Here is a 168973-nt window from a genome sequence, read left to right as displayed (position 1 = left end):
AATATGATGCCAATTATGGATAATAATCAAATGCCGAATATGATGCCAATTATGGATAATAATCAAATGCCGAATATGATGCCAATCATGGATAACAATCAAATGCCGAATATGATGCCATATCAAATGCCGTATCAACAGCCTATGATGCCGCCGAATCCATATTATCAACAACCAAATCCATATCAAATGCCATATCAGCAAGGGGCGCCGTTTGGACCGCAATATACGTCTATGCCAAACACGAATATGATGCCAATGGATAATAATATGCCGCCGCTTGTGCAGGGTGAGGAAGATTGTGGATGCGGAGGAGAAAGTAGACTATATAGTCCACAACCAGGCGGTCCGCAATATGCGAATCCTTTATATTATCAACCAACTCAATCTGCATATGCACCACAGCCAGGAACGATGTATTATCAACCAGATCCACCAAATGTATTTGGAGAGCCCATTTCAGAAGAAGAGGCCGAAGAAGAAGTTTAAAAAGGCGGGAGTATTTCCGCCTTTTTTGCATGCGTGTTAATTAAGGAAATGAAGGGTTTTTATGAAGTGCTAGAAAATTCCCAGTGAAATATTAACAGTGTAAAAACCCTCTCTGTTACTCATCATAAGAGGGAGCTTTTCAGAAGAGAAGCTCATTCTAACAGAGGGGGTTTTTGTATTGAATACGAAAGTAAAAGTGATTGCTGCTTCTTTGTTAGTTACCAGTGCATTAGCTGCATGTGGTACACCAAAAGATAACAATGCAATGGATGGACGTAACTACAATTACGAGCGTACATCTTATAATGATACACACCAGTATCGTGATAATGTAACGCGTAATGATCGCTATACAGATTATGTAACATATAGAAATGGTCGTAACGATACAGGATATAACAATTATTACCGAGATGTAAATTACAACGGTCAAATTGCTAATCCACATCCAACACGTAATATTACAATGAACAATTCATACATTAACAATGATGGTAAAACAGCAGAAAAAATTACAAATCGTGTGAAACGTATGAATAACGTGGACCGTGTGTCTACAGTTGTATATGGAAACGATGTGGCGATTGCGGTAAAACCGCGTAATACAGTGACAAATGAAACGGCGATGGCGAACGAAATTCGTCAAGCTGTTGTAAATGAAGTTGGAAACAGAAATGTCTATGTTTCTGTAAGAAATGATATGTTTACTCGTGTCGATGCAATGAGCACACGCCTACGTAACGGTACAGTTACAAACGATTTTAATCGTGATATAGGAAATATGTTCCGAGACATTCGTTACGGTTTAACTGGTACTATGCGATAGCAAAACAAAAGAGGAAGGGATAGCCCTTCCTCTTCATTCATCGTTGTCTTGTAAACGACGTTTTTTAATAAAATAACTAACGGAGTAAGAAACTAAAAAGCATATGAGGAAAACACTACCTGTTAGAATAGCTTTAAATAGAGGTCTTTCAGGAATGAAAATGAGATAAATAATAGTAATAATAATTCCAATAAGAAGAGAGCGTAAAACAAGCTTGTAATAAGGGGTTAATTTTATTTCCTTTTCGCCTTCTTCTACATCGATTGAAACACTTAACTGTAAATAAGCAAGTAAAATACTCGTAAGCATAAATAATAGCCATAATGGAGATTTCGTAATTTGATCAATTCCTTCAGTGAATCCGATATAGCCTAAAATCTCAACTACCCCAACGTATTGAAAAAGAAAGGCCATACGTATGTTTTTTAACGTTTGAAGAATGAGACGTTCATCCTTTATTTTTTCACAATATTCATCCCCTACTTATTATGATTTCGCTTTTATATCTATTGTAATATATATTACAATTATCAATTTATAATTTACATAAAATAATTTGGATGAAAGAGGAAATAAGATATTTTTATAAACATGTTGCACTTATACTTTATTAATGTTATATTAACAAAGCGATGAGCTAATTTACGTAAGACGAGAGATATGCTTAAGTGCTAAACACGCGAATGTGGTCGCCTGGTCTCTCGCCGTAAACGCATCAAGACGCCTGCTTTGCAGGCGTCTTTCATTTTATATAAAAGTAAATGATACATGCAGATGAGGTAAATGCCTATCTGCATTTTTTATTTTTTCGAAAGAAATGTAATATGGATAAAACCCCCATTTCCGGAAAAACTACTAATGAAAGTTTGATTTTGCCTAGAAGAGGTGAACGGAAATGAAATGGATACTGATTGCGGTGCAAGCTTTCGTTATGATGTTTTGTTTCGTTTATGAAACGAATGTGAAGGCGGAAGGGCCAGTACCAGAAGTAACGGAAAAAGAACCCGAAGTTACAATTTTATTAGAGCGTATGTATGTTGATGGAGAAGTAAGTGAGGAAATACTTACAGAAAAAGTGGTGGATTTAGAAAAGTTTTTACAGCAGTATAAAGAATGGCAGCTCGTTGATCGTGATGATGTACAAATTGTATTGCAAAAGAAAGTTGATGATATTTCTCCGTTATTGAAAACGAGCGGTTATTTTGGCGTGTCAGAGGAAGGGATATTACAAATTTTCAAAGGTGTACCGAAAAGTGATAATGCGATTCACTCCTTCTTCCAAATTGATATGAAAAAGCTTGAGAGTTATGAGCGTGCGAAATTGAAGCGTGGTATTCGGATTAAATCAAAAGAAGGTTTTGTGAGAACGATTGAAAAAATGAAGCAATACGCAGTGCAAAATAAGAAAAAAAGCAGCTCATGGTGAGCTGCTTTTTCTTACTTATTCTTAGCTAAAATTTCTTTTGCGATTTCATCGATTAGCATATCTTTTCCGATTGGATTGAATGCTTTCGTATTGAAGATTTCGTTTGATACTTCATATACATGATTGTTTTTCACAGCTTTATTGTCTTTCCAAACGGCACTGTTTTTGTAGTCTTCGTAAACTTTATCAGCTTCGCCGCCAAAGTTTACAATAAACATTTGATCAGGTTGGAATGCAACAAGACCTTCTAGCGATACTTGCGCCATTGTTTGTTTTAAATCTGTACCTTTTGTTGCTGGAAGTTTTAAGTCATTAAAGATGATGTCACCGTATCCGAAGCTGCCGTATACGCGGAAGTTTTGTGGTGTAACTGCAACGAACATAAAGTTCTCATCTTTTGTTTTCTCTTTAATTTTTTTAGATAAAGAGTCTGCTTTCTTATCGTAGTCTGCAATCCATTTGTCTGCTTTCTTCTCTTCGCCAAATAGCTTACCTACTTCTTTAAATTTACCACGCCAGTCTTCTAAGTTTGTTTCTAGAACAACTGTAGGTGCAACCTTTTCTAGTTGATCATAAATTTTTAATTGACGGTTGTTTAAAATAATTAAGTCTGGTTTTAAAGCAGTAACAGCTTCTAAATCAACTTTAGGTGCCCAGTACCAACCTACTGCTTTTACTCCATCTAACTTATCTGTTAAGTGATTTTGGATTTTATCTTTATATGTATTTGCTGTACCAACAGGTTTGTGTCCAAGAAGTAATAGTTCTTCTGTTGATCCAGATAAGTCAACAATTCTCTTTGGATTTACTGGAATTGTTGCTTCACCTTTAGCATGTTTTACAACTTTTGTTTTCGGTTGTTCTTTTGCTTTCGATTCTTCTTTTTGAGAAGAGCAGCCAACGATAGAAAGAACAACAAGCATAATAGTAAATAAAATAAATAGCTTACGTTTCATCCTGATGTAACCCCTTTAATTAGTATTGATAATCATTATCGACCTCTGTATATTAAGGTGCTTTAACCTTTCTGTCAATGGAAAATAACAGAAGTTTCAAGTGGAGAACATTTGTTGGGGCAGTCTCGCTTTTCTATCATTAAATATGTTAAAATGGAATACATGATTTAAGAGGGAGAGATCGTATTTTGTTTGAATATGTTACAGGTTACGTGGAGTATGTAGGGCCGGAATATGTCGTAATTGATCATAATGGAATTGGTTATCAAATTTTCACACCGAATCCGTATGTATTTCAAAGAAGTAAGCAAGAAATCCGTGTCTATACATATCATTATGTGAGAGAAGATATTATGGCACTTTACGGGTTTAAAACACGTGAAGAGCGTTTATTATTTACAAAGTTGTTAGGCGTGTCTGGCATTGGGCCAAAAGGCGCTCTTGCAATTTTAGCTTCTGGTCAAACAGGACAGGTCGTTCAAGCGATTGAGCATGAAGATGAGAAGTTTTTAGTGAAATTCCCAGGCGTCGGAAAGAAAACAGCACGCCAAATGATTTTAGATTTAAAAGGAAAACTAGCAGATGTCGTACCAGATGCATTTGTTGATTTATTCTCAGACACAGAACGTTTTGATGAGAAGAAAGGTACATCAGCTGAGCTTGATGAGGCACTGGAAGCTCTGCGCGCACTTGGATACGCAGAACGCGAAGTTTCTCGCGTTGTACCAGAGTTATTAAAAGAATCATTAACGACGGATCAGTATATTAAAAAGGCACTTAGTCTTTTACTAAATGGTAAGAGGTGAGTATAATGGACGAACGTCTCCTTTCAGGGGAATCTGCATATGAAGATTCGGATTTAGAATATTCATTACGGCCACAGACGCTCCGTCAGTATATTGGCCAAGATAAAGCGAAACATAATTTAGAAGTATTTATTGAAGCGGCGAAAATGCGTGAAGAAACGTTAGATCATGTGCTTTTATATGGACCACCAGGTCTTGGTAAAACGACGCTTGCGAATATTATTGCTAATGAAATGGGCGTTAATGTTAGAACAACTTCAGGTCCGGCAATTGAAAGACCAGGAGATTTAGCTGCTGTATTAACAGCGCTTCAGCCAGGAGATGTATTATTTATTGATGAAATTCATCGTTTGCATAGATCAATTGAAGAAGTATTGTATCCTGCAATGGAAGACTTTTGCCTTGATATCGTAATTGGAAAAGGGCCTTCAGCACGTTCTGTACGCCTAGATTTACCGCCATTTACATTAGTTGGAGCAACGACACGCGCCGGAGCATTATCAGCGCCGCTTCGTGACCGATTCGGTGTACTTTCAAGGTTAGAGTATTACACAGTAGATCAGCTTTCTGCGATTGTTGAACGTACAGCAGAAGTATTCGAAGTTGAAATTGATTCGTTAGCTGCACTAGAAATTGCAAGGCGTGCTCGTGGTACACCTCGTATTGCAAATCGTCTTTTAAGACGTGTACGTGATTTCGCGCAAGTTCGTGGTAACGGAACGGTTACGATGGAAATTACACAAATGGCATTAGAGCTACTGCAAGTAGATAAATTAGGTTTAGATCATATTGATCATAAATTACTGCTTGGTATTATTGAGAAATTCCGTGGTGGTCCAGTTGGATTAGAAACGGTTTCAGCAACAATTGGAGAAGAATCTCATACGATTGAAGATGTGTATGAGCCGTATTTATTACAAATTGGCTTTTTACAACGAACGCCAAGGGGCCGAATTGTAACGCCGCTTGCGTATGAACATTTCGGAATGGAGATACCAAAAGTATGACGGAGATGCCAAAGCTGCTTATTACAGCGGGGATCTTACTCATTGTTGTTGGATTAGCTTGGAAGTTCATTGGAAGGCTTCCAGGCGATATTTTTGTTAAAAAAGGAAACGTTACCTTTTATTTTCCTATCATTACATGTATTGTGTTAAGTATTGTATTATCTTTTATTATGTATATAATAAATCGATTCAAATAAGAAATAGGTGGATATAGCTATGGATATAAATCTGTTTGATTTTCATTTACCAGAAGAACTTATTGCACAAGTCCCGTTAGAAGATCGTGAAACATCAAGATTAATGGTGTTAGACCGTGAAACAGGTGATATTGAGCATAAACATTTTACGGACATTCTTTCCTACTTACATGAGGGGGATTGTTTAGTTTTAAATGAAACGAAAGTTATGCCTGCTCGTTTGCATGGTGTGAAAGAAGATACAGGCGCACACATTGAAGTACTTCTTTTAAAACAAGAAGAGGGCGATAAGTGGGAAACGCTTGTAAAGCCAGCGAAACGTGTAAAAGAAGGAACTGTTATCTCTTTTGGCGAAGGAAAATTAAAAGCAACTTGCACAGGAACTGCAGATCAAGGTGGACGTCAGCTTGAATTTTCATATGACGGCATCTTCTATGAAATTTTAGATGAACTTGGGGAAATGCCACTTCCTCCATATATTAAAGAGACGCTAGAAGATCGCGATCGCTATCAAACAGTATATGCGAAAGAAATTGGTTCAGCAGCAGCGCCGACTGCGGGACTTCACTTTACAGAAGAGTTACTTGAGAAGTTAAAGCAAAAAGGCGTTCAGTTAGCATTCATTACACTTCACGTAGGACTTGGAACATTTAGACCAGTTTCTGCAGATACGATTGAAGAACACCATATGCACGCAGAATATTACCATATGTCTGAAGAGACAGCGGCATTATTAAATCGTGTAAAAGAGAATGGTGGACGTATTATTACTGTAGGTACGACATCAACTCGTACGTTAGAAACAATTGCAACAGATCATAACGGTAAGCTTTGCGCCGCTTCTGGATGGACAGATATTTTCATGTATCCGGGATATGAATTTAAAGCAATTGATGGTTTAATTACAAACTTCCACTTGCCGAAATCAACATTAATCATGCTTGTAAGTGCATTTGCAAATAGAGATAATGTACTTCATGCTTACAATGAAGCAGTAAAAGAAAAATATCGTTTCTTTAGCTTCGGTGATGCAATGTTCGTTGCATCTCACGCTAAAATGAGAAACAAATAAAAGGAGTAAGTTATGACAGCAATTCGTTATGAATTTATTAAGACATGTAAACAAACGGGTGCCCGTTTAGGTCGTGTGCATACACCGCACGGTTCATTTGATACACCAACATTTATGCCAGTTGGTACACTTGCGACAGTTAAGACAATGTCACCAGAAGAATTAAAAGCAATGGATTCTGGCATTATTTTAAGTAATACGTATCATTTATGGCTACGTCCAGGTCATGAAATTATTCGTGAAGCAGGCGGCTTGCATAAATTTATGAACTGGGATCGTGCAATCTTAACAGACTCTGGTGGTTTCCAAGTATTCAGTTTAAGTGACTTCCGTCGTATTGAAGAGGAAGGCGTTCACTTCCGTAACCACTTAAATGGAGATAAATTATTCTTATCACCAGAAAAAGCGATGGAAATTCAAAATGCATTAGGTTCAGATATTATGATGGCATTTGATGAGTGTCCACCATTCCCAGCTACTTTTGAATATATGAAGAAGTCTGTAGAACGTACAAGCCGTTGGGCAGAACGTTGCTTAAAAGCGCATGAACGTCCACAAGATCAAGGTTTATTCGGTATTGTACAGGGCGGGGAGTACGAAGAGCTTCGTCGTCAAAGTGCAAAAGACCTTGTTTCAATGGACTTCCCTGGTTACGCTGTAGGTGGTTTATCTGTAGGTGAGCCGAAAGATATTATGAACCGTGTACTTGAGTTTACAACACCACTTCTTCCAGATAATAAGCCACGTTACTTAATGGGAGTAGGTTCTCCTGACTCATTAATCGATGGTGCAATTCGTGGTATTGATATGTTTGACTGCGTACTTCCAACTCGTATCGCTCGAAATGGTACATGTATGACAAGTGAAGGTCGTCTAGTTGTAAAAAATGCGAAATTTGCAAGAGACTTCGGTCCGCTTGATCCAAATTGTGATTGCTATACATGTAAAAATTACTCTCGTGCGTACATTCGTCACTTAATGAAATGTGATGAAACGTTCGGAATTCGTTTAACGTCTTATCACAACCTTCATTTTCTGTTAAACTTAATGGAGCAGGTGAGACAAGCTATTCGTGAAGACCGTCTTGGCGATTTCCGCGAAGAATTCTTTGAACAGTATGGCTTTAATAAACCGAATGCTAAAAACTTCTAATACATAATTTAAAAGGAGGAACAAAAGATGAATGCAGGTATGATGAATATCGTTATGATTGTTGCGATGTTTGCGATTTTCTATTTCTTATTAATTCGCCCGCAACAAAAGCGTCAAAAAGCAGTTGCTCAAATGCAAAACGAATTAGCAAAAGGTGATGCTATCATAACAATTGGTGGCTTACACGGTACAATCGAATCAGTAGATGACACGAAAATTGTTATTAAATCTGGTGGTTCACACTTAACTTTCGATCGCAATGCGATTCGTGAAGTTGTGAAAAACTAATGTGGAAGGCCCTGCATGAAATGTGCAGGGCCTTTTTTAGTTACTTTGCTTTGACATATTTACACCGAAAATACCACCGAGTGTACTCGCCCCCATTAATGCTAATTGATAAAGTAATTGTGAGTTCGATAAAGTTTGAGAAAAGCCTAAATAGTTAACTAGAAAAACGAGTATAGTGAACGTGAGACCTGTTGTGAGACCTACCAGCCACCCTTTCCCCTGTGCTTTGTTGCCAGCAATAAAACCAGACATAAGCATAGATAAAAGAGCGAGTATAAAAATAGTAACGGCTAATGTCCCTTCGTTTATATTCGTAAACTTTAATAAAAGAGCCATAATCATGCTAGTAAGAGATGCGAGAATTAATAGTGTAGTAATACCGAATCCGATTGCAGTGGATAATTTTTTCGTTCCATCCATTTATACATTCCCCCTTTTTAATACAAGCATATTTTCCTTTTGTCTAAGTTAGACTAGTTTCTTTTTTATAGGGGAGTCTATACGTAAAAAAGGAGATGTAGAAATGGAATGGATATCAATAATTGGACGGACAATGCTTTTGTATACCATCATCTTAATTATTTTTCGTCTTATGGGTAAACGTGAGATAGGAGAGCTAAGTGTATTAGATTTAGTCGTATTTATTATGCTTGGAGAAATGGCTGTAGTAGCAATTGAAAATACCGATAAATCACTTTGGCATCAATTAATTCCGATGACTTTTCTTATGTGCATCCAAATTATTTTGTCAGTCATTTCCCTAAAGTATCAACGCTTTCGGCATTTAATAGAAGGTGAGCCGGCTATTCTTGTAAACGCGGGGAAGATTGATGAAAAGAAGATGAGAAAGCAACGTTATAATATAGATGATTTAATGATGCAATTAAGGGAGCAAGGAGTTGGAGATATTCGGGATGTAGAATATGCTATTTTGGAACCGTCTGGGAAGTTATCTGTCTTTCAAAAACAAAAAAATAAACAGGATGTATTGCAGTTTACTCTTCCTCTTATTATTGATGGAGAAATTCAATCTAGTCATTTACAAATGATTGAACATACAGATGAATGGCTTATTGAGAAATTAAAAAACTTAGGTTATAACGATGTGACACAAATTTTATACTGTAGTTTTCAAAACGGAAAATTTTTTGTTGATGTAAAAGAAAATTAGAGATTTATTCTTTGAAAGAGTAAGAATGATTAGTTTAACTAATAATCAGTGGAGATTACCCCACTGATTAAAGTTTCAACTTATTTCAAAAATGAAAGTTTACGAATGATAGGGAGACGACTTAACTCTTCTTTTCGAATGAGTTTGAAGGTGAAGAGAAGTACGATATAAACAATTGTTGTTAAAGTGATTTCCCATAATGTTTGTATGCCGAGGGAATGAGAGAAAATAATATATTTATGAATATAAAAACCGAAGGCGCCTGCGATACCGATGGCAAGTCCGCCGAAAATATAGTCTTTTGCGTAAATGGTAAATGTAATCTTTTTTAAAACAGTAGCGTAGTGAAGAAATGTTACTGTTACAATATTTGCAGCGATAGCGAGAGCAACTCCCATCATTTGAAATTCTGGCCTTGAGGCTAGTACAAAAATAACAATTAATTTCACGGTGGCGCCAATAAATGTATTCATCATTGCAGCTCTTGCTAAGTTTAAAGCTTGCAAAACAGAGGTCAGTGGACTTTGGAAATAATGAAATAAAAAGCAAGGTGCAAGAAGTTGAATGAATGCTGTTGCGCTGTCTGATCCGTACATAAGAGTTAAAACAGGAGAAGCGAATACATATAATATAACGACAGACCATCCCCCGGTAATTAATGAAATTCGAAGTGCTTGTTGTAAGCGGTGCTCCACTAATTTATGTTGTCTTTTTGCCATCGCTTCACTAATAGAAGGGACGAGCGCTGTAGAAAGAGCGTATGTAATAAAGGCGGGTAGTGATAGGAGCGGGAATGCATAACCGTTTAACATGCCGTATTGCTGGGTTGCAACAGAAGCAGCGACACCAGCGATTGCTAAGCTTTGCATAACGACAATAGGTTCAAAAAAATATGAAACGGAGCCGATTAAACGACTTCCTGTAGTGGGAAGAGCTATATCCATAAGGGAATAAAATGTTCCTTTGCTCTCCTTTACAGTAGTGAAAAATCCAGAGCGTATTGATAAATGTTTTTCGCGCTGAAATAACGTGAGTAAAAATAATAAGGATGCAACTTCACCGAGAACAGCTGATAACATAGCACCGGCTGCAGCATATTCTACGCCGTAAGGTAAAAATAATTGAATGCATATAGCGATAATGGTAATGCGGACAACTTGTTCTAGAACTTGTGCATAAGCGCTAGGTTTCATATTTTGTTTCCCTTGAAAGTAACCGCGCAAAACAGAAGAAATGGCAATAACAGGAACGACGGGCAAAATGGCTATTAATGGATAGTACGTTCTTTCGTCGGTTAATAATGTTTTTGCTAAAATAGGTGTGAGGAACATAATTCCGATTGTTAATATGATACTAATAACGGATGTAACAGCTAGTGATACAGTTAATATTTTTTTAACTCTTTGTTTATCGTTCACAGCTTCCGCTTCTGCTACAAATTTTGCGATTGCGACAGGAAGACCGATTTGTGTTAATGTAATTGCTAAAATGAATGTAGGAACGGCCATCATATAAAGACCAACGCCTTCTTCACCTAAAATACGTGCCATTACTATACGATTGATGAAACCGAGTATTTTTGTAATAAATCCGGCTATCATTAAAATAAATGCGCCTTTTAAAAAGCTTTGTCTCGTCATGTTCTTCTCCTACCTTCTCAAAATCAATGGAATGATTTACAATAATTTATATGCACGTACGAGACAAGAATGACAAGCATTTAAGAGAGTGAACTATGATAGCGCTCTTGAAAGTAGTTATTGCTGTCCATTAGAGCGGGATTAAAGCGACTTTTTCGTGCTGAAATAAGAAGGAGATGTTATAGATGTTAGATAAAGAGGCTTTGGTAGAATCATACCGCGGACAGTTACAAGTCGTTTTAGAAAGTAAAGTAGAAGAGTTTCACATGTTCGGTTACGACCGAGTGACAGATGATGATATTTGGAAGTTTCTCAAAGTGAAAAAGTGGAAAAAGATAGACAGTGATGTTAGATTATATGAATTGGTAAATGATGTATTAAGAGTAAGTGCTAATGAGTATATGACATATTTAACTGTTGAAGCGTACCAAGCGCCACTTTGGTCATTTGATGAGTACGAAAATAAATAACCGACTGCAATTGGTTTGTTCTTCCTTTTGCAGTATAATGATATGTATTGATAAAGAGGAAATAATTATGTCTAAGATTATATATAAAGGAGGTAGTGAAGAGGAAAATAAACGATGAAAGTCTAGGTAGTGTAAAAGCTTACCTATACAGCTAGTGATGAACTAGCAAAAATTATAGAAAGGAAGTCTACTAACTAGGCGTATGCACACGTATAAAAGTGAATCGTAAGAGATTTATTTAAAGTGTTAGTAGCAGAAAGAGGGTACATATGGCAAAGCGTGGTACGAGAATTGCCGCCTTTTTCCTCATCGTCTTATTAATCGGTGGAGTAATTGGTGCGGCGGGAAAAGACATAGCAAAAGGAATTAGTCTAGGACTAGACCTTCGCGGTGGTTTTGAAATTCTGTATGAAGTAAAACCAGCCAAAAAAGGTGATAAAATCGATCGAGACGTACTTGTAAGTACAGTAGGTGCTCTTGAAAATCGTGTCAATGTTCTCGGTGTAAGTGAGCCGAACATTCAAATCGAAGGGCAAGATCGAATTCGTGTACAGCTTGCTGGTGTACAAGATCAGCAAAAAGCACGTGAAATGTTATCAACACAAGCGAAATTAACATTCCGTGATGTGGATGATAACCTTCTTATGGATGGAACGGATTTAAAAGGCGGCGGAGCGAAGCAAACATTTGATGAGCAAGGCCGTGCGAGCGTAGGTCTTACACTGAAAAGCGCTGAAAAATTCCGTGCAGTAACTGAAAAAATTTCTAAAATGCCACCACCAACGAATTTAATGGTAATTTGGCTGGACTTTGAAGAAGGAAAAGATTCGTATAAAGCAGAATCTGCAAAACCGAATCCGAAGTTCTTATCAGCGGCAACAGTAAGCCAAGTATTTAACCAAGCTGAAGTATCTATCGTAGGTGGAAACTTCACAGTTGAAAGTGCGAAACAACTTTCATCTTTATTAAATGCAGGTGCACTTCCTGTTGATTTAAAAGAAATGTATTCAACATCTGTTGGAGCGAAATTTGGTCAACAAGCGTTAGAGCAAACGATTTTCGCTAGTGCGATTGGTATCGCTCTTATTTTCTTATTTATGCTTGTATTCTACCGTTTACCAGGACTTGTAGCGGTTATTATGTTAGGTCTATACATTTTCGTTACATTACTTGTCTTTAACTGGATGCATGCAGTTCTTACGTTGCCAGGTATTGCGGCGTTAGTGCTCGGGGTAGGTATCGCAGTTGATGCGAATATTATTACGTACGAGAGATTGAAAGAAGAGCTGAAAATTGGTAAGTCCATGATGTCGGCATTTCGTGCTGGTAACCATCGTTCATTAGCAACAATTCTAGATGCAAACGTTACGACTCTTGCAGCAGCTGGTGTGTTATTCGTTTATGGTAATAGCTCTGTAAAAGGATTCGCAACAAGTTTAATCGTAAGTATTTTAGTTGGTTTTATTACGAACGTATTCGGTACTCGTTTCTTACTAGGTTTACTTGTAAAGAGCCGTTACTTTGATAAAAAACCAGGATATTTTGGTGTGAAACAAAAGGATATTATTCCATTAACAAAAGGTGTAGTACATCCGCCAACGAGATTTGATCGTATTAACTTTGTAAATATCGGTCATAAATTCCTTATCTTCTCGATTGTAGTTGTGATTGCGGGTGCAATTATCTTACCAATTTTCAAATTGAATCTTGGTATTGACTTTGCAAGTGGTACACGTATTGACTTGCAATCAAAACAAGCAGTTACTGTGGCTGATGTTCATAAAGATTTTAAAGAGTTGAACATTGATGTGAAGGAAGAAAATATTGTACCGACTGGGGATGACAATAAAGGTTTCGCAGTTCGTACATTAGGTGTTTTATCAAAAGATGAAATTGCGAAAACAAAAACATTCTTCCATGATAAATATGGTACGGATCCAAACATAAGTACAGTTTCACCGACAATCGGTAAAGAGATTGCACGAAATGCATTTATCGCTGTACTAATTGCTTCTGCAGTTATCATTTTATACGTAAGTATTCGATTCCGATTTACGTATGCGTTATCTGCAGTGCTTGCGTTACTACATGACGCATTCGTTATGGTTGTTATGTTTAGTATTTTCCAATTGGAGGTAGACTTAACGTTTATCGCTGCAGTACTAACAATCATCGGTTATTCTATTAATGACTCGATTGTTACATTTGATAGAAACCGTGAATTATACAAACAGAAAAAACGAGTGCGCGATATAAAAGACCTAGAAGAAATCGTAAATGCAAGTATTCGCCAAACGCTTGGTCGTTCGATTAACACCGTATTAACAGTGTTACTCCCAGTAATTGCACTGCTTATCTTCGGTAGTGAGTCACTACGTAACTTCTCGTTTGCGTTGCTTGTTGGATTAATTGTAGGTACGTACTCTTCTGTTTTCGTTGCCTCTCAAATTTGGTTAATGCTTGAAAACCGTCGTTTGAAAAGAGGTAAAAACAAGAAGAAGGTTGAGAAAGTAGAATCTGAACCGCAAGTATAGAAAAGATGATGTCTCTTTATGAGGCATCTCTTTTTTCGTTTGTGGATACAATAAGATAGCAACTTTTTGATGGGAAGAAGATGGAAGAAAGTGGTGGTGTTATCGCTGTTTTTGTTAAAATAAAAAGATAGGTTAAGAAAAGAAGGGATTTTAATTATGGAAAAAGATGAACGTTTTAAACAGGCCGAGTTTGGTGCTATTGTCGGGATCGTTGGTAATATTATATTAGCAATTGTAAAGGCGGTAATTGGTTATATTGGGAACAGTAAAGCACTGTTAGCAGATGCGGTGCATTCTGCATCAGATGTAATTGGTTCGCTAGCTGTACTTTTTGGATTGCGAGCGGCAAAGCAGCCACCTGATGAAGATCATCCGTATGGTCATGGTAAAGCGGAATCGATTTCAGCGATTATTGTTGCGGTATTATTATTTATTGTGGGACTCGAGATAGCGATTTCGTCTATAAAAGCTTTTTCGCAGGAACTAGAACCACCGAAAGGAATTACGATTTTTGCTGTTGTTCTTTCGATTATCGTGAAAGAAGGAATGTTCCAATATAAATTCCGATTAGGGAAGAGGGTAAATAGTGATGCAATTATTGCAAATGCATATGAGCACCGTTCGGATGTATTTTCTTCAATTGCAGCTTTAATCGGTATTTGTGCAGCTATAATCGGTGGTAAGCTTGGTATAGACTGGCTTGTATACGCTGATCCGATTGCAGGATTAGCTGTTTCACTTCTTGTTGTAAAAATGGCATGGAGCATTGGAGCGGAAGCAATTCATGCAACGCTTGACCATGTTCTTCATGAGGAGGATGTTATTCCGCTTAGAGAAGCAGTTCTTCAAGTAGATGGTGTGAAAAAAATTGGTTCTTTATATGCACGGGAGCATGGTCATTATGTTATTGTCGATATTAAAGTGTCTGTAGATCCATACATTACTGTAGAAGAAGGACACCGCATTGGAAAACATGTGAAAGAAATACTTATGAAACAAGAGAATGTACAAAATGTATTCGTGCATATAAATCCGTATTCTCCAAATTAAACATCATTAACATTTTTGTATATAGATATTGCATCGTAGTTTGCATTATATTGTCACCCCTTAATCTGTCTTGTATAATAAACAGGTTAAGGGGTGATTTCGTGTTACAACCGAAGACGCGTTGGAAAGAAAAAGAATATAATGACGAGCGAGTGAGTGAATTAGCAAGTAAATTACAGTTATCGCCACTTGTCGTTTCATTATTCCTCGGTAGAGGACTAGATACAGAAGATAAGATTTTAGATTTTTTAAATACAGAAAATCAAGAATTTCATGATCCATTTTTATTAGAAGGAATGGATAGAACGGTAGAACGTGTAAATAAGGCGATTCAAAATGGAGAGCAAATATTAATATTTGGTGATTACGATGCGGACGGAGTAAGTAGTACGACGGTTTTATATCTTGCTCTTCAAGAATTAGGTGCAGAAGTAGAATTTTACATTCCAAATCGTTTTACAGAAGGGTATGGACCGAACGAAGAAGCGTTTCGTTGGGCGCATAGCGCAGGGTTCTCACTGATTATTACTGTTGACACTGGCATCGCAGCAGTACATGAAGCGAATGTAGCAAAGGAGCTTGGAATAGATCTAATTATTACAGATCACCATGAGCCACCGCCAGAATTGCCAGAAGCACTTGCGATTATACATCCGAAATTAGAAGGTGGCCTATATCCGTTTCACTATTTAGCTGGTGTAGGTGTTGCGTTTAAAGTTGCGCATGCACTATTAGGCCGTGTACCAGAACATTTATTAGAGATTGCAGTAATCGGTACAGTAGCCGATTTAGTTTCACTTCATGGTGAAAATAGGTTGCTAGTGAAACGCGGTTTAAAACATATGCGTATGACGAAAAATATTGGTTTGAAGGCATTGTTTAAAGTTGCTAACGTTTCGCAAAGTGAAATTACAGAAGAGAGTATTGGCTTCTCAATTGCACCGCGTATTAATGCGGTCGGGCGTTTAGAAGATGCAACGCCGGCTGTACACCTTTTATTATCAGATGATCCTGAGGAAGCGAAAGAGTTGGCCGAAGAAATTGATGAGCTGAACAAACTGCGAAAAGATATTGTAAAGCAAATTACCGAAGAGGCTATCGCTGAAGTTGAAAATAACTTTCCGCCAGAAGAAAACAAAGTATTAGTACTTGCAAAAGAAGGTTGGAATCCAGGTGTAATTGGGATTGTCGCTTCTAAATTAGTTGAACGTTTTTATCGTCCGACTATTGTATTATGCATTGATCCTATAAAAGAAACAGCAAAAGGCTCAGCGCGTAGTATTGCAGGATTTGATTTGTTTGCAAATTTATCAGATTGTAGAGAGTTATTGCCACACTTCGGAGGGCATCCGATGGCAGCTGGGATGACGCTACATATGAATGATGTAGATGAATTACGCCGTCGCTTAAATGAACAGGCAGATGCAATTTTAACAGAAGAAGATTTTATTCCAATTACAGCAGTTGATGTTTTTTGTAAAGTGGAGGATGTAACGCTAGCGGCAATTGAAGATATGCAGAAGTTAGCACCATTTGGTGTTGGAAATCCGAAACCACGTATTGCAGTGAAAGATGCAGAGTTAGAAAGTATTCGCGCAATCGGATCAGATGGCTCTCATTTAAAAATGGCTCTTCGTGATGGACAAGCAACACTGGATACAATTGGATTCGGTTTCGGTGCATATGCGAAAGAAATCTCTCCAGTTGCAAAAGTATCTGTAATAGGAGAAGCATCTATCAATGAATGGAATAATTTTAAGAAGCCGCAATTAATGGTACAAGATATTGCTGTAGAGGCGTGGCAACTATTTGATTGGCGTAGTATGCGTAATGCAGAAGCAAATTTAGCAGAACTTCCGAAAGAAAAAATAACAATGGTGTATTTTTCTGAAGAGGTATTGAATAAATTTTCTTTAGAGGACTATAAAGAAAAGCTTATGCATGCGTCAGAAGTAACGCATTTAGATGATCAATACATCGTGTTACTCGATTTGCCAAACGGAACAGATGAATTACGTGAGTTATTTAAAGTAGGATTCCCAGCGCGAATTTATACGCTGTTTTATCAAGAAAATAACCATCTATTTAGTACAGTTCCTACGAGAGAACACTTTAAATGGTACTATTCTTTCTTAAGCCAAAAAACACCATTTTCTTTAAGACAATATGGAGAACAACTATGTCGTCATAAAGGTTGGTCAAAAGATACAGTAAATTTCATGACACAGGTGTTTTTTGAGTTAGAATTTGTTACAATAAAAGATGGCGTCATTTTTATGGCAGACAAAAAACAAAAGCGTGATTTAATTGAATCGAACACATATCGTGAGAAAATGAACCACTTACAATTAGAAAAAGAATTGGTTTATAGCACATATCAGCAACTATATACATGGTTTGAAACGATTCGTAATCATAAAGAAGTAGAACAGTTAGGGTAAAGGATTTGTATTTACAAACCTTTTAGATCTGAGGAGGATTCAGAAATATGGATTTCAAGCAACATATCGCAATTGTACCGGATTATCCGAAAGAAGGTATTGTGTTCAAAGACATTACACCTTTAATGAATGACGGTAAAGCATACAAAGCAGCAACAGATGCAATCGTTGAGTACGCAAAAGAAAGAGATATCGATGTTGTAGTAGGACCAGAAGCTCGTGGTTTCATTATCGGTTGCCCAGTTTCTTATGCGTTAGAAGTAGGATTTGCACCAGTTCGTAAATTAGGGAAATTACCACGTGAAGTAATTACAGTTGACTACGGTAAAGAATATGGTAAAGATGTTTTAACAATCCATAAAGATGCAATTAAGCCAGGTCAACGCGTATTAATTACAGATGATCTATTAGCTACAGGTGGAACAATCGAAGCGACAATTAAGTTAGTTGAAGAGCTAGGCGGAGTTGTAGCAGGAATTGCATTCTTAGTAGAGCTTACTTACTTAGATGGTCGTAAAATGTTAGATGGTTACGATGTATTAGTATTAGAAAAATACTAATCACTATATAGGTAAAACTACGGTGATAAAAAGTACCCGTGAATCTCTTGGAGAGGAGCGGGTACTTTTGTATAATTGAACAAAAAATCATGGTGAAATGTCAGTAAAATCTTTTCCTTTTCACAATTCACAATCATTGGGTTATAATGATAGAATATAATTTATTCTATTAAATAAAGATAAAGTCAATTTTCAATAAAAGGTGATTCGATGGCAAATGAGCAGGTACTAACAGCTGAACAGGTACTCGAGAAAGCAAGTCAATATTTAGCGGATGAAGATATTGAGCTAGTGGCACGTGCCTATGAATATGCACGTGATGCGCATAGCGAACAATATAGAAAATCGGGTGAACCGTATATTATTCATCCGATTCAAGTTGCAGGTATTTTAGTTGATTTACACATGGATCCAGCTACGGTATCAGCAGGTTTCTTACATGATGTAGTGGAAGATACAGAGATTACGTTAGAAGATATTGAACGGGAATTTAACAAAGAAATTGCTATGCTTGTTGATGGTGTTACAAAGCTTGGGAAAATCAAATATAAATCTCACGAACAACAACAAGCAGAAAACCATCGCAAAATGTTTATTGCAATGGCTCAAGATATTAGAGTTATTTTAATTAAACTAGCTGATCGTCTTCATAACATGCGTACATTGAAACATTTGCCTCAAGAGAAGCAGCGTCGCATAGCGAATGAAACGTTAGAAATCTTTGCACCTTTAGCACATAGACTCGGAATTAGTACTATTAAATGGGAGCTAGAGGATACGTCACTTCGCTATTTAAATCCACAGCAATATTATCGTATTGTAAATTTAATGAAGCGTAAACGTGCAGAACGTGAAGAATATTTAGACGAAGTAATGACTGGTATTCGTGAGAAATTAAAAGAAGTTGCAATTCAACCTGAGATTTCTGGAAGACCGAAACATATTTACAGTATCTATCGTAAAATGGCACTGCAAAATAAGCAGTTCAATGAAATTTACGATTTATTAGCTGTACGTGTTGTTGTAAATAGTATTAAAGATTGTTATGCGGTGCTTGGAATTATTCATACGTGCTGGAAGCCGATGCCAGGTCGTTTTAAAGATTATATTGCAATGCCAAAAGCAAATCTATATCAATCTCTTCATACGACCGTAATTGGACCGAAAGGTGACCCACTTGAAGTGCAAATTCGTACGAAAGAAATGCACGAAATTGCAGAATTCGGGATTGCGGCACACTGGGCGTATAAAGAAGGAAAAACAGCAGAAACAACAGGTACATTAGAGAAGAAACTCACATGGTTCCGTCAAATATTAGAATGGCAAAATGAAGCTTCTAATGCAGAAGAATTTATGGAGTCATTAAAAATTGATTTATTCTCTGACATGGTATTCGTCTTTACACCGAAAGGCGATGTAATGGAATTACCACTTGGATCGGTTCCGATTGATTTCGCGTATCGTGTCCATTCGGAAATTGGGAATAAAACAATTGGTGCAAAAGTAAACGGTAAAATGGTGACGCTGGATTATAAATTAAAAACAGGCGACATCATTGAAATTTTAACGTCGAAACATTCCTATGGCCCAAGTCAAGACTGGGTAAAACTTGCTCAAACATCTCATGCAAAAAATAAAATTCGTCAATTCTTTAAGAAACAACGTAGAGACGAAAATATTGAAAAAGGCCGTGAACTTGTTGAAAAGGAAGTACGTGGTCTAGAGTATGAGATGAAAGAAGTATTAGCGCCTGATAACTTAAAACGCGTCGCTGAGAAATTTAACTTTGCAAATGAAGAAGATATGTTTGCAGCAGTTGGATATAGCGGAATTACAGCTTCGCAAATTGTTACGCGACTAACGGACAAGTTCCGCAAACAACGCGAAGAAGAAGAGATTGTTGAAGTTAAAGAAGTTCGTAAACCGATGAAAATTCGAAAATGGGATTCTGGTGTAAAAGTAAGCGGTGCTGATAATTTATTAATCCGTTTATCGAAATGCTGTAACCCAGTTCCGGGCGATGATATCGTTGGATATATTACAAAAGGCCGAGGCGTATCGATTCACCGCCGTGATTGTGTAAATGTTCATACAGAAGAAGCTGTAGAAAGATTATTAGAAGTAGAGTGGGAAGGTAGCCCTGAAAAAGAAATTGAGTATAACGTTGATATTGAAATTTCAGGTTACGATCGCCGTGGTTTATTAAATGAAGTACTGCAAGCTGTTACAGAGACGAAAACGTACATTTCAGCTGTTTCTGGTAGAAGTGACCGTAATAAGATGGCGACAATTAATATGTCAATCTCAATTCGTAACTTACAACATTTGAAAAAAGTAGTAGAACGCATTAAACGTGTTCCGGAAATTTATGCAGTACGACGCATGATGCATTAATAGGGAGTGTAGAAAGATGAGAGTTGTTTTACAACGATCAAAGAAAGCGTCTGTCACGGTAGACGGTGAGATCGTAGGACAAATTCCGTTCGGTTTAACATTACTAGTTGGCATTACGCACGAAGATACAGAAAAAGATGCAACTTACATTGCGGAAAAAATTTCAAACTTACGTATTTTTGAAGATGAGAGCGGAAAGATGAATCATTCTATACTTGATGTAGAAGGACAAGTTCTATCTATTTCGCAATTCACATTATACGGAGATTGTCGCAAGGGGAGACGTCCAAACTTTATGGATGCTGCGAAACCTGACTATGCAGAGCGTTTATACGATTTCTTTAATGAAGAAGTTCGCAAACAAGGATTGCATGTAGAAACAGGGAAATTCGGAGCAATGATGGACGTTTCTTTAATCAATGATGGTCCGGTGACCTTAATTGTAGAAAGTAAATAGTGTTGATAAAAAAGAGAGGGTTATATAATCCTCTCTTTTTTATACATTGTTGTATGTTTTGTTCATTTATCATACGATTAATTTGAAGGGGAATAAAAGGAAAAGAAGGTGTAGTATGCTTCAAGAATTTAATATAGCTTTACGTTTTATGCTAGAGTTATGTATTCTTGGGATTGTTGGATACTGGGGGTTTCGAGTAGGAACAACAACAGCTATAAAAATTACACTTGCTATTATTATTCCGATTGTTGTTGCTGCCATTTGGGGGTTATTTGGAGCTCCACATGCAGAATGGGAAGTAAAAGGTATATTACATGTATTATTAGAAATTATCGTATTTGGAGTAGGTGTTGCAGCATTATATCATTTGAAGCATCATATGCTAGCAAGCGGACTGGCTATTGTTATTGTTATAAATCGAATACTAATGTTTATTTGGAATCAATAGCAGTTTCGGTTATGTATAACTCTCTCATCAATATGGAACAATAAAAAGTAAAACATCCATATTGAATGTGAGGGATATACGTATGCGCATGAATGAAAAAGGGCATTCTGTTACAAATGGTGCAAATCAACTATTTAACGTGAATTTTCATGATTTTATTTCAAAAGAGCAAAACAATACTTCAATGGAGCTTGCTTCCGAGTTTGGGATTTCTCTTCAAGATGTAAAGCGTCTAAAGAAGCAGATTGAACGTTCTTAGAGCACTTGACAATCCTACTTAACAAACGTATAGTAATTTTATATTTACATATGAATATAACCGTTGATAGAGAAGAGTAAATGAGACACACATGGAAAGAGAAGGAATGTCTTAGGCTGAAAACATTTCTGCATGATGACTGATTGAATGACACTCTAGAGGTTTCAACTTGAACGGCATATATGCTTAGTAGGGATGAACGCATATTTAAGCGTTATTAAAAAAGTGGAAGCATATGTGCTTCAATTAGGGTGGCACCACGGGTATAATACTCTCGTCCCTACTGTTTAAACAGTAGAGGCGGGAGTTTTTTTATTTTTATTAAGATTAAAACAATTTGAGGAGGAACTGAATATGTCTATTCAAATCCCACGCGGAACGCAAGATATTCTTCCAGGCACTGTTGAGTTATGGCAGTATATCGAAGGGCAAGCACGCGAAATTTGCCGTCGTTACAATTATAAAGAAATTCGTACACCAATTTTTGAGCACACGGAGCTATTTTTACGTGGTGTTGGTGATACGACAGATATCGTACAAAAAGAAATGTACTCATTCCAAGATCGTGGAGAGCGCAGCTTAACATTACGTCCAGAAGGTACTGCACCTGTTGTACGTTCTTACGTTGAAAATAAAATGTTTGGTGATGCAACACAACCAACGAAATTATACTATATCGGTCAAATGTTCCGTTATGAAAGACCACAAGCAGGTCGCTATCGTCAATTCGTACAATTCGGTATCGAAGCAATCGGCAGTAATGATCCTGCAATTGATGCAGAAGTAATTGCACTTGCTGTTGAATTTTACCGCGGCATGGGCTTAAAAAATATTAAAGTTGTATTAAACAGTTTAGGTGATGCAGCGAGCCGTCAAGCACACCGTGATGCATTAATCGCACACTTTGAGCCACGTATCGGCGAATTCTGCTCTGACTGTCAATCTCGCTTAGAAAAGAACCCACTTCGAATTTTAGACTGTAAGAAAGACCGTAACCATGAATTAATGGGAACAGCACCATCTATTACAGAATACTTAAACGAAGATTCAGCAGTATACTACGACAAAGTTCAAGAACTATTAACGATGATGGATGTTCCATTTGAAAAAGATCCGAACTTAGTACGTGGTTTAGACTACTATCAACACACTGTTTTTGAAATTATGAGTGAGGCAGAAGGTTTCGGTGCGATCACTACATTAAGCGGTGGTGGCCGTTATAACGGACTTGTACAAGAAATCGGTGGACCAGAAATGCCAGGTATCGGTTTTGCAATGAGTATTGAACGTTTAATTATGGCGCTAAAAGCTGAAAATATTGAATTACCACTTGAACATAGCATTGATTGTTACGTTGTAGCGCTCGGTGAAAAAGCGAAAGACCATGCTGCAAAAGTTGCGTTCAATCTTCGTAAAGCTGGATTGTCAGTTGAAAAAGATTATTTAGATCGCAAAATGAAAGCACAATTTAAATCAGCAGATCGTCTAAAGGCGAAATTTGTAGCTGTATTAGGAGAAGATGAGCTGGATAAAGGTATCATTAACTTAAAAGATATGGCAACAGGTGAACAAGAAGAAGTAGCGTTAGATGTATTTGCTTCATACGTAGCAGAGAAATTAATATAGGGGGAACTTACAGTGGCTGAAAGAACACATGCATGTGGAAAAGTAACAGTAGAAGCTGTTGGACAAACAGTTCAATTAAAAGGTTGGGTACAAAAACGCCGTGACTTAGGTGGATTAATCTTTATCGATTTACGTGACCGCACAGGTATCGTACAAGTTGTATTTAACCCAGAAACATCAAAAGAAGCGTTAGAAGTAGCAGAAACAATTCGTAGTGAATACGTATTACACGTAGAAGGTACAGTTGTTGAACGTGGTGAAGGCGCAATTAATGACAATATGGCAACTGGTCGTATTGAAGTACAAGCAACAAAAGTAAATGTACTAAATGCAGCGAAAACAACGCCAATTATCATTGCTGATGATACAGATGCATCAGAAGATGTGCGTTTAAAATATCGTTATTTAGACTTACGTCGTCCTGTAATGTTCAACACATTCAAAATGCGTCACGACGTAACAAAAACAATTCGTAATTTCTTAGATACAGAAGAGTTTTTAGAAGTCGAAACACCAATTTTAACGAAAAGCACGCCAGAAGGAGCTCGTGACTATTTAGTACCAAGTCGTGTACATGATGGTGAATTCTATGCATTACCACAGTCACCACAGTTATTTAAACAGCTTCTTATGGTCGGCGGATTTGAGCGTTACTATCAAGTAGCACGTTGTTTCCGTGACGAAGATTTACGTGCGGATCGTCAACCAGAATTCACGCAAATCGATATCGAAGCTTCATTCTTAACACAAGATGAAATTTTAGATATGATGGAGCGTATGATGACGAAAGTTATGAAGGATGCAAAAGGTGTAGAAGTTAGTGCACCATTCCCTCGTATGAAATATGCTGATGCAATGGCTCGCTACGGTTCTGATAAGCCAGATACACGCTTTGAAATGGAACTAACAGACTTATCTGAGTTTGCAGCAGGTTGTGGATTTAAAGTGTTTACAAGTGCTGTAGAAAGCGGCGGACAAGTAAAAGCAATTAATGCAAAAGGTGCTGCAAGTAAATACTCTCGTAAAGACATCGATGCATTAACTGAATTTGTGAAAGTATACGGTGCAAAAGGTCTAGCTTGGCTTAAAGTTGAAGAAGACGGCCTAAAAGGACCGATTGCGAAATTCTTCGGTGAAGAAGATGCAAACGTGTTAATGACTACATTAGAAGCTACTGCTGGCGACTTATTACTATTTGTAGCAGATAAGAAGAGCGTTGTTGCAGATAGCTTAGGCGCACTTCGTTTACGTCTAGGTAAAGAGCTTGAGTTAATTGACGAAAGTAAATTTAACTTCCTATGGGTAACTGATTGGCCACTTCTTGAGTACGATGAAGATGCAGATCGTTACTTCGCAGCTCACCACCCATTCACAATGCCATTCCGTGAAGATGTTGAGCTACTAGAAACAGCACCAGAAAAAGCACGTGCACAAGCATATGACCTTGTATTAAACGGTTATGAGCTTGGTGGCGGATCACTTCGTATTTACGAGCGTGACGTACAAGAAAAAATGTTCAAAGCACTTGGATTCTCACAAGAAGAAGCGCAAGAGCAATTCGGATTCTTATTAGAAGCATTCGAATACGGTACACCACCACACGGCGGAATCGCATTAGGTTTAGACCGTCTTGTTATGTTACTTGCAGGCCGTACGAACCTTCGTGATACAATTGCATTCCCGAAAACAGCAAGCGCAAGCTGCTTATTAACAGAAGCTCCAAGCCCAGTTGCAGAAGCACAGCTTGAAGAATTGAACTTAAAATTAAGCTTGAAAGAAGAGAAGTAAGAATAGGGTCTAGATGGTTATACTATAACCGTCTAGACTTTTTTTGAGAGGAAGTTTAAAAAAGTCCGGTTCAGATGGAGGTCGCATCTCGTCGTTACTTCGCCAGTCCGGTGCTCGAGTAGTTAAAGCTACACTGCGCTCCTCTTGGCATAAGCGCCTCGAGCTGCTCGTCCCTCTGAATCCTCCTTTTTAAACATGTATTGAAAGGGAAGTTTAAAAAGTCCGGTGTACACTATGTTTTCATTTTCGAAATATGTATTTTTAGGAATTCTATAACTTTTTCTATACAAATAGTCGGAAAAACGCTAGAATACATGGTAGACCATTTTTGTAATAGGAGTGTAGAGCTGAATGTTACATCAATTTTCACGTAATGAATTAGCCTTCGGTAAAGAAGGACTTGAAATATTAAAAAATAGTACAGTCGGTATTTTAGGAATTGGTGGCGTAGGGTCATTTTCGGCAGAAGCGTTAGCACGTTCTGGCGTAGGACGTCTCGTATTAGTTGATAAAGACGTTGTAGATATTACAAACGTAAACCGTCAAATTCATGCTTTAGTATCTACTGTAGGACGTTCAAAAGTAGAATTAATGAAAGAGCGTATTGCAGACATTAATCCGGAATGTGAAGTAATTGGACTAGAAATGTTTTATACAGATGAAACATATGAAGAGTTCTTTAAACACGGTTTAGATTTCGTAGTGGATGCATCTGATACAATTACGTTCAAAATCCATTTAATTAAACAATGTTTACGTCGTAAAATTAAAATTATCTCATGTATGGGTGCAGCAAATAAAATGGACCCAACTCGTTTCCGTATTGCGGATATCTCTAAAACACATACAGATCCAATTGCGAAAGTAATTCGTACGAAGCTTCGTAAAGAGGGTATTAAAAAAGGTGTAAAAGTTGTCTTCTCTGACGAGAATCCAATCGTAATTCGTGAAGAAGTACGTAAAGAGATCGTACCAGACGAAAATGCAAAAATTCGTAAAGCGAAATTACCACCTTCATCAAATGCATTCGTACCATCTGTGGCAGGCTTAATTATGGCAAGTCACGTTGTACGTGAACGTATTAAAAACGTAGAAGTGAAACGTGTGGGGCAAGAATAAAGTGAAAGCATATATCCATTTTGGATATATGCTTTTTTATATGTATTAAAGAAATAAAAATATTTGCATTACTACTAGTTCAAATGTGAGCAAGGCTAGTAAGTAATGATTATATTTACCCAATCTATTTTGGGCGTTTCTTTGTATGACAGGGAGGAATGTTATTGTCAATCTTTGTCGTTAAATCGATATCCTTTGTCGAATCGTTGATATATTGCAAGTTGTGATAGATATATTTGAAAAATCGTTGATATATTGCAAGTTACGATAGATATATTTGAAAAATCGTTGATATAATTTCAATTACCGATATATATGGTTCACCGAAAACAAACAAGGATGTCACTTTTTTAACTAAGTGACATCCTTGTTTTTAATTCTCTGCAGAATAAATAATATCTAAATTCCCGTTTTGATCGGTTTTGAAAATCGGGGCAATTTGATCTTCTTGCTCTTCGACTGAAACAAGTTTTCGAGCACGATCCATAATTCTAACAAGCATCGCGTAATCTTCTTCGATTGCTTGTTGTTTTTTTGTGAGTACCGCTAATTTTGCTTCAAGTTCATTATTCGTTTTTTGTAGGGAAGTGAGCTGATTTTGTAATACATCATTTTCAGTTTGCAACTTTGCGATTGAAGGGTTATTATGTTCCATGTTTTGCAAAAATGAGATGACATTTTGCATTGTAAGTTCCTGTTTACTTGGCGTAATATCTTCTGAAAACTCAGCATCGATTACGAGTTGTTTCGTTTTCGTGAACTGATCTTTTTCTATTTTAGCTTCAGAACGTTTTAATTCTTTACGTTGTTTTTTTGCAATCTGCACTGCATCTTCGTAATTCGCTCGTACTTCAGCATTCCATCTAAAGCCACAAGCTGCTGAAGTGCGGTTCAACGCATCGCCGACTTCATCAAATGCTTTTATTTGTGTACTTCCGCTGCGAATATGTCGTAAAACAGTTTCTGCTAAAAGGAGATCATCTTCTTTTGTCCATGCATCTTGACGTGTTTTCATAAGCGAAGCCTCCATAATGGTGACGTTTTCGTTTATGTTACCCTTTATTTTTCGTTTTATTCGAAGTTTGTAATCTTTCATAAACAGTAGAAAGTGCTTGCTCAAATTTTCCTGTCGTTTTCGGTTTATAATATTGCTTGTTTTTTATTTTATCAGGTAAGTATTGTTGCCTTACCCAGCCGTTTGGATGGTCGTGTGGATATAAATATCCAATGCCTCTTCCAAGTGATTCTGCGCCTTTGTAATGACTATCTTTTAAATGGTTTGGAATATCACCTGTTTGATCGTTACGTAAATCATGTAGTGCAGCATCCAGTGCTTTATAAGCTGAATTTGATTTTGGTGATAAGCATAGCTCGATAACGGCATTTGCAAGTGGGATGCGTGCTTCTGGGAATCCGACTCGTTCAGCTGATTCAATTGCAGCTAGTGTACGCGGTCCAGCTTGTGGGCTAGCAAGTCCAATATCTTCATAAGCCATAATAAGAAGGCGTCTGCCAATACTTTGTAAATCACCTGCTTCAATAAGGCGTGCTAAATAATGGAGCGCTGCATTTACATCACTTCCGCGCACTGATTTTTGAAATGCTGATAATACGTCATAATGAGCATCGCCGCCTTTGTCGTGAACGAAGCTCTTCTTTTGTAAGCATTCTTCTGCAATCTCGAGTGTGATTTCAGCCGCTTGATCGTCTGTAGTAAAGCTGGATAATACAGCAAGCTCAAGTGCGTTATAAGCGGAACGCATATCACCACCAGAGGCGTTTGCAAAGTGATGTAGTGCTTCATCTGTTATCGTTACAGCATATTCTCCAAGGCCTTTTTCTTTATCTTCTAAAGCTCTTTTTAACCCAATTAAAATATCATCTTCTGTTAGTGCGTGTAATTCGAAAATTTGACATCTGCTTCGAATAGCGGAGTTTATTGCATGGAATGGATTACTTGTCGTTGCACCAATTAAAGTAAGAAGTCCGCTTTCTAAATGAGGTAATAGAAAGTCTTGCTTTGCTTTATCTAGACGGTGAACTTCATCTAAAATTAAAACGAGGTGTCGATGCATCTTCGCTTCTTGTACGACAACTTCCATATCTTTTTTATTGTGAGTAACAGCGTTTAATAGACGAAACGGGGTACCGGTACTTCCTGCAATTGCACTGGCAATGGATGTTTTTCCTGTACCTGGAGGACCGTATAAAATCATAGATTGAAAATGATTTGCTTGGACCATTCGCCATAAAATCTTTCCTTCACCAACTAAATGCTGTTGCCCAATAATTTCTTGAATATTTGTAGGGCGCATTCGATGTGCGAGTGGTTGTTTCATTTAGACCGTCTCCCTTAACATATAATCTCGTTCTATCGTATCATTTTTTTCTATGAAATTTGAAATAGTATGCTGTTTTATGGGAAAAATGAAGATGAATATTTTCATTTTTCTTTCAATTGTAATAATTCCCGAGTTTTTCAATGTGATTTTATGTTATCATTTTGATACACAAGTTGAAATTTCTTATAATACTATATTATGCTATAATTTCATAGGATTTTAAATTGTGTTCTTTTTATAAATAAGATATAACCAATAGAAGTGAAAATTTGAAAAGAGGTGCAAAATAGATGAAGATTTCAACAAAGGGCCGCTATGGCTTAACAATTATGATCGATCTTGCAAAAAAGTTTGGTGAAGGTCCGATTTCATTAAAATCAATTGCGCAGGCGCATGACTTATCGGAGCATTACTTAGAGCAATTAATTTCACCACTTCGTAACGCTCGTCTTGTGAAGAGTACGCGAGGTGCATATGGCGGATATGTATTATCTGATCAACCAGCTAACATTACAGCTGGGGATGTGATCCGTGTATTAGAGGGACCGATTAGTGTTGTAGAAATGATAGAAGAAGAAGAGCCAGCACAGCGCCAGTTATGGATGCGTGTTCGTGATGCGGTGCAAGAAGTGTTAGATAGTACAACGTTAGAAGATTTAGTACGTTATGAGGAAGAAAATCACGGGGGCTATATGTTTTACATTTAATTCCTTGTGAAACGATTTGGAAAGAAGGAGATTTAATGGAACGCATTTACTTAGATCATGCTGCGACATCTCCGACTCACCCAGAAGTGGTCGAAAAGATGATTCCATATATGACAGAAATATTCGGGAACCCGTCTAGTATTCACTTTTATGGACGTCAAACTCGTCACACAGTAGATGAGGCGAGACGTGTGTGTGCACGCAGTATTCATGCGAATCCGAATGAAATTATATTTACGAGCGGTGGTACAGAAGCTGATAATTTAGCGCTTATAGGTGTAGCACGTGCGAACCGTCATAAAGGTAATCACATTATAACGACGCAAATTGAACATCATGCGATTTTGCATACGTGCGAATTGTTAGAGCGTGAAGGGTTTGAAGTGACATATTTACCTGTCGATGAAACAGGGCGCATTCAAGTTTCTGACATACAAAAGGCATTAACCGAAGAGACGATTCTTGTATCTGTTATGTTTGGGAATAATGAAGTAGGGACAATGCAACCAATTGTAGAAATAGGAAAGCTACTAAAGGAGCATCAAGCTTATTTCCATACAGATGCGGTACAAGCTTATGGTTTGGTAGAAATTGATGTGAAAGAGTTTGGTATTGATTTATTATCCATTTCAGCCCATAAAATTAACGGACCAAAAGGTGTAGGGTTCTTATACGCTGGTGCAAATGTGAAATTTGAGCCGTTATTAATAGGCGGAGAGCAAGAAAGAAAACGCCGTGCTGGTACGGAAAATGTGCCTAGTATTGCTGGGCTTCAGCATGCAATTCTTATTGCTGAAAAAACTCGTGAGCAAAAAAATGCCCAATATGAAGAGTTTAAAGATATAATGGTATCTGTCTTCAAAAATGAAGGCATTACTTTCGAGGTAAACGGAAACTTAGAACATCGCTTACCGCATGTGCTTAATGTAAGTTTTACAGGAATGAACATTGAACCGTTTCTTGTGAACTTAGACCTAGCTGGCATTGCAGTATCAAGTGGTTCTGCTTGTACAGCTGGTTCGATTGATCCATCACATGTATTAGTAGCGATGTTTGGAAAAGACTCCGATCAAATACGTTCATCCGTACGCTTTAGTTTTGGGCTTGGAAATACGAAAGAGCAAATTGAAAAAGCGGCGTACGAAACAGTGAAAATCGTGAAGCGATTAACACAAAATTAGCATGGGAGGTGACATGATGAACAAACTACCTCACGAAACACGCGTTGTCATCGGAATGTCCGGTGGCGTCGATTCATCTGTAGCAGCACTTTTATTAAAAGAGCAAGGTTATGATGTAATCGGAATTTTTATGAAAAACTGGGATGATACAGATGAGAATGGTGTCTGCACAGCAACTGAAGATTACAATGATGTAATTGAAGTGTGTAACCAAATCGGTATTCCGTATTATGCAGTAAACTTTGAAAAACAATACTGGGATAAAGTATTTACGTACTTCTTAGATGAGTACCGAGCTGGTCGTACACCAAATCCAGATGTAATGTGTAATAAAGAAATTAAATTTAAAGCATTTTTAGAGCATGCAATTGCGCTTGGTGCTGATTATGTAGCAACAGGCCATTATGCACGCGTTGCTTATATGGACGGCGAATATAAAATGCTTCGCGGCGTTGATGACAATAAAGATCAAACATACTTCTTAAATCAATTAAGCCAAGAGCAATTATCAAAAACAATGTTCCCGTTAGGTGAATTAAAGAAACCGCAAATTCGTGAAATGGCGAAAGAAGCTGGCTTAGCGACAGCGGCGAAAAAAGATAGTACAGGTATTTGCTTCATTGGTGAGCGTAACTTTAAAGATTTCTTAAGTAACTACTTACCAGCGCAACCAGGTGTAATGCAAACATTATCTGGTGAAGTGAAAGGAAAGCATGACGGTTTAATGTACTATACAATTGGACAACGTCATGGACTTGGAATTGGTGGTAACGGTGATCCGTGGTTTGCTGTTGGGAAAAACTTGAAAGAAAACATTTTATATGTTGATCAAGGATTCCATAACGAACTTCTATATGGTGATGAAGTTATTGCTACGAATGTAGGATGGGTAAGTAACAAAGTAAAAGAAACAGAATTTAAGTGCACGGCGAAATTCCGTTATCGTCAAGAAGACAATAAAGTAACGGTTCAAATCGTTGATGAAAATACAGTTCGTATTCTTTGTGATGAGCCAATTCGTGCAATTACACCAGGACAAGCAGTTGTGTTCTATGATGGAGATGAGTGCTTAGGCGGTGCTACAATTGATGAAGTATACCGTAGTGGTAAGAAATTGGATTATTTAGGATAAATGAGAAGCCTCTGCCGATTAGCGGTTAGAGGTTTCTTTTACATAAAGCGAATTTTCGTTCGCTTGGAAAATACATTCTTTGTTATAATTTGTTGTAGAGGTGAAGGACATGTCAAACAAACTTGAAACAGGTATTCAATATATGCAAGAAGGAAATTGGGAAGAAGCAGCTAAAAATTTTACAGAAGCAATCGAAGAAAATCCAAAAGATGCGCTTGGATACATTAATTTTGCAAATTTATTAGACGTATTAGGTGATAGCGAACGAGCGATTTTATTTTATAAACGTGCACTAGAGTTAGATGATAAATCTGCAGCTGCCTATTATGGTTTAGGAAATGTATATTATGGCCAAGAGCAATTTACTGAGGCGAAAGCTGTATTTGAACAAGCAATGCAAGCTGGATTACAATCAGCTGATGTAACATTTATGTTAGGTATCACACATGTACAGCTTGGAAATGATCGTCTTGCACTACCATTCTTACAAAGAGCAACAGAATTAGATGAAAACGATGTGGAAGCTGTATTCCAGTGCGGACTTTGCTTCGCTCGACTAGAACACATTCAAGAGGCGAAACCTTATTTTGAAAAGGTATTAGAAATGGATGAAGAGCATGCAGATGCGTATTACAATTTAGGTGTTGCGTACGTATTTGAGGAAAATAATGAGAAGGCTCTCGCTTTATTTAAGAAAGCAACTGAAATTCAGCCAGATCACTTTTTAGCGGGTAATGGCGTTCGTTTATTAGAGCAAGAAGCTGAATAAGATAAAAATATAGTTTAATGGGTAGTTATCCCTCATCTAAAGAGGTGGGGGATGTACTGCTCATTAAAGTGAAAATATCGGAAAGGAGAGGAAAGATGGGAAATCAACATGCAATGGATTTGTTTGAGGAAGAGAAAAAGTTTATAAAAGCGCAAGTTCTTCATACCATTTTCCACAACGAAGAAAACCTCTATTCCGTTGTCAGTATGAAAGTCATTGAAACGAATGAAACATATGACGAAAAGAAAGTAATGATAAACGGTCATTTTCCCCGCATGCATGAAGATGAAGTGTTTACATTGACAGGTCACTTTAAGGACCATCCAAAGTATGGAAAACAATATATGGTTGAAACATTTAAAAAAGAATTGCCGCAAACAAAAGCAGGTATGGTGCAATATTTAGCGAGTGATTTATTTAAAGGGATAGGAAAGCGTACAGCGGAAAAAATTGTGGATCATCTCGGGGAACATGCTATTTCTAAAATTATGGATGACCCTGAGGCGTTAAATGGTGTTGTTAACAAACAAAAGGCTCAGGAAATATATGAGACAATTGTTGAACATCAAGGATTAGAGAAAGTAATGAGCTTTTTAAATGGTTACGGTTTTGGAACGAAACTTTCTATTAAGATTTACCAGCAATATAAAGAGATGACATTAGAAGTGATTCGTAATAATCCGTATCAACTTATTGAAGAAGTGGACGGGATTGGTTTTGGACGAGCGGATGATATAGGGCGTGCGTTAGGAATATCGGGTAATCACGACGACCGTGTACGAGCGGGATGTTTTTACACATTAGAGAATGTCTCATTGCAACTTGGTCACGTTTATATGAGGAAAGATCAACTTGTAAGAGAAACGATGTCACTTTTAAACAATCAAGAAGGAAGAGTGACTGAGGAAGATATTATAGGTTGTATTGAAACGATGCAAAGTGAAGGGAAAGTCATCATAGAAGAAGAACGAGTGTATTTAGCAACTTTATTCTACTCTGAAAAAGGTGTTGTAAAGTCTATTCGTCGATTGATGAATCAAGAGGAAACACCTTCATTTCCTGAAGCAGAAGTGTTAAAAACATTAGGTGAAATTGAAGAACAGTTAAACGTGCAGTATGCACCGTTTCAGCAAGAAGCGATTCAAACGGCACTTCATAAGCCAATGATGTTATTAACAGGTGGACCAGGAACGGGGAAAACAACTGTTATTAAAGGGATTGTTGAAATGTATGCGTCACTTCACGGATTATCGTTAAATCCGAATGAATACAGTGATGATAATCCATTTCCAATACTATTAACAGCTCCAACAGGAAGAGCAGCGAAGCGGATGAGTGAATCGACAGGACTTCCAGCTTGCACAATTCACCGTTTGCTTGGCTGGACGCCAGAAGGATCTTTCCAGCGTAATGAAACGGATCCTGTCCAAGGTAAGCTCCTTATTATTGATGAATTTTCAATGGTTGATATTTGGCTTGCGAATCAGCTATTTAAGTCGCTACCGACGAACATTCAAGTTATCGTTGTAGGTGATGAAGATCAGTTGCCATCTGTAGGACCTGGACAAGTATTAAAAGATTTATTAAATGCAGGCGCAGTTCCGACAGTGAAGCTTACTGAAATTTATCGTCAAGCAGAAGGCTCATCTGTTATTCAACTTGCCCATGCAATCAAAGACGGCACGCTCCCGCCAGATTTAGCACAAAATAAAAAAGATCGTTCATTTATCAGCTGTACAGGGGCTCAAATTGTTGAGGTTGTGAAAAAAGTTTGTGAAAATGCTAAAACAAAAGGATTTAGTGCAAGGGATGTCCAAGTATTAGCGCCGATGTACCGCGGGCCTGCTGGTATTAATGTATTAAACGAAGCATTGCAACAAGTATTTAATCCGAAGAGGGAAAAGAGTAAAGAAATTGCTTACGGTGATGTTGTATACCGAAGAGGCGATAAAGTACTGCAACTCGTTAATCAGCCAGAGAGCCAGGTGTTTAATGGTGATATTGGAGAAATTGTTTCGGTGTTTTATGCGAAAGAAAACGTTGAGCAACAAGATATGATTATCGTTTCATTTGATGGAATTGAGGTAACGTATACAAAGCCCGATTTAAATCAAATTACGCATGCATATTGTTGTTCCATTCATAAATCACAAGGTAGTGAATTTCCGATTGTTATTATGCCGATCGTGAAAAGTTACAATCGTATGTTACGTCGTAATTTAATTTACACGGGCATTACAAGAAGTAAGAAGTTCCTTATTATTTGCGGGGAGGAAGCAACTTTCAAATCCGGTGTAAATCGCCTTGATGATGCAATGCGTCAAACAACTTTGGCTAGTCGCTTGCAGGAATCACAAGGAGAAGTACAGATGGTCACAGTTAATGGCGAAGAAATGGACGTGGAAAACATTTCACCGTATGATTTCATGTAACAAGGTGAAATTATATAGTGAAACTTTCAAACGCATAGCGTTGAAAGGCTCCAGCGATGTATAAACGAATGCAGTTTGGACATAATGGCGAATAGAATCTGGGAGTCTGTAAGGAGATGAAAGCCATATGTTCATTTGTCCAAATTGCAAAGGGAAAGACATTGGAAAAATAGGTGTCAACCAATTTTATTGCTGGAATTGTTATATCGAATTATCGGTTTCAAAGGGGAAAATCCATACGCATCAAGTTGAGGAAGATGGTTCATTAAGCTCTCTTGATGATTTATTTGATGAGAATGAAAGAACGATCGGATAACGAAAAGGGGGATTTACTTTGAATCTACGCAATTCATTAATCGCATTAGGTGTTGGAGCTGCAGCATATCAATATGCTCGTAAGCAAGATGTATTTTCAAAACGCAATATGAAAAAAGCACGTAAGATGATTAAGTCTTACTTATAATCATTTCGATAAAGTGAAAAACTCCCTTATTGACGAGGGAGTTTTTTTATGCGCTCATATGCAAATAAAAAAGTCCGATTTCTGAGAAAAGATAAGATAGACCGTAGCAGCCAACGCCGAGTATTCCATACTGCCATAATTGCTTCGCTTTTTCTTTACGTGAGGAACGAATAAAGAACCCCTTCCAAATACCAAACCCGATACAAATCCATTCAAGAATCATAAAAAGTGCTGATAATCCAAGCATAAACAAAACCATAATTAGCCCTCCTGATTATATTAATTCATGCTGTATTCTCAGGGGTGGTTGTCCTTGTTATGTTATTTATATGTACGTCTTTAAAAAACAGTATGGTCCGTATGAAAAGATTTTAAAAGTTTCGCACATAACCTACCCCATTTATTTTCAAAATAAAGGTGGAGGAGGTTTTTCATGTGAAGAATCTTAAAATCATTTGGATATATCGTTTAGGATTATTATTACTTGTTTTTCTTTGTTTGCTCGTCTTTTTAAAAATTAAGCCACTATGGGCACCGATTATTTTTGTATTTAAAGTAGCAATCACGCCATTTTTTATCGCTTGTTTTATTGCGTATTTATTGCATCCTTTAATTGAAAAAATCCATAAGGAAGGGATGCCCCGTACACTTGCCATTTTGCTTATTTATATCCTTTTCTTTGGCGGAATTGGTTATGGGATTTATAAAGGAACGCCAGTCGTTATTAAACAGTTACAAGAGATTAATGAACAATTTCCGCAGTTTACAAAGATGTACGATTCGTGGATGGATGGCGTTACAGAACAAACAGCGAATTTCCCTTCGTTCATTCATGAAAAGGTGAAACAACTTTTTGTGGGTGTGGAAACGAAGATTCAAGCGCTTTTAAATAAAGTGATGAGTACAGCTCGTGGTGTACTCGATTCATTGCTCATTATTTTCTTAATACCGTTCATTGTATTTTACATATTAAAAGATTATGGTGAGTTTTATCATATCTTTTGGAAACTAGTCCCAAGTAAATGGCGAGGTACGGGGCAAATGCTTGCGAAAGAAATTGATAAGTCACTTGGAAGTTATATTCGAGGACAGTTATTTGTTTGTTTGGTATTAGGGGGAGTATCAGCTCTTTCTTTTTGGTTTATCGGTATGAAATATCCATTATTGCTTGGTATTATTATTGGGGTAACGGATATAATCCCGTACTTCGGCCCTATTTTAGGAGCGATCCCGACGTTAATGATTGCAGCAACAGTATCAACGAGCTTACTTATTAAGGCGGGTATTACGATTGCTATTTTGCAATTTGTGGAAAGTAACATTTTATCGCCTTACATTGTTGGTAAGTCACTTCGTATGCATCCCGTTATTATTATGCTTGCATTACTAGTTGGAGGGGAAGTAGCTGGTATTGTAGGGTTACTAATATCGGTTCCCATCTTAGCAGTTATTCGCACCGTCATTGTTCATGTGAAGCCTCTCTTGAAAAAAGAAGATGTGTAAGTATAGAAGCCCTCTATGTAAGAAATAGAGGGCTAATCGTATATTTATTTAGAAATCTGCTCGTGTATCTTTTGAACGAGGGAGCTCACATCATTTGTTTGAATATGTTTTATTTTTTTCCATTCGTTATCATACATAAATACAATTTGATTGTTGAAAAGACGCTTTTGTTCTTTTAGATTAGAAATTTTTGCGAAAGAGTACTCTTCAAATATTGGATTGTTACTTACATCTGGTCCATAAAAGAATAGCCTTTTGTTCGTTAAAATCAATAGGCCTGGTCTCGCGACGGAACGATAAATAAATATGTCTAATGAACATGCTGCGTAAAGTAATATTGTTTCGTTAGTCGCTAATATGTTTTTAGCTTTGCTAAGTAAGGTTGTCATTGTGATCGCTCCTTTATTTTATTAACAATAATTTAATTATAGCAAAAAAGGTAATATTTATAATTTTTTATAAATTATTCTTGTAAGGAGATTCCGATTTGTTAATAAACGCATAATATATGAAAAGGCTGTTAAGAATGAATAGTAGAATACCTATGATAAATAAGCAATTAATACAATATAAATGATTATCTACATTGACAAACTTAAGAGAATTCTATTATATTTAGTCATATAATACATTAAATCAATGACGGAACAAGTACGTTACAGTCCATTTATAGAGAGAAGCTTCCATATGGCTGAAAGAAGCTTTAAATGAAGGGTAACAGAAAGCTAATCCTGAGAGCAGCTAATCACTGCCGTCTTGCCACGTTACGGCACCATGAGGTGATGAATTGATTGTTATTGTAATCAATTCATAATTAGGGTGGTATCGCGAGTTAACTCTCGTCCCTTTTATAGGGACGGGAGTTTTTTATATTTAAGGAGGAAAATACAATGAAACAACTAACAGGCGCACAAATTCGTCAAATGTTTTTAGACTTTTTCCAAGAAAAAGGACATGCAGTAGAACCTAGTGCATCACTAGTTCCACATGAAGATCCATCTCTTCTATGGATTAATAGTGGTGTAGCTACATTAAAAAAATATTTTGATGGACGTGTAATCCCACAAAATCCACGTATTACAAATGCTCAAAAATCAATTCGTACAAACGATATTGAAAACGTAGGGAAAACAGCTCGTCACCATACATTCTTTGAAATGTTAGGAAACTTCTCAATCGGTGATTACTTCAAAGAAGAAGCAATTACATGGGCTTGGGAATTCTTAACGAGCGACAAATGGATCGGATTCGATAAAGAATTACTATCAGTTACAATCCATCCAGAAGATGAAGAAGCATTCACAATTTGGAATGAAAAAATGGGCGTTCCAAAAGAGCGTATTGTCCGCTTAGAAGAAAACTTCTGGGATATTGGTGAAGGACCAAGTGGACCGAATACAGAGATTTTCTATGACCGCGGGGAAGCTTACGGTAATGACTTTAGTGACCCAGAATTATATCCAGGCGGAGAAAACGAGCGTTACTTAGAAGTATGGAACCTTGTATTCTCTCAATTTAACCATAATCCAGACGGTTCATATACACCACTTCCTAAGAAAAACATTGATACAGGGATGGGTCTAGAACGTATGACATCTATCGTTCAAGATGTGCCTACAAACTTTGATACAGACCTATTCATGCCGATGATTGGTGCAACAGAATCAATTTCTGGTGAGAAATATCGTAATGGCGATTTAGAAAAAGATATGGCATTCAAAGTAATTGCTGACCATATCCGTACAGTAACATTCGCTGTTGGTGACGGTGCTCTTCCATCTAACGAAGGTCGTGGTTATGTATTACGTCGCTTATTACGCCGCGCTGTTCGTTATTCGAAGAAATTAAACATTAACCGTCCATTCATGTTTGAATTGGTACCGGTTGTTGGAGAAGTAATGAAAGACTTCTATCCAGAAGTACTTGAAAAGAAAGATTTCATTGCGAAAGTTGTGAAAAATGAAGAAGAGCGTTTCCATGAAACACTTCATGATGGTGAAGCAATTTTAGCTGAAGTTATTGCAAAAGCAAAAGAAGAAAAAACAACTGTTATTTCTGGAGTAGATGCGTTCCGTCTATATGACACATACGGTTTCCCAATCGAATTAACAGAAGAATATGCAGAAGAAGCTGGTATGACAGTTGACCAAGAAGGCTTCGAAAATGAAATGGAAAAACAACGTGAGCGTGCACGTGCTGCTCGTCAAGACGTTGACTCAATGCAAGTTCAAGGCGGTGTACTTGGAGAAGTTAAAGTAGCGAGTGAGTTCGTTGGTTACGGTACAGTTGCAACGGAAAGTAACGTTGTTGCACTTGTGAAAAACGGTGAGTACACAGATAGCTTACAAGCAGGGGAAGAAGGACAGTTAATTCTTGACGTAACACCATTCTACGCTGAGAGCGGTGGACAAATTGCTGACCGTGGTTACCTTCTTGCTGACGGCGTGAAAGTTCTTGTAAAAGACGTACAAAAAGCACCAAATGGTCAAAACTTACACAAAGTAGCTGTGGAAGAAGGCACGTTAACGAAAGATGCAGCTGTGAAAGCTGTTATCGATACGAAAAACCGTAGTAGCGTTGTGAAAAATCATACAGCAACTCACTTACTACACCAAGCATTAAAAGACGTACTTGGAACGCATGTTAATCAAGCAGGTTCTCTTGTAACTTCTGAACGTCTACGCTTTGACTTCTCTCACTTCGGTCAAGTGCAAGCTGACGAATTAGAAAAAATTGAGCGTATGGTAAACGAGAAAATTTGGGAAAGTATTAACGTTGAGATTTCTCAAAAATCAATCGGAGAAGCAAAAGAAATGGGCGCAATGGCATTATTCGGTGAAAAATACGGTGATGTTGTACGCGTTGTACAAGTTGGCGATTACAGCTTAGAGCTTTGCGGTGGTTGTCACGTTGATAATACAGCTTCTATCGGTATTTTCAAAATCGTTGCTGAGTCTGGTATCGGTGCAGGAACTCGTCGTATTGAGGCGGTAACTGGTAAGTCTGCATACGAATTAATGAACGATCAAGTAGGTTTATTAAAAGAAGCAGCAGGAAAAATGAAAACAAATCCGAAAGATATTTTAACAAGAGTTGATGGTCTATTTGCTGAAGTGAAACAACTTCAAAAAGAAAACGAATCTCTTGCTGCGAAATTAAGCAATATTGAAGCTGGAAACTTAACTGATTCTGTAATGACAGTTGATGGTGTGAATGTATTAGCAGCGAAAGTAAATGTTGCAGATATGAACAACTTACGTACGATGATGGATGATCTAAAAAATAAATTAGAGTCAGCAGTTGTTGTATTAGCGTCTGTTAATGACGATAAAGTAAACATCCTAGCAGGTGTAACGAAAGACTTAATTAGCCAAGGTTACCATGCCGGTAAACTTGTGAAAGAAGTAGCTTCTCGTTGCGGCGGTGGCGGTGGTGGCCGTCCTGATATGGCACAAGCAGGTGGTAAAAACCCAGCTCAAGTCGAAGAAGCTTTAGCATTTGTACAAGAGTACGTTAAATCTGTTTCAAAATAAAGAGATAGTAGTGTACAATGGTAGGGAGAGGAGAAGTTCTTCTCCCTATACTTACTATATAAGTGAGGTGCTTGAAATGGACGGTTTTGATAAAACAATGAAGTTTAGCATTCAAGATGAAAAACAGAGTGTCCATGTAAATGATGTACTTTTAACTGTGTATGATGCACTTCAAGAAAAAGGCTATAATCCGATTAACCAAATCGTCGGTTATTTATTAAGTGGAGACCCAGCATACATACCTCGCCATAAAGATGCACGAAGCATCGTTCGTAAGCTTGAACGTGATGAGATCATTGAAGAGCTTGTGAAGTCTTACTTGAAACATCATCGTGAGGAGTAGTTTATGCGGATATTAGGTTTAGATGTAGGTACAAAAACAGTCGGAGTTGCAATGAGCGACGAAATGGGCTGGACAGCACAAGGATTAGAAACAATTAAGATTAACGAAGAACGAGGTCACTTTGGTTTTGATCGTATTTCTGAGTTAGTAAAGCAGTACAATGTGGACAAAATAGTAGTAGGTTTACCTAAAAATATGAATGGTACAATTGGCCCACGTGGTGAAGCGTGCCAACAATTTGCAGAAAACCTACGAGAGCTGTTACAATTAGACGTTGTAATGTGGGACGAGCGTTTGTCGACGATGGCAGCGGAACGTCTACTCATTTCAGCGGATGTAAGCCGTAAGAAGCGAAAACAAGTAATCGATAAGATGGCTGCAGTCGTAATCTTACAAGGATTTTTAGATAGTAAATAAGAGGTGACCAAAATGGAAGAAAATCAAATTACAATTGTAGACGAAAAAGGTAACGAACATTTATGTGAAATTATTTTCACTTTTGATGCTGAAAAATTTGGTAAAAAATCATACGTAGTCTTCTCTCCAATCGGTGAAGTAGACGAAGATGGAGACCAAATTTATGATGCAATGGCTTATGAGCAAAATGAAGAAGAGGGCGGAAGTTTACTTCCAATCGAATCTGAAGAAGAGTGGGAAATGGTACAAGAAATGTTCAACACTCTTGCTGATGAGCAAGAAGCTGAATAATAAGTACTGAAAAGATGGACGACATACAGTCCATCTTTTTTTTTGTATTTATATGTAAAATGAAAGATTTTTTGTCGAAACTGTGTAATCCTTTGTAGTATAATGAGACGGATTGTAGAAAAATAAAATGGATACTAAAAAAGATAGGCGAATTTGTTGTGGCTTTCCATCATGCTGTATAGAAACATATACATATGGTCTACAATTGAATAAGGAGGAAGAGTTTTGATAGAGAATCAAGTGAAAAAGAAGCGTAGACGCATCTTTTTATTTTCGATTATTGCACTGCTTTTAGTTTGTGGTTCAGTCTATGCGTATATTTCATCCGCATTAGGACCAGTTGATAGCGGGAATAAAAAAGAGATTGAAGTAGAAATTCCGAAAGGATCATCTACAAGTAAAATTGGAGAAATTTTAGAAGAAAAAGGCGCTGTGAAAAACGGTACAGTTTTTAGTTTTTATACAAAGGCTAAATCGAAAAGTTTACAAGCAGGTACATATTTATTAAATCCTTCGATGAATGCTAAAGATGTTATCGAACAAATGTCATCTGGCAACGTGCATCGTCCAGCTCTTTATAAAGTGACGATCAAAGAAGGAGCTCAAGTAACTGAAATTGCAGAAACGATTGCGGCAGAACTAAAGTGGAATAAAGATGATGTTACGCGTCAATTAAACGATAAAGCATTTATTCAAAAAATGCAGCAAAAGTATCCGAAGTTATTAACGGATAAAATCTTTGATAGTAATATTAAATACCCATTAGAAGGTTATTTATATCCTGCGACGTATTCATTTTATAAGAAAGATACGACGTTAGAAGAAATCGTAATTCCGATGCTTGAGAAAACAAATGCAATCATTGTTCAAAATGAGGCAAAAATGAAAGCAAAGAACTGGGATGTTCATCAGCTTTTAACATTATCTTCACTTATTGAAGAAGAGGCAACTGGTTTTACAGATCGTCAAAAGATCTCTAGTGTCTTTTATAATCGTTTAGAGAAAGGTATGCCGCTTCAAACGGATCCAACGGTATTATATGCACTTGGAAAGCATAAACAACGTGTATTATACGAAGATTTAAAGGTCAACTCACCGTACAATACGTATGTTGTAAAAGGATTGCCGGTAGGGCCGATCGCAAACTCTGGTAAACATTCAGTGGAAGCTGCGTTAGAACCTGCGCAAACAGATTATTATTATTTCTTAGCTGCACCAAGTGGTGAAGTGTACTATGCGAAAACATTAGAAGAGCATAATGCATTAAAGCAAAAATACATTACGAAAAAACAGTGAAATGGGGAGGGATAGCGAAAAAAGTCGCACATCCCTCTTTTTTGTGGTAAAATATATCGGGTTAAAAACTGGCAGAAGAATCGTTTTTAATATCAAAACGGGACGTACAAGCTAAGGGTAAAACTGGCTTGTATTTTTATTGCATTCTATGTGGGAAAAGACGTCATAGAGGCACTTCTCCATGTAAATAAGGAGGACCATTTATGGAGGATGCAGTTAACGAGTACCTATTATCATTTATTGATCCGAAAGATAAATTAATTCTTGAAATGGAAGAATATGCAACAGAAAATCATGTGCCGATTATGGATCGACTTGGAATGGAATTTATGCTGCAATTTTTACGTTTAATTGGACCGAAAAGCATTTTAGAACTTGGAACAGCAATCGGTTATTCTAGTATTCGTATGATGCAAGCTATTTCAAATTCACGTATTGTGACAGTTGAGCGCAATCGTGAGCGATATGAAAAAGCACTTGAATATATAGAACGTTCCCCAGTAACAGATCGTATTTCAGTTATTTACGGTGATGCGTTAGAGACAGGTGAACAAGTAAAAGAACACGGGACATTTGACGTTATTTTTATTGATGCAGCAAAAGGACAGTATCGTCGCTTTTTTGACTTATATGAACCGTTATTAAATCCTGGTGGCGTAATTATTTCAGATAATGTTATGTACCATGGTCTTGTAACGACAAAAGAGAAAATTGAAAACAGACGTACACGTGGTTTAATCCGTCGTATTAAGACGTACAATGAGTGGCTTATGAACCATGAAGGATACGATACAACGATTTTCCCAATTGGTGATGGAGTAGCTGTTAGTAAAAAGAGAGGGTGACCAAGGTATGAAGAAACCTGAATTGTTAGTAACGCCAAGAGCGGTGGCGGATATCGAACTTCTTGCGAAAGCAGGAGCAGATGCGGTAATGATCGGTGAGCAAAAGTTTGGTTTACGTTTAGCAGGGGAGTTTTCACGTGAAGATGTAAAACAAACTGTGAAGATTGCACATGAAAATGGTGTGAAAGTATACGTAGCCATGAACGCTATGTTCCACAACGATAAAGTAGAAGAATTAACAGATTACGTTTCATTTTTAAATGAAGTAAATGTAGATGCAATTGTTTTCGGAGATCCAGCAGTATTAATGGCTGTTCGCGAAGTAGCGCCAAATATGCAGTTGCACTGGAATACAGAAACGACAGCAACAAACTGGTTCACTTGTAATTACTGGGGACAAAGAGGAGCGAAGCGCGCTGTATTAGCTCGTGAGCTGAGCTTAGATGAAATTGTTGATTTAAAAGAAAATGCTGAAGTGGAACTAGAAGTACAAATTCACGGTATGACTTGTATGTTCCAATCGAAGCGTTCATTAGTAGGAAATTACTTTGAGTATCAAGGACGTAATCTTGACATTGAAAAGAAAAAATATGAAGAGAATATGTTCTTATATGACCCAGAGCGTAACAATAAATATCCAATTTATGAAGATGAAAATGGTACTCATATTATGAGTCCGAACGATATTTGTTTCATCGATGAATTAGAGGAACTAATCGAAGCTGAAGTTGACAGCTTAAAAATCGATGGTGTACTAAAAAGCTCTGAATACATTATTGAAGTAACGAAGAAATATCGTCAAGCGATTGATTTATGTGTGGAAGATCGTGATGCATATTATGACTTGAAAGATGCTCTATATAAAGAAATAGAAGAAATGCAACCAGTAAATCGTCCGTTAGACACAGGATTCTTCTTTAAAGAAACGGTTTACTAAACGAGGAGGGTGTAGGAAATGACTGTACAAGAAATTTCACGAGTGATCGATGGCAAACGTGTTATTGTGAAGAAACCTGAACTGTTAATCCCTGCGGGTAACTTAGAAAAATTAAAAGTAGCTATCCATTACGGGGCAGATGCTGTATATTTAGGTGGACAAGAATTTGGTCTTCGTTCGAATGCAGGTAATTTTACGCTAGAAGAAATGGCAGAAGGCGTTGAGTTTGCAAAGAAGTATGGAGCAAAAATATACGTAACAACAAATATCTTTGCACATAATGAAAATATGGACGGGCTAGAGGAATATTTAAAAGGGATTGAAAAAGCTGGCGTAACGGGGATTATCGTTGCTGATCCGCTTATCATTGAGACTTGTAAACGTGTAGCGCCTTCTGTTGAGGTGCATTTAAGCACACAGCAATCACTATCCAACTGGAAAGCAGCACAGTATTGGAAAGAAGAGGGTTTACATCGTCTTGTATTAGCTCGTGAAGCAAGCTATGAAGAAATGAAAGAAATCAAAGAAAAAGTGGATATTGAAATTGAAGCATTCGTCCATGGTGCAATGTGTATCGCATATTCAGGAAGATGTACATTAAGTAACCATATGACAGCGCGTGACTCTAATCGTGGCGGTTGTTGCCAATCTTGCCGCTGGGATTATGATTTAGTTCAAACAGTATCACAACATAAAGATGCAAAAGAGCTTCCTCTATTCCAAGAAGAAGATGCTCACTTTGCGATGAGTCCAAAAGATCTAAATTTAATTTTATCAATTCCGAAAATGATTGAAATTGGAATCGATAGCTTAAAGGTAGAAGGACGTATGAAATCAATCCATTACGTAGCGACTGTAGCAACTGTATATCGTAAAGTAATTGATGCTTATTGTGCGGATCCAGATAACTTTGAGTTTAAACAAGAATGGTTAGATGAGCTTGATAAATGTGCAAATCGTGATACAGCTCCTGCATTCTTTGAAGGGGTTCCAGGACATCAAGAGCAAATGTTTGGAAATCATAGTAAGAAAACAACGTATGATTTTGCTGGTTTAGTGTTAGATTATAATGAAGAAACGGGCATCGTAACGATTGAGCAACGTAATCATTTCAAACCAGGACATGAAGTGGAGTTCTTTGGACCAGAAATAGAAAACTTTACGCAAACGGTGGAGAAAATTTGGGATGAGGATGGAAACGAATTAGATGCAGCGAGACATCCGTTGCAAATCGTGAAATTCAAAGTGGATCAACGAGTGTATGTGAATAATATGATGCGCAAAAGCATACTTCAATAAGAAAGAGTGATAGTCGAATGGGGACGAATAAGCCTGTTGTAATTGGAATTGCTGGTGGTTCGGGATCAGGTAAAACGAGTGTAACGAAAGCGATTTTTGACCATTTTAAAGGTCATTCTATTTTAATCTTAGAGCAAGATTATTATTACAAAGATCAAAGCCATTTACCAATGGAAGAGCGTTTAAAAACAAATTATGATCATCCGCTTGCGTTTGATAATGATCTGTTAATTGAACATTTGCAGCAGTTGCTTGCATATGAGCAAATTGATAAGCCTGTATATGACTATACATTGCATACACGTTCAGAAGAAATTATTCCAGTTGAGCCGAAAGATGTAATTATTTTAGAAGGAATTCTTATTTTAGAAGACCCACGTCTTTGCGAGTTAATGGACATTAAATTATTCGTTGATACGGATGCTGACCTTCGTATTCTGCGCCGCATGCAGCGTGATATTAAAGAGCGCGGTCGTACGATGGATTCAGTTATTGATCAGTACGTAACTGTTGTACGTCCAATGCACAATCAATTTATTGAGCCTTCTAAGAAATTTGCGGATATTATTATCCCTGAAGGTGGACAAAACCATGTTGCAATTGATATTATGGTGACAAAAATTGCAACAATTCTTGAACAAAAAGTAAATTTGTAATAGCATAGTAAAAGATATACGGTAGGAAGGGATTTTTTCCCTTCCCATCGAATACAATGAAACATGCAACCTCATCTATATATAGGTGAGGGCATATTTATATCAACTTTCCATACATATCTTCTTTATATAAAGAAGAATTGGAAATACGGGGTTGTATGTGACAACTCCGCTAGTGCAAGGGTACTAGAAACCTCCGCTAACAATGGAAGCGGAGGAGTTTTCATATGGAACTCCTCTTTTTTTCGGGGGATTGGTATATAAAAGGAGTGGAAAATATGTCAACAGAAAAAACATACCCTATGACGCAAGAGGGTAAGCAAAAACTAGAGAACGAACTTGAGCAATTAAAAACAGTAAGACGTAAAGAAGTAGTAGAACGTATTAAAATCGCACGTAGCTTCGGGGACCTTTCTGAGAACTCTGAGTACGATGCAGCAAAAGATGAGCAAGCGTTCGTAGAAGGACGTATTACACAATTAGAAAATATGATTCGTAACGCAGTTATCATTAAAGATAATGGCGAAGTATCTACTGTTGTTACATTAGGTAAAACAGTAACATTTAAAGAATTACCAAACGGAGATGAAGAAGCGTACACAATCGTAGGTAGCGCGGAAGCTGACCCATTTGAAGGAAGAATTTCTAACGATTCTCCAATCGCAAAAAGCTTATTAGGTAAGCAAATTGGTGAGAAAGTAACAATCCAAACACCAGGCGGAGAAATGCAAGTAGAGATTGTCTCTGTAAAATAAAAAAAAGATTCTCCTATCGGGAGAATCTTTTTTTTTTTGTAGAATGAAAAAAATTGTGTAAACCTTAGAGTAATTCGACAAAAAATGTCAAAAAAACACTTTAAGCTTTGATATCATAATTGGAGAATATAGGTTTTAAAAGGGAAAAGGGGCTAATTATGAAACATAAAATCTTTACAGGATTGGTGTGTAGTATATCCATATTAGGACTTGCTGCATGCGGAACGAATGAAGAAACTACATCATCAAAGGGAGAAAAAGTAAAGCAAGAAGAAAAAAAGGATATTAAAGCAACTGAGAGTTCAAAAGCCTTAGAAAATCCACAAGATAAAAAGGAATTTAATGATTTTGATGTAGCGTATCAATTAGCTATTGTCATGAAAATATTTCAAGATGTAACGATTAAGTATGATTACGCAATTGGAAATCCAGATTATTTATTGCGAGATTCGATGGATCAAAAAACAATAGATGATATGAAGAATATGTTACAAGAACAGGCGAAGAATAATGATAAAATTTTAAAAGATGAAGTGAATCAAGCGTATACATATTTAAAACAATCGAAAGTAAGTAATAAAGATGATATTCAAAAAATAATAGATGCACAAAATAATTATTTACATATTGTAGATAAGATGATTACTTGTATTGATTCTGTAACAGTTGAGAATGCAAAAGAAAAAAGAAATGAAATGGATAATCTTAGTAAGGATTATTTAAAAATAGCGGCTAATGTAACAACCACTGTAATTGAAGTTGCTAAAAACACTGGAGTGAATGAAACTGAATTTAGATCGCTTCTTATGAAATTTTTAGAGAAGCCAAAGAAACAATAATAACCTTATATAATATCTGTTTTTGTTTTAGGGATTGTATAAATAAAATAGTACCTCGTCTAAACTATAATAGACGAGGTGTTTTTTTATGAAAATAAAACGGAGAATTGCAATTGTTTTAATTTGTTTTATGGGCATTATGTTTTTATTGCTTTGTCGTTTAATTCAAATCCAAATTATAGATACAGAATCATTTACTAATCGCAAAATAAATTTAATTGAAAAAAGTGTTACGCAACGTACGCAATCCATTGCAGTAGACGATGGACGTGGGCAGTTTATAGATCGTAATGGTAAAGAAATAGGGGAGGAAAAGTATCCTGTTTTAATTGTTTTTCCATTTTTACAAATAAAAAATGACATGTTAGAGAAAATCGCGCATATCATTGGTGTGTCGAGACAAGAGATCAGAAGACAAATGAAAAATAAAAAAAATGCATTTATACTGCAAGGGGAAACTGCTCCATTTCGAGTGACACGAGAGCAGATGGAGAAGGTGAATCAATTACATGTATTAGGTATCGTAGCAGCTGAAGTGCGATTAAAACAAACTGGGGAGATAAATCATTTAATTGGTGATGTAGGGGAGAACGAAAGAGAATTTCAAAAGCGATATGGAGAAGTGAAAAAAATTTCAAAACAAACGCCGATAGGTATTTCAGGATTACAGCAATCATTTGATGAATTTTTATTGACTGATGGAGAGGCAAAAGTATTGTATCAAGTAGATCGGCAAGGAGAACCAATTTTCGGAAAGCAAGCGAAATATACTTCACCAGGAAATCCATTTTACCCAGTTAGGATTCAAACTACTTTACATAAAGGGTTGCAGCAAAAAGCAGAAGAAGTGATTGAAGCAAATGAAATAAAGAAGGGGGGATTAGTATTACTTGATGTAAAGACAAATGAAATATTAGCGATGGTCAGTAAGCCGTCTTTACAAGTAAGAGATAAGAATTTATATGAGACTACACTTGAAAATCAAATGTTAACGCCGCATTTTCCAGGCTCTGTTTTTAAAACAGTAGTTGCAGCTGCAGTCATTGATCAAAAAGTAAATTTGTTTAATCGGACATTTAATTGTAATAAAGATTTATATGGTGAAAACGACCCACAAGTTATGATGGGTACACTTAACTTCAAAGAGAGCTTTGCTAGGAGCTGTAACAGGACATTTTCCGAGTTAGGTAACGAGCTATTACAAAAGGATAGGACGGTGCTAGAAACATACGTAGCAGCTTTAGGAGCAAATGAAAAGGTCGGATGGAAAGGTTCTGTATTTCATACACCTCATTTCGAGCAAATGCCAGAAGAAAAAGGCTCTACTATTTGGGGGAATGAAGAAAACAAAAATAGTAAAAAAGCGGTAGAGCAAACAGCGATTGGACAGAAAGATGTACGTATATCACCTCTAGCAATTGCTAATATGATGGCGACGATTGCGAGGAATGGAAAAAAGATGGAAGTGAAAGCTGTTGAAAAAATAGTATATAAAAATGGAGCGGATTTTTTTACATTTGAGAACCATACGTTACATGGAAAACAGCTTTCGTATGAAACAGTGAAAACATTACAAGAGTTATTAAGAGGCGTTGTAACAAGGGAGAAAGGAACAGGAACGGCATTCCACTCGTTGCCGCTCAGTGTCGCTGGAAAATCCGGGACAGCGCAAACAGGGAAAGGGACGAGGGTGAATCGCTGGTTTGCAGGTTATTTTCCGTATGAGAATCCAAGATATGCTTTAGTTGTTGTTGATCTAGAGACTGATAACAAAGTGAATAAAGTCACACCTATTTTTAAAGATATGGTAGGAGCAATCTATCAATTGGAGAATGAAAAGTAATCTTGCAATTTATAGTGAATTGTTTTCATTTCATGAAAATATCATTGTAAATGTTCAACCTTTCTAGATTTAATGTTACAATAGCAATTAGGAAAAACTGCATGGAGGTTTGGAGAATGGCAGGAGGATCAAGATTCCAACAGAAACAACAAAAACGTCGTCAAAACGGTGTTTTAAATATTGCAATCGCTATTGTATTACTATTAGTAGCTATTGTAGCATATCAATTGTTCGTTCCTAGTACGAAAGAGCAAGCATCTTCTACTGATAAGAAAGTCTCTCAACAAACAACAAAGAATGAGAAAGCTGGAAAATCAGAAGATAAAGAATCTGCTAAGAAAAAAGAAAAAGAAAAAGAGCAAGCAGAAGCTAAGCAAAAAGCTGAAGAAGAGAAGTTAAAGGCTGAGGAAGAAAAGAAAAAAGCTGAAGAAGAAGCGAAAGCTAACGAGAAAGTATCAGCTGAAAAAACTGTATCCAAGGCAAAAGAGGCTTATACAAAACCTTCTTGGAAAGCTGTAGGAACAGAACAAGGTTCATCACCAGCGATGACGTTTAAACAGGGGTCATCAGATTGGAATGAGATGCAAAGTGCAATTGCTGCAGGTATTGAAGTACCGAAGGAGCAATTAGTATTCCATTTTGTTGGAAGAGACAAAACTGGAAAGAGTAAAGCTTATGGTGACGTTCAAGATAAGCAAAGTGGAAAAAGATATTACGTAAATATTGATTGGGTAGATAATGAGGGCTGGAAACCAGTACTTGTTCAAACTCTAAACTAAAAAAGAGAAGCTCCTTAGGAGCTTCTCTTTTTTAGTTAACGCAATTTCTTTAATTTAAAATGAACAACCGCGCTATAATACGGTCTTTTGCTTTCAGGATCCATAACCATTTGATGTGAGATGTGATGAACTTCAAGCATAAGTGCTTTATTATTATCGATTTGTTCACTAATTTTTCGTTCTAAAGAAGCTAAGTCTCCCGCTTCAAAAAATTCTACTTTATCTTCTAACATTTCAAAGGTAAATGACATGAAGACGGCCCCTCTCCTATGTAATCAACTATAGTGTAACAAAGAAAAGAAGGAAATACCATGTACATTTCAATTGACATTTTTAGAAAGAGGGAATATCATACTGATAAAACCGATAAGAAAAAGGGGAATTTTTATGGGCACAGAATTTAATGGTTTATTTGATGAGTGGGCTCATACGTACGACTCATTCGTACAAGGCGAAGATATACAATATAAAGAAGTTTTCGCCCATTATGAGGATATTCTAGAGGATGTAGTTAACAAGTCATTTGGTAATGTATTAGAATTTGGTGTCGGTACAGGTAATTTAACAAATAAATTATTACTTGCTGGCCGCACAGTTTACGGTATAGAACCGTCGCGTGAAATGCGTATGATTGCAAAAGAGAAATTGCCAAAAGAATTTTCGATTACAGAAGGTGATTTTCTTTCGTTTGAAGTCCCAAATTCAATTGATACCATTGTAAGCACCTATGCATTTCATCATTTAACAGATGATGAAAAAAATGTAGCGGTTGCGAAGTATAGTCAATTGCTAAACAAAGGTGGTAAAATAGTGTTTGCTGATACGATATTTGCAGATCAAGATGCATATGATAAAACTGTTGAAACAGCAAAACAAAGAGGTTTTCACCAGTTAGCAAACGATTTGCAAACGGAATACTATACACGTATTCCAGTTATGCAGACTATTTTTGAAAACAATGGCTTCCATGTAACGTTTACGAGATTAAATCATTTCGTTTGGGTAATGGAGGCAACTAAGCAATAGAAAGAGGGATTAGATTGAGAATTGCTGTAATTGGAGCAATGGAAGAAGAAGTACGTATTTTACGTGACAAATTAGAACAAGCAGAGACAGAAACGGTTGCAGGTTGTGAATTTACGAAAGGACTATTAGCAGGACATGAAGTAATCTTGTTAAAGTCTGGTATTGGTAAAGTAAACGCAGCGATGTCAACGACAATTTTATTAGAAAAATATAAGCCTGAAAAAGTAATTAATACTGGTTCAGCTGGTGGATTCCATCATTCTCTAAACGTTGGTGATGTAGTTATTTCCACTGAAGTTCGTCACCATGACGTAGATGTAACAGCATTTAACTATGAATATGGTCAAGTACCAGGAATGCCGCCTGGATTTAAAGCTGATGAGGCGTTAGTTGCATTAGCTGAGAAATGTATGCAAACTGAAGAAAATATTCAAGTTGTAAAAGGCATGATTGCAACAGGCGATTCATTTATGAGTGATCCGAACCGCGTTGCAGCCATCCGTGATAAATTTGAAAATCTTTATGCGGTAGAAATGGAAGCAGCAGCTGTCGCACAAGTATGCCACCAATATGAAGTTCCGTTTGTTATCATTCGCGCACTTTCTGATATTGCTGGTAAAGAATCAAATGTTTCATTTGATCAGTTTTTAGATCAAGCAGCTCTTCATTCTACAAACTTTATCGTAAAAGTGTTAGAAGAGTTAAAGTAATGTAACAAAAAGGCAACTGTCTCATATAAAGAAAATACATACAGTTGCCTTTTCTTTATTGGCAAACAAGGGGGAGAACACGATGAATGTATATCGTGGAGTTCATGAGTTAATTGGTCATACACCAATTGTAGAAATTACTCGTTTTTCACTTCCGAAAGGGGTCCGCTTATTTGCAAAGCTTGAATTTTATAACCCAGGCGGAAGCGTTAAGGATCGTTTAGGAAGAGAATTAATCGAAGATGCGCTAGAAAAAGGGCTTGTTACCCAAGGTGGAACAATTATTGAACCGACTGCTGGGAATACTGGTATTGGACTGGCACTTGCAGCATTAGAACATGATTTACGTGTTATCGTTTGTGTACCAGAGAAATTTAGTATTGAAAAACAAGAATTAATGAAAGCACTAGGTGCAACGGTCGTGCATACACCGACTGAGCAAGGAATGACCGGTGCAATTGCAAAAGCAAAAGAATTAGTAAATGAAATACCGAATTCATACTCTCCAAGTCAGTTTGCGAATGAAGCAAACCCGCGTGCTTATTTCAAAACACTAGGTCCTGAACTTTGGGATGCACTGAATGGAGAGATTAACATATTTGTTGCTGGAGCAGGAACTGGCGGTACGTTTATGGGGACTGCATCTTATTTGAAAGAAAAAAATATAGATATTAAAACAGTTATCGTAGAGCCAGAAGGATCTATTTTAAATGGTGGTAAGGCTGGTTCACATGAGACCGAAGGAATTGGACTGGAATTTATCCCGCCATTTTTGAAGACATCTTATTTTGATGAAATTCATACGATTTCTGATCGAAATGCATTTTTACGAGTGAAAGAATTAGCGCAAAAAGAAGGACTTCTCGTTGGGAGCTCTTCAGGAGCAGCATTTCATGCGAGCTTACTTGAGGCAGAGAAGGCAGCACCAGGTACAAATATTGTAACCATTTTTCCTGATAGTAGTGAGCGCTATTTAAGTAAAGACATATACAAAGGATGGGAATAAAAAATGAGAGCAAAGACAAAGTTAATTCATGGTATTCGCATAGGAGAACCTTCAACTGGATCTGTAAACGTACCGATCTATCAAACAAGTACGTACAAACAAGAAGCGGTTGGTAAGCATCAAGGATATGAATATTCACGTACAGGTAACCCAACACGTGCAGCTTTAGAAGAAATGATTGCCGTATTAGAAAATGGTCATGCTGGATTTGCATTCGGTTCTGGAATGGCTGCTATTACAGCGACAATTATGTTGTTCTCAAAAGGTGACCACGTTATTTTAACAGATGATGTTTATGGTGGAACGTATCGTGTTATTACGAAAGTATTAAACCGCTTCGGTATTGAACATACATTTGTAGACACAACAAACTTAGAGGAAGTTGTAGAAGCAATTCGTCCAAATACGAAAGCGATCTATGTGGAAACACCAACGAACCCATTACTAAAAATTACTGATATTAAGAAAATATCTACTCTTGCTAAAGAGAAAGATTTATTAACAATTATTGATAATACATTCATGACGCCATATTGGCAGTCGCCGATTTCTTTAGGAGCAGACATTGTACTTCATAGTGCAACGAAATATTTAGGAGGTCATAGTGACGTAGTTGCAGGTCTAGTAGTGGTAAATAGCCCACAACTAGCAGAAGACCTTCACTTTGTACAAAACTCAACAGGAGGTATTCTTGGACCACAAGATAGCTTCTTACTACTTCGCGGTTTAAAAACATTAGGAATTCGTATGGAAGAACATGAAACGAATTCACGCGCTATTGCTGAATTTTTAAATAATCATCCAAAAGTAAATAAAGTATATTACCCAGGTCTTGAATCACATCAAAACCACGAATTAGCAACAGAACAAGCAAATGGATTTGGTGCTATTATTTCGTTTGATGTAGATAGTGAGGAAACATTAAATAAAGTACTTGAGAAACTGCAATACTTTACACTTGCTGAAAGCTTAGGAGCAGTAGAAAGTTTAATTTCTATCCCATCTCAAATGACACATGCATCAATCCCAGCAGATCGCCGTAAAGAATTAGGAATTACAGATACATTAATTCGTATTTCTGTCGGTATTGAAGATGGTGAAGATTTAATTGAAGATTTAGCGCAAGCGCTAGCGTAATAAAAAATGCACTGCTAATGTGGAGCAGTGCATTTTTTATTATGTTAATTTGTGAAATATTTCACAAATTATACATACACAAATGAAATGATTTCATGTATATTGAATTCATGAAATGTTATTCACGAGTAAACTTGTGAAGTGTTTCACAAACAATGGGATTCATGTAGGACGGTAACTCTATTTTTTTTCGCTAATCGGGACTTATTATGACCTATAGGGACTTATAAAGACCGTGATAACAGAATAGGAGGAAATTTACATGGTAGTCAAAGAGAAAGTTGTAAATGAAATGCAAGAGGTAAAAGAGATGATTGATACGTTAGTAAATAACGGTCAACAAGCTTTACAAGCATTAGAAAGTTTTACACAAGAGCAGATTGACAACATTGTTCATGAAATGGCATTAGCAGGTGTTGATCAACATATGCCACTTGCAAAATTGGCTGTTGAAGAAACAGGCCGTGGTGTCTATGAAGACAAATGCATTAAAAATATTTTTGCCACTGAATATATTTGGCATAGTATAAAGCAAGATAAAACGGTAGGAATTATTCACGAAGATCCTCATGAAGAAATAATAGAAATTGCAGAACCTGTCGGTGTAGTAGCTGGGGTAACACCAGTAACGAATCCAACGTCGACAACAATGTTTAAAGCGTTGATTGCGATAAAAACGAGAAATCCAATTATTTTCGCATTTCATCCTTCTGCACAAAATTGTTCGGTGGCAGCAGCGAAAACCGTATATGATGCAGCAATGAAAGCTGGTGCACCAAAACATTGTATTCAATGGATTGAAAGACCGTCTGTCGAAGCGACGAAACAATTAATGAACCATGATGATGTGGCACTCGTTCTAGCAACTGGAGGCGCTGGTATGGTGAAATCAGCTTACTCTACTGGAAAACCAGCGCTAGGTGTAGGTCCTGGTAATGTACCGTGTTATATAGAAAAATCAGCACATGTAAAACGAGCTGTTAATGATTTAATTTTATCGAAAACATTTGATAACGGTATGATTTGTGCATCGGAACAAGCAATCATTGTCGATAAAGAAATCTATGATGATGTTAAAACAGAAATGATCGAAAACAATTGTTACTTTGTAACAGAAGAAGAAAGAAAAAAATTAGAAAAGCTCGTTATAAATGAAAATACATGTGCAGTAAATAGTGATATTGTAGGAAAATCAGCACAGTATATTGCCGAATTAGTTGGGATTACTGTTCCTGAACATACAAAAATGCTTGTAGCTGAAATTCAAGGTATCGGAGCAGCATACCCGTTATCTCGTGAGAAACTGAGCCCAGTATTAGCCTGTGTGAAGGCGAATTCATTAGAAAAAGGATTTACATATTGCGAAGAAATGTTGAACCTCGGTGGTTTAGGACATTCAGCAGTTATTCATTCTACAAATAAAGAAGTGCAAAAGCAATTTGGATTACGTATGAAAGCTTGCCGTCTCATTGTAAATGCACCTTCATCACAAGGTGGAATAGGGGATATATATAACGGATTTATTCCATCACTTACACTTGGTTGTGGTTCTTACGGAAAAAATTCAGTTTCCCAAAATGTAACAGCGACTCATTTATTAAATATAAAAAGGCTGGCAAATAGAAAAAAGAATATGCAGTGGTTCAAATTGCCACCAAAAATTTATTTTGAAAAACATGCTACAGCGTATTTAGCAAATATGCCTAACATTTCACGTGCATTTATTGTAACGGATCCTGGAATGGTTGAACATGGCTATGTGGATACAGTCACGCACTATTTAAACAAGCATGCAAATGATGTGAAAATTGAAGTTTTCTTTGAGGTCGAACCAGATCCATCAGATGAAACTGTCTTTAAAGGTGCGGAAATGATGAGAAGCTTTAAGCCAGATGTAATTATCGCACTTGGTGGTGGTTCAGCTATGGATGCAGCAAAAGGAATGTGGTTATTCTATGAGCATCCAGAAACGACATTCTATGGCATTAAACAGAAGTTTTTAGATATAAGAAAACGTACATGTAAATATCCGGAATTAGGAAATAAGGCACAGTTTGTTGCGATTCCAACAACATCAGGAACAGGATCAGAAGTGACACCATTTGCGGTTATTACAGATAAGAAAAATAATATAAAGTATCCGCTCGCAGATTATGAATTAACACCAGATGTAGCAATTGTTGATCCACAATTTGTAATGACAGTACCACCACATGTAACAGCAGATACTGGTATGGATGTTTTAACACATGCAATTGAGGCGTATGTTTCTGTTATGGCAAATGACTATACAGATGGATTAGCATTAAAAGCTATTGATCTCGTATTCAAATATTTACCAAGAGCATATAAAGATGGAAATGATGAAGAAGCACGAGAAAAAATGCATAACGCTTCTGCAATTGCAGGGATGGCATTTGCAAATGCTTTCCTCGGTATTAATCACAGCTTAGCACATAAGATTGGACCAGAATTCCATATTCCGCACGGACGTGCAAATGCCATTCTAATGCCGCACGTAGTCCGCTATAATGCTATTAAGCCAAGAAAACACGCATTGTTCCCAAAATATGAGCACTTTGTAGCAGATGAACGCTATGCACATATTGCGAGAATGCTCGGGCTTCCAGCAAGCTCAATAGCAGAAGGTGTGGAATCACTCGTCAAAGCAATTACTGAGCTTGGAAAAAGCTTAAATATTAATATGAGTATTGCAGGACAAGGGGTAGATAAAGAGCAATTTGAAGAGGTTGTTGGAGTATTAGCAGAAAGAGCTTTTGAAGATCAATGTACAACTGCTAATCCAAAGTTACCGCTTATTTCAGAGCTGAAAGAAATTTATATGGAAGCATATAAAGGTGAATAATGATTAAAAAAGAGCCGCAGTAAAGCGGCTCTTTTTTTGTTGGAAAACATCTCCCAGAATGGCTGTATTTACTGGTCTTTCAGTTTCATAGAATATGATAAAGTGAAATGGAGGAGTGAGAATATAATGAAAGAATTACAAGGGAAAATAGAAGATTATACTAGGTTCGGACAAATTCTTCTCGCTGTAAGTACATTGTTAATGGTTGGCTTGTTGATTCCGGATGGAGCAAAAGAGACAATCCAATTTTTTGTTATGATGGGGAGTATCGTTATATTTTTAAGTTTATCGTTCTTTTTCTTTCAGCGTGTGAAAGTGATGCGTGACCAGTTAGAGGAAAATGAATGTGAATAATATTGTTAACTAGAGCGCGGCGAAAAGAAAGAATCTTTTTGTCGCGCTTTTTGTTTTTTGTAGAAAAATGTATGCGTTTCATGTTGACAATGATAATCCTTATCAATTAAAGTAGAATAGTAGTTAATGATTATCATTATCAATTAGAGGTGAAGGAATGAAAAAATCTATTACGCTATTTACAGCGATTTTATCTATTTTTTTCTTGTTAATAGGTTGCAGTGCCAAAGGGGACGAAAAAGCGTCTGCAACCAAAACAGAAAAAGGAAAAGAAAAAATCGAAATTACCGACCTGTCAGGGAGAAAGGTAACATTCGATAAAGTACCAGAAAGTTTTGCAACATTAAGTATGGGAGACATGGATATTATTCATGCTTTAGGTGGAAAAGTAGTAGGTCGTCCGGATACGAAATTAACTCTTCCAGAGGAGTTAAAGAAAGCAAAAGTAATCGGGAATGCACATCAACCGAACTTTGAGCAAATTGCTAGTTTAAAGTCCGATGTACTTGTTGCTAACAATGGATTCCAAAAGAATGTGCCAACGGTTGAAGGACAGGGAACGAAAGTAATCATTTCTTCTGCGAATTCTGTACAAGATATTCAAAAGAATATTGAATTATATGGAACGGCAATGAAGAAAGAAGATAAAGCAAAAGAACTTAATCAAAAAATCAATAATCAAATGAAGAAATATGAGAAAAAGAGCGATGTGAAAGCATTGCTAGTGTATGGCGCACCAGGTACTTATTTAGCGGCATTACCAACATCTTTATCAGGTGATATTTTAGAAAAAACAGGCGGAAAAAATATTGCTTCTGATTTTCCAGAAATGAAAGAATATCCGCAATATGCACAGCTAAGTGTAGAACGTATTATTGAGGCGAATCCAGATGTGATTTATTTAATTACACACGGAGATCCAACAAGTGTGAAAAAAGCATTCGAAGGCGAAATGATGAAAAATGAAGCGTGGAAAAATTTAGATGCAGTAAAACAAAACCGCGTAGTTATTTTGCCACCTGATTTATTTGGATCTAATCCTGGGACAAAAGTTACAGAAGCAATGGACTTTATGTATAAAAGTATACAAGATGTAAGGAAATGATACGTATGGAAAGTAGTGAAGTAGTAAGAGAAAAGGAACATCCTTTTGCGAAAAAAAGATGGATAATAGCAGTTACTTTAGTTGTATTAACAATTCTAGGCCTCTTTTACGGACTTTTCGCAGGAAGTTTATCTTTTTCTGTAAGAGACATTCTAACAGGTATACAAGATGAGGGTTCGACAGTTCATCGAATTGTATGGGATCTTCGCATACCGAGAGTTCTCGTTGGGTTTATAGTAGGAACATGTTTAGCTGCATCTGGTACACTGCTGCAAGGGGTTATGAGAAACCCTCTTGCAGATCCTGGTATTATCGGAGTTTCATCTGGGGCAGGCCTTGTAGCAATTGTCATCATGATTTTATTCCCACAGCATCTAGCTTTTTTACCACTAGGGGCGTTTTTAGGAGCTTTCATAACAGCGATGGTTATTTATGCTTTATCATGGCAAAAAGGGGCACCACCTTCAAGAATCGTCTTAGTAGGGGTGTCGATCAATGCATTAATTGGTGCAGCAACGTCAGCATTAATGTTATTACATAGTGACAAAGTACAATCCGTGTTACCGTGGCTAGCGGGTGGTATTGGTGGTGTAAGTTGGGCACATTTAAACATGATTATTTATTATGCAATATTCGCCATTATATTAGCTTTCTTTGGCATTAAGCATATTCGAGTGTTAATGCTTGGAGATGAAATGGCAAAGTTATTAGGACATAACGTGGAAAAAAGTCGGTTTTATTTAATCGTAGTAAGTACATTATTAGCTGGAATTGCAGTAAGTGTATCTGGTCTTATTGGATTTGTCGGTCTTGTCGTACCACATATGCTACGTTTATTAGTTGGAAATGATTATAGATATTTGCTACCTTTATCATGCCTTGGCGGCGGTGTATTACTTGTTTTTGCGGATGCAATAGCTCGAAGTTGGTTCGATCCAATCGAATTGCCTGTTGGTATTTTACTGTCCTTCTTAGGTGGTCCGTTCTTCTTATATTTAATTCATAGAGGAGGAAAACAACGTGATTTCCGTTAACAAAGTGTTTTATGCACACTCTGAAAGATTTCAAATGCAAAATATGAATGTACATATTAAGGCTGGAGAAATCGTTAGTTTAATTGGTCCGAATGGATCGGGAAAATCTACTTTGCTTCGTTTAATAGCAAGGCTACTGAAACAAAGCGAAGGGGACATCATTTTAGATGGGAAAAACATTCATATGATGAAGAGTGCTGATGTAGCGAAGCAATTAGCAATGTTACCACAAATGCATGATCATCAATTAGATTTAACAGTGAAAGAACTAATTGAGTTCGGAAGAGGTCCACATAAATCATGGAGTAGCCGCTTAAATAAAGAAGATGAAGAAATTGTTGATTGGGCATTGTCTGTTACAAATCTTGAAGGGTATGAATATCGTCTTTTACATTCTTTATCAGGAGGGGAACGGCAACGTGCTTGGATTGCCATGACGCTAGCGCAACGTACAAATGTCTTACTATTGGATGAACCAACAACCTTTTTAGATATCGTTCACCAGTTGGAAGTAATGGAACTTGTGAAACGATTAAATGAGGAGTATGGAATGACAATTATAATGGTTTTACATGACATTAACCAAGCTGCTCAATATAGCGATCGTTTACTCGTATTAAAGCGAGGAAAGATTCAGTATGATGGTATACCAGAAGAAGTGCTATGCCATGAAATGTTTCAACATGTATTTGGCATAGATGTAGATATCTTTCAAGGAAGTGACAAGCCGTTTTTTACACCGAAACGAATTTCTAAAAGGGGAGAAGAGCGATGCAAACAGAAGAGCGTATTACCACTGAATTAGTAAGAGAATTTGTTATGGCAGCTCACGGGGATTTAGAGAAAGTACAAGAGCTATTGGTTGAATCGCCAAGCTTACTTCACGCCTCTTATAATTGGGGTGGATCAGATTGGGAAAGTGCGTTAGGGGCATCGGCACATGTAGGTCGTAAAGATATTGCTCTTTATTTACTAGAAAAGGGTGCTCGGATGGATATTTTTGCAGCAGCTATGCTTGGTGAATTAGAAGTTGTACAAGCTATTTTAGTAGCTCAACCAGAAGCATTGCGTGCATCTGGTCCTCATGGCATTTCTCTTCTTCAGCATGCACGAATGGGTGGAGAGAAATCTAAGCGTGTATATGATTATTTAGCAATACTATCTTAATGAACGAAGGAAGTTCTTATGTGCGGTAAACTTTTCACTTGAAACAATTGGAAAGTTTACCGCCCGTTAGAACGGGATAAGTATCTAGTATATTTGAAAATCCTACACCCCCTCAACTGTAGTTTTCTTAATACTAGTTATGATATGGATGCAGTAGACGAAATTTGTCTACTGCTTTTTTTAGTCGTTAAGAATGAATATTCTGTATTTTATTGTAGGTTCATTTATCCCGCTATTTGCGGGCAGTAAGTCTCCCGTCTCAAAATTCAGCTAGAGCAAAGAAGTTAGATGGGAGATCCACTGCCCGTAAACGCTCGATTGGTGAGGGCTGATAATCAGTGGGGGTGAACAAAATTCCCCACTGATTAAAGTTTCACTTTATAATTAATAGTAACATTTCGTATGCATACAAAACATGATCGTGAAATTAAGAATAAATTAGTGGAAAGGAGTGCAGGCATGTTTCATACAGATTGTTTACAAATTCGCAAATATACAATGGATGATTTACAGTTCTATGCTTCACTATGGGGGAACGAGAAGGTAATGCGCTATATTGGAAATGGGACGTTAAAAACATATATACAGTGTAAAAAAAGTTTGGAGGAGTGGGTCATTCCTAGCTATAAAAACGGTCTCGGTTTATTTGTATTGATTGAAAAGGAAACGGGAACAAGAATTGGTCATGCAGGGCTGGTAAAGCAGCAGATTGATGGAAAAGAGGAAATTGAAATTGGTTATTGGTTACTTCCTCAGTATTGGGGAAAAGGGTATGCAAAAGAAGCGGCGGCAGCATTTCGAGACTACGGTTTCCAAGCATTACGAATGAATAAATTAATTTCTCTCATTAACCCGAATCATCCCGCCTCAATATTTGTTGCTAGAAAGACAGGGCTCAGCTATGAGAAAACAACTTTATTTCATGGGATGGATGTTCTTGTTTATTCCATTAAACGTGTTGGATGAAAAATTACTTTTTTAAAGGTAAATTGCATTTTTTGAAGAATGGTATATGAAAATAAAGGGGGGATTACATGTACATTTATCATAATGGACTTATTATTCGTGAGGGAACGAGTAGCGTACCAGCATATGCAATTAAAGCATTGTTTGAAGATGCCGGTTGGAGTAATGATAATATCCCTTCTTGGCAAATTGAAAAATTTACGATAGCATTTGAAAATTCAACATGGGCTTTCACAATTTGGGATGAGGAAGAGATGGTTGCGATGGTTAGAGTCATTTCTGATGGAATTATGATTGCGAACATAGTAAATTTAGTTGTGAAGTGTGAATATAGAGGGAAGGGATTAGGTAAGAAGCTTGTAGCTCTTTGCCTGCAAAAACTTCCCCACGGTGATTGGTTTGCGCATACATCAGCGAACAATTTTGATTTTTATAGAAGTTGTGGATTTGAAGTTAGAGAGCTATCGAGAAATGGAACATGTGCGTATTATGGATACCAAGTCGCGAAAAGAGATGGTCACCGATAAATGAATGGAAAGTAAAAAAGTATAGCGAGGTAATTTTGAGACTTTTGATAATAGAGAATGGATTGAGGCTCGTTTTATGATAAAATAAAAGAAAATTCTGTTTATTATTAGGGGGATAAAAATGAGTGTAAAAGCTGGGGATGTATTTAAATATGAAAGAAGATTTACTGAGGAAGAAGTTTTTGAATTTGCAAATATTACCGGTGATAAAGGTAGACACCATATGGAATACGATGAAAATGGAAGATTAATGGTTCATGGTTTATTGACTGCTAGCATTGGGACGAAAGTGGGAGAAGAGTTACATTACATAGCAAGAGAATTAGTAAGTGAGTTTATTAGACCAGTTTTCACAGGAGATACGATCACTTGTGAACTAACTTTAACAAATGTTGAGCAAATGGAAGGCTATAAAAAAGTTTCAATCGAGTCAGTTTATCGCAATCAGCATGAAAAGACTGTACTAGTTGGGACAAGTTATGGAATTATAAGGGGATAAAAAAGAAGCCTGTTTAACAGGCTTCTTTTTTTATTATTTAATAAACACGTTTTCGATTTTCCGCATAACTCGAGATGAGTAATAATGCAGTTTCTTCTCCTATATTACGAACAATATGAGGAACGCATGCATTCCATGAGAAAGAATCACCTTCTTCTACAATTGCAATATCTTCACCGTGCTGAACTTCTAGTTTTCCGCGTAATACAAGGTGACATTCTTCCCCTTCATGGGCATTTGGTGAGTTTTCTTTCGGGAATCCAGTAGGGATTTCTACTAAAGATAGGCGAAGGCCCCCTTGCTCCGCAACATGTTCAATTCTTTGCTCATCTTTGCCGTATACACTGTATTTCCGTTCTTCTTTTTTGACAATTTTTAATCGATCTTTTTGCTCTAACAATAAATAGGGAAGGGGAACGTTTAAAAAATTGGAGATCGTTTCTAAAGTTGAGATAGATGGTGATGTTTTATTATTTTCAACCTGACTCATAAATCCTTTAGAAAGACCTGTTCCCTCGCAAATTTGTGCAATTGTTATGCCTCTACGTTGACGAATTTCACGTATTGCAGAACCAATATTCATAAAATCAAGCTCCTTTTTGTAAACAACTATTTGTATCATAGCAAAAAAAATATATTTTTTCCCAGTGAAAATGAATTGACGAATAAAAAAAATTAGTGTATGTTTTGTAATGTAAATAAAAGTTTTGTATAAGAAAACTATAAAGGAGAGAATGAAATGAATCAACATATTGGTAACTTAATTATTCGTATCGTGTTAGGGGTAACATTCTTCATGCACGGTTTAACAAAATTCCAATCAGGAATTGACAATATTGCAGGATGGTTTACAAGTATTGGTTTACCAGGAGGACTTGCATACGGTGTAGCAACGTTTGAATTAGTTGGAGGTCTATTATTAATTCTAGGTTTAGGTGTAAGATATATTGGATTATTATTTGCACTTGTTATGGTTGGAGCAATCGTAAAAGTGAAATGGTCAGCTGGTTTATTGGGAGATGGAAAAAATCCTGGTTTCGAATTAGAACTTGCATTATTAGCAATGGGTGCATACTTATTTGTTGCAAAAGCTGATGGTTTTGTAGATAATTTCTTAAAAGAAAAAATGTCAAAGAAGAACTAATTTAAATGGGGGGGCTAACAAGATGAGTTTTCAACTTCATCCCGATACAACACTTGATGTTGTTCATTTATACGTATCTAATGTAAAGAAATCACTAGAGTTTTATACGGAAGTACTAAGTATGAAGGTGCTAAAAGAAGAAGAAGCAGTCGTTACATTTGGGAATGAAAATGATGAACCACTTCTTATCATTGAAGAAAAGAAAGAAGCTTTTCCGAAGCAAAGAGGAAGAACAGGGTTATATCATTACGCAATTTTATTACCAAGTAGACAGGATTTAGCGAATGTTCTTCGTCATCTTGTAGAGATGGTATATCCACTACATGGCGGAGCCGATCATTACTTTAGTGAAGCTCTTTATTTAGCTGATCCAGATGGAAACGGGATTGAAATTTATCATGATCGACAAAAAGAAGTTTGGCGTGATGAGAATGGAGAACTCCCATTTGTTAGTAACCCGTTAGCTGGTGAAGAATTATTACAGCAAGGAAGTACATGGAATGGCTTTCCAGCTGGTACTGTGATGGGGCATATTCATTTCCATGTAGCTGATTTAGAGGAAGCGAAACGTTTCTATGTTGATGGTCTTGGTTTTGAAGTAACGATCCCAGCTCGTAATGGAGCATTGTTCGTATCTGCAGGTGGTTATCATCACCATATCGGTTTAAATACATGGCAAGGTGAAGGGGTACCACCGCAAATGCCAGGTTCTGTTGGTTTAAAATATTTCACAGTTGTACTAGCGAATGAAAAACAAAAAGAGCAAGTATGTGAAAGCTTAAAAAATATTGGCAAGATTGCTACGTACAAAGATGGAATATTACAAGTCGAGGATCCATTTGGACATTGTATCCATTTCAAAATAAAAGGAGAAGCCTAAAAAGGCTTCTCCTTTTATTTTCTTATAATTGCTTTTTCGTTTTGTAAAAATAGTTCATCAAATTGTTTTGCAAGCTCAAAATCTAGTTTCGTTAAACCTTTTGCATTCCAAGATGACAAAGTAATAATAACTGCTTTATACTGGATAAGGATAAATGGATGGTGATTATGTTCTTCTGATAGTTTGGCGGCTTCAGAGACAAATTCGACTCCTTTTAAGTAGTCGGAAAACATATATTTTCGTTCAATCCATTTCTCATCTTTTACCATCCATTTATCTACCTTCAATAATTCTTCGTGAACTTCTTCTTCAGTTAATCTTAGCATCATTTTTCACATCCTTTACTGGAAGTAACGCAAGACCATTGTTAATAAGGCGTGTTACAGCTTCGTCAGTTGTGAAAGTAGAAAGTTGATGTAGTAATGCTGCCGATGTTTCATGCCCTTTGTTATGCTCTAAAAGTAACTCTAATACTTCAAGGCGCAGCAACCATTCTTTCGCATAAAATTTATTTAATACTTCTTGAATTGCTACTAATTGATCGATATGCGCGTCGTGTAAAATCCCCTCACTTCGAATATCTCGCACTGTTTGATACATACGTTCAAGTTCATTCAGTACAAGTGGAGCAGGAATTTCGTGAACTTCTTCATCCATTGGGAAAAATGCTGCGGCATCTGCGGCACCTGGGAATACTGAAGTGATTTGTGAGCCAACAGCCATATCAAATGCGCCCCATGAAGCATCAAATAAAACGCGGGCGTTATAAGTAACTGTGCAATCGATAAAGGAAATAAGAGCAATTTTCTTATCGTTTTTTACAATATCTGTTACTGTTCCTTTTACATGAATACCACTTGCAAAAGTAAACTCAGCGATAGTTCCAATTGTAATTCCTAATGATTGTAGTTGTTCGTCTGTACAATTTTCTAATGCAATATTTTCAGTGAGTAATCCAATCGGTGTTCCAAATCCGTCACTGTGTACAGAAGTAGAATGATTTGCTAACTGTTTATTATGAAGCGCTAATGCCGTTGGCGAATTTGTTCGCATGTAAATTAATTCACCTGCATCGTTTTCAATTGTCTCGCTAAATGTACCTGTAATTTGTAATCCACTATTTAGCTCAGCTGTTGCATAGTTCTCAGAGCGAATTGCTTTTTCTAAACCTTCTTTTCCACCTGTTTTAAAGGCCATTGTTTTAGAAAATGTTTCAAGCGCATCTGTTAATTCTTCAAAGGATTCACAAACAAATAGTTGTGGTTGCATTTTTGTTACGTCATAAGTTGTCCCTGTACATGCTTCGATAGAAAATGGAACCTTTTCTACAGCGTCTGTTAAGCAATGTTTGCTTTCGCCAACAGAAGAAAGGAGACCAGCACCATATATTTTTGGATCATCTATATTTCCGATTAATCCATATTCTACTGTCCACCAGAAAAGACGTGAAATTTGTTCAGCTTCTGATAAACCAGAAACTAAGTTTTGTTTTTCAATTACAGCATTTTCAGCAGCCTTAACTTCATCAGGAGTAGAAGTAGGGCTTTCTTTTACTATCGTTAATGTACGAACAGCTTCAAATGCATCATGTTCTTCTTTTGTAGAGAAAGCTTTTGCACCAATTTGCCCAAAACGTTTCACATATTTTGCATATGTAGGATCAAGTAAAATCGGTGCGTGTCCTGCGGCTTCGTGTACGATATCTGGAGCTGGTGTGTACTCGATATTTTCTACTTTCCGAATATCTGTTGCGATCGGTAGTAATCCGTGTCCTTGAAAATCGAAGAATGCTACGCCGGGAATAAGTCCGTCAATCGTTACAGCGCCCCAGCCACTTGGTGCCAAACACTCATTCATTTCTTCTACTTTTGGAATTGCATCTATATTAATACCAGATGATTGTAGTCCGTTCACATAGGCTGGATGAGCAACGTCTTTTAAGAAGCTATGATTTTGTCTCATAATGTAACGCCACACAGCGTGATTCACCGGTGTGTATTGATCATAATGTTGTGTGGATACGAATGGTTTTAAATGCGATGGAATTTCTGTTTTCTTTGTCATTTAGACATCCTCCTTTTTTTCTATAAAATTGAATATCAATTTCGTATAGCTTGTATCACCTCCCTTCATTATTTGTAAGCGCTTATAAAATTTTATCATAAGATTCGGAATTATTTAACATCTGTTTCTATGAGAAATAGAAAAAGCCCCTATCGGAAAATCCGATAGGGGCGAAAGAATCGCGGTACCACCCTATTTGTAAGTGAAAATATACTTACATCTCAATTAATGATAACGGAAAAATTCCGTCTTTTCCTTCATGCATAAAAGCACTACGAAAAAGAAGCTCCAGAATTGTAATTCATACTTATATATGTGCTAATTTCCACCGACCATTAGCTCTCTGTAACAGGGATATAAGATACTACTGCGATTCTTTCAACGCGTATATATGAAATTGTGTAAGAGGATGGACGCAAAAAAGTCCCTATCGGAAAATCCGATAGGGACGATAAAAATCGCGGTACCACCCTATTTGTAAACAACTAATTGTTTACCACTCACTTTACGATAACGGAAAGATCCGTCTTTCTCTTCATGCATAAAAAGCATTACGGGAAAGAAGCTCCAGAATTGTAATTCACGCTTGTATATGTACTGATTCGCACCAACCATCAGTTCTCTGAGACAGTGATATAAGTCGCTACTAGTATTCCTTCAAAGCCGATATATAATTCGTTTAACTAAACTATGTTTTGTATTATAAAACTATATTAAAAAAATTGTCAACAAAAATTTTTTATCCCGTGTTAATGAGCAGTAAAATTCCTACCTCAAAATTCGGTTGGAGCAAAGAAGTGAGATGGGAGATTAACTGCCCGTAACTCCCGATTGGTGAAGGGTAATAATCAGTGGGGATGAACGAAATCTCTACTGATTAAAGTTTCACTTTATTTCACTTCTAAATTAACAGTTAAATTAGAGGTATTGCCAGCTGCATCAGTTGCTACAATGTGAATAGTATTTTTTCCTTCTTGTAATTGAGTACGGTCGAAATAAATGTCATAGCTTTTCTCCCAAGGGTTCAGGAATGCCTGGTCCCATACACCATTTCCGTTAATTTCATATTGCATTCTCACTGGAATACCAGGTGCTATCCAACCAGATTCTGACATCCAATCTAGTAGAATATCATCAACTTTTCCTCTAATTACGAGATTTTCTTGGTCAACTTCGTATGTTAACTTAGGTGCAGTTCGATCAAGAAATACAGCAGCTGTTTGTTTTGTTTCTCCGCCAGAATTAGAAGCAACTGCTTCGATTTGATATAGCCCGTCAGCTAAAGGAGTGCCATCTGCTTTTGTACCATTCCATTTGAAAGGTTTGTATCCAGGAGTTGCATTTTTAGCTTGATGGATAATCCCTTGATACGTTACACGTTCTTTCGTAACTAAATTTGCATGCAATGTTACATCATCCACAGGCGCAACTAAATAGTAGTTGATGAGATTATCATCTAGTACGTGGTCGCCATTTGGGCTAAAAGTAGAATTAATAATTTCAAGTCCATCGATACGTTTATAATCTTTAGGCTCGATACTAAATGTGAATGGAATTCGAATTTCTTCTTTTGCCCCTTGTTCTTTTACATATACATTTCCAGTATACACACCTTGTGGTAGTGAGCTATCTACAGTGATAGTAAATGGTTTTTCGGTACTACTATTCGGTTGAATGCTAATCGATGAAGGGACAGAAGCTTTTACTTTTGTGTTTGTGTTTGCATCTAGTAACTCCACACGAGTTGAAAAACTTTTCTTTTTACTAGAAAGGTTTTGTAATGTAACATTTTGCGTCAGTTTTACTTTTCCGCTATTTGGCTTAATAAGACCAAAGCTGACATTGTTAGGTTTTACTAATACATTTGTTTGAGCTGCTTTCGGAATGTTAATTAAACCTGATCCTTGTGCCATAACAGGGTATGTATTTTCATTGACATCATGTAATGTTTTTGCATTGTTAGCAAGAGCCGCTTTCAATTGTTCTGTCGTCCAATCAGGATGCATTTGACGCAAGAGGGCAACCGCTCCAGCTACTTGCGGAGCAGCCATACTTGTTCCGTTATGCGATTCATAGCCGCCTCGCGGTACTGTACTAGTAATTTGTACTCCAGGTGCAACAACATCAGGCTTTATTAGCCAACTTCCTTGTGATGGTCCTCTTGAACTAAAGTTACCGATAAGTTCTGTTTGCTTTGGTTGTCCAATTTTTATATTTTTCTTTCGTTTTGTAATTAAAGTTTTTAATTCTTCCCCATTTGTATTTGATAATTGCATTACTGGGACAGCTAGATGTTCACGTGAAAAATATTCCGGCATCATATTAATTTCTTTTTCGCTAGAGATTAATAACACACCAAGTGCACCAGCTTGTTTCGCTTGTTCTGCCTTTACTAATGTACTAGAAGTACCTTGTAAAATAAGTGCGAATTTCCCTTTCACATCTTGTTTTGCATAATCACTTGGATTGCCATAACCAACGTATACAAGAGGGGAATCATTTCCTATTGGAAAATCGGATTTTGATAACGGTAACCCTTGATATGTTTTGCTGGAACCAGCTACTTGGAATGTTGGAAACGGGATAGAAACCGTAGATGCTCCAACAGAAATGACACTACTTGCGTTACCGGGAGCATCAACAGACCAAGGTTTTGGTCCGTCATTTCCATTTGAAACGACAGTAGTAACACCAAGTTTCGCTGCTCGTTCTAACGTTAATGTTACAGGCTGATCAGGTACATTTAAATCCTGCCCAAGGGAGAGGTTTAACACATCCGCACCATCTTGAATCGCTCGCTCAATTCCTTGGATAATATCATCTGTTGTACCAGTTCCACCGTCATTCATTACACGATAGGCTAGAATAGAAGCGTTTGGAGCAACGCCTTTAATTTTTCCATTACCCGCAATAATTCCAGCTACATGAGTACCATGTACGTTACCATCCATTGGATCGCTATCTTCATCAACCGTGTCATATCCACCGATATAATTTGCCTTTAAGTCAGGGTGTGTATAGTCTACGCCAGAGTCGATAATGGCTACTTTCATGCCTTTTCCATCAAGCGGTTTGCCAGATGGATCTTTTAAATTCCACGCGTCAGGTGCACCAATTGTCGGTCCACCGATATTTGGTGCTTCTTCGTTAGTAGTACTTTTTGATGTTTCATGCAATTTATATGTTAAGTTCGGATAGACTGCTTTTACTTCAGGTAAAGAGGCAAGAGAGGTAATTTGATCTCCAGGAACTGAAATAGAGAATCCGGAAAATAACGTATTATACACTTCTTTAATTTTTGCACCAGGTGCTTTTTCTTTTATTTTCTTAGTCGTATCTTCTTGTGCTTTTTTTAGCTCAGCATGATAAGACTGCGCATTACTATTTTGTAAATCTGGAGCATGCTGAATATTACTTTGAGCAGCGAGAGGTGCATGTTGCAATTCTACAATTACTGATATTTCTTTTGTTGTTTTCGTTTCAACATTTTGAGCAATTTTATGTTCTCCCCACTGTTCAATCGTTGTTTTTAATTGTGGACTAAATTGCTTCTCCTTTTGTAGTGATTCAGCATGAGCGCTTAAAGCTCCAAAACTAGAAAAGACAAGCGCCATGCTTAATAGTGTAGATGTAGTTTTTTTCATTGATACTCCCCCTAATAAAAAAGTGCCAATATTCAGAAATGTAATCTTACATTTTAGTTAGAACTTATAAATATAAATGTTGGCTAAACTATACTTTCGACATAATTCATACCAATCCTCTATGAATTGAAAATTTCTTGGGGAATTTTTTCTGATTATGTCGAATCGATATTTTTCACATATTGTAGGAAGAAAGTGAGGAATGCTATGAGGGAAATGGAGTGATGGTATGAAAAGGCTAATGGTAAGTGGTAGTGTAGTGTTGTTTATGTTTTTATGTTCTATCACTATTACTAGTGCAGAAAATAATAGTGTGAAAGTTGCTTTTATTCGTCATCATAACCTTTGGATTAAAGTTGATGGGAAAGAAATACAGATTACAAAAGGAGAGTACATAACAGGGCCGAAGTGGTCATATGACGGGGAGTGGCTAGCATATGTAAAAGGGAAGAAACAAAGTATTCTTGAGTTATATCGGCTGAAAGATGGAAAAAAAGTTACGCCGTTTCACTCAGAAGCATCGAATTATCAATGGTCACCAACAGAAAATATAATTGCATTTATATTTACAGGTACATTAAATACATTTGATGTAGAAAAAAAGAATGCAGATTTTGAAAATGTATCGGCTGGTGTAGGGGATTATGCATGGTACCCCGATGGAAAGAACTTTCTTGTATCCTCTGAAGCGAACTTACTTCCAACAGGATGGACAGGGGCTCAGCTATATGAAGTGCAAAAAGATGCACATATGAATCCTCACAAAATGAAGCATTTGTATGCATTGCCAAATGAACATGATGATTTTCTAGCGCTAGTAGCAAGTGGCTTTAAGTGGTCACCAGATCAAAAGTGGATTTCATTTTTAGCGGTACCGACAGCTTCATGGTCAGCTGATAGTAATACGCTTTGCTTAGTTCGTGCAGATGGAAGTCGGTTTGAAAAAGTAGATCAAATGTTATTAAACGAACAATGGTTTCAATGGGCACCATCAAAAAATATATTAGCTTATATTGAAGGGAGCGGAAGAGTTACATTAGAAAATAAACATTTAAAAGTAAAGGAATTGCCAGCACTTCAGCAGAACATATTTACGCCGAAAGGATATGTTGATTGGGATTTTGTATGGAAGAACGATAGAGTAATTATCGTTTCACGAGCAAAAGAGGCAGGAATAGAAACTCCACCAGAAAAAAGGCCACTACCATCTTTATATGAGGTCGATAGTACAAGTAATGCACAGCATCAAATCACAAAGAAAACGAACAAGCAAGGGGATTACCACCCGATCTTCATGAAGAAGAGTAATCAATTAATTTGGATACGTTCAGACCGTAAGAAAGCGGATGTATGGCTTGCTCATAAAGATGGGAAACAGGAAAAGAAGTGGATTGAAAATATAGATGTACCAGCGTGGTATTATGAGAAATGGAATTGGGGAAATGTTATCTCGGTGAAATAACAATAAAAAAACTGCCTAAAAAATCATTTTAGGCAGTTTTTTATTGTTATTTATGTGTTTTATTTGGCTTTTTTTTCGCTGGGTTTCCGTTCCCTTGTCGCTTTCTATTTTGTTCATCTTTTGCTTGTTTTTCATGTAGTGTATCTAAAAATTCATTCGAGTTACTCATGTTTATATCTCTCCTTTCATTTTGTCATGATTACTATAACCATTTAGGAGGATAATCATGAGTTAGAAATTAGGCACTTAATTTTCTTCGATAATGTAAGTAAAATATTCCATACATAACAAATAGCATGAGTAAAACTTGTATCTCTACATTTTCTTTTAAAAAAGCTGCGATAGGGTCTGGTAAGTACGGTGATTTATCGTTTGTGCTTAAACCTAACCATTTATTTAAGAGGCTAATGGTACAAAACATAAAAACACCGGACCAGCTTGCCGTAATTGCTTTTTGTTTAATTTTTGTTTCACGTTCATCATCTGCAATCCAAGGATTAGCAGTTTTATCACTACTAAAGAAGCCGTTTATATATCCCCATACAATCATTCCAATAAAGACAATTATCCATTTCATATATGTAATTCTCCTTTCAGTGTAAAAAGTGTTTTACATATTGGTTTTCATACAGCAGGAATAAAGAATGCAATAGGGAAGAAATATGTGTGAGGATTTTATAGTAAGAGGAGGCTGAATATGAAACTTGTTTTTGTTCGGCATGGTGAAGGTGAACATACAACGGATTTACCGGAAAGTTTGCAAGTGTTGGATCCACCATTGACGAGAGTAGGAAGGGCTCAAGCTAAATTACTTCAACGTGATGTATCATTACAAGAAGCGGATATATTAATTGTTAGTCCTACACTTAGAACTTTACAAACGGCGACAATATGGAGTGCGAAAGTAGCTTGTCAAAAAATAGTCCATCCATATGTATCTCCACGTATTTTTCCTTATCGAGAAGGAGCGAAAACATTACCGTGCGATTATATAGTAGATCAGGGAATGATAACAAAGTTATTTCCGCATTTTTCGATAGAGAAAAGCTCAAATAATCAGTTATGGAAGGAAGGTATAAACACTATTTCAGAGAATAGTTTTCAGCAAATAGTAGATGAATTTCTTCTTTGGTGTTATGGACTGGGTGCTGAAAGAATTTGCATTGTATCTCACGATGGAACAATTACAGCATATAGACAATATTTACAGAAAGTCGTTTTAACTAGATCAGATTTTTTGAAAGAAACAGGTATATATGAAATGGATTTATCCCATAAAAGTCTGATTGATAAGGGCTGATTATAGGATGGGGTTGTATGTTGAATATTGCATTAGTAATTGGTTTTAATTCGGATTTAGAGGCGCAATTAATCCGAGCATCTCTTGAATATTTTGGTGCAAGGGTTGTGACATATTGGATTGGTAGACCGAAAGATTTTGTGGAAGTTCTTTCTGTAAAGAACTTATTTAACAATATTAATTATATTATTTTTTGCTTTCATGGTGAAGAAGGGAAGTTTGTCATGGAAGAGTTAGGCGAAGAAGTATATGAACAAGATGAACCGAGAGGGTATTTTGGTGCAGCAGAAATTTATAAATATGCAAAATTGCATAATACACATATTGTAAATAGCGGGTGCACGTTAGGGGAGCAAAATCTTTTTTACATAGTGGTGCGAAATCATATATTGGATCGATTAATTATGTAGATGGAAATGCAGCACTTATGTTTACTATACGCTTATTTTATGGGGTTATTAACCATGGGAAAACGTTAGAAGAAGCGAGTTTAATTGATGAGGAGACACATACATTTCGATTCTATAATTAGTGTGAAACACGTTTATTCTATATTCGAATAAACGTGTTTCACATTTAACTCACAATTTTTTTACATTTTTTTCAATGAAAATGATTATCACCTGTGGTATGATATGTTCAAGTTTTTACAGGTAATAAAAGTTACTATATAAACGTTAGTTTTTAATGTTTCATACACATGTCATGAATTATTCATAATTAACGTTTGAAAAATAAGTAACTAATGTTATTATATTATCTGTAACTAACTTAATTACAACTTTAGGAGGAAGATATGGTTATTCAATTTTTAAGAGAAAACAAAGCAGTTTCTTTTGCATTAGCAGTAATTCGAGTATATCTTGGTTACACATGGTTAATGGCTGGAATCGGTAAACTACAAGGAAAAGGATTCGATGCAACAGGTTATTTGCAAGGCGCAATTGAAAAATCTAAAGGCGCACAACCGGCTGTTCAATCTTGGTGGGCATCATTCTTACAAGAGTTTGCAATTCCAAATGTAGATTTGTTTAATACGCTTGTAACATGGGGAGAAATTTTAGTCGGAATTGGTTTAATTGTAGGCTGTTTAACAAAAACAGCGGTCTTTTTTGGTCTTGTAATGAACTTTTCCTATATGTTTAGTGGGTCAATTGGTGTGAATCCTGAGATGGTTATCTTATCTATGTTTGTTCTTGTTGCCGGTATGAACGCTGGGAAATTTGGAATGGATGGCTTCGTTATCCCGAAAGTATTAGGATCAAAAACTCAAAAACGCCAAAAGCAAGCTGCTTAATATATGAAAATGGGTATCTCACAATGAGATACCCGTTTATGTTATTTTTCAATTTTGATCGGATTGTTCTTAAAGAAGTCTTGTACATACCCGACAAATTCTTGTGGTTCTTGGCGAAATGGTGCATGATAACCTTTTTCAATAATATGTAAAGTGCTATTTTTTAAGAATTGATGATACGTTTCTCCTTCTTTCCAAGAAACGCTACTATCATTTCTGCCCCATATAATTAAAGTTGGCTGTTTCATTTCATTCGCATTAATTTTAAGACGTCTAGGCCATAGTTTCATTTTGTTATAATGTTCTTCATCATTACGTTTGAATTTCACTTTGCTCTCATCATAATCTGTAATAGAAGAAACGGCATTTAAATCAGTCGACAATTGTGGTTTTGGTGAGCCTTGTTTATTAACGAATGTATGAGGGCCACCTGTAGCATCAGTTAAAATAAGGTGAGTAACTGCTTCAGGATATAAATATGTTAAATTTAGAGAAATTTCTCCCCCCATGGAATGCCCCAGTATTGCGAATGAATCATATCCTAGTTTTTTCATTAATTTATAATACAAATTTGCATGAGTTGGAAAAGAATAATAAAAATCCATTGGCTTAGATGAGCGCCCGAATCCCAAAGCATCTACAGAAATAATTGTATGATCTTTTGCTAAATCGGAGTAGATCTTTTGAAAACCATCTGATGACCCTCCAAAGCCATGAATCATAAGTAAAGGTGGTTTTTCATTACCAATCTTTTTAAAGTAAATGGTTTGACCATCTATTTCTACCATTTTTTCCTCGGTAGCTAGTTTCGCTGTAATTGTATTTTTAACTTGCTTTACTTGTTCTACTGGCTTTTCTGCTGCACTACATCCTACTAATAGTGTAAGAGTAAGACAACCTACCATAAAATAGCTAAATCGCTTCAATTAGGTGTCTCCTTTCTAACATAACGCTGTATCTATCATAGCAAATAGCATATTACGATTTCCAGGAAGTTGGCTACCATTTTTTATCATAAGAGGTGAAAGGAGCGTTTCTTGGAAATTTTCTGTTTGAAGAAATTGACGAAATGTAAATTGTGAGTGTGGGACATCAATTCGTACTATACCATTCCAACATTCACATATCTTTTTTAATAATTGAATAGAATCTTCTTCTTGCTTGGCGATAAGTGGATTGATACATAATATATTGCCCTTTCGTATGCATAATGAAAAAGCTTCTATACAGTTATTTCTTTCAATTTTAAAAGAGTGTACGGCCCTTGGTAATAGCAAAGAGTAAAGTAGAGAACGATTCATACCAGTTGCAATTTGATCGAGAGAAGTAAGAGATATAAGGTCTTCTTCTTGTACTTGTTGTAAGTGAGAAGGGTACGTCTTAATAGTTTGCTTTTCAAAACGATGAATCGTTGTTGCTGTTTGAAATCCGCATGATGTGTATAGAGGTTCGCCAGCTTTTGTCGCAATAAGTGCAATGGGTTGTTTTGGATGAATTTGTTCCAAGCAATGATTTAGCAACATGCGCCCGATTCCGCGTCCTTGAAAATTAGGGTGAACGATTAACATACCAATGGAAGTGAAGTTACTTGTAAAGGGAAATACTCCTCCAGTCGCAATGAGTTTGTTTTCATGAATGTAACCTACAAGTGTGCCGATAGAAAGATACATTTCGAATTGTTTTTTCATAAAAATTTCATCGTGTAACCATCCAACAGATTTGCAAAGATTAAGTAATTCAAAAATAAAAGATTCATTTAGCTTTACTATTTTCATAAAGGCTCACCGCATTTCTATTTATTTTCATAAACATAGAGTCAAAATGTAAAAAAAGAGATTTACGTTAAATGAAATCCAACTTGTTTATATTTAAATTGTAAAGGGCAGGATAGTTGATACGAAAAGACAAAGTTATACAAATTATAACTGATATTTACATAAGTTAACAAAAAATTTACATACAGCTAATTTTCTCTTAATAGTCTTCCATTAAATTTGATAGTGGGAAATGAATAACCTAATTAGGGGGACAAGACAGTGAAAAAGTTTGTGAAAAAAGCATGGCCATTTGCAGTTGTGGCATCATTAGCAGTTACTTCGGTAGCAACATGGAATTTTACTCGTTCTAGTGAGGTTAATGCAGATGAGAACGGAAGCAATGCAAAGATTAAAAATGTTATCGTATTAATTGGGGATGGTATGGGCCCTTCATATATGACGGCTCACCGGTATATGAAAGATAATCCAAAAACTTTTGAAATGGAATCTACAGAATTTGATAAGCATCTTGTAGGAACACAAAAAACATACCCAGAAGATGAACATGAAAATATTACAGACTCTGCATCAGCAGCAACAGCTATGTCAGCAGGGATTAAAACATATAATGCTGCAATTGCAGTTGATAATGATAAAGCGGAAGTGAAAACGGTTCTTGAGCAAGCGAAAGAAAAAGGGAAATCAACGGGACTTGTTGCAACTTCTGAAATTACACATGCAACACCAGCTGCTTTCGGTGCGCATGACATTAGCCGTAAAAATATGGACGCAATTGCAAATGATTATTTTGATGAGAAAATTAAAGGGAAGCATAAAGTAGATGTTATGCTTGGCGGCGGCGTAAAGAACTTTGTTAGAAAAGATCGTAATCTTACAGAAGAGTTTAAGAAATCTGGTTATAGCTATGTAACGGATCGAGATCAATTGTTAAATGATAAAAATGATCAAATTCTTGGTTTATTTGCACCAGGTGGATTAGATAAAATGATTGACCGTAATGATAAAACACCTTCATTAGAAGAAATGACTAATGCAGCAATTGAGCGTTTGAACAAAAATAAAAATGGTTTCTTCTTAATGGTGGAAGGAAGTCAAATCGACTGGGCTGGACATGATAATGATATCGTTGGTGCAATGAGTGAAATGGAAGACTTCGAAAAAGCTTTCAAAGCAGCGATTGAGTTTGCGAAAAAAGATAAAAATACGTTAGTTGTTGCAACGGCAGACCACGCTACAGGTGGATTATCTTTAGGTGCCAATGGCGAGTATAACTTTAAAGTAGATCCAATTAAAGCTGCAAAACGCACACCAGACTTTATGGCAAATGAGATTGCAAAAGGTGCAAATGTAGAAGAAACATTAAAAAAATATATTGATTTACAATTAACTCCAGAAGAAATTCAAGCTGTAAATGATATAGCTCCGTCAAAAGATGTAACAAAGATTGATAATGCAATTGAAGATATTTTCAATAAACGCTCGGTTACAGGCTGGACAACAGGCGGGCATACAGGGGAAGATGTAAACGTGTATGCATTTGGTCCAGGTAAATACTTATTCTCTGGCGTTCAAGAGAATACAAATATAGCGAAACGTGTCTTTGATATTGTTGGCGGCGGCGATCCGAATAAAGGAAGACGATAATTAAGAGCGAAAGTGAGGCGAACTGCCTCACTTTTCTTTTTAGGAGTTGGGAATATGAAAAAATTATTTAGGGAATTAAGATTCCTTCTAGTATTTGTAGTATTACTAGTTGGATGTCAACAAGAAGAGAATAACGTAGAACAAAAATCTATTATTAAAAAAACTGAGGAAAAGGTACAAATAACAAAAGAAGAAGAGAGATCTATTCAAGATGTTATGAATACATTTGTGCGAACGACGAATGAAAAAAATCTTGCAGAACATATGGAGTTATTTTCAAAGAAGATGCCTAGTGCTGAAGACTTAAAAACACAAAAAGAAGCCGCATTTCAAAAGGGAAATAAGAAAATTGAATTGGAACATATAGATATGAAAGCTAGTAAAGTAGGGTATGTTATTGTTGAAACGAAAGAAAAGGAAGTAGATGACAGTATCACTCTTCAAAAGAAAGTACAGTATGCTCTTGGAAAAGAAGATGATAAATGGAAGATTGAAGAGGTTCGAACAATAGAGAAAAAATAACGTGAAACTTTCATAAGTGTGGGGGTCGTACTTCCCAAACTGGTAGAAAAAAGGTTCTCATTGGCGAGAACCTTTTTTTATAGTGGTAGCATAATTTGATTTGAGCATGCCTCAATATCATCAATATCTTGACGAATTGTGGCCATTTTATTATCAAGATCTTCAGCTTTCATTGCTGCATCATGTAGTTCATCTTTTAAATACTCCGGTATTTTCCCTTCATATTTATAATAAAGTTTGTGTTCTAAACTTGCCCAAAAGTCCATTGCCAGTGTACGTAACTGAATTTCTGCAAATACATCTTTTGTACCAGAATTTAGTGATAAAGGATATTTAATAATCATGTGTAAACTTTTATATCCGTTTCGTTTTGGGTTAGCGATATAATCTTTTACTTCAATGACTTCCATATCTTCGCGTTTTTGAATGACTTCTTTCAAATGATAAATATCTTCTACGAAGCAACATGTAATACGAATACCAATAATATCTTGTAAATGTGTTTGAGCGTTTTCAACTGTTGGTAATAAGCTTTTGCGTTCTAGCTTTTTAATAATACTTTCAGGTTGTTTTAGTCTTGTTTTTATATGTTCAAACGGGTTGTAATCCTCTAGGAATTGAGCTTCCCGGTTCATAATTTCAAATTTAGTTTTTAACTCTTCTAAAGCAAATGTATATGGTAATACAAAAGCTTTCCAGTAGTTAACTGTTGATTGATTATATTCCATTTATATACACACCTTTTCCTATTTACAAGTGAGGTTGTTATTATACTAAATACCAAATCATATAAGCACAAGCAGCAAATGATGAGATCATAAAGCGATATTTAGTTTTCATACTTTCAACTCCTTTCGAGTAAGATTCTATATAAATAAACGTGATTGTTAATAAGTTCACTATGTACAATTTCTATAGTAATAGATTCGTGTGAATTTCGTATGAACTAATTGTTTCAGCTTTTTGTCTTTTTTGCTGTTAATCATAATTATTATTCGGATTTAAAGTGTTTTCATTTGATTTATCCATTTGTATAAATTAATGTATATTTAAATTTATAGTTATTAAGGAGGATATATGGTGAACTTTGAAGAATTAGCAATTGCTAGACGTTCTGCAATGAAATTTATACAAGGTATAGAAATCCCTGATGAGGATTTTAAAAAAATATTTGAGTTAACTAAGCTTTCTCCATCTTGCTATAATTTGCAGCACACACATTATGTTGTAATTCGTGATCAAGAGCGAAAAGAAAGATTAAAAGAATTAGCGTTCGGTCAATATAAAGTATCGAGTGCATCAGCGGTAGTGCTCGTTTGTGGTGATAAAAGAGCATACCAAAATGTTGAAAATATTTACTTCGGTATGAAAGTTTTAAAAATGATTGATGAATGCGAATATGAAGATACCATTAGGCAAACGAAAGGTTTATATGAAGGAAAAGGAGAGCGTTTCATGGAGGATGAAGCGATTAGAAATGCTTCGTTAAGTGCGATGACTTTTATGTACGCAGCTAAATATTATGGCTATGATACATGTCCAATGATTGGTTTCGATGAAAAAGCAGTACAAAGTGAATTAAATATGCCAGAGCATGTAATACCTGTTTTAATGATTACGATAGGGAAAAGTGATACGACTAAAGTTCGTCCAAGAGGATATCGAAAGCCAATTAGTGAGTTTGTTACATACGAATCGTTTTAATAAAATTTATTTAACTATAAAAACAAGGGGATTCTAAATAGAATCTTCTTGTTTTTGCAATTGACAAATAGAATGAAGTTTTATAATATATAAATCGTAATCATTACGTTTTAGTTTGCAATCTTTGAAAGAAAGGAGAATTACCTATGCGTGTAAATATTACATTAGCTTGTACGGAGTGCGGTGATCGTAATTATATTTCTAAAAAAAATAAACGAAACAATCCAGAACGTATCGAATTAAAAAAATATTGTCCACGATTAAAGCGAGTAACGTTACATCGTGAGACGAAGTAGAAGACTAGAGATATCTCTAGTCTTTTTTTGTTAATAAGTTTTGGTTTTCTTTGTTATAATTACCTTAAATTGTAACGAAGGAGAGGGTATGGTGAATCAAAAAGATAAAGAAAGAAAAGAGCACGTAGCTCATATTATTGAAATTCCAGATGAATATAGGCTTGTTGTAGATGATCAAGAAGGGGTTGATGACCCGTATCATCTATTATGGTGGGGACATAAAGATGATGAGGAGAAACAGATACAAATTACATTAAATAGACATACTGGTAATTTAATTGAATTTAGGATAGATGATGGAAATTCTTTTTCGAGTGATAAGGGAGCGATAGAGGAGAATAAAGCAAGAGAGGTTGCAAATACATTCTTAAAAAAATATACAAAAGAAGGATATGAATTCTATACATATGTAACGGTTAAGGACGACAGGCGCGGTTGGAAAGAAGTAAATTATATGCAAGAAGTGAATAGCTATCCATTGCCGAATACTGGGTGTGTTGTGCAAGTGCACCCTTCAGGTAATGTTGTGCATTTTCATTACAATGGACAAAAAGCCATAGAGAAAAAGCCGTTATGGCCAAGTGAAATTGTTGGGGAGAATATCGTTTTAGAAAATTTGAAAGCTAGACAAGATATGAGACTTGTATTTGTAGATTTAACATACTCTTCATGTGAGTATGAAAACGGGGAAGAAGTAAAAGGGTACCATCTTGTATATGAACCAGAGCCTAGTCATGCGTTTATTGATGCAAGTACAGGTAAAGATTTATATGGGCCAGAACACTATAAATTACCTTCTACAGTACTTGTTGATAAACCGCTAAAGAGTAATCAAAAAAAAGATGTGTTTGATTTATTTGATTGGGACAAGGGGAAGTTTGTCAAAATAGATGAAAAAGTAGATGAGGATGAAGTCCGGATAAAATTTGTATTAAAAGAAGAATTACAAAAAGAAATAGAAGAGAAGGATTCATATTCAATGGATGAGTTTTATAAAAAACATTTTCCAATGTTGAAACATGATGAATTCGTAGTAATTACTCTAGATAAAGAAACAAATCAATTGCTTTCTTTTTTTATGTGGAAGGATGAGAAAAAAAGGAAAACAATCTTATCAAGAGAGCAATGTTTAAGCAAGGCACTTCAATTTTTAGAGCATATTATCCGAGATGCGACAAAGTATGTTCAACTTTGGGATAATTATGAGGAGGAAGAGGGGATAGAGAGGTTTTCCTTTTCAATCTATGTAAATGACATTCATGTAGAGCGGAAATATATTATGATCAACATCAATGCAGAAAATGGTGCTGTGATGCACTACTCTGGAGAGTGTGGCAACTTTATAAAAGAATTACTTACATATGAAACAACACCAAAAGTAACAAAAGAAAAAGCGTTAGAAATATACAGAGAGGCTATCCGAGTTAAATTAGAATGGTTTGTAGATCATGATGCAGAGGAAACGAAATACAAACTACTGTACAAACAAACGACAGATGAAAAACATAAAGAACCTTTTTATTGTAGTCGGGAAATTCGTTATATTGATGCTCAAACTGGGAGAAAGATTTGGAGTAAGTAAAATAAAAAGAGTTATTTTTCAAAGAATATAAAAATAACTCTTTTTATTTTTATAATTTGCCTGTTCGTTTTTCAAAAGTAAATGTGATAGGAAGATCGGAATGAGAACTATCATTTTTAAATGTTACTTTCCATTCTTTAGTATGGGCTTTAATTTCAAAATTAAGAAGATTCATTGCTCTACGTTTATCTATTTCTAAAAACATATTATGAATTTCCGGTTCTTGCTGTAAATTAAGAGCCTTTAGTGTGACTGTAAATGTGAAAAAATTCTGCCCTTCATATACTATCCTTGCTATTTTTGTTTTTGGTGTATTTAACACTACATAAAAACGGTCTGATTGAGTTAATTGTACAGAGTCATCGGTAATTTCATTCTCGCTATTATAAAGTTCAACTAAGAAAGATGTACTACGGGAAGAATCTGTTTTGCTTGTAATGTGTAATTCAGTAGGAATCATGGGTATTTCATAAAACTCATTTTTTATTATAGTATTGTAGTCTTCTGAAAATTTACGAACTTCTTTTGGAAAAGAGTCTTCTTCTTGTGTATTTAAAAAGGTTTTATGTTGCTTTGGAAATTTTTTATTAAACTTTAATGTTTCTTTAAAGTAATAATTGGATCCAGTCAAAAATAAACAACTACAAATTAATAAAAAAATTCGATACGGATTTTGAAAGTGAAAGAAAAATAGTATACATGTAATAATTCCAATTACATAGAGAATAAAGATAAGTAGTTCTAGTTTTGAGTGAAAGGAAAAACCATAGTTATGAAAAAATTTCATTCCAGTTATAATTTGAGCTCCAAAAAATAAAGAAATTCCAAATTGAAAAAATAATAAATCAGGCCCTCTTTTAATAACAAAAGTAATGAACGAAATGAAAAGTAAAAATCCCCCTAAATAAATTGTTACATTTAATAATCGATCTAATGTAATCATGAATAGTGTCCCCTTTAATAGCATATTCATATATAAATAACAATTTCTTTTAATTATAATATAACAATAAAATATTTTAAATGTTAGAAGTGTTGAGTTTTATAAATAAACTGTACAGACACAAACAACCTCACGCCTACATACACATAATAAAGACCACTATTTTGGCGGAGGTGAAAGGTTTGAGTCTATTCGCCGCAATTGGATATATGGTTCGAGAAGTGTTTGTCTTTGTTTCTTATGTAAAGAATAATGCGTTCCCGCAGCCGTTATCATCAGATGATGAGAGAAAGTACTTAGAGTTAATGGAGCAAGGTGATGCTCAAGCGAGAAATCTTTTGATTGAACATAATTTACGGCTTGTAGCTCATATCGTTAAAAAATTTGAGAACACAGGAGAAGATGCAGAAGATTTAATTTCAATTGGTACGATCGGGCTCATTAAAGCGATCGAGAGCTATTCTGCAGGAAAGGGAACAAAGCTTGCGACGTATGCAGCACGCTGTATTGAAAATGAAATTTTGATGCATTTACGTGTACTAAAGAAAACGAAAAAAGATGTTTCACTTCATGATCCGATTGGGCAAGATAAAGAGGGCAATGAAATATCGCTTATTGATATATTAAAATCAGAGTCTGAAGATGTAATTGATATGATTCAGCTTAGTATGGAGTTAGAAAAAATTAAAGAGTATATCGATATTTTAGACGAAAGAGAAAAAGAAGTGATTGTGAAACGTTTTGGACTTGGGCTAGATAAGGAGAAAACACAGCGGGAAATCGCTAAGGCGCTTGGTATTTCTAGAAGCTACGTATCAAGGATTGAAAAGCGTGCTTTAATGAAGATGTTCCACGAGTTTGTAAGGGCAGAGAAAGAGAAAAAAGCGAAAGAGTAAAGTGTATTAGAAGCAGCCATATTTTAAAAGGGGCTGCTTTTCTTATTGTAAATAAGAAAAGAAAACGCGTTATGCTAAGAAGAAATACATGTTCACTGTTGAAAATGACGGATTCTATCTGTAATATTAGAAGGTGCTAAATAATTTAAGAATAATACCATACTTAGTTTTCTGTATGTATAATAAGGCTGCTTTATATGATATGTGGGAATAAGAACCAATTTTACATATGATATAGAAAGAAAAGAAGGGAAAACTAAAGTTATAGACTGATTAGGGGGTTTCGCAATTTGCGACGTACATTATATCGACTTATGATAGAACTTACAAATGGTCGCTTTACTTCTTATATATTACGTAAATTTGCACAATCTCGTTTGAGCTCTATCATTATTCCATCGTATGCGAAAGTTTTTCAAATTAATCAAGATGAGATGGAAAAGGGCTTGAAGGAATATAGAACATTGCATGAATTATTTACGCGTAAGCTAAAAGAAGGAAAGCGTAGTATTGATACAGATGCATCGAGTATCGTTAGTCCTGTTGATGGTGTTTTTGCAGATCATGGTCCTATTGAGGATACAAAAACATTTGATATTAAAGGAAAGCGCTATTCAATTGTGGATATGCTAGGTAATGAAGAACGTGCAACGCGATATGCAGGCGGTACATATATGGTAATTTATTTGAGTCCAAGTCACTATCATCGCATTCATAGTCCGCTTTCTGGTTCTGTGACTGAAAGGTTTGTACTCGGTAGAAAATCATATCCGGTAAATGCAGCTGGTATGGAATACGGGAAAGAACCGCTGTCAAAAAATTATCGTTCTGTTACAGAAATAAGCAGTGATGGTGAGCATATGGCTCTTGTAAAAGTAGGTGCCATGTTTGTTAATAGTATCGAGCTTTTGCATGAGAGAGATACTGTTCAAAAAGGTGAAGAAATGGCATACTTTACATTTGGTTCAACAGTTGTGTTATTGTTTGAAAAAGATATGATAGAAGTAGTGCAGGAATTAAAGAGTGGACAAGAGCTTCGTCTTGGTGAAAAAATAGCTACTCGATTAGCTCATAAATAAAGAAAAGCTTTTATAACCGTAAGTAAGAGTTATGGGCAAAGATACTTAATGATGAAATCCCCTAGATGGGAGTACTTGTTTATTCGAGAGCCATCGTAGGATGGCTCTTTTTACAGGGCATCCAATAATTTATCCTGTAACTGTTTGATTGGTACGGGCTAATTAAACCTTTCACTTTATATGTAATCAAGAAGATTTGACAAGCTTGTCCTCTAATGAGCGTCTAATGATTTCTTGTTTTATAAGTAAAATGAAGTCGGGATTTAATTTTAGTTCTTTTGCTTTATAATAAGACTCAGTGAGTAACTCAGTGGATAACTGTTCCATATGTTTTGTTTTCAAGGTGAGTCACCTCCTAATAATATAAGGATTGATTCGTTGATGCATTTAATGTACCAAAAAAATATGACAGTCACAAACGGGTGGTTATCCACATACCTAGGTGGATAAAGTGTGTATAGTTTGTTAGTAAATTCCAAATTAACTGAAAAATTAATGTGGAAAATGTGTACAATTTTATCCACAGGTTATATATCGAAAAATGTTGTCGAAAAATTTTATGAAAAATCCTCAAAGAGGTGAAAGAAATTGAAACTATTTTTACCAAATGAATATGTGAAAAATGTATATCATGTTCAACCAGAAGATTTAAAAAAACGTGGGATTAAAGGTGTTATTACTGATTTAGATAACACTTTAATTGAATGGGATCGTCCAAATGCAACCCCGCAACTTGAAAAATGGTTCTTGAAAATGAAAGAGCACGGCATCCAAGTAACGGTTGTTTCAAATAATAATGAGCAACGTGTAAAAGATTTTGCTGACCCATTAGGCATTCCATTTATTCATAGTGCACGTAAACCATTTGTTCGAGCGTTTAAGCGTGCGATACAAGAGATGCATTTACAGGCAGAGGAAGTTGTGGTAATTGGAGATCAGTTACTGACTGACGTGCTTGGTGGAAACCGAGTAGGGCTTCATACAATTTTAGTTGTACCGGTAGCACAAACGGACGGATTAGTGACGCGCTTTAATCGAAAAATTGAACGCAGAATTATGAAAAATATGAAGAAAAAAGGTTTAATTAACTGGGAGGAATAAAGTTTGACTGAAACAATTAAATGTATTGGTTGCGGTGTAGAAATTCAAACAGAAAATAAAAACGAAGTGGGGTATGCTCCTACCTCATCTTTAGAGAAAGAACAAGTTATTTGTCAACGTTGTTTTCGCTTGAAGCATTACAATGAAATTCAAGATGTATCGTTAACAGATGATGATTTCCTACGCATTTTAAATGGAATTGGAAAATCAGATGCATTAGTAGTCAAAATTGTAGATATTTTTGATTTTAATGGTAGCTGGTTACCTGGTTTACATCGTTTCGTAGGAAATAATAAAGTATTACTTGTTGGAAATAAAGCTGATTTAATTCCAAAGTCAGTAAAACATGATAAAGTAAAGCATTGGATGCGCTATAGTGCAAAGCAACTAGGATTAAAACCAGAAGATGTCTTTTTAATTAGTGCAGCGAAGGGACAAGGAATTGCTGAACTAGCAGATGCTATTGAGTATTATCGCGGCGGCAAAGATGTTTACGTTGTTGGATGTACGAATGTAGGGAAATCGACATTTATTAATCGTATGATTAAAGAATTTAGTGATGAGACTGAAAATGTAATTACAACATCTCATTTCCCAGGAACAACACTTGATTTAATTGATATTCCATTAGACGAAGAATCTTCTTTATATGATACGCCAGGTATTATTAACCACCACCAAATGGCTCATTATGTTGGAAAGCAAAGCTTAAAGCTTATTACACCAACAAAAGAAATTAAGCCGATGGTATTCCAATTAAACGAAGAACAAACGTTATTCTTTAGTGGATTGGCACGTTTTGATTATGTAAGTGGTGGTCGTCGTGCGTTTACTTGTCACTTCTCGAATCGCTTAACAATTCATCGTACAAAGCTTGAGAAAGCAGATGAATTATATAAAAATCATGCTGGGGATTTACTAAGCCCACCAACGCCAGAAGAATTAGCAAATATGCCTGAGCTAGTGAAATACGAATTTAATATTCGTGAACCTAAAACGGATGTTGTATTCTCTGGATTAGGATGGGTTACTGTGAACGAACCAGGAGCAAAAATTGTTGCACACGTACCAAAAGGAGTAAGTGTTTCACTACGTAAATCTTTAATTTAATATGGAGAGGGATTTATGAAACAATTATATGGTGTAATCGGAAATCCAATTGGACATTCATTATCACCCGTTATGCATAACAATGCATTTGAACACTTGAATATGGATGCCCATTATCATGCGTTTCTTGTTGAAGAGGAAGTGCTAGGGGAAGCAGTAAGAGGTTTAAAAGCATTAGGTATTTCAGGATTTAATGTAACAACTCCGCACAAGGTTGCTATTATGGAGTATTTGGATGAGATTGACCCATTGGCAAGGAAAATCGGTGCAGTAAATACAGTGGTTCATAAGAATGGAAGGTTAATTGGCTACAACACAGATGGGATTGGTTTTGTTCGAGCGTTGCAGTCAATTAGTCATGAACCACTTCAAGGGAAACGTATTTTGTTACTTGGTGCAGGTGGTGCTAGCCGAGCTATTTATTTTTCTCTTGCTGATGTAGGTGTAAAAGAGGTTGATGTAGCCAATCGTACAGTAGATAAGGCGAAAGAACTTATTGCTGCACGTACGGCCGATGTTAATTCTGTTGCTTTGTCGTTAGAAAAAGCGACAGAAGAACAAGGGAATTATGATATTATCATTCAGACGACAACAATAGGTATGCATCCACACGTCGAACATACGCCATTACAAATTTGTTCGTTAAAAAAAGGAACGATTGTATCAGATATAATTTATAATCCATTTGAAACGAAAATTTTATGTGAGGCAAAAGAGCAAGGTGCAATCATTCAAAATGGTATTGATATGTTTGTGTATCAAGGAGCACTTGCATTTGAAATGTGGACAGGAAGTGTACCGAATATCGGGAGAATGAAACAATTAGTTATAGAAAAGCTTGGAGGCTAACATATATGTTAACAGGAAAACAAAAAAGATTTTTACGTGCACAAGCACATCATTTAACACCAATTTTTCAAGTAGGAAAAGGCGGAGTAAATGAAAATATGATTAAACAAATCGCAGATACTTTAGAAGCTCGTGAGTTATTTAAAGTAAGTGTATTACAAAACTGTGAATTTGATCGCCGTGAGGTTGCGGAAGAACTTGCAAAAGGTGCACGTGCTGAAATCGTTCAAGTAATTGGAAGCACAATCGTTTTATACAAAGAATCAAGAGAAAATAAACAAATTAAGCTTCCTCGATAAAAAGATTAGCATGCGCTATTTTTATCGCTGATGCGTAATGATGTAGAGAGCGAAACCAATTGAACTTTTATTAATAGCAACTCTCTTCATTCCTAACCAAGGAGAGTTGCTGTATGTAAAAGGAAGGGGCGTTTCTTTTGAGGAAAATTGGCATCATTGGCGGTACATTTGATCCGCCTCACTATGGACATTTGCTAATTGCAAATGAAGTATATCACGCTTTGGATTTGGAAGAAGTATGGTTCTTGCCAAACCAGATTCCGCCACATAAACAAGGACGTAATATTACAAGTATAGAAAGACGTTTACATATGTTAGAGCTCGCGACTGAGGCAGAAGAACACTTTTCTATTTGTTTAGAAGAGTTAAGCAGGAAGGGCCCATCTTATACGTATGACACTATGTTGCAATTGACGAAGAAGTATCCGGATGTGCAGTTTCACTTTATTATTGGTGGGGATATGGTTGAGTATTTACCGAAGTGGTATAACATTGAAGCTTTACTTAATCTTGTAACGTTTGTTGGAGTTGCGAGACCTGGGTACACATTGCATACGCCGTATCAGATTACTACAGTGGAAATTCCGGAATTTGCAGTTTCTTCATCCTTATTACGTGAGAGATATAAGGAGAAGAAAACGTGTAAATACTTACTTCCTGAAAAAGTACAGGTATATATCGAGAGGAATGGGTTGTATGAATCGTGAGAATGCACTTCATATTGTTAAACAACAAATGCATGAAAAACGTTATACACACACAATTGGTGTAATGGAGACAGCGATTGAGCTGGCTAAGTTATACGGTGTGGACGAGAAAAAAGCAGAGATGGCAGCTATATTCCATGATTATGCGAAATGTAGAGCGATTTCAGAGATGGAAGAGATTATTAAACGTGAAGAATTGCCGAAAGATTTACTTTGCTATAATAAAGAGTTGTGGCATGCGCCTGTTGGGGCATACTTAGTAGAAAAAGAGGTAGGCATTACGGATTCTGAAATTTTGCAAGCTATTACATATCATACAAGTGGTCATGAGAACATGACAATGTTAGATAAAGTGATTTATGTAGCTGATTACATTGAGCCAGGGCGAAAGTTTCCAGGTGTGGAAGAGGCTCGTAAACTCGCATATACGGATATAAATCAAGCTTTATTATTTGCGTTAAAGAAAACAATTCAATTTTTAATGGAAAAAAATCAGACGATTTATCCATTAACATTCCAAACATACAATGCAGTTATCAAGGAGGAAATGAGTAAATGAACGATAAAGATTTATTAGTATTAGCGGCAAAAGCAGCTGATGATAAAAGAGCAGAAGATATGGTTGTCCTAAATATGCAAGGTATTTCACCAATTGCAGATTATTTCATTATTTGTCACGGTAATTCAGATAAACAAGTGCAAGCAATTGCACGTGAAATTAAATCAAAAGCACATGAGTTCCAAATCGACGTACAACGTATGGAAGGTTTTGACGAAGCACGTTGGGTATTAGTTGATCTTGGAGATGTAGTTGCTCATGTATTCCATAAAGATGAGCGTAATCACTATAATTTAGAGCGTTTATGGGGCGATGTGCCACGTGAAGATATTACAGAAGAGCTAGGCCAATGAAATACGAACAATTTGCATTGTTGTACGACGAACTAATGAATGATGTCCCTTATGATAAATGGGTGGAATTCACAGAGGAAAGCCTGCAGCAAGCAGATATGAAAGAGGCAAAAATTCTTGATGTAGCATGCGGTACGGGTAATGTAACCCTTCCGCTTGTGCAAAAGGGTTACGATTTAATAGGTGTCGATCTTTCAGAAGAAATGTTAACAGTCGCTCAGCAAAAACTGGGAGCAGAGGGATACTTTATTCCTTTTTATCAACAAGACATGCGAGAGCTTGATGTTCCAGGTGAGTTTGATTGTGTAACCATCTTTTGTGATTCATTAAATTATGTATTGCAAGAAGATGGAGTGCAAGAAACATTTAGAAGAGTATTTCACCATTTACGCCAAGATGGCTTGTTTTTATTTGATGTACATTCTTTATATAAAATACATCATGTATTTCAAAATGAAACGTATACAGTGAATGGAGAAGAAATATCTCTTATTTGGAATTGCTTCCCTGGTGAAGAATCAAATAGTGTAGAGCATGATTTAACATTCTTTGTTCAAGATCCAGAAGAAGATGTGTACCATCGGTTTGACGAATGTCACGTGCAACGTGCATATCAAGTGGAAGAGTTAACGAAATGGCTTGAAGAAGCAGGTTTTACAGTGCTTCGTGTAACAGGTGATTTTGAGCGACTTGAAGTTACAGAACAAACAGAGCGTATTTTCTTCATGGCGAAGAAAAACGGATAAAGTGAAACTTTAATCAGCGGGGTACGAAGCTCCCCGCTGATTATTAGTTGAACCAATCGGGCTTTTACGGGCAGCCCGACCCCCTCCTAACTTCTTTGCTTTCGCTGAGTTTTAAGGTGGGGATCTTACTGGCCGTTAATGCGGGATAAAACAAAAGCAACCGAGAAGGTTGCTTTTGTTTTATAAAGAAGATGTATTTTTAGTTCTAGCATAATCTGAAGATCGTATGCGTAAAGTGTGGGAATAGTAGTTGAAGTGAAAATGTATTGTAAAAAAGTAATTATTTATAAAAAGGATTTGGAATGTAAATGACGTATTTATTATGTGTGTTTATTGAATTGCTGATCAACGCATTCTAAATCTTCATCAAATTTTTCATGTGTTCGCTCGATTAACTTATGGAACATATCTCCAACGTGTTCTTCTAAAACCCGAATGCCTTCCCCAGTAACGCCGCCTTTCACGCAAACCTTTTCTTGTAAGGTAGGTAATGTGAAGATTTCTTTTTCAAGTAATTTCCCCATCCCCACGACCATTTCACTTACTAAAGTAGTAGCCTCTTCGTGTGTAATATTTGTTTTATCTACAGCAGCGTTAATGAAGCATTGTAGTAAATAACTAAAGAAAGCAGGACCGCAACTTGCTATATCAGATGAAACGCGCGTTATATCTTCTTCTATTACAAGAGGTGTAGAAATGTTTTTGAATAGACGAAGTAATTTTTGTTGCCATTCTTCAGAGCAATTATCTCCAAATGTAAATAGTGAGGCGCCAGAGAGGGCGCGGTTTGTGATACTTGGAATGATACGCGCGACGTGACAAGGTACGAGAGTCTCTAATTGTGATGGAGATATTGGACTCGTAATAGAAACTAAGCACGTTTCATCAGAAAAATGTTCAGCGTATTTTTTTAGGATAGGGTATATATCTATCGGCTTAACGCAAATAAAAATAAGTTGTGATTGTTCGATTACTTCCGGGATTGTTTTTGCTATATGAACAGAAGGGTATTTTTCTTTTATATGATATGCTTTGGCAGGCGTCCGATTAATGATTGTAAGGCACGAAGGTTTGACAGCACGGGTTTCTAAAAATGCATCGATTAGTATATTCCCCATGTTTCCTGTCCCTATAATTCCTATGTTCAAAGTTTCATCCCTCCTTCGTAACAGCTTTCTCCTAAACAATATGAATGATGTTATAAATTTATGATTAGAGGTGTAAAATGATGTGGGATTTTCCGAAAAAGTGGTTAGGTTTAGTAGCTATTATTGGAACTTTACTTTTTCTTGTTTTTTGGAAAACGAATCAGAGTGTAGAACGAACGCCTATTACAATGAATGTGCAAGAGAAGGAGATAGAAAAAAAGGGTAAACCGAAAATATCGGATACAAAGGAACAGAAAAGAACAATTATAATTGATGTGAAAGGAGCGGTTAATAAAGAAGGGGTATATGAAATGAAGGAAGGAGATCGCGTAAAGGATGCGGTTCAAAAGGCTGGTGGTTTTTTATCAGAAGTAGATATCAAAAAAGTGAATTTAGCACAAATTGTACAAGATCAAATGCTTCTTTATATACCGAGTAAAAATGAGTCAGAACAAGGGATGTTTACTTCTTCTAAGGAAGATGGCAAGATTCGAATAAATACAGCAGCGAAGGAGCAATTGGAAAAGATTACAGGAATTGGCTCTCGAAAGGCAGAAAGTATTTTGAAATATCGAGAAGAACATGGTCCGTTTCAGAAAATAGAAGATTTATTAGAGATTGATGGGATTGGTGCGAAGTCTCTTGAAAAGATAAAAGATCAAATTATTATTCCGTAAAAGATTGACGAAGTTTTTCTTCTTTCGCTACACTACAAGTAGACAAAAAAGTAGGTGAAAAATATGGAACGAATTTCATGGGATCAATATTTTATGACGCAAAGCCATCTACTATCGTTACGTAGTACATGTACAAGGCTTGCGGTAGGAGCGACAATCGTTCGCGATAAACGAATTATTGCTGGTGGATATAATGGTTCGATTAAAGGTGGCGTACATTGTATAGATGATGGTTGTTACGTAATCGATAATCATTGTGTTCGGACAATTCATGCCGAAATGAATGCTTTATTACAATGTGCCAAGTTTGGTGCGAAAACAGAGGAAGCAGAAATTTACGTTACGCATTTCCCTTGTTTACAATGTTGTAAGGCAATTATTCAAAGTGGTATTACAGCGGTTTATTATGCGCAGGATTATAAAAATCATCCATACGCCATAGAGTTATTTGAACAAGCGAATGTAACAGTGAAGCACGTTCCGCTAGAATATGATATTGCTGCATTAGAGGAGCAAAAACGTTATACGGAGTTAAAAGAATTATTTGCGTCTTTAGAAAAAGATAATTTATCAATGGAAGAATTACAGCATGTATTCACGAAAGCAAAAATGATGCTATAAGGAGTGAGTATAAGTTGCAGGAACAATGGGGGTATGTTGCAATCTCGTTTATAATAGGGATTGCAATTGCCTTTTCCTCGTCACTTTTATTGATAGTTTTTTGCCTCTTTTTAAATATTTTCTTCTGTTTATATCGCACTTCGCGTAAAACCTTCTTTTTTTGCATTGTAGCGTGCTTTAGTGGCGCTATATACACTTCTTATGTTCAAGGGTGGAATAAGTCTCTAGGAGAGTCCTATGGAGTTACAAGAGGTGTTATACAAAATACACCGCTTGTTAATGGCGATCGCCTATCTTTTCAATTTGAAGATCACAATAAAAATATAGTGCAATTAAGTTATAGAATAAAATCAGCTCTGGAAAAGGAAAAAATGCAACAATTATACGCAGGGATATCATGTGTATTCGAGGGTGAGAGGAAAGAACCACAAACAGCTCGGAATTTTCATGGTTTTAATTACCGTGATTATTTATACAAGCAACATATTCATTTCACATTTGAGGCTACATATATTTCTGAATGCTATAAAACATCACTGTCGCTTATGCAATGGATTCTCCTTTTGAGGCAACAAGCAATCTCGAAAGTTACAGAAATGTTTCCAGAGCAATCAGGTGCTTTTATGAATGCGTTACTATTTGGTGATAGACAACAAATGACGTTTGAAGTGGAAGAGCAATATCAACAGTTTGGTCTTATACATTTGTTAGCAATTTCAGGTTCGCACATTGTATTGTTAATGGGGATAGTATATTTTATTTTGCTAAGAAGTGGTGCGACGAGGGAGGTAGCAACAATTTGCCTTATCGTCTGTATTCCTTTGTATATGGTTTTAGCAGGGGCGTCACCATCTGTTATAAGGGCTTCTATAGCAGGAGTTTTGATGTTGATTGCTTTTATGTGCTCGATTCGTTTATCTAGTTTAGATGCTTTAAGTGTAACAGCTATATGTATGCTTATATATGACCCTTATCTTGTTTTTAATATTGGATTTCAGTTTTCTTTTGTAGGTAGCTTCGCTTTACTTTTGTCTGCTCCGTTCTTATTAGGGAGTAGCAACGGAGTAATCCGAAATTCTATTTATATTTCTATCATTTCACAGCTCGTTAGTACTCCGATCTTGTTATATCACTTTGGTTATTTTTCTCCATATAGCATTTTCCTCAATCTTTTATACGTTCCGTTTTTATCTATCATTGTATTACCATGTAGCATTATTATTTTACTGTGTATGCCAATTGTCCCGTTTCTCGCAAAAGGATTTGCGGATGTGTTATCAATAGGCTTGAGTATGTCTAATGTTCTTCTAAGTTATTGTGAAAGTTTACCATTTAACCAGCTTATTTTCGGGAAAACGTCCTTCAATCTTGTAGCTGTATATTGCACGAGTATTGTCAGTATATTGATAGTTTGGGAAAGGAGAGCGCCGAAAAAAATGGTTTGTATAGTTGTGAGTATATTTCTTTTTATTAGCACGTGTCATTATGTATATCCATATTTTAGAGGAAGCGGAAGTGTAACATTTATTGATGTTGGACAAGGTGATGCAATATTAATTCGCCTTCCGTATGATAAAGGGGTTTATCTTATTGATACAGGTGGAACGCTTCGTGTCAATAAGGAAGAGTGGCAACAAAAAAAGCATGAATTTTCTGTTGGAACTGATGTTTTAATACCCTATTTACAAAAAGAAGGTATTAAAACAATTGATAAATTAATCGTAACGCATGGAGATGCAGATCATATAGGTGCTGCGCAAGAATTATTATCATATATACCTGTAAAAGAAGTTGTATTTGGCCGGAAGGGAAAAGATGCAGTATTAGAAAAAGTAGTAAAGAAACAGGCATTAGAAAAGGAAATGAAAATAACTGAAGTGGGGGAAGGGGAAAGTTGGAGTGTAAATGAAGCTGAGTTTTTCGTTTTAGCTCCAAAAGGAAAAGAAAAAAGTGAAAATAATGCTTCAATTGTAATATGGGCAAAATTTGGAGGATTGACGTGGCTATTTACAGGCGATTTAGAAGAAGAAGGAGAGCAGTTTTTAGTATCTGCGTATCCAGATTTGCGAGTGGATGTTTTAAAAGTTGCTCATCATGGAAGTAATACGTCATCTATAGAGTCTTTTTTGAACGTTATACAGCCCCGTGTAGCGATTATATCTGTTGGTAAGCAGAATAGATATGGACACCCGCATAAAGAAGTAATAGAACGTTTGGAGAAGATGGGGAGTGCGATATGGCGCACGGACAAGCAAGGTGCTATTTCCTATGTTTTTAAAGGGGAAAATGGAACCTTTCAAAGTAAAATCACATATGATAAGACATATAATAGGTGAAAAAGAGAAGACTGCCATGAAGTGGCAGTCTTTAAGAACCGATAAATTTAATAACAGTTGCAATGATGAAAAGTGTTGCGAAAAAACCAAATGAGACGATAAATCCTACCCCTGAATCAATAGCGTCATTGCGTTTACTTTGAACGTTTTGTTCAAAATCATTCATTTAGAATCCCTCCCCAACATTCCACTTTAGTATAAAATATTGTCAGAAAAAAATCTACAATTTCAATGTGAAGAGAAAATGAGCTTTTTGCGAATTTTAGATTATGAAGTAACGTGAGTTTTTTGTTTCCAAGCATGTTAACAGTTGGCACTTATACTGGAATTTTTATTGTGAATAATAAAGGGAAGGTGATTACCGCACACCAATAAGAAACCCGGGGCTTATTGCGTGGCGTTTAATATAAATAAAGGGACGGGTTATAAAGCCTGTTCCTTTGTACTTGTAAAACAAAAGCTAGGGCATTAGTATAAATATATATTGCCAAGTTAGGGAGTAGGAAAAAGTATGAGTGATATACATAAAAAAATTAAAAAGAAACAGTTTGCTCCGTTATATTTACTATATGGGACGGAAGCTTTTTTTATAAATGAAACGATAAAGCTTATTACGACAGAAGCACTTGAAGAAGAAGATCGAGAGTTTAATGTTGTGACATACGATTTGGAAGAAGCGTATTTAGAAGATGTGGTTGAGGATGCGCGTACGCTTCCTTTCTTTGGAGAGCGGAAAGTACTGTTAATAAAATCACCGCTATTTTTGACTTCGCAAAAAGAAAAGTTAGAGCAAAATATAAAAATTTTAGAAGAATACATTGGTGAACCTTCTCCATTTTCTATTCTTGTTTTTGTTGCGCCTTACGAAAAACTTGATGAGCGAAAAAAAATTACAAAACTATTAAAGAAAACAGCAGATGTAGTAGAAGCGAATGCGATGCAAGTGCAGGATGTTCAGAAGTGGATTGTTGCTCGAGCAGATGAAGTGCATGTGCACATTGATAACGCGGCTGTTAGTTTGTTGCTAGAGCTTGTGGGAAGTAATGTAACGATGTTGGCGAAGGAAATGGACAAGTTAACGTTATACGTTGGTATGGGCGGAGAGATTACGACGAAACTTGTTGCAGAGCTTGTGCCAAAATCAGTTGAGCAAAATGTATTTGCTTTGACAGAAAAAGTGGTGAAAAAAGATATTGCAGGTGCAATGCAAATTTTGGATGGATTATTTACGCAGCAGGAAGAACCGATTAAATTGCTTGCGTTATTAGTGAGTCAATTCCGTTTGTTGTATCAAGTGAAAGAGTTACAGCAACGTGGTTATGGGCAAAATCAAATTGCATCTCATATTGGTGTACATCCGTATCGTGTAAAATTGGCGATGAATCAAACGAAATTTTTCTCTTTTGAAGAATTAAAAAAAGTGATTATAGAATTAGCGGAAGCTGATTATAGTATGAAGACGGGAAAGATGGATAAGAAACTTGTGCTCGAGTTTTTCTTAATGCGATTAAATCATATGTGATGACACAAAAAAAGTTCATGTACCTAGTGCATGAACTTTTTTTGTATATAAAAAAACGATCCAAATGGATCGTTTTTTAAACGCCTTACGCGTTTACTTGTTTCGCTAAGCGAGATTTTTGACGAGATGCAGCGTTTTGGTGGATAAGACCTTTACGAGCTGCTTTGTCAAGTTTTTTAGAAGCAGTTTTGAAAGCTTCTTTAGCATTTTCAAGATCGTTATTAGTAACTAAAGCTTCTACAGTTTTAACAGCAGAACGCATGTCAGACTTGATAGAAGCGTTATGTGCACGACGCTCTTCGCTAAGTTTAGCGCGTTTGATAGCAGATTTGATGTTTGCCATACTTTTCACCTCCCTGGTGCAATCGAATGACTCGATTCTTACATAGAACAAGTGATATTCTATCAAACGGTGAAGAGAATTGCAATAGTATATCCATGAAATTTCACGTAAAGGAAAGAATGACCTTATATAACTTTGGGAAATCTAACGATATTTACTATGAATTACGGAGGAGATACGATGAAAGAACCATTGGATTTAAGTAAATATAGCGTTAGAACTGACCTTGCTGTAGAAGCTCATCAAATGTTGCAAGAAAGCCAAGAAGAACAAAAAGGGATACAGGGGGTAATTGTAAAAGAGAGGGAAGAAGAAGGTACTATAATTACAAAAGTAACAATTGATGAAGCTGCCTCTGAAGCGATGGGTAAAAAACCTGGAAATTATTTAACGCTTGAAGTACAAGGTATACGTCAGCAAGATACAGAACTTCAACAAAAAGTGGAGCGTATTTTTGCAAAAGAATTTTCTTATTTCTTAGAAGAGGTTGGTGTTACAAAAGAAGCGAGCTGTTTAATTGTAGGCCTTGGGAATTGGAATGTAACACCGGATGCTCTTGGGCCAATAGTTGTAGAAAATGTATTAGTAACGAGACATTTGTTTCAATTGCAGCCTGAAAGTGTAGAAGAAGGATTCAGACCTGTTAGTGCAATTCGGCCGGGAGTAATGGGGATTACAGGCATCGAAACGAGCGATGTTATTTATGGGATTATTGAGAAGACAAATCCAGACTTTGTAATTGCGATTGACGCATTAGCTGCCCGTTCTATTGAACGAGTAAATAGCACGATACAAATTTCTGATACTGGAATCCATCCTGGATCAGGGGTTGGGAATAAACGTAAGGAACTAAGTAAAGAGACATTAGGTATCCCTGTTATCGCAATTGGTGTTCCGACTGTGGTCGATGCCGTTTCGATTACAAGTGATACGATTGATTTTATTTTGAAACATTTTGGTCGAGAGATGAAAGAAGGAAACAAACCTTCAAGATCTTTGTTACCAGCGGGATTTTCATTTGGAGAAAAGAAAAAATTAACAGAAGAAGATATGCCAGATGAAAAGAGCCGAAATATGTTTTTAGGTGCTGTTGGTACGTTAGAAGAAGAAGAAAAAAGAAGGTTGATTTATGAAGTGCTATCGCCTCTTGGTCATAACTTAATGGTGACCCCAAAAGAAGTAGATACTTTTATTGAGGATATGGCGAATGTAATAGCGAGTGGTTTAAATGCAGCGCTGCATCATCAAATTGATCAAGATAATACGGGAGCGTATACACATTGAGGGAGAAAGATGATAATAGTTTGAGTCGTTTTGCGCTTTTGTGTATATGTAGTGTAGCTTTATGTTTACTTATGATGATAGCAGGAGTGTCACTTGCTAATCATGGTTTGAAAAGTATGAAAGGTTATCGGCAATTGTCGTATGAACAAATAGCTCATATGACAGGGACAGAGAGTACAGGTGCTGAATCAGAAATTTTGGGTAGTTCGTTTTCAGCTTCAGAAAAACAACAACAATTAGAACGTTTAAGAAGTTTTAATGTTGTAGAAGGAATTGGGATGGCGTTAGCAAGTGTAGCTTATGAAATGACGAAGTTCGGAACGGATATAGTTGTTGGGAAAATAAAGGGGATTTTTAGCTAAGAGTAGCATGGGAGATGGTTGTTTTACTGATTTGTAAGACAACCGTTTTAAAATTTGAAAAGGGTTTGTCTCTTATGGTTTATTCGCATAAGATATAGATAGAATGATTTGTATCGTAAGCAGCACGAGTTTTCATTGAATCTTTGTTGCTCTATTGATATAATCAGTGCTAGTGTATATTGGCGAGACTATTAGGAGTTGAGAACATAGATGAACAAAGAAGAAAGAGCAAAAAGACAGTCCAAAATTCGTAATTTCTCTATTATTGCTCATATTGACCACGGAAAATCAACGTTAGCAGACCGTATTTTAGAGAAAACAAATGCGTTAACACAACGCGAAATGAAAGCTCAGTTGCTTGACTCTATGGATTTAGAGCGTGAGCGTGGTATTACAATCAAATTAAACGCAGTACAATTAAACTATAAAGCAAAAGATGGTGAAGAGTATATTCTTCATTTAATTGATACACCAGGACACGTCGACTTTACGTACGAAGTATCTCGTAGTTTAGCGGCTTGTGAAGGCGCGATTCTTGTAGTAGATGCAGCGCAAGGTATTGAAGCGCAAACGTTAGCGAACGTATACTTAGCGCTTGATAACAACTTGGAAATTTTACCAGTTATCAATAAAATCGACTTACCAAGTGCGGATCCAGAACGTGTACGTCAAGAGGTAGAAGATGTAATTGGTTTAGATGCATCAGAAGCGGTACTTGCTTCTGCAAAAGCTGGAATTGGTATTGAAGAAATTTTAGAACAAATTGTTGAAAAAGTACCAGCTCCGGCAGGTGATTCAGAAGAGCCGTTACAATGTATGATTTTCGACTCTTTATATGATCCGTACCGTGGTGTAATTGCTTATATCCGTGTTGTAAATGGAACGGTAAAAGTTGGCGATAAAGTACGTATGATGGCAACGGGTAAAGAATTTGAAGTAACAGAAGTAGGTGTATTTACACCGAAAACTACGCAACGTGACGAGTTAACAGTAGGTGATGTAGGTTTCTTAGCAGCATCTATTAAAAACGTAGGTGATACACGTGTTGGTGATACGATTACACATGCGAAACGTCCAGCTGCAGAGGCGTTACCAGGTTACCGTAAATTAAACCCGATGGTATTCTGTGGGCTGTATCCAATTGATTCTGCTCGTTATAACGATTTACGTGATGCGTTAGAAAAATTAGAGTTAAACGATTCTGCTCTTGAGTTTGAACCAGAAACATCTCAAGCGTTAGGATTTGGTTTCCGTTGTGGATTCTTAGGACTTCTTCACATGGAAATCATTCAAGAACGTATTGAACGTGAATTTAAGATTGACTTAATTACAACAGCGCCAAGCGTTATTTATAAAGTTTATTTAACAAACGGTGAAGATGTTATTGTTGATAATCCATCTAATATGCCAGACCCACAGTCTATCGATCGTGTAGAAGAGCCGTTTGTGAAGGCTTCAATTATGGTTCCGAATGACTATGTTGGAGCTGTAATGGAAATTTGCCAAGGTAAACGTGGAACGTTTATTGATATGCAATATTTAGATGAAACGCGTGTTACATTAACATATGAAATCCCGTTATCAGAAATCGTATATGACTTCTTCGATCAATTGAAATCAAATACGAAAGGGTATGCATCATTTGATTATGAGTTAATTGGTTATAAACCATCTAAACTTGTGAAAATGGATATTCTTTTAAATAATGAACAAGTGGATGCTTTATCATTTATCGTACACCGTGATTCAGCGTATGACCGTGGTAAAGTAATTGTAGAGAAATTAAAAGAATTAATTCCGAGACAACAGTTCGAAGTGCCAATTCAGGCGACTATCGGAAATAAAGTTGTAGCACGTTCTACAATTAAGGCGATGCGTAAAAACGTACTTGCAAAATGTTACGGCGGTGACATTTCTCGTAAGCGTAAACTTCTTGATAAGCAAAAAGAAGGTAAAAAACGTATGAAGTCTGTTGGTTCTGTAGAAGTGCCGCAAGAGGCATTCATGGCTGTACTGAAAATGGATGACAACTAATATTTGAAATAAAAAAGAAGTCGTTTGTACGGCTTCTTTTTTCTGTATAATTACTTTTTAGACATCTGAGCAGCTCTCATTTACAATAATGAGAGAGCTTTTTAGTTCATATAGAGTTAGGAGATTGTTAATGTCCGAAAATATTCGAAAAGATATTCAAGATAAAATACAAAATGGCAATTTTAATTGTGAAAAGGAATTGACGCTTTCTATTATTAGTGGAAAGTGGAAAGTTGTGATACTGTGGCATCTTGGTGTGGAAGGGCCTCATCGTTTTAGTGAATTACAACGGTTATTCCCAAGCATTTCTCATAAAGTTTTGTCGAACCAATTAAAAGAGTTAATGGAAGATGGGATTGTTGATCGAACAGTATATCCCGAAATTCCTCCTCGTGTTGAGTATTATATGACGGAACTAGGCATGTCACTTTTACCGATCGTTGAAATGATGTATGATTGGGGAAAAATGCGAATGGAACAAATTCGTAATACGTTAGAGAAGTAGAGAATCCTCCGGAGTGCGGAGGTTTTCTTTTTAGAAAGGTAGGAGTTATATTTGGTACAAGCTGCATATATTCATATCCCGTTTTGTCAGCACATTTGTCACTATTGTGATTTTAATAAAGTGTTTATTGAACGCCAACCGGTTGATCAATATTTAGATTATTTAGAGAAGGAAATAATAAATACGGTTCAAAGAGTTCCGTTTGATAGTATGAAAACGATTTTTGTGGGCGGTGGAACTCCGACAGCGTTAAATATGGAACAGACAAAAAAATTACTCGAGATTATTAATCGTCATTTGCGCCCGTTTGCTCCGAATTGTGAATTGACATTTGAAGCGAATCCAGGAGATCTACCGAAAGAGAAGTTGAATGTACTACTAGAAGGTGGAGTGAATCGAATTAGTTTTGGTGTGCAAACGTTCCGTGATGAACTGCTTGAGAAAATCGGGCGCAAGCATACGAGGGAAGATGCATTCCTAGCGATTCGAGAAGCTCAGGAAGTAGGCTTTAAAAATATTAATGTTGATATTATTTATGCTTTGCCAGGACAAACGATAGAAGATGTGAAGGAAACATTAGACATTGCTTTTACGCTTGGTGTACAACATTTCTCGGCATATTCATTAATTGTGGAACCTAAAACAGTGTTTTATAACTTAATGAATAAAGGGAAATTGCGTCTTCCGGGTGAAGACCATGAAGCGAAAATGTATGAAATGGTAATGGATGAAATGGAGAAACACGGTTATAACCAGTATGAAATTAGTAATTTCTCAAAAGGTGACAATAAAAGTAGACATAATCTCACATACTGGAATAATGAAGAGTATTATGGCTTTGGAGCTGGAGCTCATAGTTATGTGAATGGGGAACGTATTCAAAATGTAGGTCCGCTGAAGCAATATTTTAATAAAATTGATGAAACAGGATTTCCGTATTTAGATGTTCACGTGGTGACGGAGAAAGAAAAGATGGAAGAAGAGTTGTTCTTAGGACTTCGAAAAACAAAAGGTGTATCTAAAATAGCATTTCAAAAGAAATTTAATATGGAGATGGATCAAGTTTTCGCGAAGCAGTTACAAAACAACCAAGAACAAGGATTGCTTGAAGAGAGCGATGGATATGTTCGTTTAACGCGAAAAGGAAAATTATTAGGGAATGAAGTATTCCAATCATTTTTAATTGACTAATTAAATGTTCCATTAACGTGAAAAAGTTTCATTATTTCGTGACGTTTCCGTTGACAATTGAATGTCAATTTTGGTAAGTTATTAATAGATTTAGCACTCAAAGACAAAGAGTGCTAACAGAGGTGATGATGAGATGCTTACGGAACGTCAGCTCTTAATTTTACAAACAATTATTGATGACTTTATTGGATCAGCGCAGCCTGTTGGGTCTAGAACGTTGGCTAAAAAAGATGAAATTACATTTAGTTCAGCTACTATTCGAAATGAAATGGCGGACTTAGAAGAATTAGGTTTTATTGAAAAAACGCACAGTTCTTCTGGACGTGTTCCTTCTGAGAAAGGCTACCGATTTTATGTAGACCATCTTTTAGCGCCGCAAAACTTACCGAACGCTGAAATTGTACAAATTAAAGATTTATTTGCTGAAAGAATTTTTGAAGCGGAAAAAATTGCACAGCAATCTGCTCAAATTTTATCAGAACTTACGAATTATACGGCCATTGTTCTTGGACCGAAGTTAAGCACAAATAAACTTAAAAATGTACAAATTGTGCCGCTTGATCGTCAAACTGCAGTCGCTATTATTGTAACTGATACAGGGCATGTACAAAGTAAAACGATTACCGTTCCGGAATCTGTTGATTTATCAGATTTAGAAAAAATGGTTAATGTTTTAAATGAAAAGCTATCTGGCGTACCGATGGAAGAACTTCATAATAAAATCTTTAAGGAAATTGTTACAGTTTTACGTGGGTATGTTCATAATTACGATAGTGCAATAAAAATGTTAGATGGTACATTTCAAGTTCCGTTATCGGAAAAGATATACTTTGGAGGAAAAGCAAATATGCTTTCGCAGCCAGAGTTCCATGACATTCAAAAGGTTAGATCTTTGCTTACCATGATTGATAATGAAGCTGAATTTTATGACATTTTGCGTCATAAACAAGTCGGGATTCAAGTGAAAATTGGTAGGGAAAACACTTCGACGGCTATGGAGGATTGCAGTTTAATTTCTGCAACATATTCGATCGGCGAAGAGCAACTTGGAACAATTGCTATTTTAGGTCCGACAAGAATGCAATATTCTCGTGTAATTAGTTTGTTACAGTTATTTACGAGACAATTTACAGATGGACTTAAAAAGTAAATGAGAGTAATACATTCGCTCAAGTGATGAAATTTTCATTGCTGTGTGTAATATATAATGCTTAGGTAATCATGCTATGCATGATACCTAATACCTTTTAAGGAGGTGAATATTGTGGAAGAGCGTAACGAACAAGTGGTAGAAGAAGTAAAAGAAGCGCAAGTTGAAGAAGCTGTCACGCCAGAAAACAGTGAAGAAACTGTAGAAGAAAAAAGTGAGGCTGCTCTTTTACAAGAAAAAGTAGATGAGTTACAAGCGAAACTAACGGAAACGGAAGGTCGCACATTACGTCTACAAGCTGATTTTGAAAATTATAAGCGCCGTGTCCAAATGGATAAACAGGCTGCTGAAAAATATAGAGCACAAAGTCTAGTTTCAGACATCTTGCCAGCTCTTGATAATTTTGAAAGAGCAATGCAAGTGGAAGCGACTGATGAGCAAACGAAATCCTTGTTACAAGGCATGGAAATGGTGCATCGTCAATTGTTAGAAGCGCTGACTAAAGAAGGTGTGGAAGTGATTGAAGCTGTTGGTAAACAGTTTGATCCTAATGAACACCAAGCTATTATGCAAGTGGAAGATAGTGAATTTGAATCAAACGCGGTTGTGGAAGAATTCCAAAAAGGTTATAAATTAAAAGACCGTGTGATTCGCCCATCAATGGTAAAAGTAAATCAATAATTTACATAAAACTAGGAGGATTCGCCATGAGTAAAATTATCGGTATTGACTTAGGTACAACAAACTCTTGTGTAGCTGTTATGGAAGGTGGAGAACCAAAGGTTATTCCAAATCCAGAAGGAAACCGTACAACACCTTCTGTTGTAGCTTTCAAAAATGAAGAACGTCAAGTTGGGGAAGTTGCAAAGCGCCAAGCAATTACAAACCCAAATACAATCATGTCTGTTAAACGTCATATGGGTACAGACTACAAAGTAGAAGTTGAAGGTAAAGATTATACACCTCAAGAAATTTCTGCAATCATTTTACAAAACTTAAAAGCTTCTGCTGAAGCATACTTAGGTGAAACAGTAACGAAAGCTGTTATTACAGTACCTGCATACTTCAACGATGCAGAGCGTCAAGCAACGAAAGATGCTGGTCGTATCGCTGGTTTAGAAGTTGAGCGTATCATTAACGAGCCAACAGCAGCAGCACTTGCTTACGGTTTAGAAAAACAAGACGAAGAACAAAAAATCTTAGTATATGACTTAGGTGGCGGTACATTTGACGTATCTATCCTTGAGTTAGCAGACGGCACATTCGAAGTTATTTCAACTGCTGGTGACAACCGTCTTGGTGGCGATGACTTTGACCAAGTTATCATCGATCACTTAGTAGCTGAGTTCAAAAAAGAAAATAACATTGATTTAAGCCAAGATAAAATGGCGCTTCAACGCTTGAAAGATGCAGCTGAAAAAGCGAAAAAAGATCTTTCTGGTGTAACACAAACTCAAATTTCATTACCATTCATTAGTGCTGGAGCTGCTGGTCCATTACACCTAGAATTAACGTTAACAAGAGCGAAATTCGAAGAGCTTTCAGCAGGTCTTGTTGAAAGAACATTAGAGCCAACTCGTCGTGCATTAAAAGACGCTGGTTTTGCTCCAAGCGAATTAGATAAAGTTATTCTTGTTGGTGGATCTACTCGTATCCCAGCTGTACAAGAAGCTATTAAACGTGAAACTGGTAAAGAGCCATATAAAGGTGTAAACCCTGATGAAGTTGTAGCATTAGGTGCTGCAGTTCAAGGTGGCGTACTTACTGGTGATGTAGAAGGCGTTCTATTATTAGACGTAACTCCACTTTCTTTAGGTATTGAAACTATGGGTGGCGTGTTCACGAAATTAATCGAGCGTAACACTACAATTCCAACAAGTAAGTCACAAGTATTCTCGACAGCTGCTGATAATCAACCAGCAGTAGACATTCACGTATTACAAGGTGAGCGTCCAATGTCAGCTGACAACAAAACGTTAGGTCGTTTCCAATTAACTGACCTTCCACCAGCACCACGTGGTATTCCACAAATCGAAGTAACATTCGATATTGATGCGAACGGTATCGTTAACGTACGTGCGAAAGACTTAGGAACAAGCAAAGAGCAAGCTATTACAATCCAATCTTCTTCAGGTCTTTCTGATGAAGAAGTAGAACGTATGGTACAAGAAGCGGAAGCAAATGCTGACGCTGACCAAAAACGTAAGGAAGAAGTTGAACTTCGTAACGAAGCTGACCAACTTGTATTCCAAACAGACAAAGTTGTAAAAGATTTAGAAGGTAAAGTAGATGCAGCTGAAGTTGCAAAAGCAACAGAAGCGAAAGAAGCATTACAAGCTGCAATTGAGAAAAACGAGCTTGAAGAAATTCGTGCGAAAAAAGATGCTTTACAAGAAATCGTACAACAATTAACTGTTAAATTATACGAGCAAGCTCAAGCAGCTGCTGGTCAAGCAGAAGGTGCGCAAGGTGCACAAGACGCTGGCACGAAGAAAGACAATGTAGTTGACGCTGAGTTTGAAGAAGTAAAAGAAGACAAGTAATTCAACTGTAAACATAATAAGTAAGATGACAAAAAGTCAAAGTCAAGCGTGCCTTGACTTTGGCTTTTTTCACGAATGAGAAGTGATGTGTGAGGATCTTAAGTTTTTCGCTTTGCATACTGTAAGTGAGGAAACTTTGTTGCAAAGCACTTTCTTTCGGTGTTAAAATTACGTTTATGTGAAAGATTCGGGGGTTGTAAATTTATGAGTAAACGAGACTATTATGAGGTCCTTGGACTTAGCAAGGGCGCTTCAACAGATGAAATAAAAAAAGCGTATCGTCGTTTGGCTAAAAAATACCATCCAGACGTAAGCAAAGAAGAAAATGCAATTGAAAAGTTTAAAGAAGTACAAGAAGCATACGAAGTGTTAAGTGATGATCAAAAGCGTGCGCAGTACGATCAATTTGGTCATGCTGGTGCAAATCAAGGATTCGGTGGATTTGGCGGCGGAGGAGACTTCGGCGGTGGCTTCGGTTTTGAAGATATATTTAGTTCTTTCTTTGGCGGTGGCGGCGGCAGACGCCGTGATCCAAATGCTCCGCGCCAAGGTGCTGACTTACAATATCAAGTCACTTTAGATTTTGAAGAAGCTATTTTTGGTAAGGAATTAAATGTGGAAATTCCAGTAGAAGATCCATGTGATACTTGTAAAGGTAGTGGAGCAAAACCAGGAACTTCAAAAGAAACATGTAAACATTGTTCAGGCTCTGGTCAAGTGAGTGTAGAGCAAAACACACCGTTTGGTCGTATCGTAAACCGTCAAGCTTGTGGTCATTGTTCAGGAACTGGACAAATTATTAAAGAAAAATGTACGACATGTCACGGTTCAGGTAAAGTTCGTAAACGTAAAAAAATCAATGTTAAAATTCCAGCGGGTATCGATAATGGTCAACAAATTCGTGTGTCTGGAAAAGGTGAAGCCGGCGTAAATGGCGGACCAGCAGGAGACTTATATGTTGTCGTTCATGTAAGAAATCATGAATTCTTCGAGCGTGAAGGAGATCACATTATTTGCGAAATGCCATTAACATTTGCGCAAATGGCGCTTGGTGATGAAGTGGAAGTTCCTACTGTTCATGGTAAAGTGAAGCTGAAAATTCCAGCAGGAACACAAACTGGAACAGAATTCCGCTTAAAAGGAAAAGGTGCTCCGAACGTACGTGGATACGGCCAAGGAGATCAATATGTAGTCGTTCGTGTTGTTGTACCGACGAAATTGACTTCACAGCAAAAAGATTTATTACGTGAATTTGCAGGACAAGAAGAGCAGGATGATAGTTTATTCGGAAAGCTTAAACGTGCTTTCAAAGGGGAATAATGGAAATAAAAAATGGAGTTGGTAAATTGTGAAATGGTCAGAAATTAGTATTCATACAACAGAAGAAGCAGTAGAAGCTGTCTCTCATATTTTACATGAAGCTGGTGCTAGCGGAGTTGCGATTGAGGATCCAGCGGAGTTAACGAAAGAGCGCGAGCAACAATATGGTGAAATTTATGCATTGAATCCAGATGAATATCCGGCGGAAGGTGTATTAATAAAAGCATATTTCCCGCAAACGGATTCTTTACATGAAACGATTGCAGGTGTAAAATCATCTATTGATGTGCTTCCATCTTACGACATTGAAATTGGTACTGGAAATATTACCGTTAACGAAGTCAATGAAGAAGATTGGGCTACTGCTTGGAAAAAATATTACCATCCAGTACAAATTTCTGATACATTCACAATCGTACCGACGTGGGAAGAATATACACCATCTTCTCCTGATGAAAAAATCATTGAATTAGACCCAGGTATGGCGTTTGGTACAGGAACTCATCCAACAACAACGATGTGTATTCGTGCTTTAGAAAAAACAGTACAGCCAGGTGACGCTATCATTGATGTAGGAACAGGTTCTGGTGTGCTTAGTATTGCAGCGGCAAAATTAGGTGCGTCTTCTGTTCAAGCATATGATTTAGATCCGGTTGCAGTTGAAAGTGCAGAAATGAATGTGCGTTTAAATAAAACAGATGATATCGTGTCTGTTGGGCAAAATAGTCTTTTAGAAGGTATTGAAGGTCCTGTTGATTTAATCGTAGCTAACTTATTAGCAGAAATTATTCTTTTATTCCCTGAAGATGCAGCGAGAGTTGTGAAGTCAGGTGGATTATTTATTACATCGGGCATTATTGCTGCGAAGGAAAAAGTAATTTCTGAGGCGTTAGAACAAGCTGGATTTACAATTGAAGAAGTGTTACGAATGGAAGATTGGGTAGCAATTATTGCACGAAATGCGTAATATAGATTTTAGTCTATAATGAAAAGGGGAGTCTCTCACTATAAGGTGAGGGACTTGCCGTTTGTTATATGAAAAATGATAATGTTTCGTTCTTTTCGTAAGTGTTGACTTACGAAAGGAACGAAACTCTACTAAGGTGATTATATGCAACGTTATTTTGTAGAAGAAAAACATGTAAGTGAAGCAAAAATTCGCATTGTAGGTGATGATGTACATCACATTGCGAGAGTAATGCGTATGACAGCTGGCGATCAAATTTATTGCTGTGTAAACGGAAAAACAGCAGTATGTTCAATTGATGAAATTACCAGTGAATTTATTAATACGGCTATTGTAGAATGGGTAGAGGCGTCAAGTGAACTTCCTGTTTTCGTGACGATTGCAAGTGGACTGCCAAAAGGAGACAAGCTAGAGTTGATTTTTCAAAAAGGAACTGAGCTTGGGGCAGCTGCATTCTTACCATTTCAAGCATCTCGCTCTATCGTAAAATGGGATGCGAAAAAAGCTGATAAAAAAGTTGAGCGTTTAAGAAAAATTGTGAAAGAAGCTGCGGAACAATCACATAGAAGTGAAATTCCGGAAGTACATGCTCCGGCATCATTTAAGCAACTGCTTACAATGAGTGGTGAGTATGATGTTTGTCTTGTTGCTTACGAAGAGGAAGCAAAACAAGGCGAGAAATCTAATTTTGCGAAAGCTTTAACGACAATGAAACCAGGTCAAAAGCTATTGATTGTATTTGGCCCAGAAGGCGGTTTAGCTGAGGAAGAGATTACAGCGCTTCGTGAACATAAATTTGTACCATGTAGTTTAGGACCAAGAATTTTAAGAACAGAAACGGCGCCGTTATACGCGTTAAGTGCTGCTTCGTATCATTTTGAATTGATGGGGTGATGATCAATGTCAACTGTTGCGTTCCATACGTTAGGTTGTAAAGTAAACCACTATGAAACAGAAGCCATTTGGCAATTGTTTAAACAAGGTGGTTATGAAAGAACAGAATATGAAAAGAAAGCTGATGTTTATGTTATTAACACATGTACAGTAACGAATACTGGGGACAAAAAAAGCCGTCAAGTAATCAGACGTGCTGTGCGTCAAAATCCAGATGCAGTTATTTGCGTAACGGGATGTTATGCACAAACATCTCCAGCTGAAATTATGGCGATTCCAGGTGTAGATATTGTAGTTGGTACACAGGATCGTGAAAAGATGTTAGGTTACATCGAAGAATTCCGTAAAGAGCGTCAACCAATTAATGCTGTCCGCAATATTATGAAAACACGTGTGTACGAAGAACTTGATGTACCTTATTTCACGGATCGTACACGTGCGTCTTTAAAAATACAAGAGGGTTGCAATAACTTCTGTACATTCTGTATCATTCCTTGGGCGCGTGGTTTAATGCGTTCTCGTGATGGAAAAGAGGTTATTAAACAAGCACAACAATTAGTGGATGCAGGCTATAAAGAAATCGTATTAACGGGTATTCATACAGGTGGATACGGCGAAGATATAAAAGATTATAACTTAGCTGGATTACTTCGTGATATGGAAGCGGAAGTAGGCGGATTAAAACGTCTTCGTATTTCTTCTATTGAAGCGAGTCAAATTTCAGATGAAGTAATTGAAGTGTTAGATAAATCTGAAGTAGTTGTACGTCACTTGCATATTCCGTTGCAATCTGGTTCTAATACTGTATTAAAACGTATGCGTCGTAAATATACGATGGAATTCTTCCAAGAGCGTTTAGATCGTTTGAAAGAAGCGTTACCAGGCCTTGCGATTACATCTGACGTAATCGTTGGTTTCCCAGGTGAAACAGAAGAAGAATTCATGGAAACATACAATTTCATTAAAGAGAACCGCTTCTCTGAGTTACACGTGTTCCCTTATTCAAAACGTACAGGAACACCTGCAGCACGCATGGAAGATCAAGTTCCTGAAGATGTGAAGAACGATCGTGTTCATCGTTTAATTGAGCTATCTAATCAATTAGCGAAAGAATATGCATCAGCGTTTGAAGGTGAAGTGCTTGAAATCATTCCAGAAGAGCAATTTAAAGACGGCGACCGTGAAGGGTTATATGTAGGGTATACAGATAACTACTTGAAAATTGTATTTGAAGGATCAGAAGAATTAATTGGTAAGCTAGTGAAAGTGAAAATTACGAAGGCTGGCTATCCATATAACGAAGCGCAATTTGTTCGTGTTCTTGAAGATGATGTGAAAAAAGAATCAGCAAGCGCATAAAAAAGAGCGTGCAACCGGAAATGGTTTGCATGCTTTCTTTATTTGAAGCGGTTAAGTACTAGAAGGTAGGGAGGCGTTTCGTGCATCCCTGTATGAAAAAAGTTGAAATGATAAAAATATAGTTGTCTTCATGAAAGAAGGATACTAGATATTTGTATAACTTTTGAAAAGGAAATGCTTCTATTCTTCTTTTATTCTGCCAAATAGTTGACCTGAAGTGATAAAATGTATTATAATCGTAAAAGACATGCTGAAGAAGTGTTTCTTTTTGCATGCTGAAGTTAGTATGTAAGTGTGATGTTTCGGAGGGAGGGAAAGAGAATGTCAAAAACAGTCGTTCGTAAAAACGAGTCTTTGGAGGATGCACTTCGCCGTTTTAAAAGATCGGTTTCTAAAACTGGTACACTTGCTGAAGCAAGAAAGCGCGAGTTTTATGAAAAACCAAGTGTAAAACGTAAGAAGAAATCTGAAGCGGCAAGAAAGCGTAAATTCTAAGAGAGGGTGTAAGTTATGAGTCTTCTCGGTCGTTTAAACGATGATATGAAACAAGCGATGAAGAATAAACAAAAAGAAAAATTAACCGTTATTCGTATGGTTAAGGCTGCTTTACAAAATGAAGGTATTAAACTGCAACATACTCTTACTGAAGAAGAGGAAGTAACAGTTTTAGCTCGTGAAGTAAAACAGTATAAGGACTCCCTCCTTGAATTTAAAAAAGCTGGTCGTGAAGACCTTGTTAATAAACTGCAAAGTGAAATTCAGATTTTAAGCGCATATTTGCCAGAGCAATTAACTGAAGAAGAACTAGTTGATGTAATCAAACAAGTTATTTCTGAAGTTGGTGCGACTTCTAAAGCAGATATGGGTAAGGTGATGACTGCTGTTATGCCGAAAGTAAAAGGTAAAACAGACGGATCACTTGTGAATAAGTTGGTTATCCAGCTATTAGCATAAAAAAACGTCTCATTTCGTATGAGACGTTTTTTTATTGTTCTTATTAAGGAAAAACACTATATTGCTTAAAAAGCGTTTCTGTAAGTGATAGAAACGCCTCTGGTATGTAAAAAAGGGTAACGGCCTTAGTTATGATTAATCCCACCATAAAAAAAGCTTTTTCGTTTTCTTAATTTCTTCGACTAACTCCTCAATGCTTTCTGTTCCTTGTTCCACTATATCTGGACAAAATTCATACATTTCTTGCGCGAAAGATTGCATTTCGGCGTCTGTAGGTAACACGCTAAAAATGGTATCAACCCAGTCATAATCTGCACTGATTATGATAAAAGGATAGCGATCATTCCATTTTCTTAGTTTAAAAATAACATCTTTATTGCTAACTTCGTAATTAACGCCATTTGTTGGTTGGATTGCAAGGATATCAAATTGGCCATTTCCTTGTATACTTCCAATGCTACACTTACTCTTACTTCCTTGACTAAAACTTCTTTCACAAATAAAAGCTAAGTATGGGGGCTGAAGCTCAGATTGAAGTTTTATAACTTGCTGTTTAGCATAATCTTCAAAGGTAACGACAGAGACTCCAGCTATTTTAGATTTTGAATCAGTTGCATAGAAGGGCTAGATGCTACTGTCAGTGACTTGTTTTATAACATTCAAAATTTCTTGACTAAATCCAATTTCCTTTCGTATTTCCTCGCTTATTAATTCATTTTTTTGTTTTTTAGTGAATCCTAATATTTTTTGAAATTCATATAACAACTACCTATAAAGTATTCTTACTTACAACGTAAAATTTAGAGTGGAGCAATTTCTTTTTCGAATTTTATTTCATTTGTCTAATGAATGACAACTACTTATTCTATGGTCAGTATGTCACGCCCAGAACAAATTGTAACAGGGTTTTTCAAGTTTCTAACTTCTCACTAGGCTCAATTTCTTCATGCAACTTGTACTGATATCCCCTAGGGGCGCATATTCTTGTATTAATACTTCTATTATTAAGGATCACATCCTCTGATCCATCATTGTCCCGATAAATATGATTTCATATAGCGACTGTTTTATTAACATGATATGAACTCTTACAGAATATAGTTATGTTAGTGAAGTCGTTATAACACGATAGGCACTTGTGAAGAAATACATATATGGGATGAGAGGGGGGTCTTTCGAGATGAAGAAATTAGAACAAATGAAAAATTGGTTAACAAAACAAGTAGACCTACCAGTGGATGTATTAATGGATCTACCTCGGATTACTCTTGTTGGGCAAATACATATTTATATAGAAAATCATCGGGGACTATTAGTGTTTTCAGATAAAGAAGTGCGATTGCTTTTAAAACACGGTCAATTACTAATTAAAGGACAATCCTTTGTTATTAAAACGATTCTTCCAGAAGAGCTTTTGCTCGAAGGGATAATTGAGCAAGTAACATTTTTAGAAAATGAAAAAAAAGGTGATTGAAGTGAAACTTCCATTAGTGAAGTTTTTCTTCTTTATCCTGTAAAAGTTTCGTTGATAGAGATCGATTACAGTTTTACTTTGTTTCATTTTAGTACGAGCTATTTTAATGCTTCAAATCTACTTTTAGAAAGGTAGTGAAGGTGGTAAATGAAAAATAAATGGTTTATAAAGTGGCTTGGATATGTAAAAGTGCGAATTGAAGGTAGAGGAGCGGAACGGTTTGTTAATGAATGTGTACGGAGGAATTTATTAGTTTGGGATGTTAAGAAGATAGCTGATGAAACGTTAGTTTTTTGTATGTTGTTACGCGATGTGAAAAAAATAAAACCAATTTATAGAAAAAATGAATGTAAATTATATTTTATTGGACGTTATGGTTTTCCTTTTTGGAATAAGCGTTTAATTAAAAACAGTGGATTTTTAATTGGGTTTTTAATTTTCTTTTTTGGCGTGATTGCAATGTCCAATATGGTTTGGAAAATTGAAATTACAGGAGCAAAACCTGAAACAGAATATATATTGATGAAAGAATTGGATAAAATGGGTATTAAAAAAGGAAAACTGCAGTTTCAAATGCCGAATGTAGAAGATGTACAACGCCATTTGACAGATAATATTAATGCCATTACTTGGGCGGGATTAGAAGTAAGAGGAACGACGTATCATTTTAAAATTGTTGAAAAAAACGAACCGAAAAAAGAAAAGGAACAAATGCCGCAAAATTTAGTAGCAAAAAAAGAAGCGATTATTACAAAAACGTTTGTAGAAGTTGGAAAGCCGGTTGTACTGAAAAATGATCATGTAGAAAAAGGGCAGATTCTCGTATCGGGAATATATGGTAATGAGGAAAGTCCAACGATTGTTTCAGCGAAAGGTATTGTGTATGGCGAAACGTGGTATACATCTAAGGTGGATGTCCCGTTAAAGACGCAATTCCAAGTGTATACTGGTAATGTATACAATGAACATTTTCTTAAATTTGGGGGTACGAAAATAAAAATATGGGGATTTCAACATGATAAGTATAAACGCTCTCGTACTGAAAGCGTAAAGCATGATGTGAAATTATTTGGTTTTACACTGCCGATTGCATATGAAAAAGATGTTGTGAGAGAAGAGGAAGAAGCGAACCGAGAATATACAGAAAAGCAAGCGCTGAAAGTAGCGAAAGAGATGGCCGAAAAAGAACTAAAGAAAAAATTGGATGAACATGCTATGATTGTAAGTGATAAGATTTTGAGTAAAGAGGTTGAGGCGGATCAACTAAAAGTCACATTGCATTATACTGTGATTGAAAATATTGCAGAGCCACAACCAATATCCGAATCCGATATTCAAGGAGACTGAGTAATGGCAGAACAATTAGTAGAAATGAACCAACAATTGGAAAATACTAACGAAGCAATCGCTCTTTTTGGAGTCAATGATGCGCATTTAAAAGTAATTGAACGAGAACTGAATGTATCGATCGTAACTAGAGGAGAAACTGTTCATGTATCTGGGGCAGTTGAAACGGTGACACTCGTAGAAAAAATCTTACAGCAATTACTTGTTGTAATTCGTAAAAGTATATCAATTTCAGAGAGAGATGTTGCGTATGCAATTCAGCTCGCACAACAAGGGAAAGTTGCTCAATTTGAAGAGTTATATGAAGAAGAAATTTTCAAGACTGCAAAAGGTAAATCCATTCGTGTAAAAACAATGGGGCAAAGACGATATATTCATGCAATGAAGAAGAATGATATTGTCTTTGGGATAGGGCCTGCAGGAACTGGAAAAACATACTTAGCCGTAGTAATGGCTGTGAGAGCTTTAAAACAAGGATATGTAAAGAAAATCATTCTAACAAGACCTGCTGTAGAAGCTGGAGAAAATTTAGGTTTTTTACCAGGGGATTTGAAAGAGAAGGTAGATCCATACTTACGCCCATTATATGATGCCTTACATGATATTCTTGGACAAGAATATACGCAGCGTATGATGGAACGAGGAGTAATTGAAATCGCGCCGCTTGCTTATATGAGGGGGCGTACGCTTGATGATTCATTTGTTATTTTAGATGAGGCTCAAAATACAACGGGTGCTCAAATAAAAATGTTTTTAACAAGATTAGGTTTTAGTTCTAAAATGGTTATTACAGGCGACCCTTCACAAGTAGACTTGCCAAAAGGGGTAAAATCAGGGCTATCTATAGCTGCTAATATTTTATCTGGTGTATCAGGTCTGTCATTTATTACATTAGAACAAACAGACGTTGTCAGACATCCATTGGTGCAACGTATTATTGAGGCATATGATAAAATGGAATGATCCTATTTGTCAGGATCATTTCTTTTTGTATGATAAGGTTGGCGAACGGCATATTTTTTACTATCATGAAAGATAAGGAAAATAAACTATAGGTACTGGTGTATAAAATGTTACCTCAAAGTATCGTTGGGTAGAAGAAATGAAAGCTATAAATAGTTTCACTTTATTTCTGGAGAGGAGAAGGTATTGAAATCATGTCAAGATCTCAAGAAATTTCTAAGTGGTTTCGTAATTTACAACATTCGAAAAAACTAAGTTGGATTTCTTACGTTGTATTAGGAGCAGTGCTGTTTTTTGCGCTTATGAATAATGTAAAACCAGAGCAATTAGATGTTAACATGTATTCTATTGCGAAAAAGACAATCCATTCTCCTATAAAAATTGAAGATAAAGTTACAACGGATAAAAAGAAAAAAGAAGCCTCTACAAAAGTTGAAGATCAATATACATATAAAAGTGAGTATAAACAAAATAAAGTTGATATTGTGAATGACGTCTTTGCTAAAGTGGATGAAGTGGTGCAAGAGATTAAAGCTGTTGGACCGGATGATCAAAAAAAGATGACTGATGCTGAGAAAGTGGACAAGTTAAAAAAGAAACTACCCGCTGACTTAACGAAAGAATTATCTGATTCAAACTTACTAAATTTGATTAATGCAGATTCGAGCCAATTAGTATTAGCGAAAGATGCTGCGGTCACAGCGATTAATAGTATCATGACTGAGCACATTAAAATGGACGAATTGAAAGATGCGAAAGAACGATATGTAAGTGAGATGAATAGTGTTAATGTTGATAATGGTTTAAAAGAGTCAATTAAGGCGCTAGGAAGATATGCAATTTCAGCGAATTATTTTTATGACCCGATCTTAACGAAAGAGAAGAGAAAAGCAGAGGAAGATTTAGTTCCACCTGTTTATATTCTTCAAGGACAAGTTCTCGTTAGAGAAGGTGAAACAATTTCAAGTGATGTGTATAATCAGTTGAAATTAGTTGGCTTGTTAGAAAAAGGGAACGGTTTTCAACCTTATGTTGGATTAGCGGTACTCATTGGTGTGTTACTATACTTTATGCATAAACAATTTGAATTATTTTTAAAGAGAAAAAGAGAAGATAGACCGTATGTTTTAGCGTATATCACAATTTTGTCTATCACAATCGTTTTAATGAAAATCATTAGTTTGTTTCAAAAACTTGAATATGCAGGGATTGCATATGTTGTCCCGGTTGCGATGGGAACAATACTTGTGAAATTAATGATTGGTGATCGATTTGTCTTTTTAACGAGTATGATTTTTTCTGTATGCGGAAGTATTATGTTTAATGAAGGAGTAACGAGTACATTAAATTATAGTGTAGGGATTTACGTATTGTTAAGTTCATTATCGGTTAGTATTTTCTTGAGAGAAAAAAATCGTCGTACAATGATTTTACAAGCTGGTATACTCGTTTCTGTATTAAATGTAGTCGTATTGGCGGCGCTCTTATTATTACGTAATGGGAATTTTTCGCCTCTTGAAATTGGTACGCAATTATTAATGGCTTCACTTTCAGGGATTATATCATCCGTTTTGGCTATGGGGATTTTACCATATTTAGAAAGTGGACTTGGAATCGTATCAAGTATGAAGCTTATGGAACTATCAAGTCCAAATCATCCGCTTTTACGCAGAATTTTGTTAGAAGCGCCAGGGACATATCATCATAGTGTAATGGTAGCGAATCTTTCTGAAGCTGCTTGCGAAGCAGTCGGGGCAAATGGTGTATTAGCGCGTGTAGGGGCATATTATCATGATGTAGGAAAAACAGTACAACCACAATTCTTTATTGAAAACCAAATGGGGATTGAAAACCCGCATGATAAATTAGATCCTGTAACGAGTAAAGATATTATAATTGCTCACGTAACGGATGGAGTAAGAATGCTCGAAGAATATCATATTCCACAAGAAATTATTGATATCGCTGGGCAACATCACGGTACAACGTTACTGAAATATTTTTATTATAAAGCGATTAAAGAAGATAAAGAAAAATATACAGAAGAGATGTTCCGTTATCCGGGTTCAAAAGCAACTTCGAAGGAATCGGCAATTGTTGGTATTGCTGATAGTGTAGAAGCTGCGGTACGTTCTATGAATCACCCAACGCCAGAACAAATTAATAATTTAGTGCAAAGCATTATTAAAGATCGATTGCAAGACGGTCAATTTAGTGAATGTGATTTGACGTTTAAGGAACTACAAATCGTTGGGAAAACGTTATGTGAAACGTTAAATGGTATTTTCCATTCGCGTATTACATATCCGGAAATTCCGGAAGAAAAGGAGAAAGAATGAGTTTGTTAATTGATTTTATTGATGAAACAGAAGAAGTAAAAGAAGCGTATATGAGTTTAATTCGTGAAGTGTTAGAAAAGGCAGCTCAAATGGAAAATATCGAGGATGGCGCGGAGGTATCGGTGACATTTGTAGATAATGAGCGCATTAGAGAAATTAATCGTGATTACCGAGATAAAGATCAACCTACAGATGTAATATCCTTTGCCATGGAAGAGATGGGAGAAGGGGAAATGGAGATTGTTGGTGCAGAGATGCCGCGCATGTTAGGTGATCTTATTATCTCTATTCCAAGGGCGAAAGAGCAGGCTGAAGAGTACGGCCATTCTTTCGATCGTGAACTTGGATTTTTGGCGTTACATGGCTTTTTACATTTGCTTGGTTATGATCACATGACAGAAGAAGAAGAAAAAGAAATGTTCGGAAGACAAAAAGAAATTTTAGAAGCTTTTGGATTAGGACGATGAAAAAAGGAAAACTTATAGATAGTTTTGGATATGCTATAGCTGGTATGTTCTTTTGTCTTCGTCATGAACGAAATATGAAAATTCATTATTTAGCCGCAGTCATTGTTATATGCTGCGGCTTTTATTTCCATATTACGAAAATAGAGTGGATGATATTACTTATTGTAATAGGGAGTGTAATGAGTTTAGAAATGGTAAATACGGCTGTAGAAAAAACAGTAGATTTAGCGACTGCTGATATTCATCCGTTTGCAAAAATTGCAAAGGATGTTGCAGCAGGAGCGGTTTTATTGTTTGCAATTATAGCTGTTATAATTGGTGCTATTATCTTTTTACCGTATATGGTATAGTTGCATTCCGAAGCTTTTATTAAGCTTTGGAAGTGCCGTAAGGGCCTTTAATGAGAGAGTGTATCTCTTCATAGCTGTGAACAGGAAGGATGCGGGAATATGAATAGTAAACAATTAATTTTAGAAGCAATCGAAGCGCGTAAACAAGCGTACGTACCATATTCTAAATTTCAAGTAGGTGCAGCATTATTAACGAGCGATGGAAAAGTATATCGTGGATGTAATGTTGAGAATGCATCATATGGCTTATGTAATTGTGCTGAAAGAACAGCTTTATTTAAGGCGGTTTCTGAAGGAGATAAAGAATTTGTAGCCATTGCGGTTGTAGCAGATACAAAGCGTCCAGTACCTCCTTGTGGAGCATGTCGACAAGTTATGGTAGAATTATGTAAACAGGATACGAAAGTATACTTATCAAATTTACATGGTGACGTTCAAGAGACGACAGTCGGAGAATTGTTACCAGGAGCATTTTTAGCGGAGGATTTACATGAATAGAAAAGGTTATAAATCAGGTTTTGTCTCTATTATTGGCAGACCGAATGTTGGAAAATCTACATTTTTAAACCGTATTATCGGCCAGAAAATTGCTATTATGAGTGATAAGCCACAAACAACTCGTAATAAAATTCAAGGTGTATATACAGAAAATGATTCACAAGTTATTTTCATTGATACACCAGGAATACATAAACCTAAACATAAATTAGGCGACTTCATGGTAAAGATGGCTCAAACGACATTGAAAGAAGTTGATATTGTTCTGTTTATGGTCAATGCAGTTGAAGGATTTGGTCGTGGTGAGGAATTCATCATTGAGAAATTAAAAGAAACGAAACAACCAGTATTTTTAGTAATTAATAAAATTGACCAACTTCATCCAGAACAATTACTAGAGTTAATTGATCAATATCGTAAACTACATGAGTTTGCAGAGATTGTACCAATTTCTGCGTTAGACGGTAATAATGTGGATGCTTTAATTGGAACAATTAAAAAGTATTTACCAGAAGGACCACAATACTATCCAGATAATCAAGTAACGGATCATCCGGAGAGATTTATTATTGCGGAGCTTATTCGTGAGAAAGTACTACATTTAACACGTGAAGAAGTGCCGCATTCTGTGGCTGTTGTTATCGATGCGATTCAAAAGCGTGAGGGCGGCGCAGTTTATATAAATGCAACGATTGTTGTTGAACGTGCATCGCAAAAAGGAATCATCATCGGAAAACAAGGGAAAATGTTAAAAGAAGTTGGTAAGCGAGCTCGTTTTGATATTGAAGCGCTACTTGGTTCTAAAGTATTTTTAGAAGTATGGGTAAAAGTGCAAAAAGATTGGCGTAACAAGCTGTCACAGCTTCGAGACCTTGGTTTCCGTGAAGACGAGTATTAAAATATAGTAAAGCTGTAATCAGTGGATGGTTTGTTCATCCGCTGATTATTGGTTTTTATGAACTTTGATAAATTAGGAAAAATTTTTCTCACATGAAAATGGACAAAATGGGTCAATTTAATAACAACAAAGGAAATTGGTTTATAGGCTACGCTTATTGAGAAAGGTGGATTCTTATGCTAGATTTTACCTGGAAGTTTTTCTCCAAAACAGGAAGCATTGAAACGTACTTGCTTTTGAAAGAAATGGAAAAAGACGTAAACGATGAGATGGATCAACATGAAGAGGAGCTAGCACATCTAGACTCTCCAATTTCTTGACCCGTTTTGTTCAAACCTTGGATGGTGACGAACATGTTTCAAAAAGTTGAGGGCATCGTTATCCGTACGACAGATTACGGAGAAACGAACAAGATTGTTACAATATTCTCAAGAGAACTTGGTAAGATAAGTGCAATGGCAAGAGGGGCAAAAAAACCGAAAAGCCGGTTAGCATCTGTGTCGCAATTAATGACACATGGCCATTTTCTTATTCAAATGGGATCAGGGCTTGGAACATTGCAACAAGGCGAGATTATTTCAACTATGAAAGAAATTCGCGAGGATATATTTTTAACTGCTTATGCATCATTTATTGTTGAGTTAACTGATAAAGCAACAGAAGATAAAAAACATAATCCGTATTTATTTGAAATGTTATATCAAACGTTGCATTATATGTGTGAGGGTGTTGATTCAGAAGTATTATCATTAATTTATCAAACGAAAATGCTTCCGGTATTAGGGATGCGCCCGTACTTTGATACATGTGCGATTTGTCATCAAGAAACAGACTTTGTCGCCTTCTCCGTCAGGGAAGGCGGTTTTCTGTGCTCACGTCATGCAGAGCAAGACCCATATCGTATACCGGTAGGAGAAGCTGTTCATAAATTATTACGTCTTTTCTTCCATTTCGATTTACATAGGCTCGGAAATGTATCGGTAAAGGATAGCACAAAAAAACAAATGCGTTTAGTATTGAATACATATTATGATGAATATTGCGGAATTTATTTGAAATCAAGACGTTTCTTAGAACAACTTGATAAGTTTCAAATATAATTTTGGGCCGTATACGGTCCTTTTTACATACTTTCTTTTTCGAATAGCATATTTAGTATATAATATTTAAGAGATAGTATAACTTTTTTCGTTGTGCATTAAAGGTGGTGATTATCATAGAGCTGAATAAACGGCAAGAACATATCATTCAGATTGTAAAAGATCACGGTCCTATTACAGGGGAATCAATTGCAGCGCAATTGGGTCTAACACGTGCGACGCTAAGACCAGACTTAGCAATTTTAACGATGGCTGGTTATTTAGAAGCACGTCCACGTGTAGGTTATTTTTATACGGGTAAAACTGGGGGACAGCTATTATCTGAAGCTGTTAAGAAAATTAAAGTACAAGATTATCAATCTAGACCGGTTGTAATTGATAAAAATGTTTCCGTATACGATGCAATTTGTACGATGTTTTTAGAGGACGTTGGTACATTGTTCGTTGTAGATCAGATGACTCTATTAGTTGGGGTTGTGTCTCGTAAAGATTTATTAAGAGCGAGCTTAGGAAAGCAGGATTTAACCTCTCTTCCGGTTAATATTATCATGACAAGGATGCCAAACATTGCGATGTGTCGTAGAGAGGATTCTTTATATGATATTGCGATGGAATTAATAGAAAGACAGATTGATGCAATGCCAGTTGTAAAAGATACGAAACAAGGTTTAGAAGTGATTGGGCGAATTACAAAAACAAATATTACACGTGCGTTTGTAAATTTAGTAAATAACGAATAAGTGTAATTTGTTTAAAGTGAGGTAATGTAATGGATAATAAAATCGTATATGTCGTATCTGACTCTGTAGGGGAAACGGCTGATTTGGTTGTTCGAGCAGCAATGGGGCAATTCCCGTTTGCTCCTGATATTAGACGTGTACCGTATGTAGAAGATACAGGGACATTAAAAGAAGTGATTTCGATTGCTAAGAGTAATCAAGCACTTATATGTTTTACGTTAGTTAAGCCTGATATGCGCCAGTATTTAGTGACGGAGGCTGCAAGAGAAGGGGTAGAGGCATACGATATTATCGGCCCTCTTATTGATCAAATTGAAGAAATTACGGGGCAAGTGCCGAGGTATGAGCCAGGTGTTGTCCGTAGGTTAGATGAAGAATACTTTAAAAAAATTGAAGCGATTGAGTTTGCTGTGAAGTATGATGACGGCAGAGATGCAAGAGGTATTTTAAAAGCAGATATCGTGTTGATTGGTGTTTCGCGTACATCAAAAACACCACTTTCTCAATATTTAGCTCATAACAAACGCTTGAAAGTTGCGAATGTACCACTCGTACCAGAAGTTGACCCACCTGAAGAACTATATCAAGTGGCAAAAGAAAAATGTTTCGGTTTGAAAATTACGCCAGATAAGTTAAATCATATTCGAAAAGAACGATTAAAATCACTTGGATTAAGTGATGGAGCAACGTATGCAAATATTAATCGTATTCAAGAAGAAATTGATCACTTTGAGGAAGTAATTAGTAAAATAAATTGCCAAGTAATCGATGTATCCAATAAAGCGATTGAAGAAACAGCAAATATTATTGTGAATGCAGTGCAAAACCAAAAAATGTTTTAGCACATTTACCAAAGGTGAATGTGCTTTTTTCGCTCTGGTGAAATATGATATCTATGGATTTTGTAATAGATTGTAGTGTAATGGTTATACTTATACTCCTTTGTCTTTTAGTATATTCAAGGTGTGAGTTTGTCATCCTGAAATGTAAGATGAAAAAATAAAGGGATATGTAGCGTAGTTGAAGAAAATATATTATAATAAAAAATTGTGATAAAAACCTATATTTTACGTTTAGACTTTAATTTTTCAGAATAAACTAGGGATAGGATTTACGAAAAAGACATGTAATTACGTTAAATCGACAAAATCTATACAAGAAAACGCACATTATGGAAGGATTCACAGAAGGGATGTAGAATACAGAAATATGCAAAACATCAACAACATATTAGTTGGTATAGATGCATGTCCCGTGAAGAATGAAATTGTGCAAGTTGGAGCGGAATTTCATGTCGGAATTTTGTTTGTCGCATCATATGCTCATCCTTTAAGGAAATAGCAAGGCAATTGGATCTTTGTAGATACTGAACAAAATGGAGTTGATTGTTATATGGATCAACATGAAAAAGCTACAGATCTCAAGATCAAACAGTATATGTGACTTGCTACTCTTCTTGTAAAAAGGTGTATATGTATTGTTTCTAAGAGGTACATTTGTAACAGATGAGCAAATGTATACAATTTTATATAGCAGGTATGTATCTGCGATTTATGCAGATAAAGGACCTATAGGAAAGGTTCAAAACCGTTTATACAATGTAATCGGCAACACTTTCTAACAAGTTTAGAAAAATATTGTCGAATTATAAAGGAATTTTTTAATTTATATCGAATACAAAATACGACACGGAGATGGAGTTATGGGGAACAGAATTCCCGAAGAAGTTGTTGAACAGATTCGGACATCATCCGATATTGTAGAAGTAATTGGTGAATACGTTCAACTTAGAAAACAGGGGCGTAACTATTTCGGCCTTTGTCCATTTCATGGTGAGAATTCTCCTTCATTCTCTGTTTCATCTGATAAGCAAATTTTTCATTGCTTCGGATGTGGAGAAGGCGGAAATGTATTTTCATTTCTAATGAAAATGGAAGGACTGGCTTTTACCGAGGCTGTTCAAAAGCTAGGCGAAAGAAATGGAATTGCGGTTGCAGAGTACACATCAGGGCAAGGACAACAAGAAGACATATCTGATGACACTGTCATCATGCAACAAGCTCATGAATTATTGAAAAAGTATTATCATCATTTATTAGTAAATACGGAAGAGGGAAATGAAGCACTTTCATATTTATTAAACCGTGGTATTACGAAAGAGATGATTGAGAAGTTTGAAATTGGTTATGCATCACCTGCTTGGGATGCAGCGACGAAAATTTTACAAAAAAGAGGTTTATCGCTGTCTAGTATGGAACAAGCTGGCCTTCTAATAAGAAGTGAGAAGGATGGTAGTCATTACGATCGCTTCCGTGGAAGAGTTATGTTCCCGATCTATACGTTACAAGGTAAGGTGATAGCGTTTAGTGGAAGGGCGTTAGGAGATGACACTCCAAAATATTTAAATAGCCCGGAAACGCCAATTTTTCACAAAAGTAAATTGTTGTATAACTTCCACCAAGCAAGACCGTTTATTAGAAAGCGTGGGCAAGTGGTTCTTTTTGAAGGATATGCCGATGTACTAGCTGCGGTAAAAAGTGGCGTGGAAGAAGCCGTTGCGACAATGGGAACGGCTTTAACTGAAGAACAAGCAAAACTTCTGCGACGTAACGTTGAAACTGTTGTTCTTTGCTATGATGGTGATAAAGCAGGGCGAGAAGCGACGATGAAAGCAGGGCAATTATTGCTAAAAGTTGGTTGCCAAGTGAAAGTCACATCCTTGCCAGATAAGCTTGATCCGGATGAATATGTGCAACAATATGGGACTACCGCTTTTGAAAATCTTGTGAAATCAAGTGTGAGTTTTGTTGGTTTTAAAATAAATTATTTGCGTTTAGGGAAAAATTTGCAAGATGAGTCTGGCAAAGAAGAATATGTGAAAAGTGTTTTAAAAGAGTTATCGTTGTTACAAGATGCGATGCAGGCAGAGTCATATTTGAAGTCATTATCGCAAGAATTTTCGTATTCAATGGAAACACTTTTGAATCAATTGCACCAATATCGCAAAGAACAAAAGGTACAGCAAAAACAAATAAAGCAGGTTGCTAAACCGTCTCAAGTCGTTCAAACAAAACCGAAGTTAACAGGTTTTGAAAGAGCGGAAAGAGAAATTATTTACCATATGTTGCAAAGTGCAGAAGTAGCTGTTCGTATGGAATCCCATATAGAAGATTTTCATACAGAAGAACATAAAGGGATTTTATATGAACTATACGCATATTATGAAAAGGGAAATGAACCTTCAGTCGGAACATTTTTAAGTTGGCTCTCTGATGAAAAGTTGAAAAATATTATCACTGATATTTCGACGGATGAATTTATTAATCCAGAATACACAGAAGAAGTGTTGCAAGGCCATTTGGAGACGCTTAGACGCCATCAGGAAAAACTTGAAAAGATGGAGATCATCTTTAAAGTGAAACAAATGGAAAAAACAGATCCTGTAGAGGCTGCTAAATATTATGTAGCATATTTACAAAATCAAAAAGCGAGAAAATAGCTTTTTTGATAAAGTTTTAGTATAATGAATGTTTGTATCTCGCGTAAGGAGGGGAACAGATGGCTGACAAACCAGCTCGTTCTAAACAAATTGAAACTGAAATGACCCTTGAGCAAGTGAAAGAGCAACTCACTGAGCTCGGAAAAAAACGTGGCGTTCTTACATATGAAGAGATTGCAGAACGCATGAATGGATTTGAAATTGAATCCGATCAAATGGATGAATACTATGAATATTTAGGTGAACAAGGCATTGACTTAGTTGGTGATAATGACAACGAAGAAGGCCCTAATAATCGCCAAATTACAAAAACAGAAGAAGAGTTTGACCTCAATGATTTAAGTGTACCACCTGGGGTTAAAATCAACGATCCTGTTCGTATGTATTTAAAAGAAATTGGTCGTGTAGACTTACTATCTGCAGAAGAAGAAATTCGACTTGCAACGCGTATTGAAGAAGGCGATGAAGAAGCGAAACGTCGTCTTGCAGAAGCAAACTTACGTCTTGTAGTAAGTATTGCAAAGCGCTACGTAGGCCGTGGTATGCTTTTCTTAGACTTAATTCAAGAAGGTAATATGGGTCTAATTAAAGCTGTTGAAAAGTTCGATTATCGTAAAGGTTTCAAATTTAGTACGTATGCAACTTGGTGGATTCGCCAAGCTATTACACGTGCCATTGCAGACCAAGCGCGAACAATTCGTATTCCAGTTCATATGGTTGAAACGATTAATAAGTTAATTCGTGTACAACGTCAATTATTACAAGATTTAGGTCGCGAACCGTCTCCTGAAGAGATTGGTGAAGAAATGGATCTTGCTCCAGAAAAAGTACGTGAAATCTTAAAAATTGCACAGGAGCCAGTTTCTCTTGAAACACCAATTGGTGAAGAAGATGACTCCCATTTAGGTGACTTTATTGAAGACCAAGAAGCAACATCGCCTGCGGACCATGCAGCCTATGAATTGCTAAAAGAACAATTAGAAGATGTGTTAGATACACTAACAGATCGTGAAGAAAATGTTCTGCGTCTTCGTTTCGGTTTAGATGATGGACGAACTCGTACGCTTGAAGAAGTTGGGAAAGTATTCGGCGTAACGAGAGAGCGTATCCGTCAAATTGAAGCAAAAGCACTTCGCAAATTAAGACATCCAAGTCGTAGTAAGCGTCTTAAGGATTTCTTAGAATAGGTTATTTTTTAAGTTTACTTCACCTTTGTGAAGTAAACTTTTTTATTTTGTTAATTTTTGTTAAAATTTAGCTATCGGCAACGATTACAATTTCTTGTAATTTATTTTACAGAATTGTCTTTTGATTTGCAAATGCTCATTTTTCGATTTTTCGATTAATTTTGTTTATTCTATACAAAAATATATGTAGAAAAGCGAAAAATATGATGAGAAACGTTAATAATTATCGAAATAATAAGCTATATGACAATAAAAAACAATAAACTGAATTTATGGAATATTTTTAACAAGTAGTAGTTTACTCTTTTCTGATAGAGCGTTTTCAAGTACAATGGAAATGACTGAATCATCTAACTATTTAGGGGTATAGAGGGGGGAGAAGAGATATGAAACGTAATCCGCTGATTCCGTTCGCTCTTATTGCAGCATTAGGTATTATCGTTATGTTTGTATTTTCATTTCAGGGGCTAAATAAATCTAAAGAGTTAGCTGATGCAAAAAATGGCGGGAAGCCAGCACAAACAGCATCAAAACCAGAGGATATTGTGAAGCAAAGCTGTACGAGCTGCCACGGTGATCAGTTACAAGGGGCGGTAGGACCTAACTTACAAAAAATTGGTGGGAAACTTTCAAAGGATGAAATTAAAGAAATTCTTTCGAAAGGAAAGGGCAATATGCCTGCCAATATAGTTCCAGCTGATCAAGCCACTAAAGTAGCTGATTGGTTATCGAAGAAAAAATAAAGTCCCGTATGACAAGCCTTTTGCTTATGCAAAGGGCTTGTTTTTCTATATTTTCTAAAATACGATGAATGATATAGAAGTGAATTGTTGTTATGGGCTTGCAACAACTACTATAAATTCATTATCATGGAGACAGACTGACAAGAGAAGGAGTAATGGAAATACATGAATGAAGTAAAGCTTTCAAAACGATTAGAAGAAGTTGTGCGTGAAATACCAGTAGGATCTACAGTTGCTGATATTGGATCGGATCATGCGTATTTACCGTGTTATACAATTATAAATAATATTGCTACAAAAGCAGTTGCAGGAGAAGTTGTAGATGGACCATTTCGTTCTGCACAAGCAACTGTAGCTGAAAGTGGCTTACAAGATAAAGTAGATGTACGTAAAGGGAATGGATTAGCTGTTATCGCGCCAGGAGAAGTAGATGTTATTACGGTTGCTGGAATGGGCGGAGCGTTAATTCGTGACATTTTAGAAAGTGGTAAAGAAAAATTAGAAGGTGTAACACGTTTAATTTTACAGCCGAATATTGCAGCACATCATATTCGTGAATGGTTTGTTGAAAATGGTTGGGAGCTTATCCATGAAAAAATCGTAAAAGAAGATGGGAAAATTTACGAGATTTTAGTAGGAGAGCGAGGAAATGTCGAAGCACCTTACTCGGAAAATAAACAAGCGGGATTGTTTATGGGGCCATTTCTAATAAAAGAGAAAAATGAAGCTTTTGGTGAGAAATGGGAAGGGGAATTGAAAAACTTCCAAAATATTTTAAAACAGTTAGAACGTGCGGCTAATTCTGAAGAAACAAAAGCGAAACGTGCAGAAGTAGAAGCGAAAATGAAAATGATAGGGGAGATTTTATCATGAGTAAAATTCCAAACGGCCATGAAATTATTTCTTTATTTGAAAGTATGTATCCGAAGCATTTGGCGATGGAAGGAGATAAAATTGGTCTGCAGATTGGAGCGCTTAATAAATCTGTACAACACGTATTGATTGCGTTAGATGTAACGAAGGAAGTTGTGGAGGAAGCGATTCAATTAGGAGCGAATGTCATTATCGCGCATCATCCTTTAATTTTTAATCCGTTAAAAGCGATTCATACAGATAAAGCGTACGGAAGAATTATTGAAACGTGTATTAAAAATGATATTGCCATTTATGCAGCGCATACAAATGTGGATGTTGCCAAGGGCGGAGTAAATGATTTACTTGCTGAGGCGTTAGGGTTGCAAAATACAGAAGTTCTAGCACCAACATATGCGGAAGAAATGAAAAAAGTTGTTGTGTTTGTGCCAGTAACTCATGCAGAAGAAGTACGAAAAGCATTAGGAGACGCAGGTGCTGGTCATATCGGCAATTATAGCCACTGTACGTTTAGTAGCGAGGGTACAGGTATGTTTGTACCTCAAGAGGGGACAAATCCTTATGTAGGGGAAACTGGACAGTTAGAGCGCGTAGAAGAAGTGCGAATCGAAACGATTATTCCAGTTTCACTACAACGAAAAGTGATTAAAGCGATGGTAACGGCACATCCATATGAAGAAGTAGCGTATGATGTGTATCCACTTGATAACAAAGGCGAAACATTAGGGCTTGGGAAAATAGGATACTTAAAAGAAGAAATGACACTTGGACAGTTTGCAGAACATGTAAAGCAATCATTAGATGTAAAGGGTGCACGAGTTGTTGGGAAATTAGATGATAAAGTGCGCAAAGTAGCTGTACTTGGTGGTGATGGTAACAAATACATCAATCAAGCTAAATTTAAAGGAGCGGATGTATATGTAACAGGTGACATGTATTATCATGTTGCTCATGATGCGATGATGCTCGGTTTAAATATAGTTGACCCAGGACATAACGTTGAAAAAGTAATGAAGCAAGGTGTGCGAAAGCAATTACAAGAAAAAGTGGATGCAAAGAAACTCAATGTACACATTCATGCTTCGCAATTACATACAGATCCATTTACATTTGTATAAGAAAAATAAAAACCGTTGCTCATATAGGCAACGGTTTTTATTATTGTTCTTTTTTCACTTTTACACGAGGTAATATTTTTTGTAACGGTACTTTTCGAACTCTCTCCCATGTAGCGGGATTCATTGGGTCATATTGATCTAAGAAAGCGATAACTTCTTTTGTAATTGGAGTTGGAGTAGAAGCGCCTGCTGTAACAGCTACGTTTTCTACACCTTGTAGCCACTCTAATTGGATTTCGCTTACATCAGCAACTCGATATGCTTTTGTACCTGCGATTTCTTGTGATACTTGTGCTAAGCGATTTGAATTGTTACTTTTCGGATCACCAACAACAATTGTTAAGTCTGCAACATCAGCTTGTTTAGCGACAGCTTCTTGGCGAACTTGGGTTGCTAAACAAATTTCTTTATGGAATTCTGCTGTTGGGAATTTTTTTTGAATGTCCTCCATCAAATGTTGAACATCCCATTGACTCATTGTTGTTTGATTCGTTACTAAAATTTTATCTGTTGGGATTTCTAATGTTTTTAAATCATCGGCTCTTTCGATAAGGTGAACGATGTCAGGTGCAATACCGACTGCGCCTTCTGGCTCTGGATGATTTTTTTTACCGATATAAATGACATGATACCCTTCCGCTTTCTTAGCTTCGATAAGGTCATGCGTCTTGGTAACATCTGGACAAGTGGCATCGATTGTTGTTAAACCTTTTTCTTTTGCACGTTGTTTAACTTCTGGAGAAACACCGTGTGCAGTGAAAATAACAGTACCAGAATCAATTTTATCTAAAATTTCTAAGCGACTTGGACCGTCTAATGTGATGATTCCATCTTCTTCAAAAGCGTCTGTAACATGTTTATTGTGAACAATCATACCTAAAATATAAATGGGTCTCGGCAATGATTTATCTAATGCGGCGTTACGTGCAATTACCATTGCATCGACAACACCGTAGCAATAACCACGAGGGGAAATTTTAACAATTTTCATATGAGTAATCCTCTCCTTCTAAACAAGGGATACTTTTGTGCATAGTCTTTTACATTATAAAGGAGGAGTGGATAGAAAACAAAGGATTGTTACACATATAGTTTTGGTTTTGTTGCTGTTTGTTGAACTGGTTCTTTCGGTAACTCTTTTTCTATTACAGGTTCAATCACTATTTTCTTTCGTTTTCGTTTCTTTTTTTGAGGTGTAGGAGGCGGACTTTTTACCTCAACTGGCTCTGTTACATTTTCCGTTTGATTTTCTTCCGTACTTTTTCCAGAGGTGAGGATTTTAACAATGCTTGGTAGACTACGCATAATAGGACCGTACTGTTCGACGACAGGACCTACAGATTGAACGACTTGGGATACTTTTTCGATGTTATTTATCATATTAGTTGGATTCGAAATTAAATTCGAAAAAAAACTGCCGATGCCACTGCTTGCTGCAGCTGTAGTTGCTGCCCCGCCGCGCGTTTCATTTGATTCATACATTTGAGGCGGTATCATTTGCTCAGGATGTTGCTGCATGTATGGTTGATATTGTGGATGTTGCTGAGGATATTGTTGCTGGTATTGCTGCTGATATTGCTGTTGATATTGCTGCGGCGGTGGTTGCTGATGCATCATCGGTGGGCCTTCCATTTGTCGGTAAGGCGGAACCATTTGCATAAAAGGCTCGGTTGGATCGTGTTTTTTAAAAAGCTTAGCAAGAAAACCTTTCTTTTTTTGCGCTATTGGTGGTAGTTGTGGAATGGGATATGGTGTATAAGGTTGTTGTCCTTGATTCGGATACATTTGCCTTGTAGGGGATTTCGGAAACATGTGAGAAATCCTCCTTTCTTCAGTTAGGTATATACACATACAATATGCAATAAAAGGGAAGAAGGTTAGTTTTTGAAGTGAAAACCTAAACTAAAGATGGATTTTACTTGTAGATTTCGATATAATGTAGACTTGACTGATTTGTGCGCGCAGTAGAAATTTTAGAAAGAAGGTGTAACTTATGACACAAAAAACTTTTACACAGTATGATTTTAAACCATTTTTAATAGATGCAGTTCGTGAACTACGCTTTACAGAGCCGACAGGAATTCAGCAGAAAATTTTCCCGGTCGTGAAAAAAGGTGTAAGTGTAATTGGGCAATCCCAAACAGGTTCTGGGAAAACACATGCATACTTACTTCCTACATTAAACAGAATTAATGCAAGCCGTGAAGAAGTACAACTTGTTATTACAGCACCTACTCGTGAGTTAGCACAACAAATTTACGAAGAGATTGTGAAATTAACAAAATTCTGTGCGGAAGATCAAATGATTACAGCGCGTTGTTTGATTGGTGGAACTGATAAACAACGTTCAATTGAAAAATTGAAAAAACAACCTCATATCGTAGTTGGGACACCAGGGCGTATTAAAGACTTAGTTGAAGAACAAGCATTATTTGTTCATAAAGCAAATACGATTATTGTCGATGAAGCAGACTTAATGCTTGATATGGGATTTATTCATGATGTAGATAAAATTGCAGCACGTATGCCTAAAAACTTGCAAATGCTAGTTTTCTCTGCAACAATTCCTCAAAAACTAAAACCGTTTCTGAAGAAATATATGGAGAATCCAGAGCATATTCATATCAATCCAAAACAAGTTGCAGCTGGAAACATTGAACACTATTTAGTGCCTTCTAAACATCGTAATAAAATTGATTTAGTGAATAAAATGCTACTTCAATTTAAACCGTATTTAGCAGTTGTTTTCACGAATACGAAAAAGATGGCGGATCAAGTTGCTGATGGATTAATGGAACGCGGCTTAAAAGTTGGACGAATTCACGGGGATTTATCACCACGTGATCGTAAAAAAATGATGAAACAAATTCGTGACCTTGAATTCCAATATATTGTTGCGACTGATTTAGCAGCACGTGGTATTGATATTGAAGGGATTAGCCATGTTATTAACTATGAGCTACCATCAGATTTAGATTTCTTCGTTCACCGCGTTGGAAGAACAGCACGTGCGGGGCATTCTGGTATTGCAGTGACGATTTATGATCCAGCAAACGAAGAAGCGTTAGATAGCTTAGAAAAACAACGTCATATAGAGTTTAAACATGTAGATTTACGTGGAGATGAGTGGGCGGATTTAGGTGAGCGTCGTCGTCGTAAGAGCCGTAAAAAACCAAATGACGAACTTGATGTTATGGCAACAAAAGTTATTAAAAAACCGAAAAAAGTAAAACCAAACTATAAACGTAAACTTGCAACAGAACGTGACAAAGTGAAGAGAAAATATAGCAATAAAAAAAGATAAGGGGTTTCCCTTATCTTTTTTTAATCCCGCTAATTTAAATGAAGAGTATAGTCTGTTTAAATAGTCAAATAAATTTGTGTAGTGCGTCTTTTGTGAACAAACAATTCACTACATATTTCTACAAATTATGCTATCATTATATCTATTGTATATTGAAGAGGTGATTGTATGTTAAAGATTGGATCTCATGTTTCCATGAGTGGTAAGAAAATGTTATTAGCAGCAAGTGAAGAGGCTGTTTCATATGGTGCAACGACGTTTATGATTTATACAGGTGCACCGCAAAATACACGAAGAAAACCAATTGAAGAATTGAACATAGAAGCAGGAAGAAAACATATGGAGCTGAATGGAATTGAGGAGATTATCGTCCATGCACCGTATATTATTAATGTTGGGAATACGACAAAGCCAGAAACATTCCAATTAGGTGTAGACTTCCTTCGTATGGAAATTGAAAGAACATCGGCATTAGGTGTAGCGAAACAAATTGTTCTTCACCCAGGAGCGCACGTTGGTGCTGGAGCAGATGCTGGTATTCAACAAATTATTAAAGGGCTTAATGAAGTATTAACGCCAGAACAGACGGTTAACATTGCATTAGAGACGATGGCAGGAAAAGGAACAGAATGCGGTCGTAGCTTTGAAGAAATTGCAAAGATTATTGATGGTGTAAAATATAATGAAAAGCTATCTGTATGCTTTGATACGTGCCATACGCACGATGCAGGATATGATATTGTAAATGACTTTGACGGCGTGTTAAACGAATTTGATAAGATCGTTGGTATAGATCGTTTACAAGTACTTCATATTAACGATAGTAAAAATGTACGCGGAGCAGGAAAAGACCGTCATGAAAATATTGGATTTGGTCACATTGGGTATAAAGCATTGCATCACATTGTACATCATCCACAGTTAATGCATGTACCAAAAATTCTTGAAACACCGTATGTAGGGGAAGATAAAAAAGATAAGAAACCACCATACAAATTGGAAATCGAAATGCTGAAAAACGGTAATTTTGATGAAGGGATTCTTGAAAAAATTAAAGCACAATAAGGAGGGGAAATCCCCTCCTTATTTTAGTAGTTGCTGAAATAATGTATTTACTTGTTGGGCAGTGGCAGGGGAAGTTACTCTTGCGATCTGTTTTAAGAGCTCTAGTCGCTCGTTGTTATCGTAAATATTAATATTTTTACCTTTCATAAGTAAAACGATTTGGTCAGCTTGTGCAGTCGTAATAGAAACTTCATATTCTTTGCTATATTTTAATAACTCTTTTGTAGAAATATGATTTAATTTTTTATTAACAATTTGTTTTATGAGGTTCATCTTGTTATCCTCCTTCACGCGTTCTTCTATCGAAATATATGAGCATATAGCTTGTACATATTCGTATGGAGTTTCTTTTTTCATGAGGAAAAGAAGCGTATGTTATAATATAAGGACAAAACTACAGAAAAAGAGTAAAGGGAGGACCTATGGAGCAAAAGCAACATCGAAAAGAAAGTGTTATTCATCTCATTTATCGTTTAGTTATGATTATTTTTGGAGCAGCATGCGCGGCGGTAGCGATTGAACTATTTTTAATGCCAAATAAAATTATTGATGGTGGAATTATTGGTATTTCTCTTATATTAGATTATCTTACTCCTAACATTTGGTGGTTAAGTTTTTCTACTTTAGTCGTTGTTCTCAATATCCCATTTATGTATTCGGGTTATAAGCAAATTGGAAAAACATTTATGTTATCTTCGACATTTGGTATTGTAGCGTTAGCTTTCATTGAGTCAACGTTACATGCGGTGCCACCATTTACAACAGAACCTATTTTAGCGACAGTGTTTGGTGGGCTTATTTTAGGTCTTGGTGTAGGACTTGTAATTCGTCATGGTGGGTCGTTAGATGGAACTGAAATTATGGGGATTTTATTAACGAAGAAATTACCGTTCTCTGTTGGTGAATTCGTAATGTTTGTGAACTTATTTATTTTTGCATGGGCAGCATTTGTGTTTGGTGTGGAACAAGCGATGTATTCTGTTATGACCTACTATATTGCATTTAAAACGATCGATACAGTAATTCAAGGGCTAGATGAAACGAAGGCGGTTTTAATTGTATCTGATCAATACGAGGAAGTATCAAACGCGATTTTGCATCGTCTTGGCCGTGGAACTACAAAGCTGGTAGCAAAAGGTGGTTACACGGATAAAGAAAAAGAAGTTATTTATGCAGTTGTAACGCGTCTAGAAGTGACGAAGTTAAAATCAATTGTGCATGAAATTGATGAAAATGCGTTTGTGACGATTATGAACACGCAAGAGACAAATGGTGGTAAGTTTAAATCGGCTATTCACTAAAAATTTATAGGAATATTTTTCGAAAGCAGAGAATTTTTCTCTGCTTTTTGTTATAATAGTAAGGTTTCTTGAAAAAATAGATATATTTTAGGCAGATTGGTTTACAACTATAATAAGCTGTACTATAATTCAAATAGATATAAATCGGAATCATTCTGAATTAAAATAGGTGAGATGCTATGAATAATATATTAGAGATTGAAGGTTTAACATTCCGATACGAAGATCGGAATGTGTTAGAAAATATTAATTTGCAAGTTCCGAAGGGAGCTTTTTTAGGTTTAGTGGGACCGAATGGTTCAGGTAAATCAACTTTACTTAAGTGTTTATTAGGGGTTTTAAAGCCAAAAGAAGGAAGCATTCGCGTGTTTGGCGTTGATAGTAAGAAGTTTAAGGAATGGAACAAAGTTGGTTATGTATCCCAAAAGGCAAATAGTTTCAATTCTGGTTTTCCAGCAACTGTTTCTGAAGTTGTGTCAATGGGACTTGTTTCGAAAAAAGGGCTTTTTCGCTTTTTCACAAAAGAAGATAAGAAAAAGGTAGAAAAAGCAATTGCTGATGTAGGGATGAGTGAGTTTCAAGGTCGTAACATTGGAGAGCTTTCTGGTGGACAGCAACAGCGTGTATTTATTGCTCGTGCGCTCGTTAGTGATCCTGAATTGCTTATTTTAGACGAGCCTACTGTTGGAATTGATGTAAAAAATGTGGAAAGTTTTTACGAAATATTAGAGGATTTAAACAAAAGGTTGGGAATCACATTAATTCTTGTTACTCATGATATGGGAGCTGTTACCGAAAAAGTAACACATGTTGCATGCCTAAACCAACATCTACATTTCCATGGAAATGTAGAGAAGTTCCGAGAGTTAGAAGATGCAGAAATGTCCGTCTTATATGGACATCATGTTCATCGTTTAGAACACGAACATGAGCATCACGGGAGGATATAATGATACAAGATTTTTTACAATATGACTTTTTACGTAATTCTTTATACGCAGGTATTTTAATTGGACTTGTTGCACCGCTAATTGGTGTGTTTGTTGTTATTCGTCGTTTATCTCTTATTGCGGATGCATTAAGTCACGTGACGTTATCAGGTATTGCAGCAAGTTTATTACTTGAAAAAACCATTTTTACAGGTGGATTTTTAAACCCCTTATATATGGGGATGATTTTTTCAATTGGTGGAGCGCTACTAATCGAAAAGTTAAGAACTGTATATAAGCACTATCAAGAATTAGCAATTCCGATTATTCTTTCGGCAGGGATGGGAGTTGGAGTTATTTTCATTTCACTTGCAAATGGATTTAACACAGACTTATTTAGTTATTTATTTGGTAGTGTTAGTGCTGTAACAAGTACGGATTTAATTATTATTGGGATTGTAGCAATTGTTGTTGTTGCGACAATTATTTTATTATATAAAGAGCTGTTTCTACTATCATTTGATGAGGAATACGCAGTATCAACTGGTTTAAGAGCGAAATGGATTCACTTTATTTTCATTATATTAGTTGCTCTTGTCATTGCAGTATCAATGCGTGTAGTAGGGGTTCTTCTCGTATCATCATTAATGACGTTGCCAGTTGCAGCGAGTATTCGTATTGCTAAAGGATTTAAACAAACAATTTTCTTTTCCATTTTATTTGGTGAAATTGCAGTTATTGGTGGAATGTTTGCTTCGTATCAACTTGATTTAGCGCCAGGTGGTACAATTGTTATGATAGCAGTTCTTATTTTAATCGGTGCGATTTTATGGAAGAAGAAAAAAACTGCATAAAGTAGGGATAGGTATGAATCTAACGGAAGCTTTACGCCTAATGAAAGAAAAAGGATACAAACATACTGGAAAAAGAGAAGAGATGCTCAGATTATTTGCAGCACATAATCGTTATTTAACTGCGAAAGACGTTTTAGAGCATATGAAAGACGACTATCCAGGGCTTAGTTTTGATACGATTTATCGTAACTTAACAGTTTTTGCTGAGATTGGTGTTTTAGAACAAACGGAATTAAATGGTGAAAAACATTTTCGTTTTACTTGTTCTATTATGGAACATCATCATCATTTTATTTGTTTGGATTGTGGGGGGACGAAAGAGATTACTTCCTGCCCAATGGATTTTATGAATAAAGATTTTACTGGTTATGAAGTAACGGGTCATAAGTTTGAAATATATGGTCGTTGTCCAAAATGTGCAAAGTAAAAGCTCGTCGGTTATATAACTGACGAGCTTTTTTACGTAGAAAAGAAGGTTGCTCACAAATATTGTGGCAACCTTCTTTTTATTGTTCTTGTGTCTCTTTTTCTTTTTCTCGTTCAGCAGCCATTTCAGCAGCAATTACGTCGATTTCTTTTTTCAGTTCTTCTACCATTGTTTCTTCTGGTACTTTACGAACGACTTGCCCTTTACGGAATAATAATCCCTCTCCACGTGCACCAGCAATACCGATATCAGCTTCACGAGCTTCACCAGGGCCATTTACAGCGCAACCAAGTACTGCAACTTTAATTGGTACTTGAAGTGTAGAGATGTATTCTTCCACTTCGTTAGCGATGCTAATTAAATCGATTTCAATACGACCACAAGTTGGACAAGAGATAAGTGTCGCTGCGTTAGACGCAAGACCGAATGATTTTAATAATTCACGAGCAACTTTTACTTCTTCAACTGGATCAGCACTTAATGAAATACGTAGTGTATTTCCGATGCCTTTACTTAAGATTGCTCCAAGACCAGCGGCACTTTTTACAGTTCCAGCAAACAATGTTCCAGATTCTGTAATACCTAAATGTAATGGGTAATCAAAAGCGCGAGCAGCTTTCTCGTATGCTTCGATTGCTAAGTTAACATCAGAGGCTTTCATAGATACGATAATATCGTGGAAATCTAAGTCCTCTAAAATTTTAATATGATGTAGCGCGCTCTCAACCATACCATCTGCAGTTGGGTACCCGTACTTTTCTAAAATGTGACGCTCTAATGAACCGGCGTTTACACCAATACGGATTGGAATACCGCGCTCTTTTGCTGCATTTACAACAGCTTCTACTTTATGGCGACGACCAATATTACCTGGATTGATACGTACTTTATCAATGCCACCTTCAATTGCTTTTAAAGCAAGGCGATAATCAAAATGAATATCAGCAACAAGTGGAATGTTGATTTGTTTTTTTATATCAGCAATAGCATCTGCTGCGCGTTCATCTGGAACGGCAACGCGGACGACTTGACAGCCGGCTTCTTCTAAACGCTTGATTTCAGCAACTGTTGCTTCAACATCATGTGTTTTTGTTGTTGTCATACTTTGTATAATTAATTCATTATTACCGCCGATTGTTAAATTACCGACTTTAACTGGACGTGTTTTTGTACGATGAGTCATTTCATTCACGAATAGATCGCTCTCCTTATAAAAGAAGTTTCTTATTTAGTCCCTCATATCAATGATAGTATACGTGATATAGGGCTATAGAAACCGAAGTGCTCGGTTTCACTTTTACTATTGTATCAGCGCCTTTATGTAATTGACAAGGATTAAGTGATAGCTTATTGATATAACGGGAATTTATAAGACTTTCCAATTTGGATTTTTGTAGCAGATGTACTTTTGTTTAATAGTTTAAAGTCGTCAATGACTTTTTCTATGGAAGGAATTTTTTTCTTGTTAATTTGTTCTGTAATAGAAAGAACTGTCTCACCAGTTTTTACTTCAATTGTTTTATAAGATGTATCCGTTTCTTTTTCTGTTTTATTCTCTTTATTTTGTTGGCTGTCTGCGTTCTCTTTTTTAATCGTTTGGGCAGAGGTTGTTTTTTTATATGAACTTAACATCGGTAAAGTACCGATTTTTATATCGTAATAAAATACATAACCGAGAACAAGCACGAATAGGAATATACCTAACCTCTTCATATTCTTCACTCCTTTGCTAGGAATATATGCTTGTCCAAAAAAAAAATGCCTATTTAGGCATTTTTTTATTTTTCTTTCGGTTGGGGTACCTCTTTAATCGTTAAGTATAGAACGATTAAAACAACAGCGATATAAATGAATGTTGCCCCAGGTACGACGATTTTGAATAAATCCATAATCATGAAGAAAATGGTTGGGATTGTGTAGCTGTATGCAGTTAGTGTCCAAACTTGTTTATAGGATAGTTTACGTTGACCGCTCATAGCAGAACCGATGAACGCAAGTAAGGTCACGCCTACAAAAGTGATGAATAATTGGAATAGGTACACTAAGAATCCGATAACGAATAATAAAATTGGATAAATATTATCGAATAAAGAAATAAATTCTTGTAGATCTTTTTTCTCAAGAGATGCACCTAACAAATCGTTATAAGAATACGTTTGTGTTTGACCATTTCCCATAGAGACTACTTTATCTTTTAAAACAAATAAACCTGTTTTATTTTGATATTTTTCTAGGTCTGTTGAATTTGGATCAAATACGAAAAGTGCATTTCCTTCTTCTTTTTCAATGGGTTGATCAATATCGGCTTTTAGTTCGCCATTTTCAATCTTAAAGTCAGGTAAATCTTTATCGATGACTTGATTTACCATGCCTACACCATCTTGGATAAAACTACCGTACAAAAAAGTTCTTGGAATAGTAGTAATTAAGCAAAGTAGCATAATATACAAAATGGTTTTACCGATTTTTTGAAAACGGAATAGCGCCATATCTTTAGGCGAGTATATGCTTTTTACGAATTGGGTAAATATGGACATAGATTCACTTCCTTTATGTATGTATAAAATCATTGTAACGTAGGAATCTAGAGAATCTCAAGATATATTATATTTACATATAGTGGAGATAACTAAATTTCTTTTTATTAACTTTCTTCTTTTAAATAAGAAAAATACAATTGACACTTTTCTTTTCTATATGGTAAATTTATCTTACCTTTCTTAAAGGGCATATCCGATAGGAATTCCTTTATTTGATATGTTGTTACATACATAATTGTGGACCCTTAGCTCAGCTGGTTAGAGCAGACGGCTCATAACCGTCCGGTCGTAGGTTCGAGTCCTACAGGGTCCATATCCATTTCGCATGTTTATTATGTTAGCAGGAAGCTTCCTTGTAGAAGGAAGCTTTTTTTACGGAATATATGAGCATTTTAATTGAAAAGAAGTGGGAATTTTGCTACTTTAATGATAGCAAGACAATGTGATTTATTTGTTTGCACCCTATGGCAATTAGGGTAGAATGAAGTTGTATGTCACTAAGTGGCAATACATAAACTGGGAGGAATATAACAATGGCAAAACACGAATTACCAAATTTACCTTATGCGTATGATGCTTTAGAGCCTCACTTTGACAAAGAAACAATGAACATCCATCATACAAAACATCACAACACGTATATTACAAACTTAAACGCTGCTTTAGAAGGTCATGCAGAATTAGCTGACAAAAGCGTAGAAGAATTAGTTGCAAACTTAAACGAAGTACCAGAAGCGATCCGTACAGCAGTACGTAACAATGGTGGCGGACATGCTAACCATACATTCTTCTGGACAATCTTATCTCCAAACGGCGGAGGACAACCTGTAGGTGAACTTGCAACTGCAATTGAAGCGAAATTCGGTAGCTTCGATGCATTCAAAGAAGAATTCGCAAAAGCTGGCGCAACTCGCTTCGGTTCTGGTTGGGCTTGGTTAGTAGTAAACAATGGTGAGTTAGAAGTAACAAGCACTCCAAACCAAGATTCTCCTTTAACTGAAGGTAAAACTCCAGTTATCGGTTTAGATGTTTGGGAGCACGCTTACTACTTAAACTACCAAAACCGTCGTCCAGACTACATCGGCGCATTTTGGAACGTTGTAGATTGGAACGCTGCTGAAAAACGTTACCAACAAGCAAAATAATCGTAATAAATATAGAAAAAGCTAGGGAAGAGCCCCTAGCTTTTTTCTATGCTTTCCTTTTACATAATTGGGCTTGTCTTTGGAAGACTAGAACATGAAGTAAAGGAGAGTTGTGTATGAAGTGGAAACATATAATTGGTGACGTTGAAGTGAATCGGGATTTAGTGTTATTGCTCCTTATAGGAGGTTTATACACGCTCGCAATTTCTTTATCGAATACGTTTGTAAATATTTATTTATGGAAGCAAACACAAAATTATGTGAATCTTGGCTTGTATAATTTGGCCAGCGTTGTATTACAGCCTCTCACATTTCTTGTAGGGGGGAAATTAGCGAAACGTATCGATCGCTCGATTTTATTACGAATAGGAGTAGGAACGCTCGCAATTTTTTTTATCGTTGTTTTAGTGGCTGGAAAAAGTGCTTCTCAGTATATTTTATTAATGGGGGCTCTTTTAGGAGTAGGATACGGTTTTTACTGGTTGGCTTTTAACTTATTGACATTTGAAATTACAGAACCAGAAACAAGAGATTTCTTTAATGGATTTCTTGGACTTCTTACATCTTTCTCTGGGATGATTGGACCAATAGCAGCAGGATACACAATTTCACGCATGGAGAAATGGAGTGGTTATACTGTTATATTCTTTCTTTCATTAGTTTTATTTGCAATTGCTGTCGTCTTAAGTTTCTTTTTATCTAAAAGAGAATGTGAAGGGCGTTATGAAATTGTGCAAGTATTGAAAGAACGAAGAGTTGATAAAAATTGGGGAAAGATTACACGAGCTCATTTTTTCCAAGGATTGAGAGAAGGAACGTTTATTTTTGTCATTTCAGTATATGTGTATTTAGCAACTAATAGTGAGTTCGCATTAGGGAAATATAGTTTAGTGAACTCTGCTGTATCCTTTGTATGTTATTACTTGGTCGCTCGCATGTTAAAGAAAGAGTGGCGAAAAAAAGCAATTTTACTTGGGGGCATTATTTTATATGCTGTCGTCTTTTTAGTTATTTTCAATGTTACATACACGAAATTACTTATTTATGCGGCATGTATTGCGGTTGCATATCCTATTTTACTTGTTCCATACGGGTCAATGACATATGACGTAATTGGTAGAGCTAAAAATGCGAGAGAATGGCGTGTGGAATATGTCGTTGTCCGGGAGTTATGGTTAAATGCCGGAAGAATCTGTTCCATTTTAAGTTTTTTATGTGCTGTACTATTCTTTCCACCTGAAAAAAGTTTACCTTACTTATTATGTATTTTAGGTGCTGGACATTTTCTTATTTATTTTGCAGTTAAAAATGTCAAATATGATGGGGAAAATGCAGATAAAACAAGTGTTGTAACGCAAGGAACTACGCAGAATCAAACTGAACCAGAAGGTTAACTTCTCGTTTGTTTTATGCTAGAATAGAAAAAGATGTAAAACAGCAGTGAGGACACCTGTATGAAGGTGTCCCTTTCACATTACATAGCTGTTGGTAGAGGGGGTTTGTATGAGCAAGAAGCAGAAGCAAAATAAGAAAAAGACCCACGTTCCTTTTCGGTTAAACGTGCTGTTTTTCTGCGTGTTTTTAATGTTCTCCGCGGTTATTGTAAGGCTCGGATATGTACAAATTGTTCGCGGTGAAGAATATAAGAATGAAGTGGAGAAGAAAGAAAACTCAACGATAAGTAATCCTGTACCGCGTGGGAAAATATTTGACCGTTATGGGCGACCTGTAGTAGATAATGCAGCCATTCGTACTATTACATTTACAAAAATGAAAGGATCAACTGCAGAGGATCGCTTAGAAACAGCGAAAAAGCTAGCAGATTTGATTGAAGTACCGACAGATAAATTAACAGATCGCGATAAAAAAGATTATTGGCTTGCTATGCATAAAGAGGAAGCTAAAGAAAAAATTACGAATAAAGATCGTCAAGAGTTTAAAGATAAAAAAATTGATGATAAAGAATTAGACGAGCGTCAGCGCAGTCGTGTAACAGAAGAAGAGATTAATCAATTATCCGCAAAAGATCTAGAAATACTAGCGATTAAGAGTAAGATGGATGGCGGATATGCAATGACACCTCAAGTTATTAAAAAGGATGCTACAGAAAAGGAATATTCGATTATTAGTGAAAACCTAGCAGCATTACCAGGTGTAGATACGAATGTTGATTGGGATCGAAAATATACGTACGATGATTTATTCCGAAGTGTACTTGGTGGGGTGTCGACATCTGATGAAGGCTTACCGAGAGAAAGACTAGATTACTATCTTGTCCGTGATTATAATCGAAATGACCGAGTAGGAAAAAGTTATCTTGAACAACAGTATGAAGATAGCCTGCACGGTACGAAAGCAGAAGTTAGAAATGTTACAGATAAAAACGGTAATATTTTAGAAACGATTAATGTATCAAAAGGGCAAAGTGGTAATGACTTGAACTTAACAATTGATATGGAATTACAAAAGCGTGTGGAAGATATTCTTGCGAATAATTTAATGAGATTTAAAGGAAGCGAACCTCTTTTAGATCGCGCATTCGTTGTAATGATGAATCCGAAAAATGGTGAAGTTTTATCCATGGCTGGGAAACAATTAGTTAATGAAGATGGTCAAACGAAAGTAAATGACTTTGCATTAGGTACCATGACAAGTTCTTATCCGATGGGGTCAACTGTAAAAGGTGCAACAGTACTTACTGGATATCAAACTGGTGCGATTCAACCAGGGGCAGTACAATTGGATGAACCAATTAAATTAAAAGGTACACCTACGAAGTCGTCTTGGAAAACGATGGGATATATTAATGACCTTACAGCTTTAAAAATGTCTTCTAACGTTTATATGTTTAAAACAGCGATGAATATCGCTGGTGTTCCATATGTGAGAGGTGGTACGTTAGATATACCTCAAAAAGCATTTGATACGATGCGTTATTATTTCGGACAGTTTGGACTGGGTGTAAAAACAGGAATTGATTTACCCAATGAATCTGCTGGTCAGATGGGTAGAAGTAGTCAACCAGGTTTCTTACTAGATTTATCAATTGGACAGTATGATACGTATACACCGCTTCAATTAGCGCAATATATTTCGACGATTGCCAATGGCGGATATCGTATGCAACCACAAGTTGTAAAAGAAATTCGTCAACCAGCAGTGAAACCAGATGAAGTTGGGAAAGTTGTTCAATCTATGGAACCGAAAGTATTAAATCGTGTTGATATGCCAGAATCGCAAATTAAACGTGTTCAAGAAGGATTTAGACAAGTGTATAATGATTCAGGTGGTACAGCTACAAAATACTTTACAGGTGCAAAATATAAAGCGGCAGGGAAGACAGGTACCGCGCAAACTGTGTATGGCGGAGATAAAGAGATTGGTAGAAAGGCAAACGGTGAACGTGTGGAAACATATAACCTAACATTAGTAGGTTATGCGCCACTTGAAGATCCAGAAGTAGCATTCTCTGTTGTCGTTCCGTGGGTACATGATGATAAGACTGGTATTAATGGATATATTGGTCGTGAAATTATGGACGCTTACTTTGATTTGAAAAACAAAGAAGTAAATGGTGAAACTCCAAAAGATGACAAAGACAATAAAAATAAAGATCAAGATGATGAATAAAAAAATTGTAAAAAAGCACACTATCTGAAAAGATAGTGTGCTTTTTTTTATGGTTTATGCATATCGTGTAATAAATGTGGACAAGTATACAACACTGAAAAACACGCGGCCGTATAAATGATACTTGTATATGATGAGATAGGGGATAACTGTTTTATAGGGAAATCATCAGAGAAAATGAATAGCTACTACTGATTAAAATTGTATCGTATGTTGATCTTTGTGGAACTTTACAAAACTTTTACAAACAATTAAAACCGAATTAATAGTTTAGCAGTATTCTTATATCTGTAATCCTGTTATTTCCGGTTACTTCTAGGAGGAAGAACACGTGAAATGGATGCGTACACCGATTAAAATTTTCGTACTATCAATATGGTTCCTCTGTTTTGAAATGTCTACTGCATTTGCTTTAAATAATACGGGAGAAGTGAGAGTTGATGGATCCTCAACGGTTTTTCCTATTATAGAAGCAGTAGCGGAGGAATATACAAAGGTGCATCCAGACGTGAAAATTTCCATCAGTATTTCTGGAACTGGGGGAGGATTTAATCGTTTCGGTAAAGGAGAAGTAGATATAAATAATGCTTCGAGAGTAATGAAACAAGTCGAGAAAAATGAAATGAAGAAAAATTCTATTCAATTCACACCTTTTGAGGTGGCTAACGATGGTCTTACAATTGTTGTGAATTGGCACAATACATGGGTAGACGATATGTCAGTAGACGAGTTACGTCTACTGTGGAGTGAAGATGGAAGTGAGAAGCGATGGTCACAAATTCATTCAACATGGCCACGTGAACAAGTGAACTTTTATGCACCAGGCGTAGACTCTGGTACGTATGATTATTTTCAAAATGTCATCTTACAAAATCATCGCATTGTAAAAAAAGTCTCTTTGTCTGAAGACGATCAAGTTATTATGCAAGGGGTAATGAATGATAAACATGCCATTGCTTTTGTAGGATATGCTTATTATATGGCTAATCGAGATAAGGTGAAAGCAATAAAAGTAAATGGTGTATTTCCGACGAAAGAGACCATTCAATCAGGTAAATATAAGCCGTTATCTAGGCCGCTACTTACTTATGTGAATAATGCATCTATCCGAAATAAAATGAATGTAGCAAACTATGTTGAGTTTATGATTCAGCATGTTGGTAACCTCGCTGAAGAGGTCGGTTATGTAAAATTGCGAAAAGAAAAATACAATGAACAGCTGCGTATGTTAACAGAAATAAAAAGGTAATGTCAGGGTGGAAAGGGGTTTTCATCTTTGGCTCATAATGACAAAAATCAAATTACATTTTCTGTACAACATTTGATTGAAAGAAATAAAAAGCAAAGAAAAAAAACGCAGCGAATCAATCGAATAGTACCTTTATTACTAAAAATAATTGCTAGCGTTTCTATTGTGACGACACTTGGAATTGTTTTTACGCTCTCTAATGAAACAATCATGTTTTTTCAAAAAATATCACTATACTCCTTTTTGACGGAGAAAGAATGGTTACCATTTTTTGAAGATCCTAAATTTGGTATAGTACCACTTATATGTGGAACGTTCCTTGTAACAGCGCTTGCTATGTTTGTGGCAATTCCTATCGGTTTAGCGTGTGCTGTATTTTTAAGCGAATATGCTTCAAATAGTGCACGGAAAATATTAAAGCCGATGTTAGAGCTATTAGCAGGTATCCCGACAATTGTATACGGTTTTTTTGCATTAACAATTGTTACACCGCTTTTACAAAGGATTATACCAGATTTACAGTTTTTTAATGCGATTAGTCCAGGAATCGTTATCGGATTTATGATGATGCCTACAGTTGCATCTCTATCTGAAGACGCGATGAGATCTGTGGCGAAAGGGACGAAAGAAGCTTCATTAGCACTCGGAGCGACGCGGTTTGAAATGGTAAAACAAGTGGTGTTTCCGTCCGCTTTTACAGGGATTATGGCAGCAATTATATTAGCGGCTTCTCGTGCAATTGGTGAAACGATGATCGTTGTAATTGCAGCAGGATCCACACCAAATGTATCGCTTGATCCGACACATTCTATTCAAACGTTAACAGCCTATATTGTGCAAGTAAGTTTAGGTGATGCTCCGCATGGAACGGTTACGTATTACAGCATGTATGCTGTAGGTGCAACTTTATTTATGTTTACTTTTATTATGAACATCATTTCGCAGTCTATTATGCGCCGTTTTAGGAGGATGACATAATATGCGAATGTTGAATCATAATAAAATACAAAAAAACATGGCATCACGCTTTTTAAAAGATCGAATTTACAAATTGTTATTTTATATAGCAATTTTATTTTCAATCGTAATTTTGTCTGTGTTACTGTTTCAAATTGTTGAAAAAGGCATAAGTTATCTTTCAATAGATTTCTTTACAAATTTCGCTTCACGTAATCCGAAAGAAGCTGGTATTGCTGCAGCTTTGTCAGGGACAATATTATTTATGAGTATTGTTATACCTGTTTCTTTTATATTTGGAGTTGGAACAGCTCTTTATTTAGAGCAATATGCGAAGGAATCTCTATTTAAAAAAATAGTAGAGATTAATAATCAAACGTTAGCAGGAGTACCATCCGTTGTATTTGGATTGCTTGGTTTAACTATTTTTGTATATGCTCTTCATTTAGGAGAGAGTATAGTTGCAGCAGCACTGACGATGAGTTTACTCGTCTTACCAACAGTTGTTGTGGCGAGTCAAGAAGCAATCCGATCAGTACCAAGTGTATTATTAGAGGGTTCTTACGGATTAGGTGCTACGAAGTGGCAAACGATGTATCAAATTGTATTGCCATATGCTTTCCCGGGGATTATAACGGGCTGTACGTTAGCGATATCAAGAGCAATTGGAGAAGCAGCACCACTATTAGTGATCGGGGCACTTGCGTTTGCGAATTATGTTCCATTTAGTATGTTTGATAGATTTACAGTTTTACCAATTCAAATTTTTAATTGGATGAGTAGGCCACAAGAAGAATTTCAGTATGTAGCAGCAGCTGGGATGATTGTTTTGTTAGGTTTGTTGCTATTTATCAATATATTTGTTTTATGGTTACGAAATCGAAAATAAGTTGGAAGTGGATGAAAGGGGAATTCAAATGGTAGCAACAGTAGTAAATGTACAGGTGAAAAACGAAGAGAAAATCGAGACTGCGCCAAAGAAAGTAGTATTTGATACGAAAAACTTAAATTTATGGTACGGGGAAGACCATGCTTTAAAAGATATTAATTTAAGTATTCATGAGAATGAAGTTACAGCCATTATCGGTCCAAGTGGCTGTGGTAAATCAACGTACTTAAAAACGTTAAATCGCATGGTAGAGTTAGTACCGATCGTTCGAACTACAGGTGTAATTGAATATAGAGAACGCAATATATTTGATAAATCATATCCAGTTGAAGAATTAAGAACACATGTAGGAATGGTGTTCCAAAAGCCAAATCCATTTCCAAAATCTATTTATGAGAATGTAGCATACGGTCCAAAAATCCATGGTATTCGTGACAAAAAGACATTAGATGAAATTGTTGAAAAAAGTTTACGTGGAGCAGCGATTTGGGATGAATTAAAAGATCGTTTGCACGATAATGCATACGGTTTATCTGGTGGACAGCAACAGCGTCTATGCATCGCACGCTGCTTAGCTATTGAGCCAGACGTTATTTTAATGGATGAGCCAACATCGGCATTAGATCCAATTTCAACATTAAAAGTAGAAGAATTAATTCAAGAGTTAAAGAAAGACTTTAGTATTGTTATCGTAACGCATAATATGCAACAAGCAGCGCGTATTTCAGACAAAACTGCTTTCTTCTTAAGCGGGGAAGTTGTGGAGTATACAGATACAAACAAATTATTTACGACTCCTTCAGATAAGCGTACAGAAGATTATATTACAGGTCGCTTTGGCTGATATCGTCGCAAAGCTAAGAGAAAATGCCCTCTTAACAGAGGGCATTTCTTATTTTTATCTCACTTTAATAGGGAAGTAATACTTCCTTTATTTTAAGTTTTATTACAAGTGTAAGAGGCTATGTAGGAGATTTATCCCGCTATTTGCGGGCAGTAAGACCGGATTTCAAAATTCAACAAAAGCAAAGAAGTTAGATGGCGGGCCGCCTGTAAAAGCCCGATTGATGAGGGTTGATTAAAGTTTCACTTTATATATAATGGCACATAATATTGAGGGGGAAGAAAAAATGGTAAGAGAACAGTTTCAAGGTGATTTAAAAGTGTTACAGCAAAAGGTAATCGAGCTTGGAGAATTAGCAAATGCGGCTTTATTGATTGCTATGGAAGGTCTGCATACAAGGGATGTAGAGAAAGCGTTAGAGGTCATTGATGGTGATTACCGCATGGATAATTTAGAAGAGGAAATAAACGATCTTGCACTTATGCTTATTACGAAGCAGCAACCTGTAGCAAGTGACTTAAGAAGGATCTTTATTTCAATTAAAACAGCGACAGATTTAGAGCGTATTGCAGATCATGCTGTTAATATTGCAAAGGCTACAATTCGTCTTGGGGAAAAAGAAGTGGCTGTTAGTTTGCACAACCTGGATGAAATGTTTGCGATTGCAAATGAGATGTTGCATTTAGCGTTAGAAGCATATGAACAAGAAAATTTAACTTTTGCGAAACAAATCGCTGAAATGGATGATTCTGTTGATGAAATATATGGAAAATCAATTCGTGAGTTTATATCTTCAGTTCCGGAACAACCAGAAGCAATTACGCAAATTACACAATTATCATTTGTGGCGAGATATATTGAGCGTGTAGCAGATCATATTACAAATATTGCTGAAAATGTCTTTTATTTAGTAAAAGGAAAGCATTATTTATTGAATGAGTAGGAATTAAAGCGGGTGATGAGAAATCACCTGCTTTTTTTAGTCAAAACATGACAAAAAAAGCTCGTTGTTTCCTTTAGTTTATGATGATAAGATGTATCATAATGTAATGGGAAAATTAGTATATATGTTGTTCGTTAATAAGTATTATTTATCAATTAATAGTAAGCGCTTTCTTTGAGTTTGAACCGTACGTTTTTATAGGTGGGACATTTAATTATAGGGTCTTTTAAATGAGGATTCGTTTAACTAATCAAGTTTATGCTGCTAGTTCATGTGGGATAGAGAATATACATATGGTATATGGAGCTACTGAACATTATATAAGTGGAGGCTGAAGTATATGAAGGGGGTTATTTTAGCTGGAGGAAAAGGAAGACGCCTTAGACCATTAACATGTAATACTCCAAAGCCGATGTTACCGTTATTAGAAAAACCAGTTTTAGAATACAATATTGAGTTATTACGCCAGCATGGTATTCGTGAAATTGCAATTACTGTTCAATATATGAGTACGACCATTAAGCAATATTTTGGTGATGGTAGTAAATGGGGAGTTAACTTGTATTATTTTGAAGACTCTCCTCCGCTTGGTACAGCAGGGAGTATTAAACAAGCAGAACAATTTTTAGATGAAACATTTGTTGTGATAAGTGGGGATGCATTAACTGACTTTCAATTATCAGAAGGAATTAGGTTTCATGAACAAAAGAAAAGAATAGTAACAATGTTTGTGAAAGAAGTAGAAAATCCACTCTCATTTGGATTGGTTGTAATGAATAAAGACCAGGAGGTTACACGATATATAGAAAAGCCGGGCTGGAATGAGGTAGTCTCTAATGTTGTGAATACAGGCATATATATTATGGAGCCAGAAATCTTTTCTTACATACCGCCTAGGCAATTTTTTGATTTTAGTCATGATGTGTTTCCGTTATTGGCAAATAAAAATGTGTTATTCGCATATTTGTCAGAAGGTTATTGGTTAGATATCGGCACATTTAATCAATATCGACAAGCACAATTTGATTTGTTAACGAAAAAGTTACAAGTACCTATTCCTTATACGGAAGTATTACCGATGGTATGGATGGGAGAAGGGGTGACGATTGGCAAAGGGACGAAAATTCATGGCCCCTCTTTTATTGGAGAAGGAGCAAAGATTGGTACAGGAGCTGTAATTGAGCCATATTCTATTATTGGGAAAAATAGTATCGTTTCAAATTATTCTCATCTTCAAAAAAGTATTGTTTTTGCAAATGCCCACATTGGGAAGTATTGTGAACTATTAGAAACGACAATAGGAGAGCGTACAATAGTTGAAGATGACGTTACACTGTTTCAAAAAAGCGTTGTAGCGGATCACTGTCATATTGGGAGAAGCACGGTAATTAAGCAAAAAGGAAAACTATGGCCTTATAAGGCCATTGATAGTCATTCGATAGTAGGAGCAGCTGGTATTCAAGAGAGTGAAATGAGTGCAGGTTGGTTACAAAAAAGCCGCATTGTAGGAAGAGGGAATGTTGAAATTACTCCCCAGTTTATCGTGAAGATTGCGATGGCGTATGGATCTCTTTTTACAAAAGGAGAGAGTATATTAATTGGAAGTCAAGAAAATATAGAAACAACCTCTTATAAAAATTTATTTTTACATGCTATTCATGGTATAGGGATTCATACGATGGAATGTAAAGAAATGAACGAGTCACTTTTTCAATATAGTGTTCATCATTTGCAATGTGCAGGTGGTGTTTTCATTCAAGTGGAGAATGAGAATGAGATTGTTATAAAGTTATACAGTCAAGCTGGCATGCCGTTAACGTATAAGCAGCAAAAAGAGATAGAACAAGTATATATGTCCGAATTGTTTTATTACGTACATGAGAAAGAAATGGGGCGTAATGAGCTGGTTCATGTTTCTATGAATGAGTATATAGAAGTTATATTGGAGCATATTGATATCGAGAAAATACAGATGCAGAAGTTTCATCTTCTTATTAATAAGAGAAATGATACGTTGCAACATTTACTTATGCTCTTTCTGCAAAGACTTGGTTGTACAGTTACATGGATTTATGCAAGCGAACAAAAAGATCATGTGAAAGCTTTGATGAAATCAAGTAAAGCGAATATGGCTCTTATGTTTTCTGAGCAAGGAAATCATTTCGAGTTATACGATAAACATAGTAATATTTACCAGGGTACAGATTTGGAAGAGGTAGATATTCCGGATTTTTTACTCGAATCGACAGGAAATATTTACCCGATGTCTTTGAAGTTAGGAGAATGTTATCTTCTATTTTATACGCAGGATGAAAGAAAGTCGTTTCAAGTAAGGTGGAAGCGAGATATTTTATATCGAATTGGAAAATTATTCGAGCTAATAGCATTGCAAGGAAAAACGTTTCTCAGCATAGTAGAGCAATCACCGCCGCTCTATTTACTTTATGATGAAGTGGTATGTTCATGGAATGAAAAAGGGGAAATTATGAGGAAATTATTGGATGATATAGAAAGGAAGGGAGAAGGTATATTTGAAGGAGTACAGTTCAAATATACTGAAAAAGAGTGGTCTTATATCGTTTCTGACACAAAACAACCAAAATTTTTAGTGTATTCACATGCTAGAAACCCAGTAATAGCAAGGGAAAACATGAAAAATCTTATAGAAAAAATTAGACAATATCAAAAGGTGTAGAATTTTTATTTTAAAAGTGGTATTATAGTATAGTCTGATTTAAGTTATTAGTACTGGAGGGAAATAAGAATGCGTGTGAATATTACTCTAGCATGTACAGAATGCGGAGATCGTAACTATATCTCAAAGAAAAATAAACGTAACAACGCTGAGCGTATCGAGCTTAAAAAGTATTGCAAGCGTGACAAGAAGTCTACGTTACACCGTGAAACAAAGTAAGCAGTAGGAATATTTTCCTACTGTTTCTTTTTTTATTCGATTCCTATGTTAAAAGTGATACACTATCATCATAGAGAAAAGTGTCACTGTAGGGGGGAAATGTGTGAAAGAAGAGAAAGTGCGTTTGCGTAAACAAATAATAGAACACATGAATTCTTTATCAGAAGAACAGTATACAACTTTATCAGAACAGATTGCATTTTTGCTGTATGCGCAAAAAGAGTGGGTTGAAGCTAAAACAATTGGAATTACTCTTTCAATGGAAAATGAAGTGAATACATATCCTATTATTGAAAAAGCTTGGGAAGAAGGAAAGAAAGTTGTAGTTCCTAAGTGTAATAAAGGAACAAGAACGATGTCCTTCCGGCAAATTAATAATTTTGATCAATTAGAAACGGTGTATATGAATTTACGTGAACCGATTCCCGGGCTTACGGAAGAAGTGAATGTGGATGGAATTGATCTTCAAATTGTGCCGGGCGTAGCTTATACAGAACGAGGAGAGCGAATTGGGTACGGCGGTGGCTATTATGATCGTTATCTCGTGCATTATAAAGGGAAAACGCTATCATTAGCGTATGGTTTTCAAATGGTAAAACACATTCCGGTAGAGCCATTTGATAAAAATATAGAAAAAATTATTACAGAAAAAGGAACAATGCTTATAAATGAGCTTGTCTAGACAAATAAAAATTGACGAGACTTTTTCTTCTTGATTATAATAAAATATGTGAACGTTTTCTTATTATAATTTTTTATAGTAAGCGAGCATAGAGGGTGATGAAATGGTATCTATTTATGATATTCAGCAATTGCTAAAGAAATTTGGTACGATTATTTATACGGGAGATCGAATTGCAGATTTACAATTAATGCAAGATGAATTGCGTGAATTAAATCAATCACAGCTAATCGATCCACAAGACTATCAAACAGCTTTATTTTTATTGAAGCAAGAAATTCAAAAAGAGCTAAATAAGAATTAGATAAAGGTAGGTAAGCAACATGGAAGAGAAATGGTTAGTTGGTGTTGACCTTGGTGGTACAACGATTAAATTAGCATTTATTAATGTATACGGTGAAATTTTACATAAGTGGGAAATCCCTACGAATACAGGTGAGCAAGGAAAACATATTACACTTGATGTTGCGAAAGCAATTGATAAAAAGCTAGAAGAATTAGGCGAATTGAAGAGCAAGTTAATTGGTATTGGTATGGGAGCTCCTGGCCCTGTACATGTGGCATCTGGAATGATTTATGAAGCGGTTAATTTAGGGTGGAAAAACTATCCGCTAAAAGATTTATTAGAAGTAGAAACAGGATTACCTGTTGTTATTGATAATGATGCAAACTTAGCAGCGCTTGGTGAAATGTGGAAAGGTGCTGGTGAAGGTGCAAAAGATTTAATCTGCATGACACTTGGTACGGGCGTTGGTGGTGGTGTAATCGCCAATGGTGAGATTGTACACGGCGTGAGTGGTGCTGCTGGTGAGATTGGACATATTACAGTAGTTACAGAAAATGCTTTCCCATGTAATTGCGGGAAGTCTGGTTGCTTAGAAACAGTAGCATCTGCAACAGGTATTGTACGTGTTGCTATGCAAAAAATACAAGAGACTAATAAAGAAAGCATGTTGCGTTCTATGTTAGCTGAAGAAGGACGTATTACATCAAAAGATGTCTTTGAAGCACTTGGACAAGGTGATGAATTAGCAGGCGAAGTAGTAGAAAAAGTAGCTTCTTATTTAGGATTAGCTGTAGCGAACCTTTCTAGTACGTTGAACCCAGAGAAAATTGTTATTGGTGGAGGCGTGTCTAAAGCTGGAGATGCGCTATTAGAACCAATTCAACGCTATTTCGAGCAATACGCTTTCTCACGTGCTGTAAAGAGCACGAAGTTAGCTATTGCAACACTTGGTAATGATGCAGGTGTTATCGGAGGAGCTTGGCTTGTAAAAAAGCACAAATACGAAGCGAAGATGATATAAGATGTGAAATATGAAAAGAGGAAGGGGGAACCCTTCCTCTTTTTGTGTGAAATCTCGATGAAGAATAAAGTGTAAACGAATTAAGCTGCTGGTGGATACCCGTTATATAGAACAGTCATGATCGTAAACCATCCGAAAACGAGTACAGTTGCAATTGCAAAGCCGCTCGCGAAAAAGTTTTTTTCACGAAGTGTTCTAAGCGTAGCAAATACAGCTAACAGAGTGACAAGTGTAAAAATAATAACAAGGCCCATACAATATCCTCCTCTGTCTACCCATTTCTTATTATGAGTTTTTGGAATTTTTACTCTTTTATATTGTACATGTTTTAAAAATGATTGTCGAGATAGCATCCTTTCTTTTCCTCAGAGAAAGAAATGTTGTATCATTAAAAGTAAGTTTAATAATTGGAGGAGATTTCATATGAAATGGATACAAATGCCGTTAGGCCCATTGCAAACCAATGCTTATATTTTAATGAACGATCAAAAAGAGTGCATTATCTTTGACCCTGGTCATGAAGGTGAAAAGCTCGTTACATATTTACAAGAAGAACAATTAAAACCATTGGCGGTTTTATTAACACATGCTCACTTTGATCATATCGGTGCTGTTGATGCGGTAAGAGACGCTTTTTATATTCCTGTATACGTACATAAAGAAGAAGCAGATTGGTTAGGAGATGCAACTGTAAACGGCTCTCAAATTTTTATGATGAACCGCAGTATTACAGCAAAACCAGCGGATCATATTATTGATGCAGAAGGTACATTAACAATTGGATCATTTAATTTTGAAATTTTTGAGACGCCGGGACATTCTCCAGGAAGTATTTCTTATTATAGTAAAGAGGCGAATGCTGTATTCTCAGGAGATGTATTGTTCCAAATGAGCATTGGAAGAACAGATTTGCCTGGTGGAAGTTTTGCTGAATTAATTGGAAGTATTGAAGAGAAATTATTTGTATTACCAGATGAAACAGCGGTGTTATGTGGACATGGTCCAGAAACAAGCATTGGCTTTGAAAAAGAAAATAATCCGTTTTTACAATAAGGAGTCATTATGGGAATGGAGCTCATTTTAAGAGAATGGATGGGGAAAGAAAAGGATTATTCAATTTCATATAGTACGTATATGAACCTTGTATTGTATACAGAAGGTCATGGATATTATATGAAAGAACGTGAAAAGATTGGAAGAAAAGGGGATTTTTTTACAAGTAGCAATGTATCCTCTGTTTTTGCAAAAACTTTTGCTAAACTTTTTATTCGTCTTGTTGAAAATGGTGAAGTTGCTTCGAATATTTGTGAGGTTGGTGGGGGAACTGGAAAGTTTGCCTATGATGTTTTACAAGAATGGAAGCAATTATCTCCAAAAACCTTTATTGATTTAAACTATTCAATGATTGAAGTGAGCCCTTTTCATAGGAAATTACAGCAGGAGCAACTTGGCTCATTTTCTAATGTATCGTACTATACCTCCTATAGTGAAATGGGAGATTCTTTCGAGGGAATTCTTTTTTCGAATGAGTTGTTTGATGCATTTCCTGTTGAAATAATTGAGAAAAGAAATGGTATGTTGTATGAAGTACGTATTACATATACAGAGGAAGGAAACCTTTCAGAAGTATGTAGGCCGTTAGATAAAAGAATTGGTCGATATTTATTGAAATATAATATTCATATTGCTGAAGGGCAACGTTTTGAAGTACCAATTGTGATGGAGGAGTATATAAAAGAAATTGCGAAATGGTTTCAAAAAGGTATATGTATTACAGTTGATTACGGATACACAAAAGAAGAATGGATGCATCCAGCACACCGTGAAGGAAGTTTGCGAGGGTATTATCAGCATAAGCTAATACGAAACCCACTAGCGTATCCAGGTGAAATGGATCTTACTACTCATATTCATTGGGACGAGCTAACTGAGATGTTTAGTCTGCAGGGAATGAGTGCAGTATGGCATAAGAAACAATCTGAGTTCTTGTTAGCTGCAGGAATATTAGAACAGCTTACGAGCCATCAAGATACGAATCCTTTTTCTGAAACGCAAAAAAAAAATCGAGCAGTTCGTTCTATGATTTTGAATGGAGGAGTAGGGAGTGCGTTTGATGTTGTTATACATACAAAAGATATGCAACATTTGCATTTGGAGCAGTATGTAACAATATAAAAAAACAAGACACAGTATATACTGTGTCTTGTTTTTTAATACGACTTATGTAGTATTATATATTTCCTCTCATGATATATATTTATATTAAAGATATGAGATGAAAAATATAGAATACGTTCTTTTTCTTCGATTATTAGTCCCTAACCTAATAATACGCGAACGAGTTGAATTATTGTTTCGTTCTCTACTTTGTAATAAATTTCTAATCCTTTTCTTTCACTAGAAACGATTTTAGCGCTTTTTAATTTTGCTAAATGCTGTGAAATTGTAGATTGTGGCATGTTTAAGCCAGTATACATTGTAGAAACGTTGCTTGGACCGCGCTCAATTAATCCTTTTACGATACATAAACGAACAGGATGAGCTAGTACTTTTAATAATTCTGCATTACTTTCATATAGTTCTAATTCTTTTTGAAAGGTTTCTAACATGTTCTTTTCCACCTCCGTGTGAGCTATTATACCATACTATACATACCAAAAATTTAAAGAAAAGAAAATAGTTGTTGCAGAAAAAAAGTCCTAAAGTAAAGAAATTGTAAGAAAAGAGACCCTGATGTAAATAAAATAGGTGAATTAGCACGTTTTTGTAAAATAAAATTTTTGGGTGAAAATTTCGATGCGTTTTAAAAATTGAAAGATATAGATATATTTGTAACACAATTTTATCATGATTTTCTTATTCTTTCAAATGAATATACAAAATTTTTAAAATAATATGACAAAGGAATTGTAATGATATATATAGAATATAAAACAGTTTAAAAGAAAAGAAGCTGAATGTAATTCGCTTCTTTATGATGATAACGAAATATTTGATTACAGCTGATAAATCTTAGGATAATCAAGTCATTAGTCATTTATTCTAAAATTCATCTTTTAGCAACGTTAAAAACCTGTGATTCCATATGTTCTCGTAAAAATCAATCGTCTCTTTTGCGGACATAAAAGGATTCTTCAACGTAGAGGTTGTTTTCTGTGCCATAAAGTTTTCGTATCCCAGTCCGTGGGCAAACTTAATCGTAGCATCCATACAGTACTCTGTTTGGGCACCACAAAATTCAATGCGCTTTACAGATAATTGATCTAAAATTTCTTTTAAGTTTGTTTTATAAAATGAATTTGCATGTGTTTTTCTTACAAAAAAATCTTGTTCTTGAACATCTAGATCGGTATGAATAGCCCAATTTTCTTTCTCGGGTACTAAATCATCATCACAATGTTGAACAAAAAGGATTGGTTTATTTAATTTTCTGTATGAAGAAATTCTTTGATTTACTTTTGTTAGTAAGTTCTGTAAATCAAATAAATGCTCTCCGCTATAACATACTCCATTTTGTAAATCGATAACGATTAAAATATCTGTACAAGTATCCATTATTTTTGCTCCTTTTTTATTTCTTAATATATCAATTAATAAATTACTTGGAAATAGATAAAAATTTTATTTTTTAATGAACTATATAGACAGAAAAGCACTAAAACGAGTATGGTAGACAGCATAAAAAAAGATATGAAAACTTAATTTCATATCTTCTATTCATTCTATACATTTACAGGTTCTTCTACATAAGAAAGGGCATTTTCAAAATCGGATATTAAATCGTCAACATTTTCAAGGCCAACTGATAACCGAAGTAATGAATTAGAGATCCCTCTTTCATCACGAGCTTCTTGCGACAGTGCTGCATGTGACATTTTTGCTGGGTAAGAAAGAATTGACTCTACCGCTCCTAAACTAACTGCAAAAACGGGTAATTTTACTTTTGACAAAAATTGGCGGAGTGCATCTTCTGACTGCAAAGTAAACGATAAGACCGCTCCAGCTGATGTTGCTTGAGATTGTTGAATATCAAATCCGAGATGCGTTTGTAATCCAGGATAATAGACATTTTGTACTTTAGTGTGCTCTTGTAAATAATGTGCAATTTTATTGGCATTTTTAGCTGAATGCTCGAGGCGTACATGCAATGTTTTTAGGCCACGAAGTACGAGAGAACAATCTTGAGGCCCTAAAATAGCACCGAATGCATTTTGTAAAAATCCAAGCTTTTGAGCGAGTTCTGCATCTTTTACTACTGCTAATCCGGCAGTAACATCACTATGACCAGCAATAAATTTTGTAGCACTATGAAGAACGACATCAGCTCCAAGTTCAAGTGGTTTCTGGAATAGTGGTGTCAAAAAAGTATTATCAACAAAAGTAAGAGCGCCAATAGATTTTGCAAGTTTAGAAACTTCGCGGATATCTGTCACTTTTAAAAGTGGGTTAGAAGGTGTTTCTACATAAAAGAGCTTTGTATTTGGTTTAATGTTTTGTTTTATTTCTTCTAAATTGGTCATATCAACAAATGTATGTGAAACACCGTAACGGGAGAGTACCTCAGTTATCACTCTGTAAGTGCCTCCGTATACATCTTCTGAAATGAGTACGTGATCACCTTGTGAAAGAAGGAGGAATGCAGTGGAAATCGCTGCAATGCCTGATGCAAAGGCGAATCCCTTTGTTCCACCTTCTAATAAAGCAATGATATCTTCAAGAGCTTCACGAGTTGGATTTCCTGACCTGCTATAGTCATATTTTCCGAACGTATCTACATCAAACTGGTGAAAAGTTGATGTGTTATAAATGGGAACGTTCACAGCGCCCGTTTGTGAGTCATGTTTATATTGGTTGTGTAGTAAGAGTGTATCTATAGAATAGCTCATATTTTTACACCTTCTTTTACGAGTTTAATGGCTTGCTTTAAGTCTTGAATTAAATCGTTACTATTTTCAATGCCAACGGAGAATCGAAGAAGACGATTGCATACACCGTTTGCTGTTCTAATATCTTCAGGAATATCAGCATGTGTTTGCGTTGCTGGATAAGTCATTAAACTTTCTACACCACCAAGACTTTCTGCAAATGTAATTAAGGATAAAGATTGTAAGAATGGATTAATCCAAGCTTCATCTTTAAGGCGGAATGAAATCATGCCGCCTCTTCCTGGATAAAATACATCTGTCACCCCGTTTTCATCATTTAAATATGCAACAACTGCTTTCGCATTTTCTTCATGTTGTCTCATGCGAAGCGCTAACGTTTTCATACCGCGAATTAATAACCATGAGTCAAATGGGCTTAAAACCGCGCCTGATGCATTATGATAATGAGCGATTTCCTCGCAAAGTTCCATTCCTTTTGCAACGACAAGTCCGCTTAGTACATCGTTATGTCCCCCTAAATATTTCGTTGCGCTATGGAGTACAATGTCAGCACCTTCTGTTAATGGTTGCTGTATATAAGGTGTGTAGAATGTGTTGTCTACAATAAGAAGTAGTCCGTGCCTTTTCGCTACAGTTGCGACAGCAGCAATATCAGTAACTTGCATTAATGGATTAGTTGGAGTTTCTATGAAAATAGCCTTCGTTTCAGTTGTGATAGCTTGCTCAATTTGTTTAATAGATTGTGTATTTACGTATCTACATCGAACATTCCACTTTTTTTCGTGCTCAGAAAATAATCGATACGTTCCTCCGTATAAATCTTCAGATACAATAAGTTCGTCTCCAGAGTGGAATAGAGAAAGGACGAGGAGAACAGCCGCCATCCCTGAACTACAGGCATAACCTTGTTCGCCATATTCTAAGTCTGCGATCGCCTGTTCTAAAAGACCGCGAGTTGGATTGCCAGTTCGTGAATAGTCAAAGCCAGTAGATTTACCAATTCCTTCGTGACGATAAGCGGTTGAGAAATAAACCGGTGGATTAACCGTTCCTGTTGTAGTTTCACTGCGATTTCCGATTTGTGCTAGTTTCGTTTCGATTGTTGACATGTGAAAATTCCTCCTTTTTAAATTGAAACATTAAGTGAATATAAAATAAAAAAAGCCTTCTAAGAAGAAGGCTTTCGGTTTGAATAGAGTCTTCTTCTCATCTGTCAAATCTTTCACAATTTGCTGGAATTAGCACCTTATTAACAAACTGTTAATGGTTGCTGAGGCGTCATAGGGCCAGTCCCTCTACCTCTCTAGATAAGAATGTTCGTATGAAATTTTTATTATGTTTTTAACTTTACAACAAAAGATAATTGAATTGCAAGTTTATTTTAAATAATTTTTATTTTTCCGCAAGTATCATTGACTTTTACTTTTGTGCATGCTAAATTTATTAAAAAATTAACAAACATTGTTAAAAGGGGAACGCATTTCCTTTTAGCTACATAAATAAAATAATAAAGACAACTCTTATTGAGAGCGGTGGAGGGAAAGGCCCTGTGAAACCCGGCAACCTTCAAACGAAATGTTTGAAACGGTGCTAATACCTGCAAAACGAATGTTTTGCATAATAAGAGGAGGAACGATTATGTCCCCCTCTTCAAAGTGAAGAGGGGGTTTTTATATTGATAGAAATGAGGGAGATTCGTGAAATTACTAGATTTATTATCAAAAGGAATTGTAATAGGTGATGGTGCGGTTGGGACGTTATTGCATTCACATGGTTTGCAAAGTAGCTTTGAAGAATTGAATGTATCTGATCCAGACTTAATTATATCGATTCATAAACAATATGTAGCTGCTGGAGCAGATGTAATTCAAACGAATACGTATGGGGCAAATGAGACGAAATTACGTATGTATGGTTTAGAAAATCAAGTTACAGAAATTAATAGAGCGGCAGTAAAACTGGCGAAAGCATCTGTTACAGACAGAAATGCAATTTTAGGAACAATTGGTGGTATGAAACACATCGGAGCCGTTACAACGACTGATATGGAAAGGGAGTTTATGCTACTTGAACAGGCAGGGGCTTTACTAGAAGAACAGGTTGATGGATTACTATTAGAAACTTTTTACGATGAATTTGAATTACTTCATGCCGTTAAAGTATTGCGTAAGCAAACGAATATTCCAATTGTTGCTCAATTAGCGTTACATGAAGCAGGTACGACTCAAAATGGAAATGATGTCAATGAAATATTAAAGCAACTTATAGATTGCGGTGCAAATGTTGTTGGATTGAATTGTCAACTAGGGCCGCTTCATATGACGGAAGCTTTCAAAATGATATCGATTCCGCAAAATGGCTATTTATCAGCATACCCAAATGCAGGTCTCCCGAATTATGTGGAGGGACGTTATGTATATGAGGGAAGCCCAGCTTATTTTGAAGCGATGACACCGAGATTTATTGAGCAAGGTATTCGATTATTGGGTGGTTGTTGTGGTACGACTCCAGAACATATTCAAAGTATGAAGCACGCTGTTGCGAATATTACCCCTGTAATAGAAAAAGACACGATTCAAAGGCCGAAAGTCGTTCATACGCATGAGAAACGTTCGAAGGCTCACGTCACTCTAGCAGAGAAAGCGAAAAAACAAACGACAGTTGTAGTAGAATTAGATCCACCGAAAACGTTAGATACACAGCGTTTTTTTGAAGGAGCAAGAGCGTTAAAAAGAGCGGGAGCAGATGCTATTACTCTAGCAGATAATTCATTAGCATCGCCTCGCATCTCGAATATGGCAATGGGTGCGTTATTAACCAAGCATGATATCCCAGTATTGACACATTTAACGTGTAGAGATCATAACGTCATTGGACTACAATCTCATTTGTTAGGTTTATCGGCGTTAGGGATGGAAGAAGTGTTAGCTTTAACTGGTGATCCAGCGCGCGTTGGTGATTTTCCCGGTGCAACTTCTGTATATGATTTATCCTCTATTGAGCTCATTAAAATGATTAAAGAAATGAACGATGGACGTTCAATTTTAGGGAAATCAATTGGACCGGCGACAAGGTTTTCTGTAGGCGGCGCATTTAATCCTCACGTGAGGCACTTAAAAGCAGCGGTTAAGCGAATGGAACGAAAAATAGATGCTGGAGCGGAGTATTTTTTAACTCAGCCAATTTACGATATCGCGCTAATTGAAGAAGTGTATGAAGCGACAAAGCATTTGGAACAACCTATTTTTATTGGAATTATGCCGTTAGTAAGTAAGCGGAATGCAGATTTTCTTCATTTTGAGGTGCCGGGTATTACTCTTCCTGAAGAAATAAGAGAGAGAATGGATGGACACGAAACGAAAGAGGCAGCAATTGAGGAAGGGATTCGCATTTCGCAAGAATTAATCGACATAGCGATGAAATATTTTAATGGTATTTATCTTATTACACCATTTTTAAAGTATGAAATTACAGAACATCTTGTTAAATATGTAAGAGAAAAGCAAGAAGTGAAAGAAGGTATTAATTGATGAAGTGTATAGAAGAAAAATTACAGAATAGCATTTTAATATTAGATGGGGCAATGGGGACAATGATTCAGCAAGAGGATTTAACTGCTGAAGATTTCGGAGGAGAAGAGTACGAGGGCTGTAATGAATATTTAGTAGAAACAAGACCAGACGTTATTTTAAAAATTCATAAAGCTTATATTGAAGCTGGAGCGGATATTATTGAAACAAATACATTTGGGGCAACGAATATTGTACTAAGTGATTATGAGCTGTCTCATTTAGATGAAGAACTAAATGAAAAGGCAGCACTTTTGGCGAAGCAAGCTGTTAAAGAAAGCGGGAAGGAAGTATATGTTGCGGGAGCAATGGGACCAACAACGAAAGCAATTAGTGTTACAGGTGGTGTGACTTTTGAAGAATTGATTGAGGCTTATACAAGGCAGGCACGAGGATTGTTAAAAGGAGAAGTTGATGTATTACTCGTTGAGACGAGTCAAGATATGCGTAACGTGAAAGCAGCTTATATTGGAATTCAAGCTGCTTTTGAAGAAATGAAAAAAACGGTTCCTATTATGATTTCAGGAACGATTGAGCCAATGGGAACGACTCTGGCTGGGCAAACAATTGAAGCTTTTTATTTATCAGTAGAACATATGAAACCATTATCTGTTGGATTAAACTGTGCGACTGGTCCGGAGTTTATGAGGGACCATATTCGTTCACTATCTGATTTATCGGAGTGTTACATTTCTTGTTATCCAAATGCAGGTCTTCCTGATGAAGATGGACATTACCATGAATCTCCATCTTCTCTTGCTGAAAAGGTGAAGCGATTTGCTGAAGAAGGATGGGTTAATATTATCGGTGGTTGTTGTGGCACGACACCAGAACATATAAAAGCAATGAAATCCGCGCTAGCATCTCTTAAGCCTCGTGACCATCATGAGAGAGAAGGACATGGAATTAGTGGATTGGAGGCACTGCAATACGATGAGTCTATGAGACCGTTATTTGTAGGTGAAAGAACGAATGTTATTGGATCACGTAAATTTAAACGATTAGTAGCAGAAGGGAAATTTGAAGAGGCTGCTGAAGTGGCAAGGGCGCAAGTGAAGAAAAATGCTCATATTATTGATATTTGTATGGCAGATCCTGATCGTGATGAAATAGAAGATATGGAGAAATTTTTGACAGAAGTTACGAAAGTGTTAAAAGTACCGATTATGATTGATTCAACGGATGAAAATGTTATGGCAAGAGCACTTACTTATATTCAAGGAAAAGCTGTTATCAACTCTATTAATTTAGAAGATGGAGAAGAGCGTTTTGAAAAGGTAACACCGCTTCTTCGTAAGTATGGTGCTGCAATTGTAGTTGGTACAATCGATGAAGATGGTATGGCAGTAAGTGCTGAAAGAAAATTAGAAATTGCAAAAAGAAGTTACGAATTATTAACGACGAAATATGGAATACGTCCGTCAGATATTATTTTTGATGCACTTGTGTTTCCAGTAGGGACAGGTGATGAAGAATATATTGGTTCAGCGGCAGCGACTATAGAAGGAATTCGTCTTATTAAAGAAGCGTTACCAGAGTGTTTAACGATTTTAGGTGTAAGTAACATATCATTTGGTTTACCACCAGCTGGACGTGAAGTATTGAATTCCGTCTTTTTATATCATGCTACGAAGGCTGGATTAGATTACGCGATTGTTAATACGGAAAAATTAGAACGCTATGCGTCGATTCCAGAGGAAGAAAAACACCTTGCAGATGCATTACTGTTTGAAACGACTAAAGAGACGTTAGAAGAATTTACAAACTTTTACCGAGTCGCTAAAAAGAAAGATGTCGTTGTGCAAGAAACGTTAACGCTTGATGAAAGACTAGCAAATTATATTGTAGAAGGTACGAAACAAGGATTACACGAGGATTTAAGTCTTGCACTTGAAGAAGGAAGAAAACCTCTTGATATTATTAACGGTCCGCTTATGACAGGGATGGACGAGGTAGGACGACTATTTAATAATAATGAACTTATTGTTGCTGAAGTATTGCAAAGTGCCGAAAGTATGAAAGCTGCTGTAAGTTATTTAGAGCCATATATGGAATCTAGTGATAGTGCGAAAAAAGGGAAAGTATTATTAGCAACTGTAAAAGGTGACGTGCATGATATTGGGAAAAATCTCGTTGAAATTATTTTAGCGAATAACGGATATGAGATTATTAATTTAGGAATTAATGTACGTTCAGATCGAATTGTTCAAGAAGTACAAGAAAAGAATCCGGACATTATAGGACTTTCAGGTTTATTAGTAAAATCAGCGCAACAAATGGTAACGACTGCTGAAGATTTAAAAGCAGCAAATATTGATGTTCCCATTGTTGTAGGTGGTGCAGCATTAACGAGAAAGTTTACAGATAATCGGATTTCACCATCATATAAAGGGCTCGTTTGTTATGCGAGTGATGCGATGACGGGGCTCGATATTATTAATAAGCTTCAAAAAGAAGAAGAGCGTGAGAAGATGAAACAGGATAAGAAAGAACGGCATCTTCATATCGTAAAAAAAGAGGAGAAGAAAGTAGAAATTCCAGCAGTAATTGAGCCATTACCAAAGGCTGAGGTTATCGTGCCTGATTCAACAAAACGAATTGTATTACGCGATATTCCCGCCCTTCATCTCGCTCCATTTTTAAATAGACAAATGCTACTTGGGCATCACCTTGGATTAAAAGGAAATGTGAAGAAGCTTTTGAAAGAGGGAGATAAGAGAGCGCATGAATTAAATGATTTAATAGATGAATTATTGCAAGAAGGACAATCTTGGTTAAAGCCAAAAGCAGTGTATCAATTTTTTCCAGCGCAAAGCGATGGACAAAACATTGTAATATATGATCCAGAAGATCATACGCGTGTTATAGAGCGTTTCACGTTCCCTAGACAAGGAAAGGCCCCCTATCGTACTTTAGGCGATTATTTGCGCCCAATTGGAGATGAGATGGACTATGTTGCTTTCTTATCTGTTACGGTTGGGGAAGGAGTTCGGGACATTGCTGAAGAGTGGAAGGCGAAAGGTGATTACTTACGTAGTCATGCCATTCAATCGTTAGCGCTTGAATTAGCAGAAGGACTTGCTGAAAAAACACATATGCTCATTCGTGACCGCTGGGGCATTCCAGACTCACCTGAACTGACGATGGAAGAACGTTTCCGTACGAAATATAGAGGAATACGCGTGTCATTTGGTTATCCGGCGTGTCCAGAACTTGCAGATCAAGAAAAGCTATTTCGCTTAATTCATCCAGAGGAAATAGGTATTTCATTAACAGAAGGATTCATGATGGAGCCAGAAGCGTCCGTAACGGCTATGGTATTTTCTCACCCTGAGGCAAGATATTTTAGTGTATTATAGTCTAGAAGGGGGAGACGTATGAAGAAAATAGTCTTTACAGGTGGCGGTTCGGCAGGACATGTAACACCTAATTTAGCCATTATCCCACATTTACAGGAAGACAACTGGGATATCTCTTATATTGGTTCTCATCAAGGTATTGAGAAAACGATTATAGAAAAGGAAGGCATTCCCTACTATAGTATTTCGAGTGGAAAGCTACGTCGTTATTTTGATTTGAAAAATATAAAAGATCCTTTTCTTGTAATGAAGGGTGTTATGGATGCGTATGTAAGGATTCGAAAACTAAAACCAGATGTGATTTTTTCAAAAGGCGGTTTCGTATCTGTACCAGTCGTAATTGGAGGATGGCTAAATAGAGTACCAGTTTTATTACATGAATCTGATATGACACCAGGACTAGCAAATAAAATTGCGCTTCGTTTTGCTTCGAAAATATTTGTTACATTTGAAGAAGCAGCGAAGCATTTACCGAAAGGAAAAGTAATATATACGGGATCTCCTGTACGTGAAGAAGTGCTGAAGGGAAATCCTGAAACAGGTTTAGCATTTTTAGGTTTTTCACGTAAAAAGCCAGTTATTACGATTATGGGAGGCAGCTTGGGCGCGAAGAAAATTAATGATACGGCTCGAGAAGCATTACCAGAACTTCTTAAAAAGTATCAAATTGTTCACCTTTGCGGAAAAGGTAACCTTGATGAAAGTTTACAAAATAAAGAAGGATATAGACAATTTGAATATGTACATGGAGAACTGCCGGATATATTAGCGGTAACAGATTTTGTTATTTCACGCGCGGGCTCCAACGCAATTTTTGAATTTTTAACATTACAAAAGCCGATGGTTTTAATTCCATTATCGAAATTTGCAAGCCGTGGAGATCAAATATTAAATGCAGAGTCCTTTGAAAGGCAAGGGTATGCCTCCGTATTATATGAAGAAGATGTAACTGTAAAATCTCTGATAAAGTATGTCGAAGAATTGAATCAAAATAATGAGAAGTATAAAACAGCACTAAAAAAATATAATGGAAAAGAAGCAATTCAAACAATCATTCAAAATATTTCAGAGGCATGATGAAACAATCATGCCTCTTTTAGTAGGGTGAAAGATTCCAAGAATTGATATTTTTATGTTACAATAAAGTGAAACTTTAATCAGTTGGGTGCATCCCACATCTAACTTCTTTACTTTTACTGAAATTTGAGGAGGGAGTCTTACTGCCCTCAAATAGCGGGATAACAACTGGGTTAATAGAGAAATTCCAATTAATGAGGCGTGAAAATACGAATGGATTAGGAGTGACTGTGTTGGAGCTAAGTCTCTATGAAAATACTGCACTTATTATATGCTTTGTGTTGTACGTTGGTAGTGTTATTGTTTATATTTCAAGGAAATTTTCGCAAGAAAGAGAGCTTGAAAAGTCAGAGATAACAGCTGAACTAGAAATGTTAGCTGATGAAAGTTATAAAAAACAAAAAATAAAAGAAGACCATGAAGCATCCCATCATTTAAACGCAAATAAGTTTTAAAGATGGGGATTTTTTTTGAAGTTGTTCTTTATTATAGCTATAACAAATAACGCTAAAAAGGAGTTTCCCCATACATAATGAAGGAGTGTATATAAATGAATTTTTATATCGCCTCAGGTTTCCAAAATAAACATCTTGTACGTTCCGTAGCAAATGAACTGAAACATGCAGGATGGCACCATACATATGATTGGGCCAAAAACGAAAGAGCAGCGAATCAAGAACAATTAAGAGAAATTGGTCAGGCAGAACAAAATGCTGTAAAAGAAGCGGATGTGTTTTTACTTATATTAGATGGCGGAAACGGGAGCCATACAGAGTTTGGAATGGCGATTGCGCTAGAGAAAACGATATATGTATATCATGCAGGAAATCCGCTCCAAACAACGTTCTATCACTTGCCAGAAATAAATATTTTTGAAGGAGATGTAGCTGAGTTTGCATCTTATGTTATGAATCATGTGAAATAATGTAACTACCTAAAAGGTTATAAAAGTGATCTTTTGGGTACAGTGATGATAAGAAACGTATATAAAGGAGTACATAATATGAAATTAGAAAATGGATGGGAAACGAGCTTTTTAGAAGTCGTACAAAATAGTGAATTTAAGAAAGAGGCACTTCTTAGTCAATTGCTTTGTCAGGATAGTGAAGAAGTAGAAGAGCTTGTGGATGATTACGGCTACGAAGAACTTGTTGAACGTGAACATGATGATGAGTTAGCTGAAATTTTAGGAGAAGAACTTTTTAGTGAGATGGAACGCCAAGTATTCTTATCTTCAAACCCAGAAGAAAAACTTATTGCATTCGTCAATGGATTAGGTTTTCATGTGTTAGATTGGATCGTTCTTCTTGAAACAGAATTTGGAATTGATAGTGCAAACTTTACATCAGATGCTGTAAAGGTGTTAGAAAAGCGTTTCAGACAGTTTCCGTACATAGAGGAC

Annotated in this window: 172 protein-coding genes, 1 tRNA gene, 3 pseudogenes, 2 riboswitches and 4 other annotated features (1 of these 182 running past the window's edge); of the genes and pseudogenes, 141 read left to right on the top strand and 35 right to left on the bottom strand. The window is 36.3% G+C overall.

The features are described 5' to 3' along the window. Together exsA and DOS87_RS24365 are read left to right on the top strand one after the other, a co-directional pair. Positions 1–489, top strand: a pseudogene (gene exsA / locus DOS87_RS30375) (spore coat assembly protein ExsA); the annotation flags it as partial. A gap of 178 nt (positions 490–667) precedes the next feature. Further along, entirely contained in the window at positions 668–1315 is a 648-nt protein-coding gene (locus DOS87_RS24365; RefSeq protein ID WP_001093530.1) for a YhcN/YlaJ family sporulation lipoprotein, read from the top strand. A 33-nt stretch (positions 1316–1348) separates the two neighbouring features. Here DOS87_RS24365 and DOS87_RS24360 read toward each other — a convergent pair whose 3' ends face one another. Then, entirely contained in the window at positions 1349–1729 is a 381-nt protein-coding gene (locus DOS87_RS24360) for a branched-chain amino acid ABC transporter substrate-binding protein (protein ID WP_142330519.1), read from the bottom strand. 481 nt (positions 1730–2210) lie between these two features. Between DOS87_RS24360 and DOS87_RS24355 the strand changes: the two genes are divergently transcribed. Further along, the gene (locus tag DOS87_RS24355) at positions 2211–2741 is read left to right on the top strand and encodes a BofC C-terminal domain-containing protein (protein WP_098578073.1); all 531 of its coding nucleotides are present in this window, start codon (positions 2211–2213) and stop codon (positions 2739–2741) included. Positions 2742–2752: 11 nt separating this feature from the next. Here DOS87_RS24355 and DOS87_RS24350 read toward each other — a convergent pair whose 3' ends face one another. After that, positions 2753–3697: an iron-hydroxamate ABC transporter substrate-binding protein gene (locus tag DOS87_RS24350; RefSeq protein WP_000823610.1), complete on the bottom strand. Its 945-nt coding sequence runs from the start codon at positions 3695–3697 to the stop codon at positions 2753–2755. Between the two features lie 188 nt (positions 3698–3885). Between DOS87_RS24350 and ruvA the strand changes: the two genes are divergently transcribed. The 6 genes from ruvA to yajC are packed head-to-tail and all read left to right on the top strand — an operon-like array spanning position 3886 to position 8219. Then, positions 3886–4503: a Holliday junction DNA helicase RuvA gene (gene ruvA / locus DOS87_RS24345; RefSeq protein WP_000464512.1), complete on the top strand. Its 618-nt coding sequence runs from the start codon at positions 3886–3888 to the stop codon at positions 4501–4503. A gap of 5 nt (positions 4504–4508) precedes the next feature. Continuing rightward, complete coding sequence (gene ruvB, locus DOS87_RS24340) at positions 4509–5510, top strand: Holliday junction branch migration DNA helicase RuvB (RefSeq protein ID WP_000344464.1); 1002 nt, start codon at positions 4509–4511, stop codon at positions 5508–5510. Continuing rightward, positions 5507–5707, top strand: a complete 201-nt coding sequence (locus DOS87_RS24335) for a DUF2905 domain-containing protein (protein WP_000138162.1) — start codon at positions 5507–5509, stop codon at positions 5705–5707. The genes ruvB and DOS87_RS24335 overlap by 4 nt, the downstream gene beginning before the upstream one ends. Before the next feature lie 19 nt (positions 5708–5726). Beyond that, complete coding sequence (gene queA, locus DOS87_RS24330; RefSeq protein WP_000354016.1) at positions 5727–6779, top strand: tRNA preQ1(34) S-adenosylmethionine ribosyltransferase-isomerase QueA; 1053 nt, start codon at positions 5727–5729, stop codon at positions 6777–6779. A gap of 12 nt (positions 6780–6791) precedes the next feature. Beyond that, positions 6792–7931, top strand: a complete 1140-nt coding sequence (gene tgt, locus DOS87_RS24325) for a tRNA guanosine(34) transglycosylase Tgt (protein ID WP_000125365.1) — start codon at positions 6792–6794, stop codon at positions 7929–7931. A gap of 27 nt (positions 7932–7958) precedes the next feature. Continuing rightward, complete coding sequence (gene yajC / locus DOS87_RS24320) at positions 7959–8219, top strand: preprotein translocase subunit YajC (RefSeq protein WP_000991113.1); 261 nt, start codon at positions 7959–7961, stop codon at positions 8217–8219. 36 nt (positions 8220–8255) lie between these two features. Here yajC and DOS87_RS24315 read toward each other — a convergent pair whose 3' ends face one another. After that, entirely contained in the window at positions 8256–8639 is a 384-nt protein-coding gene (locus DOS87_RS24315) for a TIGR04086 family membrane protein (RefSeq protein ID WP_000349145.1), read from the bottom strand. A gap of 103 nt (positions 8640–8742) precedes the next feature. Between DOS87_RS24315 and DOS87_RS24310 the strand changes: the two genes are divergently transcribed. Beyond that, a complete protein-coding gene (locus DOS87_RS24310; protein WP_000454822.1) occupies positions 8743–9390 on the top strand; it encodes a DUF421 domain-containing protein in 648 nt (215 codons plus the stop codon). 80 nt (positions 9391–9470) lie between these two features. Here the strand turns inward: DOS87_RS24310 and spoVB are convergent, their stop codons facing one another. Beyond that, positions 9471–11030: a stage V sporulation protein B gene (gene spoVB / locus DOS87_RS24305; RefSeq protein WP_000198293.1), complete on the bottom strand. Its 1560-nt coding sequence runs from the start codon at positions 11028–11030 to the stop codon at positions 9471–9473. Between the two features lie 185 nt (positions 11031–11215). Here spoVB and DOS87_RS24300 point away from each other — a divergent pair, with 185 nt between their 5' ends. From DOS87_RS24300 to DOS87_RS24245, 12 genes are all read left to right on the top strand, one after another. After that, the gene (locus DOS87_RS24300; protein WP_000884549.1) at positions 11216–11500 is read left to right on the top strand and encodes a post-transcriptional regulator; all 285 of its coding nucleotides are present in this window, start codon (positions 11216–11218) and stop codon (positions 11498–11500) included. Between the two features lie 269 nt (positions 11501–11769). Next, positions 11770–14034 (top strand): protein translocase subunit SecDF, encoded by a 2265-nt coding sequence (secDF, locus tag DOS87_RS24295; RefSeq protein WP_098578074.1) that lies wholly within the window; start codon positions 11770–11772, stop codon positions 14032–14034. Positions 14035–14190: 156 nt separating this feature from the next. Continuing rightward, a complete protein-coding gene (locus tag DOS87_RS24290; protein WP_000409738.1) occupies positions 14191–15084 on the top strand; it encodes a cation diffusion facilitator family transporter in 894 nt (297 codons plus the stop codon). Between the two features lie 101 nt (positions 15085–15185). Continuing rightward, complete coding sequence (gene recJ, locus DOS87_RS24285; RefSeq protein ID WP_000941232.1) at positions 15186–17525, top strand: single-stranded-DNA-specific exonuclease RecJ; 2340 nt, start codon at positions 15186–15188, stop codon at positions 17523–17525. A 47-nt stretch (positions 17526–17572) separates the two neighbouring features. Beyond that, complete coding sequence (locus DOS87_RS24280) at positions 17573–18085, top strand: adenine phosphoribosyltransferase (RefSeq protein ID WP_000346215.1); 513 nt, start codon at positions 17573–17575, stop codon at positions 18083–18085. Between the two features lie 210 nt (positions 18086–18295). Further along, positions 18296–20479, top strand: a complete 2184-nt coding sequence (gene relA / locus DOS87_RS24275; protein WP_001262795.1) for a GTP diphosphokinase — start codon at positions 18296–18298, stop codon at positions 20477–20479. A gap of 16 nt (positions 20480–20495) precedes the next feature. Continuing rightward, positions 20496–20936 (top strand): D-tyrosyl-tRNA(Tyr) deacylase, encoded by a 441-nt coding sequence (locus DOS87_RS24270; protein ID WP_001266968.1) that lies wholly within the window; start codon positions 20496–20498, stop codon positions 20934–20936. A gap of 115 nt (positions 20937–21051) precedes the next feature. Beyond that, positions 21052–21384 (top strand): YrdB family protein, encoded by a 333-nt coding sequence (locus DOS87_RS24265; protein WP_000938750.1) that lies wholly within the window; start codon positions 21052–21054, stop codon positions 21382–21384. An 82-nt stretch (positions 21385–21466) separates the two neighbouring features. After that, positions 21467–21643 (top strand): hypothetical protein, encoded by a 177-nt coding sequence (locus DOS87_RS24260; protein WP_001242605.1) that lies wholly within the window; start codon positions 21467–21469, stop codon positions 21641–21643. A gap of 54 nt (positions 21644–21697) precedes the next feature. Further along, positions 21698–21928, top strand: a binding site (T-box leader). Positions 21929–21997: 69 nt separating this feature from the next. Further along, complete coding sequence (gene hisS, locus DOS87_RS24255; RefSeq protein WP_000027086.1) at positions 21998–23269, top strand: histidine--tRNA ligase; 1272 nt, start codon at positions 21998–22000, stop codon at positions 23267–23269. Positions 23270–23281: 12 nt separating this feature from the next. After that, on the top strand, positions 23282–25057 hold the full coding sequence (aspS, locus tag DOS87_RS24250) for an aspartate--tRNA ligase (RefSeq protein WP_000840901.1): 1776 nt from the start codon (positions 23282–23284) through the stop codon (positions 25055–25057). A gap of 351 nt (positions 25058–25408) precedes the next feature. Next, on the top strand, positions 25409–26176 hold the full coding sequence (locus DOS87_RS24245; RefSeq protein WP_000903182.1) for a tRNA threonylcarbamoyladenosine dehydratase: 768 nt from the start codon (positions 25409–25411) through the stop codon (positions 26174–26176). A 373-nt stretch (positions 26177–26549) separates the two neighbouring features. Here DOS87_RS24245 and DOS87_RS24240 read toward each other — a convergent pair whose 3' ends face one another. Together DOS87_RS24240 and DOS87_RS24235 are read right to left on the bottom strand one after the other, a co-directional pair. Then, positions 26550–27191, bottom strand: coding sequence for an RsfA family transcriptional regulator (locus DOS87_RS24240; RefSeq protein WP_000857697.1), 642 nt, complete (start codon positions 27189–27191; stop codon positions 26550–26552). A 37-nt stretch (positions 27192–27228) separates the two neighbouring features. After that, complete coding sequence (locus DOS87_RS24235; RefSeq protein ID WP_098578075.1) at positions 27229–28515, bottom strand: replication-associated recombination protein A; 1287 nt, start codon at positions 28513–28515, stop codon at positions 27229–27231. Between the two features lie 293 nt (positions 28516–28808). Here DOS87_RS24235 and cymR point away from each other — a divergent pair, with 293 nt between their 5' ends. From cymR to DOS87_RS24200, 7 genes are all read left to right on the top strand, one after another. After that, a complete protein-coding gene (gene cymR, locus DOS87_RS24230) occupies positions 28809–29225 on the top strand; it encodes a cysteine metabolism transcriptional regulator CymR (protein ID WP_000704116.1) in 417 nt (138 codons plus the stop codon). Between the two features lie 35 nt (positions 29226–29260). Further along, positions 29261–30406 (top strand): cysteine desulfurase family protein, encoded by a 1146-nt coding sequence (locus DOS87_RS24225; RefSeq protein ID WP_000439891.1) that lies wholly within the window; start codon positions 29261–29263, stop codon positions 30404–30406. Positions 30407–30422: 16 nt separating this feature from the next. Beyond that, positions 30423–31538, top strand: a complete 1116-nt coding sequence (gene mnmA, locus DOS87_RS24220; RefSeq protein ID WP_001038011.1) for a tRNA 2-thiouridine(34) synthase MnmA — start codon at positions 30423–30425, stop codon at positions 31536–31538. A 109-nt stretch (positions 31539–31647) separates the two neighbouring features. After that, positions 31648–32307, top strand: a complete 660-nt coding sequence (locus DOS87_RS24215; RefSeq protein ID WP_000066406.1) for a tetratricopeptide repeat protein — start codon at positions 31648–31650, stop codon at positions 32305–32307. A gap of 95 nt (positions 32308–32402) precedes the next feature. Beyond that, positions 32403–34739, top strand: coding sequence for an SF1B family DNA helicase RecD2 (locus DOS87_RS24210; protein ID WP_017763613.1), 2337 nt, complete (start codon positions 32403–32405; stop codon positions 34737–34739). A 127-nt stretch (positions 34740–34866) separates the two neighbouring features. Continuing rightward, positions 34867–35055 carry a hypothetical protein gene (locus tag DOS87_RS24205; protein WP_000469281.1) on the top strand — a complete coding sequence of 63 codons (189 nt, stop codon included), beginning with the start codon at positions 34867–34869 and terminating at the stop codon, positions 35053–35055. Positions 35056–35073: 18 nt separating this feature from the next. Continuing rightward, a complete protein-coding gene (locus DOS87_RS24200; protein ID WP_001053553.1) occupies positions 35074–35202 on the top strand; it encodes a YrzQ family protein in 129 nt (42 codons plus the stop codon). 46 nt (positions 35203–35248) lie between these two features. On the opposite strand, the gene DOS87_RS24195 is transcribed toward DOS87_RS24200, so the two are convergent. Further along, the gene (locus DOS87_RS24195) at positions 35249–35461 is read right to left on the bottom strand and encodes a hypothetical protein (RefSeq protein ID WP_000242539.1); all 213 of its coding nucleotides are present in this window, start codon (positions 35459–35461) and stop codon (positions 35249–35251) included. A 176-nt stretch (positions 35462–35637) separates the two neighbouring features. Here DOS87_RS24195 and DOS87_RS24190 point away from each other — a divergent pair, with 176 nt between their 5' ends. Continuing rightward, entirely contained in the window at positions 35638–36705 is a 1068-nt protein-coding gene (locus tag DOS87_RS24190; protein ID WP_017763612.1) for an AI-2E family transporter, read from the top strand. Between the two features lie 44 nt (positions 36706–36749). Here the strand turns inward: DOS87_RS24190 and DOS87_RS24185 are convergent, their stop codons facing one another. Then, entirely contained in the window at positions 36750–37094 is a 345-nt protein-coding gene (locus DOS87_RS24185; RefSeq protein ID WP_000209589.1) for a PH domain-containing protein, read from the bottom strand. Between the two features lie 241 nt (positions 37095–37335). Beyond that, positions 37336–37555 (top strand) — a binding site (T-box leader). A gap of 40 nt (positions 37556–37595) precedes the next feature. Between DOS87_RS24185 and alaS the strand changes: the two genes are divergently transcribed. The 13 genes from alaS (at position 37596) to DOS87_RS24120 (ending at position 50538) form a co-directional block, all read left to right on the top strand. Next, a complete protein-coding gene (gene alaS / locus DOS87_RS24180) occupies positions 37596–40238 on the top strand; it encodes an alanine--tRNA ligase (RefSeq protein WP_208730130.1) in 2643 nt (880 codons plus the stop codon). 76 nt (positions 40239–40314) lie between these two features. Then, positions 40315–40581 (top strand): IreB family regulatory phosphoprotein, encoded by a 267-nt coding sequence (locus DOS87_RS24175; RefSeq protein ID WP_000348591.1) that lies wholly within the window; start codon positions 40315–40317, stop codon positions 40579–40581. A 3-nt stretch (positions 40582–40584) separates the two neighbouring features. Then, positions 40585–40998, top strand: a complete 414-nt coding sequence (gene ruvX, locus DOS87_RS24170; protein WP_001221202.1) for a Holliday junction resolvase RuvX — start codon at positions 40585–40587, stop codon at positions 40996–40998. A 12-nt stretch (positions 40999–41010) separates the two neighbouring features. Beyond that, positions 41011–41289, top strand: a complete 279-nt coding sequence (locus DOS87_RS24165; RefSeq protein WP_000392246.1) for a DUF1292 domain-containing protein — start codon at positions 41011–41013, stop codon at positions 41287–41289. 225 nt (positions 41290–41514) lie between these two features. Beyond that, a complete protein-coding gene (gene mltG, locus DOS87_RS24160; protein ID WP_000572141.1) occupies positions 41515–42585 on the top strand; it encodes an endolytic transglycosylase MltG in 1071 nt (356 codons plus the stop codon). A 203-nt stretch (positions 42586–42788) separates the two neighbouring features. After that, the gene (locus tag DOS87_RS24155; RefSeq protein WP_000389103.1) at positions 42789–43430 is read left to right on the top strand and encodes an O-methyltransferase; all 642 of its coding nucleotides are present in this window, start codon (positions 42789–42791) and stop codon (positions 43428–43430) included. Positions 43431–43437: 7 nt separating this feature from the next. Then, positions 43438–44367, top strand: a complete 930-nt coding sequence (locus tag DOS87_RS24150; RefSeq protein WP_000742792.1) for a peptidase U32 family protein — start codon at positions 43438–43440, stop codon at positions 44365–44367. Positions 44368–44385: 18 nt separating this feature from the next. After that, a complete protein-coding gene (locus DOS87_RS24145; protein ID WP_000217970.1) occupies positions 44386–45666 on the top strand; it encodes a peptidase U32 family protein in 1281 nt (426 codons plus the stop codon). Between the two features lie 17 nt (positions 45667–45683). Continuing rightward, entirely contained in the window at positions 45684–46322 is a 639-nt protein-coding gene (udk, locus tag DOS87_RS24140; protein ID WP_000537080.1) for a uridine kinase, read from the top strand. A gap of 278 nt (positions 46323–46600) precedes the next feature. Beyond that, positions 46601–47077 (top strand): transcription elongation factor GreA, encoded by a 477-nt coding sequence (gene greA / locus DOS87_RS24135; protein WP_014894880.1) that lies wholly within the window; start codon positions 46601–46603, stop codon positions 47075–47077. A 158-nt stretch (positions 47078–47235) separates the two neighbouring features. Then, on the top strand, positions 47236–47916 hold the full coding sequence (locus DOS87_RS24130; RefSeq protein WP_000680878.1) for a hypothetical protein: 681 nt from the start codon (positions 47236–47238) through the stop codon (positions 47914–47916). Positions 47917–48004: 88 nt separating this feature from the next. Continuing rightward, entirely contained in the window at positions 48005–49759 is a 1755-nt protein-coding gene (locus DOS87_RS24125; RefSeq protein ID WP_000695118.1) for a peptidoglycan D,D-transpeptidase FtsI family protein, read from the top strand. Positions 49760–49875: 116 nt separating this feature from the next. Then, the gene (locus DOS87_RS24120; protein ID WP_000897094.1) at positions 49876–50538 is read left to right on the top strand and encodes a YrrS family protein; all 663 of its coding nucleotides are present in this window, start codon (positions 49876–49878) and stop codon (positions 50536–50538) included. A gap of 35 nt (positions 50539–50573) precedes the next feature. Here DOS87_RS24120 and DOS87_RS24115 read toward each other — a convergent pair whose 3' ends face one another. Further along, entirely contained in the window at positions 50574–50789 is a 216-nt protein-coding gene (locus tag DOS87_RS24115) for a YrzA family protein (protein ID WP_000010984.1), read from the bottom strand. A gap of 136 nt (positions 50790–50925) precedes the next feature. Between DOS87_RS24115 and DOS87_RS24110 the strand changes: the two genes are divergently transcribed. The 13 genes from DOS87_RS24110 (at position 50926) to DOS87_RS24050 (ending at position 62935) form a co-directional block, all read left to right on the top strand. Next, positions 50926–51564: a class I SAM-dependent DNA methyltransferase gene (locus DOS87_RS24110; protein ID WP_000536323.1), complete on the top strand. Its 639-nt coding sequence runs from the start codon at positions 50926–50928 to the stop codon at positions 51562–51564. A gap of 14 nt (positions 51565–51578) precedes the next feature. Beyond that, positions 51579–52274, top strand: coding sequence for a 5'-methylthioadenosine/S-adenosylhomocysteine nucleosidase (gene mtnN / locus DOS87_RS24105; RefSeq protein ID WP_001217027.1), 696 nt, complete (start codon positions 51579–51581; stop codon positions 52272–52274). Positions 52275–52356: 82 nt separating this feature from the next. Then, a complete protein-coding gene (locus DOS87_RS24100; RefSeq protein WP_001103877.1) occupies positions 52357–53280 on the top strand; it encodes an O-acetylserine dependent cystathionine beta-synthase in 924 nt (307 codons plus the stop codon). A 3-nt stretch (positions 53281–53283) separates the two neighbouring features. After that, on the top strand, positions 53284–54417 hold the full coding sequence (locus tag DOS87_RS24095; RefSeq protein WP_001201921.1) for a bifunctional cystathionine gamma-lyase/homocysteine desulfhydrase: 1134 nt from the start codon (positions 53284–53286) through the stop codon (positions 54415–54417). A gap of 262 nt (positions 54418–54679) precedes the next feature. After that, a complete protein-coding gene (adhE, locus tag DOS87_RS24090) occupies positions 54680–57283 on the top strand; it encodes a bifunctional acetaldehyde-CoA/alcohol dehydrogenase (RefSeq protein WP_208730129.1) in 2604 nt (867 codons plus the stop codon). Between the two features lie 126 nt (positions 57284–57409). Continuing rightward, positions 57410–57637, top strand: a complete 228-nt coding sequence (locus DOS87_RS24085; RefSeq protein WP_000661454.1) for a YrhC family protein — start codon at positions 57410–57412, stop codon at positions 57635–57637. 157 nt (positions 57638–57794) lie between these two features. Continuing rightward, entirely contained in the window at positions 57795–58742 is a 948-nt protein-coding gene (locus tag DOS87_RS24080; protein ID WP_000748464.1) for an ABC transporter substrate-binding protein, read from the top strand. Positions 58743–58747: 5 nt separating this feature from the next. Further along, positions 58748–59776 (top strand): FecCD family ABC transporter permease, encoded by a 1029-nt coding sequence (locus DOS87_RS24075; RefSeq protein ID WP_002082127.1) that lies wholly within the window; start codon positions 58748–58750, stop codon positions 59774–59776. After that, positions 59763–60581 (top strand): ABC transporter ATP-binding protein, encoded by an 819-nt coding sequence (locus tag DOS87_RS24070; RefSeq protein WP_000626531.1) that lies wholly within the window; start codon positions 59763–59765, stop codon positions 60579–60581. The genes DOS87_RS24075 and DOS87_RS24070 overlap by 14 nt, the downstream gene beginning before the upstream one ends. After that, positions 60548–60943, top strand: coding sequence for an ankyrin repeat domain-containing protein (locus DOS87_RS24065; RefSeq protein ID WP_001192766.1), 396 nt, complete (start codon positions 60548–60550; stop codon positions 60941–60943). The genes DOS87_RS24070 and DOS87_RS24065 overlap by 34 nt, the downstream gene beginning before the upstream one ends. 402 nt (positions 60944–61345) lie before the next feature. Continuing rightward, entirely contained in the window at positions 61346–61909 is a 564-nt protein-coding gene (locus DOS87_RS24060; protein WP_118961582.1) for a GNAT family N-acetyltransferase, read from the top strand. Between the two features lie 68 nt (positions 61910–61977). Next, positions 61978–62436: a GNAT family N-acetyltransferase gene (locus DOS87_RS24055; protein WP_000276127.1), complete on the top strand. Its 459-nt coding sequence runs from the start codon at positions 61978–61980 to the stop codon at positions 62434–62436. Positions 62437–62557: 121 nt separating this feature from the next. Continuing rightward, positions 62558–62935 carry a hotdog family protein gene (locus tag DOS87_RS24050; protein ID WP_000111562.1) on the top strand — a complete coding sequence of 126 codons (378 nt, stop codon included), beginning with the start codon at positions 62558–62560 and terminating at the stop codon, positions 62933–62935. A gap of 37 nt (positions 62936–62972) precedes the next feature. On the opposite strand, the gene DOS87_RS24045 is transcribed toward DOS87_RS24050, so the two are convergent. Beyond that, entirely contained in the window at positions 62973–63518 is a 546-nt protein-coding gene (locus DOS87_RS24045; RefSeq protein ID WP_001020693.1) for a helix-turn-helix domain-containing protein, read from the bottom strand. Between the two features lie 156 nt (positions 63519–63674). On the opposite strand from DOS87_RS24045, the gene DOS87_RS24040 reads away from it, so the two are divergent. Both DOS87_RS24040 and DOS87_RS24035 read left to right on the top strand, forming a co-directional pair. Next, positions 63675–64079: a DoxX family protein gene (locus tag DOS87_RS24040; RefSeq protein WP_001071553.1), complete on the top strand. Its 405-nt coding sequence runs from the start codon at positions 63675–63677 to the stop codon at positions 64077–64079. A gap of 22 nt (positions 64080–64101) precedes the next feature. Then, positions 64102–64959, top strand: coding sequence for a VOC family protein (locus tag DOS87_RS24035; RefSeq protein WP_000009842.1), 858 nt, complete (start codon positions 64102–64104; stop codon positions 64957–64959). Between the two features lie 14 nt (positions 64960–64973). Here DOS87_RS24035 and DOS87_RS24030 read toward each other — a convergent pair whose 3' ends face one another. From DOS87_RS24030 to DOS87_RS24020, 3 genes are all read right to left on the bottom strand, one after another. Next, on the bottom strand, positions 64974–65288 hold the full coding sequence (locus DOS87_RS24030) for a 4a-hydroxytetrahydrobiopterin dehydratase (RefSeq protein WP_000979537.1): 315 nt from the start codon (positions 65286–65288) through the stop codon (positions 64974–64976). Then, positions 65269–67023, bottom strand: a complete 1755-nt coding sequence (locus tag DOS87_RS24025) for an aromatic amino acid hydroxylase (protein WP_044784495.1) — start codon at positions 67021–67023, stop codon at positions 65269–65271. The genes DOS87_RS24030 and DOS87_RS24025 overlap by 20 nt, the downstream gene beginning before the upstream one ends. Positions 67024–67186: 163 nt before the next feature. After that, positions 67187–67414: a binding site (T-box leader), on the bottom strand. Between the two features lie 50 nt (positions 67415–67464). After that, positions 67465–67693 (bottom strand) — a binding site (T-box leader). A gap of 220 nt (positions 67694–67913) precedes the next feature. Beyond that, a complete protein-coding gene (locus tag DOS87_RS24020) occupies positions 67914–70667 on the bottom strand; it encodes a S8 family peptidase (RefSeq protein ID WP_000754159.1) in 2754 nt (917 codons plus the stop codon). A 229-nt stretch (positions 70668–70896) separates the two neighbouring features. Here DOS87_RS24020 and DOS87_RS24015 point away from each other — a divergent pair, with 229 nt between their 5' ends. Beyond that, entirely contained in the window at positions 70897–72129 is a 1233-nt protein-coding gene (locus DOS87_RS24015) for a TolB family protein (protein ID WP_000826290.1), read from the top strand. Between the two features lie 46 nt (positions 72130–72175). Here DOS87_RS24015 and DOS87_RS24010 read toward each other — a convergent pair whose 3' ends face one another. Then, on the bottom strand, positions 72176–72298 hold the full coding sequence (locus tag DOS87_RS24010) for a DUF4023 domain-containing protein (RefSeq protein WP_000071866.1): 123 nt from the start codon (positions 72296–72298) through the stop codon (positions 72176–72178). Positions 72299–72367: 69 nt separating this feature from the next. Next, positions 72368–72706, bottom strand: a complete 339-nt coding sequence (locus DOS87_RS24005; protein WP_000871144.1) for a hypothetical protein — start codon at positions 72704–72706, stop codon at positions 72368–72370. A gap of 120 nt (positions 72707–72826) precedes the next feature. Between DOS87_RS24005 and DOS87_RS24000 the strand changes: the two genes are divergently transcribed. The 3 genes and pseudogenes from DOS87_RS24000 to DOS87_RS23990 all read left to right on the top strand — a co-directional run bounded on the left by DOS87_RS24000 (position 72827) and on the right by DOS87_RS23990 (position 74726). Beyond that, positions 72827–73429 carry a histidine phosphatase family protein gene (locus tag DOS87_RS24000; protein ID WP_208730128.1) on the top strand — a complete coding sequence of 201 codons (603 nt, stop codon included), beginning with the start codon at positions 72827–72829 and terminating at the stop codon, positions 73427–73429. Positions 73430–73446: 17 nt separating this feature from the next. Then, positions 73447–73961, top strand: a pseudogene (locus DOS87_RS23995) (delta-aminolevulinic acid dehydratase). A 264-nt stretch (positions 73962–74225) separates the two neighbouring features. After that, a complete protein-coding gene (locus DOS87_RS23990) occupies positions 74226–74726 on the top strand; it encodes a DoxX family protein (RefSeq protein ID WP_000236591.1) in 501 nt (166 codons plus the stop codon). 41 nt (positions 74727–74767) lie between these two features. Here DOS87_RS23990 and DOS87_RS23985 read toward each other — a convergent pair whose 3' ends face one another. After that, positions 74768–75652 carry an alpha/beta fold hydrolase gene (locus DOS87_RS23985; protein WP_000819811.1) on the bottom strand — a complete coding sequence of 295 codons (885 nt, stop codon included), beginning with the start codon at positions 75650–75652 and terminating at the stop codon, positions 74768–74770. A 15-nt stretch (positions 75653–75667) separates the two neighbouring features. Beyond that, a complete protein-coding gene (locus tag DOS87_RS23980; RefSeq protein ID WP_000706701.1) occupies positions 75668–76501 on the bottom strand; it encodes a GNAT family N-acetyltransferase in 834 nt (277 codons plus the stop codon). A 261-nt stretch (positions 76502–76762) separates the two neighbouring features. Between DOS87_RS23980 and DOS87_RS23975 the strand changes: the two genes are divergently transcribed. Both DOS87_RS23975 and DOS87_RS23970 read left to right on the top strand, forming a co-directional pair. Beyond that, positions 76763–78148, top strand: a complete 1386-nt coding sequence (locus DOS87_RS23975; protein ID WP_000714908.1) for an alkaline phosphatase — start codon at positions 76763–76765, stop codon at positions 78146–78148. Between the two features lie 54 nt (positions 78149–78202). After that, complete coding sequence (locus DOS87_RS23970; protein WP_000732777.1) at positions 78203–78670, top strand: hypothetical protein; 468 nt, start codon at positions 78203–78205, stop codon at positions 78668–78670. Between the two features lie 77 nt (positions 78671–78747). Here DOS87_RS23970 and DOS87_RS23965 read toward each other — a convergent pair whose 3' ends face one another. Then, on the bottom strand, positions 78748–79398 hold the full coding sequence (locus DOS87_RS23965) for a GTP pyrophosphokinase (protein ID WP_000456230.1): 651 nt from the start codon (positions 79396–79398) through the stop codon (positions 78748–78750). Positions 79399–79747: 349 nt separating this feature from the next. Here DOS87_RS23965 and DOS87_RS23960 point away from each other — a divergent pair, with 349 nt between their 5' ends. From DOS87_RS23960 to DOS87_RS23950, 3 genes are all read left to right on the top strand, one after another. Continuing rightward, on the top strand, positions 79748–80374 hold the full coding sequence (locus tag DOS87_RS23960) for a nitroreductase family protein (protein ID WP_000245980.1): 627 nt from the start codon (positions 79748–79750) through the stop codon (positions 80372–80374). 146 nt (positions 80375–80520) lie between these two features. Next, complete coding sequence (rpmG, locus tag DOS87_RS23955; protein WP_001265617.1) at positions 80521–80670, top strand: 50S ribosomal protein L33; 150 nt, start codon at positions 80521–80523, stop codon at positions 80668–80670. A gap of 88 nt (positions 80671–80758) precedes the next feature. Continuing rightward, positions 80759–82252: a YcdB/YcdC domain-containing protein gene (locus DOS87_RS23950; RefSeq protein WP_002162495.1), complete on the top strand. Its 1494-nt coding sequence runs from the start codon at positions 80759–80761 to the stop codon at positions 82250–82252. A 49-nt stretch (positions 82253–82301) separates the two neighbouring features. Here DOS87_RS23950 and DOS87_RS23945 read toward each other — a convergent pair whose 3' ends face one another. Beyond that, the gene (locus tag DOS87_RS23945) at positions 82302–83195 is read right to left on the bottom strand and encodes a hypothetical protein (RefSeq protein WP_000631115.1); all 894 of its coding nucleotides are present in this window, start codon (positions 83193–83195) and stop codon (positions 82302–82304) included. A 182-nt stretch (positions 83196–83377) separates the two neighbouring features. Between DOS87_RS23945 and sigK the strand changes: the two genes are divergently transcribed. After that, the gene (gene sigK / locus DOS87_RS23940) at positions 83378–84091 is read left to right on the top strand and encodes an RNA polymerase sporulation sigma factor SigK (RefSeq protein WP_000051382.1); all 714 of its coding nucleotides are present in this window, start codon (positions 83378–83380) and stop codon (positions 84089–84091) included. A gap of 290 nt (positions 84092–84381) precedes the next feature. Beyond that, positions 84382–85170, top strand: a complete 789-nt coding sequence (locus DOS87_RS23935; protein WP_001254999.1) for a phosphatidylserine decarboxylase — start codon at positions 84382–84384, stop codon at positions 85168–85170. A 186-nt stretch (positions 85171–85356) separates the two neighbouring features. On the opposite strand, the gene DOS87_RS23930 is transcribed toward DOS87_RS23935, so the two are convergent. After that, positions 85357–85512, bottom strand: coding sequence for a sporulation histidine kinase inhibitor Sda (locus tag DOS87_RS23930; protein WP_000850094.1), 156 nt, complete (start codon positions 85510–85512; stop codon positions 85357–85359). A 246-nt stretch (positions 85513–85758) separates the two neighbouring features. Between DOS87_RS23930 and DOS87_RS23925 the strand changes: the two genes are divergently transcribed. The 8 genes from DOS87_RS23925 (at position 85759) to DOS87_RS23890 (ending at position 90894) form a co-directional block, all read left to right on the top strand. Further along, a complete protein-coding gene (locus DOS87_RS23925) occupies positions 85759–86271 on the top strand; it encodes a YqeG family HAD IIIA-type phosphatase (RefSeq protein WP_000765315.1) in 513 nt (170 codons plus the stop codon). A gap of 3 nt (positions 86272–86274) precedes the next feature. Then, complete coding sequence (gene yqeH / locus DOS87_RS23920) at positions 86275–87381, top strand: ribosome biogenesis GTPase YqeH (RefSeq protein ID WP_000140807.1); 1107 nt, start codon at positions 86275–86277, stop codon at positions 87379–87381. 15 nt (positions 87382–87396) lie between these two features. Then, a complete protein-coding gene (aroE, locus tag DOS87_RS23915; RefSeq protein ID WP_000812106.1) occupies positions 87397–88230 on the top strand; it encodes a shikimate dehydrogenase in 834 nt (277 codons plus the stop codon). Positions 88231–88235: 5 nt separating this feature from the next. Then, positions 88236–88529, top strand: coding sequence for a ribosome assembly RNA-binding protein YhbY (gene yhbY / locus DOS87_RS23910; protein ID WP_000955224.1), 294 nt, complete (start codon positions 88236–88238; stop codon positions 88527–88529). Positions 88530–88666: 137 nt separating this feature from the next. Continuing rightward, positions 88667–89236, top strand: a complete 570-nt coding sequence (gene nadD / locus DOS87_RS23905) for a nicotinate-nucleotide adenylyltransferase (protein ID WP_001226031.1) — start codon at positions 88667–88669, stop codon at positions 89234–89236. Further along, the gene (yqeK, locus tag DOS87_RS23900; protein WP_001078484.1) at positions 89226–89795 is read left to right on the top strand and encodes a bis(5'-nucleosyl)-tetraphosphatase (symmetrical) YqeK; all 570 of its coding nucleotides are present in this window, start codon (positions 89226–89228) and stop codon (positions 89793–89795) included. Before nadD ends, yqeK begins: the two co-directional genes overlap by 11 nt. Then, positions 89792–90148 (top strand): ribosome silencing factor, encoded by a 357-nt coding sequence (gene rsfS / locus DOS87_RS23895; protein WP_000998173.1) that lies wholly within the window; start codon positions 89792–89794, stop codon positions 90146–90148. The genes yqeK and rsfS overlap by 4 nt, the downstream gene beginning before the upstream one ends. After that, positions 90145–90894 (top strand): class I SAM-dependent methyltransferase, encoded by a 750-nt coding sequence (locus DOS87_RS23890; RefSeq protein WP_000873064.1) that lies wholly within the window; start codon positions 90145–90147, stop codon positions 90892–90894. Before rsfS ends, DOS87_RS23890 begins: the two co-directional genes overlap by 4 nt. 320 nt (positions 90895–91214) lie before the next feature. On the opposite strand, the gene comER is transcribed toward DOS87_RS23890, so the two are convergent. Then, positions 91215–92042, bottom strand: a complete 828-nt coding sequence (comER, locus tag DOS87_RS23885) for a late competence protein ComER (protein WP_001020554.1) — start codon at positions 92040–92042, stop codon at positions 91215–91217. Positions 92043–92119: 77 nt separating this feature from the next. On the opposite strand from comER, the gene DOS87_RS23880 reads away from it, so the two are divergent. The 3 genes from DOS87_RS23880 to DOS87_RS23870 all read left to right on the top strand — a co-directional run bounded on the left by DOS87_RS23880 (position 92120) and on the right by DOS87_RS23870 (position 95676). Further along, positions 92120–92719: a helix-hairpin-helix domain-containing protein gene (locus DOS87_RS23880; RefSeq protein WP_000989935.1), complete on the top strand. Its 600-nt coding sequence runs from the start codon at positions 92120–92122 to the stop codon at positions 92717–92719. Between the two features lie 63 nt (positions 92720–92782). Next, positions 92783–93340: a ComE operon protein 2 gene (locus tag DOS87_RS23875; protein ID WP_000439773.1), complete on the top strand. Its 558-nt coding sequence runs from the start codon at positions 92783–92785 to the stop codon at positions 93338–93340. A 14-nt stretch (positions 93341–93354) separates the two neighbouring features. Beyond that, a complete protein-coding gene (locus DOS87_RS23870) occupies positions 93355–95676 on the top strand; it encodes a DNA internalization-related competence protein ComEC/Rec2 (RefSeq protein WP_097826030.1) in 2322 nt (773 codons plus the stop codon). A gap of 31 nt (positions 95677–95707) precedes the next feature. Here the strand turns inward: DOS87_RS23870 and DOS87_RS23865 are convergent, their stop codons facing one another. Beyond that, entirely contained in the window at positions 95708–95842 is a 135-nt protein-coding gene (locus DOS87_RS23865; protein ID WP_000997609.1) for a YqzM family protein, read from the bottom strand. 345 nt (positions 95843–96187) lie between these two features. Between DOS87_RS23865 and holA the strand changes: the two genes are divergently transcribed. Continuing rightward, positions 96188–97198, top strand: a complete 1011-nt coding sequence (gene holA / locus DOS87_RS23860) for a DNA polymerase III subunit delta (protein ID WP_001279923.1) — start codon at positions 96188–96190, stop codon at positions 97196–97198. An 85-nt stretch (positions 97199–97283) separates the two neighbouring features. Here the strand turns inward: holA and rpsT are convergent, their stop codons facing one another. After that, on the bottom strand, positions 97284–97541 hold the full coding sequence (rpsT, locus tag DOS87_RS23855) for a 30S ribosomal protein S20 (protein ID WP_001274012.1): 258 nt from the start codon (positions 97539–97541) through the stop codon (positions 97284–97286). A 180-nt stretch (positions 97542–97721) separates the two neighbouring features. Here rpsT and gpr point away from each other — a divergent pair, with 180 nt between their 5' ends. The 14 genes from gpr (at position 97722) to DOS87_RS23785 (ending at position 112104) form a co-directional block, all read left to right on the top strand. Beyond that, entirely contained in the window at positions 97722–98825 is a 1104-nt protein-coding gene (gpr, locus tag DOS87_RS23850) for a GPR endopeptidase (protein ID WP_000662644.1), read from the top strand. Beyond that, positions 98822–99187, top strand: a complete 366-nt coding sequence (locus DOS87_RS23845) for a YqxA family protein (protein ID WP_001207093.1) — start codon at positions 98822–98824, stop codon at positions 99185–99187. The genes gpr and DOS87_RS23845 overlap by 4 nt, the downstream gene beginning before the upstream one ends. Before the next feature lie 210 nt (positions 99188–99397). Continuing rightward, positions 99398–101221, top strand: a complete 1824-nt coding sequence (gene lepA / locus DOS87_RS23840; protein ID WP_001030948.1) for an elongation factor 4 — start codon at positions 99398–99400, stop codon at positions 101219–101221. A 130-nt stretch (positions 101222–101351) separates the two neighbouring features. Continuing rightward, the gene (locus DOS87_RS23835; protein WP_001293539.1) at positions 101352–101726 is read left to right on the top strand and encodes a winged helix-turn-helix transcriptional regulator; all 375 of its coding nucleotides are present in this window, start codon (positions 101352–101354) and stop codon (positions 101724–101726) included. A gap of 51 nt (positions 101727–101777) precedes the next feature. After that, on the top strand, positions 101778–102917 hold the full coding sequence (hemW, locus tag DOS87_RS23830) for a radical SAM family heme chaperone HemW (RefSeq protein WP_000249440.1): 1140 nt from the start codon (positions 101778–101780) through the stop codon (positions 102915–102917). 133 nt (positions 102918–103050) lie between these two features. Further along, positions 103051–104067 carry a heat-inducible transcriptional repressor HrcA gene (hrcA, locus tag DOS87_RS23825; RefSeq protein ID WP_000954942.1) on the top strand — a complete coding sequence of 339 codons (1017 nt, stop codon included), beginning with the start codon at positions 103051–103053 and terminating at the stop codon, positions 104065–104067. A gap of 114 nt (positions 104068–104181) precedes the next feature. Beyond that, the gene (gene grpE, locus DOS87_RS23820) at positions 104182–104748 is read left to right on the top strand and encodes a nucleotide exchange factor GrpE (RefSeq protein ID WP_000392711.1); all 567 of its coding nucleotides are present in this window, start codon (positions 104182–104184) and stop codon (positions 104746–104748) included. 26 nt (positions 104749–104774) lie between these two features. Next, on the top strand, positions 104775–106610 hold the full coding sequence (gene dnaK, locus DOS87_RS23815; protein ID WP_000034701.1) for a chaperone protein DnaK: 1836 nt from the start codon (positions 104775–104777) through the stop codon (positions 106608–106610). A gap of 204 nt (positions 106611–106814) precedes the next feature. Continuing rightward, positions 106815–107930 carry a chaperone protein DnaJ gene (gene dnaJ / locus DOS87_RS23810; protein WP_000043947.1) on the top strand — a complete coding sequence of 372 codons (1116 nt, stop codon included), beginning with the start codon at positions 106815–106817 and terminating at the stop codon, positions 107928–107930. 28 nt (positions 107931–107958) lie between these two features. Then, positions 107959–108897 (top strand): 50S ribosomal protein L11 methyltransferase, encoded by a 939-nt coding sequence (gene prmA / locus DOS87_RS23805; RefSeq protein ID WP_000872098.1) that lies wholly within the window; start codon positions 107959–107961, stop codon positions 108895–108897. Between the two features lie 144 nt (positions 108898–109041). Continuing rightward, positions 109042–109791, top strand: coding sequence for a 16S rRNA (uracil(1498)-N(3))-methyltransferase (locus DOS87_RS23800; RefSeq protein ID WP_001190142.1), 750 nt, complete (start codon positions 109042–109044; stop codon positions 109789–109791). Between the two features lie 6 nt (positions 109792–109797). Continuing rightward, entirely contained in the window at positions 109798–111150 is a 1353-nt protein-coding gene (gene mtaB, locus DOS87_RS23795) for a tRNA (N(6)-L-threonylcarbamoyladenosine(37)-C(2))-methylthiotransferase MtaB (protein ID WP_000108679.1), read from the top strand. A 321-nt stretch (positions 111151–111471) separates the two neighbouring features. Continuing rightward, on the top strand, positions 111472–111645 hold the full coding sequence (rpsU, locus tag DOS87_RS23790; RefSeq protein WP_000048061.1) for a 30S ribosomal protein S21: 174 nt from the start codon (positions 111472–111474) through the stop codon (positions 111643–111645). A 15-nt stretch (positions 111646–111660) separates the two neighbouring features. After that, positions 111661–112104 carry a GatB/YqeY domain-containing protein gene (locus tag DOS87_RS23785; protein ID WP_000054582.1) on the top strand — a complete coding sequence of 148 codons (444 nt, stop codon included), beginning with the start codon at positions 111661–111663 and terminating at the stop codon, positions 112102–112104. A 135-nt stretch (positions 112105–112239) separates the two neighbouring features. On the opposite strand, the pseudogene DOS87_RS30560 reads toward DOS87_RS23785, so the two are convergent. Then, positions 112240–112869, bottom strand: a pseudogene (locus tag DOS87_RS30560) (DUF4253 domain-containing protein). Positions 112870–113284: 415 nt separating this feature from the next. On the opposite strand from DOS87_RS30560, the gene yqfC reads away from it, so the two are divergent. The 18 genes from yqfC (at position 113285) to DOS87_RS23690 (ending at position 129700) form a co-directional block, all read left to right on the top strand. Beyond that, complete coding sequence (gene yqfC / locus DOS87_RS23775) at positions 113285–113578, top strand: sporulation protein YqfC (RefSeq protein ID WP_000732269.1); 294 nt, start codon at positions 113285–113287, stop codon at positions 113576–113578. A 147-nt stretch (positions 113579–113725) separates the two neighbouring features. Then, positions 113726–114925, top strand: coding sequence for a sporulation protein YqfD (gene yqfD, locus DOS87_RS23770; RefSeq protein WP_000792496.1), 1200 nt, complete (start codon positions 113726–113728; stop codon positions 114923–114925). Between the two features lie 3 nt (positions 114926–114928). After that, complete coding sequence (locus tag DOS87_RS23765; RefSeq protein WP_000840522.1) at positions 114929–115888, top strand: PhoH family protein; 960 nt, start codon at positions 114929–114931, stop codon at positions 115886–115888. Between the two features lie 194 nt (positions 115889–116082). After that, entirely contained in the window at positions 116083–118227 is a 2145-nt protein-coding gene (locus DOS87_RS23760; RefSeq protein WP_000091515.1) for an HD family phosphohydrolase, read from the top strand. Further along, complete coding sequence (ybeY, locus tag DOS87_RS23755) at positions 118224–118694, top strand: rRNA maturation RNase YbeY (RefSeq protein ID WP_000054680.1); 471 nt, start codon at positions 118224–118226, stop codon at positions 118692–118694. Before DOS87_RS23760 ends, ybeY begins: the two co-directional genes overlap by 4 nt. Beyond that, complete coding sequence (locus DOS87_RS23750) at positions 118691–119044, top strand: diacylglycerol kinase family protein (protein ID WP_000715475.1); 354 nt, start codon at positions 118691–118693, stop codon at positions 119042–119044. Before ybeY ends, DOS87_RS23750 begins: the two co-directional genes overlap by 4 nt. Positions 119045–119143: 99 nt before the next feature. After that, a complete protein-coding gene (locus DOS87_RS23745) occupies positions 119144–119542 on the top strand; it encodes a cytidine deaminase (protein WP_001086287.1) in 399 nt (132 codons plus the stop codon). Next, positions 119535–120440: a GTPase Era gene (era, locus tag DOS87_RS23740; RefSeq protein WP_001080236.1), complete on the top strand. Its 906-nt coding sequence runs from the start codon at positions 119535–119537 to the stop codon at positions 120438–120440. The genes DOS87_RS23745 and era overlap by 8 nt, the downstream gene beginning before the upstream one ends. 176 nt (positions 120441–120616) lie before the next feature. Next, on the top strand, positions 120617–120760 hold the full coding sequence (locus tag DOS87_RS23735) for a YqzL family protein (RefSeq protein ID WP_000883924.1): 144 nt from the start codon (positions 120617–120619) through the stop codon (positions 120758–120760). Between the two features lie 33 nt (positions 120761–120793). Further along, positions 120794–121540 (top strand): DNA repair protein RecO, encoded by a 747-nt coding sequence (gene recO, locus DOS87_RS23730; RefSeq protein WP_000487007.1) that lies wholly within the window; start codon positions 120794–120796, stop codon positions 121538–121540. Between the two features lie 107 nt (positions 121541–121647). Further along, positions 121648–122280: a transcriptional regulator CcpN gene (locus DOS87_RS23725; RefSeq protein ID WP_000583756.1), complete on the top strand. Its 633-nt coding sequence runs from the start codon at positions 121648–121650 to the stop codon at positions 122278–122280. A gap of 29 nt (positions 122281–122309) precedes the next feature. Next, the gene (locus DOS87_RS23720) at positions 122310–123122 is read left to right on the top strand and encodes a pyruvate, water dikinase regulatory protein (RefSeq protein WP_000368949.1); all 813 of its coding nucleotides are present in this window, start codon (positions 122310–122312) and stop codon (positions 123120–123122) included. A gap of 635 nt (positions 123123–123757) precedes the next feature. Then, the gene (locus DOS87_RS23715; protein ID WP_000479749.1) at positions 123758–123901 is read left to right on the top strand and encodes a hypothetical protein; all 144 of its coding nucleotides are present in this window, start codon (positions 123758–123760) and stop codon (positions 123899–123901) included. A gap of 81 nt (positions 123902–123982) precedes the next feature. Next, positions 123983–125779 (top strand): DNA primase, encoded by a 1797-nt coding sequence (gene dnaG, locus DOS87_RS23710; protein WP_000528221.1) that lies wholly within the window; start codon positions 123983–123985, stop codon positions 125777–125779. A gap of 59 nt (positions 125780–125838) precedes the next feature. Then, positions 125839–126966, top strand: coding sequence for an RNA polymerase sigma factor RpoD (gene rpoD, locus DOS87_RS23705; protein WP_000764066.1), 1128 nt, complete (start codon positions 125839–125841; stop codon positions 126964–126966). A 386-nt stretch (positions 126967–127352) separates the two neighbouring features. Continuing rightward, positions 127353–127709, top strand: a complete 357-nt coding sequence (cccA, locus tag DOS87_RS23700) for a cytochrome c550 (RefSeq protein WP_000828142.1) — start codon at positions 127353–127355, stop codon at positions 127707–127709. Positions 127710–127874: 165 nt separating this feature from the next. Then, positions 127875–128582, top strand: coding sequence for a tRNA (adenine(22)-N(1))-methyltransferase (locus DOS87_RS23695; RefSeq protein WP_001006546.1), 708 nt, complete (start codon positions 127875–127877; stop codon positions 128580–128582). Then, on the top strand, positions 128579–129700 hold the full coding sequence (locus DOS87_RS23690; protein WP_044784487.1) for a Nif3-like dinuclear metal center hexameric protein: 1122 nt from the start codon (positions 128579–128581) through the stop codon (positions 129698–129700). Before DOS87_RS23695 ends, DOS87_RS23690 begins: the two co-directional genes overlap by 4 nt. Positions 129701–129740: 40 nt before the next feature. Here DOS87_RS23690 and DOS87_RS23685 read toward each other — a convergent pair whose 3' ends face one another. Together DOS87_RS23685 and vrrA are read right to left on the bottom strand one after the other, a co-directional pair. After that, positions 129741–130691 carry a 4-hydroxy-3-methylbut-2-enyl diphosphate reductase gene (locus tag DOS87_RS23685; protein ID WP_000706658.1) on the bottom strand — a complete coding sequence of 317 codons (951 nt, stop codon included), beginning with the start codon at positions 130689–130691 and terminating at the stop codon, positions 129741–129743. An 89-nt stretch (positions 130692–130780) separates the two neighbouring features. Next, on the bottom strand, positions 130781–131512 hold the full coding sequence (gene vrrA, locus DOS87_RS23680; protein WP_098578187.1) for a VrrA/YqfQ family protein: 732 nt from the start codon (positions 131510–131512) through the stop codon (positions 130781–130783). 181 nt (positions 131513–131693) lie between these two features. On the opposite strand from vrrA, the gene DOS87_RS23675 reads away from it, so the two are divergent. Together DOS87_RS23675 and DOS87_RS23670 are read left to right on the top strand one after the other, a co-directional pair. Next, a complete protein-coding gene (locus DOS87_RS23675) occupies positions 131694–133004 on the top strand; it encodes a DEAD/DEAH box helicase (RefSeq protein ID WP_000192443.1) in 1311 nt (436 codons plus the stop codon). 168 nt (positions 133005–133172) lie between these two features. Then, complete coding sequence (locus DOS87_RS23670; RefSeq protein ID WP_000912458.1) at positions 133173–134069, top strand: deoxyribonuclease IV; 897 nt, start codon at positions 133173–133175, stop codon at positions 134067–134069. Between the two features lie 18 nt (positions 134070–134087). Here DOS87_RS23670 and DOS87_RS23665 read toward each other — a convergent pair whose 3' ends face one another. Next, a complete protein-coding gene (locus DOS87_RS23665) occupies positions 134088–134342 on the bottom strand; it encodes a DUF2624 domain-containing protein (protein ID WP_001048959.1) in 255 nt (84 codons plus the stop codon). A 149-nt stretch (positions 134343–134491) separates the two neighbouring features. On the opposite strand from DOS87_RS23665, the gene DOS87_RS23660 reads away from it, so the two are divergent. From DOS87_RS23660 to DOS87_RS23645, 4 genes are all read left to right on the top strand, one after another. Further along, positions 134492–135370: a YitT family protein gene (locus DOS87_RS23660; protein WP_000435962.1), complete on the top strand. Its 879-nt coding sequence runs from the start codon at positions 134492–134494 to the stop codon at positions 135368–135370. Between the two features lie 179 nt (positions 135371–135549). Next, on the top strand, positions 135550–136320 hold the full coding sequence (locus tag DOS87_RS23655; RefSeq protein ID WP_001059662.1) for a metal ABC transporter ATP-binding protein: 771 nt from the start codon (positions 135550–135552) through the stop codon (positions 136318–136320). Then, a complete protein-coding gene (locus DOS87_RS23650) occupies positions 136320–137153 on the top strand; it encodes a metal ABC transporter permease (protein ID WP_000613815.1) in 834 nt (277 codons plus the stop codon). The genes DOS87_RS23655 and DOS87_RS23650 overlap by 1 nt, the downstream gene beginning before the upstream one ends. Positions 137154–137166: 13 nt before the next feature. Further along, a complete protein-coding gene (locus DOS87_RS23645) occupies positions 137167–137580 on the top strand; it encodes a Fur family transcriptional regulator (RefSeq protein WP_001054516.1) in 414 nt (137 codons plus the stop codon). 79 nt (positions 137581–137659) lie between these two features. Here DOS87_RS23645 and ispG read toward each other — a convergent pair whose 3' ends face one another. From ispG to yqgB, 3 genes are all read right to left on the bottom strand, one after another. Next, positions 137660–138763 carry a flavodoxin-dependent (E)-4-hydroxy-3-methylbut-2-enyl-diphosphate synthase gene (gene ispG, locus DOS87_RS23640; RefSeq protein WP_153578351.1) on the bottom strand — a complete coding sequence of 368 codons (1104 nt, stop codon included), beginning with the start codon at positions 138761–138763 and terminating at the stop codon, positions 137660–137662. Between the two features lie 164 nt (positions 138764–138927). Next, positions 138928–139293 (bottom strand): protein YqfZ, encoded by a 366-nt coding sequence (yqfZ, locus tag DOS87_RS23635; RefSeq protein WP_000825421.1) that lies wholly within the window; start codon positions 139291–139293, stop codon positions 138928–138930. Positions 139294–139358: 65 nt separating this feature from the next. Next, entirely contained in the window at positions 139359–140117 is a 759-nt protein-coding gene (gene yqgB / locus DOS87_RS23630) for a protein YqgB (protein ID WP_000021895.1), read from the bottom strand. Between the two features lie 242 nt (positions 140118–140359). On the opposite strand from yqgB, the gene DOS87_RS23625 reads away from it, so the two are divergent. The 14 genes from DOS87_RS23625 (at position 140360) to glcK (ending at position 154680) form a co-directional block, all read left to right on the top strand. After that, positions 140360–140433, top strand: a tRNA-Ile gene (locus DOS87_RS23625). A gap of 220 nt (positions 140434–140653) precedes the next feature. Next, the gene (gene sodA / locus DOS87_RS23620; protein ID WP_001052032.1) at positions 140654–141265 is read left to right on the top strand and encodes a superoxide dismutase [Mn]; all 612 of its coding nucleotides are present in this window, start codon (positions 140654–140656) and stop codon (positions 141263–141265) included. Between the two features lie 116 nt (positions 141266–141381). Further along, the gene (locus DOS87_RS23615; protein WP_000871388.1) at positions 141382–142659 is read left to right on the top strand and encodes an MFS transporter; all 1278 of its coding nucleotides are present in this window, start codon (positions 141382–141384) and stop codon (positions 142657–142659) included. Positions 142660–142768: 109 nt separating this feature from the next. After that, positions 142769–144895: a peptidoglycan D,D-transpeptidase FtsI family protein gene (locus DOS87_RS23610; protein WP_000038981.1), complete on the top strand. Its 2127-nt coding sequence runs from the start codon at positions 142769–142771 to the stop codon at positions 144893–144895. Positions 144896–145226: 331 nt separating this feature from the next. Beyond that, positions 145227–146144: a PstS family phosphate ABC transporter substrate-binding protein gene (locus tag DOS87_RS23605; RefSeq protein WP_000871825.1), complete on the top strand. Its 918-nt coding sequence runs from the start codon at positions 145227–145229 to the stop codon at positions 146142–146144. Between the two features lie 27 nt (positions 146145–146171). Further along, on the top strand, positions 146172–147122 hold the full coding sequence (gene pstC, locus DOS87_RS23600) for a phosphate ABC transporter permease subunit PstC (protein WP_000940890.1): 951 nt from the start codon (positions 146172–146174) through the stop codon (positions 147120–147122). Between the two features lies 1 nt (position 147123). Next, positions 147124–147990: a phosphate ABC transporter permease PstA gene (pstA, locus tag DOS87_RS23595; RefSeq protein WP_001242568.1), complete on the top strand. Its 867-nt coding sequence runs from the start codon at positions 147124–147126 to the stop codon at positions 147988–147990. Positions 147991–148018: 28 nt separating this feature from the next. Then, a complete protein-coding gene (gene pstB, locus DOS87_RS23590) occupies positions 148019–148834 on the top strand; it encodes a phosphate ABC transporter ATP-binding protein (RefSeq protein WP_000226681.1) in 816 nt (271 codons plus the stop codon). A 286-nt stretch (positions 148835–149120) separates the two neighbouring features. Continuing rightward, positions 149121–149777, top strand: a complete 657-nt coding sequence (gene phoU, locus DOS87_RS23585) for a phosphate signaling complex protein PhoU (RefSeq protein ID WP_000251245.1) — start codon at positions 149121–149123, stop codon at positions 149775–149777. Positions 149778–150117: 340 nt separating this feature from the next. Then, entirely contained in the window at positions 150118–152472 is a 2355-nt protein-coding gene (locus DOS87_RS23580; RefSeq protein WP_000679330.1) for a sugar phosphate nucleotidyltransferase, read from the top strand. A gap of 69 nt (positions 152473–152541) precedes the next feature. Beyond that, the gene (rpmG, locus tag DOS87_RS23575; protein WP_001265616.1) at positions 152542–152691 is read left to right on the top strand and encodes a 50S ribosomal protein L33; all 150 of its coding nucleotides are present in this window, start codon (positions 152542–152544) and stop codon (positions 152689–152691) included. A gap of 103 nt (positions 152692–152794) precedes the next feature. Continuing rightward, the gene (locus DOS87_RS23570; RefSeq protein WP_000656859.1) at positions 152795–153373 is read left to right on the top strand and encodes a 5-formyltetrahydrofolate cyclo-ligase; all 579 of its coding nucleotides are present in this window, start codon (positions 152795–152797) and stop codon (positions 153371–153373) included. A gap of 103 nt (positions 153374–153476) precedes the next feature. Further along, positions 153477–153677, top strand: a complete 201-nt coding sequence (locus tag DOS87_RS23565) for a YqgQ family protein (protein WP_000253699.1) — start codon at positions 153477–153479, stop codon at positions 153675–153677. A 19-nt stretch (positions 153678–153696) separates the two neighbouring features. Continuing rightward, entirely contained in the window at positions 153697–154680 is a 984-nt protein-coding gene (gene glcK / locus DOS87_RS23560; protein ID WP_000391701.1) for a glucokinase, read from the top strand. Between the two features lie 80 nt (positions 154681–154760). Here the strand turns inward: glcK and DOS87_RS23555 are convergent, their stop codons facing one another. Then, positions 154761–154934 carry a DUF2759 domain-containing protein gene (locus tag DOS87_RS23555; protein WP_000524852.1) on the bottom strand — a complete coding sequence of 58 codons (174 nt, stop codon included), beginning with the start codon at positions 154932–154934 and terminating at the stop codon, positions 154761–154763. A 169-nt stretch (positions 154935–155103) separates the two neighbouring features. Between DOS87_RS23555 and DOS87_RS23550 the strand changes: the two genes are divergently transcribed. Both DOS87_RS23550 and DOS87_RS23545 read left to right on the top strand, forming a co-directional pair. Continuing rightward, positions 155104–155733 (top strand): MBL fold metallo-hydrolase, encoded by a 630-nt coding sequence (locus DOS87_RS23550; RefSeq protein WP_000871230.1) that lies wholly within the window; start codon positions 155104–155106, stop codon positions 155731–155733. A 9-nt stretch (positions 155734–155742) separates the two neighbouring features. Next, complete coding sequence (locus tag DOS87_RS23545; protein ID WP_000525134.1) at positions 155743–156855, top strand: class I SAM-dependent methyltransferase; 1113 nt, start codon at positions 155743–155745, stop codon at positions 156853–156855. Between the two features lie 143 nt (positions 156856–156998). On the opposite strand, the gene DOS87_RS23540 is transcribed toward DOS87_RS23545, so the two are convergent. From DOS87_RS23540 to metI, 4 genes are all read right to left on the bottom strand, one after another. Beyond that, entirely contained in the window at positions 156999–157289 is a 291-nt protein-coding gene (locus tag DOS87_RS23540; protein WP_000894377.1) for an ArsR/SmtB family transcription factor, read from the bottom strand. A 433-nt stretch (positions 157290–157722) separates the two neighbouring features. Beyond that, positions 157723–158235: a cysteine hydrolase family protein gene (locus DOS87_RS23535; protein ID WP_000379186.1), complete on the bottom strand. Its 513-nt coding sequence runs from the start codon at positions 158233–158235 to the stop codon at positions 157723–157725. 167 nt (positions 158236–158402) lie between these two features. Further along, a complete protein-coding gene (gene metC / locus DOS87_RS23530) occupies positions 158403–159566 on the bottom strand; it encodes a cystathionine beta-lyase (RefSeq protein WP_000122298.1) in 1164 nt (387 codons plus the stop codon). Further along, positions 159563–160675, bottom strand: coding sequence for a cystathionine gamma-synthase/O-acetylhomoserine thiolyase (gene metI, locus DOS87_RS23525; RefSeq protein WP_000103880.1), 1113 nt, complete (start codon positions 160673–160675; stop codon positions 159563–159565). Before metI ends, metC begins: the two co-directional genes overlap by 4 nt. 94 nt (positions 160676–160769) lie before the next feature. Continuing rightward, positions 160770–160880, bottom strand: a riboswitch (SAM riboswitch). 203 nt (positions 160881–161083) lie between these two features. Then, positions 161084–161193, top strand: a riboswitch (SAM riboswitch). Positions 161194–161263: 70 nt separating this feature from the next. Here metI and DOS87_RS23520 point away from each other — a divergent pair. From DOS87_RS23520 to DOS87_RS23495, 6 genes are all read left to right on the top strand, one after another. Next, a complete protein-coding gene (locus tag DOS87_RS23520; protein WP_000770366.1) occupies positions 161264–163096 on the top strand; it encodes a bifunctional homocysteine S-methyltransferase/methylenetetrahydrofolate reductase in 1833 nt (610 codons plus the stop codon). Next, complete coding sequence (gene metH / locus DOS87_RS23515) at positions 163096–166494, top strand: methionine synthase (protein ID WP_044784483.1); 3399 nt, start codon at positions 163096–163098, stop codon at positions 166492–166494. The genes DOS87_RS23520 and metH overlap by 1 nt, the downstream gene beginning before the upstream one ends. Before the next feature lie 18 nt (positions 166495–166512). Further along, the gene (locus DOS87_RS23510) at positions 166513–167571 is read left to right on the top strand and encodes an undecaprenyldiphospho-muramoylpentapeptide beta-N-acetylglucosaminyltransferase (RefSeq protein WP_000724743.1); all 1059 of its coding nucleotides are present in this window, start codon (positions 166513–166515) and stop codon (positions 167569–167571) included. A gap of 194 nt (positions 167572–167765) precedes the next feature. Then, positions 167766–168026 carry a DUF3966 domain-containing protein gene (locus DOS87_RS23505; protein WP_001250699.1) on the top strand — a complete coding sequence of 87 codons (261 nt, stop codon included), beginning with the start codon at positions 167766–167768 and terminating at the stop codon, positions 168024–168026. Positions 168027–168121: 95 nt separating this feature from the next. After that, entirely contained in the window at positions 168122–168496 is a 375-nt protein-coding gene (locus tag DOS87_RS23500) for a nucleoside 2-deoxyribosyltransferase (RefSeq protein ID WP_001012339.1), read from the top strand. 78 nt (positions 168497–168574) lie between these two features. Continuing rightward, positions 168575–168973: the 5' portion of a hypothetical protein gene (locus DOS87_RS23495; protein ID WP_000764263.1), read on the top strand. 90 nt of this gene lie beyond the right edge of the window; the window shows 399 of its 489 coding nt (coding positions 1–399); its start codon is at positions 168575–168577; the stop codon falls past the right edge of the window.

The organism is Bacillus sp. CR71 (genome assembly GCF_003429245.1).
GTDB lineage: Bacteria > Bacillota > Bacilli > Bacillales > Bacillaceae_G > Bacillus_A > Bacillus_A thuringiensis_S.
The sequence above is the reverse complement of the archived record's forward strand: the minus strand, read 5'-3'. Positions and strand labels throughout refer to the sequence as shown.

Coding starts and splice junctions, on each gene's coding strand:
- ruvB (WP_000344464.1), top strand. CDS start 4,509: ATGGACGAACGTCTCCTTTCAGGGGAATCTGCATATGAAGATTCGGAT.
- aroE (WP_000812106.1), top strand. CDS start 87,397: ATGAAACAATTATATGGTGTAATCGGAAATCCAATTGGACATTCATTA.
- mnmA (WP_001038011.1), top strand. CDS start 30,423: ATGAACAAACTACCTCACGAAACACGCGTTGTCATCGGAATGTCCGGT.
- DOS87_RS23545 (WP_000525134.1), top strand. CDS start 155,743: ATGGGAATGGAGCTCATTTTAAGAGAATGGATGGGGAAAGAAAAGGAT.
- DOS87_RS24205 (WP_000469281.1), top strand. CDS start 34,867: ATGTTCATTTGTCCAAATTGCAAAGGGAAAGACATTGGAAAAATAGGT.
- DOS87_RS24150 (WP_000742792.1), top strand. CDS start 43,438: ATGAAGAAACCTGAATTGTTAGTAACGCCAAGAGCGGTGGCGGATATC.
- rpmG (WP_001265616.1), top strand. CDS start 152,542: ATGCGTGTGAATATTACTCTAGCATGTACAGAATGCGGAGATCGTAAC.
- sodA (WP_001052032.1), top strand. CDS start 140,654: ATGGCAAAACACGAATTACCAAATTTACCTTATGCGTATGATGCTTTA.
- secDF (WP_098578074.1), top strand. CDS start 11,770: ATGGCAAAGCGTGGTACGAGAATTGCCGCCTTTTTCCTCATCGTCTTA.
- rpmG (WP_001265617.1), top strand. CDS start 80,521: ATGCGTGTAAATATTACATTAGCTTGTACGGAGTGCGGTGATCGTAAT.
- dnaJ (WP_000043947.1), top strand. CDS start 106,815: ATGAGTAAACGAGACTATTATGAGGTCCTTGGACTTAGCAAGGGCGCT.
- DOS87_RS23670 (WP_000912458.1), top strand. CDS start 133,173: ATGTTAAAGATTGGATCTCATGTTTCCATGAGTGGTAAGAAAATGTTA.
- DOS87_RS23865 (WP_000997609.1), bottom strand. CDS start 95,842: ATGAATGATTTTGAACAAAACGTTCAAAGTAAACGCAATGACGCTATT.
- metC (WP_000122298.1), bottom strand. CDS start 159,566: ATGAGCTATTCTATAGATACACTCTTACTACACAACCAATATAAACAT.
- DOS87_RS24355 (WP_098578073.1), top strand. CDS start 2,211: ATGAAATGGATACTGATTGCGGTGCAAGCTTTCGTTATGATGTTTTGT.
- pstB (WP_000226681.1), top strand. CDS start 148,019: ATGGTAGCAACAGTAGTAAATGTACAGGTGAAAAACGAAGAGAAAATC.
- DOS87_RS24025 (WP_044784495.1), bottom strand. CDS start 67,023: ATGACAAAGAAAACAGAAATTCCATCGCATTTAAAACCATTCGTATCC.
- rpsU (WP_000048061.1), top strand. CDS start 111,472: ATGTCAAAAACAGTCGTTCGTAAAAACGAGTCTTTGGAGGATGCACTT.
- DOS87_RS24100 (WP_001103877.1), top strand. CDS start 52,357: ATGAATGTATATCGTGGAGTTCATGAGTTAATTGGTCATACACCAATT.
- DOS87_RS24210 (WP_017763613.1), top strand. CDS start 32,403: ATGGGAAATCAACATGCAATGGATTTGTTTGAGGAAGAGAAAAAGTTT.
- DOS87_RS23510 (WP_000724743.1), top strand. CDS start 166,513: ATGAAGAAAATAGTCTTTACAGGTGGCGGTTCGGCAGGACATGTAACA.
- DOS87_RS24065 (WP_001192766.1), top strand. CDS start 60,548: ATGCAAACAGAAGAGCGTATTACCACTGAATTAGTAAGAGAATTTGTT.
- DOS87_RS24060 (WP_118961582.1), top strand. CDS start 61,346: ATGCATACAAAACATGATCGTGAAATTAAGAATAAATTAGTGGAAAGG.
- DOS87_RS24110 (WP_000536323.1), top strand. CDS start 50,926: ATGGGCACAGAATTTAATGGTTTATTTGATGAGTGGGCTCATACGTAC.
- DOS87_RS23580 (WP_000679330.1), top strand. CDS start 150,118: ATGAAGGGGGTTATTTTAGCTGGAGGAAAAGGAAGACGCCTTAGACCA.
- hrcA (WP_000954942.1), top strand. CDS start 103,051: ATGCTTACGGAACGTCAGCTCTTAATTTTACAAACAATTATTGATGAC.
- DOS87_RS24270 (WP_001266968.1), top strand. CDS start 20,496: ATGAGAGTTGTTTTACAACGATCAAAGAAAGCGTCTGTCACGGTAGAC.
- DOS87_RS24175 (WP_000348591.1), top strand. CDS start 40,315: ATGGACGGTTTTGATAAAACAATGAAGTTTAGCATTCAAGATGAAAAA.
- ruvX (WP_001221202.1), top strand. CDS start 40,585: ATGCGGATATTAGGTTTAGATGTAGGTACAAAAACAGTCGGAGTTGCA.
- relA (WP_001262795.1), top strand. CDS start 18,296: ATGGCAAATGAGCAGGTACTAACAGCTGAACAGGTACTCGAGAAAGCA.
- DOS87_RS23650 (WP_000613815.1), top strand. CDS start 136,320: ATGATACAAGATTTTTTACAATATGACTTTTTACGTAATTCTTTATAC.
- DOS87_RS23505 (WP_001250699.1), top strand. CDS start 167,766: ATGAGGCGTGAAAATACGAATGGATTAGGAGTGACTGTGTTGGAGCTA.
- DOS87_RS23765 (WP_000840522.1), top strand. CDS start 114,929: ATGGCAGAACAATTAGTAGAAATGAACCAACAATTGGAAAATACTAAC.
- pstA (WP_001242568.1), top strand. CDS start 147,124: ATGCGAATGTTGAATCATAATAAAATACAAAAAAACATGGCATCACGC.
- DOS87_RS23655 (WP_001059662.1), top strand. CDS start 135,550: ATGAATAATATATTAGAGATTGAAGGTTTAACATTCCGATACGAAGAT.
- DOS87_RS24120 (WP_000897094.1), top strand. CDS start 49,876: ATGGCAGGAGGATCAAGATTCCAACAGAAACAACAAAAACGTCGTCAA.
- DOS87_RS23690 (WP_044784487.1), top strand. CDS start 128,579: ATGAGTAAAATTCCAAACGGCCATGAAATTATTTCTTTATTTGAAAGT.
- vrrA (WP_098578187.1), bottom strand. CDS start 131,512: ATGTTTCCGAAATCCCCTACAAGGCAAATGTATCCGAATCAAGGACAA.
- DOS87_RS23990 (WP_000236591.1), top strand. CDS start 74,226: ATGGTTATTCAATTTTTAAGAGAAAACAAAGCAGTTTCTTTTGCATTA.
- mtaB (WP_000108679.1), top strand. CDS start 109,798: ATGTCAACTGTTGCGTTCCATACGTTAGGTTGTAAAGTAAACCACTAT.
- DOS87_RS24360 (WP_142330519.1), bottom strand. CDS start 1,729: ATGGCCTTTCTTTTTCAATACGTTGGGGTAGTTGAGATTTTAGGCTAT.
- metI (WP_000103880.1), bottom strand. CDS start 160,675: ATGTCAACAATCGAAACGAAACTAGCACAAATCGGAAATCGCAGTGAA.
- DOS87_RS23675 (WP_000192443.1), top strand. CDS start 131,694: ATGACACAAAAAACTTTTACACAGTATGATTTTAAACCATTTTTAATA.
- rsfS (WP_000998173.1), top strand. CDS start 89,792: ATGAACGATAAAGATTTATTAGTATTAGCGGCAAAAGCAGCTGATGAT.
- DOS87_RS24290 (WP_000409738.1), top strand. CDS start 14,191: ATGGAAAAAGATGAACGTTTTAAACAGGCCGAGTTTGGTGCTATTGTC.
- hisS (WP_000027086.1), top strand. CDS start 21,998: ATGTCTATTCAAATCCCACGCGGAACGCAAGATATTCTTCCAGGCACT.
- udk (WP_000537080.1), top strand. CDS start 45,684: ATGGGGACGAATAAGCCTGTTGTAATTGGAATTGCTGGTGGTTCGGGA.
- DOS87_RS23890 (WP_000873064.1), top strand. CDS start 90,145: ATGAAATACGAACAATTTGCATTGTTGTACGACGAACTAATGAATGAT.
- phoU (WP_000251245.1), top strand. CDS start 149,121: ATGGTAAGAGAACAGTTTCAAGGTGATTTAAAAGTGTTACAGCAAAAG.
- gpr (WP_000662644.1), top strand. CDS start 97,722: ATGAAAGAACCATTGGATTTAAGTAAATATAGCGTTAGAACTGACCTT.
- DOS87_RS23960 (WP_000245980.1), top strand. CDS start 79,748: ATGGTGAACTTTGAAGAATTAGCAATTGCTAGACGTTCTGCAATGAAA.
- DOS87_RS24055 (WP_000276127.1), top strand. CDS start 61,978: ATGTACATTTATCATAATGGACTTATTATTCGTGAGGGAACGAGTAGC.
- DOS87_RS24245 (WP_000903182.1), top strand. CDS start 25,409: ATGTTACATCAATTTTCACGTAATGAATTAGCCTTCGGTAAAGAAGGA.
- glcK (WP_000391701.1), top strand. CDS start 153,697: ATGGAAGAGAAATGGTTAGTTGGTGTTGACCTTGGTGGTACAACGATT.
- DOS87_RS23645 (WP_001054516.1), top strand. CDS start 137,167: ATGAATCTAACGGAAGCTTTACGCCTAATGAAAGAAAAAGGATACAAA.
- DOS87_RS24125 (WP_000695118.1), top strand. CDS start 48,005: ATGAAAATAAAACGGAGAATTGCAATTGTTTTAATTTGTTTTATGGGC.
- DOS87_RS24010 (WP_000071866.1), bottom strand. CDS start 72,298: ATGAGTAACTCGAATGAATTTTTAGATACACTACATGAAAAACAAGCA.
- cccA (WP_000828142.1), top strand. CDS start 127,353: ATGAAACGTAATCCGCTGATTCCGTTCGCTCTTATTGCAGCATTAGGT.
- DOS87_RS23745 (WP_001086287.1), top strand. CDS start 119,144: ATGAATAGTAAACAATTAATTTTAGAAGCAATCGAAGCGCGTAAACAA.
- DOS87_RS23535 (WP_000379186.1), bottom strand. CDS start 158,235: ATGGATACTTGTACAGATATTTTAATCGTTATCGATTTACAAAATGGA.
- DOS87_RS24050 (WP_000111562.1), top strand. CDS start 62,558: ATGAGTGTAAAAGCTGGGGATGTATTTAAATATGAAAGAAGATTTACT.
- DOS87_RS23980 (WP_000706701.1), bottom strand. CDS start 76,501: ATGAAAATAGTAAAGCTAAATGAATCTTTTATTTTTGAATTACTTAAT.
- tgt (WP_000125365.1), top strand. CDS start 6,792: ATGACAGCAATTCGTTATGAATTTATTAAGACATGTAAACAAACGGGT.
- DOS87_RS24075 (WP_002082127.1), top strand. CDS start 58,748: ATGGAAAGTAGTGAAGTAGTAAGAGAAAAGGAACATCCTTTTGCGAAA.
- DOS87_RS24040 (WP_001071553.1), top strand. CDS start 63,675: ATGAATCAACATATTGGTAACTTAATTATTCGTATCGTGTTAGGGGTA.
- DOS87_RS23965 (WP_000456230.1), bottom strand. CDS start 79,398: ATGGAATATAATCAATCAACAGTTAACTACTGGAAAGCTTTTGTATTA.
- DOS87_RS23695 (WP_001006546.1), top strand. CDS start 127,875: ATGAATGAAGTAAAGCTTTCAAAACGATTAGAAGAAGTTGTGCGTGAA.
- DOS87_RS23665 (WP_001048959.1), bottom strand. CDS start 134,342: ATGAACCTCATAAAACAAATTGTTAATAAAAAATTAAATCATATTTCT.
- lepA (WP_001030948.1), top strand. CDS start 99,398: ATGAACAAAGAAGAAAGAGCAAAAAGACAGTCCAAAATTCGTAATTTC.
- yqgB (WP_000021895.1), bottom strand. CDS start 140,117: ATGTCCATATTTACCCAATTCGTAAAAAGCATATACTCGCCTAAAGAT.
- DOS87_RS24155 (WP_000389103.1), top strand. CDS start 42,789: ATGGAGGATGCAGTTAACGAGTACCTATTATCATTTATTGATCCGAAA.
- DOS87_RS23875 (WP_000439773.1), top strand. CDS start 92,783: ATGGAACGAATTTCATGGGATCAATATTTTATGACGCAAAGCCATCTA.
- DOS87_RS23880 (WP_000989935.1), top strand. CDS start 92,120: ATGATGTGGGATTTTCCGAAAAAGTGGTTAGGTTTAGTAGCTATTATT.
- dnaK (WP_000034701.1), top strand. CDS start 104,775: ATGAGTAAAATTATCGGTATTGACTTAGGTACAACAAACTCTTGTGTA.
- DOS87_RS24035 (WP_000009842.1), top strand. CDS start 64,102: ATGAGTTTTCAACTTCATCCCGATACAACACTTGATGTTGTTCATTTA.
- DOS87_RS23565 (WP_000253699.1), top strand. CDS start 153,477: ATGGTATCTATTTATGATATTCAGCAATTGCTAAAGAAATTTGGTACG.
- DOS87_RS24185 (WP_000209589.1), bottom strand. CDS start 37,094: ATGACAACCTTACTTAGCAAAGCTAAAAACATATTAGCGACTAACGAA.
- DOS87_RS24265 (WP_000938750.1), top strand. CDS start 21,052: ATGCTTCAAGAATTTAATATAGCTTTACGTTTTATGCTAGAGTTATGT.
- DOS87_RS23540 (WP_000894377.1), bottom strand. CDS start 157,289: ATGTTAGAAACCTTTCAAAAAGAATTAGAACTATATGAAAGTAATGCA.
- DOS87_RS23550 (WP_000871230.1), top strand. CDS start 155,104: ATGAAATGGATACAAATGCCGTTAGGCCCATTGCAAACCAATGCTTAT.
- DOS87_RS24315 (WP_000349145.1), bottom strand. CDS start 8,639: ATGGATGGAACGAAAAAATTATCCACTGCAATCGGATTCGGTATTACT.
- rpsT (WP_001274012.1), bottom strand. CDS start 97,541: ATGGCAAACATCAAATCTGCTATCAAACGCGCTAAACTTAGCGAAGAG.
- holA (WP_001279923.1), top strand. CDS start 96,188: ATGAGTGATATACATAAAAAAATTAAAAAGAAACAGTTTGCTCCGTTA.
- DOS87_RS24005 (WP_000871144.1), bottom strand. CDS start 72,706: ATGAAATGGATAATTGTCTTTATTGGAATGATTGTATGGGGATATATA.
- DOS87_RS24085 (WP_000661454.1), top strand. CDS start 57,410: ATGAAAGAATTACAAGGGAAAATAGAAGATTATACTAGGTTCGGACAA.
- DOS87_RS24300 (WP_000884549.1), top strand. CDS start 11,216: ATGTTAGATAAAGAGGCTTTGGTAGAATCATACCGCGGACAGTTACAA.
- DOS87_RS24145 (WP_000217970.1), top strand. CDS start 44,386: ATGACTGTACAAGAAATTTCACGAGTGATCGATGGCAAACGTGTTATT.
- DOS87_RS24235 (WP_098578075.1), bottom strand. CDS start 28,515: ATGAAACAACCACTCGCACATCGAATGCGCCCTACAAATATTCAAGAA.
- ispG (WP_153578351.1), bottom strand. CDS start 138,763: ATGACTCATCGTACAAAAACACGTCCAGTTAAAGTCGGTAATTTAACA.
- yqfZ (WP_000825421.1), bottom strand. CDS start 139,293: ATGAAGAGGTTAGGTATATTCCTATTCGTGCTTGTTCTCGGTTATGTA.
- recO (WP_000487007.1), top strand. CDS start 120,794: ATGTTTCAAAAAGTTGAGGGCATCGTTATCCGTACGACAGATTACGGA.
- alaS (WP_208730130.1), top strand. CDS start 37,596: ATGAAACAACTAACAGGCGCACAAATTCGTCAAATGTTTTTAGACTTT.
- queA (WP_000354016.1), top strand. CDS start 5,727: ATGGATATAAATCTGTTTGATTTTCATTTACCAGAAGAACTTATTGCA.
- DOS87_RS23500 (WP_001012339.1), top strand. CDS start 168,122: ATGAATTTTTATATCGCCTCAGGTTTCCAAAATAAACATCTTGTACGT.
- DOS87_RS24195 (WP_000242539.1), bottom strand. CDS start 35,461: ATGGTTTTGTTTATGCTTGGATTATCAGCACTTTTTATGATTCTTGAA.
- DOS87_RS23760 (WP_000091515.1), top strand. CDS start 116,083: ATGTCAAGATCTCAAGAAATTTCTAAGTGGTTTCGTAATTTACAACAT.
- DOS87_RS24165 (WP_000392246.1), top strand. CDS start 41,011: ATGGAAGAAAATCAAATTACAATTGTAGACGAAAAAGGTAACGAACAT.
- greA (WP_014894880.1), top strand. CDS start 46,601: ATGTCAACAGAAAAAACATACCCTATGACGCAAGAGGGTAAGCAAAAA.
- DOS87_RS24000 (WP_208730128.1), top strand. CDS start 72,827: ATGAAACTTGTTTTTGTTCGGCATGGTGAAGGTGAACATACAACGGAT.
- DOS87_RS23735 (WP_000883924.1), top strand. CDS start 120,617: ATGCTAGATTTTACCTGGAAGTTTTTCTCCAAAACAGGAAGCATTGAA.
- rpoD (WP_000764066.1), top strand. CDS start 125,839: ATGGCTGACAAACCAGCTCGTTCTAAACAAATTGAAACTGAAATGACC.
- ybeY (WP_000054680.1), top strand. CDS start 118,224: ATGAGTTTGTTAATTGATTTTATTGATGAAACAGAAGAAGTAAAAGAA.
- DOS87_RS24130 (WP_000680878.1), top strand. CDS start 47,236: ATGAAACATAAAATCTTTACAGGATTGGTGTGTAGTATATCCATATTA.
- DOS87_RS24310 (WP_000454822.1), top strand. CDS start 8,743: ATGGAATGGATATCAATAATTGGACGGACAATGCTTTTGTATACCATC.
- yhbY (WP_000955224.1), top strand. CDS start 88,236: ATGTTAACAGGAAAACAAAAAAGATTTTTACGTGCACAAGCACATCAT.
- DOS87_RS24225 (WP_000439891.1), top strand. CDS start 29,261: ATGGAACGCATTTACTTAGATCATGCTGCGACATCTCCGACTCACCCA.
- DOS87_RS24020 (WP_000754159.1), bottom strand. CDS start 70,667: ATGAAAAAAACTACATCTACACTATTAAGCATGGCGCTTGTCTTTTCT.
- DOS87_RS23615 (WP_000871388.1), top strand. CDS start 141,382: ATGAAGTGGAAACATATAATTGGTGACGTTGAAGTGAATCGGGATTTA.
- DOS87_RS23720 (WP_000368949.1), top strand. CDS start 122,310: ATGGATAATAAAATCGTATATGTCGTATCTGACTCTGTAGGGGAAACG.
- DOS87_RS24215 (WP_000066406.1), top strand. CDS start 31,648: ATGTCAAACAAACTTGAAACAGGTATTCAATATATGCAAGAAGGAAAT.
- DOS87_RS23945 (WP_000631115.1), bottom strand. CDS start 83,195: ATGATTACATTAGATCGATTATTAAATGTAACAATTTATTTAGGGGGA.
- cymR (WP_000704116.1), top strand. CDS start 28,809: ATGAAGATTTCAACAAAGGGCCGCTATGGCTTAACAATTATGATCGAT.
- DOS87_RS23555 (WP_000524852.1), bottom strand. CDS start 154,934: ATGGGCCTTGTTATTATTTTTACACTTGTCACTCTGTTAGCTGTATTT.
- DOS87_RS24080 (WP_000748464.1), top strand. CDS start 57,795: ATGAAAAAATCTATTACGCTATTTACAGCGATTTTATCTATTTTTTTC.
- DOS87_RS24240 (WP_000857697.1), bottom strand. CDS start 27,191: ATGAAAACACGTCAAGATGCATGGACAAAAGAAGATGATCTCCTTTTA.
- DOS87_RS23785 (WP_000054582.1), top strand. CDS start 111,661: ATGAGTCTTCTCGGTCGTTTAAACGATGATATGAAACAAGCGATGAAG.
- DOS87_RS24030 (WP_000979537.1), bottom strand. CDS start 65,288: ATGATGCTAAGATTAACTGAAGAAGAAGTTCACGAAGAATTATTGAAG.
- DOS87_RS23685 (WP_000706658.1), bottom strand. CDS start 130,691: ATGAAAATTGTTAAAATTTCCCCTCGTGGTTATTGCTACGGTGTTGTC.
- DOS87_RS24115 (WP_000010984.1), bottom strand. CDS start 50,789: ATGTCATTTACCTTTGAAATGTTAGAAGATAAAGTAGAATTTTTTGAA.
- DOS87_RS24045 (WP_001020693.1), bottom strand. CDS start 63,518: ATGAATATTGGTTCTGCAATACGTGAAATTCGTCAACGTAGAGGCATA.
- DOS87_RS23750 (WP_000715475.1), top strand. CDS start 118,691: ATGAAAAAAGGAAAACTTATAGATAGTTTTGGATATGCTATAGCTGGT.
- era (WP_001080236.1), top strand. CDS start 119,535: ATGAATAGAAAAGGTTATAAATCAGGTTTTGTCTCTATTATTGGCAGA.
- dnaG (WP_000528221.1), top strand. CDS start 123,983: ATGGGGAACAGAATTCCCGAAGAAGTTGTTGAACAGATTCGGACATCA.
- DOS87_RS23970 (WP_000732777.1), top strand. CDS start 78,203: ATGAAAAAATTATTTAGGGAATTAAGATTCCTTCTAGTATTTGTAGTA.
- metH (WP_044784483.1), top strand. CDS start 163,096: ATGAAGTGTATAGAAGAAAAATTACAGAATAGCATTTTAATATTAGAT.
- DOS87_RS24260 (WP_001242605.1), top strand. CDS start 21,467: ATGCGCATGAATGAAAAAGGGCATTCTGTTACAAATGGTGCAAATCAA.
- DOS87_RS23950 (WP_002162495.1), top strand. CDS start 80,759: ATGGTGAATCAAAAAGATAAAGAAAGAAAAGAGCACGTAGCTCATATT.
- DOS87_RS23660 (WP_000435962.1), top strand. CDS start 134,492: ATGGAGCAAAAGCAACATCGAAAAGAAAGTGTTATTCATCTCATTTAT.
- DOS87_RS23610 (WP_000038981.1), top strand. CDS start 142,769: ATGAGCAAGAAGCAGAAGCAAAATAAGAAAAAGACCCACGTTCCTTTT.
- DOS87_RS24095 (WP_001201921.1), top strand. CDS start 53,284: ATGAGAGCAAAGACAAAGTTAATTCATGGTATTCGCATAGGAGAACCT.
- DOS87_RS23835 (WP_001293539.1), top strand. CDS start 101,352: ATGTCCGAAAATATTCGAAAAGATATTCAAGATAAAATACAAAATGGC.
- DOS87_RS24015 (WP_000826290.1), top strand. CDS start 70,897: ATGAAAAGGCTAATGGTAAGTGGTAGTGTAGTGTTGTTTATGTTTTTA.
- yqfC (WP_000732269.1), top strand. CDS start 113,285: ATGAAGAAATTAGAACAAATGAAAAATTGGTTAACAAAACAAGTAGAC.
- DOS87_RS24335 (WP_000138162.1), top strand. CDS start 5,507: ATGACGGAGATGCCAAAGCTGCTTATTACAGCGGGGATCTTACTCATT.
- yqeK (WP_001078484.1), top strand. CDS start 89,226: ATGAATCGTGAGAATGCACTTCATATTGTTAAACAACAAATGCATGAA.
- yqfD (WP_000792496.1), top strand. CDS start 113,726: ATGAAAAATAAATGGTTTATAAAGTGGCTTGGATATGTAAAAGTGCGA.
- adhE (WP_208730129.1), top strand. CDS start 54,680: ATGGTAGTCAAAGAGAAAGTTGTAAATGAAATGCAAGAGGTAAAAGAG.
- DOS87_RS24280 (WP_000346215.1), top strand. CDS start 17,573: ATGGATTTCAAGCAACATATCGCAATTGTACCGGATTATCCGAAAGAA.
- DOS87_RS23800 (WP_001190142.1), top strand. CDS start 109,042: ATGCAACGTTATTTTGTAGAAGAAAAACATGTAAGTGAAGCAAAAATT.
- DOS87_RS24350 (WP_000823610.1), bottom strand. CDS start 3,697: ATGAAACGTAAGCTATTTATTTTATTTACTATTATGCTTGTTGTTCTT.
- yajC (WP_000991113.1), top strand. CDS start 7,959: ATGAATGCAGGTATGATGAATATCGTTATGATTGTTGCGATGTTTGCG.
- spoVB (WP_000198293.1), bottom strand. CDS start 11,030: ATGACGAGACAAAGCTTTTTAAAAGGCGCATTTATTTTAATGATAGCC.